A 230,686-nucleotide genomic window follows, 5' to 3' on the forward strand; every position below is an offset into this window, starting at 1 on the left:
GAAGCCGGCCTGATGGGCATGCTGGAACGCAAAGAGAAAATCATGGGCTTCGGACACGCCATTTACAAAGAATCCGACCCGCGCAACGCCATCATCAAGCAATGGTCCGAGAAACTGGCGAAAGAAGTAGGCGACACTGTGCTGTACCCGGTTTCTGTGCGTTGTGAAGAAGTCATGTGGCGCGAGAAGAAACTGTTCTGCAACGCCGACTTCTTCCATGCATCTGCTTATCACTTCATGGGCATCCCCACCGAACTGTTCACCCCCATTTTCGTGATGTCGCGGGTATCCGGCTGGACCGCCCACGTGAAAGAACAACGCGCCAACAACCGCATCATCCGCCCGAGCGCGGACTACACTGGTCCTGAGCATCAGGATTGGTTGCCGATTGAAGAGCGGAGCTGATTATTATGAACACCGAATTCAGAAAACCCCTTCCAGGCACCGACCTGGAATACTACGACACCCGCCAGGCGGTGGAGGCTATCCAGCCCGGCTCCTACGCCAAGCTGCCATACACCTCCAAGATCCTGGCTGAGCAGCTGGTTCGCCGCTGCGACAAGGAATCCCTTACCGATTCCCTGAAGCAGCTGATTGAACGCCGTCGCGACCTGGACTTCCCCTGGTACCCGGCGCGGGTAGTGTGCCACGACATCCTCGGCCAGACTGCCCTGGTGGACCTGGCCGGGCTGCGTGACGCCATCGCAGAGAAGGGCGGAGACCCCGCCAAAGTGAACCCGGTGGTACAAACCCAGCTGATCGTGGATCACTCCCTGGCCGTTGAGGCTCCCGGCTTTGACCCGGACGCGTTTGAAAAGAACCGCGCCATCGAAGACCGCCGCAATGAAGACCGGTTCCACTTCATCAACTGGACCCGCACCGCGTTCAAGAACGTAGACGTGATTCCAGCCGGTAACGGCATCATGCACCAGATCAACCTGGAGAAAATGTCTCCGGTGATCCAGAACCGCCCGGACGAAGACGGTCATCCGATTGCCTTCCCGGACACCTGCGTGGGCACCGATAGCCATACCCCGCACATTGACGCCTTGGGCGTTATCGCCGTGGGCGTGGGTGGCCTGGAAGCGGAAACCGTGATGCTGGGCCGTCCGTCCATGATGCGCCTGCCGGATATCGTGGGTGTGAAGCTGACTGGCAAGCGCCAGCCGGGCATCACTGCCACCGATATCGTGCTGGCCATTACCGAATTCCTGCGTAAGGAGCGCGTGGTTGGCGCCTATCTGGAATTCTTCGGGGAAGGTGCGTCCAGCCTCACCATCGGTGACCGTGCCACCATTTCCAACATGACTCCGGAATACGGTGCCACCGCTGCGATGTTCTACATCGACGAGCAAACCATCGACTACCTGAAACTGACCGGCCGTGAGCCAGAGCAGGTAGACTTGGTAGAGAAGTACGCCAGAGAAACCGGCCTGTGGGCCACGGAAATGACCGAAGCCCAGTACGAGCGCGTGCTGGAGTTTGATCTGTCTACCGTGGTGCGAAACGTGGCTGGCCCGTCCAACCCGCATCGCCGCGTAGCCACTTCCGATCTGCACGACCGTGGCATTGCCGTTAACCTGGACAAGGCCCTGGAAGAAGAGAAGAAGGGCCTGATGCCCGATGGCGCGGTGATCATCGCGGCCATTACCTCCTGCACCAACACCTCCAACCCCCGCAACGTGGTGGCGGCCGGCCTGGTGGCCAAGAAAGCCAACGAGCTGGGACTGGTGCGCAAGCCGTGGGTGAAATCTTCTTTCGCGCCGGGCTCCAAGGTTGCCCGCCTGTACCTGGAAGAAGCTGGCCTGCTGCCGGAACTGGAAAAGCTGGGCTTCGGTATCGTGGCCTACGCTTGCACCACTTGTAATGGTATGTCTGGTGCCCTGGATCCGAAAATCCAGAAAGAAATCATTGATCGCGACCTGTACTCCACAGCAGTGCTGTCTGGTAACCGTAACTTCGACGGCCGGATTCACCCTTACGCCAAACAGGCGTTCCTGGCGTCTCCGCCCCTGGTTGTGGCCTACGCCATCGCCGGTACCGTGCGTTTTGATATCGAGCGTGACGCCCTGGGTTACAGCAAGGATGGCAAGCCGGTCACCCTGAAAGACCTGTGGCCGTCTGATGAAGAAATCGACCGCATTGTGGGCGAATTTGTGAAGCCGGAGCAGTTCAAGCAGGTGTACATTCCGATGTTCAACCTGGATGCGGCCGAGCAGGCCAAAAGCCCGCTGTACGAGTGGCGCCCGCAGTCCACCTACATCCGCCGCCCGCCTTACTGGGAAGGCACCATGGCCGCTGAGCGGGAACTCAAGGGCATGCGCCCGCTGGCGATCCTGCCGGACAACATCACCACCGACCACCTGTCGCCGTCCAACGCCATCATGATGGACTCGGCAGCCGGTGAATACCTGCACAAAATGGGCCTGCCGGAGGAGGACTTTAACTCCTACGCCACCCACCGTGGTGACCACCTGACCGCCCAGCGCGCGACTCTGGCCAACCCGAAACTGTTCAACGAAATGGTTCGGGACGAGAACGGCGAAGTAGTGCAGGGCTCCCTGGCCCGTGTTGAGCCGGAAGGCAAGACCATGCGCATGTGGGAAGCCATCGAAACCTACATGGAGCGCAAGCAGCCGCTGATCATCGTGGCCGGTGCCGACTATGGCCAGGGTTCTTCCCGTGACTGGGCGGCGAAGGGCGTTGCTCTGGCGGGCGTGGAAGCGATTGTGGCCGAAGGCTTCGAACGCATTCACCGCACCAACCTGATCGGCATGGGCGTCATGCCCCTGCAGTTCGAGGAAGGCACCACCCGCCACACCCTGCAGCTGGACGGCACCGAAACCTACGATGTGGAAGGCAAGGCTGCACCGGGCGCCAAACTGGAACTGGTGATTCACCGCAAGAGCGGCGAAGTGGACCGTGTTCCGGTGATCTGCCGTTTGGACACGGCGGAAGAAGTCACCGTGTACACCGCAGGCGGCGTACTGCAACGCTTTGCGCAGGACTTCCTGGCTTCTGAGGGGGCGGCATGAGCTTCCCCCCACAAATAAAAGTCCCCGCCACCTACATGCGTGGCGGCACCAGCAAAGGCGTGTTCTTCCGCCTGCAAGACCTGCCGGAGCCCTGCCAGGTGCCCGGCGAAGCACGGGACAAGCTGCTGCTGCGAGTCATCGGCAGCCCCGATCCCTACGAAAAGCAGATCGATGGCCTGGGCAACGCCACCTCCAGTACCAGTAAAACGGTGATTCTGGCGGCACCAACCCAACCAGACCACGATGTGGACTACCTGTTTGGCCAGGTCTCCATCGATAAGCCGTTCGTAGACTGGAGCGGCAACTGCGGTAACCTGACAGCTGCGGTAGGCGCCTTCGCCATCAACGGCGGCTTTGTCGCCAAAGACCGCATTCCAGACAACGGTATCTGTACCGTGCGTATCTGGCAGGCCAACATCCAGAAAACCATCGTGGCCCATGTACCCATCACCAACGGTGAAGTGCAGGAAACCGGCGATTTCGAACTGGATGGTGTGACCTTTCCGGCCGCAGAAGTGAAAATCGAGTTCATGGACCCGGCCGATGGCGAAGGCGCCATGTTCCCCACGGGTAACCTGGTGGATGACCTGGAAGTACCGGGCGTCGGAAGCCTGAAGGCCACTATGATCAACGCCGGTATACCGACCATCTTCGTCAATGCGGAAGATATCGGCTACAAAGGCACCGAGCTGCAGAACGACATCAACAGCGACCCCAAAGCACTGGCGATGTTTGAGACCATTCGTGCCCATGGCGCGGTAAAGATGGGGCTGATCAAGGACGTCGCCGAAGCCGCCAACCGCCAGCACACGCCAAAAGTGGCGTTTGTAGCCAAACCAGTGGATTACGTCTCGTCCAGTGGCAAGCAGATCAACGCGGCAGACATCAATGTGCTGGTTCGAGCGCTGTCCATGGGCAAGCTGCACCACGCCATGATGGGCACCGCTGCCGTGGCCATTGCCACCGCCTCCGCCATTCCCGGAACCCTGGTGAACCTGGCGGCCGGCGGCGGAGATCGCACCGAAGTCACCTTTGGTCACCCCTCCGGAACCCTGGGTGTGGGTGCTGAAGCCAAAGAAGTTAACGGCCAGTGGACCGCCACCAAAGCCATCATGAGCCGCAGCGCGCGGATTATCATGGAAGGCTGGGTGAGGGTGCCCGGCGACTGTTTCTGATTCGTTACAGTCAGACCTGTGAGGTGTTGAAGGATTTTACACATTCCAGATACACCTCCGGTTTTTTCCCTTCTAAAGTTCCTCTATCTCCCTGATATTTAAAGCCTGACGTGAAACTGGACAGTTTATTGCTGCACGGACCGCTTGGCCGGCGGTTATAAGCGCCGACCAACAACGCGGATTTTTTATCTAAAGGGAGATTAGACAGTGAATCGTATTCCTGAATCATTCAAAAAGTCGGCACTGCTGGCAGGTTGCGCGGCCCTGACACTTGCTTTCTCAGCAACGTCATTGGCGGCACCGATCATCATGGAAGGTGATTATGTTCGTACCGCCATCAGCGACAACGGCACGCTGGGTTACGGCGGAACGACCTCCCCTGGCTTGCTGCACGATCCAAGCGGCACACGCAGCTGGGGCGCAGAGGACTATCTGACTCCTGGCAGTCCCTGGGAAATGTTTGGTGTGAAGGCCGATCAGTTCGGCAACGTTCACAATAACAATGATTGGCCCAGCAACATTGGTTCCACCTCCCTGACGGATATCAGTGGCGGTTCCGCCTTCGATAACCACGTGCTTTGGAGTGGAACCTACGGTGGGATGTTCAATATCACCCACGAATACATCTTCAATGACAATTACGAGCGCATTGATGTCCTGACCTCTATCGAGGCCCTGACTGACCTGACCGGCCTGAAATTCCTGCGGGCGATTGATCCGGATCCCGATGTAAACACCTACGGCAGTTTCAACACCATCAATACCCGAGGCGGAGCAGGCATTGCCGAGGAAGACTTTGTAAACTCCCAGGGCGCCCAGACTGGCCTGACCCTTGGCTTGTACACAAACTCTTCGATCGAGCATAACACCGGTATCACCTCGTCCTGGAGCTATGACCCGGATACCTACCTGGCCGGTCAGAACGACGGCGATGGCGATAACGTAATTGGCCTGGCGTTCAATATTGGCAACCTGTTCCAGGGTGACTTGGTCAAGCTGAGCTACTCCTATGTGATGGGCGAAACCCTCGACAACGTCGACATTCCTGACGAGCCTGTGGCGAGTGTTCCTGAGCCGGGTACGCTTGGTTTGCTTGGTCTGGGCCTGGCTGGCTTGCTGGGCGTTCGTCGCCGTAACAAGTAAACCCTTGGGTCAAGCGCATGATCGGGATCTCATCTGTGAGATTCCGATCTTTGTTTTTAAAGGACTCATTGAAGTTTCAGGAGATTGAAGTACAATTCTGTTACGGTTTGTTACGGTGTGTAGCAAAGGATGCTGGCAGTACAGTGCAGTGTGAACCGCACAAGGAGTCGACGTGGCCCACGTCAGGTTGTTCAGACACTATATTCACCTACCTTTTGTCATCCTTGGCCTGATTGATCTGGTCGTGATGGGCTTTGCCTTTGGTTTGGCGGTGTTCTTCCGCTTTTTTGGTGAAGTCGGCTTCTTCCTTGAACATCTGTATTTTGTCTTGCCCTCCATCATTACGTTTGCCCTGTTTAACCTGCTGGTTATGATTGCCTTGGGTGTGCATCAGTCCCGGGTGGAAGAGGGCATGTCCGGCATGATGCTAAGAACCATCATGGCGATGATTCTGGCTATCCCGGTTCACGGTTTCGCTTACTTCATCGCGGATGACTGGCTTTGGTATCTGGGCAGTTTCGGCCTGCTCACCTCCGCCACAGTTCTGGCCATTTTCTCGCTGGGCATAGTGCGCGTGCTGTTTTTTGCCCTGGTTGGCAAAGAGGCTTTCAAGCGCCGGGTATTGGTTCTTGGCGCAGGGCACCGGGCCAGGCAACTACTGGAAGATCTCACCACCCCATTCAACCGCAAGGGGTTCACGCTTGATGGCTTTGTCCCACTCCCGGACGAACCCATCGAAGTGGGTGATCAGCACCTGATCAACCTGCCCACATCATTACACGACTACGTATTGCGCCATCCCGTTCGGGAGATCGTGGTAGCTGTAGATGACCGCCGGCGCGGCTTGCCGATGGAAGACCTTCTGGAATGCAAAATGGAAGGTGTCAGTATTATTGACGGTGCCAATTTCTATGAGCGGGAATCGCGGAAAGTGGCCCTGGAAATGATCAGTCACGGTTGGCTGGTCTTTTCGGATGGTTTCTCAGTGTCGTCCGTTTACGGTGCGGGCAAGCGAACGCTCGATATTCTCGCGGCAGGCACACTGCTGCTGGCGACGTTTCCCATCATGATCCTCACCGCACTTGCCATCAAACTGGAAGACGGCTTCAAAGCGCCGGTGATATACAGCCAGGAGCGGGTGGGGCTTAACAATAAAGTCTTTAAGGTTCATAAGTTCCGTTCGATGATCACCGATGCCGAAAAGGACGGAGCCGTCTGGGCAAAAAAGAACGATACCCGGGTAACTCGCGTTGGCGAGTTTATCCGGAAAGTCAGGATCGATGAGCTGCCACAAATCTTTAACGTTCTTAACGGCACCATGGCGTTTGTAGGGCCAAGGCCGGAACGCCCGGTATTCGTGGCGCAGTTAGCAGAGAAGATTCCGTTTTATTCGGAACGCCACCGGGTAAAGCCGGGCCTGACTGGCTGGGCACAGCTATGCTTTGCCTACGCAGACAACGAAGAAGACACCCGGGAAAAGCTTCGTTACGACCTTTATTACATCAAGAATCAGAGTTTGCTTCTTGATCTGTTGGTTATAATTCAGACAGTAGAAGTGGTATTGTTCAAAAAAGGATCAAGGTAGTTTCGGGAGTAAGCTGTTCCCGAAACATGGAATGCAGCACGGACCTCACAAGAGAGGGTATACGATGTCACGGAAGTATCTCACCCAAGGGCTGTTTGTGTCCTTCATGGCGGTAGCTTTGGCAACAGGTTGTGCAGGGCCGTCCGCATCTTCTCCTGACAAGATTCAGCGAGCACTCGCACTGGATACCCGCGACAGTGTGGACCAGTACATACTCGGTGCGACAGACGTTGTCCGGGTATCTGTGTGGCGCAACGAGGACTTGAGCATCTCCGTGCCGGTACGCCCGGACGGCAAGATATCCGTACCGCTGGTTGGCGATGTTCAGGCCAGTGGTAGAACGCCTGAAGAACTTGCCGGCTCAATCCGGGCATCCCTGGCCGAGTACATACGCGAACCGCAGGTAAGCGTGGTGGTGACCTCCATGGGCAGCCATGAGTTCACTGACCGGGTGCGTGTGACTGGCGCTGTGCGCCAGCCTGTGTCTATTCCCCATCGCAGTGGCATGACGGTGCTGGACATGTTTCTCAATGCTGGCGGTGCCAACGAGTTCGCTGCCCTCAACAAGTCCATGCTTTACCGCAAGGTGGGCAACGAGGTAGTCGCCATCCCTGTGAAACTGGACGACATCCTGCGCAAGGGGCAGGTTGAAACCAATTACTCCATGCGCCCGGGCGACATCCTGACCATCCCGGAACGCAGTTTCTGACAGACGTTGTCTGAACCATTGGTCTCGAATCGAGTGTAGTTATGGCATTACCGTTATCGCAGTTACCGCAAGAGATTATTCGCGAAGTGCGCCAGCGCAAGGGCCTGGCGTTCTTGTTGTTTGTGGTTGTCAGTTTTGCGGTGCTGGGTGCCGGGTTTATATGGCCTTACAAGTACCAGGCAGACACCATTATCTTCGTGGATGACCGGAATATTATTGCGCCCTTGATGGAAGGGCGTGCGGTTACCACCAAGATTAATGATCGAACATCGGCGGCCCGAGAGCTTCTGATGAGCCGAACGTTGATTGAGCGGGTGGCCTCAGACCCGGAGATTTACCGTAACGCTCCCATGGACCCGGATGCTTTGGAAGGGCGCATCGCCAAAATCCGAAGTGGGCTATCGGTGCGCCCCCGGGGCGATAGCTACTTCAGTATTGGCTTTTCCTCGACTTCCCAGATGGAAGCCTTCCGTGTAGCCCAAAAGCTGGGCCAGGTGTTCATAGAAGAGACCAAAGACCGGAAGCGGTCAGAAAGCCGCAACGCCTACGACTTCATCGACAAGCAGGTGAAAAGCTACGAGAGGCAGCTGGCCCAGGCCGAAAATCGCCTGAAACAGTTCCTCTCTGAAAACACCGACGGCACGGAGCAGGAGGCAAACTCCAGAATGGCCCAGCTGCGCAACCAGCTGGAGTTGGCTCAGCTAGAGAAGGAAGAGCTGAGAACCCGTATTGCTTCTTTGCAGGGACAACTCAACAACATCCGGCCGACCATTCGCCAGGGCAGAACCGAGGATGCTTTCCGGGAGCGGATTCGGACACTGGAAGAGCGATTGGATGCCTTGAGGCTGCAATACCACGACACCTATCCGGACATCGTTATCACCCAGGAACAGCTGGCCGAACTCAAACGCCAACGGGATCTGGCTGCGGCACAGCAAGGCGGTACCACATCCCTCGATGGCGAAGAGGCTGTAAACCCGCTCTATCAGGAACTCAGCGCTGCACTCTCCAAAACCCGGGCCGACATGGCGACCATTGATACCCGTATCAACTCCTTACAGCGCCTTATGGAGCAGCAGACTCAGCGGATGGAGCGCATACAGGCCAATAAAGCTCAGTACTCGGAACTCACCCGAGACATGGAAGTAAACCGCGAAATCTATGACGACCTGCTCAAACGCAGGGAAAAAGCGCGGGTGTCCATGCATCTTGATATAGAAGGGCAGGGCCTGAATTACCGAATTAACGAAGCGGCACAGTTCCCCAGAACGCCTTCTGGCCCCCAGTTTTCCATGTTCGCCATGGCCGGGCTTTTCCTTGGGTTGGCAGCGCCTTTTGGGGCGGTTGCCGGATTGCTCCAGGTCGATCCCCGAATTCGTGCCCGTAAGCAGCTTGAAGACGGCATCGGGTTACCGGTGCTGATCGAAATACCGGAAGTGCGCACCCCCTTTGAGAAACGCCGGGACCGGCGGGTCACCATGATGGTCGGCATTTTTGTCGTGTTAACTGCAGCGGTGTATATCACCATCGTTGTGCTCGCCCAACTGGGAGTGATCTGATGCCAGAACAACGAAATGATCAGCCCGAACTGGATCCAACAGAGCAACGCTCTGGACAATCAGAGGAGCAAGGCGCTCGCAGTGCGGATGAGCAGTCTTTCTGGTTGAAGCGCAAAGAACGTCTCAAGCAAGAACTCGGACACTTTGACGAAGACGACTCGAGGATGCTGGTACCCAGTTCCCTTGAACTTGGGCCGGGCGCTGTAGACAAATACGTCATAAGCAAGCAGATTGTGCGGATGCAGGAGCCCAGGCGGCTGACACCTGATGACCTGGACGAACGCCGCATTATCTATCCTGAATCCCGCAACCGTACTCTCGTTAACCGGTTTCGGGACCTGCGGACCAAGCTTCTCGAGCTTTCTGGCGGCAACAATTTCACCCTGGTGGTGAGCGGAGCCTCCTCTGGGGCCGGATCTTCCTTCGTTGCGCTCAACCTGGCCGCAGCCTTTGCCTTTGACCAGGCGAAAACCGCGCTGATCATTGACTGCAACCTCCGGGAGCCGTCCCTGCACACCACTCTGGATGTGTTGCCAGAAACGGGCCTGACAGACTTCCTGGATGACCCAGACTATGACATCGCCAGAATCCTTTACCCAACGGGTATCCCGAGGCTGAGACTGATCCCGGCTGGCAGCCGCCGTGAAACGCCGTCGGAATTCTTTACATCGTTCCGAATGAAGCAGTTCCTACAAGCCGTTCGTCGCCGCTACCCAGATCGCTTCATTGTTTTGGATACTGCGCCCATTTCTGAATCACCTGACGCTAGGATTCTGACCGAATTGTGTGACTACGCCATGCTGGTGGTTCCTCACGGCAAGATCACAGCAACTACCGCTGAGCATGCTGCCACGGCTTTCAACCCGGATAAATTTGTGGGAGCGGTGATCAATGGATAGCAAGCAGGGCGCAGGGATGCCCCACAGCAGAATACTGGCGATCGGGTTTTTGCTGGTATGTTCCGGTACTGCAACCACCGCCCAAGGTAACTCTGAGATTACCGGGGGCCTGGACACCCGTTTCACCGATAATGCCCGCAAAACCAGTAGCGGCGAAACCAGCGATATGGAAACGCGGGCCTACATCAGAGCTGGCTATCGCACTGACCCCGGCCGCTGTAATGCAGACTTTACCGGTACTCTGGGCTATTCCCTGTGGCACGACAACTCCTTTGATGACGAAGCCTTTGGTGAGATGGACTTCACCGGTGATTGCGAACTGGCGAACCGTTTTTACTGGGATGTCAGCAACAACCTACGTGAAGTGAACCAGGACGCGACCCAGAGCAACATCCCTGACAACCGAACTCGCAAAAACGTATTCAGCACCGGCCCCCGTTACCTTTTGCGCGTGAACGATACCAACTGGCTGAACTTGTCGGCCCGATATGAAAACGTCGAGTTCAGTGAGCCAGAAGAATCGGACAGCGAACGCTACATCGGCTCTGTGGCGTGGAACCACATCGTAAGCCAGACACTGACTGCAGGCGTGAGCACCTCATACAGCCGTACCGAGTACGACACCGATGCGGAGGTTGATGTAAAGAGCGCCAGACTGACGTTTTCCAACGTGTGGGCCACCACAAGATTGTCCGGTGCCATTGGGGTGAGCGAAATAGAAACCCGCTTTGGTTCAACCACCCAAAGCAGCGACGGCCTGATCGGCGAGTTGGACCTCACACGCACCATTACCCCAAGCCTGGATTGGTACCTGCGCGGTGCCCGGGAGCTAACCGACCGCACCTCCAGCTTTGACATCCGATTTGGCGAGTTCGAGTTCAACCTGCGTGACAGCATCTCGGTTGAAACTACCACGCTCTCTACCGGTATTAACCAGCGCTATTCAGACCGGTCATCCCTGACTGTTGATGTGTATGCCAGCCAGGCGGATTATCTGGAGTCACCGGAGCGTGAGGACAAGTCCGGGCTTAATGCGCGCTATTCAAGGCCTCTGACGGAATTGGCCAGTGGTTACGCCGGCATCGGCTATGACTACACCAAGTTCCAGAGCGACCAGGCAGATGACCGCACACTCAGGCTGGAAGCCGGTACCGAGTACCAGGCAACCCGGGACTTCAACCTGGTGGCGAAAGTCGGGCACGAAAGAAAAGTAAGTGATGTACCTACCCGGGAGTACGACGAGAACTGGGTGTTGGTTGGGGTGGAGTACCGGTTCCGGTAAACGGCACAGGATGTGTTTGAGGTAATGGCCATGACAGAGCAAATCAGGAACGCACTGACGATCGATGTGGAAGATTACTTCCAGGTGGCTGCGTTGGCAGAGGCCGTTAAATATGATGACTGGTCCAGCATGGAATATCGTGTAGAAGCCAACACCGATCGTATCCTCGGTTTATTTGAGACGGCCGGTATAAAGGCAACCTTTTTCACACTGGGCTGGGTTGCCGAACGATCACCAAATCTGGTCAAGCGCATAGCCGACGCCGGCCATGAAGTGGCCAGTCATGGTTACAGCCATCAACTGATTTACAACCAGACACCTGAAGTGTTCCAGGAAGAAACCATTCGCTCCAAAGCCATTCTGGAAGACATCCTCGGTGAACCGATAACCGGCTATCGCGCAGCCAGCTACTCCATAACCAACCAATCACGGTGGGCCCTGGATATTCTGGCCGAGCAGGGATTTACCTGGGATTCGTCCATCTTCCCGGTGCACCATGACCGTTACGGCATGCCGGGCACCCCGCGATGGCCGCATCGGCTTATGACAGACAAAGGCTACGAGCTGGCCGAGTTTCCCCTTAGTACGCTCAAGTTGCCCGGATACACCTTACCGATCGCCGGCGGAGGTTACTTCCGTTTGTTCCCTTACTGGTTCAGCAAATTCGGCCTGGGCTCTATCAATCGGCAGGGTAAGCCTTTCGTGTTTTATCTGCATCCCTGGGAGGTGGACCCAGGACAGCCCCGTCTTGATGTGAAATGGTTCTCCAGATTCCGGCACTACAACAACCTGGATGTGTGCGAACAGCGATTGGCGAAACTGATCCGGCACTTCAGATTCACAACCATGAGCAACGTTCTGAAAGACCAGGGCGTTCTGGACACCCAAACCAAGCCATCGGAAGCCTTCCAAACGGTAGGTGCCGCATGATGGAGTTTGTGTTCTGGGCGTCTTTTGCACTGCTGTTCTACATCTATTTTGGTTACCCGTTGGCGGTGAAAGCTCTGGCGATGCTCAAGCCCACTCCAATAGCGGCTAACGACGATTATTTACCAAAGGTGTCGATTCTGATTGCTGCTTACAACGAGGCGAAGGATATCGAGGCCACGCTCAGGAACAAGCTGGCTTTGGATTACCCGCCGGAAAAACTGGAAGTTCTGGTGATATCCGACGAATCCGAAGACGGCACCGATCGCATTGTGGAAGAGGTTGCTGCAGCCGCCGACATACCGATTCGTCTATTCCGCCAGATACCTAGGCAAGGCAAGACCGCAGGGCTGAATACACTTGTACCGAAAGCTAATGGCGACATCCTGCTGTTCTCCGACGCGAACTCCCAATGGGACACCCAGGCAGTCCGAAAGCTGTGCCGCAACTTTGCGGACCCTCAGGTGGGGTATGTAACAGGCAAGATGGTCTACGTACACGCCGACGGTTCCATGGTGGGGGACGGCTGCAGCGCTTACATGAGATACGAAAACTGGCTGCGCGATCAGGAAACCCGCATTGGTTCCATCGTTGGGGTTGATGGTGGAATTGATGCGATGCGAAAGGAGCTCTATCAACCGTTAGGAGCTGACCAGTTACCGGATTTTGTTCAACCTCTGAAAGTGGTGGACGAGGGCTACCGCGTTGTTTATGAGCCAGAGGCACTGCTGAAGGAAGAAGCCCTGAGCGATGGCGGTAGCGAATTCAGCATGCGGGTGCGGGTGAGCCTGCGGGCGCTATGGGCGTTGAAAGATATGAAGCACCTTATGAATCCGGCAGGAGACCCAATCTTCGCCTGGCAACTTATATCGCACAAACTGCTTCGCTACGCCGCATTTGCTCCGATGGTAACCCTTGCGCTTGCGGCCATTTATCTGGCGCCCGTAAAAGGGTTCTATGCATTGGCAGCAACAGGTTATGCACTTTTTCTGTATCTCGCATGGTCGGGTCATAAGAAAGAAAAAGAGGGCCAAGCGCTTTCTACCCTTTATGCGTTGCCGTACTACTTCATGTTGTTAAACCTCGCTTCTCTCCAGGCGTTTGTTGCGTTTTCTAAAGGGGAGAAGAAGGTGATTTGGAATCCGAGGAAGGGGTGAGGTGAGTCTAAAGGTTTTACACCTCATCGACAGCGGCGGGCTCTATGGTGCTGAGCGGATGCTACTGACGTTGGTTGAGGCGCAGCAGTCGCAAGGCCTTGATCCCATGATTCTAAGTGCGGGTGAGCCGGGTATAGAGTCCAAGGGCATCGAAAAAGAGGCAGACCGCTTGGGGCTTCCAATAACAGTTTGGCGAATGAAACCTGGGTTGAATAGGTCTGAAACTCGCAGGATTTGTGAGTGGGCTGATGAATGGGGCGCAGATATCATCCATTCCCATGGGTACAAGTTTAATATTCTTTTGGGATTGTTTGGACGCTTTAACAAAACGGTTCCGGTTGTCACCACATTACACGGATATGTACATGCGCCCCGATTCACTCGCATGTGGGCTTATGAACTTCTTGACCGGCTCGCTCTGTGGCGAATGAGCGCCGTGGTGCTGGTGGGTGAAGCAATGAAAAGAGAGCTTCCCTTAATTCTTCGACAATCGACGCGAATTGCCATTATCAGGAACGGGCTGAAGGTTGAGGACATCTTACGTAAGTCAAAGGATTCCCTACCTACAGAAATCAATGAATTTGTCCGTGATCACGAACCAGTAATTCTAGGGGTGGGGCGCCTCTCTCCGGAAAAAGGGTTTACCAATCTCGTCTTGTCGTTTCGCGAATTTAAAGACAAGTTTCCACGGGCAGGTTTGTTGATCGCAGGAGAGGGATTTCTCAGAGATACCTTAGAGCGGGATATTTCCAATAATAAGTTGGAAAAAGATGTCTTACTGCCGGGCTATTATCCAAATATCCCGGCGTTGATGGCGAGATCCAAAGTATTGGTTATTTCTTCGACGACCGAGGGGCTCCCTATCACGCTGCTTGAAGCTATGGCGCTTCAACTTCCTATTGTTTCGACCTGTGTAGGGGAGATTCCTAGAGTTCTTGAAAATGGTGCCAACGGAATTCTGGTAAACGGTAGTGAAAGAGAAATTGCGGGAGCTATGGAATCTGTACTGGAGGATGCCTTGGCAGCTCGTAAGAGGTCCGAGCGCGGAAGGCAGAAAGTGCTACATGAGCTTTCATCGCAATCGATGGCGGATCAATACGAGAAAGTTTACCGGAGAGCTTTGGCATCATGAAATTGTGGTACCTCCTGAGGTACGGGCTAGCAAGGCTGACCTTTATCCTTCTGCGACTGCCCGTTTCCAGGTTTGAGAAAGAGGTGTCGGGTATCTGGAGTTCGAACCCAGCTGACAGGCAGCGGCTATTGGATGCCATTCTCTTGAAAGTCAAGCCACGGGGAGCAGATGGACATGTCGTTAGTAGCATCGAAGAGGTATCCAAGCAAAAGCCTTTGACGAAGGGCACTTTTCGGGAGGCTGCTAATTCTGGTCAGAACAAGAGTGCTGGTTTCTCTCGTCATACCGCGGGTACGACGGGAGAACCGACGAGTATTGTCTTGTCCCGCGAGGAGTTGGCACGAATGCTGGCTGTTCGTGCATATTGTTATCGGAAGCATGGTTTGCGTCTGGGACAACGAGAAGCCCGAATTTGGGGGAGGGCTGCTAATACCTTCGGTGCGAAGGTGCGGGACTTACTATTAAACCGACAGGTCTTCTATCCAGCGGAGGGCGATGTAGAGGCTACCGTTGCAAGGCTTGTCAGTTGGAGGCCAGAGTATGTTTATGGATACACTTCGCTTATTTTGGAGGCTGCCCAAGTCATAAAAAATAAGGGACTCAAACCTACTGGTATTAAAGCAGTGGTTTGCACTGCAGAGGCCATTTTGCCAGCCCAGAAGCGATATATCAGCGAAGCGTTCAGAGCGCCGGTTATTGAGGAGTACGGATCAACAGAATTCGACATTATCGCATTCGAGTGTGCCGGCGGACACATGCATCTGGTTAATCCATGGCTTTGGGTTGAGTCAGAAAATGGCGAGGTTATGGTCACAGATGTTTTCCGCAAATCCCAAAGTCTGGTTCGTTATCAGTTGGGTGATAGCTTAACGGTGCTGGATACTGGCTGTGAGCTTCTTGGCGATACTAAGACCATTGATGAGCTGCGCGGACGGACTGCACAGCAATTCGCGTATCTGACTGTTGATCACAAGTTTCATGCGGTCGTCTTCGGTCGGGCTCTGGATGCGTACATGAATGCCTTCAACGAATGTTTCAAGTTTACTGTTTCGCAATCTGAACTAGGATCTTTTCAGCTCTTTGTGTCGATCGAGCCTTCGCGTGGAGCAGACCATTTAAAGGAATGGGTGAATTTGGAGTTGAGATCGCAGTTGAATGTTCAGCAAAACCTAATCATGACGGTTGTCGTTGGAGAAGCCTTTATGCGGAAAGGGAAACACACCTATTTTTTCTTGGATATGGACTTCAATGACTGTGGAAAATAAGACATTAAGAATCTCAGCAGTGGGGGACATTTCGCTAGGTGATCACCCGGTCTGTGTCGGGCATGGAATGCGCAGCGCGTTTTCTAAGAGTGGATTCGAGATTGTAGAGGGGATTTCTAAATGCTTCGAAAGCGCAGATCTCGTGCTTGCCAACCTGGAAACAGTTACTTCTGATTTGGGGTTACGACCACTTAGCTTGGCTTCCTTTGAAATGAGAGGGAATCCTTCACACCTTCAGTTTCTGCGACAGGCCGGTATCGATGTTCTATGTGTTGCAAACAATCACTCTATGCAGCATGGAGAGGCCGCCTTCTGGGATACCGTATCTAATGTTCGAAAGGCCGGTATGGATGTGATTGGCCTTGAATCTGGAAGCGGCCCCAATATCCATGTAATTTCTCATGGCGGAATAGAAAGTCACATTTTCAATATTTCGTTAAGGCCTGAGGAATGGGCCGACCGAAATACTGCGCTCCCATATAGTAAAAGAGAAGGCCACGCGGATCTGATTGCAGAGGTCGAGAAATTGAGAGCTGCTTGTCCGGGCTTTTTGATTTGCTCGATCCATTGGGGGCTTGAGTTCCTGGATTATCCGGCCCCAAGCCAGGTTGAGTTAGGGCATGCGTTGATCGATTCTGGGGTCGATGTGGTGTTTGGACACCATTCACACGTGGTCCAGCCAGTCGAGAGATACAAAAAGGGTGTGATTTTCTACTCTCTTGGTAACTTCTTATTTGACCTTTGGTCAGAAAGCACAAAACAAACACTTGTGGCAAACGTTGAGTTGGAGGCTGGTCAGGCCCCGTGTGTGAATTGGGTCCCCATTAAGATTGGTGAAGGATTCCGACTTGAAATTGCTGACCAAGCGACTCAAACAGAGGTAAATTCACTGCTGTCTTGGGAACGGTTTGAAACGATGGCAAACAAGCCAACTTCCGATGACGACTATTTCGCAAGATACAGGGTTGAAGAGCTGAGGTTCCGGTACTCCAGCTATCGGTATTTTCTGAGAAATATTCTCAGGTATCCTCCAAATTTTTTGGTTCAGTCCCTGGCGAGAACTGCATATAGAAGACTCACCGGAACTTGACCTGGTTTTCAAGTGAGTCGATCACTGCATGAAGGCGCCTTTCATCATTCGCCCAGTTGTATTTTGACTGAACTGCGCTTACACCGTTTGCGCCAAGGGTTGCACGGGTTTCTGGGGATCTGAGAATTTGAAGCTTTTCGGCGATGTCTCTTACATCGTTGTCTCGGCAGACCAGTCCGGATTTGGTTTCATTAATGATTCTTTCTATGGGCTTGACCTCGGTCGCAAGAACCGGAAGACCAGCGAGCATGTAGTCAAATATTTTATTCGGGATGGTGTGGTTCCAGTGAGGACAAACACGATAAGTGAGAGCTCCAACGTTAGCTTGGGCCATAAGCTGGTCAACCTGCTCATGTTCCAGCCAACCGTGAACTGTAACCGACTGTTCGAGGTTCAGTTCTTTTACAAGGTTAATGAGGTTTTCTCGCTCAGATCCTTTGCCAACGATGTCAATTTTGAGAGAGCTAGGCTCGTTACCCATTTTGACGTAAGCGGAAGCTGCTTTGATAAGAAGGTCGAGACCTCGGAGTTTAGTCAGGAATCCGACGTAGACCAAACGAAGGTTTCTTCCTTGGTGTTGATGTGCGGTTCCTGAAAACTTTGTGGCGGGTGGAGTATTGCTGACAATCGTTACCTTTCCAGGATCGATGCCTTTGTTAAGAACCCTATCCTGGGACTCTTCAATCATTACAAGTGTATGGTCAACCTTGGGTAGCACTTTAGATTCGTAACGAGCTGCCATTGAGGGGCTCTTAGCCAATGTCTCGAGATTCAAGCCCTTACTGAACATTCGCGCAGAAGCATACATATAGGGATAAACCTCTGCCATGTCCAAAACTACTTTCACGTTCCTCGATTTTGCGACACTTAGTGCAGTTTTAACCAGTGGAAGGTCTCGAACGATGATCACAGGGTTCTCAGATCCTGAGATGGCTGCATTAAGTGTGCGGATCCAGAAAGGGTTAAACCATATCGGTACATTCGCAAGTTTCCGAACTAGCGAATTAGCGGCACCTATCACGGGGAGCCTGATGATCGGCAGGCCGTCACTCTCTGCTACAGGACTGTTGCCGGAAAGGTTGCGAGCAACGATAGTAACATTATGGCCACGGTCCCTGAGGCTCTTGGCAATTTTTTCGATCCTCACGTCCCATGGGTAGTCTTCCTTGTACAGAACAAATATATCCATTTTTGATCCCTGCAGAATTTTCTTTTAAATCAGGCCTTATCGGAATTAATTATAAGGTATTGAGCTCAAAGGGTTGAACAAACTAACGAAAATGAGCGTTGTGTAGAGTACGCAGTCGCAAAATCTGAGACAATAGTTATTATAAATATAGACACCTACAGCGTTTATAGTTGCTTGAGGTCTGGTGGAGATGTTGTACGAGCGGAGCAAGTGTGGGTGACTCGTCTGCATGGATATTTGGCGATCGTTTCGAGCGTAGCCGGGGGAGATCAAAATGAATAATTCGCTAGCATCTTTAATCTCGAAAGGACGGGCAATTAGCGGGGCAAGCTTTATGATGGCAGCTAGCTTGGCAGCCATCACAACTTCGGTAATGGCAGCCCCGACACTTTCAGGGATCGATACAGGCACCGCCAGTGAGCTTCGTTCTGGAAACTCAATAACGATAACCGGTTCGGGTTTTGGACGGAAAGAGCAAGGCGCTCCAGTTCTTTTCGATCATACGGACGTAACCTGGGAAAATGGAGTCGCCAATAAGCACCAATCTACGTTCAACGACATGACGCTAGTAAAACGAGTGAATGTCGATCCAAATACAATTTGGACGAAACCTTCACTGCCGGAGGAGCACAGCACGGGCATACTGGTAACCAATTCCAGGCCGACAAGGGATGGTAATCCCGGTTCACACTATTATGGTAAGGGTAATGTAAACTTTTTGGGGTGGCCGAAAGCCAGTGGAGGGGAGAATACCAACTTTGAATCAACAAAGATGTATTCTGCTTTTTGGATAAAGTTGCCTTACGACCTTACTAACTATTATGCGATTCCCGCGGAGAGGAAACCATCCGCCTTTGCTACAGGTGGACGTGAAAGTTACGGCGAGTCCATTAAGATTGAGGGAGTGGATGGTCTAGGAAGGGTTATAGCATATGAAGACATCGGTTCGCTCGCTAATGGCTGGTTATTCATTGAACCACCTAGAGGCGTCTCAATAAGAGATCTAACTGGCAAGCGGATTGTAGGGCTTGAGTCTGGCGCTGAGGTTGTTTTTCCTGAGTCATCCTCATTGGGGAAATTCGACCAGTATGGGTTTCTGTCGCCAAGAGGGAAGTATGCCCGGTTCTGGTCGGACCCAACTGGAAGGGGTTATCGCTTTTCGCTTGCGAATTTAGGTTTGGCGGGAACAGGGTCATCGATATGGGCAAACAGCTTTGGCGGCCTCTCTCCTGAGCCAGGAAACTGGAATCTATTTGAAATTGAGATCGACTTGGGGGCGAGTCCGAGTCTGACGGCATGGCTAAATGGGCGAGTGTATTTAGCGAGTGATAGCGACTGGGCTGAAGCGTTAAAAAATTCTGATGTTGATGATGCCACTGGATTGACAATTGCGCTTTTAGGGATGGACGATTTTATGCCAGTGCCGTTCACTGTGGAATTAGATGATATTTATCTTGATAAAACCCTTCATCGAGTGCTTTTTTGCAATCGTTCGACAGTTGAAGAAATCAGAGGAAAAGGTGCTCACTGTGAGATCCAGCGTCCGGTTGCCTGGGACGATAGGAGAATTTCGGTTGAGGTAAATCTGGGAGCGCTCAGTCAAGATAAAGATAGTGTCTACCTCTACGTTTTTGATGCTAATGGAAATGTTAATTCAAGAGGGTGGGAGTTGAATAAGGTTAACGCGCCTTTGCCACCTCAGGATTTTCAAGCTCAGTGATGGTGTTTTTTCAAGGAAGGTTTGATGTTGTCATTGTCAGGAGTAGTAAAAGCTGTCGGTCCATATGGGGGGTATAAACTCGCCTCAACACTCACCCAACGTTACCCCCGAATTTTAATGTATCATCGATTTTCAGTTGAGGGAACGAACGGTGCAATAAGCAAGAGAGTTCTGGAGAGACAGTTTGCATATTTAAAAGATCATTTTGAGGTTCTTTCACTTACCGAGGCGCTTAATCGATGTTCGCCAAGCCGGTCTCGAAGTGGTCGCTCCAAACCTATCGTTACTATAACTATTGACGATGGATATAGGGACTTTTATGAGATTTGTTTTCCATTACTGAAGAAGTATCGATTTCCGGCGACATTTTACGTTGCGACGGATTTTGTCGGCGATGGGATTTGGTTGTGGCATGATAAGTTAAAATGGATAATTGAAAATAGCGTCGATATTTCAGAGCCCTTATCAATAGGGGGTGTCGAATATAGCCCTGAATATTGGCGTGAAAATAAAGAGAAACTATGGTTTGAACTTGTCAGCGCCATGCTAAAGATCCCTGGCCAAGACATTAACGATCTTCTAGAGAGAATTTCTTTCCTTACCAACGTTCAGCCACCGAAATCGCCCATTGAGCAGTATAGATCTGTTTCCTGGTCTGAGTTGCGCGAGATGCAGAACAACGGAGTATCGGTCGGTGGTCATACGAAAGATCACTTTAGCCTTGGGCATCTTTCTGAGGGAGGTGTTAGAGATCAGGTAATCGGATGTCGCGATCATTTGTCTCATGAACTTGGCGACCTAGGTCGTCATTTTTGCTTTCCGAATGGGCAGCCGAGCGACATCACAGATTTCTCTAAAATGGAAGTAAAGAACGCGGGATTCGAGTCAGCTGTAGCTGCATACTATGATAGACGGGGCATAAGTGATAGATTTTCGATGTCTAGGCATGGGGTTGGAGAAAACTGGTTTGAGTTTCTTAAAACCGTTTGGGGAATAGATCGACTAGGGGCTTTACTTTTAGATCGGGATAGTAAGTTTGACTGGGGAAATATATGACCTCAACAGTAAACCTGCTCGGGTTGATCCAAGGTTGGAAATTCCAGGAAAAAAAGGGGTCAGCGTTTTACAATCTGTTTCATCAACTTCGCTTTCAAGGAAATATGAGTGAGGTCGTTGATTTTGAACTTCCATTCTTGGTTAGAAAAGCATGTTTTCTGAAAAATATTTCAGCCAGTAAAGATATATGGAAGATCAAGGACCAGTTAGATGTATATCGATATAAAATTGCTAGCAAATATGCAATAAATGCAGTTGAAGAGGTTTGTGAAGATTACAATTCAGTTATACAGATAGGTTCGAACTATTCAATCAGTGACTCTGAAAGTGTCAGGAAGAGAGATGTTCCTCTTTTCTCATTTCATGATAACAATCTGTCGAGTTATGCCAAGTCTATTCCTTTAGCGCTCAGGCCAAAGGAAGTAGTCAGCCGGGCTTATGATTTCGAAAAAGGCGTCTATGATTCGCTAACCAGAGTTTTTACGATGAGCAAAACTCTTCGAAAATCATTTATAGAGGATTTTCAGTTGCCCGAGGAAAAGGTGGTGTATGCCGGCTTTGGCAGCATTTTTCCAGTAAGGGACGTTTCTAAAAAGAGTTACGATACAAGAAATATACTGTTCGTTGCTAGTCATTCGTTTAAAGCAAAGGGTGGTCAGGATCTAGTTAAAGCTTTTAAAATTGCTCGAAAAAGTTATCCAAGCCTCACATTAACGTTAGTCGGTAAAGATTGGGGCATTAACGAGCCAGGGGTTTCCTGTTATGGATTTTTGGATAAAAGAAACCCGATTGACCTAGAAATTTATCAAAAATGTTTCGAGGACGCGTCGATTTTCGTGCTTCCTTCATATAACGAAGCATTTGGAGAGGTTTTTATCGAGGCTATGTCATATGGAATACCCTGCATTGGAACAAGTTGTGGCGTGATGCCCGAAATCATAGAAGGCAATAATGCAGGTTATGTAGTAAATAGAGGTGATATAGAATCACTTGGTCGCTTAATTTGCGATCTTTTAAGTTCTGAAAATGAACTAAAACGTCTTGGAGCTTCCGGCGCTCGTGCGGTGCAGTCTGAATATCAGTGGTCTACGGTTATTCGGCGAATATGCTCTGAAGTGGCTGCATTTATTTGACTCTAATTAGATAAAAATTGGAACCATTTGACCAATCATTTGGGATCAGGTGTGGTATGGAAACTGATATCGTAGTGTCGATTATTACTCCTTCATATAATCGGTTAGATTTAATTCCTGAAACAGTAAACTCTGTTTTGTCTCAGAATTACAAATTTTTTGAGTATATTATTGTTGATGATGGTTCAACAGATGGAACCTTAGATTGGCTTAGAAGAGTCAAGGATCCTAGGGTCAAGGTTTTGGTTCATGAGGAATTTAAAAATTTAGGTCAAGCAGCTTCGATAAATAAAGGCATATCGAATGCTTCCGGAAAATATGTAGTTATATTGGATAGTGATGACTTGCTGGCGCCAAACATACTCGCTGAACATGCTCGGTTTCTGAACGATAATCGTGATGTTGGAATGGTGTATGGGCAGGGGTATGCTATTGATGCAGAGGGAAGAGTTCTATACTCTTTATTTGCTCCCGATCATTATGAGGATGGTGACCCTAATCGGCTTCTCCTTGATTGCTATATAGTTTCGCCCGGATTGTGCATGTTTCGTAAGAATATTATTGAAAAGGTAGGCTCGCTCGAGGAGTCCTTTAGAGCTGCGCAAGATCATGACTTCGCGTTACGTATAGCAGAATGTTCCTTAATAGCGTATTCCGGCATTCCATCTTTTTATTATAGAAAACATGACGGAGCTATCAGTGTAAACGGGCTAGAAACACGTTGGAATAATGGCTTAAGAATCTTGTCCAGAGCGGTGGGACGTTATCCCTATAAGAAGACAACGGTTCGGAAACGACGAGCAGTTTTAGAGTATCGGTTGGGTAAAGTATATTGGTATAATGACCGGAAAGGCTTAGCGGCTAATCATTTTTTTAAGGCCGGATTCCTCGATCCGATTAGGGCGATGAGGGTAATTTTAGGACTCGAGAGGAATACTTGAGGAGCCTTAATGGATCACGATCAGAAGACTGTGCAAGTTCTTTATGTTATCGATAGTTTTAAAAATCCCCAAGCCGGGACTGAGGGGCAGCTGTATCAGCTCGTCCAAGGATTAGATCGAAGTCGAGTATCCCCACACCTCTTGGTGTTCCAAGAATCCACTTATTTAAAGGAAAGTGGGTTTCCTTGTAACTATACAATCTTGGGGAGTAGTGGACTAAGAAACCTGTCTACTTGGTTTAGGCTTTGGAGAGAGGCAAAGCGGTTTCGTAAGGCCGGCGTAAACGTTGTTCATGCGTTTTTTATCGACCCTTCAATTATGTGTCCGATAATATTCAGATTACAGGGGATTCGCGTTATTATATCTCGTCGTGATATGGGGTATTGGTATACGAAAAATTACCTTTATCTGTTGCGATTTAGCGGTCGCTTTGTGTCCTCTGTAATTGCCAACAGCGAAGCGGTTAAGCGCGTTGTATGCAGAAATGAAGGGATTCCTGAGAATCTGATAAGTGTTATTTATAATGGGTATAAAGCAGACCTTGAAAAAGCCTCAGTTCCTGATGAGATTCTTCTTATCCGCAAGGAATACCCCGATGGTGTTTTTGGAGTTATTGTAGCAAATATTCGGCCAATCAAAAGAATCACTGATGCTATTGTGGCTTTGGCCAAAGTCGTTGAACAAGGCGGTAATATGCATCTTGTCGTGATTGGCGACGGTGACGACAGTGAGTTGGCCTTACGCGCTAAAGATCTGGATGTGCACAAACGCATTCATTTTCTGGGTCGTCGTTCCGATGTCTCGGGTTGTCTGCCAGCTTTTGATATTGGATTGCTATGCTCTGATTCTGAGGGGTTCTCTAACTCTATTGTGGAGTACATGCGGGCGGGTCTGCCTGTCGTTTGTAGTTCGGTCGGTGGGAATCCAGAAGCAATAGAGCACGGGGTGTCCGGTTATCTCTATAATGTGGGTAATACCACAATGCTAGCTGGCTACCTTGGGCAGCTTGTTTCTGATGCGAATCTGCGAAAGCAGATGGGATCGGCGGCTTTGGTATCATCCGAAGTCCGGTTTAGCAGTGAAGTAATGGTGGAGCAGCACCAAGATTTATACGGTGTATCATGATCTCGATTAAGAGCCGTTTTGATAGATCATTGTCTGATAAGAACTCTGACTCGTTAATTAGTAGCTTCACTTTTTGCTTTTTTCTTTATTTTGTAATCGACTTTTTTGTGAGATTTTCTGCACGTATTCCCGCCTATGGCGTGATTCGCCCGACCCTAATTGCGGTGTTGATTCTCCTGCTACTACTATTTAGCCAGCGACAGAAATTCAAGCATAAAATGGTTGATCCAGTTTTTAAAAGCTTCTTTGTCTTGGCTGGATACATTGTCATCTCTCTTCCGTTGGTCGAGTGGCCCGGTAGCGTTATCAGAGCCAATCTTGATCCTTTTGTAAAGGCATCGGTATTTCTTTTCTTTGTCGCGTTACTTGTTGATACGGAAAAGCGACTTAAGATATTTTTGCTTGTATTTGTTGGATGCCAGGTTTTTAGGGTTTTAGAGCCTTTGTATTTGAATGTTACTACTGGTTATTGGGGAAGTTCAACCTATCTTAGCTCTAAAGAGTTTGCGAGCAGGCTAGCTGGTGCACCAGCTGATGTTATAAATCCTAACGAACTTGGATTCGTCATCGCCACTGCAGTTCCGTTTCTTCATTACCTCCTCTGGCCGCTTAATTGGAAGGCTAAAGCTGTTTACTTGTCAATAATGCCATTGTTACTCTATGCGCTCATATTAACGATGTCGAGGGGCGGATTTATTGCGCTCCTTGTTGTAGCAATTTTTGTTTTTAAAGAATCGAAAAAGAAGGTCAGGTTAATAGCCGTTGGTGTTCTTGCCGCCTTTCTTGCATTTTCTGTTATGACTCCAGTTCAGAAGGAGCGTTATCTCTCCTTAATTGATCGAGACGCCGAGGGCGGAGCATCTGCAGAGGGACGTATCAAAGGGATGGTCCAAGAATTTGAGTTAGGTATGACTCGGCCAATCGTTGGCCATGGGTTGGGTACGACACCTGAAGCGAAAGTACACAAACTCGGCGCAAGGCAGGCAAGTCACAACCTATATGCAGAAGTTCTTATAGAACTCGGAATTGTTGGTTTTTTTATCTTTATGACCTTTCTAAGTAGAGTTATAAAAAAACTTTTCGTTGTTCGATCGATGTTCTCACAGGTGAGGGAAGGTGCAGACGATTTCTATACACGTTTAAATAAAGCCCTAATAACTCTGTTCTGGATGTATGCTGTTTATAGTATTAATTATTGGGGTCTTTCACAATATTATTGGTATTTGTTTGCTGGTCTTGTAATAGCGTTTTCTAACCTCGCCCTGAAGAACGGCCATATGGAAAATGAATCGGAATTTTGTGTTTCCGATATTAATAACGAACCCAGGTTTCGACTTGCAGATAAGGTTAGGAAGCGAGAATTTTAATTTCTCCAATTTTTCAAGGCGTGTATATGGACGTATTGATGACTGCTTTGCAGCCCGGAGGAGGAATTAAAACCTTCTTTCGGTATATATATGGAAATGAGGTCTTTGATCATTGCACTTTTACTTTGTTTGCGCCTGACCATGGGCTTTCGGAGTATCTCGACAATTCGTTAGGCGAATCGCGCATTCGAGTTATCAATTCGCCAGAAAGGTCTCATCTTTTCGTTAAGGAATTGAGGAAGGTGCTGGGGAAGCGACGTTACGATCTTGTTCACTCACATGGTTTTGGCGCGGGGTTGCTGACTGAGCTTTCAATGACTGGCCTCAAACAACAGCACCTGATGACTGCTCACGATGTCTTTCAGGCATCACAGTTTGGAGGTGTTGCTGGGTCCGTAAAGAAGATCTTTATGGCACTGCTTTTTAAACGGATGAATGCGATCCATACCGTTACGAACGATGCGACAGATAATTTCCATTCATTTTTTCCGAGTGTCCCTGAAAGGTGTCTCCATCCGATCTTGCACGGAGTGGACACGGACTATTTTTCCAGTGGGTCCGGAGTGGACCTCAGGGCTGATTTGGAGCTGGAAGCGGATCTTCCGCTGGTAGGGTTCTTCGGTCGGTTTATGGGTCAGAAGGGCTTCAGAACTTTGGTTGACGCGATCGAACAGCTTAAATTGACCGGGTTTGGACGTCTGCCAAAAGTTCTTACATTCGGCTGGGGGGGGTATATCCGAGAGGATTATCAATACCTCGAGGCTAAGGGGCTTTCTGAGCAGTTCATTCAGATGCCCGGTACCGACAACATGCCGGCCATGATAAAAGCAGTCGATATGGTTGTGATGCCGTCCCGTTGGGAAGCTTGTGGCTTATTGGCAATGGAGGTACTTTCGGCCGGTGTTCCCTTGCTATCTACGGATTGCATCGGTCTGCGAGAGGTGGTTGCGGGCTCGCCCACCCGGATTTTTTCACCTGGTAGCGCTGAAGGGCTCGCAGCCGCGATAAAAGCGGAGATTGCGGACCCGAGCAGAGACCGCTTTCTGGATTATCAGCCAATTGCAGTAGAGCGTTTTCATATTGGTCGCCCTGCTGCTGAGTTACGGGCGCTCTACGACGAGCTGGTTGGCCAAACTCTATGATTCGTACCTTGCTTGTGAACACTGGCTCCAACGTTCTGGTCATGTTCGTAAAGCTGGTCATTACTTTCATTATGACCCCCGTATTTGTCCACAATCTGGGCAAGTACGATTACGGTCTGTGGGAGATGATTGGTGCGGTTATCGGCTATATGGGCATACTTGATCTTGGCCTTCGCCCCGCTATCAGCCGTTATGCCGCCAGGCACCTGGCGGAGAAGGATGAAACCGCGCTTCAGTCTGTCTACATGTCGGCGCTCGCCTTCATGGCACTGGTTGGGGTTCTGCTCTTCGTGTTCTTTTTCTCGTGGGGATATTGGTTTGGCGGTTCGCTGGCGCCGGAGGGTGAGGCCCATCAGAAGTACACGTTGTTTCTGATTATTATTGGCGCCTACCTGCTGATTTCCTTTCCGGGGTACGTGGCAGAAAGCTACCTTGAAGGCTTCCAGAAGTATTATCTGAAAAACAACATTACCATTGTGAACTCGGTGGTTGGCTCGGTACTTTTGTATAGCCTGATTACACCGGAAAACGGATTGGTGCTTTTGGCGGGTATTAATGCCATTGGTCTTACGGTGAAGTATCTGCTGTTTATGTGGATTCTTTCGCGCCCAGCCTACGGTGCCATTCGCGCTCAGTTGGGTATGTTTTCCTGGGTAAGGTTGCGGGAGCTTATCGTATTCGGGTTCAAGTCTTTTGTTCAGGGAATAGCAACCCGTGTTGAGAATGCGACGGACGTTCTGGTTATCGGCTTGATTCTGGGGCCGGCCATGGTGCCGTTTTACAGCATACCGGCAAACCTCACGCAACATATTCGCGGGCTCGGCTGGACGTTAACTCACGCTTTCATGCCCCTGTTCAGTGGGTTAAGTGCCAAAGCGGAGGATGCGATGATCCGGCGGGTATTCCTGGTGTCATCGCGCTATGTGGTTAGTATCTTGATGGCCATGGGTACAGGCGCATTGTTATTGGGGGTTCCCTTTATCAATGTTTGGCTGGGGCCGGAGTTTGGCGAGAAGGCCAAGTACCTTATTGTTTTTCTGGTGATTTTTACCATTCTTCCGTTTATCAATCCGTTTGCTAGCCGCTATCTCACGGCCATAAACAAGCATGGTATTTTTGCCAGACTTACACCCATCGCTGCCATTATGAATATCGGGCTCAGCCTGGTTCTGGTGCATCCATTTGGTCTGGAAGGCGTGGCTTTTGCCTCAGTGGTACCGGGGCTGATCTTTGTACCTTTGTATCTTCGCTATACCTGTAAACATTTGGAGCTCCCAGTTTGGGAATATCTCCGTGTGTCTGTGCTGCCTGCATTTGTACCTGCCGGGATTATGGCATTGATTCTGTTGGGTGTAGGGGAGTATCTGATCTACGATTCCTACGCTGACATTGTTGCCGGTGCACTTCTGAGTAGTCTTGCCTGGCTAGTGGCGTTTTGGTTACTGGTGTTAAACAGGGAAGAGCGAACCTATCTGGGTGTTAGGATTGCTCGCATGGCGGGAAGGAAATAAGGGATGTGTGGTTTTGCCGGATTTGTCAGCAAGGAAAGTGCTGTTGAGCCTGAGCAGGTACTCTCTGGTATGGGGCGGGCTATTGCGCATCGGGGGCCCGATGATGCAGGCCTCTGGCACCACCTCGACCTGGGTGCGGGTCTTGTCCACCGCCGTTTATCGATTCAGGATCTATCCCCCGCTGGCGCCCAGCCAATGGCCTCAGCCAGTGGGCGATATGTCATCGCGTTCAATGGCGAGGTATACAACTTCAGGCAGCTTCACTCGGAACTCGTCAAGCTGGGCTGCCAGTTCCGTGGTCACTCAGACACTGAAGTCATGCTGCATGCTATTGAGCAGTGGGGGTTGGTGCCCAGTTTGGCCAGGTTCTCAGGCATGTTTGCGTTTGCTCTGATTGATCTGCAAGAGAGAACGTTAGTACTTGCACGGGATCGCATGGGCGAAAAGCCCCTTTATTACGGTTATCAGGGCACCGTTCTGTTGTTCGGCTCGGAGTTGAAGGCGCTGCGCGCTCATCCGGCCTGGCAAGGTGGTGTGGACCAACAGGCGTTGGCGTTGTTGTTGCGCCATAACGTCATTCCAGCCCCCTGGAGCATTCACAAAGGTATTTTCAAGTTACCTCCTGCCTCAATGGTGACTTTCCAGCTGAACGCGGGGCACAGCAACCCTTTGCCGGAGCCCGAACGGTACTGGAGACTGGAAGAGTGTTTTGTTGAGAGCCCCCCGGGCAGCTTTGACGACGCCAGTCATCAGTTGGAGTCTCTCCTTGGCGATGTAGTTGAAGATCAGATGGTGTCGGATGTGCCGTTGGGCGCCTTCTTGTCTGGCGGCATTGATTCTTCAACGGTTGTGGCGCTGATGCAGGCAAGGGCAACGCAGCGGGTTAAAACGTTCAGTATCGGGTTTGATGAGGCCGGTTTTAATGAGGCGGAACACGCCGCCGAAGTGGCTCGCCATCTGGGTACCGAGCATACTGAGTTGTACGTTACTCCGAACGATGCACTGGGCCTGGTGCCCAGGCTGCCTGAACTTTACGATGAGCCGTTTGCAGACTCCTCCCAGCTGCCAACTTACCTGGTCAGCGAGATGACACGGAAGCACGTTACGGTGGCTTTGTCCGGAGACGGCGGAGATGAGCTTTTCTGTGGTTATACCCGCTACCCTTCGGTGCTGTCCCGGTGGCAAGGTCGCAACAGTCTCTCCGGCCTTGGAAGGCGAGCTGCGGCCGCCTTGCCGGAATCTCTGTCAGCAGCGGCTATTCGGGCACTTGTTCCCGCTCAACGTGGTCGCTCCGGGCTTGCGATACGCCATCGCCTGAAGGCGGAGCGGGCGTTGGCCCGGTCATCAAGTGTATCCGAGTTCTATCGCCAGTCCGTCTCATTCTGGGCGGAGCCGGAATGTTTCCGACAGGCAGTTCGCGAGCCTACCTATGGATTAACCCGGCCTTTACCTCCCGGGGTTCCGGAAGAGAGTCTGAAAACCCTCATGTGGCGGGATCTTAACTGGTACCTGCCGGATGACATTCTGGTGAAGGTCGACCGGGCCGCGATGGCCTGCAGCCTGGAAACGCGGATTCCCATGCTGGACCCGAAAGTGGTGGCCTTCGCGCTCTCGCTACCGTTGGACTATAACCTGAAAGGCGGGGTAGGAAAGCAGGTGCTTCGCAGTGTGCTGTTCCGGCACGTGCCCCGGGAGCTGGTGGATCGTCCAAAGCAGGGTTTTGCAGTGCCGGTCGGGCACTGGTTGCGTGGCCCACTGAGGCCCTGGGCGGAGTCGCTGCTTGCACCGTCCGTGTTTGGCAAGCAAGAGCTGCTTGATGAGTCTGTTGTAAACGCTTATTGGCAAGAGCACTTGCGGGGAAGGGAAGATTATTCTGCAGAGCTCTGGGGCATCCTGATGTTCCTGGCCTGGTTGGAGCACACTGGTGGCTGAAATCACACCCTACAACGATGAACTGCACCGGACACAGATTCTGGACCTGTTCTCGGATGTCGCTTTCAAGGGCGACATCTGGAGGTACCAGTTTGTTGAGAACCCCGGCGTCGTTAACCGGGGTTTTGATCCAGTCGTCGCTGTTGATCAGGGGCGGGTGATCGGGTTCAACGGGGTCGTGCCCGTGTCCATTACCTGGAGGGGCCAACCTATAGACGCCATGTGGAGTTGTGACTTCAAGGTTCGTTCAGATTATCGGGGCAAAGGCGTAGGTCGGCTGATTAAGGAAGATTTGGCGAAGAAGTCCTCGGTGCTGATGTCCTTCGGCATTAGCCCCGTGGCAGCGATTGTGTTGGAACGCATGGGGTGGCGTGCGAGCCACGACGTGCATTTCCTCAAACGGATATGCAGGCCCCGATCATTCAGGGACGTTGCTTTGATGGTCTATCAGTTTCTTGGCCGGCTTGGCGCGTCTACCGTGCCCAAATCCGGGCATGAATCCCGTGTTCGTGATGAACTCCCCGCACCAGCGGAAGTGGATGGCCTCTGGCAACGGAGTATGGGCGGTTACGATAAAACCGTGGTCCGGGATTGGCGCTACCTGGATTGGCGATACCAGAAACACCCGCTTGCGGAATACAAGTTTATTGAAATTCTCACCCCGGAGGGGCAGCTTGCGGCTATCGGTGTTGTTCGGGTTGACCAGCAACAGGCTCGCCTGGTGGATTACCTTGGGCCAGCCAAGGCGCTGCCACTCAAGTATTTTCTGGTGAAAACCATGTTATCGACCTGGCCCGACCTGGCCGCCTATTCGGCTATGACCTCTGATGCAGAATTCAAGCAGGCGATGAGGTCTCTGGGTTTCTATCAAGGGCGCGAACAGCCGCGTTTCTTTGTCTGGGCTTCACCGCAAATGTCTGATGGCTCGAATCCTGGCCCGTGCAACCAGGGCTGGTTCATTATGGGCGGCGACTCTGATGGAGAATTGCTGCAGTCGGCCCGGGAATCCTGGAATCATCAAATTACAAACAGGGACGACGTTTGATGTCGGCAAATACTCCGTTGATCAGCATTATTACACCAACGTACAACCGGGCGGACTTTATCGCTGAGGCGGTTGAAAGCGTGCTCGCCCAGACCTATCCCCATTTCGAGTTTCTGATTGTGGATGATGGTTCTACCGATCATACCGACAACGTGCTTGGACCTTATCTCAACGATGAGCGCATAAAGCTGTTCCGGCAGGAAAACCAGGGCCAGAGCGTGGCACGGAATTTGGCTCTGGATGAGGCAAAAGGCGAGTTCATCTGCTTTCTGGATTCAGACAACTTTTGGCCGGCGGACAAGCTGGAACAGCAAGTTCGGATTTTTGAACAATACCCGACTACCGATGTTCTGTACGGCGATAATGTGATTATCAATGAAGCCGGTGAGGAACTGAGCCGGAACAACATGGCCCGGTACTCCGGCCGCATTGCCCCCCAGATGGTCAAGGATAATTGTGTGGCCATGAACACAACCATGGCGCGCCGCCAGTGCTTTGATGAATTGGGTGGAATGAGTGGCAAACGCCGGGTGGCCGATGATTACGATCTTTGGCTCAGGTTTTCCGCAAAGTATGAGTTTCGTTATGAGCCGGAGTACTGGGCCTGGTACCGGGTGATGGAGGACCAGATTTCTTCCGATAAAACGCGAAGGTTTCAGGTAAATGAGCAGATCATTCATGACTTCAGGAGGGATTTTCCTGATGCCATGAGTACCCGGGAGTTCAATCAGGGCTTCGCTCATTTCTATATCAGGAAGGGCCGTTATCTGGGAAGTAATGGGCAGAAGCGGGATGGGGTGAGGGAGTTGCTGAAGGCGGTGAAATACTCGCCGGCAGAGTTGAATGTGTGGCGCGCGTTTGCCGCTGTGCTACTGAAATAACAACGTAGATAAACCAGACACGGAAGTAAGGCGATTATGTCATCAAGGCCATTGGTGTCCGTTATTACTCCCACGTTTAACCGGGCAGATTACCTGCCGGTCGCGGTGGAGAGCGTTTTGGCCCAGACCATGCCGGATTTAGAACTGATCGTGATAGACGATGGTTCGACGGATAACACGGCAGCGGTAATGCAACCGTTCCTTGAAGACCCCCGCGTGCGGTACCTTGTACAAGATAATCAGGGCCAGAGTGCTGCACGCAACCGCGGGATTGAGGCTGCAAACGGTGAGTTTATCTGTTTTCTGGACTCGGACAATGCCTGGCTGGCAAGCAAGCTGGACAAAGCGCTTGAGGCATTCAGGGATAACCCCCAGGCCGACATTGTCTACGGCGACTACATCGTTATAGATGCGCAAGGAAAGGAGCAGGGCGTTAACCGGATGAAACGCTATACCGGGCGTATTACCCCCCAGCTAATCCAGGACAACTTCGTGAGCATGAACACCACCATGACTCGCCGGCGCTGTTTTGAGGAAATGGGTGGATTTGATAATGCCGATCGGCTGGCGGAAGACTATGGTCTCTGGTTGCGTTTTTCAACGTGCTATCAATTTTTGTATCTGCCTGAGGTCCTGGGATATTACCGTGTGATGGAGAACCAGATCTCCAGTGACAAAGACAGCCGTTTCATGGCTAACGAGCTTATAATCCGGCATTTCCTCGGCGCTTTTCCTCAGGCACTGAGCCGGCGTGAGGCTCGCCATGGGATGAGCCGGTTCCTGGTGCGTAAAGGGCGATACGAGCTTTCTCAAGGCCGGTATCGAACGGCGCTTAAAGAGCTGGCAAGGGCTGCCACGAACGATCCGTTTTGGTCTGGCCCTTGGCGGCTGGCCATCAAGATGCTGGTGAGCTCCGCGTCTCGGGGGCGAAAATGACGTTTACCGTTCGCAGGCTCTCAGAGGATGAGCTCTTTGGCCTCAAAACGAGCTGGGGAGAGCTGCTTGGCCGCAGCGATGCGGACCCGTTGTTTATGAGCTGGGCATGGCAGGTCTCCTGGTGGGAGACCTGGAGCCAGGCGCTGGAACTGGAACTGCTGTTATTGGGTGTCTACAGCGAGTCTGACGAACTGGTTGGTCTTGCTCCGTTGTATTTGAAGTCGGTCAGAACGCCTGTAGGCTGGCGGGTTCGTCGGCTCCATGTGATTGGTAACGCCTGGAAGCTCGGCCCTACTGTGCGGACCGAGTACGTTGGGCTGATTGTGGATCGCACACATCAAAAGCCTGTGATGAAGCGACTCGCCGATTGTCTGGCCGGGTTCGCCTGGGACGAGATGATTGTGGCGGATGCGTCGCCCAGATCCATGAATTTATTGGAGCCGGCCCTGTCAGAAAGTATGGATATAGCCCGATTGGTCAGGAGTGAAGCGGAAGGTGTCCTGGTTCCAGTTGAATCTGGCTACAGGCGCTGGTTGGAACGACTGGGAAAGAACACCCGCCTGAAGGCGTTCAACCGCCGAGCAGTGTTCGAAAGCGAAGTTGCAGGTGAATATGTTCCCTGGGACGACCCTGAGAGCTTTTTACAGGAGTTGAATCAGTTCCATCGTGAGCGTTGGGGCAAGCCTTGTTTTGACCGGCACGCGGTGCGCTTTCATCTGGCTTTCCTCAGCCGGTTGGGTAATGGCCAATTAGCCAGGCTTTCGGCGCTGACGGCCAAGGGGCAGGTAGTCTCAGTCCTCTACGATGTACAGGCAGGCAATCGTGTATACAATCTGCAGGCGGGCTTTATGGAGAGTTTCCACCCGAAACTATCGCTAGGCACACTGCATTTGGGCTACGCCATCGAAGCCGCATTCAATGATGACACCGTGATTGGATACGATTTACTGGCCGGTTCTGGCAAGAATACGTTCTACAAGAGCCGTTTTCAGGGCGAGCAGGTGGTTTTTACCACGGTGGAGTATGTTCGTTCCCCGGTGTTAAAACTGGCGTATGGTGCCCGGGCCTGTTTGCCCCAACAACTTGTGTCTTCCGTCAATCGATTTTTTCGTCTTTAGGCAGGTGTAGCGATGAGCAGGGAATGGATTCCGAGTCCGCAGGTAGTCAGGCAACTCTGGCCCTTTCTGGCGACCTTCTGCCTTATTGGTCTGGTTACCTTCCCGACGATTGAAGGGATTGTGTCACGCTGGCTTAAACTGGATGAGTCCTACTCTCACGGATTCTTGTTGGCCGCGGTTTCGCTGTTCCTGACTGCCCGGGCAGCAATGATCCATCCGGTTAAAGCCGGCTTTTATCCTTTTTGGCTGGTGCCGTTCATAGCGTGCTTTACGGTGTACTGGCTGGGTGGATTGATTCGCCTTCAGGCATTGCAGCAACTGGTGATGGTGCCCATGTTACTCAGCGCCTTCGCGGTATTGATGGGGTGGCGCCAGGTACGGTGGTTTCTGGTGCCCCTTGGGCTCCTGTTCCTGACCGTTCCGGTCTGGGACTTCCTTTCCTGGACGCTCCAGTTAATCACGGTCGCTGTTAATCAGTTCCTTCTCGGTTTTGCGAACATTGAGTTTGAGGTTGAAGGGGTCTTTGTTTACCTGATTGGTGTTGGCACCTTTGAGGTGGCGCACGGGTGTTCCGGCCTGCGTTATCTGCTGGTTGGGCAGGCGCTCGTACTGATTTACGGAGAGACGTATCTTTCCCGCCTGAGGTCGCGCGTCACCTTGTTCTGCCTCGGGGTCGCGTTTGCGTTGGTTGCGAATTGGATTCGCGTATTCGTTATTATCTATCTGGGTTATGAGACGAACATGCAGTCCAGCCTGATCGATGATCACGACAACTTCGGTTGGTGGGTGTTTGCCGGTACCCTGGTGCCACTCTACTTCATAGCACGACGTCTCGAAATCAAAGACGATTTGGCGATTGCGCAACAGAAGGCTGTGCAGCCGGAAATCATGACTCCGAGCGGAAATCCGGCCGTTGCCGTTGTGGTCATCATGATCGCGGGGTTTGCCACCTGGATTGCGCTGCCAGAGCGGACGTCGGCCGTCAGCGCTCAACCGGCGGCATTGGCCCTGGACCTGAGTGAACATTATGGGCCCGTATTCGGAGCGCAACTGGCGGGCTGGAGACCCCAGATACGCAACCCGGACCGTATGTATGTGCAAACGCTGTTTGACCGGGAAGAGGTCCGGGCGGGGCAGGGTGCTGAGGTGACGTATTATTTTGGGGTATTCACCTATGAATTCCAGAGGCACCGGGCAGAGCTGATTCAGTACAGTAATCGTTTGTACGATCGCGAGGTATGGACGCCTGAGCACTTTTTTCATGTTCCAACCTCGCTGGACATCCCGGTGCAGGGCATTACCTTGCGCAACCGCATGACAGGCCAGAGGATACATCTGGGCTATACCTACCTCGTACAGGGGCGGTGGGAAACCGATCAGTGGCGGGCCAAGCTGGCGCAGGTGTCAGGTTTTTTCAACCACCGTGATGATGCCAGTCTGCTGATTACCGCGGTTAATTGTGAGAACTGCAACGTTGAAGAGGCATTGACGGGTTTTATCGAACGGGCTTTTCCTGAGGCGCTCGCCCGGATTGATCTTGAGGTTGTTCGGCCAGTTCGTTGACGGCCTTTGTGAGACGGCTCAGGAACGCTTGGTGATTCAAAGCGTACCACAGGGTGGCACTGTGGGCTATGCGGTCCAAGTGCTCTGGCGATTCGCTGAGCGCTTTGTCTATGACCTTCTCCAGGCTGCGTTTTGAAACCTTGAACAGGGTGCCCAGCCGGAAAGGCTGGTTTTCCTCTGGCTCTGCAAGATAGCCGCGACACTCTTCAACCAGTTCATTCATCGGTGGGGCATCCGTAGTGACCGTTATGCATCCGTTTGCCAGCGCTTCAGCCAACACCTGCCCGTAACCTTCTACCTCTGATGGCAAAACCGCAAAGCGCGCCTTTTGCCACAGCATTTCTATTTCCTGATCGGTCAGATTGCTTGCGATTTCAATGTTATCGCTGCTGTAGTCCGAAGCTTTCAAGTGTTGGCTGATAACGATCAGTTTCGGCCACTCCGGATGTTGTAGCCAGCAATCCAGTACTGCACGCGTGCCTTTGAATTGGCTGTTGCCGGCTATGTGTATTGCCAGATTAGGGGCTTTATCTGCCAGCCTTGGGGAGGATGCTTTTTCGGTACCGGTAAACCCTAGATACGCCGCATTCGAGTGCAGGCGGGAAAATACTTCAACAGCGTGTCGGGTTTTACATTGAATACGGTCAACAAACCGAAGGTAAGGCAGGCGTGACTCAATAAACCATTCCTGATTGGGGATCAACCAGTGGGATTTGCCACGGTTGAGATAAGATAGCCTGATGTTTTCCAGGTGGATGACCAGATCCGCTCTGGCCTGACGTGGCGGTGTTCTCGCGATGGCTGCGCGAGTGGTGTAGTAAAGATTGCCGACACTACTTGGCAGATATCGGCTTAGCAGTCGATACCGGTAGTGGGATAGCCGGCTTTGCCATTCCGGTGTTGGTGGCAAATGTTCTACCTGACAAGCATGGCCCATGGATGTTATCGCCGACTGGAGAATGTCAGCATCCTTTGCTAACCCGCGCCCACTGCTAGCGTATACGATGAGTATGTCCATGGGTCACCACCAGAAAGAGAAAAGCCCTGCAAAGGCAGGGCTTTAAAGCGTAGCACAGAGTTGCATGTCAGGCTTTTTTACGGCCCTTCATACGCACTGCGATACCGGCCAGGCCGAGGCCCAACAGAGCCAGGGTGCCGGGCTCAGGGACTTTGGAGGCGCGAACCGCAATAACCATGTCATCGTGGTTGTCGTCGCCGATGTAGCCGTCATCCAGACTGATGATAAAGTAATCTTCTTCAACAAAGAACAGGTTGAAGTTGGTGCTGGAACTCGGGCTAGCAGTTCTGAACTGGCCACCGTTGTTGGCGTCGTTCACAATGTCCAGACCGGTTTGGATGGTGAATTTGAAGTCCAGAAGGGCTCCGAGGCCACCAGTGAAAACAGTGCTGAAAGTATCGTCAGGGGTGCTGTTGGTATCGAATACCAAGGTGTTACCCCAGTAGAACTGGTTGTTGTCAGAGGCTTCTTTACCGAGGTAGGTAAAGGTCAGCTTGAACGGATCTGCTGAGGTTGAGGTGAGGTTGTGCCCGAACAACACTGAGTCACCAACGCTATATAGCGGGGCGTCAGCAGTCCAGGTGCCGGCAACGCGGGTTGCGTAATCGTTATCGCCGGGTACGGTTTGCTCGGCGGCTGCGCCGGGGGCATTTCCGTTGGCAACGGCGTCAATGTAGGCTGCCTGTGCGAAACCGGAAAAACCAACTGCGGCTGCCAGTGCGATGCCTTGTGTAAGTTTGTTCATTTGAGTCACTCCTCCAGTGAGTGGTCGAATTTTTACAACACCCTTTAACCAAAGCAGATAGCGTGCCAGATTTTAACTCATTGATTTTAATGCATTAATTATTTCTTTAATCTGGGCGATGTAAATTAATTCGACGATCTGTCTTTTACTGCACACTGTACTGAACCGGATCTGACGGTTCGCTACTCAGTCCGTTGGTGTCAATCACCCTTATAGTGAAGTACCAATCTCCCGAGGAGAGCCCTTCTATCCTTGCTTCAGTTGTGCCCGCTGGAACCTCCAGGATCTGGGGCATGTTTGTTGGCGCTTGGCCGTAGTTGATCAAATACCCGGAGATTTCGCTGAGTGAGATACTGCTGCCGTCTACGCGTGTAAGGGGCGGGGTCCAGGATAGCGTGACACTGCCCGCGCTGGCGCCATTATCAGATGGTTCGCTGGTTACCGGCGCATCCGGTTCAGATACGGTCTCAAGTGTGTACGGGTGAAGTCCTGACTGGTAAGCCTGCAACACGGTAATACCGCTGTCATTAAAGACTTGATCGGCGACAGGTTGTAGCAGCGGTAAGCCGTATCGGAGCTTGTACAGGTCGTCTATGCCGTCGTTGAGTGAGCTGTCGCTGGAGGTGCTATCAAGAGAGAGGGCTTGCACCACGTTTTCCGGGTTAAGACTTTGCCCGGTGGCTGTATCGGATATCACCAGGCTCGCAGAGGCGTCCCATCCTGATTCGAAATATTCCATAGTAACCGCTACGGGTATCTCGGCCGGAAGGCTGGCTGTACTGGTATAGGTGGTGGCGGATTGGTTTTTCCACTGATTGATAACCAGATTGCCATCAAGGAAAAGGCGAACACCGTCATCCGTTCTTGTGGCAAACGTGTATTCGCGCGTGCCTTCCGTGTGCGGTGGAGTAAACCAGCCCTGCCACCGAATACTGAAATTATTATTGGGCATATTGGCAGACGGGCTGCCACTTCCCCAGTTGAAATTAATGGCGGTGTCTCGCTGGGTGTAAACAAAGCTGTCAAAGTTTACGCCTGTGAAATACTGGCCAACGTATCCTGGCTGGTAGGTTGCTTCAGGTGCAGGGAAATCCTCAGGATCCAGTGGGTTTGTGCCCGCCAGGTATTCCTCGAGTACGGAGTATCCGTCTCCATCCAGGTCTCGCGAGGCATCGGTTGGGTCTGTGGGATCAAGGCCGTAAGCGTATTCGTAACCATCGGGAATGCCATCGCCGTCGGTATCTGCAAGGTTGGGATCTGTGCGCGCCCAGAATTCATCCAGTGCTGTAAGCAGGTCTCCGTCGGTATCTGACATCGCATCCGTCGGGTCTGTCGGATCCAGGCCGTAATAGATTTCCCAGTTGTCGTAGAGGCCATCACCATCTTCATCCAGCGGTGGATATTGGGCGTTATACGACAAGCCCTTTTCACCATCGAAAAATCCGAGACGGTAGCCGAGTTCATAGGCTTCTTCGGTGGTCAGTTCCGGTTGGGTGCCCGGGGTTGTCTGCGCAAAACTGTGCAGGAAAGGGCCATCGATCACCTGTTGATTCAGCCCGGGTCCGGACCAGGCCACGGTAAAGTGGTCATCCCAGCCGCCTTCTTTGTGCCTCAGCTCGAAATAGTATTTTTGTCCGGCTTCGAGGTAATGAATGCCTGAGGTTTGCGAGCTGTAGCGAGTGAAATTATCGAGCGGGGTCGCCATGGTTGAGGCGATTCGAACGATATCTTCCGGAGACTGCGAAGGGGAGAGCCAGAGTTGAGTTTCGTCGTCACCTGCAATGTAGAAGGTGTATTCACCCGTTGCGGGGGGTTCTAAATAGCCACGAATCAAGGTGCCGTAATTGTTGGCCCGGTTGGCTGCGCGCCTTAATTGGTTGAGTTCTGTAATTTCGTCAGGTGAGTCCGGGAATTTCTCGGCGTCTATCATGCTTTGAACGTTGTTGCCTGATATGCCATCAAAGTACCAGACGTCGACTTTTCCCGGTTCGCTGACTTCGGGAATGGCAGCAGTGGGTGGTAACTTTTCAATGTCCCGAAACTGCCAACTCTGGCAACCACCGAGAAAAACCACCACTACACCGAGGCCGAGAATCTTCTTGGCAGCCATAACTCACCTTCCTTGCGCAACGATACATTGTGTAAAGTATTGTTGCAGTGTGTTAGGGCTGCCACCGAGTCTTAGGAACGTTTCGCTATCTGCCTACCGCGCTTATAGCGTTAAGCTCTGTCAGGCCTCGTTATCCAGCTTGGTCAGAATTCGCCTGGCGTCGTCATCCCTGCCGGCTGCCCTGTAGGCCTCCACCAGATGCATGGCAATTTCGCGGGAGCCTGGGTCCAGCTCGTGCGCTTTCTCAAGCACGACAAGGCTTTGTTGTTGCTCACCGGATTCAAACAGTATCCAGCCATAGGTATCCACCACCGCTGCGCTGTCGGGGACCAGTTCGTAGGCTTTCCTGGCAGTGTCCAGGGCCCGATTATCACCCGTTTCGTAATACAACCATGCCAGGTTGTTAAGGGCTACCGCATTGGTCGGGCTGAGTGATACCAGCTGTTCGTAACTCGCCTTGGCTTTGTCTTGTTGGCCCGTCTGCTGATGTGCCATGGCCAGGCTGAGCATGATTCTGGTGTTGTTCGGGAACTGCTCCATGGCCTGTTCAAGAGACTCCAGGGCCGCGGTGGGCTGGCCTGCACTACTGAGTGCTCTGGCTCGGACAACTTGCAGCTCTGGGGTGTTTCGTTTGGTGAGTGCGAGCTGATAGAGCTCAGCGGCTTGTTGGTGTTCTCCCTGGCTCTCGTAATAGCTGGCTTCCAGCTGATACGGGCCTGGGGATTCGGGGTTGTGCTGTTTTGCGTCCCTCAGAGCGTCCCTGGCGGCAGCGGTATTGCCATTACGGAATTCGATAGAGGCCACTTTCAGGGCCATGTCTTCGTTATCCGGGAACAAGGTGCGGCCCCGATTGAGTATCTGTAGCGCCCGTTCGGTTTGTCCACGCTGTACCATTTGCGTTGCAATACCGTCGTACACTGTGGCGACCAGTGGCTCGGTGGGAGATGGCGCATCCGCTTGCTGCCGCTCCACCAGCTGGGCAGTGAGTTCGTCGGCTTCGGAGGTGTTGTTCTCAATGAGTGCTGTCTCAAGAAGAATCAGGCGCGGCCCTGCCGCTTCCGGGTTGTCCTCGCGTATGCTTCGCATCAACTCGGTTAGGTCGTCTCTGGGCAGGAGGTTGGCAATTGCTTGCAGTGCTCCGCGGTTGTCGGGCGCCAGCCTTACGGCCTGAGTATAGAGTTCTCGGGCGGTGTCATTATCATCGCGCAACCGGGCCAGGTTACCGAGCCCTACCAGAGGCGTCGGGTTGTCGGGTGCCGCTTTGTGTGCCTGCTCGAAGAACTTCCGGGCGTTGTCCATGTTCCCGGTATTGCCGGCCAGGTTGCCTTTTGCAATCAAAGCGGCCACGTTGGCCGGCTCTTTGCTTAACAGGTCGTCCAAGGCCTTATGTGCGGCGTCGGGATTGCCCGAGGCCATCTGCGCCTGGCTCACTAGTATCGTGGCCTGGGTCGATTCAGGAGCCTCTGCTGGAATCTGGCGCGCCTGGCGGATGGCGGCCTCGTAGTCCTCGCGCTGGGCAAGGTAGGTGGCGTAGCGCAGCCGAAGATTGTGGTTATCCGGTTGCAGTTCGAGGGCCCTGTTGATGAGCTGGAGGCCACTCTGGTCGTCACCGCTGGCGAGAGAAGCGATGCCAACCAGAGCCAGAGTTTGTGGGTCGCTGTCGCGATCCTTGAGGTCGTCAAGCAGTGTTTTGGCGCCCTGGGGGTCTCGCATGGAGATTCTGGTTGCGGCCAGAAGCTTGCGAACACCGTCGGTGTCGTTCATCTCCGCGAGGGGTTCCAGCAGGCTGGCGGCTTCTTCAGTGCGGCCCTGCCGGAAACGGATAACGCCCAGCATCAGGGCACTTTGCTGGTGCCCGGGCGCCTGGTTCAGCACTTCCTGTAAAAAGCGAGCAGCGGTATCGAGATCTCCATCGTTATAGGCGGCGGCTGCAGCTTCAAGGTTGCTCTTGATGGTTCCGGGCCCGGACTTGGCAAGGATTTCTTCATAAACAAAGGCTTCTGCTGATTTGCCTTGCTGGCGAAGAACCGTTACCAGAGCTGAGATGGTCTGGTACTTTCGGTAGGTCATCACGTCGTACTGGCCAATCGTTTCCAGTGCGCGGATATAGTTTTGCTCTGCCTCGGCCCATTGTTCCTGTGAGTGGGCGAGTTGTGCTTTCCATAGCCAGATGTCTTCATGGTCAGAATCGATGGTTTCTGCCTGGCTGAGCAGTTCGCGGGCTTTGGCAATGTCGCCCCGGGCGGCGGCGATTCTGGATAATCCGACCGCGGCGGTGACATTCTGATCATTGCGTTGAAGGGCGTCAGTATAGGCTGTCTCGGCCCGACCAAAATCCCCGGCCGATAACCAGGCCTGGCCCCTCAGGTTATCCGCCTTGAGTTCCTGGTCCCGAGAGGGTGAGCTAATCTGATCCAGCGCCTGGACAGCTTCTGCGGTTTTTCCCTGCAATATCCTTGATTCCGCGCGGATTAACGCGGCCTGGTTCATCTGGGGCTGGGTAAGGGCGTCTTCGGACCGGTTCTCCAGGAATTGGTCAAGCTGGCGCTCGGCGTTAACAGCATCTCCTGCGGTCAGCAGGTTGTTGATGATGACGAAGTAGGGATCAACGCGCTCAGGTTGCATCTGGATGGCGCTGCGAGCCTCAATAGTGCTCGCTCTTAACTCCCCCTGGCGTTGGAAGAACCGCGCCTGGTCAAGGTGGCTGATATACTGGATGTCATCCTGTGACATGTCCGGCTCGCTGTTGCAGCCAGTCAGGCTTAACGCGATGGCAGCCGAAAGCAGCGACACTCTTACAACGTTACTGATTTTCATGCCCTGTTCCTTCCTTTTATCGGGGTCTTGTTCTGAATCCGTTGGGGTTGGTCACACACCGCTTGTCGCGGTGGAGGTCTCAATCCGGTATTTGTCTGTGAGGTTATAGAGCGTTGGGCGGGTGACCCCCAGCAGTCTCGAAGCCTGCGCCATATTAAAGTTGCTGGTGGTCAACGCCTGTATGATCGCTTTACGTTCCGCCGCTTCACGAACCTGGCGAAGGTTTAGCTGGTAGTCAGCTTCACAGCCGTCGGCGGGGAGCACCAGGTCGTCTGCGGTAATCCGTTTGCCGTCAGCCATAATGATGGCCCGTTTCACTTTGTTGATCATCTCCCGCACGTTCCCTGGCCATCCATAGGCATTAATGGCCTGTGCAGCGTCTTCGGAGAAACACAGGTTGGGCCGGTCGAGCTGCTTGCCCAGGGTTTTCAGCAACGACTGGGCTATTACCAGAGCATCGCCTTCACGTTCCCGCAGGGCTGGCACATCCAGGGTGATTTCACTGATCCGGTAGTAAAGGTCTTCCCTGAACTCTCCCTGGCTGATCAGGTCCTGAACATTTCTATGGGTCGCGCAGACCACCCGGACGTCTACCGGTATGGGTTTGACTGAACCCACTCTGTCTACCACTCGTTCCTGCAGGAACCGCAACAGTTTTGCTTGCAGGGCCATGGGCATGTCGCCGATCTCATCGAGGAACAGGGTTCCCCCATTGGCGCTTTCAATTTTGCCTTTCTTCGATTGCGTCGCGCCGGTAAACGATCCCTTTTCAAAGCCGAACAGCTCACTTTCCAGAAGGTTCTCCGGGATGGCGGCACAGTTGATGGCGGCAAAGGGTTTGTCAGCCCGGTGGCTGAGATCGTGTAGTGCCCTGGCCAGCAGTTCCTTGCCAGTGCCGGTTTCTCCGGTAATCAGAGTAGTAACGTCTGCAGGGGCGACTTTTTCAACCGTACGGCAGATAGCGAGCATTTCACGGCTGGCGGCAACAATGCCTTTGATGGTGGTGCCGTTGCCCTGGCTGGCCAGTTCACGGTTCTCTCTTTCAAGCTCTGCAAGCCGGAACGCGCGGTTGACCACGAAGGTGAGGATGTCGGCATCCAGCGGTTTCTGGTAGAAATCCGATGCGCCCATGCCAATAGCTTTAACTGCGTTTTCTTTATCTTCCCGGCCGGTCACCACAATGACTTTGGTCATGGGGGCCAGGCGTAAAATGTCTTCCAGAAGCGCAAAGCCCTCGGATGCTCCGCCTGGGTCGGGCGGCAAGCCTAGGTCCAGAGTAATAACTTGGGGTTCAAGGCGCCGAAGGGCCGTGAGAGCGGCCTCACGGTCTGATGCAACAGATACATCAATGTCGTCGCTGAAACACCAGCGCATCTGGCTCTGCAGGCCGGGGTCGTCTTCTACAATCAGTAGCTGCTTCACAACAACACTCAATCCTTTGGTCTGTGTACGGCGCGGCTGCCACCATTGGCTGAACCGGCATTTCCATGGTTATGATTCTTAACTGAACATTGACACTTTGCAATGCTGATTCATAAAAATACCTTCGGGCGACGATTAGTTGACGGTTTTCTGTGGGTGTACGGTTTCCTGAATTGGCACACTCGGGGCCGCAGCCCGTATTTCGGCTTCGGACGTGAGCAGAGGAATCCTGACGGAAAAGCAAGACCCAACGCCTGGCTCACTGGTGACATCAATATTGCCGCCTAATTCCTGAATGTATTCTCTGGCCTGGTAGGCGCCAATTCCCATGCCGGTAAGGCCCTTGGTGCTCTCGAATGGTTTGAACAGCTGGCTGCGGATGAAGTCGTCGGTCATGCCGGTGCCCGTGTCCTGAATGAAGATCACAACATTGCCTTTGGCGGTTTTAAGATTGATGGATATGTCGCCGTTTGCCGGGGTTGCGTCCTGGGCATTCTGCAACAGGTGGCCGAGCACGCTCCGCAGCTGTTCTTTATCCGCAGACACAAAGATGTTGTCTGGGCTGCCTTGCAGGGATGGTGCAGGCGCCCGATGGCTGTGATGGGCGATCAGCTCCTGGACCAGTTCGGTCAGGTTTATCGGGCTCCGGTTTTCTTCTGCCGGGTTGGAAGGTTTACGAATGTGGTCCACGAGGTTGGCCATTTTGCGTACTGCGTGGTCTGTGGTGGCGATCATGTCGTCGATAAACGCCGGGTTGTTCCGATGCTTGGGGGCGTTTTTAACCAGCAGCGACAGCTGTGCAATCAGGGTTTTCAAGTCGTGCACCATAAATGCTGAGGCTTTACTCACAGCCTCGAACTGCATGGCCCGCGAGAGGCGGTTCTGGGCATCCATCTGGGCGAGCAGGTTACAGGTCTGTCGGGCTACCACTTTGATAAGGTCGAAGTTTTCCCAGTTCAACTCAACTTTCGAATAGGGGCGCCCCACCATGGCAACGCCGTAAAGCTCGTTGCCAAGGTACAGGGGAATAATCAGCCAGGCGTCTGGGGTGTTGGTGATGGGGTCAGGAATCTCGAGCAGGTTGTAGCTTATCGGGTCGGACCGGTATTCGTTCAGATCAATAATCCACTCCCGATCCGTGAAAAAACGGACCAGTTCCGAATCACTATCGATAATGGTGTATTTGGGCGTGGCGAGGTTCACGCTCGCATTCAGCAGGTAGTCGCCCTGGTCGCTGCGAAGCCAGATGGCGCCAGCGTTGCTCTCCACCAGGCCTGCGAGAATTCGGATTACTCGCTCGGGCAGGGGAGGGTCATTGCTCAGGTCGGCCAGTTCACGGGTCATTCTCAGCCATTCGTTCCGGTAATCGTACTTGTAGTCGAAAAAGTTCTGGCTGATGAACACCATCAGCTTGGCCCGGATTCGCCTCGACAATAACAGGGTGACCAGAAATGCCAGGGAAACGCTGATGAACAGCACCTGCATGGCTTCGCCCCACGCTCCGCCCAGGGCGCGAACGTAGTATCCACCTACGGCAAGGAACAACAGGTACCCGCCGGCGAACAGGAAGGTGCCCACATGGAATACCGCGGAGCGCGAAAGCTGGAAATCCACCGGTTGTTTGCGGGTATTGATAATGTTGACGGCAAACAGCGGCATTAATGCAGCGTTGACGAAGCCCCTGGCATTCCAGAACGAATCGGCGACTTTGCCGAACAGCAGGGCATCGGCGTACATGAAGAAGTCAAAGGTGAAGATGGTGGCAACACCAATGCAGAGGTACTTCATGGAGGACCGGCCAAAGCCGGGGGCGTTGCGCCAGATCTGTTCCACCAGTGACAGCCCGACCAGGGCCAGAGCGATTTGCCCGATGACTTTGGTTTTGCCATCCAGCAGGGCGAGGCCAAGGATAAATTCAAGGCTGCCCAGGGTCAGCAGGGTTGCGATCAGTATGAAGAGGGAGGCGCCAAGCACTTTTTTGAGCTGGCTGGCGAGCTTGCCCTGGCGAAAAGCGTCCCGAAGCATGGCGAACAGCAGCAGGATCCAGGCGGTATCTCTGAGCAATTCAAGCAGGTAACGTACGAAAAAGCCGGGGTGCCCCCAAAGGCTCTGGGAGACCAGGGTGCTTGCCCACAAGGTGGTGACCAACGCCGCAAGGAAGAGGGCGCGGTCAAGATCCCTTCGCAGATAACGTGTCGCGATCAGCACAGACAGCACCGCGAACAAGGCTGCCGCCGCACCGTAGCTGATCACGCTGATGTCCCTGAGCATTCGGTCTTTCCTTGAACCTGGGTTCTGTACTTATTCTGTACAGGGTAGCTCTGAACTCCCGGTTCCGTCTACGGGTATCGGCGTTTTCCCGGCCTGGTTCACACTGGCCGTTTGTTGTCCTGATAGTAACGGAAAATATCTGTCAACTGACGTTTGGGGGTAAATCCGAACTCCCGGGCAAAGGCCCGGCCATCAATCACCACTGGGTACTTGAAGAACGCCATCAGGTAAGTCGGGAAGCTCCTGAGGTTCAGAATTCTTGAAATCGCCTTGGGAACGACGGGTGGAATGGATGGCAGTGGAATGCGCTGGCATCCGCAAAGTTTCAAGGCCTGTTGATAGGCTACCCAATCCTGGGGGGCGACGTTGAACACGCCTTTTACGGGTTTGTTCCAGGCCAGTACGATGGCATCTGCCATGTCGTCTATGTGGATGAATTGCATCATCGGCGAGAAGCCGGCCAGCACCGGAGCCCGGGAGCTGCCGAGCAGTGAGCTCATGGAATTTCGCACACCGGGGCCCACGATGTTGCATGGCCGAAGAATGGTGATGTTCAGCTCCGGATAGCGCCAGAGGTAAATGTTGGCCAGGTTCTCCAGTTCCACGGAATCCACAAGATCCGCGCTCAGGCCCGCGCTTTTGAGGGGGGCGGATTCATCAATCAGGGCCGGGTTGTAGGCGACGGCGCCGTATACGTGGTAAGTGGAGAGAACAATCACCCGGCGAATGCCGTACTTCTGGGAAAGATCCAGCAACTTCTGCGTGCCCAGCACGTTGGCGTTATAGCGGCGCATGCGGGTGAGCTGGCTGGACAGTATCCGGCCCAGGTGGATCACGCCGTCAAACTGATATCGCCTGAACAGGTCCTCGAAAACCCGCTTGTTGAAGTCGATGCAATAGCTGGGGATGTCGTCTCCCAGATACACCTGCTCACGGAAATCGACGGCGACCAGGTCGCAGGTTTCCCTGAGGCGGCTGATGACTTGTTGAGCCAGGGCGCCGGCGGCACCAGTCACGAGGATGTGGGGTCTTCGTTTGGTGGTCATCAGAACAGCCTTTTCCTTTCACTAAGCCCTTTGTCGATCAATCGGCTGATTTCAGCCTTGACGGCTTCCACCCGCTCGGTCACCTGTTCTTCCGGGATTTCGGTATTGTCGAAATGCATGGGTGGGCCGAAGTTCAGGTGTACCTTGGCCGGAAGAATCACGGGCAGTGCCACCGGAACGTAGGGCACGCCCAGTGCATTGGCCAGTGGCTTTATATTGGCAATGGCAGGGATGGTTTCCTCGCAACCCACCACACCTACCGGAACAATCGTCGCGTTGTATTTCATGGCCAAATGCATGAAGCCGTTGCCGAACCGCTTGAGCTGGTACCGATCACGGTACAGTTTGCCGGAGCCGCGAACCCCTTCGGGAAAGACGATCACCGCTTCATTGTTTTCCAGCATCTTGGCGCAATTGACCGGGTCCCCAAGAACGGCGCCCATCTCATTGAGCAGGTTGCCCAGCCAGGGCACGGTGGGAAAGAACCGCTCGATCATGGCCCGGGGAATGCGGGGGTTGTCTTTTCGTGATGCCAAAGCATAGCCGATAAGGAGGCCATCCAGGGGGAGCTGGCCGGAATGGTTGGCAATGATCAGAACCGGGCCTTCGGCGGGCACATTGTCAACGCCAGAGGCCTGAACACGAAAGTACTTCTCGTAGATCTGCCGGGTAAGGGAGAAGCCGTACTTGATGGCCTCGTTGTTATAACCCCAGGGGTCGTAGCCCAGGGAACCGATTGGCTTGCGTATTCGCTCTATCTGCTGGTCCAGTTCGGCTGGTACCAGTCTGGATTTGAGAAACGATGCCAGGCCCATGCCTGCTCCCTGTCTGATGGATTTGGATTTTCGGCGCAGTCAGATGCGGCCGATCAATACGCCCAGAATGTGGCTCTGGCCTTCATTCAACACCCGATAATCGCCGTCGGCATTGGCTGTTTCGACACACAGCATTTTTTGCCAGCCATTGCCGGGGAAGTCCGAAAGCCGGGCAGCCTTGTCCGGCCCGGGATTCCATACCACCGTTGAGTCACTGCCCACCGAGGTCAGCTTGCGTTTTCCAATCGGTGTCACCACTGTAAGGGGCTCGCCGGATTCATAGATTCTGTCGGTTTCACCCTCGAAATAGACCGGGCCTTCCTGAGTGCAATACTCCCAGTCTTTCAGGGTGTCTATGTACTGACTGTTGCCAAGGCCAAGCACGCGGGTGCGGCTGATGTCAGCGGTTGGTAAATAGGTGTGCAGCGCCTGGCTGAACGCCAGTGGCTGGCGTGAGAGGTTGGTGGTGGTCAGTGCAACCTGGCAACCCCTGACCGAGAAACTGAACGTGGCCAGCACCAGTGCGTGGCCATCCCATTGCTCGGCGAAATCCTCGTTGGCATTCAGAGACAGGCTGATCTCCACTTCATGGGCGCTCTCGCGTACATCTTCCAGGCGCCAAAGGGCGGTGCGGGCGAAACCGTGAGCAGTCGGTTCATGAACCCGCTTGCGGATTTCCGGCGGGTTTTTGGCTGGGTCGCCAAACCAGGGCCAGCAAATTGGAATGCCGCCCCGGATTGCCCGGCCCGGTTGGAATCTGGCCAGCTCACTCAGCCACAGCCAATTGTTCTGGTCCCGTGGGGAAAAGTGAGTCAGGTGTGCGCCTTGGAGGAAAATAGTGGCCTGAAACAGAGGATGGTGCACCTCCAGGGCCTCAAGCTGGCCGATGGTTTGCCAGCGGGTGAACGACCATTGTCCCGGTGTCACCGAGACCGGTGGTTTGTTACTGCTTTCAGACATGGTTTGCGACGACTTCCTTTGCGATGATTTCCTTAAGGGTATCTGCTTACCAAGAGAGTAAATTAAATCCGCCGCGCCGGCGAGTTTGATCATACAATAGCCTAAAATTCAGGGGGTGTATTGATGGATTCTGATAGCCAGAGCGCGGTTATTGTTCCACTGCCGGAGCCTCGGCTCGAACATGGCCAGGGACATTTCGATCAGGTAGTGGGTGAGGGCTCGCTGGCGGGCACTGCGGGCGCGCACGATGTTGATCGTGTTGACGCAAGGTGGCTGGATCAGTTGGCGGATGGCTTGAGCGAGCACGCCTGGCTTGAGCTGGATCTTGCTGATCGCCTGCCGGAGGGGTTGGTGCCGGCCCTGCTCAATGAGGTGAAGATTCTCGAACGCACCGAAGCGATGAGCCGGGCTGGTATCGGGCGTGGAGCGGATCTGGTGAAGGATCGCAGCGTTCGGCGAGACAGTATTGCCTGGCTGGAAGGGTTCACCGAACCGCAGGCAAGTCTTTTCAGGTTTCTGGACCAGTTGATGGCTGGCCTCAATCAAAAGCTGTTTCTCGGGCTTAAACGGTATGAAGCGCATTATGCGACCTATCAGGCCGGCGACTTTTACAAGTGCCACCTCGACAGCTTTCGCGGGCGGGCGTCCCGGATGATCAGCCTGGTGCTTTACCTGAATGACGACTGGGGCCTGGAAGACGGCGGCGAATTGCAGGTGTTCAGCCCACGGGAAGAGGATAGGGCGATTGGCCTTGTGCGCCCGGAAGCTGGCCGTGCCGTACTCTTCCTGAGCGAGGAAGTGCCCCATGAGGTGCTGCCGGCAAGGCGAACCCGTTATAGCATTGCCTGCTGGTTTCGGCAGGATGAAGTGCCCTTGCCGCTCTAGTGTCCCTTAAGAGACACTAGCCGTTGTAGTCCTTATATCCTTCTGATATTATGCGCGCCGCTTTCGGGGTAAAAGTCCCGGAACGCCGTTATGGTGGCCCCATTGGTGCCCCCGCAACATGAAACCGTGAACCCGGTCAGGCCCGGAAGGGAGCAGCCGAAGCGGTGGATGTGTGTGCCGGGGGATTGCTGATGGGGTCACCCCCAGATTTTCTCCCTCTGTTATTTTCTCCTTTTTATCGATTTTCCTCTGTGATTTTGTGGGCTGGTTCACGCTGAGCCACCTTATGGCCCGGTTGGCACTTGTCCCTGTCTATCGTGTTTTTGGCATGCTACCCAAGCGGTATTTTGCTGTTGCCCGATCAAAACAAAGACAAAAAGGGAAAGCTATGAAAAGTGCCAAAACAACATCGCTCGTAACAGCGGGCGTGCTGGCGGCTGCATTGACAGCCCAGCCAGCCTCCGCGTGGTGGTTCAGTAAAAAGGACACCTACACCGAAACCAGATACCCGATCGTGCTGGTGCACGGGCTTTCTGGTTTTAACAAGCTGCTGGGCTTTGTGGAGTACCACAACGGAATTCCCGATGCCCTGGCGGAAGGCGGCGCGGAAGTCTTTGTGCCCCAGGTGTCTGCCGCCAATTCCACGGAAGTTCGTGGCGAGCAACTTCTTGCCCAGATTGAAGAATACCTGGCGGTATCCGGCGCTGAGAAAGTTCACCTTATTGGTCACAGTCATGGTGGGCCCACGGTGCGCTACGTGGCCGGGGTGCGGCCTGACCTGGTGGCGTCCGCCGCCAGTGTCGGTGGTGTTAACTGGGGTACACCGGTGGCCGATGCTGCCAGTGGCGTAGATCTGGATGGCCTCGGAAACTGGTTCTTCGGGTTGATTGATACTCTTTCTGGCGGAGGCGGTTTGCCTCAGGATACCAGTGCAGCCATCCATTCGCTCAGCACCGAAGGCTCCCTGGCATTCAATGCCCAGTTTCCCGCAGGTATGCCGTCCAGTTACTGCGGTGATGATGGCGCTGAAGTGGCCAATGGGGTGCGGTATTACTCTTGGGGTGGCAACAGGGTAGTGACCAATCTGCTCGACCCCAGCGATCTCTTGCTGGCGACCATGAGCCCGCTTTTCAATGAGCCCCACGACGGCCTGGTGCCCGCCTGCAGCATGAAGCTGGGTAAGGTGCTGGGTGTGGATTATCGGCACAACCACCTGGATGAGGTGAACCAGATTTTTGGTCTGGTAGGCCCCTTCGCGGCAAGCCCGGTGCAGCTGTATCGCCAGCAGGCGAACCGGCTGAAAAATCTCGGGCTTTAATCCCAACCTGTTGGCGGGCCTCCGGGCCCGCCCTGGAGCGAAACCGTGGTACACAGAGTTGGGATTTTCGCACTCGGGGCTTTGCTCGCCGTTGTGGCCGGTTTTTGGCTGTTTGCTGATGGTGGGCAGGGCTTGCCGGGTGCAGGCATCGAGAACGTTGGCCAGCAGACTGCAGGGCGTTCCGTCGCACTGCCTGAAGAAGTAGCTGGAAGTTCCTCCGCTGAGGATAGCGTGCCGCCGTTACCCCGTGATGAGAGGATATCCGATATCGACGTGGATGGCAGTGTTCGGGTGGATATGAACGGAAACCTGGTGCTGGATCCGTCACTGCGGCGGTTTCTGGATTTCTACATAGGTCTCACCGGTGACCAGGTCCACGGCGAAGCACTAAGGCAGAGACTGGCGGCAGAGATGCGCCAGCGCGGCATATCGGCCCAGGTGCAACTGGAAGTGCTCGAGATTCTGGATGATTACCTTGCCTACCGGGGTGCTTCGGAAGCACTGGCCGTGAGGCGTAGTGGCAACGTGGAGGATTTGCAGGCGGTTCTGGACGAACTGAAGGACCTACGACGGAAGCATCTGGGCCCGGATGTAGCTGAAGGATTCTTTGGAGCAGAGGAAGCACGCCTCAGATTGATGCTCGACCGGCAACGCATTCTGGCGGACGAAAGCCTGAGCGGCCACGAGCGTGACCAGGCATTGGCGCAGGTTGACCAGCTGTTGCCTGAGTTTTCGGTTCAAACTCGCCGCCGTTCAGAAGCGGTGGTGTCGACCAGCCTGAAGGTCAGCGAAATGCGAGAGCAGGGCGCCTCAGAGGAGGAGGTGCGGGCGGTGCGGCTGGAAGCCTACGGCCCGGAAGCGACGCAAAGGCTGAGCCGATTGGACGAACAGCGGGCCCAGTGGCAAAGCCGGGTGGCTGAGTATCGGCGCCAGAAGGCGCTGATCGACCAGGCCGGTGGGCTGACCGCCGAAGACCGGCAGGCAGAGGTTGAGGCGCTGCGGGTGCGGATGTTTGAAACGGAACATGAGCGCAGGCGGATCAGTGCCCTTGACCGGGCCGGGGATGACGGTGCGTGAACAGATCATCCTTCTTCTGGCCCCGGCTACATGCTATTGTTAGCGCCGGTTTATAGCAGTAGTTGAAGGATCATGAGCTATCAGGTTTTAGCCCGAAAATGGCGCCCCCGCACCTTTGAGGACATGGTGGGGCAGGAGCATGTGCTTCAGGCACTGGTGCATGCGCTTGAGCACCAGAGGCTGCATCACGCCTACCTGTTTACCGGCACCCGGGGCGTGGGTAAAACCACCATCGGTCGATTGCTGGCCCGTTGCCTTAATTGCGAAACAGGCATTACCGCCAATCCGTGTGGCAAGTGTGGCAGTTGCCAGGAAATCCTGGAAGGGCGGTTTGTTGACCTGATCGAGATCGATGCGGCCTCCCGCACCGGTGTTGACGACATGCGTGAACTGACAGACAACGTTCAGTACGCTCCCAGTCGCGGCCGCTACAAGGTATACCTCATCGATGAGGTACACATGCTCACCAACCAGTCCTTCAATGCCTTCCTGAAGACCCTGGAAGAGCCGCCCGAGCACGTCAAATTCCTTCTGGCTACGACCGATCCCCAGAAACTGCCGGTGACGGTGCTATCCCGTTGTTTGCAGTTCAACCTGAAGCGGATGACACCGGAGCACATCGTAGGCCACCTCAAGCACGTACTGACCGAAGAGCAGATTCCCTTTGAGGAGCCTGCGCTCTGGCTGCTTGCCCGGGCAGCGGACGGCAGCATGCGTGATGCCCTGAGTCTGACCGACCAGGCGATCGCCTTCGGCAACCAGAATCTGGCTGCCAGTGATGTCAGCAATATGCTGGGCACCATTGATCAGCGTGACATTGAGCGCATTGTTGCAACGCTGGTTGAGCGGGATGGCCCCGGTTTGCTGGCGGAGATCAGCCGCATTTCAGATTTTGCGCCGGATTACGCCGTCATTCTTGCGGATCTGCTATCCCTCTTTCACCGGGTCACCATGGAACAGGTAGTACCGGGCAGTGCCGACAATGCCCTGGGCGATGCCGCCCAGGTTCAGTCACTGGCGAAACAGTTGAGCGCGGAAGACGCCCAGCTGTTCTATCAGGCGGCGTTGATGGGGCGTAAAGATCTGGCGGTTACACCCGATGCCCGCATGGGGTTTGAAATGACTCTGCTCCGGATGTTGGCTTTCCGGCCGGGGGCTGATCGCCGTGAGCCGCCAACCATTGCTTCTGGTGGCAATGAGGGCCAGGCGCGCGCCGAACCGGAACCCGACCCTGCCCCTGCCCAGAGCCATCAGCCTGCACCGGTAGCTGAGCAGGCATCAGCGCCCGCGCAGAATCCTGAGCCGGTGGAAGAGCCGCGGCCGATTCCAGAATCAGCACAGGCACACCGTCCAGCCGAGGCTGACTCGGCAGAACCGGAACCCGAGCCGCCCATGATGGATGCTCCGCCCTGGGATCCAGACCCCGGCGACCCGGCTCTGAGCGCGGAGGTTGAAGAGCCAGAGACTTTGGTCAGTAATATTGCACTTGAGCCCACCGAACCGCCGGTGTTTGAGGAAGCCCAACCTCAAGGCCCGGTGGAACCGGAGGTTGAGTCGGTTGTCGAAAATCAGGAGCCGGTAACCGCGGACGGATTTGTATGGGAACGGGATTTTCGCCAGTTGGAGATTACTGGCATGCCCGGCAACCTCGCCAGCTACAGTGCCATGGCGATGGACGGTCAAACCGTGGTGTTAACCCTGGATGAAGGCCACGCCCGGCTGCTGAATGCGCGCCATGAAGAAAAAATACTGGCAGCCTTGAGATCCCGCTTCGGTGATGCCACTTCACTGAGAATAGAGCAGGGTGAGCCAGGGCTTCATACCCCGGCCGCCTGGGAAGAACGCCAGCGGGCAGCCAGGCAGAAAGCGGCAGAGCAAGCGATCCGTCAGGACCCGGTGGTAAAGAGCATTGTTGAACGATTTGAAGGGCGGGTGGTTGAAGAAAGCATCCGTCCCATAGAGACAGGCAGGAGATAAACACATGATGAATAACATGGGCGACCTGATGAAAAAGGCGCAGCAGATGCAGGAGCAGATGCAGAAGGCCCAGGAAGAGATTGCCAAGGCGGAAGTCACAGGCGAGTCCGGTGCCGGCCTGGTCAAAGTGACCATGAACGGTCGCCACGACGTTCGCAAGGTAGACATTGATCCGTCGCTGCTGTCTGAAGACAAAGAGATTCTTGAAGATCTGTTGGCAGCGGCCGTTAACGATGCCGTTCGCCGTGTTGAGGCAAATCAGAAAGAAAAGATGTCTGGCATGATGTCCGGAATGGGTATGCCCCCCGGATTCAAGATGCCGTTCTGAACCTGGGCCCGGCCCGCCATAGTCTTTGAGGAGCGTTCATGGCATTCAGCCCCCTGGTTGATGAATTGGTTGAATCCCTCCGGTGTTTGCCCGGAGTTGGTCAGAAAACGGCACAGCGCATGGCATTTCATCTGCTGGAGCGGGGCCGCTCTGGAGGCTCCCGGCTGGCCAGCGCCCTGAGCCAGGCGATGGATGGCGTGCGTCGATGCGACAGCTGCCAGAACTTTTCTGACACCGAAATCTGCAACATCTGCGAGAAGCCGGAGAGGCGTACCGGCACCCTGTGCGTTGTGGAAAGTCCTTCTGACTTGCTTGCCATCGAACAGGCCGGCGATTATCGGGGCAGTTATTTCGTGCTGATGGGGCACTTGTCGCCGATTGATGGCGTGGGCCCGGAAGAAATCGGTATTGAACGGTTGCTACAGCGGGTCCGCGAAGAGGGTGTGACTGAACTGATCCTGGCGACCAATCCCACCGTCGAAGGCGAGGCAACTGCCCACTACATCGCTGACCGCCTGGATGGCCAGAATATCCTGATCACCCGTCTGGCCCATGGCATTCCGGTGGGTGGCGAGCTGGGCTATGTAGATGGCTTCACACTTACCCATGCATTCCGGGGCCGAAAGCCCCTGTCTGAATAACGTCTCAGGTTCCTCCATGACTCTTTCCGCACCGGCCGTTACCATTCCCCCGGCCCCTGACACTGTTCGCTGGATTCGCGAGCCAGATACCCTGGACAACTGGCTGGACGCCCTCGAGCCCGGGGTACCGGTGGTGCTGGACACAGAATTTGAGCGAGTCTCTACCTTCTATCCCATTCCCGGTCTGGTGCAGCTGGGTGGCGGCGGTGAGTTCTGGCTGATTGATCCGGACGTAGCCGAGGCCTCCGAACGGTTTCGGGAGATGCTGGCGGATAGCCAGCGACCAAAGCTGTTATACGCCATGAGCGAAGACCTTGAGCTGTTCCGGCATTGGCTGGATGTGATGCCTAAAGGTGTGTTGGACCTCCAGATTGGCGCGGCACTGGCCGGTGCCGGGTTTTCGGTGGGTTATGCCCGCCTGGTGGAAACCCTGTTCGGTGAAACCCTGGATAAATCCGTTACCCGGTCCGACTGGGTGGCCAGGCCATTGAGCCCGGAACAGGAGCGCTATGCCCTGGATGATATCCGTTTTTTGCAACCGGTGTATGAGTGGGTTTGCCACGGCTTGCGCGAGCGCGGGCTGGAACAGGCTATGGCCGACGAGTCACAGCGCTTTGCGGATGAAGCAGCCAGCCTGGAGGACGCCGGGCAACACTACCTGAAACTTCGTGGTGGCTGGACACTGAATCGGGAACAGCAGGCGGTTCTGCAGGCCTTGGTGGTTTGGCGGGAACAGGAGTGCCGGCGGTTGGATCGCCCCCGAAACCGAGTGTTGAATGATGGCTTGCTGATAGCCATTGCCGAGCGCTGCCCTGGCTCGCTCAGAGCCCTCAATGATGTCCAGGGCGTTCCGGGCGGCATTGTAAAGCGTTATGGCGAACACCTGCTGGAATTGGTTCGGGGTGCCAGAGAAGCTGACCACACCGATCTGAAGCCCATACCCAGGCCGCTGACCCGAGATCAGCAAGCGCTGTTCAAAAAGGTCAAGCGTTGCTTCAGAAAAGTGGCAGAAGATACTGATATACCCATTGAATTGCTGGCGCCAAGAAAACGCCTTGAAGGCGTTATTGAAGAGGGCATCATGGCAGGTAATCCGTTTTTTGAAGGCTGGCGCAGGGATATACTGGCGCCGGTCGTCCCGGAAATTGAGGAGCTTCTCGTACAATGAAAGACCGTGAATTTGTATCGGTGTTTCGCAGCAGTAAAAAAAGCGATACCTACATCTATGTTCGCCGTGGCCAGGTTTGGGATGATCTCCCGGAGGCTTTGCGTTCGATCTTCGGGCAGCCGGTTCACGCTATGGATCTGCTGTTGAGCCCAGACAAAAAGCTCGCCAGGACCACCGGTAAAGAAGTGCTGGAGGCGTTGGCCGAGAAGGATTTCTTTCTGCAGATGCCGGAAGAGCAGGAAACTTATATTGTTGATTTTCGGCGAAAAATCGAGCAGCGTGGACAATGATTGCAGAGATTCCCTTCTGGCAGCGTAAGCACCTGAACGAAATGACCCGGTCAGAGTGGGAATCTCTGTGTGATGGCTGCGGGCTTTGTTGCCTGCAGAAGCTTGAAGACGAAGACACCGGCGAGGTGTACCACACCGACCTGGTCTGCGGTTACATGGATACGCAAACCTGCCGTTGTACCGTGTATTCTGACCGGCTGAAGAAAGTTCCGGGTTGTACGGTTCTGACACCGGAAACGGTATCAGACTACCACTGGTTACCGTACACCTGTGCTTACCGAACGTTGGCGGAAGGCCGGCCCCTTGCGGACTGGCACCCCTTGCGATCCGGTGATCCTGAATCCGTGCATCGCGCCGGGGTTTCGGTAAAAGGCAAAGTCGTCTCTGAGGACGGCGTGCCGGAAGAGGATTGGGAAGACCACATTATTCACTGGGTTCTGTAATGATCGATACTGATGCTTCACTAGCTTACGGAATTTTCTGGGCGGCCTACGCAGTCGCTTTCGTTGTGTTGTTCTACATGATGAAAGCGCTGTTTCGGATACTGCCATTCTATGGTGTGCGGACGTTGCTGCTGTCGGCCCTGGTTGTTTTATTTCTGACGCCCGTAGAGTCTGCAGAGCTTGCAGGCTGGTGGATTCCCGCTTGGTTGTTCGCCGGTTACGAACTTATTCTGGGAGACGCCGACGCGGCCGGCAGGGCACTGCTGAATTTCAGCATTGCCGCTCTGGTGATGTTGTTGGTCTGGATTCTGGATCTTGTCCGGTATCGGCTGGTGCGCAAATAACTCCAAGAACGTGCGAAATATCAGACAGGTAAGGGTAGCTATGAAGCGAGTTCAGGTAATCCTCATGCTGGTGTTGGCCAGTTTTGTGCCAGCGCATTCCAGTGCCCAGGATTCAGGTCTGACATTACCCGAGCAGGCCGACGTGCGCATCATTGTTGATATCTCCGGCTCTATGAAGGAAACCGACCCGGAGAACCTTCGCCGGCCGGCGGTACGCTTGTTGGCTCGGATGCTGCCAGCGGGTGCCGAAGCCGGTGTCTGGACCTTTGGCCAGTATGTCAACATGCTGGTACCCCACGCCACTGTTGATGACGCCTGGCGTAACAGGGTGATAGAGCGTTCCGAGCAGATCAATTCCGTGGCCCTCTATACCAATCTCGGGCTGGCTATGGAAAAGGCCAGCGACGACTGGTTGTCTGGCGGAACACTGGAAAACACCCACCTGATTCTTCTGAGTGACGGCAAGGTTGATATTCCGGGCGGTGAGGCTGCCAGCCGTGAAGAGGAGCGGCGTATCCTTGAAACCCTGCTGCCTTCCCTGAAAGCCAAAGGCGCCACTATCCATACTGTCGGCCTGTCGGAGTTGGCAGACATCACCTTCCTGCAGCGCCTGGCCCGGGAAACCGGCGGCAGCTTTCAACTGGCCAAAACCGCTGAAGCGCTCAACCTGGCGTTTGCGGATGCCCTGAACACGGCCGTACCGCAAGAACAGATTCCCATTGAGGGCGATGGCTTTGCGGTGGATGCTGGCGTTCGGGAATTTACCGCTTTGATCTTCACGGGCGGCTCTGACGCCGAAGCACGAAGCCTGGCCCTTTCTGAGCCGGATGGCGAGCCGTTCACGGCCAATAATCTGCCAGACAACGTGCGGTGGGCTGTTGAGCCGGGTTACGACCTGATTACCGTAACTGAACCGGCCGCCGGGCGATGGCGTATTGTTGGAGACCTCGGCCAAGGTAGCCGGGTGACGGTTGTCAGTGACTTGCGCATGGCCGTGAGTGAGGTGCCATCAGAATTCTCGGAAGAAACGCCGTTCAATCTGGAGGTCGTGTTTTTCGAGGAATCCGAGAAGATCAGGAATCGGGATTTTCTGGGTGTGATGCAGGTAAGCCTGTCGATCACCGCCAATGATGGCCGGCGGGGCACCAAGGTGCTGTCTGGCGACCAGCCTCCGGAAGATGGCGTGTATCGGGATACCGTGACGCGGCTGCCTGCTCCCGGGCGGTATCAGATTGATGTGGTGGCAGACGGCGGTACATTCTCCCGGAAATTCAGTGCAATGACCGCTTTTACATTGCCGGGTGAGGAACCTGAGCTGGCGGTGGTGTCTGAGCCCCTGGTACCCGACCTCAGTGAACGGGTTGAGCCCGAGGCGCCGGCTGAGCCAGAACCGGTCGAGGTGCCGGCGCCTGTCGCAGACCCCGAACCAATGCCTGAGCCTGAGCCTGAACAAGCAGAAGCTCCCTCGGAGCCACAACCGGAACCGGTTCACGTACCGGAAAAAGGCACTTTGTGGGGAATACCGGTCTGGGCATTTGGAGCGGGTGCAGCCTTACTGGTGGTCATTATCGGGCTGGGGCTTTTCGCCTGGCGCCAGAAAAAGTCCATTGCCGAGGCTGAGCAGGCCGCCGCAGCGGAGAGAGAGACCCTGGAGGATCTGCCGGAGGAGGAGCCGGAGATCCCTGTGGTGGCAGCAGCTGTGTCAGACAGCGAACCGGATGAAACGCCGGAGCCCGAGGATATCCCGGAAATGACCGAATCGCTTGAACGCGATGAGGTTCCGGAAACGGAAGATGACCAGATTCCCGTTGCCGATGATGCGGTTAACGAAGAGCCGGAAGACGATGAGACTTTGGCCGAGACTGATCCAGAGCCAGAGCCAGAGCCAGAGCCAGAGCCAGAGCCAGAGCCAGAGCCAGAGCCAGAGGAAGACGACGATGATGAGTTTGGTCTTGAAGACTTTGACTTGTCTGAGTTCGATGATCTGCCAGACCTGGACGAATCAGAGGCGGATGACGAGGCCACGGACAAGTCCGAGGCCGACGACACCGATAAAGACGACGAAGATCAGAAAAAGTAACCAACAGGAAACAGACACATGAAGTTTACCGGTACCGATAAATACGTAGCCACCGATGACCTGCAGATGGCTGTAAACGCAGCAATCGCGCTCCAGCGCCCGTTGCTGATCAAAGGCGAGCCCGGCACCGGAAAAACCCTGCTGGCAGAAGAAATGGCCGCGGCGCTGGGTATGCGCCTGATTCCCTGGCACATCAAATCCACCACCAAGGCCCAGCAGGGCCTGTACGAGTATGATGCGGTATCCCGCCTTCGTGATTCCCAGCTGGGCGATGAAAAGGTCAAGGACATCCGCAACTACATCGTCAAGGGCAAGCTCTGGGAGGCCTTCGAGGCCGATGAGCAGGTGGTGCTCCTGATCGATGAAATCGACAAGGCCGACATCGAGTTCCCGAACGATCTGCTGCTGGAACTCGACCGCATGGAGTTCTTCGTATACGAGACCCAGGAGTTCGTGAAAGCGAAGAAACGCCCGATTGTGGTCATTACCAGTAACAACGAAAAGGAGCTGCCGGACGCCTTCCTGCGCCGGTGCTTCTTCCACTACATCAGCTTCCCGGACCACGACACCATGAAAGACATCGTGGATGTGCATTTCCCGGGCCTTCAGCAACAGGTTGTGCGTGATGCCCTCGAAGTGTTCTTTGACGTGCGCAAGGTGCCCGGGCTGAAGAAAAAGCCGTCCACCTCGGAGCTGATTGACTGGTTGAAACTGCTGATGGCCGATGAGCTGTCTGCCAAGGCGCTTCAGGAGAAGGACAGCAGTTCTGCACTGCCGCCTCTGTATGGCGCCCTGGTGAAGAACGAGCAAGACGTGCACCTGCTGCAGAAGCTGGCGTTTATGGCACGTCGCCGCAACTGATCTCTGGCAAGAGTTTCGCTTTATGTTGATCGATTTTTTCCTCGAAGTGCGCCGGGCCAAGGTTCCGGCCAGTCTGCGAGAGTTCCTTGACCTGCTGGAAGCTATCCAGCAGCGTCTGGCGTTCGCAGACATGGAGGAGTTCTATTACCTGGCACGGGTGTGCCTGGTGAAAGACGAAAGGCACTTCGACAAGTTTGACCGGGCCTTCAAGGCGTATTTTGAAGGCATCGAGAACCTTGATGATCTGCTCGAAGCCCTGATTCCCGATGACTGGCTAAGGGCCGAGTTCGAGAAGCACCTCACCGAAGAGGAAAAAGCCAAGATTGAGTCCCTGGGTGGCCTTGAGGAGTTGATTGAAACTTTCAAGAAGCGCATGGAAGAGCAGAACGAGCGCCACGCCGGTGGCAATAAATGGATCGGTACCGGCGGAACTTCACCCTTTGGCGCCAATGGCTACAATCCTGAGGGCTTCCGCATTGGCCAGAAGAACGGTCGCCATGGCCGGGCCGTCAAGGTCTGGGAGAAACGGGAATACCGTGATCTGGACGACAGCATCACCCTGGGGCTACGGAATATAAAGGTGGCGCTGCGTCGGTTGCGTAAATTCGCTCGACAGGGTGCGGCAGATCAACTGGATATGGACGACACCATCCGTTCCACCGCCCGCAACGCCGGCTACCTGGATCTGAAAATGGTGCCAGAGCGGCACAACGCGGTGAAGGTTCTGATCTTCTTCGACGTCGGCGGCTCCATGGACCCGCACGTCAAAGTATGTGAAGAGCTGTTCTCCGCCGCCAGGCTCGAGTTCAAGCACATGGAGTATTTCTACTTCCACAATTTTATCTATGAGAGTGTGTGGAAGAACAATATTCGCCGCATGAATGAGACCCTGAGCACCTGGGACATCCTGCACAAGTACACTCCGGACTATAAGGTTATTTTTGTTGGGGACGCCACCATGGCACCTTATGAGATAACGCATCCGGGTGGATCCATTGAGCACTGGAACGAAGAAGCTGGCGCTACCTGGTTCCAGCGGGTGTCGGAGCATTTCCGCAAGGTGGTTTGGCTGAACCCGCTACCGGAAAGTTACTGGGGTAGCGGTGGTTCGCTGGGCATAACCAAACAATTGGTCAATAATCATATGTACCCTCTGACCATTGAGGGACTTGAATCCGCCATGAAACACCTGAGCAAGTAGTTCGGATCGAGGTGGGCGGATAAAAAAAGCCGATGCGGTTGAGGGCATCGGCAAAGCTCGGCATATTCAAGCGGGGGTTGCCAGAAGGCGCTCCCGCCGATTTCCCCGTAGCAAGCCTTGGGCCACCCGAAATTAGTTTATAATTATCAATTAGTTACTCTTTTTGCTCGGTCATGTCGACCGGTCTTTCCCGCTCCCGCCTTTTGTTCTGTCAAATAACTCGACACTTATTAGTCGACCCTGCAAAACGCCGTTTTCAGATCGCCAGCAATTCACCGGTCTTCGTTGATTCATCCGGCAACGCCAAAATTGACCATAAAATAGCCAGCATCAGTCGTAAATACCGCTCATTTTTATAAGGCCAAAGAAGCTCGGCGAGCTTCCTCAGAACTTTCCTCAGGTTCAGGCCCACGCCGCACAATACCGCGTGTATCTTGTCGCCCGTAAACCCTCTGAGGAAGTTCCGGAACATCAGGCCGTCACTTTTCAGGTGTCCGATGATCGGTTCGATACTGTTTCGCCGGTGTTGCTGATCGGGGTGGGCCTTGCCGCGTCCTCTCCGTTTGCCGGTGATATGAATTTTGGAGAGGAATGTGCCCTCGCTACCACGGTAGCCACAGTCAGCCAGCAGATGCTCCGGCATCTTGCTGGTGTGCAGAAGCACTCGTTTGAGCGCCGTATCGACGGTATGCCCATCGTAGGGGTTGCCAGCCAGTGCCTGGCAATCCAACACGAAGCCCTCTTTGGCGGTGGTCACCACGCTGACCTTGGAACCGAACTCATAGCGGGTGCGAGCCTTGCCTTTAGCGATACACACCACCTCCGGTTCGTGCAGGCTGTATAACCGGGGTTTGACGGTGCGGTCGCCGTACTGATTCAGCAATCGCAGTGCCTGGTGGAGCTTGTGGTTCAGACGCTCGGAACGTTGTTCTATCGTGCGCTGATCAACAATGGCCTCACAGACCTTACCCAGATTCCGGTGCATCTGGCGCAGTACCTTGTGCATCCGCTTGAACTGCCGGGCATGAGCGTAGCGGCCCACCTGCCAGACCATGCCGGGTAATCCCTTGCAGAAGGTCTGGCGGAATTTGATGCCTTCATCCTTTGCCAGAGCCACCAGTTGGCGATGGCAACGACCCGCCAGGCGGGCGTCGCTGGGATAGGCAATCGCCTTGGGCATGACGGTGGTATCGATGACGGCAACCTTGAGGCTTTCCGGGGCGATGACGCCGGTATCCTGGCCCAGGGCGATGCTCATTTTCAGAAGCTCACAAGCGCCGTTTTCGCCGATGCGATGGCGGAACCGCATCATGGTGGTTTCGTCCATGGGCAGTCGGTGCTGGAAGATCACCTCGCCGCAGAAGTGTTGCCAGTAGGGGTTCTCTACCCAGCGATCCAGCACATCACGATCGGACAGCGCGTACATGTGCTTGAGCAACTGTAAGCCCACGTGTAACCGGATGGGCAGCCCTGGACGCCCGGCTTGCACCGCATACAACTGGCCGAAGTGCTGTTCGCAGGCAGACCAGTCGATACGCTTTCCCAGCTGCACCAACTCGTGTCGGGTATTGAGGATGCCTTCGAGGTAGGTTTCCAACAGATCTCGCTGTGGTGCCTGGCGCTTATCCCGTGGAATCATGGCGTTTTCTTCCGGTTTTTGGGCGAAACGGAGAGATTTATGGTGGAAATTATACCCTGAAATCAGGCCAACTTATTGCCTTGATTCAGGTTTTTACTTTTGCAGGGCCGACTTATTATTACGCCACTGCCGGTGAAAGTTTCATTTGGTGAATTGGATACCGTTCTTGGTTGTTAGCGGGTGTTACTCTTTATTTCGAATTGTAACGGTGCCCGGTTATGCCGGGGCCCGAGATCGCACGGCAGGAAAATTATGTTCGGCAAACAAAAATCACAACACTGCCGGATTGTCCCAGGGACCAAGGGGCTTTGGATATCCGGAATGATTGCCGCACTGGCATTCGGCTCTGTTTCAGCTTCATCGCTGGACGATGAAATCAACCGCCTGACAGCGGACGTTACCCGTCATTCGGCATCGGTGCATGCCCTTGAGCAACGCTTGCTGCACCCGGTGGATACCCGAGTCTCGGTGTTCCTGACCCTGGGAAACCGGCAGGCACTCAATCTTGATTCTGTTGAACTCTTTATCAACGATCAGCCCGTAGCGTCCCATCTATACAGCGCCACAGAGCGAACGTCGTTGGAGCAGGGTGGGGTGCAGCAGCTATTCGTTGGCAATATGGCTGACGGCAACCACCAGCTGAAGACGGTGATCAACGCCCGGGCTGCCAATAAGCGCTTTGTCCGCCGTGAGGTGGTTCACCGGTTTGATAAACGCCCGGGTACCTTGCGCCTGCAGATGAATCTCGATGCCCGGGCTCCGGACTACGAGCCGGAAGTCACGTTCCAGGAATGGAAGTAGCCGATCATGACGGGACCTGTTCGCAACGTTCATTGCGCTGCCCGGGCTTTGCTGGTGCTTTTTACCCTGGCGGTGCCTCAGGCAGGAGCCTCGGAATCTGAGCCGACAGAGCTGGCCGCTGGTGTTGCCCGGTTTGCGCTGGACACCGGGAATATCGCACAGGCTATTCCTCTGGCTGGCCAGGTCAAAGGCGATTCCGCCGACTACCTTAGCGCGCGAGTATTGCTGGCCAGTGGCCAGACCAGCGAGGCGAAACCGTTGCTGGAGCGTGTGTTCAACAGCAACGTTCATCGCGCCGATGCCGCTCTGGAGCTTGCCCGATTGGCAGAGGCAGAGAGTAATCAGGTCGAAGCAGTGCAGTGGTATCAGGAGGCTGCCCGAACCGGGTTTGGCGAGGTGCGCCAGAGAGCACTGCTGAACCTTGCGGAAACACAGCGGCAGCAGGGGAAAACGGATCGTGCCGGCCAATACCTTGCCAGTATGGACAACGGATACTGGGCCGCAGTGGGCTATATGAACCTGGCGGGCGATTTCGCCCGGGATGACCTTGATCCATCAAGGGCCCTGGTGTCTTTGAGGGTTGCCATGGCCATGGCTGCGAAAGACCCCGACAGTGCCCGTAGCGCGGATCTGCGCAATCAGCTTTATCTCCGGGCAGGCTATTTGTCTGTGCGCAATCAGGATTACGACAAGGCCACTGACTTCCTTGAGAAAGTCTCTCTGGAGAGCTATTACACCCCCCAGGCCTTGTACCTGCATGGTTTTGCCTTGTCCGAAAAGGGCAATCACCGGGCGGCGATGCAGAGCTGGCACCGTGCCAAGAAATTCCCGCTGGCGTTTCCCGGGGTGGCCGATGCCTGGATCGGAATGGGCCGTGGATACGATCTGGCGGGTTATCCGGGGCAGGCCGGTGAAGCCTGGCTTGCTGCCAACGCAGCCTACGAAGGGGAGCGGGTAACGCTTGGTTCGCTCGCAGAGCGAATCCGTGCTGAAGGTGCCTACAAGGCGTTGGTGGCAGACGCACGGGGCGCTGATACCCAATGGTTCCTTGCCGACAGCCGAACGTTGACCCAGCCCCGGCTGGCTTACCTCCTTCGCTTCCTTGAGAGCGCCGAGGGGCAGGCGGCGGTTGGCCGGGTAGCCCGGCTTGATGATCTGGCGTTCTCGCTGGAGAGCAGCAAGCATGATCTCGATGTATTTATCGGCGCCCTGGAAAACAACCATCATGGTGGTGGGGGCAGCCAACTTGCCGCGTTGCAGGAGCAGCAAGACACGTTAACCCGGCAACTTGAACAGCTTACGGATCGCCCATTGAGTGCAGATCACATCGCCCGGCTCCGGCAGTTGCAGCGTTTGCTTCAGTCTGGTGGGCAGCGTCTGTCGTCCTTGCCCCGTCGTGAAGCCGGCAGGCAAGAGCAGTTGCGGGACAACCTTGCCGAGGCCCGGCAATTGCGGGGCGAGATCTCCAGCCTGCAGACCCGTGTGAGCAAAGCCCGCGCCCGGGCTGCTGACTACCTTGATAAAAAGGCACTGGCCCTGGTTGCCGCTGAACAGCAGCGGATGGCCCACTCCCTGGATAAAACCGAACAACAGATTGCGCACCTATACGAGTATCTTGCGCTGGAAAACATCGGGGAGGCTGCCCGATGAATCGTCAGTTTGTGCGTCGGTTGTCGCTCGCTGTCATCCTGATATCTGCAGTTCCAGGTGGGAGCGTAGCGGCCCAGGAATCGTTCCGTGTGGAACTCGGCCGGGATGGCGAAACCCTGGGCGATATGCGCCCGGTGTTTCTCAAGTTTGAAAGCCGCCCCCTGCCTGCAATCTCGCCGAAAGAGGTGGCTCGTCGCTATCAGAAACTGTTCGAGAAGTCCGACGAACCTGAAGTCCGTATTGATGCGCTGAATCGCCTCAATAATATCCGAGACCGTTCCGGCCAGGATATTGGCTTCTCCGATGAGCAGCAGTCGGCGGTCTATGAAGAGGCTCTGGCCAGCTATGAAAGCATCCTGGCCCGCGGATCCTTCTCCGGCAAACTCGACGAGTTGCTCTATCAGATGGCCAAAGCCCATGCACTGACTGGGCAGCATGAAGAGTCCATCCAGCGACTCAGACAGCTGGTGGGCCTGTACCCTCGCTCATCACTGGTGCCGGAAGCCCGGTTCCGGATTGCCGAAGCCGCCTATAACACCGGCGAGTATCAGGAAGCGGAAACCGGGTATCGGCAGTTGATTGAAGGTGACGGTCACCAGGACCTGGCCATGAAAGCCCGTTACATGCTGGGTTGGAGCCAATTCAAACAGGGGCCCGCGGCCTGGAACCGGTCGGCGGAGACGTTTATGGCATTGCTGGATCAACACCTGCCCAGCGAAGCCACGTTGCTGGATCCGCCGCAGACTGGTTTGGACATGATTGAAGACAGTTTTCGGGTGCTGGCTTTGATGGCCGCCCGGACTGACAACTCTGCGACATTGGCCGCGTGGCTTGGCAACCGAGCGCCAGTGGCCTGGCCGCACCTGCTTTACGACCGGCTGGCAGATTTGCATGCCCTTGAAGGGCGTTTTGATCTGGCCGTTGGCATCAACCAGGCGTTTGCCGGGAACTACCCCGAGCATTCAGCCGCTCCGGATTTCCTGGCTCAGAGTGTGGATTACTGGCGGATGGCGGGCGACACCAGTAAGGCTCGTGAAGCGAGGGCAGATTATGTGGCCCGATACCAATCACAGCCAGAGTATCAAGAGTTGAAGGGCCAACAGCAGGCCCTCTGGCAGGACTATGCGCGCTTCCTCGGGGATTACCATTACGCCGCACAGGATTGGACCAGTGCGGCCGGCTACTATGAAGCACTTGCAGGCCATTCCGGCGACACGGGCAAACTGTTGCATCTGGCCGGCGACGCCCGGTTACAGGCCGGCAATCGTGACAAGGCTCTGGAGAACTATCGCAGCGCCGCTTACGGCGCTCGGGGTTACGGCCAGCCATACGCCGATGCGGCCGAGGCCGGTTGGGCTGCTATCAAGGTGTTGAGATCGACCCTAGAGGAGAGCGCTGCCGGGGCATACCGAGGCGTCTTGACGGAATTGTCCAGTGAAGAGCAACAATTCGGCAATACCTTTGCGCAGGACGCCAGGCTTTCAGGTTTGAGGGCTGACCTGGCAAACCGCTGGTACGAGATTGGTGCTCAGGATGAGGCGCTGGCTTATGCGCGCTCGACACTGGTTCTTGAGTCGGCGAATAACGAAGAACGTTATGCCGCCTGGCTGGTGACCGCCCGGGTGCGTCAGAGGACGGGGGAGTACGGGCTGGAAGAGCGGGCCTGGCGACAGGCGCTGATGCTGGTGGACAGCGCGCCTGATGTGGCCACGACTCAGGATGAACCGGAGCAGATTCGTGAGCAGCTGGCGACCGCCATCTACCGGCAGGGAGAGAAAGCGGCCGCCAGTGGCGACACTGCCGTGGCGGTCGCCCATTTTCAGCGCGTGAATTCCGTTTTACCCGATTCCGAGATTGCCATCCGGGCGCGCTTTGATGCCAGTAATGCATTGCTCAAGGCTTCTGAATGGCAAACGGCCATTAACGAGCTGAACCGTTTCCGGCTCGACTACCCCGCCCATGAGCTCACGGATGAGGTCAGTGAAAAACTGGTCTACGCCTACCACGAATCCCGTCAACCTCTGAAAGCAGCCGGCGAATTGATGGCGGCCTCTGAACGTGCGCAAAACCCCTGGCCGCTGAAGCTACGCGCTGCGGCGCTCTACCACCAGGCCGGTGAATTGCCCGAGCGCAATGCCCTGTATGTGGATTGGCTGGCGGTTGCTCCGGATCCGGATGCGGCGGCTGATCATGTGCAGCAGCAAACCATGCGCCAGAGGTTGATTGAATCCGGTGTTGATTCAGTGCGCCAGCAGAAAGCGATGGTCACCCGTGAAGCAGCTAGCCAGTGGCACTCGGAAGAAACCCTGCTGTGGGCCGGCAAGGCGGCGCTGGCCCTGGGTGCTTCGGTGGCTCAGGAATTTGCTGGCATCCGCCTGGAACATCCCCTGGAGCGGGCACTTGAACGCAAGCAAAAGGCAATGGAGCAGGCCCAGGCCTATTTCCTCGAAGCGGAATCCTTTGCCGGAGAAACTGTGGCATCAGAGGTGCTATACCGAAGGGCCGAGCTCTATCGCACCCTGGCGGCAGACTTAATGGCTTCTGAGGTACCGTCAGAACTCAATGAGCTGGAAGCCATGCAATACCAGATGCTTCTGGAAGAAGAAGCCTGGCCGCTGGAAGAGCGGGCAATGGAATTGCATTCCAGGAATCACGGGCGCATTGCCAGCCAGGGTTTTGATGAATGGATTGGTCAGAGCCTGAAGGCGCTGGCCGTCATGCACCCGGGGCGTTACGACCGTGAACTTCGCTGGATGAGCTGGAACATGGAGGAGAACGAAGGTGCTTAAAGGTTTTCACTACGCGCAACGTGCCCTGATCATCTCGGTTCTGGTGGGTTTGACCGCTTGCGCTACTGGCCCCGGCAAAACCCCCGAGCGGGCCGCGGTGCAGCCTGTGCATTCACCGGAACAGGCGAGAGAGTGGGCCATAAAGGGGGTGAACGCCCATGAGAACGGCGACATCCCTGGGGCCATCAAGGCCTGGCAGACCTCGGTGGCCCTGGACCCCAGCGACGCGACAACGGTCAATAACCTGGCGCTTTTGCTGAAACAGCAAAACCGTTTCCGGGACGCGGCCAACCTGCTGGAGCAGGGCGTGGAGGCGGCTCCAGAGGTTGCCCAACTGCATTACAACCTGGCGGTGATCAGTGAGCTTTATCTGCTGGATCTTGATAAGGCACTGGTCCATTACCAGCGATACCGGGCGTTGACCGGTGAGGAAGACAAGCTGGTCGCCGGCTGGATTGCCGACCTTGAGCGGAGGCTGCAATGAGCATCGGCCGGAATCTTCTCCGCCTCTGCATTGTTGTGCTGGCCAGTGGTTTTTTCCAGGCGGCCACCGCGGAAGACCCGGAACAATCGGCCCTGACAGTGAGCGGTTTGTCTGCCAGCGTGGGGGACGATGACCCCAGGGTGCTTTACATTCTGCCCTGGCAGAACCCGACGCTGCCCAGAAGGCCCAGGGCAGAGCTCAATAGCCAGGCGCCGGAGCTTAACCAACCCCTTTCCCCTCAGGTGCTGGAGAATCATCGCCAGTTCCGGGAATCCCTGAACCCATTGGTCCTGAAGCCAGCCGTGAATGCGGCCGGTCCGGGCCAACCGTGACCCTGCAGTAAACGGAGACAAAGGCATGCTCGATACCATCATTCGATTTTTTCAGGACGGCGGTCCATTCATGTACCCCATTGCCATTGTGTTGGCGCTGGGGCTGGCGATCACGCTTGAACGGTTTCTTTATCTGAGGTCGGTGCGGCGGCGCAACCGCCTGGCGTTTGAGCGCGGTATTCTGCCCGCCCTGCAAAAACGGGACTACCAGCGCGCCATGAAGGCGGCAACCAGTTCCGACAGTGCCATTGCCTCGGTGCTCGGGGCGGGTATTTCCCGGTTGTTGAATAACAGCCGCCGTGAAGATATCGAATACGCTATGGAGGAAGGTTTGATGGAAGTACTGCCGCGCCTGGAAAAGCGCACTCAGTACCTGGCAACCCTGGCCAATGTGGCCACTCTTTTGGGCCTGCTTGGTACCATCATTGGCCTGATCGCGGCGTTCACCGCCGTTGCCGCAGCCGATCCTGCCCAGAAGGCCACCTTGTTGTCGGAAAGCATCTCGGTAGCCATGAACACCACCGCCTTTGGCCTGATATCCGCCATTCCCTTGCTGTTGTTCCACGCCTTGCTGCAAACCCGAACCAATGAAATCGTGGACAGTTTCGAGATGGCCGGGGTCAAGCTGTTGAATATGGTGTCAGATCCCGACGCCGGCAGGGTAGCCGCCTGATGCACTTCGTGTTTCAGCCAGTGTAAACAGGAGTATGGCGATATGAGACGCAGACATCGCAGGCTGACGGCTCAGGCGGATCTGGACATTACCGCGTTTCTGAACCTGATGATTGTGCTGGTACCGGTGTTGTTGCTGGGCATGGTATTCACGCAGATCCGCATGATAGAGCTGAATTTTCCGGGGATGGAAGCCGGGCAGGCGCCAGCCTCTGAAAATTTCCGGCTGGTGGTCACTGTTATTCCCGGTGGCCTGGAAGTGGCCGACAGTGAGCGCGGGCTGATTGAAGTGCTTCCGGTCAAGGATGGCGGCCAGGACTACCAGGGGCTCAGCGCCCTTCTTCAGCAGATCAAGGCCCGTATGCCCGAAAAGACCGACGTAACCCTGGAAGTAGGCCCGGATGTGGATTATCAGACACTGGTAACCGTTATGGACACAGTCCGCTCTTACCCGGCAGTGGTTGCCGCCAGCGTGGTGGAGGCTGAGTTGTTCCCGGATGTGTCCCTGATGGATGCAGGCGAAGATCGTACCCTTGCGCAGAGTGCGTCAGCAGCAGACGGGGGTGGAGTATGAAGGCATCGCGTCGCGCCCGTCTGCGCCAACGCCATTACGGCAGGATGCATACGGCCGGTGGCCTGAACCTGGTGTCGCTGATGGATATATTCACCATTCTCGTGTTCTTTCTGATGGTGAATTCCTCCGATGTGAAGGTAATGCAGAATACAGCAGACGTGCCTTTGCCCACCTCGACGGCGGAGAAAGAAGCCGTGGAGAACCTGACCGTGCAGGTCAGTGGCCGATCCATTCTGGTTCAGGGCCGGGAAGTGGCGAGGCTGGACGGCATTGAGGCCTCGGACACTCACATTGCGGGCCTGTCTGAGGAGCTGGCGTATCGACGGGGCCGATGGGCGGAAGTGCCAGATCAGGGACTGGAAGTCACCATCATGGCGGGGAAAGAGACCGACTACCGGTTACTGCGCAAGATCATGCAAACCTGCGTGGACGAGGATTTCCGGCAGGTCCGGCTGGCGGTAGAGGGGGAGGTGCGCAATGGCTGAACGCAAGCCAGGCACACAAATTTCCCGCCTTCCCTGGAGCAGAGATGGATGGGAGAGCGCGCGTTTCGGTGTGATACTCGCAGTCATGCTTGCGTTGTTTCTGGTGCCGGCGCTCATCATTCCAAACCTGCAGGTGCCCGAACGGGAACGGTCGGAAGCAGAGCGCATTCCGCCGCGGCTGGCGCAGTTGGTGGAGGCGCCAAAACCCGCTGTAGTTGAAGTGCCAGAGCCAGAGCCAGAGCCAGAGCCCTCGCCGGAGCCTGAACCCGAGCGGGCGGAAGCTGAACCGGTCGTGGCCGACCCGGAACCCCGTCCGGAACCCAGGGTCTCGGCACCCCAAGAGCAGACCACTGAACAGGCGAGGGAAAATGCCGCACGTTCTGGTTTGTTTGCCATGAAAGACCGGCTTGCGGCACTGAAGGCGCCAGAGCCCTCAGCCCGGCCCGAGAATCGAACCGCCAATATTGGTGATGCACAGGCAGAGGTGCAGCAACCGGAAGGCGACCGCTCCAGGGTGTTAGCCGGCAGTGGCGGCGTCCAGAGCCGTGAGGGGCCGGCCCGGGAAGTGGCGCTGGCAGAGCATAGCATGCAAACTGTTTCTGCGCCCCGGGAAGTGGCGGTTGACCCGGCAACCCCGGCCAGGCCCTCGGTAGGTGAGCGGGCCATGAGCAATATCCGGCAGGTGTTTGATACCCAGAAAAGTGTGCTCTACGGCCTGTACCAGCGGGAACTGCGACAGGACCCGACGCTGGAAGGCAAAGTCACCCTGGAGCTGGTGATAGAGCCGGACGGCTCGGTGTCCGCATGCCAGGTGGTCAGCTCAGAGCTGGGCAACCCGGCCCTGGAGCAACGCATTGCCATGCGGGTACAGATGTTCAATTTTGGCGCAGACAATGTCGAAACCCGGAAGGTTCGATTCCCGATCGATTTCCTCCCGGGCTGACAGGGCCCGACCTCAGCTTTCGATAGTAATTTTCGGCAGGCGTGGCTTTTGCAGTGAGATTTTCTCGGTGGGGGCGATGACTTTCGCCTCGCCGGTCACCACTTGGCTGTCATTCTGATTGCGCACATCGCACTGGAGTACCACGCGATTCTTCGGTTCTTTGCGCACTACGGTGAGGGTGACGGTCAGGGTGTCGTCCAGTTTGACCGGGCGCTTGAACGACAGGCTCTGCTCAAGGTAAATGGTGCCGGGGCCGGGCATGACCGTGGCCAGTGCGGCAGAAATCAGAGAGCCACTCCACATTCCATGGGCAATGCGCTCTTTGAACATGGACTCCGCGGCAAACTGGGAGTCCAGGTGTACCGGGTTCACATCCCCCGACACCGCTGCAAACAATACCAGCTCATCTTCGGTCAGTGTCCGGGTGAAGGTGGCAGAGTCGCCCTCGTTCAATTCGTCATAGGTAATATTTTCAAGGGTATCCAGGGTGTCGCTCATCACAGACTCCGGTGATGGAAGAAGTGTTTGAAAGGGGTATACAGTTGTACCGTTTAACGCTTCGGAAACTACCTCATCGTTAACAAAACTGCTATTCTCTCCCGACTTTTTAAGGCTGAGACTTTTGTCGGGTTGATTTTTTGATCAGTTCGGCCTTGGCAAAACATTACAATCAGGGAGCTTCTGAACCCATCCGGTGGCTCCCCAATAGCGCCAATCAGACAGGAGATGGTGATGGATTTTGAGCAGTTCTATCAAGACAAGTACCCCGCCGGCATTCCCCGTGAGGTAGATCTCAAGAAATACAAAAACATGGTGGATGTATTTGAACAGGCTGTTAAGAAGTTTGCAGACAAGCCTGCGTTCACTGCGGTTGGCGTCACCCTGACATACCGGGATCTTGATACTCAGAGCCGTAATTTTGCGGCCTGGCTGCAGAACAAAACCGATCTCAAACCGGGTGATCGCATTGCGGTGCAAATGCCCAACATTACCCAGTACCCGGTGATTGTCTTCGGTGCCATGCGTGCTGGCCTGATCGTGGTTAACACCAACCCCCTGTACACCACCCGTGAAATGGAACACCAGTTCAACGATTCCGGTGCCAAGGCGCTGGTGGTGCTGGCCAACATGGCAGACAATGCGGAAAAAGTGCTGCCCCATACCGGCATTGAGCACGTGATCGTGACTGAAATTGCCGATATGCATTCACCCATCAAGCGTACCCTGATGAACGCTGTGGTGAAGCACGTCAAGAAGATGGTTCCGTCCTACAACCTGCCGACTGCCCACAAACTGCCGGCGGTGCTCAGTGCCGGTGCCCGTGAGAAGTTCACTCCGGTTGACATCAATCTGGACGACCTGGCTGTACTGCAGTACACCGGTGGCACCACGGGTGTCGCCAAGGGCGCGATGCTGACCCACGCTAACCTGGTGGCCAACCTGACCCAGGTGCGCCCGATGATGGAAGACCAGGTAGAAGAGGGCAAGGAAGTGGTGATTGCACCGCTGCCGCTGTACCACATCTACTCGTTTACCCTGAACTGCGGCATCATGCTGGAAGCCGGCGCCCACAACGTTCTGATCCCGAACCCGCGCGATATTCCGGGCTTCGTGAAGGAAATGCAGAAGCAGAAGTTCTCTGCTTTTATTGGCCTGAATACCCTGTTCGTGGCCCTGTGTAACAATGAGGACTTCCAGGATCTGGATTTCTCCGGCCTGAAGCTGACGGCTTCTGGTGGTATGGCGCTGACCAGCGATACCGCAAAAATGTGGGAGCGGGTGACCGGTTGTGAGATCAGTGAAGGGTACGGCATGACTGAAACCTCTCCGGTGGTTACCTTCAACCCTCGCAGCGCCATCCAGATCGGCACCATCGGCCTGCCGATCCCGTCCACCGTGGTTAAAACCATCGACGACGACGGCAACGAAACACCCATCGGTGAGCCCGGGGAACTGTGTGTGAAAGGCCCGCAGGTGATGCGTGGTTACTGGCAGCGCCCGGAAGACACACAGAAGTCCTTCACTGACGATGGCTTCCTGAAAACCGGTGACGTTGCACTGATCCAGGAAGATGGCTACATCCGCATTGTTGATCGCAAGAAAGACATGATCATTGTCTCTGGCTTCAACGTGTTCCCGAACGAGATTGAAGACGTGGTAACCAGCCATCCGAAGGTGGTTGAGTGCGCCGCTGTAGGTATCCCGGACGCCAAGAGTGGCGAGGCCGTCAAGGTCTACGTGGTGCCCACGAAAGACGGTGTCACCGCAAACGAGCTCAAAGAGTTCTGCCGCGAGCGCCTGACCGCCTACAAAGTGCCCAAGCACTTCGAGTTCCGGGATGAGCTGCCCAAGAGTAATGTGGGCAAGATTCTGCGCCGTGAACTGCGGGACGAAGCCAACGCCAAGTAAACGGCGATTGTTGCAACCGCGAGGTTGCACTGCTTCCCACAAAGACCCTGCTCATGCAGGGTCTTTGTGTTTCTACCGTTTGGATTTCCCGCTAGACTGTGGCGCCTTGTGATGCATCCATCAATCCATGAGTCTGTTGCCGTTCAATGACTGACAAAACAACGCCCGATAACGCCCAACCCACGGCTGCTGATCCTCAGGCGGCAGTGAAGGCCTTTATGAGCCAGCTGGATGTCTGTAACCAGCAGGAAGCGGCGCGCATTATCCGCAGAGTGGGCCGAACCAAGGGCAAGCCGGGCCAGAAAGACCTGGAACAGATGGCGAACTGCTTGGAACAGGGGCTTGAGAAGGTGCGCCAGCGTCAGGCGCTGCACCGCCCAGCGAGTTTTCCGCCGGGACTACCGGTCAGTGATCGGGTGGACGACATCAGCGAGGCCATCCGTCATCATCAGGTGGTGATCATCGCTGGCGAAACCGGCTCCGGTAAAACCACCCAGATTCCAAAAATCTGCCTGAACCATGGCCGTGGCGTTCGTGGGCTGATTGGCCACACTCAACCGCGCCGGATTGCCGCGCGCAGTGTCGCCGCCCGCATCGCCGAGGAGATTGGTGAACAGGTTGGCCAGCAGATCGGTTACCAGGTGCGCTTTACCGACAACACCTCGGAGGCGTCCCGGGTCAAGGTCATGACCGATGGCATCCTGCTGGCGGAGATCCAGCACGACCGCTTTCTGGATCGTTATGACACGCTGATTATCGATGAGGCCCATGAACGAAGCCTGAATATCGATTTCCTGCTCGGGTACCTCAAGCAACTGTTACCGAAACGGCCGGATCTGAAAGTCATCATTACCTCGGCCACCATCGAGGTTGATCGCTTCAGCGAATTCTTTGATCAGGCGCCGGTAATCGAAGTCAGTGGCCGAACCTTTCCGGTGGATGTCCGCTATCGGCCCCTGACCGGCGATGAAGACGACCGTGACCAGGGTTGGACCGACGGCGTACTGTCAGCCCTTGAGGAGATCGAACAGCACGAACGCAAGGAGAAGCAGCCCCCAGGAGATGTGCTGGTGTTCCTGCCGGGTGAGCGGGAAATACGGGCGCTCAGTAAAGTGCTGCGGCATGCGGAGCTGCGACACACCGAAGTATTGCCGTTATATTCCCGGCTCAGTAACCAGGAGCAAAACCGCGTTTTCCAGGCTCACAAAGGGCGGCGGCTTGTGTTGTCCACCAACGTGGCGGAAACCTCGCTGACGGTACCCGGCATTCGTTATGTGATCGATACCGGGGTTGCCCGTATCAGCCGTTACAGCGTTCGCTCCAAGATTCAGCGGTTGCCGATCGAGCCGATCTCCCAGGCCAGCGCCAACCAGCGGGCGGGGCGTTGCGGGCGGGTGGCGCCAGGTATTTGTTTTCGGCTCTATGATGAAGCCGATTTTCTTAACCGGCCCGAGTATACCGACCCGGAAATCCTGAGAACCAATCTGGCCTCGGTCATCCTGCAAATGGCCACCTCGGGCCTGGGCGATATCCAGAATTTCCCCTTCCTGGAAGCGCCGGATCGCCGCCAGGTGAACGATGGCTACAAGCTGCTGGAAGAGCTGAGCGCTGTTGACGATAAACGCCGAGTGAGCCGTCTCGGCCGGACCATGGCACGCCTGCCACTGGACCCGCGCCTGGCCCGGATGCTGGTGACGGCCGCTGAGCAGGGCAGCCTGAGCGAAGTGCTGATTGTGATTGCCGGCCTCAGCGTCCAGGACCCGCGAGAGCGGCCCCAGGACAAGCAGCAGGCAGCCGACCAGGCTCACGCACCGTTCAACGACAAGGAATCGGACTTTGCCACCTTGTTGAATATCTGGAACTGGTTTGAGGAGCAACGCCAGGAGCAATCCCAGAACCAGCTAAAGAGACTGTGCCAGAAAACCTTCCTGAGCTGGATGCGAATGCGCGAGTGGCGGGATATTCACCGGCAACTGACGTTGATCTGTCGGGAGCAGAAACTGGCACTGAACAAGCAGCCGGCAAGCTATGAGTCCATGCACAAGGCGATTCTTGCCGGTTTGCTGGGCCACGTTGCGGTCAAGGTAGAGAAGCGGGAATACCTGGCCACTCGAAATCGGAAAGTGATGATCTTTCCTGGTTCGAAGGTGGCCAAGTCCGGGCCCAAGTGGATTGTTGCGGCGGAAATTGTGGAAACCAGCAAGGTGTTCGCCCGCATGGTAGCCGCCATCCAGCCGGAATGGGTTGAACCCCTGGCGGGCCATGTGGTGAAACACCACTTTTTCGAACCTCACTGGGAGCAGAAGCGTGCCCAGGTGATGGGTTACGAGAAGGTGACGCTGTATGGACTCGATATCGTCGCCAAGCGGCGCATTCCCTACGCCAAGGTAGACCCGGAAGAATGCCGGAATCTGTTCATCCGGCGCGCCCTGGTGGAGGGTGATTACCGCTCAAAGGCTCCGTTTATTGCCCGCAATCGGGAGATGCTCGATACCGTCGAGAACCTGGAGAAGAAAACCCGCCGTCGTGACCTGTTGGTGGATGACGAGGTGTTGGTGGCCTTTTACGACCAGAGGCTGCCGAAAGACATTGTTAGCGGTCGCCACTTTGAAAGCTGGTGGAAGGGCCTGTCTGCCGATGAACTTCGCAAACTGGAGCTGACCGAGGCCGATGTCTTGCAGCGCCCGCTGGACCAAGGCGCAGCGGAGCAATACCCGGATTATCTGGAGTGGGAAGGCGTCAAGTACCCGCTCAGTTACGAATTCGAGCCCACCAGCGAGCGGGACGGGGTAACCCTGCAGGTGCCGTTGATGGCGCTCAAGCAGATTCCGTCACGCCGGCTGGAATGGCTGGTGCCGGGGCTGTTGCGAGAAAAATGCATCGCCCTGGTGAAAGGGTTGCCCAAATCCCTGCGCCGTAACTTTGTGCCGGTTCCGGATTTCGTCGATGCTGCCCTCGCCAACATTCAGCCTGGCAACGAGCCCCTTGCCCTGAAACTGGGGGATCAACTGCGCCGGATGACCGGTGTGCAGATTGATCCGGAAGCCTGGCCGGAGGACGAATTGCCCCGGCACCTGCGGATGAACCTTCGGGTAACCGGAGACAAAGGCAAAGTGGTGGCAGAGAGCCGGGATACCGACGATTTGCAGGCCAAGCTGGAGGGTCGGGCGGAAGCGGCGCTGGCCTCGGCTACCAGCGACGATGATCGTTCGAGAGCACCGAAAGAATTCAGTGACTGGCAGTTCGGCAATATGCCCGAGCAGGTGCAGACCGAAAAAGGCGGTATGCAGGTAACCGTCTATCCCGCCCTTGAGGACCTGGGCAAGCAAGTACGGTCCATTCGCTGCCTGGACCGGCTAACGGCTGAGGACACCATGCGCCGGGGTATTGCCCGGCTGATCATCAACCGGTTTGGCAACACCCTCGCGGACCTTGAGCGCAAGCTGCCCCGGTTCAAACAGTCCGCGCTGATGTTTGCCCCGGTAGGACAGGCGAAGGTGCTGCTGGACGATCTGTTGTTGTCTGCGGTGATGCAACACTTCCTGCCCGGAACCCTGCCCAGAGACGAAGAAAGCTTTATCCGAGTGTTCGATGCCCACCGCGGGGATTTTATTCCGGCGTTAGAGCAGGCCGACGAACGCCTTTACCAGGCGATGAGCGGTTACCAGAAAGTGGCCAAACAGCTCAAGGGCAAAATTAACCTGGCGCTGGCGCAGAGCATGGCAGATCTGAAATTCCAGCTTCAGCACCTGGTCTATCCGGGCTTCCTGGTGGCCACGCCATCCCAGTGGCTGGAACGCTTCGGGGTGTATTTCGAGGCTGCCTTGATTCGCCTGGAAAAAATGCCCAGGGAGATGGGCCGCGAGCGCGAATTCCTGCACACCATTGAGCCACTATGGGCCCGCTACGCCACCAAGCTGGAACAGCAGAAACGCCAAGGTGTGCGGGACCCTGAACTGGAGCTGTACCGCTGGATGCTGGAAGAATATCGGATCTCATTCTTTGCCCAACAACTGGGCACGGCGATGACCGTATCGGCCAAGCGACTCGATAAACAGTGGCAGAACACACGGGTGTAGGGCCTGAGCAGGGTGCTTTTCGGGCCAGTGTGAGGGAGGGCTGCACTGTTCTGGTGCTACTGGACTTTGGTCAGGCGGGCAATTCCGGCCGTGTGTGTTAGTATTTCTGACAGCATAGTGTCTTATTACAACCATGACGTGGGGTTATTGTGATTAAAGCCGTCATCAGCGGAACCGGCCTGTATACGCCACCCGCCATTATTGAAAACGATCAACTGGTTGAAGCCTTCAATCAATACGTAGAGCTGTATAACGATGAACATGCGGAAGAGATAGCCCGCGGTGAACTGACGGCTCTGCAACCTTCGTCATCTGCCTTTATTGAAAAGGCATCGGGTATCAAGCGCCGTCATGTGATTGACCGTGAAGGTATCCTGGACCCGAAGCGCATGACACCGAATATTCCGGACCGGGATAACGACGAACCGTCAGTCCAGTGCGAGATGGCCATTGTGGCCTGTAAGGAAGCACTGGAGCAGGCGGGCAAAACCCCGGCAGATGTGGATGCGGTGATTGTTGCCTGTTCCAACCTGCAGCGCGCCTATCCGGCCATTTCCATTGAAGTCCAGCAAGCCATGGGCATCGACGGTTTTGCTTATGACATGAATGTGGCCTGCAGCTCCGCCACCTTTGGAATCCAGGCCGCGGTGAACGCAGTGGAAAACGGTAGCGCCAGAGGGGTTCTGGTGGTCAGTCCGGAAATTTGCTCCGGGCATCTGAACTTCCGGGACCGGGACAGCCACTTCATATTCGGCGATGCCTGCACGGCGATTCTGGTGGAAAGGGAAGAGGACACCCAGGCAGGCCAGGGTTTTGAAATTCTCGGCACCCGCCTGAAGACTCAGTTTTCCAACAATATCCGGAACAACTTTGGCTTCCTGAACCGGGCAGACGAATCGGGTATTGGCAAGCCGGACAAGCTATTCATCCAGCAGGGTCGCAAAGTGTTCAAAGAGGTGTCACCGCTGGTGGCAGACACCATTCAGGGCCATCTGGCATCCCTGCAGCTGACGCCTGAAGACCTCAAACGCATGTGGCTGCACCAGGCCAACCTGAACATGAACCAACTGATTGCCCGTAAGGTTCTCGGCCGGGATGCAACGGTCGAGGAAGCGCCGGTGATTCTGGACGAATACGCCAACACCAGTTCGGCTGGTTCGATCATTGCCTTCCATAAACACAAGGATGACCTGAAAACCGGCGACCTGGGCGTGATCTGCTCGTTTGGCGCCGGCTATTCCATCGGTAGCGTGGTTGTTCGCCACCGGTGAGGCCTGTTACCTCGCTGCCAGGGCCCTCAGGGTGTCTGGCAGGGGGGTGGACTTTCGGGACGCCCGATCCATCCAGACGATCTTGGCGTAGCCTTCCGCGTAAACCGCCCCTGTATCTGAATCTTTCAGAAGGTGGTAGGTATCCAGACTGGTATTTCCCGCTTTGTCCGCGTATGTTTCAACCACGACGTTGGCGGGGTGAGTCAATTCCTTCAGAAATGTGGCACTGGTCTTTATAATGACCGGTCCGGTTGGCTCTTCCGCGCCACCCAGTTCCAGTGACGACAGCCAGACAATCCGTGCTTCTTCAAAGAAGCGGAAGTAAACCGTGTTATTGGCGTGGCCGTATGCATCCATATCGCCCCATCGCAGCGACATGGTCAGGGAACTGACGGGATTTCCCGGTACTGACATCTGATTTCCTCCGGATGACGTTCATAATAATCAAGCGCCGGTATTGTCGACGAACTGAAACAGGTTAAACAACCCGAGAGAGCAAAATGAGAAACCTTTTATCCTGGCGCCTGACCACGCTGGCCGCTCTGCTCCTGCTGATGTTTGCAGGTGGCCAGTTACACGCCCAGAACATGCAGGAACCGGTTCCCGAGGGTTCAACCCCGGTCAATACTGATGACCCCTACGAGAACTGGAACCGGAAGGTGTTTTCGTTCAACGATGCCATTGATCGTTGGTTCCTTCGTCCCGTCGCTCAAGCCTACCGCACTGTCACGCCCACGATTGTCGACCGTGGTATTACCAACTTTTTCAATAATCTCACCGAAATCCGCAATTTCAGCAACAGCTTGCTGCAGTTGAAAGGAGAGTCGGCCGTGGTGGCCGCCGGGCGCTTCACCTACAACACGGTGTTTGGCCTCGGGGGTATTTTTGATGTGGCCACCGCCTTTGATTTGCCCGAGCGCCCGGAAGATTTTGGTCAAACCCTGGGGTACTGGGGTGTTGGCTCTGGCCCATACCTGGTGATGCCGCTCCTCGGCCCGGCGACTCCGCGCTATTTTACCGGCATGGCAACTGACGGGTTCCTTTTGCCATCTGCCTGGGATGAGGTTAGCAGTCCCGAGTGGTATTACCTGCGGGCACTGCAGGTGGTTGATAAGCGGGCCGACCTGATCCCGGCAGAAAGCTTTATTTCTGGTGACCGGTACAGGTTTGTGCGTAATGCTTTCCTGCAGCGTCGTGAATTCCTGATTAACGATGGTAAGATCACGCAAGACCCCTTCGCAGATGATGACGATTTCATGCTCGACGATTTCTGAGCGTTCACGCCGGGAGGCCGCAGGTGATCAAGGACCCCAGGATAGCCCGATTCCGCAAATTGTTGGCGGAAGCTCCCAATTATGAACAGTGGAAGGCTGCCGCGCTGGAACTGGATTTTCTGGAAGGCAATGCGGAGTGGAAGGAGGACTTTGCGTCTGACCTTTACCACTACGAGCTGATCTATGACCGGCTCAGTAACATCAAACAGTATCGTCAGCAGAACGACTTCGATCGTTTGAAGCGAGCGCTCCGGGAAGGCCTCCACCATGATCTTGGCAACATGGGCAATCCTGCGCTTTACACCCGTTCCCGGGTTGGCACCAAGCACCTGATCGAGGAATACATCACCCAGGTGTGCGAGGCCCTGGATTACCTGTGTGATCATCCGGTGCCGGGCTTCCCCGTTTATGACAAGCTCCAGTTTTTCCGAGACACCCTGACCAGTTATGGCAGGCCAACGTTGCTGCTCAGCGGTGGCGCCAGTCTGGGTATGTTCCATTTCGGTGTGATCAAGGCGCTCTGGGAAAAAGGCCTACTACCGCAGGTTATCGCGGGTTCCAGTATTGGTGCCATCATTGCCGGTATCCTCGGCGTGCATACCGACGCGGAAATCCCCGAAATGCTGGTGCCCGAGAACCACAACCTCAACGCCTGGAAGTGGCGGGGGATCATGAGTGCCATGCGGGGTGATGGCCTGATGGATCAGGAAACCCTGAAAAACTGCCTGCGGGCAAACATCGGCGACTACACCTTTGAGGAGGCTTACCAGCGCACTGGTCGTAGTATCAATATCAGTGTGTCACCGGTACAGACGCACCAAAAGGCCCGATTGTTGTGCGGTTATACCTCGCCATACATTCAGGTTTGGAGTGCCGCGCTGGCCAGTGCCGCGGTGCCGGGCATTTTTCCTCCCGTCACCCTGATGAAGAAAGACCTTTACGGCAATTCGCTGCCCTACATGCCCCGGTTGAAGTTTGTGGATGGCTCGGTGGTCAGCGACCTTCCGATTGAACGGTTAGTCCATCTTTACGATGTGAATTTCACCATTGTGAGCCAGACCAATCCCCATGTTGTGCCGTTCCTCAGCCAGCAGAGTCGGGATGAAAAGTTGTCCCTGGGCAGGCTGCCGATGCATCTGGTCGCGTCCGAGATCCAGTTCCACGGCCAGGGTGTGTTCGATTATCTGAGAAAAAGGGTACGCCCGGAACTGATGCGGCAGATGGCTGGTCAGATGTACACCATTATGGCCCAGCGTTACTCCGGTGATGTGACCATTGCGCCCACCTATGCATTCCGGGACTTCCGTCGTATGCTGTCCAACCCCAGTCCGGAGTATGTTCGTGAGATGATTCTGGCCGGTGAGCGCGCAACCTGGCCGAAAATTTCGATGATTCGCTCCCACGCACGCATTTCGAAAACGCTTGAACGGTGCGTTCGTCGCCTGAAACAACAGAACCGCAAGGCCGCTGAATTACGACTGGTCAGCGGAGCCGACAAGGCTAAACCCTGATCCTGAGGAACCATGTACTACGATTTTTTCGGCTTTAGGGAACCTCCGTTTTCAATCGCACCGGACCCTCGCTACCTGTACCTGAGTGATCGCCACAAGGAAGCCCTGGCACACCTGATGTATGGCGTGCAGGGGCAGGGCGGGTTTATCGTCATTACCGGTGAGGTGGGAACCGGTAAAACCACCGTGTGCCGGTGTTTTATCGAGAATGCTCCCGAGCATGTCGATATTGCGCTGATTCTCAATCCGCGGCTGTCTGCCCGGGAACTGTTGTCTTCGATCTGCGACGAGCTGGAAATCGACCACGCGCCGGAAGCCACCATCAAGCAGCTGGTGGATGGCATCAATCAGGACCTGCTCAAGGCCCACGCTGCTGGCCGTCATAAAGTTCTGATTATTGATGAGGCCCAGAACCTGTCCGCCGATGTGCTGGAACAATTGCGCCTGCTCACCAACCTGGAAACCGCCGAGAAAAAGCTTCTTCAGATTGTGCTGTTGGGGCAGCCGGAACTACAGGACATGTTGGCGCTGCCTGAATTGCGCCAGCTCAACCAGCGTGTGACCGCACGGTATCACCTCGATGCCATTGAGCAGGCAGACCTGCCGGCTTACCTTCGTTACCGTTTGAGTGTGGCCGGGCTGCGCGGAGATATCTTCAGCCCGGCCGCTGTCCGGAAACTCTATCGCCAGAGCCAGGGGATTCCCCGATTGATCAACCTGATCAGTGATCGTGCGCTGCTGGGCGCTTATGCTGAGGGTGAACACCAGATCACGGCCGACCACATTCAACAGGCTGCCCGGGAAGTGCACGGTAATAGCCGTCTGAAGACCTCCGCGGGTGGTAGAGACGTTACCCGCGCGGGTCAGCTGTTGTTGTTATCGGCGTCGATTCTGGTGGCGATCATCTGCACCATCTGGTTGTTCCAGCTGCCGGTAACCGAGCAGACCCTCGCTGACGACCTCGAAGTACCCGCCATCTCCGGCGTCATCGAGCGTATCAGTGATCCGGTGGTGGCTGAGCCCGAATTCGACACCGCTGAGCCGAATACGCTTCCGGAGCCAGCGGAACCCGGTGTAACCTCCTTTGAGTTTGAACGCCACACCCAAGCGCTGACCGAGGCATTTGGCCAGCTGTTCGGCGTTTGGGGCGAAGAGTATGACGCCCGGCAGTTTCCGGTTGCCTGCGATTACGCCCGGAGCGTCCGCCTTGGCTGTCTGGAACGGCAGGGCAGCCGGCGCAGCCTGGAGTTTCTGGATCGCCCGGCGATCCTGCACTTGCGCAATGGGCGCGGCGACACCGGCTTTGTGGTGCTACGATCTCTGGAGGGTGATACCGCCAGTATCGAGTTGGCGGGTGAAACCCGGGAAATCCCGTTTCGCCAGTTAGAGCAGTATTGGTACGGTGATTTCCGGGTGCTGTGGCGAATGCCCGAATATATGTCGGGTGATGGCTTTTTTGCAGGCACTTCCGGGGCGCAGTTATGGATGGGCGCGCGGATGATGGAGTTGGCAGACCGGATATCGCCGAACCAGGCAGAGAGCGCCCGGGTAAAGCGGCTGACCACCGAAGAACAGGTGCGCTGGTATCAGGAGGCCAAAGGGCTGACGGTGGATGGAATTGCCGGGCCGATGACCATTATCCAGATCAATAATGACCTGGGCACGAATGTACCCCGGCTTGTAGCGGCCCGTGTGGGCAATAGCGGTTAGGCTATGTCATATATTCTTGATGCGTTGAGAAAATCCGAAGCCGAGCGGCGACAGGGCAAGGCACCAGACCTGGGGCAGCAGGTGCAAATGGTCTATCGGCCCAAAAAGAAGCCGTTATCACCCGTTGTCTGGGTGGTTCTGGCGCTGTTGCTCAATGCTGCTGTGATGGCTTACCTGTTCTGGCCAGCGCAGTCGTCTGATCCGCGCCCGGTAGACGACGCGCCAACAGCGGCTCGACAGGCGCCATTGGTTGCCGATCCGGATTTGGTCGCTGATCCGGATGTCTCGGTGTCCGCACAGGGGCAGCCGGGCCGGGAGCCAGTGCCGGTTGAGGCTACGCCACAGGCTGAGCCAAGCCAGGACGTGGTTGCAGCATTTGAGGTGGCAGACGAGCCCCTGGCTGAATCCGGCAATGAAGCTCCCCTGGTGATTGTTCCGGACCAGTCTGTTCGGGAAAGGGTGTTGACGCCGGCAGACTCTCAGGGCAGAGTGCCGCACCTGGTAGAACTGCCGCTGTCGTTTCAAAAGAGCGTTCCTGATTTGACCTTCAATAGCCATATCTATTCGTCCGACCCCATGGCCAGCCGGGTAATGATCAACAATCAGTATCTTCGCCCTGGTGACACCTTTGCCAGCCTGGTGGTTGAGCGTATCACTGAGGATGGCGTGATTCTCAGCAAATCTGGCCAACGTTTCCGGGTAGGCACGGTACGAGACTGGGTGAGCCCGCGATAATGGCGCTGACCGACGACGTCAAACAACAGATTCAGCAGGCTTATCGTGATGTGTTGGCCGGTAAGGACGTTCGCGCCCGTTACGGCCAACGGCTGATGATCGCGGAGATTGCCCGTTACATGGGTGAAATCACCGACAACGATGGCCAGCGTACCTCGCCCCCGGCAGCCTGTGTGGTGGAAGCCGGCACCGGTACCGGCAAAACCCTGGCGTACCTGATCGCAGCGATACCCGTAGCCAAGGCCCTGGGTAAAACGCTGGTGATCTCCACGGCAACCGTGGCGCTGCAGGATCAGATTGTTCTTAAGGACCTTCCCGACCTTCGCAAACACAGTAAACTGGATTTCAGCTGGACCCTCGCCAAGGGGCGGGGTCGATATCTGTGCATGTCCCGCCTGGAGGCCCGGTTACACGACGAGGGCCATGGTGACAGCGACACCATGCCCCTGTTCCTTCTTGAACAGCCCATGGATGACGAGGCTGCAAGCCGAATCACCTTTGAGAAGATGCTTGCCACCTACGGTTCACGCGAATGGGATGGCGACCGGGACCACTGGCCAGAGCAGATTCCCGATGACATCTGGCGTCAGGTAACCACCGACCACCGCCAGTGCACCAACCGCCATTGCGCCTACTTCGACAGTTGCGCGTTTTTCGACGCCCGCAAAGACCTGGATGACGCCGATGTGGTGGTGGCCAACCACGACCTGGTGCTGGCCGATCTTGCCCTCGGCGGCGGTGCCATTTTACCGGAGCCGGAGAACGCGCTGTTCATCTTTGACGAGGCGCATCACCTGCCGGACAAAGCGCTGAACCATTTTGCCGCGTCGGTGCCGTTGAACTCCACACGGCAATGGCTGAAACAGTTATCCCAGGCTCTGGTCAAAATGCAGCCCTGGTTACCTGGCGGCTCCCAGGCGGCCAAGGCGGTTGAGAAAATCAGCACTTCTGGCCGTGATCTGGATATTGCCCTTGGCAGGGTTTACGAAGAGATTGAACAGAACACCGGCTGGGAATTTAATGACGAACGGCGCAGCGCCCAGTGGCGTTACCCGGATGGCGAACTGCCGGAGGCGGTTGCAGAGTTGGCTGCGGAGACCCGGATTGTCACCGCCGGACTGGTTCGGCACCTGGGTACCCTGGTGGATGAACTGCAAAGTGCCTTCGATGAGCGAAAAGACCCGGAGCTGGACCGGGACACCGCCGATTCCTGGTATCCGGTGATTGGCGCCTTCCATAGCCGGGCTGAGGAGCAGCTGCGCCTGTGGGCGGCCTGGTGTGAATCCGGGCCGGTCATTCCACAGAACGATGAGTCGGCAGAAGCTGCACCGGTCGTTCGTAAAGGGCCGCCGCCTGCCCGCTGGGCCGTGCGCCAACGTTGGGACCATGCAGAAGATATTGCCCTGTTCAGCTCACCTGTGCTGGCGGACAACCTGTTGTATTCCCGCCTGTGGTCGCGGGTCTATGGCGCCGTTCTGACCAGTGCCACACTGACGGCCCTGGGCCGTTTCGACCGTTTGCGTTCCCGGGCGGGATTGCCAGAGGCCAGCCGTTATCTGGTGGTGCCCAGTTCCTTCCGTTATGGCGAGATGGCCACGGTGGAAGTGCCGGCTATGGCTGCCATGCCAACCGATGATGGCTTTGCCGAGGCGCTGATCAAGCGGCTGCCGGATCTCTGGGCCGGTGAGAAGGCCACCCTGGTTCTGTTTACATCCCGCCGGCAAATGCAGCAGGTGAGGGATGCCCTGGCACCGGATTATCCCGAGTTGATTCTTACCCAGGATGACATGGCCAAGAACGAGGTGTTGAAAACGCACTGCTCTCGTGTTGATGAAGGGCGGCCCAGTGTGCTGTTCGGAGTGGCCAGCTTTGCCGAGGGTATCGACCTGCCCGGAAAGTACCTGCACCACGTGGTGATCACCCGCCTGCCGTTCTCAGTGCCGGACGACCCGATCGAGGCGAGTCTGGCGGAGTGGGTAACCCAGCGCGGTGGCAACCCGTTTATGGAAATCACCGTGCCGGATGCCTCCGTCAAGCTGGTTCAGGCGGTGGGGCGGCTGTTGCGCACTGAGCAGGATACCGGGAGGGTAACCATTCTGGACCGGCGTATAGTGGCACGCCGATACGGACAGTTGCTGCTGGACGCGCTGCCGCCGTTCCGGCGAATCATTGAGCATTAGTCCGGATACTGCCCATAAAAAAAGAGCCAGCCCGAAAGGGGATGGCTCTTATCGAAAGGGGTTCAAACGAACCCGGGCGTCGAAACAACGCGGAACAAGAAGTCTGAAGGCCTGAAGTTCAGAATTCTCGGTAAGGCGTTAACCTCACCATGGTTGAATAATAGGGCTTAACGGGGCGTAAACGGATCGTCCAAAGGGCGTAGTGACGAGGCTTAATTCTGAGAAAGTGTGAAAGTGGTCACACTTTTAGTCCTGAAGCACTTTCAGTTCCCGTGCCCGGGCCAGGGCTTCGGTGCGCCGGCTAACGCCGAGTTTGCCGTACAGGTTCCGGATATGGGCTTTGACGGTGGCGGGCGCCACCGCCATCCTGGTGGCGATGTCCTTGTTGGCCAGCCCCTGATTAATCAGGAGCAGTACTTCCTGTTCTCTCTGGCTCAGGGGTTCGGCCAGCCCGTCAGTTGTTTCAGAGGGCTGGTCCGATTGGGGCTTGGATAGGGCAATGTCGGCGTTTCCGGATAGCTGGTCTTTCAGCATGGTCAGCAGTTCACGGTTCCAGCGCCCGGGCGTTCGTAGTCGGGGGCAGTCCAGCAGCATGGCCCGAAGACTGGGGCTTTCTTCCGCAAACAGCTTCAAAAAACCGGCGTTTTCGGCTCGATCCAGCGCCCGCTCCAGCATGACGGCGGCTTCCTCATCGCGATCTTCTTGCGCAAGGGCATCGGCATACACCAACAGGATCTCCACCAGATGTCGGTTATGGGCGTTGCGTTCTGCCACCGGAACCAGTGCCGATAAGGTTTCCTGCGCTTTCTGATAATCCTTGAGGGCTACCTGCACCCGAGCCAGCGCGATCTGGTTCTGTTCCCGGTTCAGGGGGTTGGTGGCTGGTGTTTCCAGGGCCGCCTTCAGGGTGGTCATGGCTTTATCAGCGAGGCCCAGCGCAAGGTAACAACGGGCCAGAAGGGCCGAAGCGGCAGGTGGATCAAACAGGATGTGGTCACGGCGCTTGCTGCCAACGGCGACAGCGTCTCCCAGCAATTCGATGGCTTCTTCGAGTTCACCTTGGCTGAACGCAAGGTGGCCGCGTACGTACTGGATGACCACATGCTGTCCGGGCTCCGTACCTTTCTCCACATGTTCGAGCAGCGGAGACAGGTAACTGGCGGCCAACTCCGGCTCATTGCGTTCACGGTAGATTTCGGTCAGCGCACTGTTCTGCCAGCAGGAAATAAGCCGTGGCTGGCTTGGGTCTGCGAAATGCTCATCCACCCAGTTGCGTACGCGGGTGGTGGTTTTCAGGGCCAGCTCGGTGTCACCACGGTTGTACTGAATCCACGCCAACAGGCCGCCTGAGGACAGCGCGGTGCTGGCCTTGCGCTCTATCTGTCCATAGTGAACGGCTGATTCCAGGGCTTCCTCGGCATCGTTGAGTTCACCCTTGCCAAAGTAGTCGAGGCCGAGGCCGTAATAGGTGACGGATTTCAACGGTATCTGGATCTGATCGATGTCCTTGAGTACCTGACGGGTGAGGTCTGACGCATTCTTTTCGTCATTCCTGCTTCGGGCCAGGTAAGAACGTACCAGGGATATTTCACTGTGGATAGCCAGCGCGCCCTCGGCATCAGGATGGGAATCGGCCACCCGCCGGTCGAGCAGATCTTCGACTTCAGTCAGCAGGGGCGCCAGGCCCTCAACGCGGTTGGCAAAGAACAACCCCCAGATTCTGAGCATCTGCAGTTGCGGGCTTTCAGCCAGTTGCCTTGCCGGTATGGTATCCAGCCAGGCCAGTACCGGCAGGTGGTAGCCACCGTGAATCAGGTTGTTACCATGCTCGGCAAGCACCCGGGCCAGGCGGTCGGTGTCGTTCTGGCTGACGATCTGGGCAATCCCTTCCTGCACTTGGCCGTGGCTAAGCAACCAGTCAATGGTGCGGGACTGGAGCACCGCCGCCCGTTCTGGATCAATGGATTCTATCCGTTGGAGCAGAGCTTCCCGGAACAGGTCATGGTAGCGGAACCACTGGTTGTGTTTGTCGAGGGGAATCAGGAACAGGTTCAGGGAAAGCAGGCGAGTGAGGATGTCCTGGCTGTCATCCCGCTGGCGAACGGCATTGCACAGTGAGCTGGACAGACGAGGGCAGTAAGCGGTGTCCAGCAGGAATCCGGTGAGTTCGTCCGGGAGTTGGTGCAGAACTTCGGTCAGAACATAATCACTGATCAGCGCACCATCTGGTGTGCCGATACGCTCATGGCCGGAGTGGCCGGACTCCAGGGCTTCGGTTTTACCTGCCAGGGCGGAGAGCTGCATGGCGGCAACCCAGCCCTCGGTACGCCGGCAAATGGTGCGGATCTCCTGTTCAGACAGGTTCATTGCCATGGTGTCCTGGAAGAAGGCTCTGCATTCGTCTTCCGAAAACGCCATCAGTCCCGGATGAATATCCTGAACCTGTCGCCTGACCCGCCACCGTGCCAATGGCAGTGGGGGTTCAGTGCGGGAGGCAATGGTTACCAGGATGCCCGGGGGAAGGTAGTCCATACACCAGGCCAATTGACGGTGGATGCCGTCGTTACTGATCACATGGTAATCGTCGAGAACCAGATGCCAGGGATTGCGGTCTTCGGCCAGGGCATTGACCAGCCCGGTAATGGCGGCGGTCAGGTCGTCACCCTGCTGCCGGGATATCTGCTTCTCGCAGTCTTCAAGCCCCATGAGACCGGCATGCTTGAACGCGCCAATCACATACTGCCAGAACTGCCCCGGCTGGTCGTCATGCTCATCCAGTGACAGCCAGGCGGTGCTGGTACTGTTGCGGGCGCACCACTGGCTGGCCAGGGTGGTCTTGCCAAAGCCGGCCGGCGCCACGATCAGGTTCAGCCTTTTACCTTGCTCCGGTTCCAACAGAGCGTCCAGCCGGTGTCTGCGCACAGCTCTGGAGTCGGGTGTTGGCCTGAAAAATTTGGTGGTCAGTAGCATGGTTTCCCGGGGTCAGGGCATGGTAGTAACCGGATTGTGTGCTTTGTCGCACACAAGTCAAGTGCTGCGGTGACGCAAAGCGTTGGTGGGGCAGCGAATCCTGGTAATTGGTCTACACTGAATACAGATAAAACTGTATATCCAAAAAGAATGAAAAAATAAATTCTTATGCGTATTATCGGATAAAAGACTCATCCAGGGAGCGACAGACTCAATGAAATTACAGCAGCTGCGTTATATCTGGGAAGTGGCGCACCACGATCTGAATGTCTCCGCCACCGCCCAGAGCCTTTTCACTTCCCAGCCGGGTATCTCGAAGCAGATTCGGTTACTGGAAGATGAGTTGGGCCTGGAGGTGTTTGCCCGCAGTGGTAAGCACCTGACTCGCATCACCCCCGGTGGCGAGATTATCATCCGGGAGGCCGGTGAAATACTGCGCCGGGTGGAGGGCATCAAAAAGATTGCCCAGGAGTTCAGTAATCAGCGCAAGGGTGACCTGAGTATTGCCACCACCCACACCCAGGCCCGTTACGCCTTGCCACCGGTGATCAGTGGTTTCATTGAAGAATATCCGGACGTGTCGCTGCATATGCATCAAGGCACGCCGATGCAGATTTCCGAGATGGCGGCCAATGGCGCTGTGGACTTTGCCATCGCCACTGAGGGTATGGATCTGTTCAATGATCTGATCATGATGCCTTGCTACAAATGGAATCGCTGCGTGATTGTGCCCAAGGATCATCCATTGGCAAAAGGGCAGGAGCTGACCCTGGAAGAGCTGGCGGAGTATTCCCTGGTCACCTATGTGTTTGGTTTCACCGGCCGGTCGAAGCTGGATGAGGCCTTCCAGTCCCGTGGCCTGACACCAAAAGTGGTGTTTACCGCTGCGGACGCCGACGTGATCAAAACCTACGTAAGATTGGGCCTTGGGGTGGGGATTATTGCCAGCATGGCGTTTGATCCAAAAGTGGATACCGATCTGGTATCGCTGGATGCCAGCAAATTGTTCCGGCCTTCCGTCACCCGCATCGGGTTCCGGAAAGGGACTTTCCTGCGTGGTTACATGTACGATTTCATGCACAGGTTTGCGCCGCACCTGACCAAGGACATGATCGATAACGTGGTTGCGCATCAGGGCAGTCGCACAGAAATCCAGGAATTGTTCAAGGATATTGAACTGCCGGTTTATTGAAGTTCTGAATAACAGAAAAGCCCGCCGTCAGTGATGACGTGCGGGCTTTTTTTACAGGTGCAAAATGGGTTTAGCCTGATTTGCCGATCAGGTTGCCCGCATGCAAGCCACATTCCTTATGGGTGGCCTCTTCCCACCACCAGCGGCCTTCCCGCTCGTGCTGGCCCGGCAGCACCGGCCTGGTGCAGGGCTGGCAGCCGATGCTGACGAAGCCTTTTTCGTGCAGTGTGTTGTAGGGAGCCTCAGACATCCGGATGTAATCCCAGACCTCTTTCGAGCTCCAGTTCGCGAGCGGGTTGAATTTCACCAGAGTCTTGTTGTCGCTGGAGAAAGCTGAATCAACCTGAACTACCGGTACGTCGTTGCGGGTACCGGGGCTCTGATCCCTGCGTTGCCCGGTAATCCAGGCATCAACGGTTGCCAGTTTCTTGCGCAGAGGGTTGACCTTGCGAATGCCGCAACATTCGGAATGGCCATCTTCGTAGAAGCTGAATAATCCTTTGCGGTTCACCATGTCCTGAACTTCACCGGCATCCGGGAACAGCACTTCAATCTCGATTCCGTAATGCTTTCGCACGCGCTCGATGAACTCGTAGGTTTCCGGGTGCAGCCGGCCTGTGTCCAGGGTAAACACTTGCAGGTTGTCGGTTAACTTGTGGGCCATTTCGATCAGCACTACATCTTCGGCGCCGCTGAATGAAATGGCGATGTTGTCATAGCGTGCCAGCGCCGCCTTGAGGATAGCCCGGGGGCTTTGGCCGTCGAGTTCAGCGCGGAGATTTTCAATATCAGTCATGTTGCTCCAGGGGGCTTTTCCACTGTGCGATCAACGGAGTGAATAAAGGTGTGATCTAACCTGAAATAAAGGCTACCACCAAATGCCTCATAGCTTGAAGGAATGAGCATCTATATCTTTATGCCTCGCTGATAAGGTGATCCATGGGATTCACGATGCATTCCGGCCAGGATTTTCATATCATACGCCCCAGACAACCCGGGCCTTGTTGGCCCGGCCAATTATGACTTTTTCAGGAGACCGTTGTGGAACTCGCATGTCTTGACCTTGAGGGCGTACTGATCCCGGAAATCTGGATCGCATTTGCAGAAAAAACCGGCATTGAGGAGCTCAAGGCAACCACTCGGGATATTCCTGATTACGATGTGCTGATGAAGCAGCGCCTGCGCATCCTGGACGAGCATGGCTATGGTCTGCCGGAGATTCAGGAAGTGATCAGCACTCTGGACCCACTGCCTGGCGCCCGTGAATTCCTGGACTGGCTGCGTGAGCGCTTCCAGGTGGTGATCCTGTCGGATACCTTCTATGAATTCGCCATGCCACTGATGAAAAAGCTGGGTTATCCGGCACTGCTGTGCCACAAGCTCGAAGTGGCAGAGAATGGTCAGATCACCAACTACCTGCTGCGTCAGCGTGATCCCAAGCGCCAGTCAGTTCGCGCTTTCCAGTTGTTGAATTACCGGGTGATTGCTGCCGGTGATTCCTACAATGACACTACCATGCTGGGTCAGGCAGAAGCCGGTATTCTGTTCCATGCACCGCAGAACGTTATTGACGAGTTCCCGCAGTTCCCTGCAGTGCACAATTTCGATGATCTGCGGCAGGAATTCCTGAAGGCCAGCGCTGTTCACCCGGCCTGATCCTTTGGGGCTCTGACTTGCGCCGCCGCAAGCCTGGTAGCGCAGGTCAGAGTTTCAGCTGCTCCAGAAACCGCATCAGCGGCTGCACTTTTGCCAGGGTTTCCTGGTATTCAGCCTCTGGCTCTGAGTCGGCCACGATGCCACCCCTCCCCAGCAACTGACTGTCCCGTCCGGCTCGCACAGCAGGGTGCGAATCGCAATACTGCTGTCCAGATGGCCATCAAGACCGTAATAGAACACCGAGCCACAGTAGGGACCCCGCCAGTGGGGCTCCAGTTCGGCAATGATTTCCATGGCGCGGATTTTCGGGGCGCCGGTAATGGAGCCACCGGGGAACGCATCAAATAACGCCTGTAACGGGCTGATACCAGGTTTCAATTTGGCTCGAATGTGGCTCACCAGGTGATGCACATTGCGGTAGGACTCAAGGGCAAATAACTCATCCACACTGACTGAGCCGGGCAGGGCATGGACGCTGAGGTCGTTACGAAGCAAATCCACGATCATCAGGTTCTCGGCCCGGTCTTTCTCCGAGGCCAGTAGCTCCTGCGCCAAAGCTTCATCCTGTTCAGGGTTCTGACCCCGGGCACGAGTGCCCTTGATGGGGCTGGTTTCAATCACACCTTCGCGAATGGCCAGGAATCGTTCCGGTGATACTGAGACTACCGCGTTACTCCGAAAGCGGAGAAAAGCTGCATAAGGCGTCGGGTTGGCATCGCTGAGCGCGTTGAAGGCGGCCCAGGGGCTGCCCTGGTAGTGCCCCTCAAACGATTGGGACAGATTGGCCTGATAGCAGTCACCTGACTGAATGTAATGCCTTACCTGATTGACCCTTTGCCGAAAATTGTCGGGTGTTTGTGTTGGGTTGAAATGGTTGGTTATCAACCAGGGCTCATGATCATCGTTAACAGGGTGGTCAAGCCAATCGACCAGCTTTTTTTCCGTGGAGGCGGGCAGTTGGGGGTGGACCCACAGATAGCATGCGCCGCTTTCCAGGTCCTCACTGGCCATCCACAGGTAAAGCCCGGCGAAAAACAGCGGGTAGCGGAGGTTCCTGGCCAGTCTGTTCAGCCTTGGTTCTCTGGCATAGCCGAACTCGTAGGCAATGCTGCCAACCCAGCCGCCTGCGAGAGGGCAGGGCACCTCGGCATCGGTGATCCCGGGCTGCCGGTAGGTATCTGCCAGCGCCTCCAGCTCACCGGCAAGGGTGGGCGTGTCGATTCGTCTATTCGGCGTGCTATCGATGACAGCCTGCTCCACGGCAAGACAGCTGAAACCCCTGGCTTCACCACGGCCCCCCGCAGGTGCCTGGCTGCCGAGAAAAATAAAGTCCGGTTGCTGTGAGGCGTGGGCGCACAGTCGGTTGTATTGTTGCCGGGTAACAGGCTGGCAGAGAGGAAAGGCCAAGATACCTCCGTTAAAAATTGGAAGAATGATACACGATGCACAAAACGGCCGTTGTCCGATCAGGACAGGCGCTGATCTAATGGTTATACGGAGCCGATCAGCCCGGGGCGTATTTTACCGGGTTTTGCCGCCCGTGAACTGAAAATCCATAAAACAAGAACGGAAGTTGTCCTATGTCTCGCTTCAGAAAACACGCACTTGCCGCCACGTTCAGTCTGTTTGCCCTGGGTGCGACGCACTCGTTGGCGGAGGGTTTGCCGCAAGACGGTCCCTTGTCTGATGGGAAAATATCAGAGGATGAGTTGGGTGTGGTTCTTGTAAGCGCTCAGCAACAGTTGGTCCGGCTGTCTGAGGTTGCCACCGAGGAATATCAATCCACTATTCTCGACGAAACTCCGAACATGCCCGCCGCCTGGATGCTGATGAAGGACGGTGAAACCGTCAAACGTATCAATATCGATGGTCAGGCGGAGGGTATCCCGGCTTCTGCTCGAATAAAGATGTATCGAGCAGCAATCAAATCCATTGCCCAGCGGGGCCATATCAGTGCGGCAGCCATTCTCTACACGGGCCGGGTTAACGAGCACAGCGATACCCAGGCACTTGTGATTGAGCATGAACATCGGCTTGGGGTGTCTTCCAATAAAGTGATTGGTTACGAAATCCGGAATGGTGCGATTTCCTGGGCTGAGCCAGTTTCCCAGGAGAAACCGTTCGAGTGGTTCTACCAAAGCAAAGGTGGGCAGTCCTGAGCAAAATGCGAACTCATCGATACTTGTTTCCAAATGTAATTGTAACGTAAAAGAGTGTGAATGGAGTCACGGACTAGGACTGTAAAACAATCTTAAATGGACCCGTGGAGTAAAGGACTTCACTTAAAAAACTCACACAAGAATAAAATGAGTTTCACAAGGAGATAATAATGAAAGGCCTGAAGAAAATTGCTCTGGCAACTGCCGTTGCCGCTATGCCGTTCGCTGCTCACGCTGACCTGAAAGCGCTTGACGATACCGCAATGGGTAACGTTACTGGCCAGGCTGGTGTGACCATCGAACTGGAAACCAAAGTCAGCATCGGTCAGTTCGTGTATACGGATGAAGGTAGCTTCACCGTGAACGATATCGTTCTGGGTGGTTCTGGTGTTGCTGGTGGTCCGGGCACCGACCTGTTGGACGACCTGTACATCGACATCGACGTAGAAGCTGACGGTGACGCTGTAATCCACGTTGGTTCACTCTCTGGTCAGCCGATCGACTGGGGTATGACTGCCAGCTCCATGGAACTGGTTGCTGCTGACGGCAGCGAGAGCACCACTCTGGTATCTAACCTGAGCGGTTGGGGTATGTTGGGTGCTCTGGATATCCGCGTTGATACCGCTACCGACACCCTGAACCTGGACGTTGCTTTCAACGTTATGCAGATGGACTTCGATGTTGAATTCCTGGGCATTGGTATCCGCGATATGGCCATCATGGGCGGTCAGTTCTTTGAAGGTGACACTGGCGCTGCCGGCATGTTTGCAGTGGCTAACGTAGATGTTTACAAAGGCGACGGCTTCGGTGCTTCTACCGCAACCGACGTTCTGCGTATCGACATCAACGACATCACCATGGATATGTCCATTGGCGCAATCGAAATCGGTGGTACTTCCATCGGTTCCATCGCCATGGATAACCTGACCATCTCCGACACTCGTCTGGCTGTTTACGGTCACTAATCTGACCTGAACACCTGAGTAGGTGATGGGCGCCCCGCATTGCGGGGCGTTTTTATTTCGCCAGAAAAAATCTGGCCAAAACAAAACGGCGACCCGCTAAAGGTCGCCGTTTTGCTCTAGAGATGCGGGATCTGAATCAGCGGTCAGGCACCTGAATGGATAGGTCGAATCCGCCGCCGGGTCTCGGGGTTAGCTGGATAGGCCCCTCGTTGATGCCGTGGGGTATGTCGATACGATCAATACCCGGCGGATTGCCGATACTGAAGTTCAGGTTCTGCCCGTCGAAACCAATTCCCAGCTGGTCGTTAAGAAACGTCTGGGTAAAAGGTTCGTCCGGTATTTGTGGCTGCTGACCGAAAATCAGCTGTGGAATCGTCTCGGCAAAATTGGCCGGGGGTTGGGCCCGGGCCAGCTCCTCAGTGGGTAGCAGAAGGGCCCTGCGGAGGAACTCTTCTTCGGCGCTGCTCAAAGCGTCGGACTTGCCATCTTCCATATAGCGCTGGAGCGCTTCGCGGTAGGCTTCCTCTTCGGCTTCACTCAGAACCGGCTCGCCGGGCGAGATGGTCAGCGCCCTGATAATTCGCTGGCGATCCGCTTCGTTTCTTTGCTGGTCTCTTGGCACAACTATGACCGCGGAATCCTGAACATAGGTTTCCACCATCTCATCCGATGTCATCGTCTGAACGCCGGCCATGGCCGGAGAGGAGAGAGTGACGGTGATGGCCGTTGCAAGCAGTGTTGGGCGTGTCATGGCATAGCCTCTTGCGTTACCGGATCAGTTGAGGGGCGCGGCTGAGACTACTCTATTCAGTCAATACGCTTCCTTAACGGAGTATTCGGTTTGTCAGACAGTTTTTCAACCGGAAAGTGCCTGGTCTGTGATCAGAATCCGCAGTTGGGCAGTAAAGCTTTATGGGCGGCCGGGTAATGTGGTTTGATGCATGCCGGTAACGGGTGAACTTTTGAGGAAGAATGCGGCCTGATGGGCATGATAACGCGAAAACTCCGGCAACGATGGCAGCACTGGATTAACCGCAGGGTTCCCCGCGGAGACAGCCAGACATTCAGCCAGAAAAACATCTTCATCCTGCCAACCGGTGCTGGGGTGGTTTTTGGTGTTCTGCTTCTGATCATGCTGATCACCGGCATCAATTACCAGAACAGCCTTATTTACCTGCTGACCTTCATTCTCGGGGCCCTGTTCGTCGGTGCCATGCATCAGACCCATCGCAATCTCTCGGGGCTGACGCTCGCCCTTGTTCAGCCCGGCGAGGGCGAGGCCGGGGATGATATACCGTTTCGATTTCGGATTACCGCTGGCAAGGATAGCGGGCTTGCCATTGCACTGTCGGTTGTGGATTCAAAGCTGGAAGGTGTCCATGTGCCGGCTGGCCAAGCCTTGGACGTCATTTTGCCCATTCCCTCAGCCCATCGTGGTTACCTTCGGCCAGACAAGGTTCGGATTGAAACCCGTTTCCCATTCGGGTTGCTCAAGGCCTGGTCCTGGTTACGCCCGAGTTCGGCCGGCATAGCCTATCCCAGGCCACTGGTTGCGCCGGAGGTAATCAGCCAGGTGGATGACGGCAGTGAGGCCCGCTCTTCCGCGCCTGTGGCCGGTCAGGATAATGCCGACCTTCGGCCCTGGCGTGAAGGGGATCTTAGCCAGAGGGTCATGTGGAAACGGTTTGCCCGCTCCGGGCAGATGGTGGTTGCCGATTGGGAAGGGGAGCAAGGAAGCCCCCACTGGCTGGATTTCAACGCTTTCCCGGGCGCGGATACTGAACTCAGGCTCAGCTATCTGGCCTGGTTGGTGGCCGACCGGCTACAGAAAGGCGCGAAGTTTGGTTTGAACCTGCCGGGGGAGGTAATCGAACCCGACACCGGCCCAATCCATACAGACCGGTGCCTACGGGCGCTGGCGGTCTGGGGCGAAAAGCCGCCGAGAGAGCAGGATGCATTACCGTTTGGTACCCGTAAAGCCGTGGACGGGGCTACGGCGGGAGGCAGTATATGAGCCGCCTGGTCGATGTGCTCCTTGGTAGAAACCGTCGTTCCGAAGTACCGATAGATGCCATTCCTGGCACAGCGCTTCTCTGGCTGATTGGCAGTTTTGCACTGTTACTGTTGCCACAGTGGAACCGGTTACCCTGGTGGCTGATTGCCGCCTGCGTGGTGCTGGCAGGTTGGCGCTGGCTGGCCCAGAGTGGTCGGGTGCGATTGCCGGGGCGCTGGTTGCGGACGGGCATTATGCTGGTGTTGATCGGAGTCTACGTAGGGACTGTTCATGGCCGCTTTACCGTCGATACTGCTGCGTCGTTCTTCGTGTTGGCGGTTGGGCTCAAATGGCTGGAAACCTGCTCCGCCCGAGACTTCTATGTACTGTTTTTTATTCTGGTGTATCTGGCGGCTGTAAACTTCCTGTTCCAACAGGACATCCTGTGGGCCCTGCTGACGTTTGCAGCCATTGCCTGCCTGCTGGTGGGTCTGCAGGTTCTTAACGCGCCGGATCTTCCGGGGTCATTGAAGGCCGGTTGGAAGCGGCTGGGCCTGTTGATGGTGAAAACCCTGCCGGTAGTCGTCCTGTTATTTGTGTTCTTTCCGCGTATGGCGCCGCTATGGAGTGTCCCACTGGTTTCCGGCGAGGCTCGCAGCGGTATCTCCGACACCATGCGCCCCGGCGATATCTCCAATCTGGCCCAGAGCAGTGAGCGGGCGTTCCGCGTGAGTTTTGGTGGTTCGATTCCCGAGTATCGGGATCGCTATTGGCGAGGGCTGATTCTCGATTACCTTGACGGCGAGACATGGCGGCAGCGCGACCGGGAGCCTTTTCAGCGCCCTGGCAGGGTCGCGGTGGATGGCGGCGTGGGGGCATTGGCGAACAATCAGTACGATGTGCTGATGGAGCCCACGGACCAACGATGGGCCTTCTCCCTGGAAGATTCGATTGCGGTCTCGGACAACGTGTTTGACGCAGGGGAGGATCTGTTCCGTTTCCGTCGTCCCGCAGACAGCCCGGTTCGTTACCGATTGGCGATTGCCCCCGGGCAACCCCGGCCGGGTAGTGAGCTCACCCAAGCAGCGCGTCAGCGCTACCTGCAATTGCCTGGCGAAGGAAACCCGCGGGCGCGGGCATTGGCCAGTGAGCTGGCGGGCCAGTATTCCCCGGCCCAGGTGGTTAACGAGCTCATGCAGCGGTTCCGTAACGAGGAATACTATTACACACTGCGGCCACCGGCGATGCCCAACGATGGTGTGGATACCCTGTTGTTTGAGGCGCAGCGCGGGTTCTGTGCCCATTACGCGGGCGCTGCCACCTTTGTATTCCGGGCTGCTGGAATTCCATCCCGTGTGGTGGTGGGGTACCAGGGCGGAGATGCCGGCGCCGGGGGCAATTATCTCATTGTGCGCCAGTACGATGCCCATGCCTGGGTTGAGGTATGGCTTGAAGGCCGGGGCTGGGTTCGGGTTGATCCCACCGCTGCGATTGCTCCTGACCGTATTGAGTTCGGATTGCGGGAGGCGATGGCCGAAGAGGGCTCTTTCCTGGAGAACAACCTGACCTCTCCCCAGCGTTATGGCGATCTGGCGGTTTTGCAGTGGGCGTCACTGCAGCTCGACCGAATAAACTACCACTGGCAGCGTTGGGTGGTGGGCTATCAGGGCCAGAGCCAGATGAACCTGATGTCCCGGCTGCCAGGCGGCATTGGCATGAAGGAGCTTGGCTACATTACCGCCGGGCTGGTTGGCTTTGCCCTTCTTGTGGCCGGGTTGGTGTCGGCGCTTTCAATGACCCGGGGAGCACGTCAGGATGGCTTCAGGCGCGTCGTCGGATCATGGCACCGGCTGTGTGAACAGGCCGGTGTACCTGTGCGCAGTGGCGAAACCCCGGTTGTGCTGGCGGAACGCATGGCCGAGGCCCGGCCATCGGTGGCGGAGTCTGCCCGGATCTTTGCCCGGACAGTGAACAGCCATTACTATAGCTCTGCCTCAACCCGTCAGGCTGATGACGATACACGGCGGCTGAGGCGGCTGCTGAAAACCATGAAGCGTCAACTCAAACGCAATCAGGAAACCGGATCCCGGATGCCGAAACATGACTGACATCGCACAGGAAATGCCCTGGCTGGCCCGCGCCTGGTCGTTAGTGCAAAGCCGACTGGCGCAGGATCGTTTGCCCCACGCATTGCTGGTAGTGGGGGAGCGGGGCGTAGGAAAGCGCGCCTGGGCCCAGGCAGTGGCCGAATTGCTGTTGTGTGAAGCACCGGCCAAGTCAGAATACGGCGCGGCGGTGGCGTGTGGCCGTTGCAAGCAATGTGATCTGTTGGCTGCAGGCAGCCACCCGGATTTACGGGTTTATGCCCCGGAAAAATCGCGCATGGTGAAGGTTGACCAGATACGGGCGCTCTCTACGTTTGCAGTTGCTTCGCCCCAGGTTGGCCACCACAAGGTCGCGATTGTTGACCGGGCAGATCAATTAAACATCAATGCCGCCAATGCGCTGCTGAAAACCCTGGAAGAGCCGTTGCCGGATGTGACTTTGCTGCTGTTGCAGGAGAGCGGCCGGCCGGTCCTGCCGACCATTCGCTCCCGTTGTCAGGCGCTGACCATACCCTTGCCGACAGCAGAGCAGGGTGGGCAATGGCTGGCTGCCCGCGTGGCTGAGCTGGACGAAGCAGGCCGGCCGGGTGCGGAGACCTTGGCCAAAAGCCTGATGCTGGCGGGCAATGCACCACGGTTGGCGCTGGACTATGCCCTGGGAGATTTTCTGCCCCTTCGGGACAAGGCCTTTGAAGCATTCCGGCAGTTTATGAAAGGGCAAATTCCGGTTGGCGAGGCGGCTAAATCCTTCAAGGCCCTTGGCCTTGACGATTCGCTCTGGTTATTTGAGAGCTGGGCCGCGGATCTGGCGCGGGCCAGTGTGGGGGGTGCAGTATCTGACCCGGAAGCGGCGGACATGCTTGGTTATCTGGCAAACAACAATCCGCCGTGGCGGGCTCATCAGCTCCTGGACCTGGTTAGGGAAAGTCGCAGTGCCGCGGTATACAATGCCAGCCCGGAACTGGAGGCCAGCCAGCTTCTGATTGCCTGGCGGGAACTGATGCCAAGGAAGCGGAAAGCAAGCTGAGCTTTCTTCAATTTCAGCTGCTATGATTGTGAAATGTCAGGAAATTCCTGAAGCATTGTGGCAAGGTTTAACGACACAAGAACTTCCAGCGTAAAAGGTATGTGATATGGGCCCAGGATTTGGCGCACGCAGCGGCATTCTCACCCTGACCATCAAGGACAAAGCGGTTCTGTACGCCGCCTATATGCCCTACATTCGGCAAGGTGGTCTATTCATTCCTACCCAGAAGCAATATCAGCTCGGAGACGAGGTGTTTTTGCTGCTCAACCTGATGGACGAGCCGGAAAAGATACCCGTGGCGGGTAAAGTGGTGTGGATTACCCCTAAAGGAGCGCAAGGTAACCGTGCGGCAGGTATCGGCGTCCAGTTTAACGGTGACGATGAATCCGCAAGGACCAAGATCGAGTCTTACCTGGCAGGCTCGCTGAGCTCTGATCGCCCAACGCACACCATGTAGGACTCGCCTTGCATGACTGACACTGTGTTACCCGGCAGTGGTCACGACATTCCGGCCGGCTGCCGGGAGGCACACTGGCCGCTCGATAACCTGACCCTTGCCGGCCTGACCTGGCATACTGACCCCTCGCACGAAGTTCGCTCCCCCATACTTATGGTGCACGGCTGGCTTGATAACGCCATGACATTCGCCCGGTTGGCACCAGCGCTGGCCACCGATGCCAGTGTTCACGCAATCGACATGGCCGGTCATGGCCATTCGGGGCATCGACCACCGGGCTATGGTTACTGGCTGATGGACTATGTGGCAGACCTCAGTGAATTGATTGACCATCATTTTCCGGAAAGCGAACGGTACCCCCTTGATCTGGTGGGCCATTCGCTGGGTGGTATCGTTTGTGCCCTGTATGCGGCAGCTTTCCCTGAGAGGGTGAGGCGGCTGGTGATGATTGACAGTCTGGGTGCCCTGAGCCGCCCCGCCAAGGAAACCATCCCCCAGTTGCGCCGGGCCTTGCAGAAAAAACGGAACGGATCGGCACCTCCGGCGGTCTATCCCGATGTGGCGACGGCGGCGAGGATCCGTGAGGGCGGGCTCAGCCCGTTGAGCGCGGAGGCCGCAGCATTGCTGGTGCCCAGAAACATGCGGGCTGAAGGAGATGGCTTTGTCTGGCGCACTGATGCACGGCTAAGACACCCCACGCCTTTAATGATGACCGAAGAGCAGGTTCATGCCTCACTGGCCGCCATCCGGACGCCAACCCTGTTCGTAAGAGCGTCTGAAGGGTTGTTGGCCAGCCGTGGCGGATTGGACAAACGTGCAGAGCTGATACCCGATCTGACGACAGTGGACGTTCCCGGGGGGCACCATTGTCACCTGGATGGTGACACCAAGCCGGTTGCACATGCTATAAAAAGGTTTCTATTCAATGAATAATCGTGCTGTTGTAATGAAACTCCGGAGCCTGTTGGCGGCTGCTTTGCTGGCTTGCGGTTCAGTGGCGTCAGCATCGGAGCTTGGCGAGCCATTGGATAAGTTCGCCCAGTCGAGCCTTCAGTCGGCGCTGGACATTCGGTCGTCCGGACACCTCGTGCTTATGAGCCCGGTTCGCGAAATACGCGGAGAGATCCGCTCGGATGTCATGGCCAGGCTGCCGGTGAACGGCAAGGGTCAGTTATTCGAAATCAACCGGGATGCTAGCCGCAGGGCCGCACAGGAACACTACCGGCGAGAGCTTCAGGCGCGAGGCGGCCAGATCCTTTTTGAATGTTCCGGAGTGGCCTGCGGCCGAAGCAACGTCTGGGCAAACCAGATTTTTGAGCAACCCAGACTCCTCGGCCGGGATCAGGACCAGGACTACTTCGTCGGTGCCGTGGCAGATGTTGATGGCAACCGATGGTTGACCCTGGTGTACACCGTTACCCGTGGCAATCAGCGTGAATATGTGTGGGTTGAACACCTCCAGGTAGCAGCCGGGGCGGACATTCCCGGCTTTCAGGCGTCTGCTGCACGACTGCTGGGCCCCATTATTGTGCCCTGGCAGGGCGGTGTTACCCATCGGTTTGACCTGTCGACTACGGATCGCCGGCGGCTGGGAGAGTGGGCGGCAGAGGAGGGCGCCGAGGTGGTGCTTGCCGCGTTTTCTTCGCTGGAAAATGATGAAACCCTGAATGATTCGATCGCAAGGGCGGAAAGGGCTGCGGGCGCCCTGGCCGACGTGCTGGCGAAATCCGGAGTTTCCCGGGAGCAGGTCCGCACCCTGGCTATCGGGCCGGGGGTTCAGGTAGCGGACCCTAACCGCACGGGTGACCGCATCGAAATCCTGGTAATCAAGAGGTAAGGGAATGTCCGGGGACAACAAGCCAGACAACCAACAGGTCGGCAGTGAGCAAGTGCCTGCAGAGGATGGCGTCAACAAAGTATTGGCAAGTTCTGACGTATCGCCGGCCGAAGCTCCGGCCAATACTGCACGCAAGCCCTCGCAAACCGGAAACGGCAAAACGGTCGCCTTGACCCTCGGTAGTGGCGGTGCCCGGGGTTACGCCCATATTGGCGCCATTGAGGTACTGCAGGAGCGGGGTTACAACATTATCGCGATCTCGGGCTGTTCCATGGGCGCCCTGATCGGCGGTATGTACGCGGCTGGCAAGATGAAGGAATACAAGGACTGGGTGACCGGGCTGGGCCAGTTCGATGTCCTTAAACTGCTTGACGTTACCTTCACCTCGGTCGGCGCTATTCGGGGAGAGAAGGTCTTCTCGGTGGTCCGTGACATTCTGGGCGATACCCGGATCGAAGACTTGCCCATTGCGTTTACTGCGGTTGCCACCGATCTCCTTGCCCACAAGGAAATCTGGTTTCAGGAAGGGCCGCTGGATCGCGCCATCCGGGCATCCATTGCCATCCCGAGTGTTGTGACGCCTCTGGTGCTGGATGGCAGGGTGCTGGTAGACGGTGCATTGCTGAATCCCCTGCCGATTATTCCGACGATCTCTGCCCACGCCGATTTGATCATGGCCGTCAACCTGAGTGGCGAGGATGAACAGCCAAGGCGAATTCCCGATGCGGCATTTGCCGATGAAGACTCCGGCAGCGATATGGATGAATGGGTCGACGCCATCCGGGATAAAGCCTCCCGTTGGTTTGACTGGGATGCCATTAAATCCCTGACCTCAAGGAAACTCGATACCGGGGAATCTCCCGAAGAAAAGATCACCCGGGAGATGGCGAAAAAGCATAAAGAGAAGGATTTGAAAGCCCGGCATGAGGAGCCGGAGAAGGCCGCTCATCACCAGAAACGAGATGACCACGAGACCATTGACTGGGACAAGCTGGGCATTGGCAAATTTGATGTGATGAACCTCACCATCGAAACCATGCAGAGTGCTCTGGTTCAATACAAGATTGCCGGGTATCCGCCTGATCTCCTGGTTAATATCCCCAAGAATGCCAGCCGAAGTTACGATTATCACAAGGCCCCGGAGCTGATTCAGTTGGGCCGGGAGCGTATGGCTGCCGCACTGGACCGGTTTGAGCAAAGCCGCAGCAGTTCCGGCCCGTTGGCCCTTTAATCTGTGTGTGGGCTGCAGGCCTGTGCTTAATAGGCGTATAATGCCGCGCTACATTAGCCTGACCAGGAAGACGTTTTTGTGACCAGTCCAGTTGACGATCTACACACCATCCGGGACTTTCTGCGCTATGCCGCGTCACGGTTTGCGGCATCGCCGTTGTATTTCGGGCATGGTACCGACAACGTGTGGGATGAAGCCGTGCAGCTGGTTTTACGCAGTGTCCACCTGCCATTGGAAAACAACAATGTGTTCCTGGATGCGCGCCTGGTGCGCACAGAGCGCGAACTGATTGTTGAGCGCATTGAGCGCCGCATTAATGAGCGCGTACCAATCGCCTACCTTCTGGGCGAAGGCTGGTTTATGGGTATGCCGTTCAACATTGATGAGCGGGTGCTGGTTCCCCGGTCGCCGATTGGCGAGCTGCTGGAGAATGGCCTTCAGCCCTGGTTGGGGAGCCAGCCCGTTCAACGGATACTGGATTTGTGCACGGGCAGCGGTTGTATCGGTATCGGCGCGGCCACCGTCTTTGATGAAGCCGAGGTTGATCTGTCTGATATTTCCGAGGCCGCCCTCGAAGTGGCGGACTCAAATATCGAGTTGCATGGCCTGGAAGGTCGGGTTCAGACCATCCGTTCGGACGTGTTTGAGAGCATCGAAGGCCGTTACGACGTGATCCTCAGCAATCCGCCCTACGTGGATGCTGAAGACATGGCAGACATGCCTGAAGAGTACCGTCACGAACCGGAGTTGGGTCTGGCCGCGGGTAAAGATGGCCTTGATATCGCTCATCGTATTATTGCCGGGGCTGCGGAGCACCTTACCGAGAACGGTTTGTTAATCGTGGAAGTGGGCAACTCCTGGGGTGCCATGGATGATGCCTATCCGGACCTGCCGCTTACCTGGCTGGAATTTGATAGCGGCGGCGATGGCGTGTTTCTGGTAACGGCTGCTGACCTGCGCGAATGGCAGGTCAGAAACAGTTAAAAAATATTTTATAAAACCTTTATAAAGTGCTGAATTATGTCGGGAAATACATTTGGTAAACTGTTCACCGTAACCACATTCGGTGAGAGCCATGGGGCTGCTCTGGGGTGCATTATCGATGGCTGCCCTCCGGGCCTTGAACTATCAGAAGCCGATATGCAGAAGGATCTGGACCGCCGCAAGCCTGGGACTTCCCGCCACACCACGCAGCGGCGTGAGGCGGATGAAGTGCGCATTCTCTCTGGTGTGTTCGAGGGTAAAACCACCGGGACGCCGATTGGCCTGATCATCGAGAACACCGACCAGCGCTCCAAGGATTACTCCAGGATTTCCGAACAGTTTCGTCCGGCGCACGCCGACTACACCTACACGCATAAGTATGGTGTACGGGATTATCGGGGTGGTGGCCGGTCATCGGCCCGCGAAACGGCCATGCGCGTTGCTGCCGGCGCGGTCGCCCGCAAGTTTCTTGAACAGCGTCTGGGCATTCGCATTCGTGGCTATCTGTCTCAGCTTGGGCCGATCAAAGCGGAAAAGCACGATTGGGATCAGGTGCATCAGAACCCGTTCTTCTGTCCGGACGCCGATAAGGTGCCGGAAATGGAAGCCTATATGGATGCCCTGCGCAAAGAAGGGGATTCCATTGGCGCCCGCATCAACGTGGTCGCTGACGGTGTGCCGCCGGGACTGGGTGAGCCGATCTTTGATCGGTTGGACGCAGACTTGGCCCACGCACTGATGAGCATCAACGCGGTAAAGGGTGTGGAAATCGGCGCCGGGTTTGGCTGCATTGATCAGAAAGGCACTGAACACCGGGATGAAATGACGCCGGAAGGTTTCTTGTCCAATCATGCGGGCGGCGTGCTCGGCGGGATTTCCTCCGGCCAGCCGATTGTTGCCAGTATTGCGCTGAAGCCCACATCCAGCCTGCGTTTGCCGGGCCGGAGCATTGACGTGCATGGTAATCCGGTTGAGGTGATTACCACCGGTCGCCACGATCCCTGTGTTGGCATTCGCGCCACGCCTATCGCCGAGGCCATGATGGCCATCGTGCTGATGGACCATTATCTGCGCCACCGGGGGCAGAATGGCGATGTGGAAGTGAGCACCCCGGTCATCGGCCAGCTTTGATCAGAGGGAGGCGACACCATCTACTGGCGGCTGTCTAACCTCTACTTCTGGTTCTTCGCCCTCCTTGGAGGGCTTTTGCCTTATTGGTCCCTCTACCTGGAGGGGCAGGGGTTTTCGTACCTGCAAATCGCCACTTTGATGGCGACCATTCAGCTCACCAAAATTGTCGCGCCAAGTGTCTGGGGCTGGCTGGGGGATCGTTCCGGCCAGCGGGTGCGATTGGTCCGTTTTGGCGCCATTACCGGGTCGCTGTTCTTTGCCGGCGTGTTCATGGAACCCGGGTTCTATGGCCTGCTTCTGGTGATGCTGGCTTTTACCTTCTTCTGGAACGCGATCCTGCCGCTGTATGAGGTGATTACCCTGCGGGCACTTGGCACGAGGAAAGACAAGTACGGCAAGGTTCGGCTCTGGGGCTCGGTGGGTTTTATCGGTGCCGTGGCTGTCGTGGGAGCCATTCTGGAGTGGGTTCCGGTCAGTTATCTGCCCTGGCTGCTGTTGCCCGTCTTTGCAGGCATCGCGGTATCGGCGTTTCTGGTGCCTGCGGAGCGGGGCGAACGTAAACCGCCGGCTCCGAAAGGCAGCCTGAAAGCCATCATCACCCATCCGGCTGTTATTGCTTTCTTCCTGATGAACTTCCTGCTGCAGGTATCTCACGGTGCCTACTACACCTTCTTCAGTATTCATCTGGAACAACATGGATACGGCAAGCTGTCGATTGGCTTGCTCTGGTCACTGGGTGTGCTGGCGGAAATAGGACTGTTTCTGGTGATGCACCGGTTGTCGCATCGGTTCAGTGTGCGCCAGATTGTTATCGGGGCTCTGTTCCTGACCATGATTCGCTGGATACTCATTGCCGAACTGACCATGGTCGTGCCCATACTTATCTTCGCCCAGCTGCTTCACGCAGCGTCCTACGGTGCGTTGCATGCGATTTCTGTGCAATACATCCAGGGGTTCTTTGGCAAGCACCACCATGGCCAGGGGCAGGCCTTGTACAGCGGTCTGACCTTTGGTGCCGGCGGCGCCCTCGGCGCCTGGATGTCCGGTTTTCTGGTGGAGGGCATCAGCACCTCCGCCGCGTTCTGGGGTGGCGCTGCCGCCATGGCTGTGGCCATCCTGGTCACCTGGCGCGGCTTGCAACCCATGCCGAAGGTTGATGAGGAGACCGGGCGCTAATCAGCTCCTGATTTCTTCCGCTTCCACAATCTCAAGCAGCGCCTGAGCACCATTGCTCAATTGCCGGCCACTCAGCGCAACGGCGCCAAGTACCCGGGAAACCGGGTGTCCAACGTCAAGCACCCGCAGGCTGTTGTCCAGCATGCTCACCGGCAGCACACTCCAGCCCAGGCCAACGCTGGTCATCATTTTGATGGTTTCCAGGTAGTTGGTGGGCATCAGGGGTTTCAGTGGCTGGTTCGCTTCCAGAAACAATCGGCTGACCACCCGGTAGGTCGCAGTGCTGGTGTCCGGCAACAGGGCCGGGTGTTGGGCCAGGTCTTCAAGCCGTGGGTGTTGCAGTTGTGCCAGCGGATGCTCCGCGCCAATGACAAAGGCCATCGGGTCTAGCCATTGCACCAGAATGCGGAACTCCGGGTTCATACTATCGCTGAGGGTGACGAACGCGATCTCGGCATTACGCTTGTTCATCTGGTGGTAGGCGGCGTCGGATTCCATAAACTGGAGATCCAGTGTTACCTGTGGGTATTCGCGGCGGTAGCGTCTTAACCAGTTTGGCAGGTGGTGCAGGCCGATGTGGTGGCTGGCGATAAGCTGAAGTTCGCCTTCTATGGTGTCGGCGTTCGGGCTGAGGGCGAGGCGGGCGTTGTGTATTTCGTCGAGGATCTTGCGGGCGTGGGGCAGGAGTCTGGCGCCGGCCTCGGTTACGCGGATTTCGCGGTTGCTTCGGTCGATGAGTTTGGTGCCAAGCTGGGTTTCGAGGGCGGCGAGGCGTTTGCTGATGGCCGGTTGTGTCAGGTGCAGCGTTTCGGCGGCTTCCGAGAAGGAGCCCTGGTCGACTATGGTCAGGAATGCTCTCAGGGAATTTGCGTCCATTTTTGGTGCCTGCTTCTGGTTGTTGAAGTCCGGTTGTTTTGGTGCAGGTCCCGGCTTCAGGGTAGCCTTTCCAAAAAACGCTACGAGCACATCCCTGTGCGCTTCGCTCCGGCCATCCATGGCCTACGAGATTTTTGGAAAGGCTACCCTGAAGCCGCGCCCCATACGTTGGCAGTCAGCATATCGATGTTGGTGCAAGCTGGACTACCCGCTGGATGTCTGGGGTACGACTGGGTGGGATAGGCTTTTCAAAACCGTTGAGGGCCATGGACGGCCCGAAACGAGCCTACAGGGACGTACTCGTGGGCGTGTTTTGAAAAGCCTATCCCACCCAGTTGTGCCTGCCACCGAACTCGGGGAATTCATTCCGCTGTGCACTAAACACCCGGAATATTAGGCTCATAACCTAAAGGAATGCAAAGAATGAAAAACATGAATTGAGGTTATTCGGGCGCAAAGAGTAAGATAGGCGAACTGAGAGCATAAACAGAAACCCCCAGAGAGTGAGAGAGCAACCATGGCGGGCAAGACTTTATACGACAAGTTGTGGGACGACCATTTGGTCAAACAGCGGGACGACGGCTCCGCGTTGATCTACATCGACCGGCAGTTGCTGCACGAAGTGACATCTCCCCAGGCATTTGAAGGCCTGCGTCTCGCCAATCGCAAGCCCTGGCGGATTGATGCCAACATCGCCACGCCGGATCATAACGTGCCTACTACCGATCGTGCCAAAGGCATCGACGGGATTGTTGATCCGGTGTCACGCACCCAGGTGGAGACTCTGGACAAGAACTGCGACGAGTTCGGGATTCTGGAATTCAAGATCAAAGACCAGCGCCAGGGCATCGTGCACGTGATCGGGCCGGAACAGGGGGCAACCTTGCCGGGTATGAGCATTGTCTGTGGTGACTCCCACACCTCTACCCACGGCGCCTTTGGTTGCCTGGCTCATGGTATTGGAACGTCTGAAGTTGAGCACGTGCTGGCGACGCAGTGCCTGGTTCAGAAGAAGATGAAGAACATGCTGGTTAAGGTGAACGGCAAGCTTGGCGCGGGTGTGACCGGCAAGGATGTGGTTCTGGCCATCATCGGCAAGATCGGCACCGCTGGCGGTACCGGTTACGCCATCGAGTTCGGTGGTGAGGCGATTCGTGGCCTGAGCATGGAAGGCCGGATGACCATCTGCAACATGGCCATCGAAGGCGGTGCCCGCGTGGGCATGGTGGCGGTGGACGACATCACCATTGACTACGTGAAAGGCCGTCCGTTCTCGCCAAAAGGCGAAACCTGGGACAAGGCGGTTGAGTACTGGCGCACCTTGCACAGCGATGACGATGCGGTATTCGACAAGGTGGTTGAGCTGGACGGTGCCGCCATCAAGCCGCAAGTAAGCTGGGGTACGTCTCCGGAGATGGTGACCGGTGTTGATGGCAATGTGCCGGACCCGGCGAAGGAAGAAGACCCGATCAAGCGTGAAGGCATTGTTCGCGCGCTTAAATACATGGGGCTGCAGCCGAACCAGAAGATTACCGACATCCAGCTGGACCGGGTGTTTATCGGTTCCTGCACCAACAGCCGCATTGAAGACTTGCGCGAAGCTGCGGCCGTGGTGAAAGGCCGCAAGGTGGCCGCCAGTCTGAAACAGGCGATGGTGGTGCCGGGTTCTGGTCTGGTGAAAGCCCAGGCAGAGCAGGAAGGTCTGGATAAGATCTTCATCGAGGCGGGCCTGGAATGGCGTGATCCCGGTTGTTCCATGTGTCTGGCCATGAACGCCGACAAGCTGGGGCAGGGCGAGCATTGTGCGTCCACCTCCAATCGGAACTTTGAGGGCCGTCAGGGCTTTGGTGGGCGTACCCACCTGGTGAGCCCGGCGATGGCGGCGGCAGCAGCCGTGTCTGGCCATTTTGTTGATGTTCGTGAGTTGTTGAACTGATCCACAGGAGAGAGACCATGCGCGCATTTACGCAACACCAGGGTATTGTTGCCCCCATGGACCGGTCCAATGTGGATACGGACATGATCATTCCCAAGCAGTTTCTGAAGTCGATCAAGCGTACGGGTTTTGGCCCGAACCTGTTTGATGAGCTGCGGTATCTGGATGAAGGCAAGCCGGATCAGGACTGTTCCAATCGCCCCGTGAACCCGGATTTCGTTCTGAACCAGGAACGATACAAGAGCGCCAGTGTGCTGTTGGCTCGCAGGAACTTCGGTTGCGGTTCCAGTCGGGAGCATGCCCCGTGGGCGCTGGATGATTTCGGCTTCCGGGTGATTATTGCCCCGAGCTTTGCCGATATTTTCTACAATAACTGCTTTAAGAATGGCCTGTTACCCATTGTTCTGGATGAAGAAATAGTTGATAAGCTGTTTCAGGAGACCGAGGCTAACGAAGGCTATGAATTAACGGTGGACCTGGAAGCTCAGACAGTAACGACCCCCTCTGGTGAGTCTTACAGTTTTGATGTCGATAATTTCCGTCGTCACTGTCTGCTCAATGGGCTCGATGATATCGGTGTGACCCTTGAAGACGCCGATGCCATTCGCGCCTACGAAGATGCTCGCCGCCAGACTGCCCCCTGGTTGTTTAACGCTGGAAACTGATAAACAAGGATTCTGATATGTCCCGTAATGTGTTGCTTCTGCCGGGTGACGGCATTGGTCCGGAAATCGTTGCTGAAGCGGAAAAGGTGCTGACCAAGGTTAATGAGCAGTTCAATCTTGGCCTGACCTTTGACAAGGCCCTGGTGGGTGGTGCGGCGATCGATGCCACGGACTCACCGTTGCCGGACGAAACCCTGGAAAAAGCGCGCAATGCCGACGCCATTCTGCTGGGTGCCGTCGGTGGCCCCCAGTGGGACAGTCTGCCGATGGCCAAGCGCCCGGAGAAGGGGCTGCTGGGTCTGCGTTCGAACCTGCAGCTGTTTGCCAACCTGCGCCCAGCCATTCTGTACCCGCAACTGGCGTCTGCGTCTTCCCTGAAGCCGGAAGTGGTTTCTGGCCTGGATATCCTGATCGTGCGCGAGCTGACCGGCGGTATCTATTTTGGACAGCCCCGCGGTGTGCGCGAGCTGGAGAATGGTGAGCGCCAGGGCTACAACACCTATCAGTACACTGAGTCTGAGATTCGCCGAATCGGCCGCGTCGCCTTTGAAGCGGCCCAGCAACGCGGCAAGAAGCTGTGCTCTGTCGACAAGGCAAACGTACTGGAAGTCACCGTGCTGTGGCGCGAGATCATGGAAGACCTGAAGCGTGAATACCCGGATGTCGAGTTGTCCCATATGTACGTGGACAACGCCGCCATGCAGCTGGTTCGGGCTCCCAAGCAATTCGATGTGATTGTGACTGGCAACATGTTTGGTGATATTCTTTCTGACGAAGCGGCTATGCTCACCGGCTCCATCGGCATGTTGCCGTCGGCGTCGCTGAACTCTGAAAAGCAGGGCATGTACGAGCCTTGCCACGGTTCGGCGCCGGATATTGCTGGGCAGGGCATTGCCAACCCGCTGGCCACGATCATCAGTGCAGCCATGATGCTGCGTTACAGCCTGAATGAGGAAAAAGCCGCAGAAGCGATTGAAGCGGCGGTCAGCAAGGTACTGGATCAGGGGCTGCGCACCGCAGACATCATGTCAGACGGTGGTAAGAAGGTTTCAACCCGGGAAATGGGTGAAGCTGTTCTCAATGCGCTTTGAGTCAGCCCTGATTCGCTAAACCGAGACCCGACAGTGGCGCGATGCTGCCACTGCGGGATCATCCATCCTGTCCCTGCCAGCGATAACGGTAGCGGGCGGGCATAATGTGAGGTTCAAAGGTCGCACATGAAGCGAGTTGGACTTGTAGGTTGGCGTGGCATGGTAGGCTCAGTCCTCATGCAGCGCATGCGTGAAGAAAACGATTTTGCCGACATTGATCCGGTGTTTTTTACCACTTCCCAGGCGGGCAAGCCGGCCCCGGACGTAGGCAAAGAAGGCGTTCCGGCACTCCAGGATGCCTTTGATATCGACATCCTGAAAGACATGGACGTAATCCTGACCTGTCAGGGCGGTGATTACACCTCAGCGGTGTACCAGAAGCTGCGCGATGCAGGTTGGAATGGCTACTGGATTGACGCGGCATCGTCCCTGCGGATGGTGGATCACTCCGTCATTGTGCTGGATCCGGTTAATCGCAACGTGATCGATGCCGCCCTGGATAAGGGCGTAAAAGATTATATTGGCGGTAACTGCACCGTGAGCCTGATGATGCTGGCCCTGGGTGGTCTGCTGGAGCAGGATCTTATTGAGTGGGTCTCTCCGATGACCTATCAGGCGGCTTCCGGTTCCGGTGCCCAGAACATGCGGGAACTGCTGAGCCAGATGGGTGCGTTGAACGACAGCGTCAAGTCAGAGCTTGCTGACCCCTCGTCGGCGATCCTGGAAATCGACCGCAAGGTAACCGATACCATGCGTTCCGGTGATTTTCCCACCGAGCACTTCGGTGTGCCCCTGGCGGGCAGCCTGATTCCGTTTATCGACAAGCAGCTCGATAACGGCATGAGCAAGGAAGAGTGGAAGGCGGGCGTTGAGACCAACAAGATTCTTGGCCGCAGCGACAATCCGATTCCTATCGACGGCATTTGTGTTCGTATTGGCGCTATGCGCTCTCACAGCCAGGCGCTGACTATCAAGCTCAAGAAAGACCTGTCGGTTGCGGAAATCGAGGGTATTCTTGCCAAGGCCAACGACTGGGTGAAAGTCATCCCGAATGATCGTGATGCCACCATGCAGGAACTCACGCCGGCGAAAGTGACCGGCACCCTGAGTATCCCCATCGGGCGGATTCGCAAATTGTCCATGGGGCCGGAATACATTTCTGCGTTTACCGTGGGTGACCAGTTGCTGTGGGGGGCCGCTGAGCCTCTGCGCCGCATGTTGCGGATTCTGCAGGAACGTTAAATAGTGTTACACAGTGGTAATTAATGCCAACTGTGTCCGGTTTTTCGTATGCCGGAGTGGGGCGGAGGCTGATTTCAGCGTCCGCCCCTGTTATTTTCAGGGCTGTTAAGGAGTTCCGCCCGATTGGTAAAAAAACGGTGCAAGGATTGCGGCTGATTGATTGATAAAAGAGGCTTTATCAACAATACTTGCCAAACTGAACGGTATAATTGCGATATAACAACGAGAACTAAAAAGACGGAAGTCATCCAACCTCGTCCGATTCTGTTGAGATACAGCAGTAAAGAATAACGGAGACTGGAAAGGAAAAAGCATGAAGGTACGCAAGCTTGCGGTTGCCATGGCGCTGGCGGGAGGGCTCGGTTCCGGTGTCGCTCAGGCGTTGGGGCTGGGGGAAATTGAACTGCAGTCCTGGCTGAATGAGCCCCTGGATGCGGAAATATCACTCCGTGAAAGTCGTGGGGTGGATCCCGGTGATGTATTTGTAAATGTTGCACCGGAAGCCGCTTATCAGCGGATTGGCATTGATCGCCACCAGTTTCTGAGCAGGCTGAGGTTTGAGGTGGTTACCGCTTCTGACGGCAGTCTCGTTGTTAACGTCTCTTCCCGGGAGCCGCTCCGGGAACCTTACCTGAATTTTCTGTTGGAGCTGACCTGGCCTAATGGCCGACTGATGCGGGAATATTCGGTGCTGGTAGATCCACCAGTGTATGCCGAAGATTCCGGTGTTCAGGAGCAGGTGAGTGCGCCTTCGGCAGCGCCAGCAAGTCCAAGGCAGGCAGCGCCCCGTAGCCAGGAGTCTGTGCGTCGCCAGGCCCAGGCCGAGAGTTCACTTGCCCGGGGTTATCAGGCTGACACGTTCGGCCCGACCGGTCCATCAGACACACTCTGGACCATCGCCCAGCGTGTCCGCCCGGACAGCTCTGTGTCCATGCAGCAGGTTATGCTGGCCCTTCAGGATCAGAACCCCAATGCCTTTATGGGCGGCAATATCAATCGGTTGAAGCGTGGTGAAGTCCTGCGAGTTCCGACTATGGAACAGATCCGCAGCCGGAGCCAGGCAGAAGCCAACCGCGTTGTTGCACAGCAAAACGAGGCGTTCCAGTCCCGTACCGTCGATGCCACTCGTACTGCTGAGGCAGAATCCGCTCCAGCGCCTACCCAAGCGGGTGCAGCCGGTGACGAATTGCGCCTGCTGGTAGCCGATGGTGAATCTCGCGATGTTACCGAGGGTGGCTCTGCTGGCGGTGACGGCGATTTGCCGGGCGGCAGCGACGTAGGCTCAGCGGTAGCAATGGAAGAACTGGAAGCCACGCGCCGCGAAAACGAAGAATTGAACAGCCGCCTGGCGGATCTTCAGGATCAGGTGTCCACCCTGCAGCGTCTGTTGGAGCTCAAGAACAGCCAACTTGCAGATTTGCAGGGTATGACGGCTGAAGAGGCAGCAGCGGCAGATCAGCTTCCGGACGACGAGGCCGAAGAACTGGCGGCAGTTGACGGCGCTGACGAGGTCGCCGAGGACGATTCGGAAGCGCTCGAAGAGATGCCCGCAGCTGAGGGTGGCGAGCAGGCCGCAATGGATGAGCTGACAGACGACACTGGCGTTGATGGCGCCGGTGAGGAAGTCGCGACTACCGAATCCGCACAACCCGTCGATGAAGCGGCAGAGCAGGAAGCGGATGAGACAGACGTGGCCGCCGCTCCGGCAGCGGAGCAGCCCCGCGAACAGCCTCGCCAGCCAGCGCCTGTTGCCCCTCCCGCCGCGGAGAAGGGTTTCCCCGGTAATGTGATTGACGCCATTTCGAACAATCCGATGTACCAGATTGCCCTTGGCGGTGGCCTGGTTCTGCTCTTGCTGTTGCTTCTGCTGGTTGCACGCCGGAACGCCAATCGTGAAAAGGCATTCTACGATCAACTCAACAGCGAGGACGGTAGCGAAAGCGATTCGTTTGATCTGAGCCTGGAAGACGAAGCTGGCGATCAGCAGGAAGGCGCTGACGCCCTGGCCGAAGCCGACACCTACATTGCCTATGGTCGTCATGATCAGGCAGCACAGGTACTTGAAACCGCCATATCCAGGGAGCCGAGCCGCACTGACCTCCGGTTGAAGCTGCTTGGGGTATACGCGGACAGTCAGGATCGTGATTCGTTCGAGAAACAGTACGGTGAAATCGAGGCCCTGGAAGACGAAGCGGCTATTGAGCAGGCAACGGTTCTTCGTGAGCGCCTTGAAGAAGCCGAGTCTATGCCAAGCATCGACGACCTTGAGTCCCAGCTGCGGTCTGATTCCTTCAGCACTTCGATGGCGACAGAGGGGGAGCCTGGTCAGGCGTCCGAGACAGATCAGGAAGACGAATTACCGTCTGATGATGAGTGGCAACTGTCCGATGACTTGAAAGCAGACGAGTTTGAGGCCAGTCCCGAGCCTGAGCAGGAGAACGAGTTCGGAGAGCTGGAATCGGACGTCGAGAAGGAGGGTGATTCTCCCGACGATCTGATTGAATACGACCTTTCCGGTCTTGAGGTATCTGAAAAAGACGAATCCGCCGTCGACACTTCCGAAGAGCAGGATTTCTCTTCTCTCGAAATGGATCTTGAAGACTCGGGCGAGGCCAAAGCCGACGAAGAGGATCTGAGTTTCGATTTCGAGTCCGCACTTGAAGACGAAGCCACCGAAGAGCCGGCGGTTGAGACAGCGGAAGAGGATACTCTGGATTTCGGACTGGAAGAGGAGTCTGATAAAGCAGAACAGGTTGGAGATGCGGAAACCGTTGAGGATGAATTGTCGGGCGACGTGGATGCCCTGGATGAGTCCTTCCTGGACGAGCTTGATGCCGAACTGGACAAGGTTGCTGAGGAAGAAGGAGAGCCGGAAGGGCTGGACCTTGACGAGTCTACGCTGGACGACCTGGAACTTGATGTGTCTGACGAGGATCTCGCCCTGATGGAAGAGTTCTCTGAGTCTGACGAGCAGCCCGCAGGTCCGGAACAGGAAGCCGCATCCCTGGATGAAGAGCTTGGTCTGGAAGACGCCTTCAGCAGCGAAGAACCGGCTGACTCAGAGCCGCCAAGTGAACAGACTCAGGAGGGTGAGCCCGGGGCTACTGAGCAGGAGGCTGATGCCATGGATGACGATCTGGTTCCGCTGGCGTCCGAATCGCTGGACGGAAAGCCGGAGCAAAGTTCCGCGCTTGATATCGATGAGGAGTCATTGGGCGAGGACGATGATTTCGATTTCCTTGCCGGGACTGACGAAGCAGCCACCAAACTCGATCTGGCCCGGGCCTACATCGAGATGGGGGACAGCGACGGAGCCCGTGATATCCTTGAAGAGGTCGCTCTGGAAGGAAACGACGAGCAGAAGGCGGAAGCTCAGGAGCTCCTTAAAAATCTTTCCTGATCCGTTATAATCTCGTTATATCGGCAACAGCGCCGGCCATAAGGCCGGCGCTTTGTTTTTCAGTGAACTCTTTTCGACGGACCAATCCTTGTTTCTCAATTCTCAGCCTTTGACCACAGATAATGCGATCGGAAACGGTCGGGTAGCCATTGCATTTGAATACGATGGTCGCGGGTTTCATGGCTGGCAACTCCAGAAAAGCGGTGTCCGGTCAGTGGAGGGCGAGCTGGCCAGGGCCGTGTCCAGAGTTGCTGATCACCCGGTTGACCTGGTGTGCGCGGGGCGTACGGATGCCCGCGTTCATGCCAGCTTTCAGGTGGCTCATTTTGATACTCCCTCGGTGAGGAATCTCCGCTCCTGGGTCATGGGCATGAATACCGCCTTGCCGGATGATATTTCGGTGCACTGGGCGGGCAATGGTGTGGCAGATTTTCATGCACGGTTCTCGGCGGTTTATCGGCGCTACCGGTATGTTATTCTGAATCGTCCGGTAAGGCCCGGGATTCAGCGGGGGCAGGTGAGCTGGACTTTTCGGCCGCTTGACGTTGCCAGTATGCACAGGGCGGCTCAGGTGCTTGTCGGTGAACACGATTTCAGTTCGTTCCGGGCAGCCGGTTGTCAGTCCAGAACGCCGGTTCGCTATCTGGAGCGGATTTCGGTAACCCGCAAGGGCGACTATGTCGTAATAGATGTTCAGGCCAACGCTTTTCTGCACCATATGGTGCGCAACATTGCTGGCGCCTTGATGGCCGTGGGGGTAGGCAAACAGCCTGAGCCATGGATTGGTGAGGTGTTGGCCAGCAAAGATCGCAAGTTGGCGGGTGTGACCGCACCACCGGACGGACTCTATCTTGTGGATGTTGGTTACCCGGATCAGTACGGAATACCGAGGGCTCTGTGCGGCCCCGGTTTCGTAAGTCCCTGGTTCACCGACGGTGAGAACGGACCCATTGAGCCAACGCACATTCACCCCAAACAACCGGTGTCAGAAACATGACCACCCGTGTGAAAGTTTGCGGCTTGACCCGGCCGGAAGATATTGGCGTCGCGGTAAGGTGCGGCACAGACGCCATCGGTCTGGTTTTCTATGAGCCGAGCCCACGCTCGGTTACGGTTGAGCACGCCAGGGCGCTGGCGGATCGAATACCTGCCTTCGTCACGCTGACCGGATTGTTTGTGAATCCGGATGCCCGGTTTGTCGAGAGAGTGCTGGATCAGGTTCCGCTTGATCTGTTGCAGTTCCACGGCGATGAATCCCCGGACTTCTGTGGCAGCTTCGGACGCCGCTGGATCAAAGCGGTCAGGGTTCGCGAAGAGGGTCAGATAGAGAACGCCTTTGATGACTATCGCAAGGCCTCCGGCCTTCTGGTCGATGCCTGGGATCCGAATCGTTATGGGGGAACCGGGCAGTCCTTCAACTGGGCATTGATTCCTGAACACCGGCCGTTACCCCTGATATTGGCCGGTGGGTTGTCTTCTGCTAACGTAGCCCGCGCCATTGAAGAAGTCAGGCCCTGGGCTGTCGACGTAAGCGGAGGGGTGGAGCAGAGCAAGGGCAAGAAAGACGCCACCAAACTATCCGATTTTATGAAAGAGGTTCACCGTGTCTGTAAAACTGACTGAAGAGATGTTGAAGGCGCTTCCGGATGCGAAAGGTCACTTCGGTGCCTTCGGTGGCCGGTTTGTTTCCGAAACCCTGATGGACTCGTTGATGACGCTGGAGAAAGAGTATCTCCGGCTGAAAGATGATGCCGAATTCCAGGCCACTTTCGATAAAGACCTGGCGGACTATGTGGGGCGTCCCAGCCCATTGTATTTTGCCGAGCGACTGACGCGGGAAACCGGTGGTGCCCAGATCTGGCTGAAGCGTGAAGACCTCAACCATACCGGTGCTCACAAGGTGAACAACACCATTGGCCAGGCCCTTCTGGCCAGTTTCCTGGGCAAGAAACGAATTATTGCTGAAACCGGGGCCGGACAGCATGGTGTGGCAACCGCAACGGTGTGCGCGCGGCTTGGGCTTGAGTGCCATGTGTTCATGGGGGCGGAAGACGTCAAACGCCAGTCCCTCAACGTCTACCGGATGAAGCTACTCGGGGCCACCGTGCATGCGGTCCAGAGCGGCACCAAAACCCTGAAAGATGCCATGAACGACGCCATGCGTGACTGGGTGGCCAATGTTGATGAAACCTTCTATATCATCGGTACCGTGGCTGGCCCGCACCCCTATCCGCTGCTGGTTCGCGATTTCCAGTCGGTGATTGGTCGGGAAACCCGTCGCCAGGCCCTTGAGCAGGCCGGTAAACTGCCGGATGCGCTGGTAGCCTGTGTTGGTGGCGGCTCCAATGCCATCGGCATGTTCTATCCGTTCCTGTCTGATGAGAATGTTGAGCTTTACGGTGTTGAAGCAGGCGGCCTGGGTATCGAAACCGGTCAGCATGCCGCACCTTTGTGTGCCGGGCGCCCGGGAGTTCTTCACGGAAACCGAACGTACCTGATGGAAGACGAAAACGGCCAGATCGCAGCAACCCATTCGGTCAGCGCTGGCCTGGATTATCCGGGAGTAGGCCCAGAGCACTCCTGGTTGAAAGACATCGGTCGCGCCAATTATGTCTCGGTCACCGATGACGAAGCGCTGGATGGTTTCCGCAAGCTGACCCGTGTTGAAGGTATTATGCCGGCGCTGGAAACCGCCCATGCGGTTGCCTACGCGCTTAAGCTGGCAGCAACCATGGACAAGGACAAGATGATCGTGATCAATGTCTCCGGCCGTGGCGACAAGGATATTCACACCATTGCCCAGTTGGATGGCATTGAGATCTGAAGGTATCAGGAGCAGGCATGAGCCGAATTGAAGGCGTACTGAAATCATTGAAAGAACAGGGTCGTAAGGCGCTGATCCCTTATATCACCGCCGGTGACCCAGAGCCGGGGCAGACGGTCAGCCTGATGCACACCCTGGTGGATGCTGGCTCGGACATCATTGAGTTGGGCGTGCCGTTCTCCGATCCCATGGCGGACGGGCCTGTTATCCAGCTTGCCTGTGAGCGAGCCCTGGTGCACGGCACGTCCCTGCGCCAGGTCATCGGAATGGTCAAGGAATTCCGGAAGACCAACACCACCACACCGGTGGTACTGATGGGGTACCTGAACCCGATGGAAGCCATGGGTTACGAGGCGTTTGCGGATGCTGCGGCCAATGCCGGTGTAGACGGTATCCTCACCGTTGACCTGCCGCCGGAAGAGGCCGAAGACGTCGCTCCATTGTTTTCTGCCCGTAACATGGACCCAATCTTCCTGCTGGCGCCCACCACCACGGATGAGCGCATCAAGGCAATCAGCGAACACTCATCCGGTTATGTGTACTATGTTTCAATCAAGGGCGTGACTGGGTCGGCAACCATCAATGTTGATGAAGTGGCGAAAAAAGTGGCCCATGTGCACGAACTGACGGCGCTGCCGGTCGGTGTCGGGTTCGGAATCCGGGATGCGGAGACAGCGGCTGCCGTTGGCAAAGTATCCGATGGTGTAATTGTCGGAAGCGTGCTGGTCGATACAATAGCCCGACACCAGACAGATCCGGAAGCCCTGGCCAAGGCGCTGACGGATCTGTTGCACCCGATGCGTGAAGCCCTGGATAGTCTGGCATCCTGAGGGGCCGGCTTCCAGGCATCAAAGGACAGGATGAAAGCATGAGTAACTGGCTGGATAAGATCATGCCGAGCAAGATTCGCTCGGAATCGCGGCAACGTACCGGGGTGCCGGAAGGGCTGTGGAAGAAGTGCCCCAAGTGCGGGGCGTTTTTATACAAGCCTGAACTCGAGAAAAACCTGGACGTCTGCCCGAAGTGTAACCACCACCTGCGTGTCTCTGCCCGGCGTCGGCTGGACATCTTCCTCGACAAGGACGGCCGCGAAGAAATAGCCGCAGAACTGGAGCCTTCGGATCGGCTCAAGTTCAAGGACAGCAAGCGCTACAAGGACCGGCTTTCAGCAGCCCAGAAAGCAACCGGCGAAAAAGACGCCCTGGTCGCTATGAAGGGTTCAACGATGGGCGTTCCCCTGGTGGCTTGTGCTTTCGAGTTCAACTTCCTGGGCGGTTCCATGGGCCAGGTGGTTGGTGAGAAGTTCGTACAGGCGGCAAATGTTTCCCTTGAGCACCGTATTCCCCTGGTCTGCTTTTCTGCCAGCGGTGGCGCCCGTATGCAGGAGGCCATTCTGTCGTTGATGCAGATGGCAAAGACCGCTGCAGTGCTGGAGAAGCTCAAGCAGGAAGGCATTCCCTACATTTCGATCATGACTGATCCGGTGTTCGGCGGAGTGTCTGCCAGCCTCGCGATGCTGGGCGATCTCAATATAGCCGAGCCTTATGCGCTGATCGGTTTTGCTGGCCCACGGGTGATTGAGCAGACCGTCCGTGAGAAACTGCCGGAAGGTTTCCAGCGCAGTGAATTCCTGCTGGAACACGGTGCTATCGATATGATTCTGCACCGGCACCAGATGCGCGAGCGGGTAGCCCACGTTCTTGCCAAGTTCACCGGCCAGGAAAAGCCCGGCACAGAAGCTCCCATCGAGTTTGAGATCACGGAAAAACCCGACACAGATGAACCCTCCCAGCACTGACGCAAGGCCCGTACCGGTCCCTCCCGGGGCCGGTGCGTCTGTTGAAAAGTGGCTTCAGTATCTGGAAGCCATTCATCCCACCGAAATTGACCTTGGCCTGGATCGGGTTCTGGTGGTTTTGCGCCGCCTGTTTCCGCGAAAGCCAGCAGCGCGAATCATCACTGTAGCGGGCACCAACGGCAAAGGCACGACCGTGGCGGCCCTCGAGTCGCTTTTGCGGGCAGCCGGGCGAACCACCGGAGCTTATACCTCTCCCCATCTTCAGCGTTATAACGAGCGAGTACGGATTAACGGTCAGGATATCAGCGATGCAGCGTTGATATCCGCGTTCGAACAAGTGGAGGCGGCACGGGGTAAGGTTTCCCTGACCTACTTTGAGTTCGGAACCCTGGCAGCCTTCGTGGCACTCGCAGACGCGGGTGTTGAAGACTGGATTCTGGAGGTCGGCCTGGGTGGACGCCTGGATGCCGTTAATGTGCTGGATGCCGACTTCGCGGTGATCACCTCGATTGATATCGACCATATTGGATTTCTGGGCGATAACCGGGAAGTGATCGGCTTCGAAAAGGCCGGTATTCTGCGGCCCGGGATTACTGCGGTTTGTGCAGATCCGGAGCCTCCCGCCTCTGTGCTTCAGCAGGCCGCCGCGCAGAAGGTCAATCTTCAGGTGACCGGGCGTGATTACCAGCTCAGGCCGGTTGGCGATTCCGTTGAGCTGACGATCGAGGGGCTCAGTATAACCCTGCCGGCCGGCCCGTTACCTGTCGAAAGTGTTGCCGCAGCAGTGGTGTTGGCCCGGGTGCTGGCGCCAACCATGACTGTCAGCCTGTTAGCAGATACAGCCAAGTCTGTAACGGTGCCGGGACGTTTTGAGCGGTTGAGAACAAAGCCGGATGTGATTGTGGATGTTGGTCACAATCCCCATGCCGCACGCTGGTTGGCCCAGCGGCTTGAGTTGCAGCGGTCAGGGCAGGGCAAGGTGTTCGGTGTTTATGCGGCTCTGGCGGATAAAGACGTGGAGGGGGTAATGCGGGCCATGGCGCCAGTTGTTGGGCGCTGGTGGTTCGCCGGTCTTGATGTGCCGCGCGGGCTGGAGGTGCAGGCTCTGGTGGAGCGGGCGCGGGCTTGCGGGATTACCGGTTGCACGGCGTCAGAGTCTGTGGGTGATGCCATGTCTTCGGCATTGGCAGAGGCCGGGGAGAACGACACCATCGTGGTATTCGGTTCGTTCTACACCGTTGCGGAGGCCCGGGCCCGACTTGTCGGCGAAATCTCTTAAACTTTGTCCATGGCAGGCACCGGAGCTTTGTGTTAACGGCACTCGGCGGTTAGTATCAGGATCAAACTGTTAGGTTAAGGGAGCCCTTTCTCGTGAACGGATTGAAACAAAGAATCATTGGTGCGCTGGTTCTGGTCTCCCTGGCTGTGATTTTTGTGCCGATGATATTTGACGAGCCCCATTCCGAGCGCCAGTCCCGGCCTGTCACCATCCCCGAGGAGCCGCCGTTCCCTGAAGTGGACGTTCCCCCGGAGCCGGCCCTTGGCGGCAGCGACTACGGAATGAATTCCGCGCCTCAGGACACTCCCGCTACGGAACCGGCTCCCGGTTATCGACTGATTGAAGGCGTTGAGGAGCCCGCGCCGGAATCATCCAACGTCCGCGAGCCCACGGCCCAGGTAGCAGAACCGGTTACCCGCACGACGGATAGCAATGCAACCGGCTCAGAGCCTCAGCCACAGGTTTCGCAACCCTCCGAGCCGGCAACTTCAGCCAGCTCAGCTGATGAATCCGCTGAGTTCACCCGGTCGCTTGAGGGTGCCTGGGTTGTCCAACTGGGTAGCTTTGGTAATGCCGACAATGCCCGCCGGCTGCGCGACGATGTTCGCGACATGGGGTACGGCGCCCACCTACAGCAAGTGGAGCGCGGCGACACCACGTTGACCCGGGTGTTCAGCGGGCCGTTTGTCAACAAGTCCGAGGCCGAAGCCGCCAAGAAAGCCCTGGACGATGCCTTCTCACTGAACAGCCTGGTTACCTCCGGCGGAAAGTGATCCGGTGACTTGCAATTTATGAGCTTCAGGCGGTTTGGTGACGCCCGGTTTCCTGTTAGAATTCGCGCTTCCTTTTCTCCATCGGGTTATTCATGGACGCGCTGATCTGGATTGACTGGGTCATCATTGCTCTGATTGCCGTTTCCACGCTTATCAGTCTGAAGCGGGGCTTTGTTCGCGAAGCCCTGTCGCTGGTGACCTGGGTGGGGGCATTCATCATTGCCCGCACGTTCCATCCTCAGATGCAGTCATTGCTTGAATCCACCGTGGAAACACCACTGGTGCGTTTGATTGCGGCCTTTGCGATTCTGTTTTTCGGCACCCTGATTGTGGGCGCTATTATCAATAATATGATTGGTCATCTGGTGCGGGCGACCGGATTGTCAGCCACCGACCGCGTTCTCGGCATGGGGTTTGGGTTGCTACGTGGTGTCGTGGTAGTGATTGTTGGTATCGCGTTCACCCGCTACACACCGCTTGCCGAAGATACCTGGTGGAGAACGTCCGTGATGATCGACCGCCTGGCGGTGGTCGAAGACTGGTCCCGCCGAACCCTGGGTGATGAATTTGCCCGGTTCCTGGGCCCCGAAGCAGGGGCCGGGTACAGCACCGAATCCTCAACAGAGCAGGAAGGCGTGGAACCCACGCCTGCATCCCGTTAACATTCAGATTTAACACTCGGAGAGTTCCCCAGCCATGTGCGGCATTGTCGGTATTGTCAGTACTTCAAACGTCAACCAGCTTCTTTACGATGCACTGACTGTTCTTCAGCACCGTGGCCAGGATGCGGCGGGTATTGTGACTTTTCAGGATAACCGGTTTTTTCTGCGCAAGGACAATGGCCTGGTCCGGGATGTATTCCATACCCGGCATATGCGCAGGCTGGTAGGCAATGTGGGGATCGGTCACGTCCGTTACCCCACCGCTGGCAGTTCAAGCTCTGCCGAGGCCCAGCCGTTTTACGTGAACAGCCCCTACGGCATTACTCTGGCGCACAACGGCAACCTGACCAATGCCGATGACCTGAGCAGCGACTTGTTCCGCACCGATCTGCGCCACATCAACACCAATTCCGATTCCGAAGTGTTGCTCAACGTATTTGCCCATGAGCTGCAGAAGCTTGGGAAACTGAACCCGACCAAAGATGAGATTTTTTCCGCCGTCCGCGCCGTGCACAAGCGTTGCCGGGGTGCCTATGCCGTTATCGCGATGATTACCGGCTACGGCATTGTCGGTTTCCGAGACCCCAATGGCATTCGCCCGGCCTGTTACGGTGTGCGGGAAAGCGAAGATGGCCAGAAAGAATACATGATCGCCTCGGAGAGCGTGGCTCTGAACGCCGCCGGTTTCGAGATCGTTCGGGATATTGCACCGGGTGAAGCGGTTTATATCGAAACCGATGGTACCATCTACACCGAGCAATGTGCGGAATCCCCGAAGCTGTATCCATGCATCTTCGAGCACGTCTATTTTGCGCGCCCTGACTCCATCATGGACCGCGTGTCGGTTTACAAGGCACGACTGCGCATGGGCGAAACCCTGGCAGACAAGGTGCTCAGGGAGCGGCCGGACCATGACATTGATGTGGTGATCCCGATTCCGGACACCAGCCGGACTTCGGCCATGCAGATGGCCTATCAGTTGGGCGTCAAATACCGCGAAGGCTTTATCAAGAACCGCTATATCGGGCGGACGTTTATCATGCCCGGCCAGAAAATGCGGAAGAAGTCGGTGCGCCAGAAGCTTAATCCCATAGACCTGGAGTTCCGCGGCAAGAACGTCATGCTGGTAGATGATTCCATCGTCCGGGGAACCACCTGTAAGGAAATCGTTCAGATGGCCCGGGACGCCGGTGCCCGGAACGTCTACTTCGCCTCGGCAGCGCCGCCTGTGCGTTATCCCAACGTGTACGGCATTGATATGCCCTCGGCCAGTGAGCTGATTGCCCACGACCGTTCGGTGGAGGAGGTTCGGGAGCAGATTGGTGCTGACTGGCTGGTATATCAGGACCTGGAAGACCTGATTACCTGTGTCAACGATGTCAACGACGATATCGATGGTTGGGAGTGCTCGGTGTTTACCGGTGATTATGTAACCGGTGACGTGGACGAAGCCTACCTGCGCCGGCTCGAAGACCTGCGTAAAGACGAGAAGCGTCCCGGTGGGCAGATCATCGACGGTGATAATGCCATTATCGACCTCCATAATGACGAAGACTGAACCCCTAACGCCCGTGCCAGGAGAACACTATGACAGTCGGCCGTGAAGAACATCTCTGGATTCCTGAATCGGATCTGGACGGTATGTCAGTGGATACCCTGGCCGTGAGGGCAGGGCAGGTCCGCACCGGTCAGCTGGAGCACAGCGACGCCATCTTTCCGACCTCCAGTTTCGTCTATGGCAGTGCCGCCCAGGCGGCAGCCCGTTTTGGTGGTGAGGAGCCCGGTAACATCTATTCCCGCTTTACCAATCCAACGGTTCAGGGTTTTGAGGCCCGCATCGCTGCCATGGAAGGTGGAGAAAAGGCCGTTGCCACTGCCTCGGGCATGGCGGCCATCCTGAGTACCTGTATGGCGTTGCTGCAGTCCGGGGATCACGTTATCTGTTCCCGTGGCGTGTTTGGTACCACCAACGTCTTGTTCCAGAAGTACATGGCGCGTTTCGGGGTTGAAACCACGTTCGTTAGCCTGACCGATGCAGACGGCTGGGAGGCAGCAGTCCGGCCAGAAACCCGGATGCTGTTTATTGAAACGCCATCCAACCCGCTTTGTGAAATCGCTGATATGGACGCGTTGTCTGCGTTGGCGAGGGCCAACGATGCCCTGTTTGTGGTGGATAACTGTTTCTGTACGCCGGTATTGCAGCGACCCCTTGAGCAAGGTGCGGATCTGGTGATTCATTCAGCCACAAAGTATCTGGATGGCCAGGGCCGTTGTGTTGGCGGGGTAGTGGTGGGGCCTGCCAGGTATCTGGATGAGATCTACGGGTTCCTGCGATCTGCCGGGCCCACCATGAGCCCGTTCAATGCCTGGGTGTTCCAGAAAGGGCTGGAAACCTTACCGATCCGTATGCGAGCCCACTGCAACAATGCGTTAGAGTTGGCGAATTGGCTGGAAAGCCAGCCGAGCGTGGATAAGGTGTTCTACGCCGGTCTTGAAAGCCATCCCCAGCATCAGCTGGCGAAGAAGCAACAGGACGGGTTTGGCGGAATTGTGTCGTTTCTGGTTAAAGGGGGCAGAGAAGAAGCCTGGCGCTTTATTGATGCCACCCGAATGATTTCAATCACAGCGAATCTGGGTGATGTGAAAACCACCATCACCCACCCGGCGACGACAACCCATGGCCGGTTATCTCCCGAGGATAAAGACAAGGCGGGCATCACCGAGAATCTGATCCGGTTGTCTGTTGGCATTGAAGCCATTGATGACCTGAAAACCGATCTGACACGGGGTTTTCAGGCGCTGAAAGACTAAACTCACTGACGGTTTGAGCATTCATGGCGGAATCCGCTAAAGCGAAACAAGCAGCATCGACGGAACTGACAGAAAAACAACAGCGCTTTCGCCGCCTGATGGCCCAAGGGGCCAGAGAAGGTGCGGTTATCGGCATGATTGTGCTGTGCATCTATCTGGCGATGGCGCTGTTTACCTTCAGTGCGTCTGACCCCGGGTGGGCGAGTATCGGCCACGATACCCGCGTGGATAACGCCGCCGGGCGCTCCGGCGCCTGGCTCGCAAGCCTGCTGGTAGACTTCTTCGGGCAGGTTTCCTGGCTTTTCCCGGTGATGATTGCCGGTTATGCCGTCATGCTGATCCGTCGCAGGCACGAGTCACTCGACCTCCATTGGCCACTGTTCATGGTTCGCTTTGGCGGGTTTCTGCTGATTCTGTTGTCGGCCACTAGCCTGCTTTCCCTTTATTCGGTATTTGGCCTTGGTGCCTCCTCCGGCGGTGTACTGGGCACGGCGGTTTCAGAAGCTATGGTGCGCTTCTTCAATCTGCCGGCCACCACGCTGTTGCTGATCGCGATCTTCCTGTTCGCCCTGACCGTGACCGTCGGCCTGTCCTGGTTCCGCTTGATGGACCATGTTGGTGGATTCACTCTGAAAACCGGGCGCTGGCTTCAGTCGCTGTTTAAAAGTAGCGAGCGCAAAGCGAAAAACCCCGGTGCGCCAGCCAGTGCTCGCCCTGATCCAGAGCCTCCGGTCGTCAAAGATCGGGTGGCAAGAACCGATCCCGTAACAGAAAAACCACGTCAGAAAGATGCCTGGTGGCGTCGTGTGTTCCGCCGTAAAGCGAAAACGGCCGATAATGGAACGCCAAAGGACAGAAGCAAAGCTCGTAAGGAACCGGCGATTGACGGGCTTCCTGAAATTGAACCAGAACCCGCAAGACTGGAAAGTTTCAGCTCGTGGGATCGGGATGAAACGCCTCGCAAGGCGGCCGCGCCCCAGCAGCCCAAGTCCGCGAACCGGGCACTGAAAATTGCCCCGTTCAAGAAGGATGATCAGGGGCCTGTCGACAAGAAAGCCAACAGCAAGCAGGGCTCTTTGCTGGAAGACATTGAGAGCCTGATCCCGCCGATTTCCTTGCTGGACCCGCCTGAGGAACATAAAGAAAAGGGTTACTCGGAAGAATCACTGGAGCACATGTCGCGCCTGCTCGAAGAGAAGCTGGCGGATTTCGGTGTCACGGTAGAGGTGGTCGAGGTCAATCCTGGCCCGGTTATCACCCGATTCGAGATCAAGCCCGCCGCCGGGGTGAAAGTCAGCAAGATTTCCAACCTGGCCAAGGATCTCGCCCGTTCATTGGCGGTGTTGAGTGTACGGGTGGTGGAAGTCATACCCGGAAAGTCCGTGGTGGGCATCGAGATTCCCAATGAGGAGCGGGAAATCGTTCGTCTGAGCGAAGTTCTTGGGGCCCGGGTGTTTACCGAGTCGTCATCGCCGCTGACACTGGCACTTGGTAACGATATTGGCGGTAATCCGATGGTGGCCAATCTGGCCAAGATGCCGCACCTGCTGGTGGCCGGTACGACCGGTTCGGGTAAATCGGTCGGGGTTAACGCCATGCTGCTGAGCATGCTGCTCAAAGCCAGTCCCGATGAAGTGCGCTTTATCATGGTGGACCCGAAGATGCTGGAACTGAGCATCTACGACGGGATCCCGCACCTGCTGGCACCGGTTGTGACGGACATGAAAGAAGCCGCCAATGCACTGCGCTGGTGTGTGGCGGAGATGGAGCGGCGCTACCGTTTGATGGCCAGCCTGGGCGTGCGCAACATCGCCGGCTACAACAAAAAGGTGAAGGACGCCAGGGCTGAGGGCGAGCCGTTACTGGACCCTCTCTGGAAACCGGATGAATACCTGGCCAACGAAGAACAGGAGCGGCCAGAACTGGAAACCCTGCCGTTCATCGTTGTCGTAATCGACGAATTTGCTGACATGATGATGATTGTCGGCAAAAAGGTGGAAGAGCTGATCGCCCGCATTGCCCAGAAGGCCCGTGCCGCCGGTATCCATCTGATTCTTGCTACCCAGCGGCCATCCGTGGATGTGATCACAGGCCTGATCAAGGCCAATATCCCGACCCGGATGTCGTTCCAGGTGTCGTCCAAGATCGACTCCCGTACCGTGCTTGATCAGGGTGGCGCCGAACAGCTGCTGGGCCACGGCGATATGCTATACCTGCCGCCGGGTTCTGGCCTGCCGGTTCGGGTACACGGAGCCTTCGTTGACGATGACGAAGTACACCGGGTGGTCAGCGCCTGGAAAGCCCGGGGTGAACCGGAATACGTGGATGATGTGCTTAACGGCGCCGAAGGTGAGCACCTGCCGGGCGTGCCAACCCTCAGCGAAGGCGGTGCAGGCGGTGGTGACGAAGGAGACGCTCTGTTCGACGAAGCGGTCGCTTTTGTGACCGAGAACCGACGGGTGTCGATCTCCTCCGTACAACGTAAATTCAAGATCGGCTACAACCGTGCCGCGAACCTGGTGGACGCCATGGAAGCCTCGGGAGTGGTCAGTCCGGCGGGTCATAATGGTGCCAGGGAAGTTCTGGCGCCGCCGCCCCCAAGAGACTAGGAGCAGCATACTTATGATCAGATCTGTCTACACGACGATAGCGGCGCTGTGCATGATGGCCGTCGTGGCAACGGCCTCTGCGGAACAGGGCAACAGCTCTCGCGATGCCGCTGAAGAGCTGGCCTCTATGTTGCGCAGTTACCAAACCTACCAGGCCGATTTCATCCAGATTGTGGTCAATGAAAATGGTAACCGGGTTCAGGAAACCCGCGGTTCCCTCAAGGCCAAGCGCCCGGGTCTGTTCTACTGGGAGACCGGTGCGCCTTTGTCCCAGTTTATTGTCAGTGACGGCGACACGGTGGAGGTTTACGACCCGGATCTGGAACAGGTCACTATTCACACCCTGGATGACCGGGTGCAGACAACACCGGCGCTGCTTTTGAGTGGCGAAGTCGATAATCTTGAGGAAACCTACGATGTGAGTGAGCGCCGGATGGGTGACAATACCCGCGAGTTCACCCTGGTTCCCAGGGGCGCCGATTCCCTGTTTACATCCTTGCGTTTGAGCTTCTACAACGGTGAGCTCCAGGAAATGAGAATGGAAGATTCGCTGTCTCAACTGAGTATTCTCAGCTTTGACCGGATAACCCTGAATCAGGAACTGGACAACAGTGCCTTCCGCCTGGAATACCCCGAGGAGGTGGATATTATTCGGGACGGTGCCTGATGCAGGACAACCTGTTTGAGCCAGAGGCCGGATTCCAGCCCCTTGCGGCCAGAATGCGGCCGGCCAACCTGGACGAATACGTTGGCCAGGCTCATCTGGTCGGCCCCGGAAAACCGCTCAGGCGCGCCGTAGAGCAGGGCCAACTGCATTCGATGATTCTCTGGGGGCCACCCGGAGTGGGCAAAACCACCTTTGCCCGGCTGTTGGCCAACGTGGGTGACTTGTCCTATGAAACGCTCTCTGCCGTGCTCAGCGGCGTCAAGGATATCCGGGATGTGGTCGAGCGGGCCCGCAACCGCAAGCAGTCCCAGGGCAGGGACACGCTGCTGTTTGTTGACGAGGTGCACCGGTTCAACAAAAGCCAGCAGGATGCATTTCTCCCTCATATTGAAGATGGCACCTTCATTTTTGTGGGTGCCACCACGGAAAACCCCTCTTTCGAACTGAACAGCGCGCTCCTGTCGCGGACTCGCGTGTATGTGCTCAAAAATCTGGACAAGCCGGACATCCTTGAGCTTCTGAATCGAGCGCTGGTTTCGCCGGCGGGTTTCGGCGGCAGCCTGCAGGTTCCAGCGGAGGTGCTGGATAACATGGCTGAAGCTTCTGGAGGCGATGCCCGGCGCGCCCTGAACATTCTGGAGGTGGCCGCCGATCTGGCCGAGCCTGATAGTACCGGACAGAACGTCATAACTGCCCAGACACTGGAACAGGTACTGCAAACCAGTCTGCGCCGTTTCGACAAAGGCGGCGATGTGTTCTATGACCAGATCTCCGCGTTGCATAAATCCGTACGGGGCTCCAGCCCCGATGGTTCCCTGTACTGGCTTTGCCGTATGCTGGACGGTGGCTGTGACCCCCTGTATGTGGCGCGGCGCCTGGTGCGGATCGCCAGCGAAGACATCGGTAACGCAGACCCCCGTGCCCTGCAAATTACCATGCAGGCCTGGGATACCCAGGAGCGGTTGGGGTCGCCGGAAGGGGAGCTGGCGCTGGCCCAGGCCGTCACCTACCTGGCGCTGGCACCAAAGAGTAATGCCGTGTACAAGGCGTTCAACGAGTGTATGGCGGACATCCGAAAAGATCCTGATTACGAAGTGCCGGTGCACCTGCGTAATGCCCCTACCAAGCTGATGAAAAGCCTGGGCCACGGTGACGAATACCGCTACGCCCATGACGAACCGGACGCATACGCGGCCGGAGAATCTTACCTGCCTGAAGCGATTCACCAACGCCGTTACTATCAGCCTGTCATGCGTGGACTGGAGATCAAACTGGCTGAAAAGCGCCAACGCCTGGATGATCTCGATGCCCGAAGCGGCAAAAAGCGTTATTGATGTAACCCTCATGCCGCAAATTACCTGGCCCTAGGCCCGGGGATGGTGGCCAGCAGAACCACGGCAGGTATAATGCCGTGATATCCATACTATTCGTTAACCGGAAAATTCAGGAAGATCATGCTCGATCCGAAACGTGTCCGTTCACAGACTGAAGAAATTGCCCGTCGGCTGGCTATCAAAAACTTCGAGTTTGACGTTGCCACCTTCGAACGCCTTGAGGAACGCCGTCGAGCCATTCAGGTTCGTGCGGAAACGCTGCAGAGCGAGCAGAACAAACGGTCGAAATCCATTGGTAAGGCCAAAGCGGCGGGTGAAGACATCAAACCGCTGCTGGAAGAGGTGGACAATCTCAAGCAGCAGAAGGCCGAAGCTGAGGAGGAGTTGCGCTCAGTACAGGAATCCCTGAACGCGTTTTTTGCCGGCATTCCCAATCTGCCGGATGAAGACGTTCCACCGGGCGCCAACGAAGACGACAACGTAGAGACCCGTGTATGGGGCACGCCGCGTAACTTTGATTTCGAACCCAGAGACCACGTTGCCCTGGGCGAACAGCTCAAGGGTCTGGACTTCGAGAAGGCCACCCAACTGGCGCATTCCCGCTTTGCCGTCATGCGCGGCCAACTGGCGAAGCTGCATCGGGCACTGGCTCAGTTCATGCTCGACCTGCACACAGAAGAGCATGGCTATACCGAAGCCTATGTGCCGTACCTGGTCAATGCCAACGCGCTGTTCGGTACCGGCCAGCTACCCAAGTTTGAAGAGGATCTGTTCCGTACCGCCGGTGACAACCCGCTGTACCTGATCCCGACGGCCGAAGTACCGGCGACCAACCTGGTGGCCGACAGTATTCTGGAGGCCAGCGAAATGCCGCTGCGGATGGTGTGCCATACCCCCTGTTTCCGCAGCGAAGCGGGTTCCTACGGCCGGGATGTGCGTGGCATGATCCGCCAGCATCAGTTCGACAAGGTTGAACTGGTGCATGTTGTGCGCCCCGAGGACTCCACCGAGGCGCTTGAACAGCTCACTGGCCATGCCGAGAAGGTGCTGCAGTTGCTGGAACTGCCGTATCGTGTGGTTACCCTGTGTGGCGGCGACATGGGCTTCTCCGCAGCGAAGACCTACGATCTGGAAGTGTGGCTGCCCGGGCAGGGTAAATACCGGGAAATTTCATCCTGCTCCAACACCCGTGATTTTCAGGCACGGCGTATGCAAGCACGTTGGCGCAACCCGGAAACCGGAAAGCCCGAGCCTGTTCATACCCTGAACGGATCGGGTCTGGCCGTTGGCCGTGCGATGATCGCGGTGATGGAGAACTACCAGCAGGAGGACGGCAGTATTCTGGTTCCGGACGTTCTCAAACCCTATATGAAAGGCATTGATCGGATCCAATGAGCGAACCATTCACGGATGCACCGGGAAGGGGCGTCAAGGCAGGGCCTGCACCAGTTCGGTACAGGCCCAACCCGGTAACCGAAAACCCGAATAATTCTGCGGGCGAGGTCGCCCTGGTGGGCGCCGGCCCGGGTGATCCTGAACTTCTGACCCTCAAGGCCTGGCGCCTGATCCAGTCCGCCGACGTTATTCTCTACGATCGGCTGGTTTCTCCGGAAATACTCTCCCTGATCCCCGATAATGTTGAGATGGTTCATGTCGGCAAGCAGCGCTCAAATCACACGTTGCCGCAGGATCAGATCAACCAACGCTTGGTGGAGCTGGCCCGGGAGGGCCACAAAGTGGTGCGCCTCAAGGGTGGTGACCCGTTCATCTTCGGCCGCGGCGGCGAAGAGATTGAAACGCTGGCGGCTGCCGGTGTTCGCTTCCAGGTGGTTCCCGGTATAACCGCAGCGTCCGGCTGTGCGGCCTATGCGGGCATTCCGCTGACTCACCGGGACCACGCCCAGTCGGTGCGCTTTATTACCGGGCATTTGAAAAACGATACCTGCGATTTGCCCTGGTCAGACTTCGTGCAGAATAATCAGACACTGGTGTTCTACATGGGTTTGGTGGGATTGCCGATTATCTGCCGGCAATTGATTGGCCATGGCATGACACCAGATATGCCGGTGGCGCTGGTGTCCAAGGGCACAACCGCCGACCAGAAAGTGGTGGTGGGCACGCTCAGTGATATTGTTGGCAAGGTGGAGAACAGTGGTGTTCAGGCGCCCACTCTGGTGATTATCGGTCACGTGGTCGGGCTCAGAAGTCGCCTGGACTGGCGGGGAGCTGTAGAGAGCGCCTGAGGGTGGAGAAGCAGGGCGGGCCCGCGTATCGGTCTCACGGGGCGCCGAAGCTGATCGGCTACCCCGTGAATCCTGTCAGCACGCTCAGGCGTTACGCTTGGGCAGCACGTCTTTGAGCTTTTCGCGCATATCCCGAATGGCTTTCTCGGTGGTTTCCCAGTCAATACAGGCATCGGTTACCGACACGCCGTATTTCAGGTCTGCCAGGTTTTCCGGGATGGACTGGTTACCCCAGTTGATGTGGCTTTCCACCATCAGGCTCTGGATAGACTGGTTGCCCTCCAGGATCTGATGGGTCACATCCTGCATGACCAGAGGCTGAATGGCCGGGTCTTTGCTGGAGTTGGCGTGGCTGCAATCCACCATAATCGACTTGCGCAGATTGGCTTTGTCCAGCGCCTGCTCGCACAGTGCAACACTCACGGAATCATAGTTCGGTTTGCCACCGCCACCGCGCAACACCACGTGGCCATAGTTGTTGCCCTTGGTGCGGATGATGGCCACCTTGCCTTGCTGGTCGATGCCCAGGAAGCTGTGGGGGTGAGAAACCGATTTCATGGCGTTAACGGCTACGTCCAGGCTGCCATCAGTGCCATTCTTGAAGCCAATGGCCATGGACAGGCCGCTGCTCATTTCCCGGTGGGTTTGAGACTCGGTGGTGCGGGCGCCAATGGCGGACCAGGCAATGGTGTCTTGCAGGTACTGGGGGGAGATCGGGTCAAGGGCCTCGGTGGCGGTTGGCAGGCCCATCTCGTTGATATCCAGCAGCAAGCGACGGCCAATGTGCAGGCCCTGTTCAATATCGAAGGTATCGTTCAGGTGTGGGTCGTTGATCAGGCCTTTCCAGCCAACGGTGGTGCGCGGTTTCTCGAAATATACCCGCATCACCAGCAGCAGGGTATCGCTGACTTCGTCGGCGAGTTTTTTCAGCCGGGCAGCGTAATCGCGGGCTGCCTCCACATCGTGGATAGAGCAGGGGCCAACCACGATAAACAGGCGGTGGTCTTTGCCATCCATGATGTCGTAAATGGCCTGGCGGCCAGAGGCTACGGTTTCGGCAGCTTCATCTGACAGCGGCATTTCGTTCTTCAGCGCTTCAGGAGTGATCAGTGGTTCCTGGCTGGCCACGTTCAGGTTTTCCAGTTTCTTGCCCGACATCTTGTTGTGCTTCCCCGAATCAGATCGTTACATCACCGGGTAACGCTGTCATTATGGGCCCGGTGTTTAATAATTAACGCGAATGGTGCCGGTCTGCAGTTGCTGTAAACCCCGGCGAGTTGGTTATACTGCGTTATTTGAAGACCCTTTTCAACGCTTCCAGTCAACAGGTAACTGATGTCGCCGCCAGCCAGGAAACCACAAGCAGACTCTTCCCCCCGAAAGGTGGTTTCAGAGAGGATTACGCAGGTTCTTTCGGGTATCCGGGTGCCGGATTTACCCTATCCGGCCGGAAAATCGTCACCTGAGTCCAATGCCGATTGGCGCCCGCTGTTGTTTTCCTGTTGGACGGAACAACGGGACGAGCGGGTAACGGACGTTCTGCGGTCGGTGCAGATCGAATGGACCGTGCGCCAGGTCAATGCAGCCTATCTGTCTGACCGGATAATGGACGTGTTCCTGAAAACCAGTGGTTTGCATCGTGCCCTGGTCAGTCGTATTGCCAGATTACGGTTCTGGCTGGCGTGGCAGCTCGATACCCGCGGAACCAATGTGTTCAGCGATGTTGTTCTTGACTGGTTGGACAACCTGCAGGAGTGGCGGGGGTGGAGTGATACCGGGGGGCGATCATCCAGGGTGTTGCTGGACCAATTGGACAGCCTGGTTATCGCGGTGTCCGGCAGCTTTGAAAGTGGCCAGCCCGAACTGGTGGAGAGCTATTGTAAACAATGGCTTGATGACCGGGAGAAAGGTGAGCACCAGGTCAGCCGGTTGCGTGAACGTCTTCTTGAGACCGAGCGTGGTGCTTCGCGGCAGCGTCTTGCCGACCAGGTTTCCCGCGCGCTGATCGGCAGGGCGCTGACAGGGCGTGAGTTACCGGTGGTCATCAGTCGATTCATCATCGAAGACTGGTACAAGGTTCTCAAACAGAGCGTCTGGTCCGAGGGCACAGACAGTGAGCTGTATCGACACGCCAACAAACTGCTCGAGTGGTTGGTATGGCTTGGTGATCCTGCACTGTCGGACAGAGACCGGAACCGGCTTTACCATGTAGGCGAGCAGATAGGAGACCGGATACAGGATGTGTGGACCCGGGCCCTCGGCCAGGGGTTACCGGAGAACGCTTTGGCGGATATTCAGACGGTTATCGTAGCGCGTATCCGCGGCGAGGTGCCGGAACTCGAGCCTGCCCTGGGTAGCGGCACCAGTCTGACCTGGGACAGCCGTTGGCTATCGCTGGCTTCGGTAGACCCGCAACAGGCCGAGGGCTTTATCGGCCGCTGGTTTGTCGAAGGTGAGGGCGCCGCTGAGCAAAGGCGTTATTTGTTCGCGCTGCTCGAAGATAGTGGGGAAGTGCTCTGGACCAACGGCGCCGGCGTCAAGCTCGGCCTGCAGGACTGGGCGCTGTTCCTGGCAGATCTTGAAGCCGACACCCTGCGGCCCTTACCGGCTCCGACACCGTTTGGTGAGGTGCTCTCGGAAACCGTGAATCTGTTGTTCAAGGTGTGCGAGAAACAGCAGAAACAACGTGAAGAGGCGGCGCGGGAAGCGAGGGCTCGGGCAGAGGCACTGCGAAAGGAGAAGGAAGCCGCCGAGCGCGCAAGAAAGGCCGAAGAAGAGGCAAAACAGGCTGCCCTGGAGCAACAGAGGGCCGAAGTGGAACGGCAGCGCCAGGAAGATGAGAAAGCGGAGCACGAACGTCTCCAGAAAGAACGTGAGCTGGCGGCGGCCAAACAGGTGGATAGTATTGGTTTGGGAGGCTGGATTGTACTGGCCGCCCAGAAGGATGATGAGGAACCGACCAGGCTGAAACTGGCGGTCAAGATTTCTGCATCCCGGAAGTTCGTGTTCGTGGACCGTCTGGGGCTTAATCGCCGTGAGTTTCTACACGATGAGCTGGTATCCGGGGTTGTATCAGGCCGCATCCGGATATTGGGGAGTGCAGCAGAGTTCGACGACACCCTGAGCCGGGTTGTTGGCCGGATCCGTGTTGGCCGTAACTGAGGATGGCTTATGGTTGATGATAACTACGAGTTCGGAAGCTCCCAGGGGTTACCCGGTGGGCAGGACAATCGTGAGGAATATCGTTTAACCGCCAGGGCTCGGGCATGGCTGTGGCTTGAGTCACCTGAACCGGATGTTGAGTTACAGGATGCCGTTCCTCTTGAATGCCAGATTCGCGATATTTCGGCGAGGGGCCTGAGCCTTGTCTCGTCGGAGCCGTTGGTGCTGAACTCGTTGCTGATGGCGGAGATCAGTCTTGGGCACAAAATGCAGCGGTTTCGGTTAATGGTGGAGGTTGTGTGGTGCCGTGAAACGCCCCCGGAATACCTGGTGGGTGTCCAGATTCTGGAATCGGATGAGACGGATTATCTGGAATGGATGGATGCGGTTGCCACAGCCCTTGCTGAGAGTTGAACAAATAAGCCGGCATGGAGCCGGCTTATTTGATGACGTCACAGGATGACAATCAGGATTCCAGTTCGCTCATCCCGGTGATGTTAAAGCCGCCATCCACGTAGAGAATCTCACCAGTAATACCAGAGGCAAGATCGGACGACATGAACGCTGCGGCGTTACCGACTTCTTCAGTGGTGACGTTGCGGCGCAGGGGAGCCTGCTTGGCGTTCTCGGCCAGCATTCGGCGGAAACTCTTGATGCCGGAAGCAGCCAGAGTCTTGATCGGGCCTGCGGAAATACCGTTTACCCGAATACCTTCCCGGCCAAGGCTGGCGGCCATGTAGCGCACGTTGGCTTCCAGTGAGGCCTTGGCAAGCCCCATGACGTTGTAGTTCTGCAGAACCCTTTCCGCACCGAGATAGCTCAAGGTCAGCAGGCTGCTGCCCTCATGCATCATCTTGCGAGCGCCCTTGGCCAGTGCGACAAAGCTGTAGGAGCTGATGTCATGGGCGATACGGAAACCGTCACGGGTGGTCACATCCACATAGTTACCGTCGAGTTCATGCGCTGGCGCGTAACCAACAGCGTGAATAATGATGTCGATGTTATCCCAGTGTTTGTTGAGCTCGGTGAACACAGCGTCAATCTGCTCGTCACTGGCCACATCGCAGGGGAACGTCAGCTGACTGCCCCACTGATCCGCGAATTTCTCAACCCGGGACTGAAGCTTTTCGTTCTGGTAAGTGAAGGCCAGTTCAGCGCCTTCACGGGCGAATGCCTCGGCGATGCCGTAGGCGATGGAATGTTTGCTGGCTACACCAACAATCAGTGCTTTCTTGCCACTGAGGATTCCCATGGGTATCTGCTCCCTGTGTTCCTTGGTTTCAGCGCATTATCCCCGACATGCGTCGGCGGGCGTAACGGTCAATTGGTCGTAGGCTGATAAAAGAAAGCCGCGGTCAGCAGTTCCCGGGTGTAGTCCTGTTTCGGTGCCCGGAAAATAGCCTCTGCGGCCCCGTACTCCACTATCTGGCCGTTCTTCAGCACCAGCAATTTGTGGCTGAGTGCTCGAACGACAGCCAGATCATGACTGATAAAGATGTAGCTTAGCTTATATCTGGCCTGAATTTCCCGTAAAAGCTCAATCACTTGCTTCTGGACGGTCCGGTCCAGGGCGGAGGTAGGCTCATCGAGAATAATCAGTTCCGGCTGCAACACCAGTGCCCGGGCGATGGCAATGCGTTGTCGCTGCCCGCCGGAAAATTCGTGGGGGTAACGGTGCCTGGCGTCTGGGTCCAGCCCCACATCCTTCAGTGCCTGAATCACTCTGGCGTCGTGTTGCTCGGCATCGTTGGTGTCGTGTATCTCTAGCCCTTCACGGACAATTTCAGCCACCGACATCCGGGGGCTCAGACTACCGAAAGGATCCTGAAAGACAATCTGGACCCGCTTGCGCCAGGGTCGGAACTGCTTCTGGGACAGAGGCCCAAGTTCGGTTCCCGCCAACCGGATACTCCCGGTGCTGGCGGTTAACTTCAGTAGCGCATGTCCGATGGTGGTTTTGCCACTGCCGCTTTCACCGACAATACCCAGTGTCTCGCCTGGTTGCAGGGCAAAACTCACGTTCTGAACCGCGTGGAAACTCTCCTTGACCTTGCCCAGCAGGTTCTTGCGAATAGGGAACTGAACATTCAGCCCCGTGACTTCCATCAGTGTTCTACCACCATCAGTCGGTGGGAGAGGGTTTTCTGGTGGTTCCGCATCAATGAGCTTCCGGGTATAGGGGTGCGCAGGCGCGGTGAACAGTTGCTCGGTGGCGGCTTCCTCAACGCATTGACCCTGTTCCATAACCACCACTCTATCCGCATAGCGGCGGACAATGCTCAGGTCGTGAGTGATCATCAGAATGGCCATGCCGAGTTTCTGTTTCAGCGATTCCAGCAACTCCAGTACTTGTTTCTGTACGGTCACATCCAGAGCCGTGGTGGGTTCGTCGGCGATCAGCAGATCCGGTTCGTTGGCCAGGGCCATGGCGATCATGATCCTCTGTTTCTGGCCACCGGACAGCTGGTGTGGGTAGCTGTTCAGACGCCGCTCCGGCTCGGGAATGCCCACCAGGTCGAGCAGTTCAATACAACGCTTTCGGGCCTGGGGGCCACGCATGCCCTTGTGTAGCTCCAGAGTTTCGGTGATCTGCTTTTCAACCGTGTGTAAGGGGTTGAGCGAGGTCATGGGCTCCTGGAAGATCATGCTGATCTCCCGGCCGCGGATTTGCCTCAACCTGCTATCGTTTGCGCCCAGCAAGTCGTCGCCACGATACAGAATCTTGCCAGTAGGATAACGGGCGTGCCGGGCATCCAGTAACCTGAGAACAGACAGGGCCGACACCGATTTGCCAGAGCCGCTTTCGCCCACCAGCGCCAGGGTTTCGCCGAGACCAACCCGCAGCGACAGGCTGTCTACGACCAACGGGCCGTTATCAAAGTGGATGGACAGATCCGAGATGGTCAGGAGGTCGCTCATATCAGTTCTTTCTCGGGTCAAAGGCATCGCGCACTGCTTCGCCTACAAATACCAGCAGCGTCAGCATCACCGACAGGGACACAAAGGCAGAAATGCCCAGCCAGGGGGCATGGAGGTTGGCCTTACCCTGGGCGATCAGCTCCCCCAGGGACGGTGAACCGCCCGGCAGGCCAAAGCCCAGGAAATCCAGCGAGGTAAGCCCGGTAATCGCGCCAGTCAGGATAAACGGCAGAAAGGTGAGGGTGGCCACCATGGCGTTCGGCAGAATGTGCCGGAACATAATATGCCGGTTACCCAACCCGAGCGCCCGGGCCGCTTTTACGTATTCGAAGTTTCTCGCCCGCAGGAATTCGGCACGAACCACATCCACCAGCCCCATCCAGCTGAACAGCAACATAATGCCCAGCAACCACCAGAAGTTGGGCTGGACAATGGCGGAGAGGATAATCAGCAAGTACAGCATTGGCAGGCCGGACCAGATCTCAATAAAGCGCTGGCCGAACAGGTCCACCTTGCCGCCGTAAAAGCCCTGAATGGCACCGACGATCACGCCGACAATGCAGCTGGCGATGGTCAAGGTCAGACCAAAAACCACGGAAATCCGGAAGCCGTAGATGACCCGGGCAGCCACGTCCCGGCCCTGGTCGTCTGTACCCAGCCAGTGTTCGGCGCTGGGTGGTGCGGGCGAGGGTACGCTCAGTTCATAGTTGATGGTGTTGTAGCTGAATTTGATCGGCGGCCAGAGGATCCAGCCGTTGGCCTCTATTTCGTCCCGGATGAAGCGATCCCGGTAGTCGGTTTCTGTGGGCAGAAAGCCGCCAAAGGTTTCCTCGGGCACCATCTGGACTACCGGGAAATAGACATCGCCCTGATAGGAGACCACCAGTGGCTTGTCGTTGGCGATTAGCTCTGCCACCAGGGAAAGACCGAACAGGGCCAGGAAAAGCCACAGTGACCAGAAACCACGGCGATTATTCCTGAAATTCCGCAGCCGGCGCTGTTGGATGGGCGTCAGTCGGGGCATGGTTATGCGCCCTCCCGGCTTTCAAAATCGATGCGCGGGTCTACCAGCACATAGGTGATGTCGCTGATCAGCTTCAGAATCAAACCCATCAGGGTGAAGATGTAGAGAGTGCCGAAAATCACCGGGTAATCCCGGTTCAGGGCCGCCTCAAAGCCGAGCAGGCCAAGGCCGTCCAGGGAGAAAATCACTTCAATCAGCAAGGACCCGGTAAAGAACAGGGACACCAGAACACCCGGCATGCTGGCGATCACAATCAGCATGGCGTTGCGGAACACATGGCCATACAGCACTTGTTTTTCATCCAGACCCTTGGCCCGGGCCGTCACCACGTATTGTTTGCCGATCTCATCCAGGAATGAGTTCTTGGTCAGCAGGGTGAGGGTGGCAAAGCCGCCAATCACATTGGCGGTCACCGGCAAGGCAAGGTGCCAGAAGTAATCAGCGATCTTCTGGTACCAGTTGAGCTCATCGAAATTCGGCGAGGTGAGGCCCCGGAGGGGGAACCAGTCGAAATAGCTGCCGCCGGCAAACAACACGATCAACAGAATAGCAAACAGGAAGCCGGGAATGGCATAGCCAACCACGATGGCAGAGCTTGTCCAGACATCGAATCGGGAGCCGTCAGACACGGCTTTGCGAATGCCCAGGGGGATGGAAATCAGGTAAATGATCAGGGTGGACCAGAGCCCCAGGGAAATGGAAACCGGCATCTTGTCGATGATCAGCTCAACGACGGTACGGTCCCGGAAAAAGGATTCGCCGAAATTGAACGTGGCGTAATCCTTGAGCATCTTCAGGAAGCGTTCATGGGCGGGCTTGTCGAAACCGTACATCACCTCGATTTCTTTCAGCAATTCCGGTGGCAGGCCTCGGGAACCCCGGCTGTCGCCGGAGCTGGTGACGACTTCACCACCGGTATCTCCACCGCCCGCCCGTGCCAGGGCACTGCTGCCGTGGCCTTCCATCTGGGCAATAAGCTGGTCAACCGGGCCGCCCGGTGCAGCCTGAACAATGATGAAATTGAGTAGCATAATCCCCACCAGCGTGGGGATGATCAGTGCTAGCCGCCGGAGAATGTAGATGCCCATTTAGGGGAGGAATCCTTTCGTTACAGCGTTGGTGACAGTCGGCGGATCAGCGGTTGATCCACCAGTTGTTCAGGTCGATACCATTTTTCGGTGTGACCTCAGGTCGCTGTAAATGGTTCCAGTAGGCTACCCGGTCTTTGGTCAGGTGCCAGTGCGGAATTACATAGTGGCTGTGCAGAAGCACCCGGTCGAGCGCTCGAACACGGTGCACCAGCTGTTCCCGGTCCGGCGCCTGGATGACCATGTCGACCAGTTGGTCTACCACGGGATCATTAACGCCCATGAAATTCCGGGAGCCGGATACCTCTGCGGTACTGGAGTGCCAGTATTCCCGTTGCTCGTTACCCGGGGAGTCTGATTGCGGCAGCACCTGGGTGATCATGTCGAAGTCAAAGCTGCGCACCCGTTGAATGTACTGGTTGCTGTCAACAAGGCGCACGGTGACGTCTATGCCCAGGCGTTCCAGGTTGCGGGTAAAGGGCAGCACCACCCGCTCAAAACTCTTCTGGAACAGCAGCACTTCAAAGCTCAGTTGCTTGCCGGTTTCCTCATGCACCATTTTGCCGCCACGGATGCTGTAGCCGGCCTCGTTCAGCAGTTCCATGGCCGCCCGCAGATTGTCTCGCATGGACCGGCTGTCGCTGGTGTCCGGTGGGGTGTACTCGCGGGTAAAGACCTCCGGGTTCAGCTGATCCCGGAAGCGTTCCAGGATGTCCAGTTCAGGGCCTTCAGGTAGGCCGGATGAGGCCAGTTCACTGTTTTCAAAATAGCTGTTGGTCCGGGTGTACTGGTCAAAGAACAGGTTACGGTTAGCCCACTGGAAGTCAAAGCCGTAAGCCAGGGCCTGGCGGACCTTCGGGTCACGGAATACCGGCTTTCGGGTGTTGAAGACAAAACCCTGCATACCGCTTGGGCGTTGATGAGGGATGGCCTCGCGAACGATTCGGCCATCTTCGAAACGCCGGCCGGTGTAGGCGGTTGCCCAGTTCTTTGCGGAGGTTTCCTGGCGGAAGTCGAAGTTGCCTGCTTTGAAGGCTTCCAGCGCTACCGTGTCATCGTTGTAGTATTCGTACTGGATGCGCTGGAAATTGAAACGTCCTACACGTACGGGCAGGTCTTTTGCCCAGTAGTCTTCAACCAACTCATAGGTAACAGAGCGCCCAGCATCGAACGAACCAATGCGGTAGGGCCCACTGCCCACCGGAACGTCCAGACCGTTTCGACCAAACTCCCGCTCTTCCCAGTAATGGGCCGGGAGAATAGGCATTTGCCCCAGGATCAGAGGCAGCTCACGGTTATCGGTTTCGCCGAAATCGAATCGGATACGATGACTGTTCTCGATCGTGACCTTGCGCACATCCGCGTAGTAGTTGCGGTAGAAGGGGTGCCCTTCAGTGGTCAGGATACGGTGCGAGAACTCGACGTCTTTGGCGGTGATCGGGGTGCCGTCCTGAAATTTGGCCTCTTCCCGCAAATTAAAGATCACATATCGGCGGTCCTCGGGAAACTCCACGCTCTCGGCAATTAAGCCATACTCGGAGAACGGCTCGTCCGAGGACGATTCCATCAGGGTGTCGTAGACGTAGGTGCTGACGCCGGCGGCCGCCACGCCGCGAATCACAAACGGGTTGAAGCTATCGAACCCGTTGGATACCACGGACAGCTTCAGGGAGCCGCCTTTGGGCGCCTCGGGGTTGACGTAATCGAAGTGGCTGAAGCCTTCCGGGTATTTCAACTCACCATGCATGGCGATCCCATGAACGGGCGCTGGCCCGTTTTCGTGGTGATCGTCAGCAGCGGAAAAAAGCGGAGTGGCCATCAAGGCCAGGGATGTGATCAGTCCAGACAGGGTCAGGTGAGGTGCTTTCCGTGTTTTTGTCATGGTTCTCGCACGTTATGGGCTGTTTCTTATGTCCACGTAGAGTACCAGACTTTGGCCGGGTTGCAGATAACGGTTGGTATTAAGATCGTTCCATGATGCGATATCCCGCACATTCACCGAGAAGCGGCTTGCAATGGCAGACAGCGAGTCACCCTGGCGCACACGATATCCCACCTTGCGAACCATGGCGCTGTCCCGCTGGCTACTGGCAACATTCTTGGTGGGTTGTGCGGTTTTAGACCAGATCACCAGTTGTTTGCCCGGGATCAGTGGGTCGCCCGGCGCCATACCGTTCCAGGCCGCCACTTCCCGTACCGAAACCCGGTGTTCCCGTGCAATGTCCCAGAAGGTATCGCCACGGCGGACCGTGTAGTTAACCTTGTTGCCATCCCGTTGCCGCTCCTGGGTGCGTTGCAGGCGCTGGCTCTGGCTCAGCGCATAGGTCTCCGAACCCTTGGTGGCCGAGGGAATCAGCAGCTGCTGGCCGATGCGGATGAGATCGCTGTTCAGCTTGTTAACCTGCTGGATGACGGAAGGTGTTGTCGAAAACTTTCGGGCGATGGTGTTCAGGCTATCGCCTTTCTGCACCCGGTAATTCTGCCAGGACACCCGCTGCTCGGTCGGGAAATCGGCAAGCGCTGTACGGAAGCCCTCGGCTTTCTCGACCGGAACCAGCAGCCGGTGAGGGCCATCCGGATTGGTGGCCCAGCGGTTATAGGAGGGGTTGAGCAAATAGATTTCATTGATTTCGACGCCAGCAAGTTCTGCGGCCTGAGCGATATCCAGTTGCGAGCCAGTATCAACCACCTCGAAAAACGGTTCGTTCTTCAGGGCAGGCAACTCGATGCCATAGGCTTCTGGGTCGTCAAAGATCTTGGCCAGCGCAATCAGCTTGGGTACGTAGTGCCGGGTCTCGGTGGGTAGGCTCAGCGACCAGTAGTCTGTGGACTTACCGGCGTTGCGGTTACGGCGAATGGAGCTGGATACTGTGCCGCCACCCGCGTTGTAGGCAGCCAGGGCCAGGGTGTAGTCGCCATCAAAGCGGTTGGCCAGGCGGTCAAGGTACGTAAGGGCTGCATCGGTTGCCGCAATGACATCCCGGCGGTCATCGTGCCACCAGCTTTGAGTCAACCCGAAATACTTGCCGGTCGACGGGATGAACTGCCACAAACCCGCAGCCCGCCCGTGTGAATAGGCGAAGGGGTCAAAGGCACTTTCAACAATGGGCAGCAGTGCGAGTTCGTTGGGTAGACCACGTTTTTCGGTTTCTTCCAGGATGTGGTAGAGGTATCGGGAGCCACGTTCAACCACCCGGTCAATGTAGCGGGGGTGGCGGGCATACCAGTCCAGCTGTGCCTGAACCCGGGCGTTGTCAACGGAGTGGTCCATCTGGAATCCGGCCCGAAGCCGGTCCCATAAATCGGATTCCGAAGTGGCAACGTCCTGGCTGCTACGGGGGTTATCCAGTTTCTCCCGCGCTTCCCTGGCTTGCTTGCGCAGTTCGGGGGCGATGGCGTCGTCCAGCGGTGCGTCGCTGGCCTGATCACCGTTTCCGGACGCAACCGATTTCTTAAGGCCCTCGTCGCCCTGCGCAACAACGACTTCGTCAGAATCCAGGGGGTTGTTGCTGTCTGCGGTGTTGTTGTCTTCGCCAAACCAGGCTGACGGTGTGTGCCAGTTTTCAAGAACCTGACTGGTGCTGCAACCTGAGAGGAGGGTGCTGGCAATCAGCACATAAGACAATCGTTTCACCGACATAAACACAGCTTCCGGGTATTGGCCGGGTATGGACAGAAACCCGGCACATTAATGAGTTACGGTAACAAACAGGCTTGGATTCTATGGGAGCCCTTTTCCGGGGGTCAATACGGCTGATGTTACGGCTGTGAGAAGAAATGTTAAGAACTCAACCATTAACAGCTCAGAAATGGTCCTTGCCGTGTCGAATGGCCGCGAACACCGCATCCGCTGAATCGCATGGCAAACCCTGCCTTGCAGCATATTGCCGGGCACTTTCGATCACTTCCGGCTGGTCCCAGCGCATAAACGGGTTCAGGGTTTTTTCTGCGCCAATACTGGAGGGTACGGTCGGCTCACCACGGTTCCTCCTGGCCTGACAGTCCTGCTCAAACTGCTCGAGGGCTTTGTCGTCTGGCAACCAGCTGCGGGCAAACCTGAGATTGGCCAGGGTGTATTCGTGTGCACAGTAAACCCCGGTCTGATCGGGCAGGGCGCGCAACGACTCGAGAGACTGTCGCATCTGCTCGGGTTTGCCCTCGAACAGCCTCCCGCAGCCGCAAACGAAGAGCGTGTCGCCGCAGAACAGCACAGGGCGATCATTAATCTCAGTTTCCGAGTAGTAGGCAACATGGTCGAGAGTGTGGCCCGGTACCGCCATGACCTCGAAGGTCAGGCCTTGCCAGACCACTTCGTCACCGGGATGGATCGGGTTGGTGGTGCCCTTGAAGGGGGAATCCTCCGGGCCCGTTATGCGAACATCCGGAAAGGTCTTTGCCAGGCTGGCGATGCCGCCGGTGTGGTCGGGGTGGTGGTGGGTGACCAGTATGGTATCCAGAACCAGCTGCTGACTTTCCAGGTAGTCTTCCACCGGCTGGGCCTGCCCAGGGTCTACCACCAGCGCTTTGCCGGATGACCGGTCGCAGAGGCACCAGATATAGTTGTCGGAAAACGCAGGAATGGCCTGGATATCGAACATGCATGACCCCATGTGCTCTTTGGATGTGGCTGTTATGATAGTCCAACGCCGTTTCTATCCCAAGGGTCGTTCGTGAGCCGGGAACAAAAGGCGGTGCAGGGGAATCCGGTTAATGCAGAGATTCAGATTGGGCGCCTCAGGGGCGGTGGACTACTCACAAAGGCATGAGAGTTTCGAGCGCTGGTTCCAGACTCCGCTTGGCAGATCGTTGCTGGCCAGCCAGCGCCGGGTACTTGATCATGCATTCGAAGGCCTGGCCGGGGCCCGGCAACTGCAGGTGGGGCTAAGCCACAGGCTGCCGCTTGCCAGCGGCGCCGATTTCGTCCAGAAAATCATCACCACGCCTGGCTGGCACCCGCAGATGCCGGATGGTGTAGCAGTGTGTGATGCTGACGAACTGCCGTTTCCAGGGGACTCCATGGATCTGGTGATACTGCACCACACAGCGGATTTCTCCCCGGATCCCCACGAGGTATTACGGGAATCGGCCCGGGTGTTGAGGGGCGAGGGGCGTATTGCGCTGATTGGATTCAATCCACTGAGCCTTTGGGGTGTCAGGCGTCTGCTTTCAAGACATCATCAAGGGCCCTGGGGAGGGCGCTTCCTGATGCGTTCACGGATGGAGGATTGGCTCCAGCTGCTCGGCTTTGAGCTTGAGACTTCCTGCACCCATTTTTGCACCCTGCCGGTTCAGAGAAAGGAAGGCTACACCACCAGGAATCACCGTACCCTGAATGAGAACGGTCATTTCCTGCCGGTCGGCGCGTATTACTGTATCCTTGCCCGCAAGCGTGTGTACGCCCCCATCCGCAGGCGGGCGCCCTGGCGCAAGAGCAAAGTGATCTCAATGCCCGGCACGGTGGGTGCCTCGCGGGGGTGTTCAAGCCAGAGCGCTGGCGCGACAGAGAATCAATGAATAATTGGGAGAGTAAATGGTTGGCAAGGTGGTGATGTACACCGATGGTGCCTGTAAAGGCAATCCTGGTCCCGGTGGGTGGGGTGTGGTTTTGCGATACGGAGATGCCTGCAAGACCCTGCATGGTGGTGAGCGCCAGACCACGAACAACCGTATGGAGCTTATGGCCGCTATTCGCGGTTTGAGGGCCCTGAACCGTGCATGTGAGGTTGAGCTGTATACAGACTCCCAGTATGTCCGCAAGGGCATCACGGAATGGATGGCGGGCTGGAAGCGAAACGGCTGGAAGAATTCGGCGAAGAAGCCAGTCAAGAACGCCGACTTATGGCAAGAGTTGGACACCGAAACGGCACGACATAAGGTGAACTGGCACTGGGTCAAGGGCCATTCCGGTAACCCGGACAACGAGCTTGCGGATGAACTGGCCAACCGTGGCGTTGACGAACTGACCAGCGCCTGACGCGGCCTGTGGCGTGGGCGACGACGGAAACAGAGAGCACAGAGACATGAGACAGATCGTACTGGATACCGAAACCACGGGTATCGACCCGAACGACGGCCACCGCATTATCGAGATTGGCTGCGTTGAAGTCATTGAGCGTGAGCTGACGGGCCGTAATTACCACGTCTACATCAATCCAGAACGGGAGGTTGAGGCCGAAGCTATCACCGTTCACGGCATCACCAATGAGTTTCTGACCGACAAACCCAGGTTCGCCGAAATTGCCGACGAATTTTTCGAGTTTATCAAGGGTGCGGAGCTGGTTATACATAACGCGGCTTTTGACGTCGGCTTCATGGACGCCGAGTTCGCGCGCCTCAAGCCGGTCCGGAAAACCGCTGACCACTGCGGCATCGTCGACTCGCTCGCCATCGCCCGGGCCAAGCATCCGGGTCAGAAGAACAACCTGGATGCCCTGTGCAAACGCTACGGAGTAGATAACAGTAACCGGGAACTGCACGGCGCGTTGCTGGATGCGGAGATTCTGGCTGACGTTTATTTGTTGATGACCGGCGGGCAAACAGCGTTATCCCTGGATGCCGGGGCTGGCGATGATGGAACTGCCGGTGGCATCCGCCGCCTGACTGGCAACCGACCGGCTTTGGCTGTGATCCGTGCTGATGACGCCGAGGCCTCGGCCCATGAAGAATTTCTGGCGATGATGGAGAAGCAGGCCGGCCACACCGTCTGGAGCAAATTACAGCAATCGGAATGAGAACCACGTCAGGGTGTACCATTTGTTACATTCCGCCTTTCTTGAGGTACTTGAGTTTTATGTTATAAGTAATGATAAGTTCGCCAGTTTTCTGCGAGCTGAATGTTGGCCGGCAGGGTGCATGGCCCATAACAAACGCCGGCCCCATGTCCCCGGCATTAGTTCACGAACAGGATGCGGTAGTCTCCGCAAAGTAACAGGAAGCGTTTATGGTTCAATCGTCTCTGGCGACGAAATCGCAGTCGTTTGATTTGGTCAAAAGCGAAATCGAACAGACCATCAAACAGGCAGAATCCAGCCTTGAGCGCTTTCAGGAAAATCGTGAGAGTGGGGAAGACCTGCAGAACTGTGTTGATTATCTCAATCAGTTGCGGGGCATCTTCATTCTGGTGGAATTGCGTGGTGGAACCCTGCTGTGTCAGGAGGCAGTGAACCTGGCCAACGACGTGCCCGTTGGCGCCAATGACGACAAGAACATTCTGCTGACGACCCTCAACAGCGCCCTGTTTATCTTGCGTCGCTACGTTGAATATTACCACCAGCAACGGGAGGACCATCCGGAATTGCTGCTGCCGGTGATCAATGATCTACGCGAGGCGCGGCGCGAGAAACCCTATCCCGAATCCTGTTTCTTTGATGTGGATGTGAAAGAGCGTCCGGATTTCTGCTCCGGGCTCTCGCTTCAGCCGCTTGAAGGCGGCGATGCCGAATACGAAATTCTCGCCAGGCGTATGCGCCTGACCCTCCAGGTCGCTCTGCTTGGCATTCTTCGTGAGCGTAATGAGGTGGTCAGCAAAAAGCTGGTGGCCAGGGCTTCCCGTGGCTTTGCCAGACTTTGCCAGGGCGCGCCAATGGGCCAGATGTGGTGCTTGCTGTCTGTGGTTGCAGACACCATGCTGGACCGGGCCATGGGCTTCAATAAAGCCCGAAAACGTCTGCTTATGCGAATAGAGAAGTATGCCCGCCAAGTGGTGTACGTTGGCAAAGTGGCCACCACCAAAGATGCCCCTGACTCGGTCATCAAAGACCTTGTCTACCTTTTGTACCGCAGCGGGTCCGCTAATCCCGAGGTGGCGAGCGTTCTTTCCGCCTACCGGCTGGCGCCCTCTGAGTTTCCCGATGCTATCCTTGAAGCCCACTCGCGCCGGCTGTACGGCCCGGGTTCGGATGTACTGAAATCCTTGTCGGAAGCGCTGCAGGAAGAGCTCAATCAACTGAAGGATAAGCTGGACATCATCGAACGGGGTATCGAGCCAGACCTGGCCGAGCTGGCGTCCATCGCTGACGCCCTCGAGCGCCTGGCGAACACCCTGGTGATGCTCGATCTCAATCGCCTGGCCGGTATTGCCCGTGAGGAAGCGACGAAACTCCGTCAGTGGGAGGAGGAGAAGCGCCTGCCGGCAGAGGACGAACTCTATCGCCTGGCCGATTCGGTGCTGGGGGTGGAGGATGCCGTCATGCAGATCGTCATTCGAGGTATTACCTCGGAGACCGATGCGTTGGCAGGCAGTGAACGCAAGCGGGACGAGTCCGTCTACCTGCAGGAAGCCATCTGGGTGGTTGCAGACGAGGCGCGTAGCGCCCTGACCCTGGCCAAGCGTGCTATTACCGCGTTTATCGAATCCGACTACGACAAGTTGCACCTGGCCAACCTGCCGGGCACCCTGCGCAGTATCTGGGGTGGTTTGCAGATGGTGAACGACCCCCAGGCTGCCAGTGTCATTGCGCGGGTAGCGGCATCCATTCAGGAGCAGCTACTGGATGCGAGGGAAGCGCCGGCACCTCAGGTGCTTGAAGCGCTGGCGGACGCGCTTACGTCGCTGGAGTACTACATTGAAAGCATTGGCCGCCGCGAAGAGAGCAACAGCGACCTGCTGAAACTGGCGGAATCGTCGTTGGGCGACGTCGGGCTGTAATAACGGCTTCGGTGTCGTTGAAGCGACCAAAAAAAACCTGCGACTTGCGCAGGTTTTTTTATGGCCTGTTAAGCGGGGCTTAGCCCATCTTGAACAGTTCACCCAGCTTGGTTGCCAGCATCATGTCGCCTTCGGCGCGCAGCTGACCAGCCATGAATGCCTGCATGCCGTCGGTTTCGCCGGAAACGATACCCTGCAGGGTGTCGGAGTTCATGATCAGGGTAACGGAAGGATCGTCGTTCGCGCCTTCGTGCAGCTTGCAAGTGCCGTCGTTGATCACCAGGTGGTAGGTTTTGTCATCTTCGATGTCGAACTGGAACACCAGATCCAGGCCTTGTGCCGCGTCTGCGTTGAAATTCTGTTCGAGTTTTTCAAATACCTGAGCTACAGACATTGTTTTACCCTTTTGAGTGGTTGTCTTGTCATGGTGACGGCTTGGAATCCCTGGCCTCAGAAGCCTGTTTGATAGCCCGGGTAGCGCCGACCTCGCCATCCGACTTTATGGTTAGAACACGGTTGTGTCAAGCTTGATCGAACGCTTGTTTTAATTTTCTTTTGGACTTATCACGCCCCCTGTGAGGGGGTACACTCATGGCTTTGCAACGACGTCTGGAGACTGCATTTTGGAATTTCTGACCGAATACGGACTTTTCCTCGCTAAAGTGGTGACCTTCGTGGTGGCCGCCATCATTCTGGCCTCGGTGATTTTCTCCGCCACCCAGCGGGACCGGAGTGATCATGAAGGAGAGGGCGAGCTCAAAATTCGCAAACTGAACGACCAGTACCGGAAACTGAAAGAATCCATCCAGTCCCGGTTGATGTCAGACGCCGAACACAAGGCCTGGCAGAAACAAAAGAAGAAAGAAGAGAAAGCCGAGAAAAAATCGGCCAAACAGGATAAAACCGCTGAGGAAGAAAAGGCCTCCAAACCACGCATCTATGTCATCGACTTCGATGGCGACATCAAAGCCAGCGATACCGACACGCTCAGGCGGTCGGTCTCTGCGGTGCTCAGTGTCGCCAACCCGGAGACAGACGAGGTGGTGGTTCGCCTGGAAAGCGGTGGCGGCCTCGTGCACGCCTATGGTCTGGCAGCCGCACAGCTAGACCGGATTCGCAGTAAAGGGGTTCCCCTGACGGCCTGCGTAGACAAGGTGGCGGCCAGCGGTGGTTACATGATGGCTTGCGTTGCCGACAAGATCATTGCGTCGCCCTTTGCAGTTCTGGGTTCGATTGGTGTGGTTGCCCAGCTGCCGAACTTCCATCGTTTTCTGCAGAAGAACGATGTGGATTTTGAAGTGCTGACCGCCGGTGAGCACAAGCGCACACTGACCGTGTTTGGAGAGAACACCGAAAAGGGCCGGCAGAAATTTCTCGCGGACCTTGAAGATACCCACGGCCTGTTCAAGGAATACGTCAGCGAGCGGCGCCCTGCGCTGGATATCCAGGCGGTGGCCAATGGCGACATCTGGTTTGGCAAGCGTGCCCTTGAGGTCAAGCTCATTGACGATATCAAGACGTCGGACGAATACCTGATCGAGGCCTGCGATCGGGGTGAGGTGGTCTCGGTGTCATTCCAGCGTAAGAGAACCCTGCCGGAACGGCTTGGCCTGGCCACCAGTGCGGCGCTTGAGCATACCGTTTGGCGGGTGCTCAGTGCTTTCCGTAATCAGAAAATTCAGTAAGTCAGGGTCGGGCGCAGAGAGTTTAACGCTCTGCGCCCACCCGTGATCGCTCAGGAAGCCCTGCGACGGAACAGGGGCTGGTCGGTATCGGTGGCAGCCTGGTAGGCCTGGCTGAAGAAGTTCAGGCAGCGAGCTGCCTTGCTGATGTCCTTGTCGGCCCGCAGCACGTAGGAATCGAAGCCGCACCGTTTCATGAACTGCAACTGGTCCAGCAGTACATCACCGATGGCTCTCAGCTCTCCCTGGTAGCCAAACCTTTCCCGCAGCAGGCGGGCGATACTGTAACCCCGGCCATCCACAAAGCGTGGAAAGTTCACCGCAATCAACGGTAATTCCTTAACCTTTTCCCCAAGCATTTCGGGCTCGTCATGGCTGTCGAACCAGACTCCGATATCATCCCGGCCTACGTAGTGCTCGTAGCCTGCAAGCCACAGATCCGCGGGAATCAGCGCAGGCTGGCCTGCGGCTACATTGAGGGATTCACCCTCGGCAGGGCGCTCTACGACCACCCAGCTGTCGTTACGGATGCTGCCGTCAGCAGCGATTACATCAGGCATAGACCCGCTCCTTGAATGGTTCAATACCAACACGGCGATAGGTATCCAGGAAGGTTTCTTCCTCGCTCCGTTTGTCGACATATACATCAATGATCTTGGCAATCACTTCGGGCATCTGGTCCCTTGCAAACGAGGGCCCCAGAATCTTGCCAATGGCGGCGTCATGATGGGAGTCGCCACCGAGACTGATCTGGTAGAACTCTTCGCCTTTCTTGTCAACGCCCAGCACGCCAATGTTACCAACGTGGTGGTGGCCACAGGCATTCATGCAGCCGGAGATGTTGAGGTCGATGGGGCCGAGGTCGTACAGGTAATCCAGATCATCAAAGCGACGCTGGATAGCCTCAGCAACGGGAATCGATTTGGCGTTGGCCAGGGCGCAGAAATCGCCGCCCGGGCAGCAGATGACGTCGGTCAGGGTGTTCAGGTTGGCAGTGGCAAAGCCCAAGGGAACGAGGCGCTGCCAGAGCTCGAACAGCTGGTCCTGGCGAACATCGGCCAGAACCACATTCTGCTCGTGTGTCGCACGGGCCTCACCAAAGCTGAACTGGTCCGCCAGATCGGCAATCTGCTCAAGCTGATAATCGGTCACGTCACCCGGCGGGGTCCCGGTTTTTTTCAGGGTCAGGGTGACACTGGCATAGCCGGGCTTCTTGTGCTCGCTGACGTTGTGAGTCAGCCACTTGTCGAATTCGCGGTTCTCAAATCGTTGCTCACTCAGCAGGGCAGTGGCGTTCTCCAGTGTCTCGTAGTCAGGCTCGGTGAAATAGCCCTGGAATTTTCGGATCGCTTCCGGGGTCAGCCGAGTCGGGGAGTCTTTGATGTGTGCCCATTCAGCTTCGACTTTCTCGGCGAAACCTTCCGGGGTCAGTGCCTTCACCAGAATCTTGATGCGTGCCTTGAACTTGTTGTCGCGCCGGCCGTAACGGTTATAGACCCGCAGGACCGCCTCCAGGTAAGTCAGAAGGTCGAGTTCCGGCAGGAATTCCCGGATGACTGGCCCCACCATGGGCGTGCGGCCCAGGCCCCCACCCACGTGTACGCGGAAGCCCAGCTCGCCCTGATCATTCCGGACCAGTTGCAGGCCGATATCGTGCACCTGAATGGCCGCCCGGTCCGTCTTTTCGGAAGCATTAACCGCCACCTTGAATTTGCGAGGAAGGAAAGCGAATTCCGGGTGGAAGGTAGACCACTGCCGGATAATCTCGCAGTAAGGGCGAGGGTCGGCGATTTCATCGGCCTGAACACCGGAGAACTGGTCTGTGGTGGTGTTACGGATGCAGTTACCGCTGGTCTGGTTGGCATGCATTTCCACTTCGGCCAGTTCGGCCAGGATATCCGGAACGTCTTCCAGGTTTGGCCAGTTCAGCTGGATGTTGGTACGGGTTGTAAAATGCGCATAACCCTTGTCGTAATCACGGGTGATGCGGGCCAGGCGGCGGATCTGGTCTGAACGGAGCATGCCATAGGGCACACAGATACGCAGCATGGGTGCAAGACGCTGAACGTAGAGACCGTTCTGCAGACGAAGTGGAAGAAACTCTTCTTCCGCCAGCTCGCCCGCGAGGGCCCGCTCGGTTTGGTCCCGAAACTGTGCGACACGTTCCGCGGCAATTTGCCGGTCGTGCTCATCATAAACGTACATAGGGTAACGTCCTGCCTGGTAACTTCTGAAATGCGGTTGTTGAATGGCGCCAAAATGACATTGGGCCTTATTCCTGAAGCGGAGGATATCACTGGGTTTTTATTCTTAAAATGATTATTTCAAAATATCATTATCGATTCAGGTGATAAGCAGGAAAATCAGCAGCGGCGGGCAGGACTGGACGAATATCAATTTCCTGCTTTAATAAAAGCCGGGTACTGAAACAACAACAAGACTGGATAACCGAGGAGTAAGCTATGAAAAAGACAGCGGATTCAGATAGCCAGGCCGATGCCGTTGCAGCAGTGTTACTGGTGTTGCTGGCTGTTGCCTTTGCAGTAGTGTGGGTTGCCGGGCAGTAGCGCTACTGGCCTGCCAGCACCACCTTTACCACCAGTATCAGCCCGCCCACAAACGCAGCGCCAAACAGCAGCCCGGCAATGATGTAGGGCACCGGGCTGTGGCTGGCAAAATCCTCTTGTCGGCGCTTTTCAGACTGCACCCCCAAAGCGCCGGCGAGGATACTTTGCATGATTTTCAGAACGCCCGGCGAACCGGGCTTTTTCTTGCTGCTGTTATTGTTGTTGTCAGCCATATCGTTCATTGAGTCACCCTGATTTATTCGGCCGGATCGTAGGCCAGGCTGGGCATCAGCCAGCGCTCAGCTTCTGCTTTGGACAGCCCTTTTCGTTCAGCATAGTCTTCAACCTGGTCCACGCCAATTTTGCCGACGGCAAAGTATTTGGATTCCGGGTGGGCAAAGTACCAGCCAGAGACCGCTGCCGTTGGGTACATGGCAAAGTGTTCGGTGAGCTGGAGGCTGGTGTTGGCCGTTGCATCCAGCAGTTTGAACAGGGTGGCTTTCTCTGTATGGTCAGGGCAGGCAGGATAGCCGGGGGCCGGGCGGATGCCCTGGTACCGTTCCTTGATCAGGTCATCGTTGGCCAGCTGTTCATCGGTTGCATAGCCCCAGAATTCTTTGCGAACCCGTTCGTGCATGCGCTCGGCGAAGGCTTCTGCAAGCCGGTCTGCCAGGGCCTGGACCATAATGGCGCTGTAATCGTCGTGGGCATCCTTGAACTCTTTGGTCAGTTCGTCCACCCCAATACCGGTGGTTACGGCAAAGCCGCCGACATAGTCACCCACGTGGGAGTCTTCAGGGGCCACAAAATCAGACAGGGCCATCATGGGTTTGCCGGGCGCTTTTTCGTCTTGCTGGCGAAGGTGGTGCAGGGTGGTCAGCTCCTCGGTGCGGGACTCGTCTGTGTAAACGACAATGTCGTCTCCGCGACGGTTGGCCGGCCAGAAGCCAATCACGCCTCTGGCGGTGATGCGTTTATCTTCGATCATCTTCTTGAGCAGTTTCTGGGCGTCGTCGAACAGGGTGCGTGCAGCTTCGCCCCGCTTCGGATCGTCGAAGATTGCCGGGTATTTGCCGGCAATGTCCCAGGAAATGAAAAACGGCGTCCAATCGATGTGGTCCACCAGTTCGTTCAGGTCGTAATCGTTGAACGCCCGCACCCCGGTGAAGGCTGGTTTCGGTGGCTGGTAAGTCTCGAAATCGAGTTCCGGTGCCCGTGCCCGTGCTTCTGACATTGACACCAGCTTTGTACGGTCGCCACGGTTCTTGCGGCGCTCACGGATCTCGTCGTACTCGGTACGGGCGGCTTCCACGAGCGTGGGCTTTGCGGTCTTGCTCAGAAGCTGAGAGGCCACGTTTACGCACCGGGACGCATCGGATACGTAAAGGGCAATGTCGTTCTTGTACTGGGGCTCGATCTTCACCGCAGTGTGGGCTTTGGAGGTGGTGGCACCGCCAATCATCAGCGGGATATTGAAATCCAGCCTCTGCATTTCCCGGGCAACATGGACCATTTCATCCAGCGAGGGTGTGATCAGGCCGCTCAGACCAATAATGTCGACATTCTCTTTTTTCGCAACGTCCAGAATCTTCTCGCAGGGCACCATCACGCCTAGGTCGATGACTTCGTAGTTATTGCACTGCAGGACCACACCAACGATGTTCTTGCCAATGTCGTGTACGTCGCCCTTCACGGTGGCCATCAGAATCTTGCCCTTGGCCTGCTGGTCTTCTGTTTTCTCAGCCTCGATGAACGGGATCAAGTGGGCGACGGCCTGCTTCATTACCCGGGCGCTCTTGACCACCTGGGGCAGGAACATCTTGCCATCACCGAACAGGTCGCCGACCACATTCATACCCGCCATCAGCGGGCCTTCGATCACTTCGATGGGGTGGCTGGCGTTCTGCCGGCAGGCTTCTGTGTCGTCAATAATGTAACTGGTGATGCCTTTCACCAGGGCATGCTCAAGACGCTTCTCGACGGGCCATTCACGCCAGGCAAGGTCTTCTTCTTTGGTCTGGCCGCCTTTGCCTTTGAACTTTTCGGCCGCCTCAAGCAAGCGATCTGTTGAGTCATCGCGGCGGTTCAGGACGACGTCTTCCACCAATTCCTTCAGGTCTGGCTCGATCTCGTCATAGATCACCAACTGGCCCGGGTTCACTATGCCCATGTTCATGCCGGCCTTGACCGCGTGATACAGGAAAACGGAGTGAATGGCCTCACGCACCGCATCGTTACCGCGGAAAGAAAACGAGACGTTACTCACGCCACCGGAGATGGACGCGTGGGGCAGGTTTTCCCTGATCCAGCGGGTGGCATTGATGAAGTCCACCGCATAGTTGTTGTGCTCTTCGATGCCGGTGGCGATGGCGAAGATGTTCGGATCAAAAATAATGTCGGCCGGGTTAAAGCCGATACTGGTCAGCACGTCGTAAGAGCGTTTGCAGATCTCGGTTTTACGCTCGAAGGTGTCGGCCTGGCCGTCTTCGTCAAAGGCCATGACGACAACGGCCGCACCGTAGCGCATGCAGTCTTTTGCCCGCTTGATGAACTCTTCCTCGCCTTCCTTGAGGCTGATGGAGTTCACCACCGCCTTGCCCTGAATGCATCGAAGACCGGCCTCGATCACTTCCCACTTGGAAGAATCGATCATGATCGGCACGCGGGAAATGTCAGGTTCGGATGCCACCAGTTTCAGGAAGGTCTCCATAACCTCCCTTGAATCCAGCATGCCCTCGTCCATGTTGATATCGATGATCTGGGCGCCGTTTTCCACCTGGTCCCGGGCCACGCTCAGCGCTTCCTCGTACTGTTCTTCCTTGATCAGTCTCAAAAATCGCTTGGAGCCGGTCACATTGGTGCGTTCGCCCACGTTAATGAACAGCGTGTTTTCGTCACCGGTAAAGGGTTCGAGGCCTGACAGGCGCAGTGCCTTGGGGCGATCGGGAATCTTCCGGGGTGGATACTTGGATACCGCCTTGGCAATGGCTTCAATGTGATCCGGGCGTGAACCGCAACAACCCCCGATGATGTTCAGGAACCCGTCCTTGGCGAAGCCCTCAATGATATCGGCCATTTCTTCGGGGGTCTGGTCGTATTCGCCAAATTCGTTGGGCAGCCCGGCGTTGGGGTGGGCTGACACATAGGTTTCTGCCTTGTTGGCCAGCTCTTCCACATAAGGGCGCAACGCGTCCGCACCCAGGGCGCAGTTAAGACCCACTGAGATGGGTTTCGCATGGGCGATGGAGTTGTAGAAGGCCTCGGTGGTCTGGCCCGACAGTGTTCGACCAGACGCGTCGGTAATGGTGCCGGAGATCATGATCGGCAGTTCAAAACCGTTGTCCTCAAAGAACTGCTGGGTCGCGTAAATGGCGGCCTTGGCGTTCAGGGTGTCGAAAATGGTTTCAATCAGGATCAGATCGGAGCCGCCTTCCACCAGCCCGGAGACCGCTTCATAGTAATTATCCACCAGGGTCTGGAAATCCACATTCCGGTAACCCGGGTTATTGACGTCTGGTGAGATGGAGGCGGTGCGCGATGTAGGGCCCACGGCGCCGGCAACAAACCGTGGTTTGTCCGGATTGCGGGCGGTGAACTCATCAGCGATTTCCCGAGCGATCCTGGCCGCTTCCACGTTCAATTCACGGGCCAGATCTTCCATGCCGTAGTCCGCCTGGGAAAGGCGGGTGGAATTGAAAGTGTTGGTTTCGATGATGTCTGCGCCGGCATCCAGGTAGTCTGCGTGGATATTGCGGAGCAGGGCCGGCTGGGTCAGGTTGAGGAGATCGTTGTTGCCCTGAACGTCCCGGTCGAAATCCTTGAATCGGTCGCCCCGGAATGCGGCTTCGTCCAGCTTCTGGTTCTGGATCATGGTGCCCATGCCACCATCGAGGATGATGATGCGTTCCTTGAGGGCCTTATGAAGCTGTTCCAGGCGGGTAGTACGATCGGTCATAGGGAATTCTTCCGGGGTCATTAATAACGTCGTGTTTGTTCGGACGGCGCGGGATCATAGCAAAATTGTACGTATACGTCTTAATACAGATGATCATTATCGAGCACTGACCACAAAGTTCCTGGCGGGAGGTTATACGTGCAATTCATTATCCTGTTAAAGCCCGACTATTTTACTTGGTCTTTTAAGTTCCTGCGAACTCTCCTAAAATAGAGACTACATTTGAAAACAGGTAGGAAGCATGGCTTTGGTAACTGTCACTGATTCCGCAAGGGATTATCTTGCGCAACTGATTGAAAAGCAGGATGTCGAGGGCATGGGCGTTCGTATTTTCGTCACCCAGCCGGGTACCCGCAATGCCGAGACCTGTCTGGCCTATTGCCCGCCAAACGAAGTCGTCCCTACAGACGAGCAGGTTGATCTGCAGAAATTCACCCTGTTCCTGGACCATAACTCGGTACCGTTTCTGGAAGATGCCTACGTGGACTACTCCAAAGACCAGATGGGCGGCCAGTTGACCATCAAGGCGCCGAACGCCAAAGTGCCCCAGGTGTCTGATGACGCCCCCCTTCCTGAGCGGGTGAACTACGTGCTGGCGTCTGAGATCAACCCCAATCTGGCGGCCCACGGCGGTGATGTATCGCTGGTCGAGATCGTTGAGGAGTCGGTGGCAGTGCTGCGTTTCGGTGGCGGTTGCCAGGGCTGTTCCGCCGTCAGCCTGACCCTCAAGCAAGGTGTTGAGAAAACCCTCAAGGAGCGGGTTCCGGAGATCACTGCGGTTCGTGATGTGACCGACCACTCGAACACTGAAAACGCCTACTATCAGTAATTTCTGCATTACCTCTGCCAGGCCGTCGTTCACCGCGGCGGCTGCCGCAGATGCCTGTCTTTCGTGGCTACACGGCCAATGTCCTGATATCTGCAATACTCCATTATCCTGTTGATTAACAGAACCGTGCACGGTTGCTGTACCGTGCCATAAAAAACAGTGATATCAGCGGCGCCATTGCCGCCAGACTTGAAACCGGGGTAACACTTGCTCGACCTTGCTCTCTTATCCGTACCTGTGATGGCTGCTGTCGTCGGCTGGTTTACGAACTGGCTTGCGATACAGATGTCATTTCACCCGGTGCGTTTCATCGGCATTGGCGTTATTGGTTGGCAGGGTGTTATCCCCCGTAAAGCCGAGAAGATGGCGCACATCTGTATCGACCGGACGCTGCAGCAGTTTGGTGATCTGAATACCGTCTATCAAAAGCTGGAGCCCCAGCGCATTGTTCAACAGGTGGTGGCACAGGTTTCACCACGGATGGATGAATACATCGACGAAGTCATGTACGAAGTGCAGCCGGTGTTGTGGGATAACCTGCCGCTGTTTGTTCGCGCCAGGATCTACCAATGGGCCAGGCAGCAGCTGCCGGACAGGATTGAAGAGCTGGTTGAGGATTTCGGTGACGACCTGAATGAGCTGGTGGATCTGAAAGCACTGCTCAGCCGCGAATTGCAAAATCATCCTGACCTGATGAATCGCATTTTCCGGGAAGCCGGTTCCGTTGAATTGCAATCGGTCATTAACCGTGGTGCCATCATTGGCGGTTTGCTGGGTGCCATCCTGGCGCCGCTGTGGCTGGCCTATCCGGAGCCATGGCTGCTGCCGGTCGGTGGTTTTGCCATTGGCTTTATCACCAACTGGATCGCCATTAATCTGATTTTTGCACCGCTTCGCCCTCGCCGGGTTCTGTTTTGGCGGATTCAGGGGTTGTTTCTGCGCCGTCAGGAGCAGATCAGTGATACCTGGGCACGTCTGGTGGCCGAGGAACTGATCACCGTTGAGAAGGTGGCGGACGCCATGATCAATGGCCAGCACGGAGCACGAACCCGAGCGATCATCCAGAAGCATCTGCGCCCAATGCTCGATAACTCCATGGTTATGAAGCTGGCGGCACAGGTGACGGTTGGTATGACTGGCTACACTGATCTCAAGCGAGTGATGAACCAGAAGGCGGTGATCGCCACCCGGGATGTGTTCAACGATCCCGCTTTTAACAAGGAGCGGGCACCCATTGTGGCCGGTGTGCTGGCGGGCCAGATGAAATCGCTCCGTCCGGAGGAGTTCCAGGACATATTGCGGCCGGCGTTCAGAGAAGAAGAGCTCCAGCTGATGTTTGTTGGGGGCTTGTTCGGCGCAGTGGCCGGCCTGATTCAGTTTATCGCGATGAACCAGCTGCCGATGCCGCCACTGGGTGGCTAACAAGGGAGACAGGTAATGTCTGTGTGGGTTTTGATGATTGTTCAGGTGCTGTTGACCGCTGGTACGGTGGCGGCTGTTCTGTTTGCGTTCTGGTACCTCGTGGTTCGGCCCTGGCTGGCTGAACGCATGCGGGAGTTGGTGGAAGCCGCTGACCAGATCGAGCCCAAGGTGGCCAAGGGCGTCAACAAAGGCGTCGCCGATGCCGTCCGGCAGCTCCCGCAAAATGCATGGGAAGGCGCGACCAAGGAGTCGACCAAGCAATTCCTGAAGTTTGGCTCCAATCTGTTCGAGAACGGGCTCAGCAGCTTTCTGGGCTCGACTGCCGAAATGCAGAAATCCCAATCCAGCAATGGTAGCCGGCCACCCGGGCAGGGCGATCGCTGATCAAAGGCAGTTGGTTGGCCTGGGTAGCCCGGCAATCCGGCAGGCGGTTTTGGCGGGTGTGCCTGGGAACAACTGCATCAGGTAGATACTGTTGCCCTTGTCGTCCCCGAACGCTTCTTTCACTGCCTTCACAAATAACCGGTTTGACGGCGGAGACATTTCATGTTGTTTGTAGAATTCCCTCAGGAAATCTATGATCTCCCAGTGATTTTCATTTAGCTGTATGCTGTCCTCGGCGGCAATCTCTTGTGCTACCTCAGGGGTCCAGCTGCCAGCGTCTTCCAGAAAACCCTCGTTGTTGCGTAACGGCAAAGTCGTCATTGTATTACCAGCTCACGGTGCGTGAATGTTCGGCAGTCAGGCGCACCAGATCGCCATAGCTGATGATTTGTACATTGGGGTTGCCTGCCAGGCCTCTGGCCTCAAGGTCTGCGCCAAGGGCAACACAGTTTCGGGGCAGGCTAGTGGTGCTGTCTGTTACCGCCAGTACCGCATTTTCCGCCAGTGCCAGCGTGTCTCCTTCGTGAACGGCTGCCAGACAGGTTGCGAACCTTGGGTGACTGGGTGATTTGTTCAGGATATGAAGTGTCGCCTGAATCGTTTGTTCCTGTGTCATTCCGTCATCCTTAGCCTGCAAAAACGATCCGTTCAAAGCGATCAAGGGCGTCTCTGACCGATGGAATCAGTTCCACGCCATTCAGCCTGTCTTCCTCACCAAGCCGAAAACGTTCGCAGGCGGATTGTTCCGCGAGAATCTGTTCGACTCCGAACACCGGTGCCGCAGCAAGATTCTTTTCAACCGTTTTCTGGCCGATGCCTCCGGCATCCTGGGATTTGCGCAGCCAGTTAACACCAGCGCCGATAAAGAGCAATGCCGCTGGTTGATCGAAGGCTGCCAGGGAAAACACCATATCCAGCGCTTCGCGACCGGACCAGGAGCCATACGGAGCCTGATCAATCACAATCAAGGTGGTCATCTTAGTGGCTCCCATGAAAGTAGATCACGCGGTCAGACTTCAGGTTGCCTTCCACCCATTCCCCCAAGCCCGCTATCTGGTATGGCTGGCGAAGGTTGTTGGCGCTGAGTTCATACCTCGCCTGTTCGCCCTGGTCGACGATTCCCCGGCGCAAGGCCGAGGCAATGCAGGCGACCCCTGGCGTCTGGTTGTCAGCAAGGAAATCTGCCCACTGGCCAGGCCAGTGGGGTTCATCGGAGGGGGGCGTACTCAGGGCTGAAGCTAGGTGTACGCCCTCGCCATAAAGAAACACCCGGTCGATGTGGTGGCCGGCTGCAATCAGCTCCTGTGCGAATGCCAGTGCTGTTTGTGGTGCCTGGCTAGACCAGGGAGCGCCGGTAATAACCAGGGTGTAAGAAAGGCCAGGGGACATAACGATAGGTTGCCGGTCAGAAATGGATCGGATTTCAGTTTACCGAAAGCAAGAACCCCGGCAAAGGCCGGGGTTCCTGTTCAACGCATTGCTCTGGCGAATCAATCGTCGCCGCTGAATGCCGCCAGCAGGTGCAGCAGGCTGACAAACAGGTTGTAGATGGCCACGTACAGGCCAACGGTTGCGATCACGTAGTTACGCTCGCCGCCTTTGATGATCCGGCTGGTTTCAAACAGGATCATGATGGAGGCGAAAATGGTGAAGCCAGCGGATACCGCCAGATGCAGGGCAGAGCTCTGCATGAAGAAGGCCAGCAGCATGGCACCGATCAGCACGAACGCACCGGCCGTCAGGAAGCTGGACATAAAGCTGAAGTCTTTCTTGGTGATCAGCGCGGTGGCTGACAGGCCAACAAAGGCTACGGCTGTCAGGGTCAGTGCCTGGGCGACAATCTGAGAGGCACCCGCGGCCACGAACGCGCCGATGATCGGGCCCAGGGTGTACCCCATGAAGCCGGTCAGGGCGAAGGTGGTGACGATGCCCCAGGGGCTGTTCTTGAGCTTATAGGTCGCGAACAGCAGGCCAATATAGCCAACGATGGTGATCAGGAAGCCCGGGTGCGTGCCGTTCATGTTCAGGAACGCAGTCAGGGCCGAGAAGGCCAGGGTCATGCCCAGCAGCATGTAGGTGTTGCGCAGTACCTTCAGCGCATCTTCATCAATGCCCGCTGTTACGCCGGTGGCTTGACCGGACTGCGGGTAGGCAGCCTGGTTGTTCTGAACGCCGAAACGTCTGTCTTCCATTGTCATCTCCGTTTATTGCAACTGGATACTGAGTCCCATGATAATGTCGAATCCGCAACTTTCAATCATTTACGACAGAAAATGCCCCAATGGATTCCATTAAACTGGTGTAATCTTGCTCGCACCGTGACCAGAACCAGTGGAATTTCCAACGTTTTTTCTTCAAGGCGTTGACAGTAATGGCAAATCCGGTATCATTCCACCCGCTGTCGCAACGGCAGCAACGGAAATACGCCTTCTGGCGTTTTTTCGGTAAGACGGTGGGCTGGCAGAGTGGCTGAATGCAGCGGTCTTGAAAACCGCCGACGGTTAATAGCCGTCCCGGGGTTCGAATCCCTGGCCCACCGCCATTTTTCTTCCTGACACCGGTCTCTATACTCCCCAATCGATACCTTCGACAGACTACGTAACTTCCTGCGTATTAAACTTCTTTGCGAATCCAGTACACTGGTGTGAAATCGAATGCCCGTTGTGAGCAGGTGCTTTAATGGATCAGGATCAGAGCCAGATTCCGGAAACCGAGCAGGATCGAAAGAACCGGCGCTTTGCCGTCTCTGCCAATCGTGGGAGCGCTAGCCACCGGGTGCGTTACGTGGAAACCGGCGGTGCTGCAGTGGATACCGAGGAATGCACCTTTTGCCAGGCTGTTCCCGACCTGGGCCATGCCGGAGGCATCAGAGCCACTCAAGTTCCTGGCCGGTCTGACACCAGCGAGTGTTCTGGTAATGAAGCTCAAAAAGGCGACGCTGATTCTGCACAGTAGCCAGGTCACACAATTCAAACCGGACGCTGGCACCAGGCAGTTGTTGGGCCAGAAGGCCGCAATCCACGGCGGGAACGACGCCGGGCTTCGGGTAGCCACCAATGGTCTGGCAATCGTTCAGCAAGACGATAGGTTGACCATCACCGGGAAACTGGACGGCTCCAAGGGCGATGCCTTCGGAAATAATTCCGGGGGGCGGGGAGCTCAGGGGCGTTCCCTGGAGTCGAAAGCCCATGCGGTCGGATTGGTCGCCAACCGTATAGCGGCTGGTTGTTAGCCGGATGATATCCGCTCGCTGAAACTGAGGGTATTGATAGCCCGGAATCAGCCGGATAACCGTTTCTGCATCAAGGTCGGGACGCTGGTGATCGGGTACTTTCCGCTCTGGCACTTGGCGCTTTGGCTGCAACGGCATCAATCGGTCTCCCGCCTGCACCGGGCCCTGGCCCTCGAGCTTTTCTCGAACAACCACCGAATGGCTCCCGAATTGTTCCGGCGAATCCAGCCCACCCGCCATGGCCAGGTAGACAAGCCGATGGTGCTTTGAATGGTAAATCGCCAGCTCGTCGCCGTCATTCAGGTTCAAGGTCTGCCATTGTTCAATGGGTTGTCCGTTTATCGTTACGCAGGTTGCTGCACCGGTGATGGCAATCTGAAGCGAGCCGCGGGCAATCCCATGGAAGCCTCCCATCACGATCTCCAGACAGGCGGCATTGCGAGGGTTATCCAGCAGTTTGTTGGCCCAGGTATAGCTGATCAGATCCAGTGCGCCGCCTGCCGCGAGGCCATGGTGGCGATAACCCCGACGACCGCTGTCTTGAATGGTGCTTTGTACGCCGGGGCGGACGACTTCAAGAAAGCTCATGGGGTCAGCTCCCCGCCCGCGGCCAGAAACGCCTCCCGGCTTATGGCTTTGAATCTCACCCGGTCGCCGACCCTGAGCAGTGACAGGCTGGTTTGGTCGAACAAGGGTGTCGGGCACCGGCCAATCAATTGCCAGCCGCCAGGGGATGCCTGCGGGTAGACCGCGGTCTGCCGGTTGGCTATGCCAACACTGCCAGCGGGCACCCGTTTGCGGGGGCTGGTCTTTCGGGGCGCGGCGATGGTGGGGTCCACTTGCCCCATAAAGGCAAATCCGGGAGCAAACCCAAGGGCATGGACCCGGTACTCAACGGCGCTGTGTTTGCGGATGATGTCCTCGCACTCCAGGCCGCACTCTGAGGCCAGCCATTGCAGGTCAGGCCCGGTCTCGGTGCTGTAGTAAACCGGCAGCTCAACCAGTCGGCCCTTCTCATCCGGCGCGCGCTTACAGGTGTTTTCGAGGGTAACCAGTGGCCTCAGCTCAGACACAGCCTGCCGAAAGTCGATCTTCAATGGATCGTAGACCACCATCAGCGTGGTGTATGAGGGAACTATATCGACTAACCAGGGGAGACAGGCACTGCGAATGTTGTCGGCAAGTCCGGCGATGCGGGCAGGCAGGCTCTCGTCGATGGCCTCGGCCAGGGTAATCAGGATGGTATCTTCCGAAACCGCTTCAATCATTGCCCGGGTTTGCCAAGAGCCTTGCGGATGGCCTTGATCGCCTCAAGCGCGGCTTCGTTGTCGCCATGAACGCACAGGCTGTCTGCAGGAAGTTCAAGCCAGTTACCGGTGGCACTGAATACGCCACCTTTTTCGGCAAAGTACCGGGCCTGGCGCACAATGATTTCAGGGTCTTCGTGCACCGCCCCAGCCTGGCGTCTGGACACCAGTTGGCCTTCGTCGTCGTAGGCTCGGTCGGCAAAGGCTTCCAGCAGCAGGGGAACGCCGACATCGGCGGCCATTTGCTGATGCTCCCGGTATTTCCGGGTGACCGGAATCATCAGGGGCAGATCCTGCCGGAAGGTTCGGGTGGCAACCATGACCGCGTGCAACAGGGTTGGGTCCCGCATCATGTCGTTGTTCAAGGCGCCGTGGGGCTTCACGTAACTCAGGCTTAAACCTTCTTTACGACACATGCCCTCCAGGGCGCCCAACTGATAAAGCAGAAGGGCTTCGATTTCTTCCGGGGTGTGGTGGATAGACCGCCGGCCAAATCCGCTGAGATCGTGGTACGAAGGGTGAGCGCCAATCTCCACGTGGTAACGCGATGCCAGCGCCAGCGTGTTGCGGATGACCATGGGATCTGCGGCGTGGAACCCGCAGGCCACATTAGCCATGTCGATCAGGGGCATGACCAGATCGTCCTGGCCCATCTGCCAGGCGCCGTAACTCTCGCCGAGATCGCAATTCAGTTTCATAGCGTACCGGTCGTCTCAGATATCCGTCCGGCCGGGAAACGTCGCCTGTTTCCGGGCTTCTGCGCATTTCTGCCTGGCAGCCAGATTGTCCGGGCTGTTGTCAGGCACGGCCCACCCTTTCAGGTTGTCTTCCACCAGTTGCACCAATGCGTCGATATGGCCGGGTGTGGCGTTCAGGCAAGGGATGTAGCCAAAGGCTTCACCCCCGGACTCCATGAAGTATTCCCGGTTTTCTTCGTTGATTTCCTCGATGGTTTCGAGGCAGTCCGAAGAGAACCCCGGGCAGAAGACATCTACAGATTTTACACCTTTTTCCGGTAGGGATTTAAGGGTTTCGTCGGTGTAGGGTTGCAGCCATTCTTCCCGCCCAAAGCGCGATTGGAAGGTCGTCAGGTAGTCGTCCTGGCCAAGGCCAAGCCGTTCGGCCAGCAAGCGTGAGGTTTTATGGCATTCACAGTGATAAGGATCGCCCTTGAGCAGGTATTTCAGGGGGACGCCATGGTACGACAGGATGAGTTTTTCGTGCCGGCCATGATTGGCCCAGTGCGCCTCAATATGGCGTGCCATGGCCTCAATGTAGGGCGGGTAGTCGTGATAGTGAGACACAAACCGGAAATCCGGCAGCCAGCGGCGGCGGGTAAAGTCGGCGGCGATGGCATCAAAGGTAGACGCAGTGGTGGATGCCGAATACTGGGGGTACAGCGGCAGGACAAGCAGCTTGCGAACACCTTGTTGCTGCATGTCTTCCAATACCCGGGAAATTGACGGGTTGCCGTAGCGCATGGCAAAACCCACCACCACGTTGCTGCCATACTTTTTCTTCAGCGCTTCCCGAATGCCTTCCGCCTGTTTGGCGGTGTGTATCAGCAGGGGAGAGCCCTCCGGTTGCCAGACACTGGCATAGGCCTGGGCGCTTTTTCTTGGCCGGATTCTCAGGATGATGCCATGGAGGATCAACCACCAGATGGGGCGGGGTACTTCTACCACCCTTGGGTCCCACAGGAACTCGGCAAGATACTTTCTCAGCGCTGGTGTGGTGGGGGCGTCTGGTGTGCCAAGGTTGGTCACAAGTACCCCCAGGCGTTCGGGCTCGTTATGGCTGAACTGATCCGTCCCTTTATATGGCATTGATGCTATCCGATGGTGGTGGGTTAATGCTTGCCAGCCTGCTGTGCCAGTCGCGGTATAAGGCCCGTGATGTCATATCCCGCGCGATGAGCTTTGGACAGAATCTCCTCCGGCTGGGTTTCCCGTGCGGCACTCAGGGCCCACAGCACGGTACAGCGGGTTCCAGACCGACAGAAGGCCAGTACGGGTTTATCGGCATTCCGGATCATCGGCGCAAACTGGTCAACGTCCTGATCGGTGATATTGCCAGACTCCACCGGGAGGAATACCCACTCCAGGCCATGTTCCCGCGCTGCCGCTTCTATGTCCGCCATGGCGGGTTGGCCGGGCTCTTCACGGTCCGGGCGATTTGCAACCAGGGTCCGGAAGCCGAGCCTGGCAATTTCGGCAACATCCTGAACCGAAATCTGGGGGGCTACCGATAGGGTTTCATCAATCTTTCTGATATCCACTTGGGGCTCCAATGGTTGATGGCCGGGGATTTAAAGACGGGCCCCTTGGGGCCCGGCACAATGTTGTGATCGGGTCGTGTTATTCAGGGGTTAGGCATTATGACCGGATGATGCCCGTATACGCTCAGCAATTTCAAACAGAATCATACCTGTGACCATCGATGCAACAAAGACCACAGCTTTGATTTCGCCCGCACCAAAGGCAACCAAAGCCGGCCCCGGGCAGAATCCCGCAATACCCCAGCCGACCCCAAACATCATACTACCGACGATCAGCCGTTTATCGATCTGGGTGTTGGTGGGGAGCTTTATGTTGAAGCCCAGGAATGACAATGTGCGTCTGCGGGCGATGGTGAAGGCTACCAGCCCAACAATAACCGCACCGCCCATGACAAAGGCCAGGGATGGGTCCCAGGCACCGGCGATATCCAGAAATCCGAGGACTTTTTCCGGGTTGGCCATACCGGAAACAATCAAACCAAGGCCAAAAATCAGGCCGGCAAACAGGGAAGCAATATGATATTTCACGGCTTCAGGCTCCAATCAGGTGACGGATAACATAAACGGTCACGAACCCCATGCCCATAAAGCTGAGGGTGGCCACCAGGGAACGAACAGACAGCCGGGACAAACCGCAAACCCCATGACCGCTGGTACAGCCGGACCCATAGCGTGTTCCAATGCCCACCAGCAGGCCGGCGACAATCAGGGCAGGGTAACCGGCGTTGATTTCGATAGGTGGTAACTGGCCTGCCAGTGTCCAAATCGCTGGTGCCCCAATCAGCCCGGCAAGAAAGGCAATTCGCCACAGAATGTCGCTTCTGGTGGGGGTAAGCAAACCGCCGAGTATGCCGCTGATGCCGGCAATGCGGCCGTTCAGAAGCAGGAAGCTGGCGGCGGCCAGCCCAATCAGAATACCGCCAGTTAGTGCAGTGCCAGGGGTAAACTGGCTCCAGGCAATCTCAATCATTTACGTGCTCCAGGTTTCGCTTTGAGGAATAAGCTTATAAGTATGGGCGATAATACCAAAAAAAAAGGTTCATCGCGGGTTAGCGTGAAAAAGTAGGAGACGGCGGTCAAACCGGTTAGTTTTGAGTTCGCCAAAACAACAAACCTGACCGACTCACCGCCGTCCCTATGAATGCTAATCCTCTTGCCCTGTTCTGGGAAGGATTCACGATAGAATCGTATGCCCAGATTGACGCTCAATCTCTGCTCATCCGACTGCAACCTGCCGACGATTACTTGCCATGCTGCAGTGGTTGTAATCAGCACACGCTTGCCATCCATGACATCAGCACCCGACGAGTCCGAGAACGCGACCTGTTCCAATACCGCGTCTGGCTGGACGTGCCAGTTCGCCGAGTTCGTTGTACGACCTGTGGCCCCAAGCTTGAACAGATTCGCTGGTTACCAGGGCGACAGCGTCTGACGGCAGGCATGGTCAGTTGGATTGAATCCCTGGTACGACTGATGCCGATCCAACATGTGGCAACGCTGCTAGGGTTGCATTGGCATACGGTCAAGGCCATCGACCATCGGCGCCTCAAACGAGAAGTGACTGAGCCAGATAAACGCCGGATTCGTCGACTGATCATGGATGAGTTCGCCTTGTTCAAGGGACACCGCTACGCCACCGTGGCGATTGATGCGGATACTCAACAAGTCCTCTGGGTTGGAGAAGGCCGCAGTCGAGCAGCGGTACGCCCCTTCTTTGAATGGCTGGGGCCGGAAACCTGTGGCCAGATCGAAGCCGTGGCGATGGATATGAATACCGCCATGGACCTGGAAGTTCAGCACCACTGCCCACAAGCACGGGTGGTCTATGACCTGTTCCACGTTGTAGCAAAGTTCGGACGGGAAGTGATTGACCGTGTCCGGGTCGATCAGGCCAATCAGCTTCGACACGACAAGCCGGCTCGCAAAGTAGTGAAACGAAGTCGCTGGCTGTTGCTCAGAAACCGAGGCAACCTCAAGGACGAGCAGGCTCTGAAGCTCGAAGAACTGCTGCAAGCCAACCAGCCCCTGATGACTGTCTACGTCCTGAAAGACCAGCTCAAAGAGCTCTGGTACGCTCCCTCAGAGGCCGATGCCAGACAACGCTGGCAAGACTGGCTAAATCTGGCTATGAGTAGTGGGCTGGCCCCCGTGCAGCAGTTTGCCAGGCGCCTCAAGGGCTACGTCGACGGCATTATCGCCAGCGCGGTCTACCGGTTGAACACCAGTGTGTTGGAGGGAATGAACAACAAGATCAAGGTGATCAAGCGGGTGGCCTACGGCTACCGGGATAACGACTACTTCTTTCTGAAGATAAAAGCAGCATTTCCCGGTAAAGCGCGATGAACCAAAAAAAAGCCCGGCAAGGAATGCCGGGCAGAGGCGTGCGAGTAGTATCCATGAAAGACTTCCAGACAAACCGACATCAACTGGGATGCCGGTAACGGGAAGTATTGACCATAATGTGAGCAGTTCAAGTGAGAGCGGCTTTCGTTTGAAAACATTTTTTCATATGCCTTGGGTGTTTATACTGCGCCCCTTCGTTATGCGGGTTTCAGGGAGGTGTGTATGACCACTGAAATCCCCGTTTGGCTGTAATACAATGGGGCCAGACCGTTCCCGCTTTGTTGCCAAGAGGTATTCATGTCAGACCACGACGATAAAAACCCGGAAAATGATCCGCAGCTGGCGGACAAAATCAAGGATTCCGCCCGCCAGATCTGGCTTGCGGGTCTGGGTGCATACACCAAGGCCGAGGAAGACGCGGGTAAGTTTTTTGAGCGCCTGGTGCAGGAGGGTGAGCAACTGGAAACCAGGACCCGGGGCGTGGTGGAAAAGCAGATCAAGACCGTAGAGGGTCGCGTTGGTGAGGTTAAGGAAAAGGCGACCGGAACCTGGGACAAGCTTGAGCACATGTTCGACCAGCGCGTATCCGGTGCTTTGCGTCGCCTTGGTATTCACCGGCGCGAGGAAATTGAAGCGATGGAACGCAGGATTGAAGCGCTGGAAAGCGAATTGGCCAGATTGCGGGGTGATTCACCAGCCTCGGATGAAGAAGAATAACCCTCAAAGGTAGCTGCGGCTGGTCAGCTGAATCTCCTGTTGCTCCTGTTCCGCCAGGTACGGAAGGATCAGGTGCAGCATTTGATACACTCCCTTGCCCGGATCTACTGATTCCCGGTCATCCAGGTGGGACAGCGTGTCAAAGCTGCTCCAATAGCAGGCCGTCAGGGTGAGCTGTTCGCACAGTGAGAGCAGCTCGTCTTCACTGATGGTCATGACCCCTTGGCTTTGAAAGCTCTCACACAAAACCCGAAACGCATTTTTTTTCTTCGCCAGAATCCGTTTAAACCGCACTTGCAGCTGGCTGTAGCGAGACAGCACGTTCACCAGATCCTGATACAGAAAACGATATCGGGCGACAGCCTCAAACAGCAAATGCAGGAAAAAGCTGAACTGGTCCAGTGAAATATCGGCGTCGTCCGGCACCGCGAGTAAGTCCACCATTTCTGCTTCAAAGCTCTGGAACAGCTCGTCGACAATGTCGCTTTTACTTTTGAAGTGGTAATAGAGGTTGCCCGGGCTGATGTCCAGCTCATCGGAGATCAGCAGGGTGGTGACATTCGGCTCGCCCAGGCTGTTGAACAGCGCCAGGCTGGTGCCGAGAATCCTGTCCCTGGTTTTGATTTTTTTCATAATCGCTGAATCGATTCCTCAGAGGTCAAACCGCGCCCATACCGGGCAGTGGTCTGAGGGCCGTTCCATACCTCGGATATCATAGGATACGCCGGCCTCTGTGGCTTTGGGCAGCAGGCTGTCGCTGGCCATTATCAGGTCAATTCGCAGGCCCCGTTTAGGGTCCCGTTCAAAACCTTTGCTTCGGTAGTCAAACCAGCTGAAGGTATTGGCTTCGTCCGGGTGCAGGTGGCGGAAGACGTCGGTATAACCCCGGCTTTCAACCTGGGCAAGCCATTCCCGTTCCTCTGGCAGAAAACTGCATTTCCCGGTGCGCAGCCAGCGCTTGGCGTTATCCGCGCCAATGCCGATGTCTTTGTCTGTGGGCGAGATGTTCATGTCGCCCATGACAATCACATGGCCAGGTTGGCTCTTCAAGTCGTCCAGGTAGGCCATCAGATCCCGGTAAAACTTCTGTTTTGCGGGAAATTTCACCGGATGATCCCGGCTCTCACCCTGGGGGAAGTAGCCGTTGATCACGGTCAGCGGCTCTCCGTTCACGGTAAAGCGACCGGTTATAAGACGGCGCTGGGCATCGTCGTCATCGGTGCTGTATCCCTTCTGGACCGACTCGGGCTCGGCCCGGGAGAGCAGGGCGACGCCATAATGGGTTTTCTGGCCGTGAAAGTGCACGTGGTAGCCGAGTTTGCGGATGTCATCTACCGGGAATTCCTGGTCAGTGACCTTGGTTTCCTGAAGCCCGATGATATCCGGGTTCAGTTGCTCGATCACAGCTTCAAGCTGGTGCAGACGGGTGCGGATACTGTTGACGTTAAACGACACAAACATCATGGGGGTGGAGTCTCCGGTACGTTTTGCCCGAGAGTTTACCACACCGTGGCCGGTTATCTGTTTGGCGGCCGGGCCGGGTTCAGGGCGTCAGTTCACAATCCGGGTATTGTTCCACCTCGTAGCGGATGTGCGCGGTGAAATTGGCATCTGCGTTTTCACGGATGTTGGTAAGGCCAAGGTACTCGGTCAGTGCGCCCTCTTTGTTGTACCCCAGCACGATAGGGTCAACCAGAAACCGGAGAACCAGGCTGGTGGGGCGAATACGAAGGACAACATCAGAGTTCAATTGGTTATTGCGGGTGGGTTCCAGTACAAACCCATAATGCTCGCCCCGTGTCGGGCCCAGGAAGCGAAACTCCACCGACTCTCCCCGGGTAACCTGGCCCCAGTTGGCGCGGACCAGATGATCAAAACCGGCATCCACCACTAACCGATTATCAAAATCTACCTCGTACCTCTCAACGTCGCCGGCGGGAGTCTGCCATTCAATATCCAGGCGGTTCGCCTCCGGGTAGGTGATTATCAGGCTCTCGTTGAAGTCCGGTTGCTGAAAATCCACGCTCGGGCGGAGCGAGGAGTCTTCATAGTTCATCTGTTTGGTTGCGAAGGGGTCCTCGCCAGGTTCCTTTCGGTAGTTCACTGAGTGAGTTTGGGGTTCGAAGATGCCTTCCGCACAATGGCCCTCAACCCGATGGACTTCCTGGTAAAGCAACGTGCCACCGTTACTCTTGGCTGTGCCGGTGAACACGAACTGGTTGGCGTTTACGGGCAGTGCCAGAATGGTCAGGGCGCTGAAGGTAATGGCTGAACGAATCATGGCTGCAACTCCGAGTACAGGGTCTTCCGAACGAAAAGCAGCAACGGGAATAACAGGAACCACCCCACGGCCATGGCGGCCAGAGAGATCGTGAGGTCGGGCAGGGTGACGATACCCAGTTTGCTGGCGGACCAATAGGCGAACGGCCCTCCGATCGGCGCAAACACATAAGGTAGCCATTTGCGTTGCGCTATCCAGCCCAGTGAGTGGCACAGGGTGGTCATGAATATGGCCCAGATAGCGACCAGCCAGGGGGGCGCAACCAGCACTTCATCGGAACCATTGATGCCCAGTACACCGGTTCGGAACCAGAGTGTATCCATCAGGCTGCCAAGCACCACTCCGAAGCCGATGAACTGGAGCTCGGTAAAGCGCTTCTGGCTCACCAACGCAAAGTGGATGGCCAGAAATATCAACACCAGCCCGGCGGCAGCCAGGCCGGGAAACAGAACGCACACCAGCCAGCCTGTCTGGAACAGGGCGAAGTTCAGGATATTGCGGGCGGTGTCTGAGGCGATCATAAACTGAGTATGTTGGCGCGTTTGTTGGCGGGCTTGGCCAGCACCAGGTGGGCCACGCCAATGGCCCGTTCGCTGAAGCCCGCCTCACAGTAGGCAAAGTAGAAGTGCCATAGACGCTGGAAGGCCTCGTCGTAGCCACGTTCAAGCAGGGTGTTCCGGTTTGCCATGAACCGGTCACACCAGTCGCGCAGGGTGCGGGCGTAATGGAAGCCGAAGTCTTCGGAGTGGGTCAGCACCAGGTTGGATCCGCGGCGCATGGACGTGATAATGGCTCCGAATGAGGGTATGAAGCTGCCCGGGAAAATGTACCGTTGAATGAAGTCGACGTTCTTCAGGGCCCGGTCGTAACGCTGCTCCGGCATATTAATAGCCTGCACCAGGGCAAGGCCGTCCGGCTTGAGCAACGTGCTGATCTGGGCCAGGTAGCTGTCCAGGAACTGCGGTCCAACGGCCTCAATCATTTCGATCGACACCAGCTTGTCGAATTGCCCGGTCAGGTCACGGTAGTCATCAAACAGCAGGGTGATACGGTCTTCCAGGCCTTCGGCTTTCACCCGCTCTTTGGCCAGCTCAAGCTGCTCCCGGGAGATGGTGGTCGTGGTTACGTGGCAGCCATAATGCTTGGCGGCGTGAATGGCAAACCCGCCCCAGCCGGTGCCTATTTCGATCACACGGTCCTCTGGCTGCAGGTCCAGCTTCTTGCAGATGGTATCCAGCTTGTAGACCGCGGCTTCTTCGAGTGTTGAGTCCGCGCTCGGGTAAATGGCCGATGAATACATCATGGTTGGGTCAAGAAAGAGCTGGAACAAATCGTTACCCAGATCGTAGTGGGCACTGATGTTCTTACGCGAACCGGCAGGGGTGTTGCGGTTCAGCCAATGCAGCGCTTTCAGGGTCGGCTTGCTTACCCAGCTGAACTTGTCTTCAAAGGCATTCATGGTGTCCAGGTTTCGGCTGAAAAAACGCAGGAGGGCGGTCAGGTCCGGAGAGCTCCAGTCCCCTGCAACGAAGGACTCGGCGGCCCCAACGCTGCCACCAGTCACCAGATCACGCCAGGTGGTGTGATCATGGATGACCAGTTCCGCTGCCGGATACTGCGGGTCCCCGTCACCGTAGACGAGATCCTCAGCACCGTATTCCTTGACCACCAATTTGCCGTGGGCCAGTTGTGACAGCTGCTGGCAGACAAGCTGTTTTGCAATCCGGCTTACCAGCGGAGTTTGGCTGGTGCGCTGGCTGTCTACGGATGTGTTCAGGTTCTCCATGAGCTTACCCTTCCCGCTATATCTGAATCTGAGTGCCTGGGTGCCGGTGTTAAAGTGATCTCTGCGCCTTTATCTTCCACGCCCTTTCGATATTGGCTGTCCGTTTTGTCCAGCTTGTCCGGGTGGGTGTAGAAAGACGCGCCCTTGAGCTTCAGCTTCAGGGCATTCCAGTAAATGCCGGCCGTGCCTTTGAGGGTTTCCAGGGGAAAACGCCTCAGGCTTCTGTGCAGTGTTTTACGTTCAAACGGGCTGCGTTGGACTACCAGGGTGGCATCAAAATGTTTTTCCTGTCCCTGTTGCACGTTCATGTGAATACGTAGCTCGGGGCCTTTGAAACTGAACAGCCACTGGTACTGCTGAGCCATGCCGTTGAACGGGGACACGTGAAAGCGTTTGCTGAAGGCAAAGCGTTCGGTATGCCACGCCCCGGTCAGGGTAGGTCCGGGCTGATGGCACTCAAGGCAGTAAACATGGCGTTGCTTCCAGGGTGTGTTGGTAATCTGCGCCAGAATCACTCGGGGAACGTCGCCGTTTTGAGGGCTTTCACCGTGGTTGTAGCAAAGATAAAAGCTGACTGGATTGAAGACGTACCCCAGGTAGCGCGGATGAGTGATCAGCTCTATTGGGCCGTCCGGTGCCCAGCCAGTGGCGCTTTTCACCTGGTTGAACACTGCCTGGCGCAGACTGGGCACTTCCGGGTTCAGGTAATCCCGTCGGTACAGAGACATCCAGTTAAACCGTTCCAGGGAAAAGAACGGGCTCGAAGAGGTGATGGTCTCCCAGTCATCCAGGTCTAACGCCAGCATACCGATCTTGTACTTAAACTCGTGCAAAACCGGAATCTTACGCCTATGTCTTATAGTGCCTTCTAGCCACTGGCTGGCCATGATCAGAGCTCCACCCCGAACGCGCGGGTAACGCGCAATGCGCTGCGTACACCGTCTTCATGGAAGCCGTTGAACCAGTAGGCGCCACAGTAGTGGGTCCGGTTACGGTTGCCGATCTCGTCATAGCGCTCCTGGGCGGCCACGGCTTCGAGGGTGAACACCGGATGGTCGTATTCAAATCGCTTGATGACCTTGGCGGGGTCGATTTCATGGCTGCGGTTGAGCGTAACGCAGAAGGTTTCAGGCGCATCATCGAAGTTCTGCAAGGTATTCATGTTGTAGGTCACCGACACCGGCTGGGTGCTGTGTTCGGGAATCATGTAGTTCCAGGCTGCCCAGGCCAGCCGGGTGGATGGCAAAACGCTGGCATCGGTGTGCAACACTACATCATTCTTCTGGTAGCCGATGGCACCAAGGATGTCCCGTTCCTGATCGGTCGGATCATTCAGCATCGCCAGCGCCTGGTTGCTATGGCAGGCCAGCACAACCTGATCGAACCGGTGCTGTTGGCCGTTCACGACAATGGTGACGCCTTCTTCGTCCCGAGTAATCGCCGTTACCGGACTGTTCAGGTGAGTGCGGTCGCCCAGCCGCGCCATCATCTTGTCCACGTAGGTGGCGGAACCACCGGAAATCACCCGCCAGGTTGGGCGGTCGTCCACCGAAAGCATGCCGTGATTGTTAAAAAACTGCAGGAAAAACCGGATCGGGAACTGCTCCAATACGATTTCCGGGGCAGACCAGATAGCAGCACCCATCGGAACGATGTAGTTGTTACGGAAATAACGGCTGTAGCGGTTGCGGTTCAGGTATTCGCCCAGGGTTTCACCTTCTGGAATCTGGCCGGCAGCGAGATCGGCGCGAGTTTCCTTGTTGAACCGGAGGATTTCCCGGATCATCTTCAGAAAGTTCAGGTTAAGAAGGTTCTTGCGCTGGGCAAACAGCGTATTGAGGCTGGTCCCGTTGTACTGCAGGCCAGACACATGGCAGTCCACGCTGAAACTCATGTTACTGACTTCCGACTTTACGTCCAGGCGGTCCATCAGTTTGATAAAATTCGGGTAGGTCCAGTCATTGAACACGATAAAACCGGTGTTCACCGGCCAAACGCGCCCGCCAGCCTCAACTTGCTCGGTGTTGGTGTGGCCACCCGCATAATCGCCAGCCTCGAACAGTTGAACGTCGTGTTTTTCGCTGAGCAGCCAGGCCGCCGTTAAGCCGGATACACCGGCACCAATCACAGCAATACGCTGACGATTCGGGTTCATGCAATCTTTTCCTGTTACCAAAGTGTTCAAGAGTGGTTGTTACGGGCCATGGATGCGGCCATGCGATCCACAAGGCCTTGAGGCAAGGCGCCCAGCGCCTTGAGCAGCCAGGTAAAACGCCGGGGAAAGGCGATTTCCGTTTTACCCTTTTCAAGCCCTTTAACGATGCGGTGGGCTGCATCTTCCGAGCTGATGATGAAGGGCATGGGGAAGTCGTTACGGTCCGTCAGAGGTGTTTTTACAAAGCCCGGTGAGACCACCACCACGTCGACGCCTTCCGCCGCCAAGTCGGCACGCAGCGCGTGAGCAAAGTAGGTCAGGGCAGCCTTTGAAGCGCCGTAACCCTCTGCCCGGCCAAAGGGAAACCACCAGGCCGACGAACTGACGATCACCAGTGTTGCCGGTTTACCTTTGGCCCGTGTGGCCCTGAGCGCAGGAAGCGCGATATCCAGGCTGCGGGCGGTGCCAACCACATTGGTTATCATGTTGGCTTCAATAACGCGGCTGTCGTACTCGGCGATTTCCAGGTATTCGCAGGTACCGGCATTGAGTATCGCCATATCCAGATCACCAAAGTGGCCCAGAGAATCCTTTGAAGCCTCAAGGTCACTCTTACTGGTGGTGTCGGCGGGGGCGGCCAGCATCTGTTCGGGATGCTGATTCACCAGGGCATCCAGTGCCTCCTTCCGGCGCCCGGTGACAATCAGCCTGTGCCCGTGGGTGGCAAGTTGTTTTGCCAGTGCCTCGCCAATACCGGACGATGCGCCGGTCAGCCAGATGTTGCTGGCGGTTTCCAGGCGTCTGCTCATCCTGCCTGCTCCTTGACCCAGCGGATCACGCCGCCCACTACCGGAAGATTTTCATAGAGTAACTGGCCGGCATCGAAGTAATCCCGGTGGTACCGTACCCGACCGTCCAGAATCCGGAGGTGGCTGATACCCTCAACCTCTACGGTTTTTCCCCCTTTGATGCGTTTGTGCTGCAACTCCATTACCCAGGGAATCGTGCACCAGGAGTCCTGGATCACTGGGCTGTTGAAGCGGAACTGGCAGCGGATAACGTTGCCGTAGGCGTCGGCAAAGTAATTCGTCAGTTCATCCAGGCCGTTCACCGTTCCAAATGGATCCTGAAACTCGATGTCTTCACCATAAACCTGCTGCAGTTTGTTCAGATTGCCCTTATCCAGCTGATTGAACAAGGCGCAGAACTGGTCGAGCACAGCTGGCAGGGCGGGGTTCGGTGAGCCGACCTCGATGGCAGAAGCAGTCGTCATTTGCGCTTCCTCCTCTGTTCGTCCAATTCACGGGTTTCTTTCTGGATGTGTGCCGGTATTGGATTCAAATCCCACACTATCCCGAGCTTGGACAACGCCCAGAGCCCGTACCAGGTAATATCTATTTCATACCACCGGAACCCCTGGCGCACGGATCGTGGCCACCGGTGATGATTGTTGTGCCATCCTTCGCCCAGCGTAATGAGCGCGAGCCAGAAATTGTTTCGGCTGTCGTCGTCGGTTTCGAACCGGCGTTTTCCCCACACGTGCGACAAGGAGTTGATGGATACCGTCGCGTGGAACAAGCACACCGTTGAGATGAAAAATCCCCAAACCAGCAGTTGCAAACCATTGGTGCCCAGCCCCGGTGCCCAAACCGCCAGGGCTTCACCAAGGAGGTAGATCAGCACGGCTGCCGCCACCGGGATCAATGAATCGAAACGGTTGATAAACTTGAGTTCCGGAAATTTCAACCAGTCTCGTACCCGGCGTTCATCCATGCTGAAACCGGCATCACAGGTAAACCAGCCAGCGTGAGACCACCAGAACCCGCCGTGGTGGGGGGAATGCAGGTCTTCCGCATTATCGGAGTGTTGGTGATGATGGCGGTGGTGAGCGGCCCACCACAATGGGCCCCGCTGGGCCGAACTGGCACCCAATACGGCGAACACGAACTGGGCGGCGCGACTGGTTTTGAATGTCTTGTGGGAAAAGTAACGATGATAGAAGCCAGTGATGGCAAACATCCGGATGATGAAAAAGGCTGCGGCGAACACGACGGCAAACGTGCTGACACCAGTGAAAAATGCGAGTAGGCAAGCAAGATGCAATGCGATAAAAGGCAGCACTCTCACCCAGTTAAAGGATCTGGAACTGGAGTCCAGGTGATCTGAACCGGCTTCGGAATCGAACCATCTCAGAATGTTTGTTAACCAGTAATTCAATCGGGCCATATACAACCATGCTTAAAGTGACATCAGACACCACATCAATACGCAGCGTAGCGGTTATCGGTTCAGGTCTGGCAGGCCTCACGGCTGCAATTTTACTTGGCCAACTGGGCCATAGTGTCACGGTGTTTGAGAAAAGTCGCGGGCCCGGTGGTCGTATGGCCTCCAAGAGAGTGGGTAGTGGCTCTGCCGATGTTGGTGCTCAATATTTTACCGCCCGCAACCGTGAGTTTCTTTCGTTCTTGCAGCGCTGGGCGGGAAGCGATGCGTTCCTCGAATGGCCGGCCAGATTTCGTTTTCAGGACGACACCCTGAACTGGCAGCCGTTTCCGGAAGAAAAGCGTTATGTTGGAGTACCGAGAATGACTGCCATCACCCGCGCATTGTCTGCTCACGTTGATGTCACTGCCCAGGTGAGAATTGAACGGTTGGAGCGTTCCGGTAACCAGTGGCAACTGGTGTGTACAGAAGGGCTGAACCACGGCGTTTTCGACCAGGTGATCATCACCGCGCCCCCGGCCCAGGCCCGGGAGCTGTTGTTGGCGAGCCAGCTTGACGGGCTGGCGGAAGAGCTGGAAAAGCCGGTTGATCAGATTCTCCCGTGTTGGGCAGTGGCGGTTCACTATCCGGAGCCACCGGAGGTGAACGCAGACGCCATGCGCCCGCACTCTGAGGTGCTCTATTGGGTTGCCAACAATTCCTCCAAGCCGGGACGGGATGATTCCGGCCAATGGTGGGTACTGCATGCCACCCCGGAATGGACCAAGGCCCATGTGGATTCAGAGCCGGGCCATGTCAGTAACGCATTGGTGGGCGAATTCGCGGCGTTAACCGGTACCAATGCCCGACCCGATGAGACGGTGGCCCACCGCTGGCTTTATGCCAGGTCGGCCTGGAGCAGTCAGCCAGGCTATCGGTACGATGCAAACAATGGGGTTGGGCTGGCGGGCGACTGGCTGGCTGGCGGCCGGGTGGAAGGCGCGTGGGAAAGCGCCACCCGTTTGGTTGCCGCGATTCAGTAGCGTACCGGCCTATTCCAGCAGGTCGGGAGGCGCCATTCTGGTGACTTCCGGCCGGCTGTAGAAATGAGTGATGGTGCCGTCACCAAACTTCGAGAAAAACGCGCTGACCTCGGTAATCTTGCGCAATGAGCGCTCCCGGGAGATCGGATTCTTCACCAATACTTTTATGCCGTTGAAGTTGTCCTGGATATTTGAGAAACGGGCGCGCATGGAGCAGGTCACCACGTTGCCCGGGTTCATGGCCAGCTCGCCGGCCAGCCAGTGGCTGTGGTCGGCAATCTGCTGTTTGTCGAGATTTTCCCGGGTATCCAGGTGGTGCAGCTTCACCCGGTTTACTATGCAGAATGAGTAACTTTTCGGATGCTTGCGGGCGACTTTCCGGAAGGCTTCCCAGAAAAAGTTATCGGTCAGCTCGGCAAAGTACCTCATATCGCTCAGGCAGGTGTCGATCCAGTCGAAGTTTTCCGCGTCTTCCAGTACTTCGTTGATGGCTTCCCGCAGCAGCCAGTCGAAACCCAGGGCTGTTTTGTGGGCGTAGACTTTCCGGTACATCTGATACCGGCTGTAAACGAAATCTTCCAGGGCACCCAGGCCTTTCTGGGTAATCGCCAGGCCCATCCAGGGTTCGGACACATCCCAGCCAAACCTCAGGTTGCTTAGCAGGTGGTCCAGGTTGAACCCGCCGATGGTAACGGAACTGTGGAAACCATCCCTCAGCATGTAATCTGCCCGGTCAGCATCGATCTCACCGGACACGATGGACGACAGCAACCCCATGACCAGGGCCGGCACGTCCTGTTGACCGATGGTGCCTGCGACCGCATCTTCTCCGGCAATGAATTCCCAGAAGGTGCGGGCGTGGCGGCAGAAGGTGTCGCTTGGGGTTACGTCGGTGGTCTCCATGATGCCAATCACATCAACGGCGTTCAGCCCAGCGTTCTCCAGATCTACCGATGAAAGCACGTCATGGGCAACCCGGACGGAATAATGTTCATGTTCCAGTTCTCCTGGCTCCTCCGGGTGATAACGGGTGAAATCGACCCCTCGCCACAGGTCCCGGAAACGCTGGGGTCGCGACATAAGTTCCCGGATGCGGCGGGCCTGGGTGAACTGGTGCGAAAAACTGGAGTGGCCGCTGTCGTGTAGCAGGCAGCCAAGGCGAATGGTTTTGGCCAGGTAATCGATGGCGTCCAGCTGGCTCAGGCTCAGATCTGTGCGTTCGCTGAGTTGCCTTTCCCGCAGGTAGGCATCAATCATCGAACGAAACATACGGGTGCCGACATGCATTACGCCAATGCTGTGCAGGAAACGGGAGTGGGTCGCGCCGGGGAACACCAGGCTCAGGATGTCGTTCTGGCAGATGTTTCTCAGGCGCTGGAACAAGGGATGGTCAATCACCTGGATTTCATGCCGATACAAGGGGATGCCGCCGTGCACGGGGTCCATGATGAGCTTGTCGTAAGCTCCGAGCAGGTCGTTGACGGCACGTCGCATGGTTACAAATCTCCCAATTTAATGACACGGCCCTTGTTATATCACAGGGGCATGCCAGAATAGGCGTTATGAAGCCAATTTCTCTTTTATCGCTGGTAGTTTAAGGCAATCAACATGACCTCGCGCACCGAGCGCATTCTGATTATTGACGCCAACGAACAGGCTAGATCGGATTTGTCCCGCTACCTTGAAGCGAGAGGCTTCTACGTGACTGGATTTCCCGATGTCAGCGCCGCCCGAAGCCTTTTCGAAGATAACATTCCCGATGTCATCTTTGCAGATTTGCCCCCCGAGGCCATCCGGGAGCTGTCCAAGCGGCTGGATGAAGCCGACAGCTTTACCCCCATCGTTGCCTGTACCTGCAGTGAATCCAGTGCAGAGATTGTCCAGGCCCTCAGGGCAGGTGCAGCGGATGTTGTTCTGAAACCCTGCAACGACGACAAGGGCGCCCTGGACGACGTTATCGGCAAACTGTTTGACCGGGTAAGGGTGAATCGCCTGAACCAGTTGTACCGGCAGGAGCTTGAAGAAGCCAACCGCGAACTGCGCACCGGTATTGCGGAACTGAGGGCTGACCAGAATGCCGGGCGCAAGGTCCAGCTCAAGATGTTACCTGACCACGAGCTGCGTCTGTCCGGTTTACAGGTGGACCACCTGATCAAGCCTTCGCTCTACCTGAGCGGCGATTTCCTGGACTACTTCCGCATTACCGAAGACAAGGTGCTGGTCTATATTGCCGATGTATCGGGACATGGCGCCAGCTCGGCGTTTGTCACGGTGCTGCTCAAGAACCTGACCAATCGCCTGCAGCGCAATATGCGCCGCCAATCCAGCGACGATATCCTGTACCCGGAACGGTTTCTGGAACGGATCAATTCGGAGCTTCTGGATACTGGTCTCGGTAAGCACGTAACCGTATTTGTTGGCATTATCTCGATTTCCACCCGTACATTAAGTTATGCGGTTGGCGCACACTTCCCGATGCCGATTTTGTCGTTCGAGGGCGGCGAAACCCGTTTTCTGGAAGGCAGTGGGCTCCCGGTAGGGTTGTTTGAGGCGCCAGAGTGGGAGGTTTACGAGGTCAAGCTGGACAAGCCGTTCCGGCTGTTGCTGTTTTCAGACGGGATTCTGGAAGTGATTCCTGCCAAATCCCTGGATGAAAAGGAGAAGACACTACTTGAACTCGTATCAGGAGGTAGTCACACTATCGCATCGCTGAGCGACGCTCTGGGGCTTGGTAAGATCTCGGAGCTGCCGGATGATATCGCGATAGTATCGGTAACTGATACCATAGATGGTTCAGACAACACGTCGTCGACTTAGTGGCAGTGTGAAAATGGCTGGTTATAAAATCCTGCAAGCTGAAAAGCAGGGAATCTATGTCCTGAAGTTTATTGGGGAAATCCGGCTGAACCTGTGTTCGACGCTGGATAATCTGGTTGAGTCCATCACCCGTGATCCCCAGTTCAAAACGGTTGTGGTTGATCTCACGGAAACGGAAATCATCGACAGCACTACCCTGGGCCTGCTGGCCAAGATAGCCCTGGCGGCGCAAAAACAAAGTCAATTCTTGCCAACTCTGATCTCTACCAACCCCGACATTACCCGCATTATCGCCTCTATGGGCTTCGACAAGATTTTCATCATTGTCCGGGAGCCTGCCTCCAGAATTGAAGAGCTCGAAGAAATCCCCGTGCTGAAGGCCAGTGAACAGCAGGTCAGAGATAAAGTGCTCGACGCCCACAAAGTGTTGATGGGTATGAACAGCAAAAACAGGGAAGAATTCAAGAACCTGGTGCGCGCACTGGAGTGCGAAGAACCGGGCTGAACGTTCGGTTACGCGTTCCCTGCGGTGCCCCCGAAGCAACAAAACGGAACAGATATGTCTGAAAACGCAACCTACCGCACCGCTGGCGCGGGCCCTCGTGACGTCGCCGTTCTGGGTGGCGGCAGTTTCGGCACTGCCATGGCCAAGGTACTTGGCGAGAATGGCCACACGGTCCACTTCTGGATGCGTGATGAAGAGCAGGCCGAAGATATTCGTCAGAACCGTATTAATAAACGCTATATGCCAGGTATCACCCTGGAGGGCGATATCCAGCCCACGACTGATCTCGCAGATGCCGTTCGCAAAGCGGAGGTGGTGCTGGTCGCCATTCCGTCCAAGGCATTTCGTGCCGTTATCCGGGAAAACAGCCAGGTATTCCGGGACGGCCAGATTGTTGTCAGCCTGACCAAGGGCATCGAAGAACACGGCTTCAAGCTGATGAGCGAGATTCTTCAGGAAGAAATTCCCCGTTGCCGCACCGGCGTACTCAGTGGCCCCAACCTGGCAGGCGAGATTGTTAACCGGGAGCTGACGGCCACCGTGATTGCCGCCAAAGATCCGGATGTGCGTCGGGCCATTCAGGAGCTGCTTGGTTGCGAGTACTTCCGGGTTTACGCAAACGTCGACGTGTACGGGGTGGAGCTGGCCGGAGCACTGAAGAATATTTACGCGATCGTAGCCGGCCTGGCCAACGCCCTGGAAATGGGTGAGAACGCAAAGGCGATGCTGATTACCCGTGGCCTGGCGGAAATGAGCCGTTTTGCGGTCAGCCTGGGCGCCAACCCGATGACCTTCATGGGATTGGCTGGCGTTGGTGATCTCATTGCCACTTGTACCTCCAACAAAAGCCGGAACTTCCGGGTGGGGTATGCGGTCGGTAAAGGCAAGAAGCTTGACGAAGCCGCACAGGAGCTGGGGCAGGTAGCTGAGGGTATCTATACCCTGAAGCTGGTCCGGGAGAAATCAGAGGCCATTGGTATTTATATGCCTCTGGTGAGGGGGCTCTATGAAATCCTGTACGAAGGCGCGTCCATCAACGCGGTAATCAACAGCCTGATGATGGCTGTCCAGAATTCCGACGTTGAGTTTATTCTGCCCCGAACCATCAGTCAGTAAGCCCGCGCCGGGCAGGGAGGATTACCTTGCATCTGATCATCATGCGCCATGGTGAGGCCGGCTGGCACACCCTGGACCAGGAACGGGAGCTGACGGAAGCCGGCCGGGCCGGAGTCGCCTCTGTGGCTGCACAGATCGCCAAATCTCCCTGGCGGCCGGAGCGAATCTGGGCCAGTCCGTTTACGCGCGCTCGCCAGACCGCGGCGATAGTGTCTGAAGTGCTCAATTGCCCGGTTGAAGAATGTCCGGTCATCACCCCGGATGACGACCCCGGAAAGTGCCTCGATCTGCTGCTGGAGAACAAGGCCTCGCCGCTGATGCTGGTGTCTCACATGCCGTTCGTTGGCTGTCTGTCCACCCTGTTGGTGGATGGCCACCGCAAAGGCATACCGTTCATGACTGCGCAGGCGGTGTTGCTCGACATGCCAGTGGTGGGACCCGGCTGCGCAGACTTGAAAGCTCAGTTTTTGCCCTGATCTTACCCATACCCAACTTCCCTGAATTGTTGCTGAGACGCCATGTACAGCTTTCCCATCGAATACGTTGAGCCGGTGTTCCGGCCACCGAGTGAAGCCAAATCGCTGATACTGCCGGTCACCAACGGGTGCTCCTGGAACCAGTGCACCTTCTGTGAAATGTACACCCAGCCCCAGAAAAAATTCCGCGCGCGCAAACCCGACGATATTCGCCGTGATATTGCCCGGGCCGCTGAGGCCTTCGAATCCGTACCAAGGGTGTTTCTCGCAGATGGCGACGCCATGGTTCTGCCAACCCGGCGCTTACTGGAAATTCTGGCCGACCTGAAGCAGGCTTTCCCTGGTCTGCGCAGGGTGTCGAGTTACTGTTTGCCCCGCAACCTGGCCAAAAAATCCGTGGAAGAACTTGTCGAGTTGCGGGAAGCCGGTTTGGGCATTCTGTACGTCGGTATGGAATCGGGTGATGACGAAGTGCTTCGCCGGATCAACAAGGGCGAAACCTGGGAGTCTACCCGGTCGGCTCTGGAGAAAATAAAGCAGGCGGGGCTGACCAGCTCTGTGATGGTGCTCAACGGTCTGGGGGGCGAGGTGCTCTCCCGGCAGCATGCCATCAACACGGCCACTCTTTGCAACGAGACTCAGCCCGATTACCTGTCCACGCTGGTGGTGAGCTTTCCCCAGGGAGAGGAGCGCTTTCGCGCCGGTTTCGGCGACGAGTTCGTTCCCCTGAGCCAACAGGGACTGTTCGAAGAGATTCGGGTGTTTCTCGAGCACCTGGAACTGGAGAGCACCATATTCCGTAGTGATCACGCATCCAATTACCTGGTCCTCAAGGGCACTCTTGGGCGCGATAAGCAGCGACTTCTCGGCGAGGTTGACCTTGCTATTCGTGACCCTGGCGCCGCGCCGCTGCGTGCCGAATGGATGCGCGGCCTGTAACCTGGGAGTTTCCGCCAATGAACATGAAGCCTGATGATATCGAGCGATCGGTACAGCAACACAGTAGTGCAAAGAGCCTTCCGCCACTGCACCAGTGGCATCCGGAGTTGTCCGGCGACATGGACCTGGTGATCACCCGCGACGGCCAGTGGCTTTACCAGGGGGCGCCAATCGAGCGGGAAGCCACGGTTAAATTGTTCTCAACCATTTTGCGCCGGGAAGACGACGGGCACCATTACCTGGTCACACCTGTCGAGAAATGGCGCATCCAGGTAGAAGATGCCCCCTTGTTGGCACACTCCCTGGCGCGCAAAGGAGAGGGCGCCGGGCAAGTGCTCTCACTAACCACCAACATGGGTGAAGTTCTTGAAATAGGGCCAGAGCATCCACTGGCGGTTAGCCAGTACCCGAACAGCGATGAGCCCCGCCCAGTGGTTTACGTCCGCCACGGTATTGAGGCCCGATTGGTGACGGCGGCATTCTACGAGCTGGCTGATCTGGTGGAAGAACAGCACGACAATGGGGAAACCCAGTACGGTGTGCTTAGTCACGGAAAATTCTGGAAAATCGGGCAGGGCGGTTGAAAAGCGCAAGTTCGCCTCTATAAATAGGGTAGAAAACGCAGTCTGTCACTTGTTAAACTGTGTTTTCATACTTGTTACCGAGCCTGGCTCTCTAACGAGGCCCGGTGGTCGTTAGTCCCTCTGTGCAGTATGGCTGTTCACGAACACTTTCGATTGCCTACAATCTAAATACACAGTCATTGCGACACGCAAGGAGATCACATGGCCCAACCTCGTGTTGTCACCATCCATTACACGCTCACTAACGACCAGGGAGAGCAACTCGATTCCTCCCGTGTAGAAGGCCGTGAGCCGCTGTCTTACCTGGAAGGTGCACAAAACATTATCGGTGGACTGGAAAGTGCGCTGAACGAAAAGAACGCAGGCGATCAGGTGAAAGTATCCGTTGCTCCCGCCGAAGGCTATGGCGAAGTCAACGAAGAGCTGATTCAGCCGGTTCCGCGCTCTGCCTTTGAAGGCGTAGACACCATCGAGCCGGGCATGCAGTTCCAGGCTCAGACTCCGGGCGGTCCCCAGATCGTTCGTGTTGTGGAAGTCAGCGACGAAACCGTCACAATTGATGCCAACCACCCGCTGGCGGGCCAGACTCTGCACTTCGACGTAGAAGTGGTAGAAGCTCGCGAAGCAACTGACGAAGAGCAGGAGCACGGCCACGTGCACTGATCTCTTCCGAAAGGTTGATCAAAAAAACGGCTCCTGCGGGGGCCGTTTTTTTATGTTTTTCGTGGGTTTCGTGGCAAAAAAATACCGGAGGCAAGCTCCGGTATTTTCTGGCTAGAACACCCGTCACATGTTCGGGTAGTTCGGACCACCGCCGCCTTCCGGCGTTACCCAGGTGATGTTCTGGGCAGGATCCTTGATGTCACAGGTCTTGCAGTGAACACAGTTCTGGGCATTGATCTGGAACTTCTTGCCGCTGCCGTCGTCTTTCTCGACCACTTCGTATACGCCAGCCGGGCAGTAACGCTGCGCTGGCTCGTCGTACTTCGGCAGGTTCTCTTTCAGCGGAATGTCCGGATCGGTCAGCTTCAGGTGAACCGGCTGATCTTCCTCATGGTTGGTGTTGGAGATGAACACCGAGGACAGGCGGTCAAACGTCAGCTTGTTATCCGGCTTCGGATAGTCGATCTTCTTGCACTCAGACGCCGGCTTCAGGGTGGCGTAGTCCGGAGTCGTGTCGTGGAAGGTGATCGGCAGGCTGCCGCGCAGAATGTTCTGCTCGAAGAAGGCAATGGCACCGCCCACAATGTTGCCGAACTTGTGCATGGCCGGGCCAAAGTTACGCTCGGCGTAAAGCTCCTTGTACAGCCAGCTGTCTTCGAAACGCTTCTGGAAGCTGGTGATTTCCTCACCGGACTTGCCTTCCTTGAGAGCTTCGAATACAGCTTCCGCGCCCAGCAGGCCAGATTTCATGGCGGTGTGGGAGCCTTTGATCTTGGAACTGTTCAGGGTGCCGGCATCACAACCCAGCAACAGACCGCCCGGGAAGCTCATCTTCGGCAGGGCGTTGTAGCCACCCTTGGCGATAGCACGGGCGCCGTAGGCAACGCGCTTGCCGCCTTCCAGGTATTTCTTGATCTCCGGATGGTACTTGAGACGCTGGAACTCCTCGAACGGGCTCAGGTGCGGGTTGCTGTAGGAAAGATCGGTGATCAGACCAACATAAACCTGGCCGTTTTCCAGGTGATACAGGAAAGAGCCGCCGGTAGAGCCGGATTCATTCAGCGGCCAGCCGGTGGTGTGAACAACCAGGCCTGGCTCGTGTTTGGCCGGGTCGATGTCCCACAGCTCTTTGATACCAATGCCGTAGTGCTGCGGATCCTTGCCTTCGTCCAGCTTGTAATCCTTGATCAGCTGCTTGCCCAGGTGACCGCGACAACCTTCGGTAAACAGGGTGTACTTGGCGCGCAGTTCCATACCCGGCATATAGCCGTCTTTCTTGGAACCGTCACGGGCAACGCCCATATCACCGGTGATAATGCCTTTTACCTGACCATCTTCAACGATGGTTTCAGCTGCGGCAAAGCCCGGGTAAACCTCGACACCCAGCTGCTCGGCCTGCTCAGCCAGCCAGCGGCACAGGTTGCCCAGGCTGATGATGTAGTTGCCGTGGTTGTGCATGTTCTTGGGCACAAAGGCATTGGGTACTTTGGTGGCCTTTTCCTGATTCTTCAGCAGGAAAATGTCATCCCGGGTAACCGGGGTATTCAGGGGGGCGCCTTTCTCTTTCCAGTCCGGGAAGAGTTCGTTCAGGGCCGTGGGCTCGAATACGGTGCCGGCGAGGATGTGCGCGCCGATCTCAGAACCTTTTTCAACCACACAAACGGTCAGTTCTTCGCCGGCTTCCTGCGCCAGTTGCATCACGCGGCAGGCTGCCGACAGGCCCGCAGGGCCGCCGCCGACGATCAGAACATCAAATTCCATCGATTCGCGTTCCACGTTGGTCTCCTCAAACAGCTTTTTTTAGTGGGTGTAGTTTGCCCGCAGGCCTAACTCAATTCATTCAGGGGCGACATCATACCGATAAAATGCCTATAGACGACAGCCCCGAGCCCTGAATACGGGCCCTTTGTCCCGAAAGGATAACGCATTTCAGGAATCAAACAAACGTTTGTTTGAAATTTGCGTTTACCTTTGGCATTGTACGTATACACCGAAATGTCGTGTGTTTTGAGTCGATTTTTAGTATCGTCTCATTGCCAGGCCGGGTCAACCCGGTCTATTGGCTGTGAAGGCAGTCCTGATGCGTCGAATGGGGCTATTGACCCTGTAGACAGTAGCCTGCAGTATTACTGCGGACTATCCAGCAGGCTCCCCGTTAAGGATTGCGAGTCATTAAACCCATCGTAGAAGAACGAGGAATCTATGAAGGTTCTGGTCGCTGTAAAACGAGTTATCGACTACAACGTGAAGGTGCGCGTCAAGCCGGACAACACCGGTGTTGACCTCGCCAACGTCAAGATGGCAATGAACCCGTTCTGCGAAATCGCTGTTGAAGAAGCGGTTCGTCTGAAAGAGAAGGGCGTTGCCAGTGAAATCGTTGTTGTATCCATTGGACCGAAAGCTGCTCAGGAGCAAATCCGTACTGCTCTGGCTCTGGGTGCTGACCGTGGTATCCACATCGAGACTGACGAAGAAGTTCAGTCCCTCGAAGCGGCCAAGCTGCTGAAGGCTGTCGTTGAGAAAGAAGAGCCTAAGCTGGTTATTCTTGGCAAGCAGTCCATCGATTCCGACAACAACCAGACCGGCCAGATGCTGGCTGCTCTGACTGGCATGGGCCAGGGCACTTTCGCTTCCGAAGTGGTTGTTGATGGCGAAAAGGTTAACGTAACCCGTGAAGTAGACGGCGGTCTGATGACTGTTGCTCTGAACCTGCCTGCGGTTGTTACCACTGACCTGCGCCTGAACGAGCCGCGTTACGCTTCTCTGCCGAACATCATGAAGGCCAAGAAGAAGCCGCTGGACGCCGTGAGCCCCGCCGACCTGGGTGTTGAAATCGCCCCGCGCCTGTCCACCCTGAAGGTCGAAGCCCCGGCTGCACGCCAGGCTGGTATCAAGGTGGCTGACGTAGCTGAGCTGGTGGACAAACTGAAGAACGAAGCGAAGGTGATCTAAATGAGCATCCTGGTAATTGCTGAACACGACAACAGCAGCCTCAAGCAGGCTACCCTGAATGTTGTAGCGGCTGCCAAGGCCATCGGTGGTGACATCGACGTGCTGGTTGCCGGTGAGAACGTAGGCGCCGTCGCTGAAGCCGCTGCCAAGGCCGAAGGCGTGAACAAGGTACTGGTTGCCGACAACGCCGCTTACGGTCACTTCCTGGCAGAAAACCTGTCTGAGCTGGTTGCTGAGGTAGGCAAGGGTTACAGCCACATCCTGACCTCTGCCGGCACCACTGGTAAAGACTTCATGCCGCGTGTTGCTGCGCTGCTGGACGTCGCCCAGGTTTCTGACATTATCCGCGTTGAATCCGAAGACACCTTCGTGCGTCCGATCTACGCTGGTAACGCCATCGCGACCGTCAAGGCAAGCGACAGCATCAAGGTTGTGACGGTTCGTCCGACCGCGTTCGACCCGGTAGCCGCTGAAGGTGGTTCTGCCTCTATTGAGCAGCTGGACATAGTAAAAGACGCAGGCCTGTCTTCCTTTGTTGGTGAAGAGAAAGCCCAGTCTGACCGTCCGGACCTGGCTTCTGCCGGTATCGTTATTTCCGGTGGCCGTGGCATGCAGAACGGCGACAACTTCAAGATGCTGGAGCAGGTTGCTGATCTGTTGGGCGCTGCCGTTGGTGCATCCCGTGCCGCGGTTGACGCTGGTTTCGTACCCAACGACATGCAGGTTGGCCAGACCGGTAAGATCGTCGCTCCGCAGCTGTACATCGCGGTTGGCATCTCCGGGGCCATCCAGCATCTGGCAGGTATGTCTGATTCCAAGGTGATCGTTGCGATCAACAAGGATGAAGAAGCACCGATCTTCCAGGTAGCCGACTACGGCCTGGTTGCGGATCTGTTCGAAGCCGTACCGCAGTTGGAAGAAGAGCTGAAGAAAGTACTGTAACTTTCTGATAGTTCGATCAAAAAAGGCGCCTCAGGGCGCCTTTTTTGGTTTTGACGCAATGCGCTTTTCCGCTTTGCTGATAATCAGTGTGTCTGCGAGGATGTGCAGGGCGCGATTGGTGGTTCTCACCGCCTGATAAACCTGCTCACTTTTCTGGTGATGGGTTTGCCGGGCTTTGCGGGTGCTGTCTTTGAACTCCTCATCCTTGGAGAACATGTCGATCAGACCGAAGGTGGTGTTGGCTATCGCCTTATGAACCTTCTCAACCGCAGAAGCGCCGCCCGAGACAGTATCTTCGAGAAGTCGGGCCCGGTTGCGCACTTCCGCCAGGTCCATCCTGCTCTTCTGGATGGCGCTACGGGCCGCAATTCGATGGGCATTGAGAATCAGTAACCGTTTTCGGGTTTGGTTCGACAGACGGAACCCTGAAAAAAGAAGCGTTGCAGTGCCGGCGAGGCAAATGATGATCAGAACCTGAGAGACCATAGCCGTGCTCCTCAGCGATACTCAATGTGCATTTCAACGTCAATATCCCGCTCAAACAGCTCGCTTTCCAGTTCTTTCATGACTTCCTGATAGACCATTTTTCGAGTCATAACCGGCAGTTTGTCTGCCAGAGCCCGGCCGGTTCGGGATTCGCGCTTTGCCAGGGCAATCGGATCCAGCACCCTCAACGTAAGCACCAGCTCCGGTTCGCGATGGATATCACTGATATCCTCGTTTTCCAGCATGTTATTGATCATTTTGCGCTGTTCAAGCAGTTGCCAAAGCAGTAAACCGCTGATGGCCAGCAATATCAGGCTTGTGATGGTCAAAAAGATGATCAAGGGATGCCTCCACACTTGTGTCATTATGCGCCACAGTGTGCAACAAGCTGTATGACAAACGATTGGCCGGCCGGACGCCTGTCATGGTGTATCCGGGAAAATCGTGCCGGTTTTAAACCTGTTACCATCATGGGGGCTGGGAGTGGCCGTATTTATGGTGTTGATGGCAGCAAAAGCGTCTCGCCAACCCTGACCGATCCGAGATATTCGTATACGCAAACCAAAAAGGACATGTAATGACGAATTCCAAGCAGGCAGACTATGATCTGGTGGTATTTGGTGCCACCAGCTTTGTGGGCCAGATTCTGACCCGATACCTGGTAGAGAACTATGGCGCGTCTGGCAAGGTGAAGTGGGCGATCGCTGGCCGTTCAGAGGGCAAGCTGAATGCCCTTAAAGCCGAACTGGGTGCTCAGGCTGCGGACTTGCCGGTTCTGGTGGCAGACGCGGCCGACGATGCCGCACTGGCGGGCATGTGCCGACAGACCCGCGTGGTGATCTCCAGCGTTGGCCCATACGCGTTGTATGGCGAACCGCTGATCAAGGCCTGCGTGGACACTGGCACCGATTATTGCGACCTGACCGGCGAGGTGCAGTGGATTCGTCGGATGGTCGAGGGCTATGAAGCCAAGGCCAAGAAAACCGGTGCACGAATTGTTCATTGCTGCGGTTTCGACTCAATCCCGTCTGATATGGGCGTCTGGTTCCTGCAGCAGCAGGCTGAGAAAGCCTTCGGCAAAACCTGCCAGGATGTGCGCATGCGGGTGAAGGTCGCCAAGGGCGGCTTGTCCGGTGGCACCGTGGCATCCATGATTAACGTGGCCAAAGAAGCCGGCGCCGATCCGAAACTGCGTAAGGAGCTGGCCAATCCCTTCTCGATCTGCCCGGAGGGCCACCGCTCCAAGGTACGCCAGCCCAGCCTGAAAACCGCAGAGTACGACAAAGACTTTGACGTGTGGCTGGCGCCGTTTGTAATGGGTGCCATCAACACCCGCGTGGTTCACCGTTCAAACGCGCTTCAGAATGCGCGTTACGGTCAGGAATTCACCTACGACGAAGCCATGATGACCGGAAAGGGCGCCAAAGGCCGCCTGACCGCTTACGGCATCACCGCCGCACTTGGCGCATTCTTTACCGCTTCCGCCATCAAGCCAACCCGTTGGGTGGTTGAGAAGCTGGTACCCAAGCCCGGTGAGGGCCCAAGCCCGGAAGACCAGGAGAACGGCTTCTATGATCTGCGTTTTGTGGGGCGTACCACAGACGGCAAGACCATCATCACCAAAGTCACGGGCGACCGGGATCCGGGTTATGGTTCCACGGCCAAAATGCTGGGCGAGGCAGGCCTGTGCCTGGCGTTTGATTTGTCAGACGATGACCAGGGCGGTTTCTGGACGCCGGCTTCCATGCTGGATGGCAAACTGCTGGAGCGACTGACCAGCAAAGCGGGCCTGACCTTCGACGTGCTGGAAACCCGCTGAGGGTCAGTTCAGGTGCAGGGTATGGCCGGAGGAAGGCAATAGCGCCTCCGGTCCATGCCCCAGGCAGATTACCGCCCGATCTTCCAGCCATCGATTGACCTGGGGAGCGATGCGCTCCCTGGTGTCTGTATCCACGCCGGTAAACGGTTCATCCAGAATCACCAGAGGTGCCGTGCTCAACAGAGCCCTCGCCAGCACCAGCCGCCTTGCCTCACCACCAGAAAGTCGGTTACCGGCACTGCCCAGCCAGGTGGATAAACCTTCCGTTTCACGGGCAAACCTGTCTGCCAGCTCTACCAGTTCCAGAACACGCCAGAGTTCGCCATCGGTAGCATTGGGGTTGCCCAATAACAGGTTGGCTTTAACCGTGTCTTCGAACACCACCGTTGCCTGTGTGAGATAGGCGCAGGGCAGGGAGGCGAGCTTCCCTTGCCGGGGCGGAATGACGCCGGCGAAGGTATCCGCCAGGGTGGACTTACCGGAGCCCGAGGCGCCAACAATACCGAGGCGTTCTCCCGCGCCAACCTTGAGGCTGAAATGGGTCAGAATCGGCGGCAGCCCTGGGTGGCCAACTGAGAGATCCCGCACTTCCAGTGCATTAGCGGTGGTTTCTGCCGGCTGCTGGTCAAAGCCTGAAGAATACTCGGTTCCCGGAGCGGGCTGCACCTCCTGGTTCAGGCGCCGGGCTGCAGACAGAGTGGCGCCGAGCTTGGCGAAGGCATCGGGCAGCATGGCATAGACCTCCAGCAGTCCCATCAGGGCGATGGGCAGCAGAACCAGCACGGGACCGGTTACCGATCCCTGGTCAAACAGGGCAATACCCACCCACAGTGTCACCACAACGGCCAGATTCACGATGAACTGTGTGGCTGCCTGGTGCCATCCGGCACGGCTATCCACCCGCGCCTGAGTTCTGGACATTGACAGCGTTTGCCTCATCAAACGGCCGGAGTGCTTGCCCGTCCGCCCGGCCGCAGTGAGTTCGGCAAAGCCTTCCAGGTGTTCAATAACATCGCCACGGAGTTTCTCCTGCTGGTCACTTAGCTGGCCTGATAGCTGTTTTGTACCGGCGAACACTCGCCAGCTGGAAAGCAAGAGAGCCGTCGCCATCATTACCAGAAGTATCAGGGCCAATGAACCCGAGAACAGCAGCCAGGCGCTAAGCACCAGCAACACGCTGACGACCCCGGCCAGGGCCGTGGGCGCAATCACCCGAAGGTACAGGGTATCCAGGGCATCCACATCCGCCGTTAGCCTGGATAACCACTGGGCGCCAGATTTCTGGCCCCGGTCACGGTGGCCGGCTTCGGCCATTCGGTTAAACAGGGCAACACGAATATCGGTTAGCAACTTCAGTACCGTGTTGTGGTTGTATACCCGTTCAAGATAGCGGGAGACCGTGCGGGACACCGCGAAAAATCTTATGCCGCCGCCCGGAACGTACAGGTTGATGTAGGCTTGTGTGCCAGCGGCCAGCAGCAGGCCCACCAGTGCGGTCTCGGTCAGGAACCAGCCCGACAAGGCCAATAACCCGATACCGGAGAGCAGGGTAGCCAGCAACAACAGGGCACCAACCACCAGGCGGCCGCGCCGCTGAAGAATCAGCTCCAGCCAGGGCTTGAGCTCATGCATGGCGAACCTCGCCGTCATTGACAATCAGCACCTGGTCCGCGAGGGCCAGCAGGGCCTGGTGGTGTGTTGAGAAAACCAGCGTTTTGCCTGCTTCCGCCAGCTTATGAAGCGCTTCCAGAACCAGAATCTCGCTTGTCGCATCGAGCCCGGCGGTGGGTTCATCCAGCAGGATCAAGTCGTAATCCGCCAGGAAAATCCGTGCCAGGCTAAGCCTACGAGCCTGCCCGCCGGACAACCCCTGGCCATCTTCCCCAATCAAACTGTGAATACCCTGGTCCCGGCTTTCAAGCACACTGCCCAGGCCCACCAGGCGCAGCGCGTTCTCAATGGCAATGTCTGAGGCCACCGGACTGGTCAGGCGGAGGTTGTCTGCCCAGGAGCCCTGTATCCAGAACCCGCGCTGGCCAAGCCAGCCAAACGGGCACTGGCCGGGTGCCTGGCCGAACACGCTGATGGTACCGCTATCTGGCTGGATAAACCCCGCCATCAAGTGTAGCAAAGAGGACTTTCCGCCTCCGGAGGCCCCGGTCAGCGCAACCGCCTTTCCACGCTCGATGGTCAGGTCAAGGTTGGCGAGTACCGGCTTGCCGCCCTGGTAGCTGAGAGTGACGTTTTCCAGGCTAAGGCCATGATCCGGCAACGATGCGGGCGTGTCGGATGCAGGCGCCCCGCCAACGGGGGTTGCCAGTCGAGCAAGGATTTCAGCGCCGGCGCCAAGAGCGGCGGCCCGGTCGTGGTAGTGTTGCGACAGCGTTCGCAGCGGCTGGAAGAACTCCGGCGCCAGCAACAGAATCAACAAACCGGAAAAGAGTGTGAGGTCCGCGCTGGGGCCGTAAGTGATGTAGCCCAGCAAACCAAAACCAATGTAGATGGCAATAACGGCAATAGCGACGGAGGCAAAAAACTCCAGTATAGCGGAAGATAGAAAGGCCACCTTGAGGGTTTTCATGGTGATCTTGCGGTATTGCTCAGAGCGTTGGTGGAGGGTACGGGAAGCATCTTCTGTCTGACGAAACAATTGCAGGGTTGTAAGGCCGCGGACCTTGTCCAGAAACTGGCCTGATAATCGACTGATGGTCTCGAAATGCTGCTGGTTAACCTTTTCAGCCCCCATCCCCACCAGTGCCATGAAGACTGGGATCAGGGGGGCGGAAAGCAGGAGAAAAATACCCGCAAGCCAGTCCAGCCAGAACACCAGAATCAGAATGGCCAGTGGCACAATCACCGACAACGACATTTGCGGCAGGAAGCGGGCGAAATAGCCATGTAATGCTTCCACATGGTCCAGCCATTCCCGGGCCAGGGTGCCGGCGGAGCTGTCGGCGAGCGCTACCGGGCCGGCATCCCGCCAGTGGCGGTGAATCTGTCGTCGGGCATCGCGCCGCACCTGTTCGCTGCAGCGCGCCGCAAATTGTGTCTGGAAACCCTGGCCCAGGGTGCGAACCAGCAGTGTGGCCACCAGGGCGACGAACCAGGGTGCGAGAGTAGGCGCATTCTGGCCCTCAATGACGATTTGATGCGCCAGCCAGGCCAGCAGAGCCATCTGAACGATGGTTGCCAGCCCGACCAGTGCTCCGGCTACGACCGTGGCGCGAATCCACCGCTGGTTTTTACGGGCGAGCCGGGAAAGCCATTGGCGAATATCAGCCTGAGCCGGTTCCGCCACTCAGTGGTACCCCTCACCAGCACGGACCTTGCCGCGGAATACCCAGTAGGTCCAGGCGGTGTAAGTCAGCACGATGGGGATAACGAATAGCAGTCCCAGCAGCAGGAACAGCTGCGATTCATAGGCGGAGGCAGCATCCCACAGGGTGTACTCCGGGGGGACCACATAGGGCCAGCGGCTGACAATCAGGCCAAGATATGTGGTGATAAACAGCCCCATGGTCGCCACAAAGGGCATGCCCTCGAATCGATTGCGAACCGAGCGCCAGATCTGGAACGCACAGAGCAGAGTCAGTGCCGGCAGAACCCAGATTACTGTGATGTGATCAAACCAGCGCTCACGCACCATGTCATCCACAAACGGGGTCCATACGCTGATCATGGCGAAGATTACCAATACAGTAATCAGCAGCGGCCTGGTGATGCGGTATGCCCACTCCTGCAACCGGCCTTCCGTCTTCATGATAAGCCAGGTGGAGCCCAGCAAGGCATAGCCGGCAAGCAGGCCAAGACCGGTCAACACCGTAAAGGGTGTCAGCCAGTCCAGCGCGCCACCAGAATAGGCGCCGTTAGTGGTTTCAAAGCCCTGGATATAGGCGCCAACTACAGCACCCTGTGCGAACGCAGCGATGGTGGAGCCGCCGGCAAAGGCCCAGTTCCAGAGGTAGCGGGAGGTCCTGGCCTTAAACCGAAACTCGAAGGCTACACCCCGGAAAATCAATCCGGCAAGCATCAGAAATACGCCAATATAGAGCGCAGGCAGGATGACGGAATATACCAGCGGGAAGGCTGCTAACAAGCCGGCGCCACCAAGCACCAGCCAGGTTTCGTTGCCATCCCATACCGGAGCCACGGTATTCATCATGGTGTCTCGGTCGGTCTCCGTTGGGGCGAAGGGGAACAGGATGCCCACACCCAGATCGAAACCATCCATCAACACATACATGATCACGCCGAAGCCAATAATGAATGCCCAGATCAAAGACAGATTGAACAATTCCATGATCAAAGACCTCCTTTATCAGCGGCCGGCCGGGCATGGCTAACGACACCTGAGCCGGATTCAATTTCAAACGGCACATGGGCGGCAGACAGGGGCCGTGCAGGGCGGTCAGATTCGTGCTCGCCTTCGTCCTCGTCTTCGAGGCCCACATAGAGCACCCGTAGCAGATAGTAGACGCCGGCGCTGAAGACAAGTCCATACACCACGACGTAGCCAATCAGGGTGAACAGAGCCATGCCCCCGGTAAGCGACGGTGTCAGCGCCTCGGCCTGGTTCATCATGCCATACACCAACCAGGGTGAACGGCCAATCTCAGTCACGAACCATCCTGCAATCACCGCAATAAACGGGGTGATACTCATGAACCGCAAACCCTGAAGGAACCAGCGCTTCTGGTAATAGGCGCCATTGCGTCTGAGCAACAGACCAGCGAGGGCAAAGGCAATCATCAACAGTCCCAGGCCAACCATCACCCGGAAAGACCAGAACACGACACCCACTGGCGGCTGCTCTTCTACCGCAACCTCGTTCAGGCCAGGCACCTCACCATCCCACTCGTGGGTCAGGATAAAGCTGGCCAGGTTAGGTATACCAATCTCGAACCGGTTGGTCTGGTTTTCCTGGTCGGGAATGGCGAACAGCAGCAATGGCACGTTACGGGAGGTTTCCCAATTACCTTCCATGGCTGCGACTTTGACCGGTTGATGCTCCATGGTATTCAAACCATGAAGATCACCAATCACCGCCTGGGTCGGGGCCAGGAACAACAACATCCACAGGCACATAGACAAGGCCTTGCGGTTTGCTTCCACCTCTCGCCCACGAAGCAGGTACCAGGCGCTGACGCCAGCCACTACAAATCCCCCGGTCAGGAACGACGCCATTACCATATGGGCGAACCTGTAGGGGAAGGAGGGGTTGAATATCGCCTGAGACCAGGAGGTGACATGGAATACGCCTTCTCTCAATTCCACACCTGCGGGTGTGTGCATCCAGCTGTTTGCAGACAGTATCCAGAATGACGAGATGAAGGTGCCAACCGCCACCATAATGGCTGCGAACAGGTGGACGCCCGCCGGTACCTTGTGACGACCAAAAAGCAGCACACCCAGAAATGCGGCCTCCAGGAAAAATGCCGTGATTACCTCATAGCTGAGCATGGGGCCAAGGAAGTTGGCTGAGGCCTGGGAGAAGTTGCTCCAATTGGTACCGAACTGAAACGACATCACGATGCCGGATACCACTCCCATCCCGAATGCCACGGCAAACACCTTGGTCCAGAAGGCGGACAGTTTTTCCCACAGCGGATTGCCGGTTTTGAACGCCAAGCCTTCAAGGACAGCAATGAAAGACGCCAGACCGATGGAAAACACCGGAAAAATGGCGTGAAATGACACCACAAATGCGAACTGGATTCGCGATAGGATGAGAGGATCGAGTTCCATAGTACCTCCGGTAACTCAAACATAGTCAAAAAACGGGTCAGCGCGCCCGTTCAGCCGCTGCCTTGGCTCATCTTGTCTATTGTTATTACCGGCAGTTCATTACGATGCTACGCAAATTGTAGCAATAATGGATGGGGCAGTTTGTCGCACCCTTTGATCAAAAGCAATTATGGTGAGCCGCATGAGCTTTTACGAGGATAGAGTGTTACCTCACATTATCGATAAGGCATGTTCCATGGGGCAGGTGATGAAACTGCGTAGCCAGATCGTACCGAGGGCCCGCGGCAGAGTGCTGGAGGTTGGTATGGGCTCCGGAATCAACCTGGAGTTTTATGACGAGAGCCAGGTTGAAATGGTCTATGGCCTGGAGCCCTCAGAAGGCATGAGGCGCAAAGCATTACCAAACCTTAATCGCTCGCACATTACCGTGGAGTGGTTGGACCTGCCCGGTGAGAAGATACCGCTGGAAGATAACTCCGTGGATACGGTTTTGCTGACCTTCACTCTCTGCACTATACCAGACTGGCGAGCGGCGTTGTTGCAGATGAAACGAGTACTCAAGCCAGGCGGCGACCTTCTGTTCCTGGAGCACGGGGAGGCAGCCCATGAAACCATCCGAAAATGGCAGCATCGCATAACCCCCGGGTGGAAAATGCTTGCGGGTGGCTGCCACCTCAACCGCCAGATCGCAGATCTTATTCGCCAGGCCGGCTTTGAGATTCAGGAACTGGAAAACCTGTACATGCCAAACGCGCCGAAGATAGCAGGCTTCATCTACAAGGGCCGCGCCACCAAGCCTTAGTAAACGTGCTGGACACAAAATAACCGGTGATAGTCACAAGAGCGGGAACAGAATTGCGTTACGCCATCGGGCCTTATACAATTCCGCCCTTCAAGAATCTCCCCTCCGATGCCCGGATGGTGAAATTGGTAGACACAAGAGACTTAAAATCTCTCGGCCGCAAGGCCGTGCCGGTTCGATTCCGGCTCCGGGCACCACTATATGTCTTCCCTTTGCTTAAATCCGGACACAAAAAAAACCGCTACATCAGCAATTGGAGTGCCTGGGCTTGAAATTCCTTGGATTAACAAAAGGAAAGCGGGAAGTTGCCACTCAATTCATCACTGATCCTGCTCAGCTCTTTCCTCGGGCTCCTGGTACTGTGATTCCTGGGCAGGCATTACCGGGCGTATCTGGTTGATATCGCCAGTGGGCACTCTTGGGTCATCTTTTATCAAGACCATGAGAGCGCCACCCAGGATCAGGACCAGAAGTACTATTTTGATCAGCACGTTGCGAGACATAGACTCTCCTGTTTGCGTTCGCCTTCTATTACCCTGAGGGCTCAGGCGGTAATTACAACCATTGTCCGAAGGTCGGTTCGACACAGCCGCGCGGTTTGGTGATACTTTCCTGAACGGTTTTGATGGAGGGAGTAGCAATGACACAGGCAGCCGGCAACCTGGTACGACAGTACACTGAGAACGGTATCACCACTGTAACGCTGAGCCATCCGGAGCGGCGGAACAGTTTGTCGATGGCCATGCTGGAGGCACTGTCAGATGTTTTTACAGCCATCGAACAGGATTCAGAAACCCGTGTGGTGGTGCTGGCTGCCGAGGGGCACGTATTCTGCGCGGGGCATGATCTTCGGGAGATGCGTTCGCAGTTCGACAGCCACGAATTCCAACTGGCACTGTTTCAGCAATGTAGCAAGGTGATGCAGCAGGTCGTGAACCTGCCGCAGCCTGTGATCGCCAGGGTGGCCGGGGTAGCCACGGCGGCCGGTTGCCAGTTGGTTGCCAGCTGTGATCTGGCCGTGGCCGAGCAGGGGGCCCGGTTTGCCACCCCCGGCGTAAATATTGGCTTGTTCTGTTCCACGCCAATGGTGGCGTTGTCCCGAAACGTTTCCCGAAAGCACGCCATGGAAATGCTGCTGACCGGGGAGATGATCGATGCGCCCAGGGCGGAAGCCATCGGGCTGGTCAACCGGGTGGTCGCTGCCGACGTTCTGGATGAGACGGTGTACCGAATGGCGGCAACGATTGCCAGTAAGTCCGGGCATACCCTGAAAATTGGCAAATCTGCGTTCTATCGACAACTGGAAATGCCGTTATCGGAAGCCTATGAATACACCGCTGAGGTGATGGCGGCGAACGCCTGCACGGATGATGCCCGGGAAGGGATCTCGGCCTTTCTGGAAAAGCGCGATCCGGACTGGAAGCACCGATAACACTATCCTGCCTATGGCTGGCACGCCTCTGCTGCTGGCCAGAGCAGTTGGTCGCCCGGGGTTATGTTCCGGGCGGCGAAGTACCCCTCGTTCATTTCCACTGCATTCCAGAACGGTTCCCCTGAGGGATAAGTGGGGCAGTTCCGGCCTTCGGATGAGGGGCAGGGAGTCATGGTTCGGATGCTCACGATAACGCCCTGTTGATCAAGATACGCGATGTCCAGGGGAATCAGGGTCTGGTGCATCCAGAACCCATGGTTGGCTGAGCGTTCAGCCTGGTAAGTGAACAACATGCCGGCATCCTCTGCCAGTGTGGTCCTGTTCATCAGTCCCCGTTGCCGTTGCTTGTCCTTACTGGCCACCTCAAGCACCACTGTATGGTGTTGGCTGTCTGAGAGAAAGCAGGCCTCAACCGTGGGTAGTGTTTCTGGCGCGTCGGCCAACCCTGCCGGCGCCCAGCCTGCCGCCACCAGCGTGACGACAGCGGCAATCCGCCACGTGTTCATGTGCGCAACCGGTAACCGGTTTTGAAGATCCACCACACGGCAATCATGCATAGTGCGAGGAAGACCAGGGTCATGCCCACGCTGATCGCCACATGCACATCTGCCACGCCATAGAAGGCCCAGCGGAAACCGCTGATCAGGTACACCACCGGGTTGAACAGGCTGATGGTTTGCCAGATGTCGGGCAGCATGTCGATAGAGTAGAAGGTGCCGCCCAGGAACACCAGAGGCGTGACAATCATCATGGGCACAATTTGCAGTTTTTCAAAACCGTCCGCCCAGATGCCGATGATGAAACCGAACAGGCTGAAGGTAATGGACGTCAGTACCAGGAACGAGAGCATCCAGAATGGATGCAGAACCGAGTAATCCACGAACAGCCGGGCGGTGGCCAGGATGATCAGGCCGAGGATGACAGCCTTGGTGGCGGCGGCGCCCACGTAGCCGAGCACAATCTCGAAATAGGAGACTGGCGCAGACAGCACCTCGTAGATAGTGCCGGAGAACTTGGGCATGTAGATACCGAAGGAGGCGTTGGAGATGCTTTGCATCAGCAGCGACAACATCACCAGCCCGGGGATGATGTAGGCGCCGTAGTCGATACCGCCGATCTCGCCCATGCGAGAACCGATGGCCGAGCCGAACACCACAAAATACAGGCAGGTGGAGATCACCGGCGACAGCACACTTTGCATGACGGTGCGTTTCATGCGCGCCATCTCGAACTTGTAGATTGCTTTTACACCGTACAGATTCATTACGCTCTCCGTTCGTACCAGCGGCTATTCGTGCACCAGGCCAACAAATATTTCTTCCAGCGAGCTTTCCCGGGTTTGCAGATCCCGGTATTCAATGCCCAGATCCCCAAGAGTACGGAGCAGGCGGGCAACGCCGGCCTGCTGTTGTTGGGCGTCGAAGGTATAGATCAACTGGTAGCCATCGTCTGACAGTTCCACCGGTTCCAGGGTAAGCTCGCCGGGAATCTTGTCGAGCTTGTTCTGGAGATGCAGGCGCAGCTCTTTCTTTCCGAGCTTGGACATCAGGCGATCTTTGTCTTCCACCAGGATGATCTCACCCTGGCGTATCACCCCGATGCGGTCTGCCATTTCTTCGGCTTCTTCGATGTAATGGGTAGTGAGAATGATGGTGGTACCGGTCTCACGAAGTTTGCGCACCATTTCCCACATGTCCCGGCGCAGCTCCACATCCACCCCGGCTGTGGGCTCGTCCAGAAACAGGATACGAGGCTCGTGAGACAGCGCCTTGGCAATCATCACCCGTCGTTTCATGCCGCCGGAGAGGGACATGATGCGGTTGTTGCGTTTGTCCCATAGTGAAAGGTCTTTCAATACCTTTTCGATATGGGCCGGCTTGGGTGGTTTGCCGAACAGCCCGCGGCTGAACGACACCGCATGCCAGACCGTCTCAAAGGAATCGGTATTCAGCTCCTGGGGAACCAGGCCGATGGCCTCCCGGGCTTTGCGGTAGTCTTTCACGATATCGTGGCCAGCGGCTTTTACTTCGCCGTCGCCTTTGTTGACGATGCCGCAGATGATGGAGATCAGGGTGGTTTTGCCGGCACCATTGGGGCCAAGCAAGGCAAAAATCTCACCGGGGTAGATTTCCAGATTGACGTCTTTCAGGGCTTGAAAACCGTCGCCGTAGATCTTGTTCAAGTGCTTTACGGAAATGTCCGGTTGCACGGGCGTGTCCTGTTTTTTGAGTGACTCAGACCAGAAAGCCCGACATTTTCTCATGCTGGCAGCAGTTTAGAAACCTTTGCTATGTCGGGATTTATCCCCATAATGCCCACTTTGGAACAGCTGGGGGCGGAGAATGGTACGAGCCATCGTGATCGTAGGTTTAGTGGTGGGAGCAATTGTTCTTACACTGTTCGGTTCGCGCCTGCTCGATACAACGGGTGACACCGCTGACCATCCCGAGTGCGATCTTCTGGCAGGTGCCTGTAGCTGGACCACCCAGGATGGCGAATGGCGACTGAGGTTGCAGGAGGTAGAAGAGGGCGCCCAGGGTATGGAATATGTTCTTCAGGTTTCCGTTCCGAAGGCGCCTGACCGCTTTCTGGCTGTCCTTAAAGGCCAATCGATGTACATGGGGGAGTATCCGGTGCCGCTGGTACGGGAAGCTCCGCTCGAGTACCAGGCGAGGTTTACCGCACCGTTCTGCACTACCGGCGCCGACATGATCTGGCGAATCGAGCTTCAGGATGGTCAGGAAAGATTGGAAAATGTGCCCTGGACACTGGTGTTCAAAGCGCAAAAATAGTTAAATCCTGCAAAATTACAGTGGTTTCCAGGGAAAAGTGATGGATTACGGGGAAAGTGTTCAGAAGGTTCTGCTGCGCAAGATTACGAAAGCCGAGCAGGATCTGTTGCAGCTCAAACTGGACTACTGCCGGTTTGTTTTTGGCCTGTCTCATCGCGCCCGGGTAACCGCTAACGGTAAAACCTGGCTTGTGCGCTCAGTAGACGTGCAGTCGATGACCTACACAGACGACGGCACCTTCACCAAGCCCAGTGTCAGCGGCACTCCCGAAGAAGATGATACCGGCCGGCAGGTCGTTACCCTCGGTACTGAATGGGAATTGGCAACGGTCAAATAAAGGCGTTGCCGGTTACCACCTCATAGAGGCTGAATGCCGGTGGTACAAACTGATGCTCTGCCCAGAATTCCGCGCCTTCCAACCCTGCACGATAACAGGCCAGTAGTTCGCTGCTCGAGGTAAGGGTGGCGATGGCCTGGATGGCCGCCGGCTGGCGGATCCCGGTTTTCCGATGCACGATTCTGGCAACCAGCCCTGCCAGGGCGTCGTTATGGCGATTGGCTCGTGGGCTAAGGGCGCAGGCGGCACCGTACAGCCAGGCAGCCGTGTAGGCGCGCACCACCTCTGGAGCATCTGTTAGCGCAAGTCCTTTGACCCGGCAGTCACGCTCCTGCAGTGCGGCCAGGATATGCAACTTGGTAAACAGTTCCGTTTTGTCGGAAGACTCAACTGATGGGGATTCCGACTTCGGCCGGGAAGGGTGTTCCGGGGCGGGCGATTGAGTAAACGGTGCTCCCTCAATACCGCCACCATTTCCGATAACGCCACCCTGAACCAGGGATTCCTGCCGAATGAGCGAAAACATTCGCAACCCCAGCAAAGCCATCAACATCACGAGCCCAACTTGGGTAATAACGACCAGTCCATTGACCATCATCGGTGTGCCTGCCTTTAAAACATTCGGTTAACTGCTGATGCTGCGAATTGTAACAGCGTGTAACCGAATGGCGAGCCAACTGGCCAGCAGAACGGGCAAAAGCTGGTGGCTAACTCTGAAATTGTGAACGGTATCCCAGCGCTTTAGCAGGTGGGCATGGTTTGCAGTGCCAGTTTGCGACGTATGTAACGGCCGAGGATATCGACGCCAATGTTCAGCAAGGCCGTGATCAGTATCAGGATCATGGCGCGGTCAAACTGAATGTTCTGGATGGCGGAATCCACATAGAAGCCCAGGGTGTAGATACCCAGAATGCCCAGAATCGCGGTTTCCCGCATGATGATTTCCCATCGGTAGAACAGAAACGCCAGGAACGATCGATAAACCCGGGGCACCAGTTCCCAGCTGTAGCGGGCGAAACCCTGTGGGGCGTCCGGGCGCAGGTGGATGGTGTTGGTCTGGCGGCCAATCAGGTGCCCGATGATGCCGCCGTTGTGCAGCGCGAGGGCCACCACAGCCGGCAACATGGATGGGCCCCACAGCTGCAGCAGAATGTAAGCCAGGATGTATTCCGGGGTGGAACGGGCAATCACCAGAAACACGTGGCCGGAGGTGCGGCGCACCGGCCCGCCAAAGTGTTTCGAGATCAGCGGGAATGCCAGTAGAGACAATATCCCCGTGGCCACCAGGGCGATCTGGGTGAGCACTACCGTGTTCCATATCCCAGGCAGGGCCTCGCTGACCATCACATCGCCAAGCCAGCTGGAGAAAGCCGCCAGGCCTTCACCATTGCGTAACGGCGCCGGCACGATGTCTTCGGTAAAGAAACGCTCAACGTTACCCCAGACAATCGGAAAGCCCTCTCCCAGAAAGAATGGTGCAGCCAAGATATAGACAGGCAGTACCTTGGGCCGTACCCAGAGCGGCATGGTGGCGATCAGAACGTAGAACAGAATAAGCATTGCCCCGGCATCGGAATACATGCCCTGGGAGAACGATGTCTCCAGATAGAAGCCAAGAGTAGGCAGCCCGACAAACCCGAGGATAGCGGAAGACCGCAAACCGCATTCAAGGCGGTAGGCGGTGTAGGTGCGCAGCTGAACCCAGCAGTCCGGTATCCGGGCGTACAGGAACGCGGCAATGGCGTGGGTGCCTTTAGGCAGAAGTTGCGCCGGTTCCGGGTCAGACTCATCCAGGATTTCTGAATACACCTTGGCAAAGATGCCGGCGTAGGGGATGGCAATCGCCAACACACCGGTCAGCGGGTGAAAGCCAAAGAACTGAAGGAAGATCAGCGCCCAGAACAGTTCATGGATTGCACGGATGAACGCACAGAAAATCCGTACCGGCATGAAACGATACAACAGCGCCAGCAGGAAACCGAAGAAACTGCCAAGGGTGACGCCCACAAAACCAAAGGCAACCGTGCGTAGAAGAGCGGTTAACAGACCTTCGGTACTGAAGAAATTGGGGGTAACCACTCCCAGAAAGAATTGCCCCAGATCCCGCCAGGGGTTGGCGGTGGTAATGGCAATGTCGGCCACCAGCAGGCCTGCCACGGCGATGGCAAGAAACAGAAAACTGGCGCGAACGGTGGGATAGGAGAACATGGGGTGCCGGCGCTGCCTGTCAGTAAAGCGTCATGATATCAGACGCGTTCAGTTTGCTGGCCGGTTGGTCCAGTGCCACCTGGCCATCCTGAATACCCACGATCCGATTACAGTAGGCAAGGGCCATATCCACATCGTGGAGTGCAATCACGCTGGTATGGAAGCGCTCTGTCAACGCGTTCATAACCAGATGCGCCATAGGGCCGTCCAGGGCAGAGATGGGTTCGTCGGCCAGCAATATCGGGGCATGCCTGTACAGGGCCCTGGCAATGGCAACCCGCTGCCGCTGGCCACCAGACAGCGAGGCCGTGGGTGACCATTGCTTTTCAGCAATGCCCAGTTGATTCAGCAGGTCGCTGATGACGGCGCGGTCCTTGCGGAATGGCCGGAGCAGGGTAAGGGTGTTGTACCACAGCGGGTGTTGGTCCAGCTGGCCCATAAACACGTTGTGAAACACCGGCAGGGCGTTGACCAGCCCAAGCCCCTGGGGGACCAGCGAGGCGTCGCGGGTCAAACGTTCATACAGCAGTTTGATCAGCGTGGACTTGCCGGCACCGCTCTTGCCCACCAGGGCCACATGCTCACCATCGTTTACCTTCAGAGACAGCGGGCCTATCACCCGCTTGTCTCCAAAACTTGCCTTTAGCTGATCAAATGAAAAGCCTGACATCAATCGATGATTCCAATGTCTTTGGCAACGCTGCGAATGGGCTCATAATCATCGTTGGAGGCGGGAATAAAGCCTTCACGGGGGAAGCTCTCCAGCAGAGCGGGGTCGTCCAGGTCAAGCAGGGCCTGGCGAACCCTGTCCGTGAATCCTTCACCGAAACGGGCGTCAACGTCGCCACGGATGGTCCACTGGTAGTTGGGGAAGCCCGGGGTCTTCCAGATAATCCGGACGTCGTCTGTATTGATATTGCCGTCTTCCAGTTCCTTTTCCCAAACCTTGTAGTTGAGTGCGCCGACTTCATAGGTGCCGGACTCGACCAACCTCAATGTTCGGGTGTGGTTGCCGCTGTAACCGACGCGGCTGAACACTGATTCCGGCGCTTCGCCGAAACGCTGGCGGATGTGGTACTCGGGAATCAGGCGGCCGGAAGTCGAACCCTTGGAGCCAAACGTGAACGTTTTGCCGCGAACGCCCTCGGGCAATTCGTCACCGCGCTCAAGACCGGTGCTCTTGTGGGCGATGAAGTAGTTGTAAAACGCCTGGTCTTCAACGCCCTGGGCGAGTGCTTCTGAGCCGGGAACCAATGCACGGGCCTGAACACCCGACAACCCGCCAAACCAGGCCAGTTGTACCTGGTTATTGCGGAATGCAGAAATGGCGGCGGCGTAGGACTTAACCGGAATATAGCGTACATCTACCTCAAGTTGCTCCGACAGGTAATCTGCAATGCCGCGGAAGCGCTCTACGAGTTTGGTTTCGTCTTCATCGGGAATCGCGGTAAAGACAAACGTTTGTGCAGACACAGTGCTGGAGGCAAGCAGGATCAGGAAACCGGAAACAAGCCATTTCCGTATTTGCTTGGTGATCATAATCTTTCCTTCTAAAAGGGGGTGATGATGTTGCTGTGGATTGCGACCTGCAGAGGATAACGTGATTACGGTCAAGTCTGAACCGATATACGGTAGAACTCTTTACCTGGAGCATTCAGAGCGACAGAATTGTGCAAAATCTTCCTGGCAGGCCTATGAATATTAGCATTCTTACCCCGGCGGGGCCGGACTCAAAAGCGGGGAACCGCGCAACCGCCGTGCGATGGCAGCAGTTGCTGGAGCAGGCTGGCCATCAGGTAACGGTGATTACAGGTTATGATGGAGAGCCAACAGACCTGCTGATAGCCCTTCATGCCTGGCGAAGTGCCGACGCGATCCAACGGTTCCACACCGAATGGCCTGAAAAGCCACTGATCGTCGCCCTGACCGGCACCGACATCTATCATCACCAGTACCAATACCCGGAACCAACCCATGCCTCTATGGCAGCGGCATCGATATTGATTGGCCTGCATGATCTTGTTGCCCAGGACATTCCTGAAACCTTCCGACACAAGCTGCTTACCTTGCGGCAGTCCGCAGCCAAGCCTGCGGTTCGCGGTGGATCCCGGCCAGAGCCAGGTCAGTTCAATATCTGCGTGATCGGGCACCTGAGGGATGAGAAGGATTCCCTGCGTGCCGCTTGGGCCAGCCGGCTATTACCGGAGGAGTCGGCCATCATTGTGTCCTGTGCCGGAAAGCCTCACAACGATGAGTGGCGGGAACGGGCATTGAGCGAAAGCAAGGATAACCCCCGTTTCCACTGGTTGGAACAACTGGACAAAGCGCAGCTGGAAAATCTGATGGCCGTGAGCAGCCTGATGGTGATCAGTTCTGTGATGGAGGGTGGCGCTAACGTGGTGTCTGAAGCCTGCAGGGCAGGGTTGCCGATTCTGGCTTCGGATATTCCAGGTAACCGTGGCCTGCTGGGTGAGCACTACCCCGGGTATTATCCTGTCAAGGATGAGGCTGCCCTGGCCCGGTTGATGCGCAAGGCCGAAACCGAACCGGAATTTCTGGCACAACTGACTGACTGCGTTAAGGAGCTGGCAGAAACCTTCACTCCGGAGCGCGAACGCCAGAGCCTGGAACAGGCCGTGGCGCTGGCGCTCGCTGCGGTTAATCCCGCAGGGTGATGGGTTCTATCGGACCGTTTTCATCCTGGGCAAGTACCCGGCCGATAATCGCGGTGTGGGGATAGCCCAGGCCCTTGAGCTCCCTGACACAAGCTTCCGCCACCGCTGCGGGCACGCTGGCCAGAAGTCCTCCAGCGGTTTGCGGATCAAAGATCAGGGGATAGCGGGGGTGGTTAACCCAGTCTCCCTGGTCCCGGATACCCCGGCGCAGCCTTACGTTCGCCGGCTGCAGCGAGCTTAAAATCCCTGCTGCCACGGTTTCTTCCGCACCAGGCAGAATGGGGATAGCGGTCAGGTCCAGCTCGGCATCGACACCGGAAGGCCTGGTCATTTCCACCAGGTGCCCCAGCAGGCCAAAACCGGTGACATCGGTGCAGGCCCGTGCCCCGTGGCGCAGCAAGCACTCAGCAGCAGCTTTATTGGACTGGACCATGGAGGCCAGCGCGGCATCAATCCAGCGCCCCTTGGCAGCCAAACGGGCATGGGCGGCGAACAGGGTGCCAGTACCAATGGGTTTGGTCAGCAGCAATACATCACCAGCTCGAAGGCCGCCCTTGCTCATGACCTTGTCCGGATCGATCAGGCCATTCACCGCAAACCCGAGCGCAAGCTCCTTGCCTTCGCCGGTATGGCCGCCGACCAGTGCACAACCCGCCTCGTTAAGCACTTCCACCGCGCCAGACATCATCTGGAACACGGTATCTTCCACCTTTGATTCGATCCCGTACGGGACAGTCGCCACCGCAGTAGCGCTCTGGGCTTCTGCGCCCATGGCAAATACATCACCCAGGCTGTGATTGGCGGCTACCTTTCCGAAAATGTAAGGGTCATCAATGAACGCCCGGAAAAAGTCCACGGTATGGACCACCGCCTTACCCGGTGGCACTTTCAACACTGCAGCATCATCCGGTGCGTGCAGGCCGATGAGAATGTCGTCGCGCTCAATCGGGCGCAGCTCACCCAGTGCCCTGGACAGTACCGTGCTGCCAACCTTGGCGCCACAACCGCCGCAACGCATGGCAACGGCCGATATGGCCTGGGAGGCTTCTTCGGGATTCTGGGCGGCCGAGGTGTCTGGCAGTCTTGCGCTGTCTTCCATGGCCGGCAGGTCAGTGAATTTCTTCATGAACCGACGGTCAATCCAGTCTTTCCAGCGCCAAACCCAGGCGCCCGAAAACCCGTAATTGCCTTTGGAGGCGACGGCGAACTGGTCACCGGTGCTGATCAACGCCAGCCAGGTTTTCTGGGGATTGAACGGTCTGGGTGGTTTTCCCAGAGCCATGCGTTTGAGGTTATCCGCCAATGGCCGTCCCTGGCGCACCGCAAACACCCCGGCTTTTTCACGGGGGTGGTTCACCACGTTGGCGATGTCGCCGGCAACAAAAATGTGGTCGTCATTTGCTGTCTGCAGGGTGTCCCGGGCCCGGATAAACAGGCCGTCATCCAGTTCCAGGCCGGTGGATTCCAGCCAGGCCGGGCCGCCGGCACGGGTAACCCAAAGCACTTCGTCGGTTTGCAGTGTCTGGCCGGATTCGGTGGCCAGTAGCCCTGCGTCTACCCGGGAAACAGCATCGCCCAGATGCAGTTTTATGCCCCGGCGAACCAGTTTGTCCCGGAACACCGCACGGACCTTGGCATTATGGGTGGGCAGAATCTCGCTTGCGGCGTCGAACAGATGAAAGTGCAGTTGGTCCGGGTCTTTGCCCCGATTTGCAAGTTCATTGCGCAAGCGGAACTGCATGGCCAGGGTGAGTTCCACCCCGCCGGCACCGGCACCCACAACGGCGATGGTCATGGGGCCATCGTGGTTCTCGATGCGTGACAGCAGCGATAACCATCGGTTGTTGAACCCAGTAATGGGCTTGACCGGTACCGCATGTTCCGCAGCACCGCTGACCTCAGCAACCCGGGGAGAGGAACCAATGTTGATCGACAGGATATCGTAGGGAACGTTCGGGCGGCCTTTGCAGATGACGCGTTTTGCCGCACGATCAATGCCAGTCACTTCCGCACGGTAGAACCGGGCACCGGCATACTCTGCCAGCCGGCTCAGATCAATATGCACATCGTCATAGCTGTAATGCCCCGCCACGTAACCGGGAAGCATGCCGGAATAGGGGGTGTGGGTATCACGGCATATGAGCGTGAGCCGAACGCCGGGGACCGGATTCATGGCGAATCGCTTGAGGACCCCGACGTGGCTGTGCCCGCCACCTACCAGGACAATGTCCCGTAATACAGGTTGATCGGGTGTTTGCATCAGATGACTTTCTTGGCTTCTGCAGACAGCTCACTGAACCCTTTGATGCTCTTGAAGGCTTCCAGTTTCTGTTTATCGGCATCGCTCGGGTTGGCGATCTGGTCGATGGATGTAATGCCGGCATCTTTCATCTTCTTCGCCGTTGCCGGGCCAATACCCTTGATGCGGGTCAGATCAGACTTGTCCGCCGGCTTGGCGGTTTTGGCTGCTACCGGTTTCTTTGCTGCAGGCTTTTTGGCGGCGGCAGGCTTGGCCTTGCTGGCAGCCGGTTTTTTAACGGCAGGCTTCTTGGCCGCGGGCTTCGCACTCGTCGCCTTTTTAGCGGCAGTCGTAGCCTTCTTGGCGGTGGTGTCTGCAGCTTTCTTGACGTCTTTGCCAGATTCCTTGGCTGCAATACCCAGCTTGTCCAGCAATGAGCTCTGCAGTTCGTGGAATTCGTTCATCCGGCGTTCGAACTCTTCATTGAAGCGCTTCACTTCACGCTCACGGAGCTCGTCCATTTCCTTGAGCAGTTTACGAACCGGATCCTGAACCTGATGCTGCAGGTGGTCGAACTGCTTCAGGGCATCATTGATGAGTGTTTCAATCTGAGCCGTGGTTTTCTCGAACTCTTTGTTCACTTTTTTGACAATCTTATCAACACTGGGTTTGGCTTTCTTTGCCATAGGGCGTCTCCTTACAGAGGGGGATAGAACGATGGAACGGTGTATCAGGCCAATTGCCTCATTCCGTTGGTCGTATTCGAGCTTCGTCTGGATTTGAGGCTTTGCTTCTTCAGAAGCACTTCACGAATACGGCGTAGCTTGTCCGAAAGAGGGGAGTTATCTCCGGATTCAAGTTGAAAAAAATCAATAGAGTAGAAGAAGTTGCTACAGTGCTTTCTCTTTTCGGTAACCAGTCCGGTAACACCCTCGGCGCGGATCTCTTCAAATGGCATATCCATGATGAGGTCGAGTGTGATGGTGTCGCCGGGCTTGAACAGCTTGTCGGTTTTCATCACGCAGCCGTAGCTGTCTAGCTCATAAAGGCGAGCTTCCACGGTTTCTTTGCGAAACAGGCCGTGGCGTACGCGGAAACGGGCAACAAGATCCGGTAGTTCTTCGTTCATGAAATGCTTTCTCTGCCTCTGAGATCAGCCAGATTATTTGAGCATAAATTAAACAATAGACGGGCTATTTAATTTTGGCAATGCCATCAGCTGTCTACCGTAACCCTTTCATGGAATAGTTCAACATCCGCCCCCCGCAAAGGGGGCCAGATGCGGTCTTTATCTGGTTTTCAATTCGTACAGATCAACACGACGATCTTTCAGATTGGTGACTGAGCCTTCGTTACGTACCAATTTGAGTTTCTCCAGGTCCATATCCGAGAACATGATCATTTCGGTGTTCGGGGTGGTCTCCGCCATCACGGCATCGTGCGGGAATGCGAAGTCAGACGGTGAGAATACGGAGGATTGCGCGTATTGGACGTCCAGGTTCTCTACCTTGGGCAGGTTGCCGACACTGCCGGTAATCACCACATAACACTCGTTTTCGATGGCGCGGGCCTGGGCACAATGGCGAACCCGCAAGTAGCCGTTTTTGGTGTCGGTCCAGAAGGGTACACAGATGATGTCCACATCCTGGCTGGCAGCTACGCGCCCGAGCTCCGGAAATTCGATGTCGTAGCAGATCATAATGGCAACCCGGCCGGCATCTGTATCGAATACCTGGAACTTGCCGCCGCCCTCAATAACCCAGTCGCGGCGTTCATGGGGCGTGATGTGGATCTTGCGTTGCTCGTCCACGCGGCCATCCCGATGGCACAGGTACGACACGTTATAAACCCGGTCGTTCTCGATCAGCGGCATGGAGCCGGTGATAATGTTGATGTTGTAACTGACCGCCATTTCCGACATTTCATTGCGGAACTGCTCGGTAAACCCGGCAAGGAAACGAATGGCGCGGGTCTGGTCCATCTGGTCGGTCAGGCCCATCAGGGGTGCGTTGAAGAATTCCGGGAACAGGGCAAAGTCACTCTTGTAATCAGACAACGCATCCACGAAATACTCAACCTGCTTCAGCACTTCCTCCACTGAGGTGAATTCCCGCATCTGCCATTGCACGGCACCCAGGCGAACCTGGGTTTTCTTCACGTTCAGCACCGAGGAGGGCGGGGTATACAGGATGTTCCGCCATTCCAGCAGGGTGGCATAACCCAGCGACTTTTCATCTTCCGGAAGATACTTGTGCATCAAACGGGTTACCTGAAAATCGTTGGACAGCTGGAAGGTGAGAATCGGATCGTAGATCTCTTTGCGGTCGACGCGATGGATGTACTCTTCCGGCGTGTACTGTTCGGAATACTTGAAGTAATTGGGGATACGTCCCCCGGCGAGAATAGCCCGCAGGTTCATGGAACGGCAAAGTTCCTTGCGGGCTTCATAGAGCCGCCGGCCCAGGCGGTAGCCCCGGTACTCGGGATGAATAAATACATCCAGGCCATAGAGCGAATCGCCATTGGCGTTGTGCCAGATTTTCTCGTTACGGAGGATCAGGTCGTCGTAGGCGTGGGGGTTGCTGAAGCGCTCGTACTTAACGCATACGGTCAACGCAACGGCCACCAGGTGCCCGTTGTCTTCAATACAGATCTGACCGTCCGGGAACTGCTCAACCAACGCCTTGATGGTTTCCTTTGGCCATGCGCCACCGATATCGTCGTAAACCTCGTCCATCAGCTCCTGGAGCTGGCTGTAGTCTTCAAGCGTCAGGTTTCGCAGATTCAGGTGGAGCTCTTCATGGGCCATCTGGTGTATCTCCTTTGGTTTGGCAGCCTTGGTTGCCTGTAAGTCCATTCTAACAAAGAGTTCTAAAGACTTCGCTCAAATTGCCGTTAGTCAATTAATTCACATCTATAATTGATGAGAAGCTGATCGAAACAACCTCAGTCTTATCGGAGGGACTCCCCTTGCAATTCTCATTTTCTCAGAAACTGCTCGTTGCCGTAGGTGCTCTCATCATAATGCTGATGGCTGCGTTGACAGTGGCAACGGATATCAGGCTCAGATCAACGACGGATCGTTATGTTGACGCGCTTATGGCCGACGCGGTAGAGCAGAGTACGTCCAGTATTTCCGATTGGCTCAACACTCGCCTGGACATGGCTGAGGCGACGGCCAGCGCCCTTGAGGGCATCCGCACCGACAATATGGCCCGTACCCTGATGGAAGCAATGACGCGCGGCGGCAATATTATGGATGTCTATGCCGGCACCGAGGACGGCCGGATGCTAATGCGGAGCCCAGAGGTGGAAGCGACACTGCCACCTGACTACGACCCCCGCACCCGCCCCTGGTTCCAGGGAGCCCAGCGGTTAGGGCGTTCATCATTCACTGAGCCCTATCAGGATGCCAGCACTGGCGCGACCATTATCTCCGCCATGGCCCCGATCAAGTCCGGTTTATATAAAGGAGCAGCCGGCATGGATATCGGGCTTGGCACGATTGACCGAATGTTGTCGACGATCACCCTGGCCGATACCGGGTTCGCCGCACTGGTAAACGAGAAAGGCACTGTGCTCTTCTACCCGGACTCAGAGGTGGTCGGAAACAACATTTCGGACATTATCGGTCAGCGGCCCGCTCTTGATGGCAGCCAGCATACATTTGAGATGGACGGCGCCCGCTGGAGTGTCAGTTTTCATCCGATAGCCGATGCCCGGGCTGTGGAGTGGTACCTGGTGACGTTTGTTAACGAGGACCTGATCAACGCTCCGATTGTTGAGGCCCGGGTGGGCGGCCTTGTCATTGCCGCTGTGGGTTTGATAGTTGCCCTGGTGGCGCTGTATTTCGGAATACGATTGCTGATGGTGCCGGTGCGGCGCCTGAACAGTGCGATGTCCAGTATTGCTTCGGGTGACGCAGATCTTACCCGCCGACTGGACGATTCCGCTTCGGACGAGTTTGGCGCACTGGCGCAAAGTTTTAACCGATTTGTGGAGAATATTCAGCAGGTTGTCCGGGAAGTCAAAGAGGGTAGTGATGACCTGGATGAGAATGTGACCGCCTTGCGCAACACCTCCAGTACCAGCCGTTCGAGCGTTGAGAGCCAGCAGAGCGAGATTGACATGATTGCTACGGCCATCAACGAAATGTCTGCTGCTGCCGGGGAGATTGCCCAGAACGCACAGCAAACAGCGGAAGCGGCTGAGAATGCCGATCAGGAGAGTCGCGAGTCGTTGCTGACGGTGACTGCGTCGAGGGATGCGGTGCAAAAGCTTTCCAATGAGGTTAATGCAGCTGCTGAAGTCATCGACACGCTGGGTAAGGATGTGTCGTCCATCACCACGGTGCTGGAGGTTATTCAGGGCATAGCAGAACAGACCAACCTGCTGGCACTGAACGCCGCAATCGAGGCCGCAAGGGCAGGGGAAGCAGGGCGTGGCTTTGCGGTGGTGGCAGACGAAGTACGCAACCTGGCCCAGAGGACCCAGTCTTCCACTGAGGAAATCAATAACATGATCGAGCGTCTGCAGAAAGGCGCCGGCGATGCGGTGGAAGTGATGAAGGCGTCAACGGCGGTGTCTAACGTCAGTATGGAAAAAGCCCAGGACGCCATGGAATCCCTGAACCGGATTGCCGAGGCCATCACCGCCATCAGCCAGATGACGTCTCAGATTGCCACAGCGTCTGAGGAGCAAACCTCGGTTACCGAAGAGCTGAATGCCTCCATCACCCGGATTGCGGACCAGGGCCAGGAAGCAGCCAAAGCCGCCAGTGAAAACGATGTGTACAGCGGGCACATTGAAACCATTGGCAGAACATTGAATGAAAAAGTGACCCGCTTCCGCGTATAGCGGAGGCTGGCCATGGACGGCCAGCGGGTCATAACCATTCAATCAGGTGAGGCAATCTGGCTCAGATAATCGAGCCGGCGACGCAGGTTTTCCAAAGTGTGCCGCCCCACATACATGGATTCCTCGCTGAGGTACGGGTTCTCCAGGGTTATCACTTTGCGCTGCTCAAGTCCAAGCTCTGTCACTGCGCGACCGAACCATCGCTTCAGGTAAACTGCAAAACTGCCATCTTTGATGGCGCGTTCTATTCCCAGCTGTAACCGATGGGCGGCCTCCTGATCATTTGGAGCGACAAAAAGATAGGATGGCATGTGGTAGGCGAACAGAATGTTGGGTTCGATGACCAGATCGTCTGCCCGATTGTGTTCAAGGTCAAACAATACTTCACCAACGCCACGGGCAAAGCATTCAAAACGTTCATTGCGCAGCATACCAAACAGGATTTCATAGCGGGTGTGGGTAACCACCTGCAGGCCGTTGGCCTCGAGAATCGGCGTGTCTGGCCAGTGAGAGCCCTGGCCAATCCGGATTTTTCTTGAAGTCAGGTCATCTATGTTCTGGATGCCCTCGAACTGGGGCAGGTGCTTTGGTAACACCAGACACACCCGAAAGCCCAGCAAGCCGCCGTCTACCGGCAAGGGAATAGGATTGAGAAATTCCTCCCGTTCAGCGGTGGTCGCAACATTGGCAATATCCACCAGCCGGTTATTATTGTTGGCCAACTCTCGCAGTACCCGGCCCTGGCTCAGCTCCTCACTGCGCACGACCGTGAAGTCGCCGTATTCCGACGTTTTGGCCAGTGCCAGTTCCACCAGTGACCGGATGGCCGGGTTATCGTAATTCCGGTACCAAAGAATAAAGGTGCGCTTGTCATCCGGTTCGACCGACATGGCTGGAGCGGGCAAGGACAAACACAGGGCCAGAAGAAACCCCGGTAGATAACGATGAATGAAACGATTTCGTGCAACCAATGCCTTGTTCCTTAAGTGGCGCGCCCCCTAACTGTAGAACAGAATCTGTTACTGAAACCGGATAACTTTCAAAAATACTGTAAAAGATTCTTGAAGCACGCGCGTTCGGCTGTAATGATCCCGAAAAACCATTCTCTGGAGCCCTGAATATGGCACTCATTGATACACTTATCGGCACCGCTGGCCAGTGGGTAACCGCGAGCGACCCGAAAGCCACGCTTCTGCAGCCTGTTGCATGGCTTAAGAAAACCGGCAGCTATGCCACTGTTAACCGCCTGATTGGACTCGCCATTCCCTTTGCACCGCGAAACGGCTTCAGTGTCGAAGAGATGCGCCCCGGTTATGTTCGGGCGAAAATAAAGCTCAAGGGCAACAAGAATCATTTTGGCAGCCTGTACGCCGGTGCCTATTTCCTGGTGGCGGAAATTCCCGGTGGCGTACTGTCGCTGTTTGACTTGGGGCCTGCCTATACGCCGATCCTCAAGGAGATGACCCTCGAGTTCCTGCAGCCGGCCAATTCGGATGTCACGGTAGAGTTTTCACTGGCGCCGGAAGCGGTTGCCGCCATTCTGGCGGACGCCGATGCCACCGGCCGGGCGAAGTTCACCCTGGAAGGCAAGCTGAAAGACAAAGAGGGCAACCACGTGGCCACCTCGCTGGCCCATTACCGGGTGCGCAAGAAGGGTTTCAAGCCTCAGGACTGAGCAATTTCCCGCAGGGTTTGCAGGAAGACCTCGCCATATTTCTCCAGCTTGGCGGCCCCTACGCCGCTGACCTCTGCCAGTTGCTCCAGGGTTTCCGGGCGGCGTTCCAGCATATCGAACAGGGTGGTGTCGTGGAAAATCACGTAAGGCGGCACGCCCTGTTTATCTGCCAGTTCCTTCCGGCACGCCCGTAACGCATCCCAACCGGCCTGGTCGGTAATCTGCTCACGTATTGCCGGGCCCGAGCGTTTACCGGCAGATCTGGACGATGAGGATTTTTTGGCCACCGGGTCTTTGCGTAACTCGATAGCCTGTTCACCCTTCAGCAGCGGGCGGCACTGCTCCGTGAGCTGTAAGGCGCCATAGCCCTCCGGATCTGCCCGCAGGTAGCCGTTGGCAACCAGCTGGCGGAACACCGATTTCCACTCGTTTGCGGATAACTCGGTACCAATACCATAGGTGGAAATGGCCTGGTGTCCAGATTGAAGAATACGTTCGTTCTCGGAGCCGCGCAGCACGTCAATCAGGTAGTTAACGCCAAAGCGCTGCCCGGTACGATACACACAGGACAGCGCCTTTTGCACGGCCACCGTGCCATCCCAGGTCTCAGGGGGGGTGAGGCAGGTATCGCAATTACCACAGGGCTGCTCCAGTTCATCACCAAAATAACGCAACAGTACCTGGCGGCGGCAGCGGGTAACTTCGCAGAGGCCAAGCATGGCATCGAGCTTCTGGCGTTCTACCCGTTTAAACTGGTCGTTGCCCTGCGATGCCTCAAGCATCTGTCTCAACTTAATGACATCCTGCAGGCCGTAAACCATCCAGGCGGTGGACGGCTTGCCGTCCCGGCCAGCCCGGCCGGTTTCCTGGTAATAGGCCTCGAGGCTTTTGGGTAAATCCAGGTGGGCGACAAACCGAACGTCTGGTTTATCAATGCCCATCCCGAAAGCAATGGTCGCCACGATGATAACGCCGTCCTCGCGCAGGAACCGTTCCTGATGGCGTGCCCGGGCTGTGGCATCCAGCCCAGCGTGGTAAGGCAGGGCAGTGTAGCCTTTGTCCGCCAGCATCCTGGCGGTGGCGTCGACTTTGTTGCGGGACAGGCAATAGACAATCCCGCAATCACCTTCATGTTCTGCTTTAATAAAATCCAACAACTGCTTGTTTGCATTTGTTTTTGGAGTGATACGATACTGAATATTTGGGCGATCAAAACCGCTGACAAAGTGCCGGGCAGTGGTCAGGGACAGGCGCTCGGCAATCTCTTTACGGGTTCGCTCATCCGCCGTTGCCGTCAGGGCTATCCGTGGGATACCCGGGAACTCCTGGGCGAGCATGCTTAACTGAAGGTAGTCGGAACGGAAGTCATGGCCCCACTGGGATACACAGTGGGCTTCGTCAATGGCAAATAACGATAACGACGCGTTGTGCAGCAGGTCGATGGTGCGCGGCTGTATCAGCCTTTCCGGTGCGCAGTAGAGCAAATCAAGCTCGCCGGTCATCAATGCGTATTCGGTTGCTCGGGCCTGCTCATAATCCATGGTGGAGTTGAGGAATGCCGCTCTCACACCGAGTTCCCGCAACGCAGCCACCTGATCCTGCATCAGCGCGATCAGGGGCGAAATAACAATGGCCGTGCCGGGGCGGACCAGCGCGGGCACCTGGTAACAGAGCGATTTACCACCGCCGGTGGGCATCAGAACCAGGGCATCGCCACCATTTACAACTTCCTGAACAATCTCTCCCTGTAGCAGGCGGAAACTCTCGTACCCGAAAACCTCATGCAGTACCTGCTCCGGGCTGCGGTTAGCGGAGGAAGGCGGTTCGCGGGTCAGTTGCTCGAAGTCCTGGTCCGGATACATGGTGGTTGTCAGCCTTTGGGCGGGTGAAGTTCGGGGCGAAATGATACCAGATACTGCCGCTGGAGTGGTCAATACACCTTTTGGGATGGAGGCAAAGCGACAAGAGAAAGGATACAATAGCGCCCCTTCAGAGACTGTGATTAACCATTTCGAAAAACAACAGGGCATGCATGCAGGAATTTGACGCGATCCGACCTTATTCGGATGAAGAAACCGCCCCCGCGATTCAACGCCTGGTTAACGACCCGGATTTCCTGGACATGGTTGGCCGGTTCAAATCACCGGTTGCGGCCAAGTGGGCGCCGGCCCTGCTGAGAATGTTTGTGAAGCGCTGGCTGGTTCGGAATTTCGGCCACTACCATCGGGTGGATGACTTGCAGGCCGGCTTGTCCGGCTATGTTGGCGACCTGGTTGAAAGTACCACGTCCAGGGTGACTCATAGCGGCCTGGAAAATCTGAGCAAGAACTCTGCGCACCTGTTTATCTCCAACCATCGGGATATTGTGTTTGACCCGATGGTGGTGAACTATCTGCTGTTCCAGAACGGCTTTCACACCACCCGTATTGCCATCGGGGACAACCTGCTGGCAAACCGGGTATTCGCGGAGATGATGCGGCTGAACAAGAGTTTCGTGGTGCGCCGCAACATGACCAGCCCCCGGGAAATGCGGGACGCCTACCTGACCCTCTCCGGGTTCATCAATCACAGCATTGATACCAACCACAGCATCTGGATTGCCCAGCGCGAAGGCCGCGCCAAAGACGGCATTGATGTGACAGACCCGGCCATCATCAAGATGCTCTACATGAGCCGAAAGAAATCCGGGCTGGAGTTTGACGAGGCCATGAACCGGCTGCACATCGTGCCGGTTTCCATCGCCTATGAATACGACCCCTGCGATGCGGACAAAGCCCGGGAACTGGAGGTAAGGGCCAGAACGGGCAATTACCAGAAAGCAGAAGGCGAAGATACAAATCAGATCATGAGAGGCCTGACCGGATACAAGGGGCACGTTCATGTGCATTTCGGCGCGCCGATCGCCGATGCGGAAGATAACCCGAAGGCCCTGGCGTCGCGGATTGATCATGAAATGCATGCCAATTATCACCTGCATGCGTCCAACCTGGTGGCCTACCAGATGCGGGGTGTTCACCCGGAAGCTCACGAGACACCGGGCAGTGTGAGCGAGAGTGTTGTGACGGCGGAAACCTGGTCACCGGCAGACCTGGAAGCCGCCAAGGCAGAAATGGAGCGGCGGCTGGAGGCCTGCGATGCGGCCATTCGCCCGTATCTGCTCGACATGTACGCCAACCCGGTGGTGAACGCCCTCGCCGCAAACAACATCGGCGAGGCGGTTCTGTCGCCGGCTGAGTAAGTCAGGCCCAGAGCATGGCGCCCATCTCCAGTGGATGGGTGAGTGCGTCATGGTATGGGTACATTCGCACTCGGAGCGTTTGCAGCCCAGGGTAGGGCGGTTGCACCTGGGTTTTGAACAGGGTCTGTCCATCTTTTTCGCCATCCGGTTCCAGAAAAAACCGATCTGGCCCGGGTTCTGCGTGAGTACCCGCACATTCCGGCGTCACCAGACATTCAACCCGAACATCGCTGGGAGCCAGGCCATTCAGGCTAACGCCAATGCTCAGTTCCACGGATTCATCCCAGGCACATTGGTCGTCCACGCAACCCCGAACGTGAATCGACACACCATCCCAGGCGGCCCTGACTCGTGCCTTCCACTCTGCCAGCTCGGTGGCCAGGTTAAAGCCATCGGCAGTCAGGCGTTTACCTTGCGCTGTGGCGGGCTGGTAATAGTTGCGAACGTAGTCCATTACCATGCGCTGGGCGTTGAATCTCGGCGTAATGGTCTTCATGGAGGCTTTTGAGCGGGTTACCCAACCCTTGGAGTAGCCCTGTGACGCACGGTTGTAGTAGAGCGGGATGATGTCCTGTTCCAGCAGATCGAGCAGGTCCCTGGCCTCTTCCCGATTGCGAAACTCCGGGTCCAGCCCGGTATCCCTTGGGGTAATCGCCCAGCCGTTGGTTTTGTCATAACCTTCTCCCCACCAGCCGTCCAGAACACTGAGGTTGAGGGCACCATTAAGCGCGGCTTTTTCTCCGGACGTACCGCTGGCCTCTTTCGGGTACTCGGGCGTGTTCAACCAGACATCCACGCCGCTGAGCAGTCGTCGGGCCATGGCTTGGTCATAGTTTTCGAGCAGGATGATGTGGCCCATCAGGGAGGGCTGCATGGATAACCCATGGATGACCTTGATCAGTTGCTGGCCGGGTTGGTCCTGGGGATGGGCCTTGCCCGCGAACACAAGCACCACGGGGTGATCTGGATTGGTCAGCAGTCGTTCCAGCCTGGCCAGGTCGGAGAAGATCAGGGTGGCCCGTTTGTAGGTGGCGAAGCGCCTGGCAAAGCCGATAACCAGGGCGTCTTTTTCAGGCGAGGCCAGCTGCCGGGCCATGCGCTCGGTTACCGAATGCCCGGTGCCGTTTCGTTTGTGCTGGCGCTTGAGCCGACGCACGGTGTATTCGGCCATCTGTTGTTTAAGCGCCTTGTGAACGCTCCAGTAGTGATAGTCCGGAATCTTGTCGATGAAGTGCCAGAAGTCCGGGTTCAGCAACTCGCTCTTCCAGGTTGGGGCGTGCATGTCGAACAGACTCGCCCACTCCGGTGCCAGGAAGGTTGGTACATGCACGCCATTGGTGATGTACTGGATCGGGTTGTCCCTGGCTGGCACCTGGGGCCAGATATCTCCCTCCATGTGCGAGGCCACTCCGCCGTGGATACGGCTGACGCCGTTGTGGAAGCGTGAGCCGCGCAGCCCGAGACTGGTCATGTTGAAGCTGTCGTCGCCATTTTTTGAGCCCAGCGCAAACACTTCGGCAAAGTCCAGCCCTGACTCCTCTACATAGGCCCCAAGATGATGGGCGATCAGATCCCGCGGGAAAATGTCGTGGCCAGCCGGTACGGGTGTGTGGGTGGTGAACAGGGTTGAACCTGCAACGGCTTCCAACGCCGCACTGAATGGCAGACCTTCCGCCATGGCCATGCGGCACCGTTCAAGAATCTGGAACGCGGCGTGGCCTTCGTTGATGTGCCAGGTTGTCGGCTTGATCCCGAGTTCAGATAGCACCCGCACGCCACCGATCCCGAGCAGCATCTCCTGACTTACGCGTGTGCTGAAGTCGCCACCGTAAAGCTGCAGCGTCAGCGCCTGGTCGTCTGCGTTGTTTTCCGGCGTGTTGGAATCCAGCAGGTACAGGCGAATATGCCCGACCCTTGCCATCCAGACTTTGGCGTGGACATCGCGGCCAGGAAAGGGCACGGACACTGTCAGTTGTTTTCCGTCTCGTTCCACCGGGGTAATGGGCAATTCATCACTGGAGTGGCTCTGATAGCGCGCGATTTGCTGACCCTGGGCATCAATGGTCTGGATGAAGTAACCCTGCTGATACAGCAACCCAACGGCCACGAACGGCAGGCCCAGATCGCTGGCGGCCTTGCAGTGATCGCCGGCCAGAATGCCAAGGCCGCCGGAATAGATGGGAAAGCTTTCATGGAAGCCAAACTCTGCACAGAAGTAGGCCACCAGGCTGGTCTTTGGGTCGAGTGACTCCAGAACACCGGCCCCGGGCTCGGATTCAAGGTAGGCATCGTAACTGGACAGTACCCGGCGGTATTCCGCCATGAAGGCGCGATCTTCTGATGCCTCATTCAGCCGGGTCTGGGACACCCGGCGCAGGAACAGTTTCGGGTTGTGCTCAACCTTTTGCCACAATCGAAGATCGATGCGGGCGAAGAGGCTTCGTACCCCATGATCCCAGCTATAGAACAAATCGTTAGCCAGAACCTCAAGCCCTTCAATAGCCTCCGGAATATGGGGGCGGGCTTCCAGCCGGAACTCCGTTGCCTTGTGCATGATCATGACCTCCTTGCGGCCACTGGCACTGTCTCAGTCATCGTGTATCCGGCCATTGCCGGTCAACAGGTTCTGATAAAGCGTTGCGTAATCCCTGGCGCGCTGTTTCCAGGAATAATCTGCGCTCATTCCGTTTTCCTGCAGTCGCCGCCATGTCTTCCTGGTGCCAAGGGTCTGCAGGGCACGCTCGACCGCCTGGAATAGCGCATCGGGTGTGGGTTCCCGGAACACGAAACCATTGGCTTGGTCGGCAGTGACTTCTGACGGGTCGAATACGGTGTCGTTCAGGCCACCCACGCCGTGGACGACCGGCACGGTGCCATAGCGAAGGCTATACATCTGGTTCAGCCCGCAGGGCTCGAAGCGCGATGGCATGAGAAACAGGTCTGCACCGGCGGTAATGCGGTGCGCCAGGCCCTCGTTGTAGCCCAGGGTCAATGACAGCTGCCCGGGCCATGCCCGTGCCAGTTCCTGCAGCCGCACCTGGTAGTGGCTTTGGCCCGACCCCAGGATGGCAAACTGGCAGCCGCGCTCCAGCAGGGGCACCGTGACGGCCAATAGCCAGTCAAGGCCTTTTTGTTCCACCAGGCGACCCACAAAGCCAAACAGGGGAGCACCACTGGCCTCAAGCTTGAGCTCCTGTGCCAGGCGCGCCTTGCACTGTTCCTTGTTTTTCAGGTGGCCGGGGCCGTAATGGAAGTCTAACCATCGGTCCTGTTCCGGGTCCCAGGCGCGGGTGTCAATGCCATTGAGAATGCCGTGCAGGTGGCGGGAACGATGGCGCAGCAGGCCATCCAGTCCGTAGCCAAACCAAGGTGTCTGGATTTCCTCGGCGTAGCCGGGGCTAACCGTGGTGATGGCGTCACTGAACACCAGGCCGCCTTTGATAAAGGACAGCTGGCCGTGGAATTCAAGCAGCTCCATGCGCCAGAGAAAGTCCGGCAGGCTCAGGGCCCGAAAGGTTTCGTGGCTGAAAAGCCCCTGATAAGCCAGGTTATGAATGGTAAACACGCTCTTGGGCGGGTGTTGGGCGTTCTCCAGGAACACCGGGATCAGCCCTGCCTGCCAATCGTTGCAATGCACAATGTCGGGTTGCCAGGACAACCCAAGCTGCCCCAGTGCCATCATGGCACCGATTCGGCCAAAAAGATGAAAACGGTGAGCATTATCCCACCAGTCTTCACCATCATCGTTCTGGTAGGGGCTGTCGCCGGGGCGATCAAACAGCGCCGGGCAGTCCACCAGCCAGAGACTGACGGCCGTTCCGGGTAAACGTGTCTGCCACAGGGCAACGTCATACTGGCCATAACGGAAACGGGTTTTGCGGCGCGAACCTGCCCCTCGGGCCGCTTCCAGGGCAGCGGGATAACCGGGTAACAGTATCTGGCAATCATAACCAAGCTTGCACAAGGCCTCGGGCAGACTTGCGGAAACATCCGCCAGGCCTCCGGTTTTCACCAGCGGGTAGACCTCGCTTGTGGCAAACAGGATGCGGGTCATGGTGCTGCCCTCAGAATGATCAGCGCCAGGGGAGGCAGGGTTACCTCCAGAGAGGATGGCCGTGCCATCCACGGCTGGTCATCGGCGATTAATGGGAGAGGGTTGCCCAGGTTGCTGCCGCCATAATAAGTGGAGTCGGAATTGAAGATTTCCTGCCAGGCCCCGCCAATGGGCACCCCGATTCGATAATGTTGGCGCGGGATGGGCGTAAAGTTGACGATAACAACAAGAACTTCCTGCTGCTGCCCACCTTTGCGCACATAACTGATCACCGATTGCGGCGAGTCGTGGCAATCAATCCACTCAAACCCCGCACCGGTGAAGTTCCGGCCGTGGAGGGCGGGCTCCCGGCGATACAAACCGTTCAGATCCCTGACCAGCGTTTGTATGCCCCGATGCGCGTCGTGTTCAAGCAGGTGCCAGTCCAGCTCCCGCTTTTCGCTCCATTCACGGCGCTGGCCAAACTCCCCGCCCATAAACAGTAGCTTGGCGCCGGGATAGGTGTACATGTAACTGAATAAAAGGCGTAATGAGGCCCGTTGTTGCCATTCATCACCCGGCATTTTCTGGATCAGGCTGGACTTGCCGTGTACCACCTCATCATGGGACAACGGCAGCAGGAAGTTCTCGGAGAATGCATAAAGAAGGCCGAACGTGAGTTTTTCATGATGATACTGCCGGTACACCGGATCTTGCTGGAAGTAACGCAGGGTGTCGTGCATCCAGCCCATGTTCCACTTCAGGTTGAAACCCAGCCCGCCAATTTCCGGCGGCCGGGTTACTCTGGGCCAGGAGGTGGATTCTTCCGCCATCATCAGGATGCCCGGAAAGCGGCTCTGGCATACCCGGTTGAGGTCTTTCAGGAACTCGATGGCTTCAAGATTCTCATGTCCACCGTAGTCATTCGGCAGCCATTCACCTTCGTCGCGGGAATAGTTCAGGTACAGCATGGAGGCCACGGCATCCACCCGTAATCCATCCAGATGATAGGCGTCGAGCCAGAACAGCGCGCTCCCAATCAGGAAATTACGGACCTCATGGCGGCCATAATTGTAGATCAGGGTACCCCAATCCTGGTGCCTACCACGGCGTGGGTCTTCATGTTCGTAAAGTGCGGTGCCATCGAAGCGGGCGAGGGCGTAATCATCATCGGGAAAATGCCCCGGCACCCAGTCCAGTATCACCCCGATGTTGTTCTGATGACATTGGTCGATAAGGTAACGCAGATCATCCGGGCTCCCGTAGCGGCTGGTGGGCGCATAGTAGCCTGTGGTCTGGTAACCCCACGACTCATCCAGTGGGTGCTCGGTAATCGGTAGCAACTCGATATGGGTGAAACCGGTTTCCAGAACGTAGGGGACGAGCTGGTCGGCCAGCTCGCGATAGGTCAGCCAACGGCCAGAGCCATGGTGTTGCCAGGAGCCGGGGTGTACTTCGTAGATACAGATTGGGCGATGCTGCCAATCAAAACGGCTTCGTTTGTCCAGCCAGTCACCATCGCCCCAGGGGTATCGGCCTCGCTCGGTGACCACGGCGGCATTGGAGGGCCGATGCTCAAAAGCCTGACCATAAGGGTCAGTTTTGATGATCTCACCGCGAGCCGTGCTGATCGCAAACTTGTATATGGCCCCGGGCCGGACACCCGGTATAAACAGCGACCAGACCCCCGAGCTTTCGTTCGCCCGCATCACGTGCTGGGCCGAATTCCAGCCGTTGAAATCTCCAATCACACTGACTGAGCGGGCGTTGGGTGCCCAGACGGCAAAACGCACGCCTTCTTTCCCGCTGACCCTGAGAGGGTGGGCACCCAGCACATTGTAAATGTGCCAATGGCGACCTTCGGCAAACAGGTGGAGATCGAACTCGCTCAAGGCAGGGCTTTCCATAGACCTTCGATTCCCGATCAGGATGGCAGGACAATGACCGTTATTGAACGCCGTTGGGCCTGTACAAATAATGACCCAAGACAATATTACGTCATAATCTTCTGCTAGTGTTCTAATATTAGTATCAGTGTCAAATTGATGTCGACTCTCCCTTCATCTGCTCAAACAGGGAAGGAAGGCCACCAAGGTTTTCAGGGAAGGTGTCATGCATACTGCGAAGCGCTTCGTCAGCCGTCTTACACGGCAAACTCTCGCTCTGGTTCTTGCCGGGGGGCGCGGTTCCCGACTCCAGGATCTCACCAAGTGGCGCGCCAAGCCCGCCGTGCCCTTCGGCGGCAAGTTCAGGATTATTGATTTCCCGTTATCTAATTGCATCAACTCCGGCATCGCCCAGGTCGGAGTGATTACTCAGTACAAGTCTCATTCCCTGATTCGCCATATACAGCGGGGCTGGGGCTTCATGCGCGGTGAGCTTGATGAGTTTGTGGAATTGCTTCCCGCCCAACAGCGCATTGAAACCTCCTGGTATGAGGGCACTGCGGATGCAGTATTGCAGAATCTCGACATTATTCGCAGCCATGAACCAGAGTACGTGCTGATCCTGGCCGGCGACCATGTTTACAAAATGGACTATGGCACCATGCTGGCCGCTCATGTGGAGAATGAGGCAGACATTACCGTTGGCTGTATTGAAGTGCCGATTGAAGACGCCACCGCCTTCGGTGTGATGTCGGTGGACGATGAACTACGGATTACCGAGTTTGAGGAAAAGCCTGCGGTACCGAAGGCCATGCCAGGACAACCCGATAAAGCCCTCGCGTCCATGGGCATCTACGTATTCAGCACCCGGATTCTTTTTGATGAATTGCTACGAGATCATCAGCTTAACAACGACTCTTCACATGATTTCGGAAAAGACATCATCCCGTCGGTCATACGGCGTCTTAATGTGTGTGCCTTTCCGTTCCGGGATCCTGTCAATAAAAAGCCGGCCTATTGGCGTGACGTAGGGACTATCGATTCACTCTGGCAAGCGAACCTTGAGCTGATAGACGTGAGCCCCGAACTCAACCTGTACGATGCCCACTGGCCGATCTGGACCTATCAGGAGCAGCTACCGCCGGCCAAGTTCATATTTGACGATGAGGACCGCCGGGGAACCGCCGTTGATTCCATGGTGGCCGGAGGCTGCATAGTGTCCGGGGCCCGAATTCGCCACTCATTGCTGTTTTCACAGGTGCGTGTGCATTCGTTCACCACGGTTGAGGACGCTGTCATCTTTCCGGATGTAGATATCGGCCGCCATTGCCACATTCGCAAAGCTGTCATTGATCGAGGATGCAGAATCCCGGATGGCACCCGCATTGGGTTTGACCAAAAAGCAGACGAAAACCGTTTCCATGTTTCGCCCAAAGGCGTTGTTCTGATCACTCCCGAGATGCTCGGGCAGGATTACCCCCATGGACTCTAACCATCGCACCCCCGTTGTGCTTTGCTGGCATATGCACCAGCCCGTGTACCAGGACCAGCACACCGGCGAATTTCTGTTCCCCTGGGTCTACCTGCATTGCATCAAGGATTATGTTGATATGGCAGCGCACCTGGAGGCTCATCCAGATGCCAGGGCCGTGGTGAATTTTGCTCCGGTGCTGCTGGAACAGATAGAAGAATATCTGGTTCAAATTGAGCGCTGGCGACACAGCGGTACGGCAGTGAGCGACCCGGTGCTGGCAGCACTGGTGGCTGACTCCTTGCCCGAGCCCGGCTCTCCTGGTTTTCTGGAACTGATGGAAAAATGCCTGAGAGCAAACGAAAACCGGATCATCAAGCGGTTTGCGCCTTATAAACGGCTGTCGGAACTGGCCCGCTTCTATCGCACCCGCCCGGATATCCAGCGTTACATCTCACCGCAACTACTGGTGGACCTGCTGGTTTGGTACCACCTGGGGTGGATGGGAGAAACCGTGCGCCGTACTCACCCGGTGATCCAGACCCTGCAGGAGAAAAGCCATCAGTTCACCATGGAAGACCGGAGAGCGTTATTAAACGTCATCGAAGAGCTGATGGCAGGGCTTGGACCCAGGTACCGCCACCTTTCGCAAACTGGCCAGGCAGAGTTGGCCATGAGCCCCTGGGCTCACCCTATCGTACCGCTGTTACTGGATTTCGGTTCCGCCAGGGAGGCCATGCCGGATATCCGTATGCCCGAGCATTCGACCTATCCCGGCGGCAAGGACCGGGCAGACTGGCACATTCGTATGGGGCAGCAGGTATTTCAGCGATTTTTTGGTGAGCAGGCCGCAGGCTGCTGGGCGTCTGAAGGTGGCTTGAGCCAGGATACCCTGGCTTTGCTTGGTGA

The 230,686-nt window shown here is 56.3% G+C and carries 204 protein-coding genes, 2 tRNA genes and 1 other RNA gene (2 of these 207 running past the window's edge); 128 read left to right on the forward strand and 79 right to left on the reverse strand.

Annotated features, from left to right (window positions below; translation table 11 throughout):
* The 14 genes from prpC to RVM24_RS04640 form a co-directional block, all read left to right on the forward strand.
* Positions 1-405, forward strand: the end of a protein-coding gene (gene prpC / locus RVM24_RS04575; protein ID WP_431475018.1) for a bifunctional 2-methylcitrate synthase/citrate synthase. The gene continues 729 nt to the left of window position 1, outside the view; the window shows 405 of its 1,134 coding nt (coding positions 730-1,134); its start codon lies off the left edge, out of view; its stop codon occupies positions 403-405.
* 5 nt (positions 406-410) lie between these two features.
* The gene (gene acnD, locus RVM24_RS04580) at positions 411-3,035 is read left to right on the forward strand and encodes a Fe/S-dependent 2-methylisocitrate dehydratase AcnD (protein WP_230715226.1); all 2,625 of its coding nucleotides are present in this window, start codon (positions 411-413) and stop codon (positions 3,033-3,035) included.
* The gene (gene prpF / locus RVM24_RS04585; protein WP_061331060.1) at positions 3,032-4,210 is read left to right on the forward strand and encodes a 2-methylaconitate cis-trans isomerase PrpF; all 1,179 of its coding nucleotides are present in this window, start codon (positions 3,032-3,034) and stop codon (positions 4,208-4,210) included. The genes acnD and prpF overlap by 4 nt, the downstream gene beginning before the upstream one ends.
* A gap of 207 nt (positions 4,211-4,417) precedes the next feature.
* Complete coding sequence (locus RVM24_RS04590) at positions 4,418-5,353, forward strand: PEP-CTERM sorting domain-containing protein (protein ID WP_431475019.1); 936 nt, start codon at positions 4,418-4,420, stop codon at positions 5,351-5,353.
* A gap of 172 nt (positions 5,354-5,525) precedes the next feature.
* Entirely contained in the window at positions 5,526-6,938 is a 1,413-nt protein-coding gene (locus RVM24_RS04595; RefSeq protein ID WP_431475020.1) for a TIGR03013 family XrtA/PEP-CTERM system glycosyltransferase, read from the forward strand.
* A gap of 64 nt (positions 6,939-7,002) precedes the next feature.
* Positions 7,003-7,647, forward strand: coding sequence for an XrtA/PEP-CTERM system exopolysaccharide export protein (locus tag RVM24_RS04600; RefSeq protein ID WP_138436308.1), 645 nt, complete (start codon positions 7,003-7,005; stop codon positions 7,645-7,647).
* 41 nt (positions 7,648-7,688) lie between these two features.
* Positions 7,689-9,206 carry an XrtA system polysaccharide chain length determinant gene (locus tag RVM24_RS04605; RefSeq protein ID WP_061331064.1) on the forward strand — a complete coding sequence of 506 codons (1,518 nt, stop codon included), beginning with the start codon at positions 7,689-7,691 and terminating at the stop codon, positions 9,204-9,206.
* Positions 9,206-10,105, forward strand: coding sequence for a polysaccharide biosynthesis protein (locus RVM24_RS04610; protein WP_244178307.1), 900 nt, complete (start codon positions 9,206-9,208; stop codon positions 10,103-10,105). The genes RVM24_RS04605 and RVM24_RS04610 overlap by 1 nt, the downstream gene beginning before the upstream one ends.
* On the forward strand, positions 10,098-11,387 hold the full coding sequence (locus RVM24_RS04615) for an outer membrane beta-barrel protein (protein ID WP_374812795.1): 1,290 nt from the start codon (positions 10,098-10,100) through the stop codon (positions 11,385-11,387). Before RVM24_RS04610 ends, RVM24_RS04615 begins: the two co-directional genes overlap by 8 nt.
* A gap of 30 nt (positions 11,388-11,417) precedes the next feature.
* A complete protein-coding gene (locus RVM24_RS04620) occupies positions 11,418-12,317 on the forward strand; it encodes an XrtA system polysaccharide deacetylase (RefSeq protein ID WP_374812797.1) in 900 nt (299 codons plus the stop codon).
* Positions 12,314-13,471 carry a glycosyltransferase family 2 protein gene (locus tag RVM24_RS04625; protein ID WP_061331066.1) on the forward strand — a complete coding sequence of 386 codons (1,158 nt, stop codon included), beginning with the start codon at positions 12,314-12,316 and terminating at the stop codon, positions 13,469-13,471. The genes RVM24_RS04620 and RVM24_RS04625 overlap by 4 nt, the downstream gene beginning before the upstream one ends.
* Before the next feature lies 1 nt (position 13,472).
* Positions 13,473-14,603, forward strand: coding sequence for a glycosyltransferase (locus tag RVM24_RS04630; RefSeq protein ID WP_227510072.1), 1,131 nt, complete (start codon positions 13,473-13,475; stop codon positions 14,601-14,603).
* On the forward strand, positions 14,600-15,868 hold the full coding sequence (locus RVM24_RS04635; protein ID WP_061331067.1) for a CoF synthetase: 1,269 nt from the start codon (positions 14,600-14,602) through the stop codon (positions 15,866-15,868). The genes RVM24_RS04630 and RVM24_RS04635 overlap by 4 nt, the downstream gene beginning before the upstream one ends.
* Positions 15,852-16,958 (forward strand): CapA family protein, encoded by a 1,107-nt coding sequence (locus RVM24_RS04640; RefSeq protein WP_061331068.1) that lies wholly within the window; start codon positions 15,852-15,854, stop codon positions 16,956-16,958. Before RVM24_RS04635 ends, RVM24_RS04640 begins: the two co-directional genes overlap by 17 nt.
* Here RVM24_RS04640 and RVM24_RS04645 read toward each other — a convergent pair.
* A complete protein-coding gene (locus RVM24_RS04645; RefSeq protein ID WP_061331069.1) occupies positions 16,945-18,147 on the reverse strand; it encodes a glycosyltransferase family 4 protein in 1,203 nt (400 codons plus the stop codon). The two genes, RVM24_RS04640 and RVM24_RS04645, sit on opposite strands and share 14 nt — an antisense overlap.
* A 274-nt stretch (positions 18,148-18,421) precedes the next feature.
* Here RVM24_RS04645 and RVM24_RS04650 point away from each other — a divergent pair, with 274 nt between their 5' ends.
* Genes RVM24_RS04650 through xrt form a run of 14 tightly spaced genes read left to right on the forward strand, consistent with a single transcriptional unit; the run spans position 18,422 to position 35,617 of the window.
* A complete protein-coding gene (locus RVM24_RS04650) occupies positions 18,422-19,867 on the forward strand; it encodes a hypothetical protein (RefSeq protein WP_156471714.1) in 1,446 nt (481 codons plus the stop codon).
* A gap of 24 nt (positions 19,868-19,891) precedes the next feature.
* Positions 19,892-20,923, forward strand: a complete 1,032-nt coding sequence (locus RVM24_RS04655) for a polysaccharide deacetylase family protein (protein ID WP_061331071.1) — start codon at positions 19,892-19,894, stop codon at positions 20,921-20,923.
* A complete protein-coding gene (locus RVM24_RS04660) occupies positions 20,920-22,056 on the forward strand; it encodes a glycosyltransferase family 4 protein (RefSeq protein ID WP_061331072.1) in 1,137 nt (378 codons plus the stop codon). The genes RVM24_RS04655 and RVM24_RS04660 overlap by 4 nt, the downstream gene beginning before the upstream one ends.
* A 56-nt stretch (positions 22,057-22,112) precedes the next feature.
* A complete protein-coding gene (locus RVM24_RS04665; RefSeq protein WP_138436304.1) occupies positions 22,113-22,997 on the forward strand; it encodes a glycosyltransferase in 885 nt (294 codons plus the stop codon).
* A 9-nt stretch (positions 22,998-23,006) separates the two neighbouring features.
* Positions 23,007-24,122 (forward strand): glycosyltransferase, encoded by a 1,116-nt coding sequence (locus tag RVM24_RS04670; protein ID WP_061331074.1) that lies wholly within the window; start codon positions 23,007-23,009, stop codon positions 24,120-24,122.
* On the forward strand, positions 24,119-25,489 hold the full coding sequence (locus RVM24_RS04675) for an O-antigen ligase family protein (RefSeq protein WP_061331075.1): 1,371 nt from the start codon (positions 24,119-24,121) through the stop codon (positions 25,487-25,489). The genes RVM24_RS04670 and RVM24_RS04675 overlap by 4 nt, the downstream gene beginning before the upstream one ends.
* Positions 25,490-25,515: 26 nt before the next feature.
* Entirely contained in the window at positions 25,516-26,631 is a 1,116-nt protein-coding gene (locus RVM24_RS04680; protein ID WP_061331076.1) for a glycosyltransferase family 4 protein, read from the forward strand.
* A complete protein-coding gene (locus RVM24_RS04685; RefSeq protein WP_061331077.1) occupies positions 26,628-28,142 on the forward strand; it encodes an oligosaccharide flippase family protein in 1,515 nt (504 codons plus the stop codon). The genes RVM24_RS04680 and RVM24_RS04685 overlap by 4 nt, the downstream gene beginning before the upstream one ends.
* Positions 28,143-28,145: 3 nt before the next feature.
* Complete coding sequence (asnB, locus tag RVM24_RS04690) at positions 28,146-30,074, forward strand: asparagine synthase (glutamine-hydrolyzing) (RefSeq protein WP_061331078.1); 1,929 nt, start codon at positions 28,146-28,148, stop codon at positions 30,072-30,074.
* Entirely contained in the window at positions 30,067-31,119 is a 1,053-nt protein-coding gene (locus tag RVM24_RS04695; RefSeq protein WP_431475021.1) for a hypothetical protein, read from the forward strand. Before asnB ends, RVM24_RS04695 begins: the two co-directional genes overlap by 8 nt.
* Positions 31,119-32,000 (forward strand): glycosyltransferase family 2 protein, encoded by an 882-nt coding sequence (locus RVM24_RS04700; protein WP_431475022.1) that lies wholly within the window; start codon positions 31,119-31,121, stop codon positions 31,998-32,000. Before RVM24_RS04695 ends, RVM24_RS04700 begins: the two co-directional genes overlap by 1 nt.
* A 36-nt stretch (positions 32,001-32,036) precedes the next feature.
* Positions 32,037-32,936, forward strand: coding sequence for a glycosyltransferase (locus tag RVM24_RS04705; RefSeq protein WP_061331081.1), 900 nt, complete (start codon positions 32,037-32,039; stop codon positions 32,934-32,936).
* A complete protein-coding gene (locus RVM24_RS04710; RefSeq protein WP_061331082.1) occupies positions 32,933-34,054 on the forward strand; it encodes a GNAT family N-acetyltransferase in 1,122 nt (373 codons plus the stop codon). Before RVM24_RS04705 ends, RVM24_RS04710 begins: the two co-directional genes overlap by 4 nt.
* 12 nt (positions 34,055-34,066) lie before the next feature.
* Positions 34,067-35,617 carry an exosortase gene (xrt, locus tag RVM24_RS04715; protein ID WP_061331083.1) on the forward strand — a complete coding sequence of 517 codons (1,551 nt, stop codon included), beginning with the start codon at positions 34,067-34,069 and terminating at the stop codon, positions 35,615-35,617.
* Here xrt and RVM24_RS04720 read toward each other — a convergent pair.
* From RVM24_RS04720 to RVM24_RS04760, 9 genes are all read right to left on the reverse strand, one after another.
* Positions 35,550-36,635, reverse strand: a complete 1,086-nt coding sequence (locus RVM24_RS04720) for a glycosyltransferase (RefSeq protein WP_061331084.1) — start codon at positions 36,633-36,635, stop codon at positions 35,550-35,552. The genes xrt and RVM24_RS04720 overlap by 68 nt on opposite strands.
* A gap of 67 nt (positions 36,636-36,702) precedes the next feature.
* The gene (locus RVM24_RS04725; RefSeq protein WP_061331085.1) at positions 36,703-37,380 is read right to left on the reverse strand and encodes a PEP-CTERM sorting domain-containing protein; all 678 of its coding nucleotides are present in this window, start codon (positions 37,378-37,380) and stop codon (positions 36,703-36,705) included.
* A 145-nt stretch (positions 37,381-37,525) separates the two neighbouring features.
* Positions 37,526-39,490 carry a PA14 domain-containing protein gene (locus tag RVM24_RS04730; RefSeq protein ID WP_061331086.1) on the reverse strand — a complete coding sequence of 655 codons (1,965 nt, stop codon included), beginning with the start codon at positions 39,488-39,490 and terminating at the stop codon, positions 37,526-37,528.
* Between the two features lie 120 nt (positions 39,491-39,610).
* Positions 39,611-42,307: a tetratricopeptide repeat protein gene (locus RVM24_RS04735; RefSeq protein ID WP_431475023.1), complete on the reverse strand. Its 2,697-nt coding sequence runs from the start codon at positions 42,305-42,307 to the stop codon at positions 39,611-39,613.
* A 51-nt stretch (positions 42,308-42,358) separates the two neighbouring features.
* Positions 42,359-43,729, reverse strand: a complete 1,371-nt coding sequence (prsR, locus tag RVM24_RS04740) for a PEP-CTERM-box response regulator transcription factor (protein WP_061331088.1) — start codon at positions 43,727-43,729, stop codon at positions 42,359-42,361.
* A gap of 135 nt (positions 43,730-43,864) precedes the next feature.
* Complete coding sequence (prsK, locus tag RVM24_RS04745) at positions 43,865-46,000, reverse strand: XrtA/PEP-CTERM system histidine kinase PrsK (RefSeq protein ID WP_431475024.1); 2,136 nt, start codon at positions 45,998-46,000, stop codon at positions 43,865-43,867.
* A gap of 98 nt (positions 46,001-46,098) precedes the next feature.
* Positions 46,099-47,046, reverse strand: coding sequence for an SDR family oxidoreductase (locus tag RVM24_RS04750; protein WP_061331090.1), 948 nt, complete (start codon positions 47,044-47,046; stop codon positions 46,099-46,101).
* The gene (locus RVM24_RS04755; RefSeq protein WP_058089657.1) at positions 47,046-47,861 is read right to left on the reverse strand and encodes a lysophospholipid acyltransferase family protein; all 816 of its coding nucleotides are present in this window, start codon (positions 47,859-47,861) and stop codon (positions 47,046-47,048) included. Before RVM24_RS04755 ends, RVM24_RS04750 begins: the two co-directional genes overlap by 1 nt.
* Positions 47,862-47,900: 39 nt before the next feature.
* The gene (locus RVM24_RS04760; RefSeq protein WP_061331091.1) at positions 47,901-48,821 is read right to left on the reverse strand and encodes a D-hexose-6-phosphate mutarotase; all 921 of its coding nucleotides are present in this window, start codon (positions 48,819-48,821) and stop codon (positions 47,901-47,903) included.
* A 123-nt stretch (positions 48,822-48,944) separates the two neighbouring features.
* Here RVM24_RS04760 and RVM24_RS04765 point away from each other — a divergent pair, with 123 nt between their 5' ends.
* From RVM24_RS04765 to RVM24_RS04830, 14 genes are all read left to right on the forward strand, one after another.
* Positions 48,945-49,706: a 2OG-Fe(II) oxygenase gene (locus RVM24_RS04765; RefSeq protein WP_082780495.1), complete on the forward strand. Its 762-nt coding sequence runs from the start codon at positions 48,945-48,947 to the stop codon at positions 49,704-49,706.
* A 100-nt stretch (positions 49,707-49,806) separates the two neighbouring features.
* Positions 49,807-49,903: signal recognition particle sRNA small type (gene ffs, locus RVM24_RS04770), an RNA gene on the forward strand.
* A 191-nt stretch (positions 49,904-50,094) separates the two neighbouring features.
* Entirely contained in the window at positions 50,095-51,024 is a 930-nt protein-coding gene (locus tag RVM24_RS04775; RefSeq protein ID WP_082780496.1) for an esterase/lipase family protein, read from the forward strand.
* Positions 51,025-51,069: 45 nt separating this feature from the next.
* Positions 51,070-52,101 (forward strand): lipase secretion chaperone, encoded by a 1,032-nt coding sequence (locus RVM24_RS04780; protein WP_061331092.1) that lies wholly within the window; start codon positions 51,070-51,072, stop codon positions 52,099-52,101.
* A gap of 72 nt (positions 52,102-52,173) precedes the next feature.
* Positions 52,174-54,078: a DNA polymerase III subunit gamma/tau gene (gene dnaX, locus RVM24_RS04785; RefSeq protein ID WP_061331093.1), complete on the forward strand. Its 1,905-nt coding sequence runs from the start codon at positions 52,174-52,176 to the stop codon at positions 54,076-54,078.
* 4 nt (positions 54,079-54,082) lie between these two features.
* The gene (locus RVM24_RS04790) at positions 54,083-54,406 is read left to right on the forward strand and encodes a YbaB/EbfC family nucleoid-associated protein (RefSeq protein WP_061331094.1); all 324 of its coding nucleotides are present in this window, start codon (positions 54,083-54,085) and stop codon (positions 54,404-54,406) included.
* 38 nt (positions 54,407-54,444) lie between these two features.
* Positions 54,445-55,047, forward strand: a complete 603-nt coding sequence (recR, locus tag RVM24_RS04795; protein ID WP_061331095.1) for a recombination mediator RecR — start codon at positions 54,445-54,447, stop codon at positions 55,045-55,047.
* A 16-nt stretch (positions 55,048-55,063) separates the two neighbouring features.
* The gene (locus RVM24_RS04800) at positions 55,064-56,215 is read left to right on the forward strand and encodes a ribonuclease D (protein WP_061331096.1); all 1,152 of its coding nucleotides are present in this window, start codon (positions 55,064-55,066) and stop codon (positions 56,213-56,215) included.
* Positions 56,212-56,505 (forward strand): YcgL domain-containing protein, encoded by a 294-nt coding sequence (locus RVM24_RS04805; RefSeq protein ID WP_061331097.1) that lies wholly within the window; start codon positions 56,212-56,214, stop codon positions 56,503-56,505. Before RVM24_RS04800 ends, RVM24_RS04805 begins: the two co-directional genes overlap by 4 nt.
* The gene (locus RVM24_RS04810; protein ID WP_061331098.1) at positions 56,502-56,948 is read left to right on the forward strand and encodes a YcgN family cysteine cluster protein; all 447 of its coding nucleotides are present in this window, start codon (positions 56,502-56,504) and stop codon (positions 56,946-56,948) included. Before RVM24_RS04805 ends, RVM24_RS04810 begins: the two co-directional genes overlap by 4 nt.
* Positions 56,948-57,292 carry a hypothetical protein gene (locus RVM24_RS04815; RefSeq protein WP_061331099.1) on the forward strand — a complete coding sequence of 115 codons (345 nt, stop codon included), beginning with the start codon at positions 56,948-56,950 and terminating at the stop codon, positions 57,290-57,292. The genes RVM24_RS04810 and RVM24_RS04815 overlap by 1 nt, the downstream gene beginning before the upstream one ends.
* Before the next feature lie 40 nt (positions 57,293-57,332).
* Positions 57,333-59,372 carry a vWA domain-containing protein gene (locus RVM24_RS04820; protein WP_431475025.1) on the forward strand — a complete coding sequence of 680 codons (2,040 nt, stop codon included), beginning with the start codon at positions 57,333-57,335 and terminating at the stop codon, positions 59,370-59,372.
* An 18-nt stretch (positions 59,373-59,390) separates the two neighbouring features.
* Complete coding sequence (locus RVM24_RS04825) at positions 59,391-60,233, forward strand: AAA family ATPase (protein ID WP_061331101.1); 843 nt, start codon at positions 59,391-59,393, stop codon at positions 60,231-60,233.
* A 22-nt stretch (positions 60,234-60,255) separates the two neighbouring features.
* A complete protein-coding gene (locus tag RVM24_RS04830) occupies positions 60,256-61,434 on the forward strand; it encodes a vWA domain-containing protein (RefSeq protein ID WP_061331102.1) in 1,179 nt (392 codons plus the stop codon).
* Between the two features lie 256 nt (positions 61,435-61,690).
* Here the strand turns inward: RVM24_RS04830 and RVM24_RS04835 are convergent, their stop codons facing one another.
* Positions 61,691-63,073: an IS5-like element ISHsp1 family transposase gene (locus tag RVM24_RS04835; RefSeq protein ID WP_374816317.1), complete on the reverse strand. Its 1,383-nt coding sequence runs from the start codon at positions 63,071-63,073 to the stop codon at positions 61,691-61,693.
* 321 nt (positions 63,074-63,394) lie between these two features.
* Between RVM24_RS04835 and RVM24_RS04840 the strand changes: the two genes are divergently transcribed.
* The 9 genes from RVM24_RS04840 to RVM24_RS04880 are packed head-to-tail and all read left to right on the forward strand — an operon-like array spanning position 63,395 to position 71,803.
* Positions 63,395-63,874, forward strand: coding sequence for a hypothetical protein (locus tag RVM24_RS04840; protein ID WP_061331103.1), 480 nt, complete (start codon positions 63,395-63,397; stop codon positions 63,872-63,874).
* A gap of 6 nt (positions 63,875-63,880) precedes the next feature.
* A complete protein-coding gene (locus tag RVM24_RS04845) occupies positions 63,881-65,524 on the forward strand; it encodes a tetratricopeptide repeat protein (protein ID WP_061331104.1) in 1,644 nt (547 codons plus the stop codon).
* Complete coding sequence (gene bamD, locus RVM24_RS04850; protein ID WP_061331105.1) at positions 65,521-68,313, forward strand: outer membrane protein assembly factor BamD; 2,793 nt, start codon at positions 65,521-65,523, stop codon at positions 68,311-68,313. Before RVM24_RS04845 ends, bamD begins: the two co-directional genes overlap by 4 nt.
* Positions 68,306-68,797 carry a tetratricopeptide repeat protein gene (locus tag RVM24_RS04855; protein ID WP_061331106.1) on the forward strand — a complete coding sequence of 164 codons (492 nt, stop codon included), beginning with the start codon at positions 68,306-68,308 and terminating at the stop codon, positions 68,795-68,797. Before bamD ends, RVM24_RS04855 begins: the two co-directional genes overlap by 8 nt.
* Positions 68,794-69,129 carry a hypothetical protein gene (locus RVM24_RS04860; protein ID WP_156471715.1) on the forward strand — a complete coding sequence of 112 codons (336 nt, stop codon included), beginning with the start codon at positions 68,794-68,796 and terminating at the stop codon, positions 69,127-69,129. The genes RVM24_RS04855 and RVM24_RS04860 overlap by 4 nt, the downstream gene beginning before the upstream one ends.
* Positions 69,130-69,154: 25 nt before the next feature.
* Positions 69,155-69,802: a MotA/TolQ/ExbB proton channel family protein gene (locus tag RVM24_RS04865; RefSeq protein ID WP_431475026.1), complete on the forward strand. Its 648-nt coding sequence runs from the start codon at positions 69,155-69,157 to the stop codon at positions 69,800-69,802.
* A gap of 42 nt (positions 69,803-69,844) precedes the next feature.
* Positions 69,845-70,375 carry an ExbD/TolR family protein gene (locus tag RVM24_RS04870; RefSeq protein WP_061331108.1) on the forward strand — a complete coding sequence of 177 codons (531 nt, stop codon included), beginning with the start codon at positions 69,845-69,847 and terminating at the stop codon, positions 70,373-70,375.
* On the forward strand, positions 70,372-70,860 hold the full coding sequence (locus RVM24_RS04875; protein WP_061331109.1) for an ExbD/TolR family protein: 489 nt from the start codon (positions 70,372-70,374) through the stop codon (positions 70,858-70,860). Before RVM24_RS04870 ends, RVM24_RS04875 begins: the two co-directional genes overlap by 4 nt.
* Positions 70,853-71,803 (forward strand): AgmX/PglI C-terminal domain-containing protein, encoded by a 951-nt coding sequence (locus RVM24_RS04880; protein ID WP_061331110.1) that lies wholly within the window; start codon positions 70,853-70,855, stop codon positions 71,801-71,803. The genes RVM24_RS04875 and RVM24_RS04880 overlap by 8 nt, the downstream gene beginning before the upstream one ends.
* A 12-nt stretch (positions 71,804-71,815) precedes the next feature.
* Here the strand turns inward: RVM24_RS04880 and RVM24_RS04885 are convergent, their stop codons facing one another.
* Positions 71,816-72,301 (reverse strand): MaoC/PaaZ C-terminal domain-containing protein, encoded by a 486-nt coding sequence (locus RVM24_RS04885; protein ID WP_061331111.1) that lies wholly within the window; start codon positions 72,299-72,301, stop codon positions 71,816-71,818.
* A gap of 234 nt (positions 72,302-72,535) precedes the next feature.
* Between RVM24_RS04885 and RVM24_RS04890 the strand changes: the two genes are divergently transcribed.
* The 3 genes from RVM24_RS04890 (at position 72,536) to RVM24_RS04900 (ending at position 79,562) form a co-directional block, all read left to right on the forward strand.
* Positions 72,536-74,212 carry a long-chain fatty acid--CoA ligase gene (locus RVM24_RS04890; protein ID WP_061331112.1) on the forward strand — a complete coding sequence of 559 codons (1,677 nt, stop codon included), beginning with the start codon at positions 72,536-72,538 and terminating at the stop codon, positions 74,210-74,212.
* Between the two features lie 218 nt (positions 74,213-74,430).
* On the forward strand, positions 74,431-78,291 hold the full coding sequence (gene hrpA, locus RVM24_RS04895; RefSeq protein WP_431475392.1) for an ATP-dependent RNA helicase HrpA: 3,861 nt from the start codon (positions 74,431-74,433) through the stop codon (positions 78,289-78,291).
* A gap of 149 nt (positions 78,292-78,440) precedes the next feature.
* Entirely contained in the window at positions 78,441-79,562 is a 1,122-nt protein-coding gene (locus tag RVM24_RS04900; RefSeq protein WP_061331113.1) for a beta-ketoacyl-ACP synthase III, read from the forward strand.
* A 6-nt stretch (positions 79,563-79,568) separates the two neighbouring features.
* Here RVM24_RS04900 and RVM24_RS04905 read toward each other — a convergent pair whose 3' ends face one another.
* Positions 79,569-79,976 (reverse strand): acyl-CoA thioesterase, encoded by a 408-nt coding sequence (locus tag RVM24_RS04905; RefSeq protein WP_431475027.1) that lies wholly within the window; start codon positions 79,974-79,976, stop codon positions 79,569-79,571.
* 86 nt (positions 79,977-80,062) lie between these two features.
* On the opposite strand from RVM24_RS04905, the gene RVM24_RS04910 reads away from it, so the two are divergent.
* From RVM24_RS04910 to dinG, 5 genes are read left to right on the forward strand one after another with little or no spacing between them, the layout of a single operon-like run.
* Positions 80,063-80,836, forward strand: coding sequence for an MlaA family lipoprotein (locus tag RVM24_RS04910; RefSeq protein ID WP_431475028.1), 774 nt, complete (start codon positions 80,063-80,065; stop codon positions 80,834-80,836).
* 23 nt (positions 80,837-80,859) lie between these two features.
* Positions 80,860-82,347, forward strand: a complete 1,488-nt coding sequence (locus tag RVM24_RS04915) for a DUF3336 domain-containing protein (RefSeq protein WP_431475029.1) — start codon at positions 80,860-80,862, stop codon at positions 82,345-82,347.
* 12 nt (positions 82,348-82,359) lie between these two features.
* Positions 82,360-84,057 carry an AAA family ATPase gene (locus RVM24_RS04920; protein WP_431475030.1) on the forward strand — a complete coding sequence of 566 codons (1,698 nt, stop codon included), beginning with the start codon at positions 82,360-82,362 and terminating at the stop codon, positions 84,055-84,057.
* Between the two features lie 3 nt (positions 84,058-84,060).
* Positions 84,061-84,792, forward strand: coding sequence for a general secretion pathway protein GspB (locus RVM24_RS04925; protein ID WP_431475031.1), 732 nt, complete (start codon positions 84,061-84,063; stop codon positions 84,790-84,792).
* Positions 84,792-86,972: an ATP-dependent DNA helicase DinG gene (gene dinG, locus RVM24_RS04930; RefSeq protein ID WP_431475032.1), complete on the forward strand. Its 2,181-nt coding sequence runs from the start codon at positions 84,792-84,794 to the stop codon at positions 86,970-86,972. The genes RVM24_RS04925 and dinG overlap by 1 nt, the downstream gene beginning before the upstream one ends.
* A gap of 246 nt (positions 86,973-87,218) precedes the next feature.
* Here dinG and RVM24_RS04935 read toward each other — a convergent pair whose 3' ends face one another.
* Positions 87,219-89,942: a LuxR C-terminal-related transcriptional regulator gene (locus tag RVM24_RS04935; protein WP_431475033.1), complete on the reverse strand. Its 2,724-nt coding sequence runs from the start codon at positions 89,940-89,942 to the stop codon at positions 87,219-87,221.
* A gap of 214 nt (positions 89,943-90,156) precedes the next feature.
* Here RVM24_RS04935 and cysB point away from each other — a divergent pair, with 214 nt between their 5' ends.
* Complete coding sequence (cysB, locus tag RVM24_RS04940) at positions 90,157-91,134, forward strand: HTH-type transcriptional regulator CysB (protein WP_058089688.1); 978 nt, start codon at positions 90,157-90,159, stop codon at positions 91,132-91,134.
* Positions 91,135-91,204: 70 nt separating this feature from the next.
* Here cysB and RVM24_RS04945 read toward each other — a convergent pair whose 3' ends face one another.
* Entirely contained in the window at positions 91,205-91,930 is a 726-nt protein-coding gene (locus tag RVM24_RS04945; protein ID WP_061331122.1) for a phosphoadenylyl-sulfate reductase, read from the reverse strand.
* Between the two features lie 245 nt (positions 91,931-92,175).
* Between RVM24_RS04945 and thrH the strand changes: the two genes are divergently transcribed.
* A complete protein-coding gene (thrH, locus tag RVM24_RS04950) occupies positions 92,176-92,790 on the forward strand; it encodes a bifunctional phosphoserine phosphatase/homoserine phosphotransferase ThrH (protein ID WP_138436266.1) in 615 nt (204 codons plus the stop codon).
* Between the two features lie 75 nt (positions 92,791-92,865).
* Here the strand turns inward: thrH and RVM24_RS04955 are convergent, their stop codons facing one another.
* A complete protein-coding gene (locus RVM24_RS04955) occupies positions 92,866-94,197 on the reverse strand; it encodes an anthranilate synthase component I family protein (RefSeq protein ID WP_431475034.1) in 1,332 nt (443 codons plus the stop codon).
* A gap of 173 nt (positions 94,198-94,370) precedes the next feature.
* On the opposite strand from RVM24_RS04955, the gene RVM24_RS04960 reads away from it, so the two are divergent.
* Both RVM24_RS04960 and RVM24_RS04965 read left to right on the forward strand, forming a co-directional pair.
* Positions 94,371-94,949 carry a hypothetical protein gene (locus RVM24_RS04960; protein WP_286255423.1) on the forward strand — a complete coding sequence of 193 codons (579 nt, stop codon included), beginning with the start codon at positions 94,371-94,373 and terminating at the stop codon, positions 94,947-94,949.
* A 170-nt stretch (positions 94,950-95,119) separates the two neighbouring features.
* Entirely contained in the window at positions 95,120-95,914 is a 795-nt protein-coding gene (locus RVM24_RS04965; RefSeq protein WP_286255425.1) for a DUF6160 family protein, read from the forward strand.
* A 136-nt stretch (positions 95,915-96,050) separates the two neighbouring features.
* Here the strand turns inward: RVM24_RS04965 and RVM24_RS04970 are convergent, their stop codons facing one another.
* On the reverse strand, positions 96,051-96,665 hold the full coding sequence (locus RVM24_RS04970) for a hypothetical protein (RefSeq protein ID WP_286255427.1): 615 nt from the start codon (positions 96,663-96,665) through the stop codon (positions 96,051-96,053).
* Between the two features lie 231 nt (positions 96,666-96,896).
* Here RVM24_RS04970 and RVM24_RS04975 point away from each other — a divergent pair, with 231 nt between their 5' ends.
* The 10 genes from RVM24_RS04975 to RVM24_RS05020 all read left to right on the forward strand — a co-directional run bounded on the left by RVM24_RS04975 (position 96,897) and on the right by RVM24_RS05020 (position 107,855).
* Positions 96,897-97,928, forward strand: coding sequence for a DUF58 domain-containing protein (locus RVM24_RS04975; RefSeq protein WP_431475035.1), 1,032 nt, complete (start codon positions 96,897-96,899; stop codon positions 97,926-97,928).
* The gene (locus tag RVM24_RS04980) at positions 97,925-100,015 is read left to right on the forward strand and encodes a transglutaminase TgpA family protein (RefSeq protein WP_431475036.1); all 2,091 of its coding nucleotides are present in this window, start codon (positions 97,925-97,927) and stop codon (positions 100,013-100,015) included. The genes RVM24_RS04975 and RVM24_RS04980 overlap by 4 nt, the downstream gene beginning before the upstream one ends.
* A complete protein-coding gene (gene holB, locus RVM24_RS04985; RefSeq protein ID WP_431475037.1) occupies positions 100,008-101,039 on the forward strand; it encodes a DNA polymerase III subunit delta' in 1,032 nt (343 codons plus the stop codon). Before RVM24_RS04980 ends, holB begins: the two co-directional genes overlap by 8 nt.
* Before the next feature lie 106 nt (positions 101,040-101,145).
* Entirely contained in the window at positions 101,146-101,496 is a 351-nt protein-coding gene (locus RVM24_RS04990) for a PilZ domain-containing protein (protein WP_058089697.1), read from the forward strand.
* A gap of 12 nt (positions 101,497-101,508) precedes the next feature.
* Positions 101,509-102,429 carry an alpha/beta fold hydrolase gene (locus RVM24_RS04995; protein WP_286920837.1) on the forward strand — a complete coding sequence of 307 codons (921 nt, stop codon included), beginning with the start codon at positions 101,509-101,511 and terminating at the stop codon, positions 102,427-102,429.
* Complete coding sequence (locus RVM24_RS05000) at positions 102,422-103,333, forward strand: DUF4892 domain-containing protein (protein ID WP_228263762.1); 912 nt, start codon at positions 102,422-102,424, stop codon at positions 103,331-103,333. The genes RVM24_RS04995 and RVM24_RS05000 overlap by 8 nt, the downstream gene beginning before the upstream one ends.
* Positions 103,334-103,337: 4 nt before the next feature.
* The gene (locus tag RVM24_RS05005; protein ID WP_138435594.1) at positions 103,338-104,564 is read left to right on the forward strand and encodes a patatin-like phospholipase family protein; all 1,227 of its coding nucleotides are present in this window, start codon (positions 103,338-103,340) and stop codon (positions 104,562-104,564) included.
* Positions 104,565-104,642: 78 nt separating this feature from the next.
* Positions 104,643-105,548 carry a 50S ribosomal protein L3 N(5)-glutamine methyltransferase gene (prmB, locus tag RVM24_RS05010; RefSeq protein ID WP_230713930.1) on the forward strand — a complete coding sequence of 302 codons (906 nt, stop codon included), beginning with the start codon at positions 104,643-104,645 and terminating at the stop codon, positions 105,546-105,548.
* A 36-nt stretch (positions 105,549-105,584) separates the two neighbouring features.
* Positions 105,585-106,679 (forward strand): chorismate synthase, encoded by a 1,095-nt coding sequence (aroC, locus tag RVM24_RS05015; protein ID WP_230713928.1) that lies wholly within the window; start codon positions 105,585-105,587, stop codon positions 106,677-106,679.
* Between the two features lie 30 nt (positions 106,680-106,709).
* Positions 106,710-107,855, forward strand: coding sequence for an MFS transporter (locus RVM24_RS05020; RefSeq protein WP_431475393.1), 1,146 nt, complete (start codon positions 106,710-106,712; stop codon positions 107,853-107,855).
* Here RVM24_RS05020 and RVM24_RS05025 read toward each other — a convergent pair whose 3' ends face one another.
* On the reverse strand, positions 107,856-108,731 hold the full coding sequence (locus RVM24_RS05025; RefSeq protein ID WP_431475038.1) for a LysR family transcriptional regulator: 876 nt from the start codon (positions 108,729-108,731) through the stop codon (positions 107,856-107,858).
* Positions 108,732-109,248: 517 nt separating this feature from the next.
* Between RVM24_RS05025 and leuC the strand changes: the two genes are divergently transcribed.
* From leuC to cobA, 20 genes are all read left to right on the forward strand, one after another.
* Positions 109,249-110,667 (forward strand): 3-isopropylmalate dehydratase large subunit, encoded by a 1,419-nt coding sequence (gene leuC / locus RVM24_RS05030; protein ID WP_431475039.1) that lies wholly within the window; start codon positions 109,249-109,251, stop codon positions 110,665-110,667.
* Between the two features lie 17 nt (positions 110,668-110,684).
* A complete protein-coding gene (gene leuD, locus RVM24_RS05035; protein ID WP_138435589.1) occupies positions 110,685-111,332 on the forward strand; it encodes a 3-isopropylmalate dehydratase small subunit in 648 nt (215 codons plus the stop codon).
* A gap of 17 nt (positions 111,333-111,349) precedes the next feature.
* Positions 111,350-112,423 carry a 3-isopropylmalate dehydrogenase gene (gene leuB / locus RVM24_RS05040; RefSeq protein WP_431475040.1) on the forward strand — a complete coding sequence of 358 codons (1,074 nt, stop codon included), beginning with the start codon at positions 111,350-111,352 and terminating at the stop codon, positions 112,421-112,423.
* Positions 112,424-112,549: 126 nt separating this feature from the next.
* On the forward strand, positions 112,550-113,665 hold the full coding sequence (asd, locus tag RVM24_RS05045) for an aspartate-semialdehyde dehydrogenase (RefSeq protein WP_431475041.1): 1,116 nt from the start codon (positions 112,550-112,552) through the stop codon (positions 113,663-113,665).
* Between the two features lie 313 nt (positions 113,666-113,978).
* Positions 113,979-117,065 carry a FimV/HubP family polar landmark protein gene (locus RVM24_RS05050; protein ID WP_431475042.1) on the forward strand — a complete coding sequence of 1,029 codons (3,087 nt, stop codon included), beginning with the start codon at positions 113,979-113,981 and terminating at the stop codon, positions 117,063-117,065.
* An 88-nt stretch (positions 117,066-117,153) separates the two neighbouring features.
* A complete protein-coding gene (truA, locus tag RVM24_RS05055) occupies positions 117,154-118,062 on the forward strand; it encodes a tRNA pseudouridine(38-40) synthase TruA (RefSeq protein WP_431475043.1) in 909 nt (302 codons plus the stop codon).
* Positions 118,059-118,688 (forward strand): phosphoribosylanthranilate isomerase, encoded by a 630-nt coding sequence (locus RVM24_RS05060; RefSeq protein WP_431475044.1) that lies wholly within the window; start codon positions 118,059-118,061, stop codon positions 118,686-118,688. The genes truA and RVM24_RS05060 overlap by 4 nt, the downstream gene beginning before the upstream one ends.
* Positions 118,681-119,889 (forward strand): tryptophan synthase subunit beta, encoded by a 1,209-nt coding sequence (gene trpB / locus RVM24_RS05065; protein ID WP_197463805.1) that lies wholly within the window; start codon positions 118,681-118,683, stop codon positions 119,887-119,889. The genes RVM24_RS05060 and trpB overlap by 8 nt, the downstream gene beginning before the upstream one ends.
* 17 nt (positions 119,890-119,906) lie before the next feature.
* Entirely contained in the window at positions 119,907-120,719 is an 813-nt protein-coding gene (gene trpA, locus RVM24_RS05070; protein WP_431475045.1) for a tryptophan synthase subunit alpha, read from the forward strand.
* A gap of 38 nt (positions 120,720-120,757) precedes the next feature.
* Positions 120,758-121,687, forward strand: coding sequence for an acetyl-CoA carboxylase, carboxyltransferase subunit beta (accD, locus tag RVM24_RS05075; RefSeq protein WP_072677374.1), 930 nt, complete (start codon positions 120,758-120,760; stop codon positions 121,685-121,687).
* Entirely contained in the window at positions 121,668-122,966 is a 1,299-nt protein-coding gene (gene folC / locus RVM24_RS05080) for a bifunctional tetrahydrofolate synthase/dihydrofolate synthase (RefSeq protein WP_431475046.1), read from the forward strand. The genes accD and folC overlap by 20 nt, the downstream gene beginning before the upstream one ends.
* 92 nt (positions 122,967-123,058) lie before the next feature.
* Positions 123,059-123,739 (forward strand): SPOR domain-containing protein, encoded by a 681-nt coding sequence (locus RVM24_RS05085; protein ID WP_431475047.1) that lies wholly within the window; start codon positions 123,059-123,061, stop codon positions 123,737-123,739.
* A gap of 92 nt (positions 123,740-123,831) precedes the next feature.
* Positions 123,832-124,401, forward strand: coding sequence for a CvpA family protein (locus RVM24_RS05090; protein WP_138435580.1), 570 nt, complete (start codon positions 123,832-123,834; stop codon positions 124,399-124,401).
* 34 nt (positions 124,402-124,435) lie between these two features.
* Positions 124,436-125,959, forward strand: a complete 1,524-nt coding sequence (gene purF, locus RVM24_RS05095; protein WP_431475048.1) for an amidophosphoribosyltransferase — start codon at positions 124,436-124,438, stop codon at positions 125,957-125,959.
* A 29-nt stretch (positions 125,960-125,988) separates the two neighbouring features.
* Positions 125,989-127,212 carry an O-succinylhomoserine sulfhydrylase gene (locus tag RVM24_RS05100; RefSeq protein ID WP_431475049.1) on the forward strand — a complete coding sequence of 408 codons (1,224 nt, stop codon included), beginning with the start codon at positions 125,989-125,991 and terminating at the stop codon, positions 127,210-127,212.
* A gap of 23 nt (positions 127,213-127,235) precedes the next feature.
* A complete protein-coding gene (locus RVM24_RS05105; RefSeq protein WP_431475050.1) occupies positions 127,236-129,821 on the forward strand; it encodes a DNA translocase FtsK in 2,586 nt (861 codons plus the stop codon).
* A gap of 52 nt (positions 129,822-129,873) precedes the next feature.
* Positions 129,874-130,488 (forward strand): outer membrane lipoprotein chaperone LolA, encoded by a 615-nt coding sequence (lolA, locus tag RVM24_RS05110; RefSeq protein ID WP_228704052.1) that lies wholly within the window; start codon positions 129,874-129,876, stop codon positions 130,486-130,488.
* A complete protein-coding gene (locus tag RVM24_RS05115; RefSeq protein WP_286920854.1) occupies positions 130,488-131,822 on the forward strand; it encodes a replication-associated recombination protein A in 1,335 nt (444 codons plus the stop codon). The genes lolA and RVM24_RS05115 overlap by 1 nt, the downstream gene beginning before the upstream one ends.
* A 120-nt stretch (positions 131,823-131,942) precedes the next feature.
* Positions 131,943-133,217: a serine--tRNA ligase gene (gene serS, locus RVM24_RS05120; RefSeq protein ID WP_072677366.1), complete on the forward strand. Its 1,275-nt coding sequence runs from the start codon at positions 131,943-131,945 to the stop codon at positions 133,215-133,217.
* Entirely contained in the window at positions 133,214-134,065 is an 852-nt protein-coding gene (gene cobA, locus RVM24_RS05125; RefSeq protein ID WP_138435574.1) for a uroporphyrinogen-III C-methyltransferase, read from the forward strand. The genes serS and cobA overlap by 4 nt, the downstream gene beginning before the upstream one ends.
* Before the next feature lie 84 nt (positions 134,066-134,149).
* On the opposite strand, the gene RVM24_RS05130 is transcribed toward cobA, so the two are convergent.
* Positions 134,150-135,223 (reverse strand): 3-deoxy-7-phosphoheptulonate synthase, encoded by a 1,074-nt coding sequence (locus tag RVM24_RS05130; protein WP_061331154.1) that lies wholly within the window; start codon positions 135,221-135,223, stop codon positions 134,150-134,152.
* Positions 135,224-135,490: 267 nt separating this feature from the next.
* Between RVM24_RS05130 and RVM24_RS05135 the strand changes: the two genes are divergently transcribed.
* Both RVM24_RS05135 and RVM24_RS05140 read left to right on the forward strand, forming a co-directional pair.
* Positions 135,491-137,227, forward strand: a complete 1,737-nt coding sequence (locus RVM24_RS05135) for a DUF1631 family protein (RefSeq protein ID WP_286920855.1) — start codon at positions 135,491-135,493, stop codon at positions 137,225-137,227.
* A 9-nt stretch (positions 137,228-137,236) separates the two neighbouring features.
* Positions 137,237-137,641, forward strand: coding sequence for a PilZ domain-containing protein (locus RVM24_RS05140; protein ID WP_286920856.1), 405 nt, complete (start codon positions 137,237-137,239; stop codon positions 137,639-137,641).
* A gap of 52 nt (positions 137,642-137,693) precedes the next feature.
* Here RVM24_RS05140 and RVM24_RS05145 read toward each other — a convergent pair whose 3' ends face one another.
* The 7 genes from RVM24_RS05145 to gloB form a co-directional block, all read right to left on the reverse strand.
* Entirely contained in the window at positions 137,694-138,479 is a 786-nt protein-coding gene (locus RVM24_RS05145; RefSeq protein ID WP_061331157.1) for an enoyl-ACP reductase FabI, read from the reverse strand.
* 68 nt (positions 138,480-138,547) lie between these two features.
* Positions 138,548-140,146 (reverse strand): ABC transporter ATP-binding protein, encoded by a 1,599-nt coding sequence (locus RVM24_RS05150; RefSeq protein WP_431475051.1) that lies wholly within the window; start codon positions 140,144-140,146, stop codon positions 138,548-138,550.
* A 1-nt stretch (position 140,147) separates the two neighbouring features.
* A complete protein-coding gene (locus tag RVM24_RS05155; protein WP_431475052.1) occupies positions 140,148-141,170 on the reverse strand; it encodes an ABC transporter permease in 1,023 nt (340 codons plus the stop codon).
* A gap of 2 nt (positions 141,171-141,172) precedes the next feature.
* Positions 141,173-142,258, reverse strand: coding sequence for a microcin C ABC transporter permease YejB (locus RVM24_RS05160; protein WP_431475053.1), 1,086 nt, complete (start codon positions 142,256-142,258; stop codon positions 141,173-141,175).
* A 46-nt stretch (positions 142,259-142,304) separates the two neighbouring features.
* The gene (locus RVM24_RS05165; RefSeq protein WP_286255485.1) at positions 142,305-144,140 is read right to left on the reverse strand and encodes an extracellular solute-binding protein; all 1,836 of its coding nucleotides are present in this window, start codon (positions 144,138-144,140) and stop codon (positions 142,305-142,307) included.
* 12 nt (positions 144,141-144,152) lie between these two features.
* Positions 144,153-145,898, reverse strand: a complete 1,746-nt coding sequence (locus RVM24_RS05170) for a LysM peptidoglycan-binding domain-containing protein (RefSeq protein ID WP_106695712.1) — start codon at positions 145,896-145,898, stop codon at positions 144,153-144,155.
* A 163-nt stretch (positions 145,899-146,061) separates the two neighbouring features.
* On the reverse strand, positions 146,062-146,856 hold the full coding sequence (gene gloB, locus RVM24_RS05175; RefSeq protein WP_061332820.1) for a hydroxyacylglutathione hydrolase: 795 nt from the start codon (positions 146,854-146,856) through the stop codon (positions 146,062-146,064).
* A gap of 112 nt (positions 146,857-146,968) precedes the next feature.
* On the opposite strand from gloB, the gene RVM24_RS05180 reads away from it, so the two are divergent.
* The 4 genes from RVM24_RS05180 to RVM24_RS05195 all read left to right on the forward strand — a co-directional run bounded on the left by RVM24_RS05180 (position 146,969) and on the right by RVM24_RS05195 (position 150,905).
* The gene (locus RVM24_RS05180) at positions 146,969-147,772 is read left to right on the forward strand and encodes a class I SAM-dependent methyltransferase (RefSeq protein WP_061332822.1); all 804 of its coding nucleotides are present in this window, start codon (positions 146,969-146,971) and stop codon (positions 147,770-147,772) included.
* 16 nt (positions 147,773-147,788) lie between these two features.
* Entirely contained in the window at positions 147,789-148,232 is a 444-nt protein-coding gene (gene rnhA, locus RVM24_RS05185; RefSeq protein ID WP_286920861.1) for a ribonuclease HI, read from the forward strand.
* A gap of 13 nt (positions 148,233-148,245) precedes the next feature.
* A complete protein-coding gene (dnaQ, locus tag RVM24_RS05190; protein ID WP_266094473.1) occupies positions 148,246-148,989 on the forward strand; it encodes a DNA polymerase III subunit epsilon in 744 nt (247 codons plus the stop codon).
* A gap of 209 nt (positions 148,990-149,198) precedes the next feature.
* A complete protein-coding gene (locus tag RVM24_RS05195) occupies positions 149,199-150,905 on the forward strand; it encodes a chemotaxis protein (RefSeq protein ID WP_286920862.1) in 1,707 nt (568 codons plus the stop codon).
* A 79-nt stretch (positions 150,906-150,984) separates the two neighbouring features.
* Here RVM24_RS05195 and RVM24_RS05200 read toward each other — a convergent pair whose 3' ends face one another.
* On the reverse strand, positions 150,985-151,299 hold the full coding sequence (locus RVM24_RS05200) for an SCP2 sterol-binding domain-containing protein (RefSeq protein ID WP_061332831.1): 315 nt from the start codon (positions 151,297-151,299) through the stop codon (positions 150,985-150,987).
* 229 nt (positions 151,300-151,528) lie between these two features.
* On the opposite strand from RVM24_RS05200, the gene sohB reads away from it, so the two are divergent.
* A complete protein-coding gene (gene sohB, locus RVM24_RS05205) occupies positions 151,529-152,590 on the forward strand; it encodes a protease SohB (protein WP_106695716.1) in 1,062 nt (353 codons plus the stop codon).
* A 50-nt stretch (positions 152,591-152,640) separates the two neighbouring features.
* Here sohB and RVM24_RS05210 read toward each other — a convergent pair whose 3' ends face one another.
* The 4 genes from RVM24_RS05210 to metH form a co-directional block, all read right to left on the reverse strand.
* Positions 152,641-153,147 (reverse strand): DUF934 domain-containing protein, encoded by a 507-nt coding sequence (locus tag RVM24_RS05210; protein ID WP_061332835.1) that lies wholly within the window; start codon positions 153,145-153,147, stop codon positions 152,641-152,643.
* On the reverse strand, positions 153,140-154,792 hold the full coding sequence (locus RVM24_RS05215) for a nitrite/sulfite reductase (protein WP_138435562.1): 1,653 nt from the start codon (positions 154,790-154,792) through the stop codon (positions 153,140-153,142). The genes RVM24_RS05210 and RVM24_RS05215 overlap by 8 nt, the downstream gene beginning before the upstream one ends.
* 364 nt (positions 154,793-155,156) lie before the next feature.
* On the reverse strand, positions 155,157-155,396 hold the full coding sequence (locus RVM24_RS05220) for a DUF2970 domain-containing protein (protein ID WP_082780601.1): 240 nt from the start codon (positions 155,394-155,396) through the stop codon (positions 155,157-155,159).
* A 14-nt stretch (positions 155,397-155,410) separates the two neighbouring features.
* Entirely contained in the window at positions 155,411-159,109 is a 3,699-nt protein-coding gene (metH, locus tag RVM24_RS05225) for a methionine synthase (RefSeq protein ID WP_431475054.1), read from the reverse strand.
* A gap of 241 nt (positions 159,110-159,350) precedes the next feature.
* Here metH and nfuA point away from each other — a divergent pair, with 241 nt between their 5' ends.
* The 3 genes from nfuA (at position 159,351) to RVM24_RS05240 (ending at position 161,744) form a co-directional block, all read left to right on the forward strand.
* Positions 159,351-159,938, forward strand: coding sequence for a Fe-S biogenesis protein NfuA (nfuA, locus tag RVM24_RS05230; protein WP_058089746.1), 588 nt, complete (start codon positions 159,351-159,353; stop codon positions 159,936-159,938).
* A 285-nt stretch (positions 159,939-160,223) separates the two neighbouring features.
* Positions 160,224-161,360 (forward strand): DUF445 family protein, encoded by a 1,137-nt coding sequence (locus tag RVM24_RS05235; RefSeq protein ID WP_228703981.1) that lies wholly within the window; start codon positions 160,224-160,226, stop codon positions 161,358-161,360.
* A gap of 15 nt (positions 161,361-161,375) precedes the next feature.
* The gene (locus RVM24_RS05240) at positions 161,376-161,744 is read left to right on the forward strand and encodes a hypothetical protein (RefSeq protein ID WP_286921562.1); all 369 of its coding nucleotides are present in this window, start codon (positions 161,376-161,378) and stop codon (positions 161,742-161,744) included.
* Here RVM24_RS05240 and RVM24_RS05245 read toward each other — a convergent pair whose 3' ends face one another.
* The 5 genes from RVM24_RS05245 to RVM24_RS05265 all read right to left on the reverse strand — a co-directional run bounded on the left by RVM24_RS05245 (position 161,745) and on the right by RVM24_RS05265 (position 163,936).
* A complete protein-coding gene (locus tag RVM24_RS05245) occupies positions 161,745-162,065 on the reverse strand; it encodes a TusE/DsrC/DsvC family sulfur relay protein (protein ID WP_061332843.1) in 321 nt (106 codons plus the stop codon). It lies immediately after the preceding gene.
* Between the two features lie 4 nt (positions 162,066-162,069).
* Entirely contained in the window at positions 162,070-162,360 is a 291-nt protein-coding gene (tusB, locus tag RVM24_RS05250) for a sulfurtransferase complex subunit TusB (protein WP_286255505.1), read from the reverse strand.
* 10 nt (positions 162,361-162,370) lie between these two features.
* Complete coding sequence (locus RVM24_RS05255) at positions 162,371-162,721, reverse strand: DsrE family protein (RefSeq protein ID WP_061332847.1); 351 nt, start codon at positions 162,719-162,721, stop codon at positions 162,371-162,373.
* A 1-nt stretch (position 162,722) separates the two neighbouring features.
* Positions 162,723-163,133, reverse strand: coding sequence for a sulfurtransferase complex subunit TusD (tusD, locus tag RVM24_RS05260; RefSeq protein ID WP_354443501.1), 411 nt, complete (start codon positions 163,131-163,133; stop codon positions 162,723-162,725).
* 101 nt (positions 163,134-163,234) lie between these two features.
* Positions 163,235-163,936 (reverse strand): Bax inhibitor-1/YccA family protein, encoded by a 702-nt coding sequence (locus RVM24_RS05265; RefSeq protein WP_058089752.1) that lies wholly within the window; start codon positions 163,934-163,936, stop codon positions 163,235-163,237.
* 259 nt (positions 163,937-164,195) lie between these two features.
* On the opposite strand from RVM24_RS05265, the gene RVM24_RS05270 reads away from it, so the two are divergent.
* Positions 164,196-164,286 (forward strand) — tRNA-Ser (locus RVM24_RS05270).
* Between the two features lie 134 nt (positions 164,287-164,420).
* Here RVM24_RS05270 and RVM24_RS05275 read toward each other — a convergent pair.
* The 8 genes from RVM24_RS05275 to RVM24_RS05310 form a co-directional block, all read right to left on the reverse strand.
* Positions 164,421-164,624, reverse strand: a complete 204-nt coding sequence (locus RVM24_RS05275; RefSeq protein WP_178338768.1) for a hypothetical protein — start codon at positions 164,622-164,624, stop codon at positions 164,421-164,423.
* Entirely contained in the window at positions 164,611-165,564 is a 954-nt protein-coding gene (locus tag RVM24_RS05280; protein WP_431475055.1) for a biotin-dependent carboxyltransferase family protein, read from the reverse strand. The genes RVM24_RS05275 and RVM24_RS05280 overlap by 14 nt, the downstream gene beginning before the upstream one ends.
* Positions 165,561-166,244, reverse strand: coding sequence for a 5-oxoprolinase subunit PxpB (gene pxpB / locus RVM24_RS05285; protein WP_286921559.1), 684 nt, complete (start codon positions 166,242-166,244; stop codon positions 165,561-165,563). The genes RVM24_RS05280 and pxpB overlap by 4 nt, the downstream gene beginning before the upstream one ends.
* Complete coding sequence (locus RVM24_RS05290) at positions 166,241-166,981, reverse strand: 5-oxoprolinase subunit PxpA (protein ID WP_152438121.1); 741 nt, start codon at positions 166,979-166,981, stop codon at positions 166,241-166,243. Before RVM24_RS05290 ends, pxpB begins: the two co-directional genes overlap by 4 nt.
* Positions 166,982-166,996: 15 nt before the next feature.
* Positions 166,997-168,109, reverse strand: coding sequence for a ferrochelatase (hemH, locus tag RVM24_RS05295; protein WP_106695728.1), 1,113 nt, complete (start codon positions 168,107-168,109; stop codon positions 166,997-166,999).
* Positions 168,110-168,132: 23 nt separating this feature from the next.
* Positions 168,133-168,561 carry a TIGR01244 family sulfur transferase gene (locus RVM24_RS05300; RefSeq protein ID WP_106695729.1) on the reverse strand — a complete coding sequence of 143 codons (429 nt, stop codon included), beginning with the start codon at positions 168,559-168,561 and terminating at the stop codon, positions 168,133-168,135.
* A gap of 90 nt (positions 168,562-168,651) precedes the next feature.
* A complete protein-coding gene (locus RVM24_RS05305) occupies positions 168,652-169,089 on the reverse strand; it encodes a YeeE/YedE family protein (RefSeq protein WP_286255529.1) in 438 nt (145 codons plus the stop codon).
* A gap of 4 nt (positions 169,090-169,093) precedes the next feature.
* Positions 169,094-169,531, reverse strand: coding sequence for a YeeE/YedE family protein (locus RVM24_RS05310; RefSeq protein WP_072677338.1), 438 nt, complete (start codon positions 169,529-169,531; stop codon positions 169,094-169,096).
* A 167-nt stretch (positions 169,532-169,698) separates the two neighbouring features.
* Between RVM24_RS05310 and RVM24_RS05315 the strand changes: the two genes are divergently transcribed.
* Positions 169,699-170,904, forward strand: coding sequence for an ISL3 family transposase (locus RVM24_RS05315; protein WP_011785425.1), 1,206 nt, complete (start codon positions 169,699-169,701; stop codon positions 170,902-170,904).
* A 297-nt stretch (positions 170,905-171,201) separates the two neighbouring features.
* Entirely contained in the window at positions 171,202-171,621 is a 420-nt protein-coding gene (locus tag RVM24_RS05320; RefSeq protein WP_061332867.1) for a phasin family protein, read from the forward strand.
* A 3-nt stretch (positions 171,622-171,624) separates the two neighbouring features.
* Here the strand turns inward: RVM24_RS05320 and RVM24_RS05325 are convergent, their stop codons facing one another.
* The 10 genes from RVM24_RS05325 to RVM24_RS05370 all read right to left on the reverse strand — a co-directional run bounded on the left by RVM24_RS05325 (position 171,625) and on the right by RVM24_RS05370 (position 180,069).
* Entirely contained in the window at positions 171,625-172,254 is a 630-nt protein-coding gene (locus RVM24_RS05325) for a TetR/AcrR family transcriptional regulator (protein WP_061332869.1), read from the reverse strand.
* Positions 172,255-172,272: 18 nt separating this feature from the next.
* Positions 172,273-173,085: an exodeoxyribonuclease III gene (gene xthA / locus RVM24_RS05330; protein ID WP_286921556.1), complete on the reverse strand. Its 813-nt coding sequence runs from the start codon at positions 173,083-173,085 to the stop codon at positions 172,273-172,275.
* A gap of 79 nt (positions 173,086-173,164) precedes the next feature.
* Complete coding sequence (locus tag RVM24_RS05335) at positions 173,165-173,902, reverse strand: hypothetical protein (protein ID WP_286921555.1); 738 nt, start codon at positions 173,900-173,902, stop codon at positions 173,165-173,167.
* Complete coding sequence (locus tag RVM24_RS05340) at positions 173,899-174,423, reverse strand: DUF2878 domain-containing protein (RefSeq protein ID WP_061332873.1); 525 nt, start codon at positions 174,421-174,423, stop codon at positions 173,899-173,901. Before RVM24_RS05340 ends, RVM24_RS05335 begins: the two co-directional genes overlap by 4 nt.
* Positions 174,420-175,688, reverse strand: a complete 1,269-nt coding sequence (locus tag RVM24_RS05345) for an SAM-dependent methyltransferase (protein WP_061332874.1) — start codon at positions 175,686-175,688, stop codon at positions 174,420-174,422. Before RVM24_RS05345 ends, RVM24_RS05340 begins: the two co-directional genes overlap by 4 nt.
* Positions 175,676-176,575: a DUF1365 domain-containing protein gene (locus RVM24_RS05350; RefSeq protein ID WP_431475056.1), complete on the reverse strand. Its 900-nt coding sequence runs from the start codon at positions 176,573-176,575 to the stop codon at positions 175,676-175,678. The genes RVM24_RS05345 and RVM24_RS05350 overlap by 13 nt, the downstream gene beginning before the upstream one ends.
* Before the next feature lie 2 nt (positions 176,576-176,577).
* Complete coding sequence (locus RVM24_RS05355) at positions 176,578-177,843, reverse strand: NAD(P)/FAD-dependent oxidoreductase (protein ID WP_286921551.1); 1,266 nt, start codon at positions 177,841-177,843, stop codon at positions 176,578-176,580.
* A 26-nt stretch (positions 177,844-177,869) separates the two neighbouring features.
* Entirely contained in the window at positions 177,870-178,652 is a 783-nt protein-coding gene (locus RVM24_RS05360) for an SDR family NAD(P)-dependent oxidoreductase (protein ID WP_286921550.1), read from the reverse strand.
* On the reverse strand, positions 178,649-179,116 hold the full coding sequence (locus RVM24_RS05365) for a nuclear transport factor 2 family protein (protein ID WP_286921549.1): 468 nt from the start codon (positions 179,114-179,116) through the stop codon (positions 178,649-178,651). The genes RVM24_RS05360 and RVM24_RS05365 overlap by 4 nt, the downstream gene beginning before the upstream one ends.
* A complete protein-coding gene (locus tag RVM24_RS05370; protein ID WP_431475057.1) occupies positions 179,113-180,069 on the reverse strand; it encodes an acyl-CoA desaturase in 957 nt (318 codons plus the stop codon). Before RVM24_RS05370 ends, RVM24_RS05365 begins: the two co-directional genes overlap by 4 nt.
* A gap of 8 nt (positions 180,070-180,077) precedes the next feature.
* Here RVM24_RS05370 and RVM24_RS05375 point away from each other — a divergent pair, with 8 nt between their 5' ends.
* Complete coding sequence (locus RVM24_RS05375; RefSeq protein ID WP_431475058.1) at positions 180,078-181,088, forward strand: NAD(P)/FAD-dependent oxidoreductase; 1,011 nt, start codon at positions 180,078-180,080, stop codon at positions 181,086-181,088.
* Positions 181,089-181,097: 9 nt separating this feature from the next.
* Here the strand turns inward: RVM24_RS05375 and RVM24_RS05380 are convergent, their stop codons facing one another.
* The gene (locus RVM24_RS05380) at positions 181,098-182,582 is read right to left on the reverse strand and encodes an HD domain-containing protein (protein ID WP_431475059.1); all 1,485 of its coding nucleotides are present in this window, start codon (positions 182,580-182,582) and stop codon (positions 181,098-181,100) included.
* 114 nt (positions 182,583-182,696) lie between these two features.
* Here RVM24_RS05380 and RVM24_RS05385 point away from each other — a divergent pair, with 114 nt between their 5' ends.
* From RVM24_RS05385 to RVM24_RS05415, 7 genes are all read left to right on the forward strand, one after another.
* A complete protein-coding gene (locus RVM24_RS05385) occupies positions 182,697-183,905 on the forward strand; it encodes a PP2C family protein-serine/threonine phosphatase (protein WP_061332882.1) in 1,209 nt (402 codons plus the stop codon).
* A gap of 13 nt (positions 183,906-183,918) precedes the next feature.
* On the forward strand, positions 183,919-184,410 hold the full coding sequence (locus RVM24_RS05390) for an STAS domain-containing protein (protein ID WP_058089783.1): 492 nt from the start codon (positions 183,919-183,921) through the stop codon (positions 184,408-184,410).
* A gap of 54 nt (positions 184,411-184,464) precedes the next feature.
* Positions 184,465-185,526 carry an NAD(P)H-dependent glycerol-3-phosphate dehydrogenase gene (locus RVM24_RS05395; protein ID WP_106695739.1) on the forward strand — a complete coding sequence of 354 codons (1,062 nt, stop codon included), beginning with the start codon at positions 184,465-184,467 and terminating at the stop codon, positions 185,524-185,526.
* A 26-nt stretch (positions 185,527-185,552) separates the two neighbouring features.
* Positions 185,553-186,002, forward strand: coding sequence for a SixA phosphatase family protein (locus RVM24_RS05400; protein WP_431475060.1), 450 nt, complete (start codon positions 185,553-185,555; stop codon positions 186,000-186,002).
* A 42-nt stretch (positions 186,003-186,044) separates the two neighbouring features.
* A complete protein-coding gene (locus RVM24_RS05405; RefSeq protein WP_431475061.1) occupies positions 186,045-186,941 on the forward strand; it encodes a radical SAM protein in 897 nt (298 codons plus the stop codon).
* A gap of 17 nt (positions 186,942-186,958) precedes the next feature.
* Positions 186,959-187,525 carry a DUF1285 domain-containing protein gene (locus tag RVM24_RS05410; RefSeq protein WP_431475062.1) on the forward strand — a complete coding sequence of 189 codons (567 nt, stop codon included), beginning with the start codon at positions 186,959-186,961 and terminating at the stop codon, positions 187,523-187,525.
* 201 nt (positions 187,526-187,726) lie between these two features.
* A complete protein-coding gene (locus RVM24_RS05415; protein WP_058089788.1) occupies positions 187,727-188,188 on the forward strand; it encodes an FKBP-type peptidyl-prolyl cis-trans isomerase in 462 nt (153 codons plus the stop codon).
* Between the two features lie 123 nt (positions 188,189-188,311).
* Here RVM24_RS05415 and RVM24_RS05420 read toward each other — a convergent pair whose 3' ends face one another.
* Positions 188,312-189,964 carry an electron transfer flavoprotein-ubiquinone oxidoreductase gene (locus RVM24_RS05420; RefSeq protein WP_431475063.1) on the reverse strand — a complete coding sequence of 551 codons (1,653 nt, stop codon included), beginning with the start codon at positions 189,962-189,964 and terminating at the stop codon, positions 188,312-188,314.
* 426 nt (positions 189,965-190,390) lie between these two features.
* Here RVM24_RS05420 and RVM24_RS05425 point away from each other — a divergent pair, with 426 nt between their 5' ends.
* Positions 190,391-191,140 (forward strand): electron transfer flavoprotein subunit beta/FixA family protein, encoded by a 750-nt coding sequence (locus RVM24_RS05425; RefSeq protein WP_061332887.1) that lies wholly within the window; start codon positions 190,391-190,393, stop codon positions 191,138-191,140.
* Positions 191,141-192,082, forward strand: coding sequence for an electron transfer flavoprotein subunit alpha/FixB family protein (locus RVM24_RS05430; RefSeq protein WP_431475064.1), 942 nt, complete (start codon positions 191,141-191,143; stop codon positions 192,080-192,082). It begins immediately after the preceding gene.
* Between the two features lie 30 nt (positions 192,083-192,112).
* Here RVM24_RS05430 and RVM24_RS05435 read toward each other — a convergent pair whose 3' ends face one another.
* Positions 192,113-192,568 carry a hypothetical protein gene (locus RVM24_RS05435; RefSeq protein ID WP_072677319.1) on the reverse strand — a complete coding sequence of 152 codons (456 nt, stop codon included), beginning with the start codon at positions 192,566-192,568 and terminating at the stop codon, positions 192,113-192,115.
* An 11-nt stretch (positions 192,569-192,579) separates the two neighbouring features.
* On the reverse strand, positions 192,580-192,909 hold the full coding sequence (locus tag RVM24_RS05440) for a hypothetical protein (RefSeq protein ID WP_058089793.1): 330 nt from the start codon (positions 192,907-192,909) through the stop codon (positions 192,580-192,582).
* 236 nt (positions 192,910-193,145) lie between these two features.
* Between RVM24_RS05440 and RVM24_RS05445 the strand changes: the two genes are divergently transcribed.
* On the forward strand, positions 193,146-194,387 hold the full coding sequence (locus RVM24_RS05445) for a saccharopine dehydrogenase family protein (protein WP_431475065.1): 1,242 nt from the start codon (positions 193,146-193,148) through the stop codon (positions 194,385-194,387).
* 3 nt (positions 194,388-194,390) lie between these two features.
* Here the strand turns inward: RVM24_RS05445 and cydC are convergent, their stop codons facing one another.
* From cydC to RVM24_RS05465, 4 genes are read right to left on the reverse strand one after another with little or no spacing between them, the layout of a single operon-like run.
* Positions 194,391-196,037 (reverse strand): thiol reductant ABC exporter subunit CydC, encoded by a 1,647-nt coding sequence (gene cydC, locus RVM24_RS05450; protein WP_431475066.1) that lies wholly within the window; start codon positions 196,035-196,037, stop codon positions 194,391-194,393.
* The gene (gene cydD, locus RVM24_RS05455; protein WP_431475067.1) at positions 196,012-197,685 is read right to left on the reverse strand and encodes a thiol reductant ABC exporter subunit CydD; all 1,674 of its coding nucleotides are present in this window, start codon (positions 197,683-197,685) and stop codon (positions 196,012-196,014) included. Before cydD ends, cydC begins: the two co-directional genes overlap by 26 nt.
* Complete coding sequence (cydB, locus tag RVM24_RS05460; protein ID WP_431475068.1) at positions 197,686-198,687, reverse strand: cytochrome d ubiquinol oxidase subunit II; 1,002 nt, start codon at positions 198,685-198,687, stop codon at positions 197,686-197,688.
* A gap of 2 nt (positions 198,688-198,689) precedes the next feature.
* Positions 198,690-200,132 carry a cytochrome ubiquinol oxidase subunit I gene (locus RVM24_RS05465; protein WP_431475069.1) on the reverse strand — a complete coding sequence of 481 codons (1,443 nt, stop codon included), beginning with the start codon at positions 200,130-200,132 and terminating at the stop codon, positions 198,690-198,692.
* Between the two features lie 181 nt (positions 200,133-200,313).
* On the opposite strand from RVM24_RS05465, the gene RVM24_RS05470 reads away from it, so the two are divergent.
* The gene (locus RVM24_RS05470) at positions 200,314-200,934 is read left to right on the forward strand and encodes a class I SAM-dependent methyltransferase (RefSeq protein ID WP_431475070.1); all 621 of its coding nucleotides are present in this window, start codon (positions 200,314-200,316) and stop codon (positions 200,932-200,934) included.
* 110 nt (positions 200,935-201,044) lie between these two features.
* Positions 201,045-201,131: transfer RNA gene (locus RVM24_RS05475), tRNA-Leu, on the forward strand.
* Positions 201,132-201,254: 123 nt separating this feature from the next.
* Here RVM24_RS05475 and RVM24_RS05480 read toward each other — a convergent pair.
* Positions 201,255-201,437, reverse strand: coding sequence for a hypothetical protein (locus tag RVM24_RS05480; RefSeq protein WP_431475071.1), 183 nt, complete (start codon positions 201,435-201,437; stop codon positions 201,255-201,257).
* Between the two features lie 137 nt (positions 201,438-201,574).
* On the opposite strand from RVM24_RS05480, the gene RVM24_RS05485 reads away from it, so the two are divergent.
* The gene (locus tag RVM24_RS05485; RefSeq protein ID WP_431475072.1) at positions 201,575-202,366 is read left to right on the forward strand and encodes an enoyl-CoA hydratase; all 792 of its coding nucleotides are present in this window, start codon (positions 201,575-201,577) and stop codon (positions 202,364-202,366) included.
* 11 nt (positions 202,367-202,377) lie between these two features.
* On the opposite strand, the gene RVM24_RS05490 is transcribed toward RVM24_RS05485, so the two are convergent.
* From RVM24_RS05490 to RVM24_RS05500, 3 genes are read right to left on the reverse strand one after another with little or no spacing between them, the layout of a single operon-like run.
* Entirely contained in the window at positions 202,378-202,872 is a 495-nt protein-coding gene (locus tag RVM24_RS05490; protein WP_431475073.1) for a DUF192 domain-containing protein, read from the reverse strand.
* Positions 202,869-203,630, reverse strand: coding sequence for an ABC transporter permease (locus RVM24_RS05495; RefSeq protein WP_061332900.1), 762 nt, complete (start codon positions 203,628-203,630; stop codon positions 202,869-202,871). The genes RVM24_RS05490 and RVM24_RS05495 overlap by 4 nt, the downstream gene beginning before the upstream one ends.
* A 24-nt stretch (positions 203,631-203,654) precedes the next feature.
* Entirely contained in the window at positions 203,655-204,575 is a 921-nt protein-coding gene (locus tag RVM24_RS05500) for an ABC transporter ATP-binding protein (RefSeq protein ID WP_138436197.1), read from the reverse strand.
* A 133-nt stretch (positions 204,576-204,708) separates the two neighbouring features.
* Here RVM24_RS05500 and RVM24_RS05505 point away from each other — a divergent pair, with 133 nt between their 5' ends.
* Both RVM24_RS05505 and RVM24_RS05510 read left to right on the forward strand, forming a co-directional pair.
* Positions 204,709-205,158: a hypothetical protein gene (locus tag RVM24_RS05505; protein ID WP_431475074.1), complete on the forward strand. Its 450-nt coding sequence runs from the start codon at positions 204,709-204,711 to the stop codon at positions 205,156-205,158.
* A 40-nt stretch (positions 205,159-205,198) separates the two neighbouring features.
* Positions 205,199-205,495 (forward strand): hypothetical protein, encoded by a 297-nt coding sequence (locus RVM24_RS05510; RefSeq protein ID WP_106695755.1) that lies wholly within the window; start codon positions 205,199-205,201, stop codon positions 205,493-205,495.
* Here RVM24_RS05510 and RVM24_RS05515 read toward each other — a convergent pair.
* The 4 genes from RVM24_RS05515 to RVM24_RS05530 all read right to left on the reverse strand — a co-directional run bounded on the left by RVM24_RS05515 (position 205,488) and on the right by RVM24_RS05530 (position 209,242).
* Positions 205,488-206,021, reverse strand: coding sequence for a hypothetical protein (locus RVM24_RS05515; protein ID WP_286249725.1), 534 nt, complete (start codon positions 206,019-206,021; stop codon positions 205,488-205,490). The two genes, RVM24_RS05510 and RVM24_RS05515, sit on opposite strands and share 8 nt — an antisense overlap.
* A 215-nt stretch (positions 206,022-206,236) precedes the next feature.
* Positions 206,237-207,703 carry a PhnE/PtxC family ABC transporter permease gene (locus RVM24_RS05520; protein ID WP_138436199.1) on the reverse strand — a complete coding sequence of 489 codons (1,467 nt, stop codon included), beginning with the start codon at positions 207,701-207,703 and terminating at the stop codon, positions 206,237-206,239.
* Between the two features lie 19 nt (positions 207,704-207,722).
* Positions 207,723-208,373 (reverse strand): ATP-binding cassette domain-containing protein, encoded by a 651-nt coding sequence (locus RVM24_RS05525; protein ID WP_061332906.1) that lies wholly within the window; start codon positions 208,371-208,373, stop codon positions 207,723-207,725.
* Positions 208,373-209,242 (reverse strand): putative selenate ABC transporter substrate-binding protein, encoded by an 870-nt coding sequence (locus RVM24_RS05530; protein ID WP_106695758.1) that lies wholly within the window; start codon positions 209,240-209,242, stop codon positions 208,373-208,375. The genes RVM24_RS05525 and RVM24_RS05530 overlap by 1 nt, the downstream gene beginning before the upstream one ends.
* A 155-nt stretch (positions 209,243-209,397) precedes the next feature.
* Here RVM24_RS05530 and senB point away from each other — a divergent pair, with 155 nt between their 5' ends.
* Positions 209,398-210,378 carry a selenoneine biosynthesis selenosugar synthase SenB gene (senB, locus tag RVM24_RS05535; protein WP_286249730.1) on the forward strand — a complete coding sequence of 327 codons (981 nt, stop codon included), beginning with the start codon at positions 209,398-209,400 and terminating at the stop codon, positions 210,376-210,378.
* Here the strand turns inward: senB and selD are convergent.
* From selD to RVM24_RS05555, 4 genes are all read right to left on the reverse strand, one after another.
* Positions 210,362-212,638 carry a selenide, water dikinase SelD gene (gene selD, locus RVM24_RS05540; RefSeq protein ID WP_342632469.1) on the reverse strand — a complete coding sequence of 759 codons (2,277 nt, stop codon included), beginning with the start codon at positions 212,636-212,638 and terminating at the stop codon, positions 210,362-210,364. The two genes, senB and selD, sit on opposite strands and share 17 nt — an antisense overlap.
* Positions 212,638-213,303 carry a helix-hairpin-helix domain-containing protein gene (locus RVM24_RS05545; RefSeq protein ID WP_061332910.1) on the reverse strand — a complete coding sequence of 222 codons (666 nt, stop codon included), beginning with the start codon at positions 213,301-213,303 and terminating at the stop codon, positions 212,638-212,640. The genes selD and RVM24_RS05545 overlap by 1 nt, the downstream gene beginning before the upstream one ends.
* A gap of 44 nt (positions 213,304-213,347) precedes the next feature.
* Positions 213,348-213,746, reverse strand: coding sequence for a hypothetical protein (locus RVM24_RS05550; RefSeq protein ID WP_061332911.1), 399 nt, complete (start codon positions 213,744-213,746; stop codon positions 213,348-213,350).
* Between the two features lie 159 nt (positions 213,747-213,905).
* On the reverse strand, positions 213,906-215,426 hold the full coding sequence (locus RVM24_RS05555; RefSeq protein WP_431475075.1) for a GNAT family N-acetyltransferase: 1,521 nt from the start codon (positions 215,424-215,426) through the stop codon (positions 213,906-213,908).
* A gap of 221 nt (positions 215,427-215,647) precedes the next feature.
* Here RVM24_RS05555 and RVM24_RS05560 point away from each other — a divergent pair, with 221 nt between their 5' ends.
* The gene (locus tag RVM24_RS05560) at positions 215,648-217,474 is read left to right on the forward strand and encodes a methyl-accepting chemotaxis protein (protein ID WP_244178317.1); all 1,827 of its coding nucleotides are present in this window, start codon (positions 215,648-215,650) and stop codon (positions 217,472-217,474) included.
* Between the two features lie 38 nt (positions 217,475-217,512).
* Here the strand turns inward: RVM24_RS05560 and RVM24_RS05565 are convergent, their stop codons facing one another.
* Positions 217,513-218,445 (reverse strand): hypothetical protein, encoded by a 933-nt coding sequence (locus RVM24_RS05565; protein ID WP_420193941.1) that lies wholly within the window; start codon positions 218,443-218,445, stop codon positions 217,513-217,515.
* Positions 218,446-218,594: 149 nt separating this feature from the next.
* On the opposite strand from RVM24_RS05565, the gene RVM24_RS05570 reads away from it, so the two are divergent.
* Complete coding sequence (locus RVM24_RS05570) at positions 218,595-219,149, forward strand: PaaI family thioesterase (protein ID WP_061332915.1); 555 nt, start codon at positions 218,595-218,597, stop codon at positions 219,147-219,149.
* Here the strand turns inward: RVM24_RS05570 and recQ are convergent.
* Positions 219,140-221,011 (reverse strand): DNA helicase RecQ, encoded by a 1,872-nt coding sequence (gene recQ, locus RVM24_RS05575; protein ID WP_138437443.1) that lies wholly within the window; start codon positions 221,009-221,011, stop codon positions 219,140-219,142. The genes RVM24_RS05570 and recQ overlap by 10 nt on opposite strands.
* Before the next feature lie 170 nt (positions 221,012-221,181).
* On the opposite strand from recQ, the gene RVM24_RS05580 reads away from it, so the two are divergent.
* Positions 221,182-222,387 carry a 1-acyl-sn-glycerol-3-phosphate acyltransferase gene (locus RVM24_RS05580; protein ID WP_431475076.1) on the forward strand — a complete coding sequence of 402 codons (1,206 nt, stop codon included), beginning with the start codon at positions 221,182-221,184 and terminating at the stop codon, positions 222,385-222,387.
* A gap of 1 nt (position 222,388) precedes the next feature.
* On the opposite strand, the gene glgP is transcribed toward RVM24_RS05580, so the two are convergent.
* From glgP to glgB, 3 genes are read right to left on the reverse strand one after another with little or no spacing between them, the layout of a single operon-like run.
* On the reverse strand, positions 222,389-224,941 hold the full coding sequence (glgP, locus tag RVM24_RS05585; protein ID WP_431475077.1) for an alpha-glucan family phosphorylase: 2,553 nt from the start codon (positions 224,939-224,941) through the stop codon (positions 222,389-222,391).
* A gap of 33 nt (positions 224,942-224,974) precedes the next feature.
* Complete coding sequence (gene glgA / locus RVM24_RS05590) at positions 224,975-226,441, reverse strand: glycogen synthase GlgA (protein WP_286249746.1); 1,467 nt, start codon at positions 226,439-226,441, stop codon at positions 224,975-224,977.
* Positions 226,438-228,327 (reverse strand): 1,4-alpha-glucan branching protein GlgB, encoded by a 1,890-nt coding sequence (glgB, locus tag RVM24_RS05595; RefSeq protein WP_431475078.1) that lies wholly within the window; start codon positions 228,325-228,327, stop codon positions 226,438-226,440. Before glgB ends, glgA begins: the two co-directional genes overlap by 4 nt.
* A 205-nt stretch (positions 228,328-228,532) precedes the next feature.
* Here glgB and glgC point away from each other — a divergent pair, with 205 nt between their 5' ends.
* Together glgC and RVM24_RS05605 are read left to right on the forward strand one after the other, a co-directional pair.
* Complete coding sequence (gene glgC / locus RVM24_RS05600; protein ID WP_431475079.1) at positions 228,533-229,798, forward strand: glucose-1-phosphate adenylyltransferase; 1,266 nt, start codon at positions 228,533-228,535, stop codon at positions 229,796-229,798.
* A protein-coding gene (locus tag RVM24_RS05605; protein ID WP_431475080.1) for a glycoside hydrolase crosses the window boundary here: on the forward strand, positions 229,788-230,686 show its 5' portion. 829 nt of this gene lie beyond the right edge of the window; 899 of the gene's 1,728 nt are visible here — the first part of the coding sequence; its start codon is at positions 229,788-229,790; its stop codon lies off the right edge, out of view. Before glgC ends, RVM24_RS05605 begins: the two co-directional genes overlap by 11 nt.

The sequence above is a fragment of the Marinobacter sp. KM021 genome, assembly GCF_050707965.1.
In the GTDB taxonomy this organism is placed as follows: Bacteria; Pseudomonadota; Gammaproteobacteria; order Pseudomonadales; family Oleiphilaceae; genus Marinobacter; species Marinobacter shengliensis.

Bases quoted from the DNA above. Each gene is read 5' to 3' on its own strand.
- acnD (WP_230715226.1), top strand. From the start codon at position 411: ATGAACACCGAATTCAGAAAACCCCTTCCAGGCACCGACCTGGAATAC.
- prpF (WP_061331060.1), top strand. From the start codon at position 3,032: ATGAGCTTCCCCCCACAAATAAAAGTCCCCGCCACCTACATGCGTGGC.
- RVM24_RS04600 (WP_138436308.1), top strand. From the start codon at position 7,003: ATGTCACGGAAGTATCTCACCCAAGGGCTGTTTGTGTCCTTCATGGCG.
- RVM24_RS04605 (WP_061331064.1), top strand. From the start codon at position 7,689: ATGGCATTACCGTTATCGCAGTTACCGCAAGAGATTATTCGCGAAGTG.
- RVM24_RS04610 (WP_244178307.1), top strand. From the start codon at position 9,206: ATGCCAGAACAACGAAATGATCAGCCCGAACTGGATCCAACAGAGCAA.
- RVM24_RS04615 (WP_374812795.1), top strand. From the start codon at position 10,098: ATGGATAGCAAGCAGGGCGCAGGGATGCCCCACAGCAGAATACTGGCG.
- RVM24_RS04620 (WP_374812797.1), top strand. From the start codon at position 11,418: ATGACAGAGCAAATCAGGAACGCACTGACGATCGATGTGGAAGATTAC.
- RVM24_RS04625 (WP_061331066.1), top strand. From the start codon at position 12,314: ATGATGGAGTTTGTGTTCTGGGCGTCTTTTGCACTGCTGTTCTACATC.
- RVM24_RS04635 (WP_061331067.1), top strand. From the start codon at position 14,600: ATGAAATTGTGGTACCTCCTGAGGTACGGGCTAGCAAGGCTGACCTTT.
- RVM24_RS04640 (WP_061331068.1), top strand. From the start codon at position 15,852: ATGACTGTGGAAAATAAGACATTAAGAATCTCAGCAGTGGGGGACATT.
- RVM24_RS04645 (WP_061331069.1), bottom strand. From the start codon at position 18,147: ATGGATATATTTGTTCTGTACAAGGAAGACTACCCATGGGACGTGAGG.
- RVM24_RS04650 (WP_156471714.1), top strand. From the start codon at position 18,422: ATGAATAATTCGCTAGCATCTTTAATCTCGAAAGGACGGGCAATTAGC.
- RVM24_RS04655 (WP_061331071.1), top strand. From the start codon at position 19,892: ATGTTGTCATTGTCAGGAGTAGTAAAAGCTGTCGGTCCATATGGGGGG.
- RVM24_RS04660 (WP_061331072.1), top strand. From the start codon at position 20,920: ATGACCTCAACAGTAAACCTGCTCGGGTTGATCCAAGGTTGGAAATTC.
- RVM24_RS04665 (WP_138436304.1), top strand. From the start codon at position 22,113: ATGGAAACTGATATCGTAGTGTCGATTATTACTCCTTCATATAATCGG.
- RVM24_RS04670 (WP_061331074.1), top strand. From the start codon at position 23,007: ATGGATCACGATCAGAAGACTGTGCAAGTTCTTTATGTTATCGATAGT.
- RVM24_RS04675 (WP_061331075.1), top strand. From the start codon at position 24,119: ATGATCTCGATTAAGAGCCGTTTTGATAGATCATTGTCTGATAAGAAC.
- RVM24_RS04680 (WP_061331076.1), top strand. From the start codon at position 25,516: ATGGACGTATTGATGACTGCTTTGCAGCCCGGAGGAGGAATTAAAACC.
- RVM24_RS04685 (WP_061331077.1), top strand. From the start codon at position 26,628: ATGATTCGTACCTTGCTTGTGAACACTGGCTCCAACGTTCTGGTCATG.
- asnB (WP_061331078.1), top strand. From the start codon at position 28,146: ATGTGTGGTTTTGCCGGATTTGTCAGCAAGGAAAGTGCTGTTGAGCCT.
- RVM24_RS04700 (WP_431475022.1), top strand. From the start codon at position 31,119: ATGTCGGCAAATACTCCGTTGATCAGCATTATTACACCAACGTACAAC.
- RVM24_RS04705 (WP_061331081.1), top strand. From the start codon at position 32,037: ATGTCATCAAGGCCATTGGTGTCCGTTATTACTCCCACGTTTAACCGG.
- RVM24_RS04710 (WP_061331082.1), top strand. From the start codon at position 32,933: ATGACGTTTACCGTTCGCAGGCTCTCAGAGGATGAGCTCTTTGGCCTC.
- xrt (WP_061331083.1), top strand. From the start codon at position 34,067: ATGAGCAGGGAATGGATTCCGAGTCCGCAGGTAGTCAGGCAACTCTGG.
- RVM24_RS04720 (WP_061331084.1), bottom strand. From the start codon at position 36,635: ATGGACATACTCATCGTATACGCTAGCAGTGGGCGCGGGTTAGCAAAG.
- RVM24_RS04725 (WP_061331085.1), bottom strand. From the start codon at position 37,380: ATGAACAAACTTACACAAGGCATCGCACTGGCAGCCGCAGTTGGTTTT.
- RVM24_RS04730 (WP_061331086.1), bottom strand. From the start codon at position 39,490: ATGGCTGCCAAGAAGATTCTCGGCCTCGGTGTAGTGGTGGTTTTTCTC.
- RVM24_RS04735 (WP_431475023.1), bottom strand. From the start codon at position 42,307: ATGAAAATCAGTAACGTTGTAAGAGTGTCGCTGCTTTCGGCTGCCATC.
- prsK (WP_431475024.1), bottom strand. From the start codon at position 46,000: ATGCTCAGGGACATCAGCGTGATCAGCTACGGTGCGGCGGCAGCCTTG.
- RVM24_RS04750 (WP_061331090.1), bottom strand. From the start codon at position 47,046: ATGACCACCAAACGAAGACCCCACATCCTCGTGACTGGTGCCGCCGGC.
- RVM24_RS04755 (WP_058089657.1), bottom strand. From the start codon at position 47,861: ATGGGCCTGGCATCGTTTCTCAAATCCAGACTGGTACCAGCCGAACTG.
- RVM24_RS04760 (WP_061331091.1), bottom strand. From the start codon at position 48,821: ATGTCTGAAAGCAGTAACAAACCACCGGTCTCGGTGACACCGGGACAA.
- RVM24_RS04765 (WP_082780495.1), top strand. From the start codon at position 48,945: ATGGATTCTGATAGCCAGAGCGCGGTTATTGTTCCACTGCCGGAGCCT.
- RVM24_RS04775 (WP_082780496.1), top strand. From the start codon at position 50,095: ATGAAAAGTGCCAAAACAACATCGCTCGTAACAGCGGGCGTGCTGGCG.
- dnaX (WP_061331093.1), top strand. From the start codon at position 52,174: ATGAGCTATCAGGTTTTAGCCCGAAAATGGCGCCCCCGCACCTTTGAG.
- RVM24_RS04790 (WP_061331094.1), top strand. From the start codon at position 54,083: ATGATGAATAACATGGGCGACCTGATGAAAAAGGCGCAGCAGATGCAG.
- recR (WP_061331095.1), top strand. From the start codon at position 54,445: ATGGCATTCAGCCCCCTGGTTGATGAATTGGTTGAATCCCTCCGGTGT.
- RVM24_RS04800 (WP_061331096.1), top strand. From the start codon at position 55,064: ATGACTCTTTCCGCACCGGCCGTTACCATTCCCCCGGCCCCTGACACT.
- RVM24_RS04805 (WP_061331097.1), top strand. From the start codon at position 56,212: ATGAAAGACCGTGAATTTGTATCGGTGTTTCGCAGCAGTAAAAAAAGC.
- RVM24_RS04810 (WP_061331098.1), top strand. From the start codon at position 56,502: ATGATTGCAGAGATTCCCTTCTGGCAGCGTAAGCACCTGAACGAAATG.
- RVM24_RS04815 (WP_061331099.1), top strand. From the start codon at position 56,948: ATGATCGATACTGATGCTTCACTAGCTTACGGAATTTTCTGGGCGGCC.
- RVM24_RS04820 (WP_431475025.1), top strand. From the start codon at position 57,333: ATGAAGCGAGTTCAGGTAATCCTCATGCTGGTGTTGGCCAGTTTTGTG.
- RVM24_RS04825 (WP_061331101.1), top strand. From the start codon at position 59,391: ATGAAGTTTACCGGTACCGATAAATACGTAGCCACCGATGACCTGCAG.
- RVM24_RS04830 (WP_061331102.1), top strand. From the start codon at position 60,256: ATGTTGATCGATTTTTTCCTCGAAGTGCGCCGGGCCAAGGTTCCGGCC.
- RVM24_RS04835 (WP_374816317.1), bottom strand. From the start codon at position 63,073: ATGATTCCACGGGATAAGCGCCAGGCACCACAGCGAGATCTGTTGGAA.
- RVM24_RS04840 (WP_061331103.1), top strand. From the start codon at position 63,395: ATGATTGCCGCACTGGCATTCGGCTCTGTTTCAGCTTCATCGCTGGAC.
- RVM24_RS04845 (WP_061331104.1), top strand. From the start codon at position 63,881: ATGACGGGACCTGTTCGCAACGTTCATTGCGCTGCCCGGGCTTTGCTG.
- bamD (WP_061331105.1), top strand. From the start codon at position 65,521: ATGAATCGTCAGTTTGTGCGTCGGTTGTCGCTCGCTGTCATCCTGATA.
- RVM24_RS04860 (WP_156471715.1), top strand. From the start codon at position 68,794: ATGAGCATCGGCCGGAATCTTCTCCGCCTCTGCATTGTTGTGCTGGCC.
- RVM24_RS04865 (WP_431475026.1), top strand. From the start codon at position 69,155: ATGCTCGATACCATCATTCGATTTTTTCAGGACGGCGGTCCATTCATG.
- RVM24_RS04870 (WP_061331108.1), top strand. From the start codon at position 69,845: ATGAGACGCAGACATCGCAGGCTGACGGCTCAGGCGGATCTGGACATT.
- RVM24_RS04875 (WP_061331109.1), top strand. From the start codon at position 70,372: ATGAAGGCATCGCGTCGCGCCCGTCTGCGCCAACGCCATTACGGCAGG.
- RVM24_RS04880 (WP_061331110.1), top strand. From the start codon at position 70,853: ATGGCTGAACGCAAGCCAGGCACACAAATTTCCCGCCTTCCCTGGAGC.
- RVM24_RS04885 (WP_061331111.1), bottom strand. From the start codon at position 72,301: ATGAGCGACACCCTGGATACCCTTGAAAATATTACCTATGACGAATTG.
- RVM24_RS04890 (WP_061331112.1), top strand. From the start codon at position 72,536: ATGGATTTTGAGCAGTTCTATCAAGACAAGTACCCCGCCGGCATTCCC.
- hrpA (WP_431475392.1), top strand. From the start codon at position 74,431: ATGAGCCAGCTGGATGTCTGTAACCAGCAGGAAGCGGCGCGCATTATC.
- RVM24_RS04905 (WP_431475027.1), bottom strand. From the start codon at position 79,976: ATGTCAGTACCGGGAAATCCCGTCAGTTCCCTGACCATGTCGCTGCGA.
- RVM24_RS04910 (WP_431475028.1), top strand. From the start codon at position 80,063: ATGAGAAACCTTTTATCCTGGCGCCTGACCACGCTGGCCGCTCTGCTC.
- RVM24_RS04920 (WP_431475030.1), top strand. From the start codon at position 82,360: ATGTACTACGATTTTTTCGGCTTTAGGGAACCTCCGTTTTCAATCGCA.
- RVM24_RS04925 (WP_431475031.1), top strand. From the start codon at position 84,061: ATGTCATATATTCTTGATGCGTTGAGAAAATCCGAAGCCGAGCGGCGA.
- dinG (WP_431475032.1), top strand. From the start codon at position 84,792: ATGGCGCTGACCGACGACGTCAAACAACAGATTCAGCAGGCTTATCGT.
- RVM24_RS04935 (WP_431475033.1), bottom strand. From the start codon at position 89,942: ATGCTACTGACCACCAAATTTTTCAGGCCAACACCCGACTCCAGAGCT.
- cysB (WP_058089688.1), top strand. From the start codon at position 90,157: ATGAAATTACAGCAGCTGCGTTATATCTGGGAAGTGGCGCACCACGAT.
- RVM24_RS04945 (WP_061331122.1), bottom strand. From the start codon at position 91,930: ATGACTGATATTGAAAATCTCCGCGCTGAACTCGACGGCCAAAGCCCC.
- RVM24_RS04960 (WP_286255423.1), top strand. From the start codon at position 94,371: ATGTCTCGCTTCAGAAAACACGCACTTGCCGCCACGTTCAGTCTGTTT.
- RVM24_RS04965 (WP_286255425.1), top strand. From the start codon at position 95,120: ATGAAAGGCCTGAAGAAAATTGCTCTGGCAACTGCCGTTGCCGCTATG.
- RVM24_RS04970 (WP_286255427.1), bottom strand. From the start codon at position 96,665: ATGACACGCCCAACACTGCTTGCAACGGCCATCACCGTCACTCTCTCC.
- RVM24_RS04975 (WP_431475035.1), top strand. From the start codon at position 96,897: ATGGGCATGATAACGCGAAAACTCCGGCAACGATGGCAGCACTGGATT.
- RVM24_RS04980 (WP_431475036.1), top strand. From the start codon at position 97,925: ATGAGCCGCCTGGTCGATGTGCTCCTTGGTAGAAACCGTCGTTCCGAA.
- holB (WP_431475037.1), top strand. From the start codon at position 100,008: ATGACTGACATCGCACAGGAAATGCCCTGGCTGGCCCGCGCCTGGTCG.
- RVM24_RS04990 (WP_058089697.1), top strand. From the start codon at position 101,146: ATGGGCCCAGGATTTGGCGCACGCAGCGGCATTCTCACCCTGACCATC.
- RVM24_RS04995 (WP_286920837.1), top strand. From the start codon at position 101,509: ATGACTGACACTGTGTTACCCGGCAGTGGTCACGACATTCCGGCCGGC.
- RVM24_RS05000 (WP_228263762.1), top strand. From the start codon at position 102,422: ATGAATAATCGTGCTGTTGTAATGAAACTCCGGAGCCTGTTGGCGGCT.
- RVM24_RS05005 (WP_138435594.1), top strand. From the start codon at position 103,338: ATGTCCGGGGACAACAAGCCAGACAACCAACAGGTCGGCAGTGAGCAA.
- aroC (WP_230713928.1), top strand. From the start codon at position 105,585: ATGTCGGGAAATACATTTGGTAAACTGTTCACCGTAACCACATTCGGT.
- RVM24_RS05025 (WP_431475038.1), bottom strand. From the start codon at position 108,731: ATGGACGCAAATTCCCTGAGAGCATTCCTGACCATAGTCGACCAGGGC.
- leuC (WP_431475039.1), top strand. From the start codon at position 109,249: ATGGCGGGCAAGACTTTATACGACAAGTTGTGGGACGACCATTTGGTC.
- leuD (WP_138435589.1), top strand. From the start codon at position 110,685: ATGCGCGCATTTACGCAACACCAGGGTATTGTTGCCCCCATGGACCGG.
- leuB (WP_431475040.1), top strand. From the start codon at position 111,350: ATGTCCCGTAATGTGTTGCTTCTGCCGGGTGACGGCATTGGTCCGGAA.
- asd (WP_431475041.1), top strand. From the start codon at position 112,550: ATGAAGCGAGTTGGACTTGTAGGTTGGCGTGGCATGGTAGGCTCAGTC.
- RVM24_RS05050 (WP_431475042.1), top strand. From the start codon at position 113,979: ATGAAGGTACGCAAGCTTGCGGTTGCCATGGCGCTGGCGGGAGGGCTC.
- RVM24_RS05060 (WP_431475044.1), top strand. From the start codon at position 118,059: ATGACCACCCGTGTGAAAGTTTGCGGCTTGACCCGGCCGGAAGATATT.
- trpA (WP_431475045.1), top strand. From the start codon at position 119,907: ATGAGCCGAATTGAAGGCGTACTGAAATCATTGAAAGAACAGGGTCGT.
- accD (WP_072677374.1), top strand. From the start codon at position 120,758: ATGAGTAACTGGCTGGATAAGATCATGCCGAGCAAGATTCGCTCGGAA.
- folC (WP_431475046.1), top strand. From the start codon at position 121,668: ATGAACCCTCCCAGCACTGACGCAAGGCCCGTACCGGTCCCTCCCGGG.
- RVM24_RS05090 (WP_138435580.1), top strand. From the start codon at position 123,832: ATGGACGCGCTGATCTGGATTGACTGGGTCATCATTGCTCTGATTGCC.
- purF (WP_431475048.1), top strand. From the start codon at position 124,436: ATGTGCGGCATTGTCGGTATTGTCAGTACTTCAAACGTCAACCAGCTT.
- RVM24_RS05100 (WP_431475049.1), top strand. From the start codon at position 125,989: ATGACAGTCGGCCGTGAAGAACATCTCTGGATTCCTGAATCGGATCTG.
- RVM24_RS05105 (WP_431475050.1), top strand. From the start codon at position 127,236: ATGGCGGAATCCGCTAAAGCGAAACAAGCAGCATCGACGGAACTGACA.
- lolA (WP_228704052.1), top strand. From the start codon at position 129,874: ATGATGGCCGTCGTGGCAACGGCCTCTGCGGAACAGGGCAACAGCTCT.
- RVM24_RS05115 (WP_286920854.1), top strand. From the start codon at position 130,488: ATGCAGGACAACCTGTTTGAGCCAGAGGCCGGATTCCAGCCCCTTGCG.
- serS (WP_072677366.1), top strand. From the start codon at position 131,943: ATGCTCGATCCGAAACGTGTCCGTTCACAGACTGAAGAAATTGCCCGT.
- cobA (WP_138435574.1), top strand. From the start codon at position 133,214: ATGAGCGAACCATTCACGGATGCACCGGGAAGGGGCGTCAAGGCAGGG.
- RVM24_RS05130 (WP_061331154.1), bottom strand. From the start codon at position 135,223: ATGTCGGGCAAGAAACTGGAAAACCTGAACGTGGCCAGCCAGGAACCA.
- RVM24_RS05140 (WP_286920856.1), top strand. From the start codon at position 137,237: ATGGTTGATGATAACTACGAGTTCGGAAGCTCCCAGGGGTTACCCGGT.
- RVM24_RS05145 (WP_061331157.1), bottom strand. From the start codon at position 138,479: ATGGGAATCCTCAGTGGCAAGAAAGCACTGATTGTTGGTGTAGCCAGC.
- RVM24_RS05150 (WP_431475051.1), bottom strand. From the start codon at position 140,146: ATGAGCGACCTCCTGACCATCTCGGATCTGTCCATCCACTTTGATAAC.
- RVM24_RS05155 (WP_431475052.1), bottom strand. From the start codon at position 141,170: ATGCCCCGACTGACGCCCATCCAACAGCGCCGGCTGCGGAATTTCAGG.
- RVM24_RS05160 (WP_431475053.1), bottom strand. From the start codon at position 142,258: ATGGGCATCTACATTCTCCGGCGGCTAGCACTGATCATCCCCACGCTG.
- RVM24_RS05165 (WP_286255485.1), bottom strand. From the start codon at position 144,140: ATGACAAAAACACGGAAAGCACCTCACCTGACCCTGTCTGGACTGATC.
- RVM24_RS05170 (WP_106695712.1), bottom strand. From the start codon at position 145,898: ATGTCGGTGAAACGATTGTCTTATGTGCTGATTGCCAGCACCCTCCTC.
- gloB (WP_061332820.1), bottom strand. From the start codon at position 146,856: ATGTTCGATATCCAGGCCATTCCTGCGTTTTCCGACAACTATATCTGG.
- RVM24_RS05180 (WP_061332822.1), top strand. From the start codon at position 146,969: ATGCAGAGATTCAGATTGGGCGCCTCAGGGGCGGTGGACTACTCACAA.
- rnhA (WP_286920861.1), top strand. From the start codon at position 147,789: ATGGTTGGCAAGGTGGTGATGTACACCGATGGTGCCTGTAAAGGCAAT.
- RVM24_RS05195 (WP_286920862.1), top strand. From the start codon at position 149,199: ATGGTTCAATCGTCTCTGGCGACGAAATCGCAGTCGTTTGATTTGGTC.
- RVM24_RS05200 (WP_061332831.1), bottom strand. From the start codon at position 151,299: ATGTCTGTAGCTCAGGTATTTGAAAAACTCGAACAGAATTTCAACGCA.
- RVM24_RS05210 (WP_061332835.1), bottom strand. From the start codon at position 153,147: ATGCCTGATGTAATCGCTGCTGACGGCAGCATCCGTAACGACAGCTGG.
- RVM24_RS05215 (WP_138435562.1), bottom strand. From the start codon at position 154,792: ATGTACGTTTATGATGAGCACGACCGGCAAATTGCCGCGGAACGTGTC.
- RVM24_RS05220 (WP_082780601.1), bottom strand. From the start codon at position 155,396: ATGAACGATATGGCTGACAACAACAATAACAGCAGCAAGAAAAAGCCC.
- metH (WP_431475054.1), bottom strand. From the start codon at position 159,109: ATGACCGATCGTACTACCCGCCTGGAACAGCTTCATAAGGCCCTCAAG.
- nfuA (WP_058089746.1), top strand. From the start codon at position 159,351: ATGGCTTTGGTAACTGTCACTGATTCCGCAAGGGATTATCTTGCGCAA.
- RVM24_RS05235 (WP_228703981.1), top strand. From the start codon at position 160,224: ATGTCATTTCACCCGGTGCGTTTCATCGGCATTGGCGTTATTGGTTGG.
- RVM24_RS05240 (WP_286921562.1), top strand. From the start codon at position 161,376: ATGTCTGTGTGGGTTTTGATGATTGTTCAGGTGCTGTTGACCGCTGGT.
- RVM24_RS05245 (WP_061332843.1), bottom strand. From the start codon at position 162,065: ATGACGACTTTGCCGTTACGCAACAACGAGGGTTTTCTGGAAGACGCT.
- tusB (WP_286255505.1), bottom strand. From the start codon at position 162,360: ATGACACAGGAACAAACGATTCAGGCGACACTTCATATCCTGAACAAA.
- RVM24_RS05255 (WP_061332847.1), bottom strand. From the start codon at position 162,721: ATGACCACCTTGATTGTGATTGATCAGGCTCCGTATGGCTCCTGGTCC.
- tusD (WP_354443501.1), bottom strand. From the start codon at position 163,133: ATGTCCCCTGGCCTTTCTTACACCCTGGTTATTACCGGCGCTCCCTGG.
- RVM24_RS05265 (WP_058089752.1), bottom strand. From the start codon at position 163,936: ATGGAAGACAGACGTTTCGGCGTTCAGAACAACCAGGCTGCCTACCCG.
- RVM24_RS05280 (WP_431475055.1), bottom strand. From the start codon at position 165,564: ATGAGCTTTCTTGAAGTCGTCCGCCCCGGCGTACAAAGCACCATTCAA.
- pxpB (WP_286921559.1), bottom strand. From the start codon at position 166,244: ATGATTGAAGCGGTTTCGGAAGATACCATCCTGATTACCCTGGCCGAG.
- RVM24_RS05290 (WP_152438121.1), bottom strand. From the start codon at position 166,981: ATGAAACTGAATTGCGATCTCGGCGAGAGTTACGGCGCCTGGCAGATG.
- hemH (WP_106695728.1), bottom strand. From the start codon at position 168,109: ATGCCATATAAAGGGACGGATCAGTTCAGCCATAACGAGCCCGAACGC.
- RVM24_RS05310 (WP_072677338.1), bottom strand. From the start codon at position 169,531: ATGATTGAGATTGCCTGGAGCCAGTTTACCCCTGGCACTGCACTAACT.
- RVM24_RS05315 (WP_011785425.1), top strand. From the start codon at position 169,699: ATGAATGCTAATCCTCTTGCCCTGTTCTGGGAAGGATTCACGATAGAA.
- RVM24_RS05320 (WP_061332867.1), top strand. From the start codon at position 171,202: ATGTCAGACCACGACGATAAAAACCCGGAAAATGATCCGCAGCTGGCG.
- RVM24_RS05325 (WP_061332869.1), bottom strand. From the start codon at position 172,254: ATGAAAAAAATCAAAACCAGGGACAGGATTCTCGGCACCAGCCTGGCG.
- xthA (WP_286921556.1), bottom strand. From the start codon at position 173,085: ATGATGTTTGTGTCGTTTAACGTCAACAGTATCCGCACCCGTCTGCAC.
- RVM24_RS05335 (WP_286921555.1), bottom strand. From the start codon at position 173,902: ATGATTCGTTCAGCCATTACCTTCAGCGCCCTGACCATTCTGGCACTG.
- RVM24_RS05340 (WP_061332873.1), bottom strand. From the start codon at position 174,423: ATGATCGCCTCAGACACCGCCCGCAATATCCTGAACTTCGCCCTGTTC.
- RVM24_RS05345 (WP_061332874.1), bottom strand. From the start codon at position 175,688: ATGGAGAACCTGAACACATCCGTAGACAGCCAGCGCACCAGCCAAACT.
- RVM24_RS05350 (WP_431475056.1), bottom strand. From the start codon at position 176,575: ATGGCCAGCCAGTGGCTAGAAGGCACTATAAGACATAGGCGTAAGATT.
- RVM24_RS05355 (WP_286921551.1), bottom strand. From the start codon at position 177,843: ATGAACCCGAATCGTCAGCGTATTGCTGTGATTGGTGCCGGTGTATCC.
- RVM24_RS05360 (WP_286921550.1), bottom strand. From the start codon at position 178,652: ATGAGCAGACGCCTGGAAACCGCCAGCAACATCTGGCTGACCGGCGCA.
- RVM24_RS05365 (WP_286921549.1), bottom strand. From the start codon at position 179,116: ATGACGACTGCTTCTGCCATCGAGGTCGGCTCACCGAACCCCGCCCTG.
- RVM24_RS05370 (WP_431475057.1), bottom strand. From the start codon at position 180,069: ATGGCCCGATTGAATTACTGGTTAACAAACATTCTGAGATGGTTCGAT.
- RVM24_RS05375 (WP_431475058.1), top strand. From the start codon at position 180,078: ATGCTTAAAGTGACATCAGACACCACATCAATACGCAGCGTAGCGGTT.
- RVM24_RS05380 (WP_431475059.1), bottom strand. From the start codon at position 182,582: ATGCGACGTGCCGTCAACGACCTGCTCGGAGCTTACGACAAGCTCATC.
- RVM24_RS05385 (WP_061332882.1), top strand. From the start codon at position 182,697: ATGACCTCGCGCACCGAGCGCATTCTGATTATTGACGCCAACGAACAG.
- RVM24_RS05390 (WP_058089783.1), top strand. From the start codon at position 183,919: ATGGCTGGTTATAAAATCCTGCAAGCTGAAAAGCAGGGAATCTATGTC.
- RVM24_RS05395 (WP_106695739.1), top strand. From the start codon at position 184,465: ATGTCTGAAAACGCAACCTACCGCACCGCTGGCGCGGGCCCTCGTGAC.
- RVM24_RS05405 (WP_431475061.1), top strand. From the start codon at position 186,045: ATGTACAGCTTTCCCATCGAATACGTTGAGCCGGTGTTCCGGCCACCG.
- RVM24_RS05410 (WP_431475062.1), top strand. From the start codon at position 186,959: ATGAACATGAAGCCTGATGATATCGAGCGATCGGTACAGCAACACAGT.
- RVM24_RS05415 (WP_058089788.1), top strand. From the start codon at position 187,727: ATGGCCCAACCTCGTGTTGTCACCATCCATTACACGCTCACTAACGAC.
- RVM24_RS05425 (WP_061332887.1), top strand. From the start codon at position 190,391: ATGAAGGTTCTGGTCGCTGTAAAACGAGTTATCGACTACAACGTGAAG.
- RVM24_RS05430 (WP_431475064.1), top strand. From the start codon at position 191,141: ATGAGCATCCTGGTAATTGCTGAACACGACAACAGCAGCCTCAAGCAG.
- RVM24_RS05435 (WP_072677319.1), bottom strand. From the start codon at position 192,568: ATGGTCTCTCAGGTTCTGATCATCATTTGCCTCGCCGGCACTGCAACG.
- RVM24_RS05445 (WP_431475065.1), top strand. From the start codon at position 193,146: ATGACGAATTCCAAGCAGGCAGACTATGATCTGGTGGTATTTGGTGCC.
- cydC (WP_431475066.1), bottom strand. From the start codon at position 196,037: ATGACGGCGAGGTTCGCCATGCATGAGCTCAAGCCCTGGCTGGAGCTG.
- cydB (WP_431475068.1), bottom strand. From the start codon at position 198,687: ATGGAATTGTTCAATCTGTCTTTGATCTGGGCATTCATTATTGGCTTC.
- RVM24_RS05465 (WP_431475069.1), bottom strand. From the start codon at position 200,132: ATGGAACTCGATCCTCTCATCCTATCGCGAATCCAGTTCGCATTTGTG.
- RVM24_RS05470 (WP_431475070.1), top strand. From the start codon at position 200,314: ATGAGCTTTTACGAGGATAGAGTGTTACCTCACATTATCGATAAGGCA.
- RVM24_RS05480 (WP_431475071.1), bottom strand. From the start codon at position 201,437: ATGTCTCGCAACGTGCTGATCAAAATAGTACTTCTGGTCCTGATCCTG.
- RVM24_RS05485 (WP_431475072.1), top strand. From the start codon at position 201,575: ATGACACAGGCAGCCGGCAACCTGGTACGACAGTACACTGAGAACGGT.
- RVM24_RS05490 (WP_431475073.1), bottom strand. From the start codon at position 202,872: ATGAACACGTGGCGGATTGCCGCTGTCGTCACGCTGGTGGCGGCAGGC.
- RVM24_RS05495 (WP_061332900.1), bottom strand. From the start codon at position 203,630: ATGAATCTGTACGGTGTAAAAGCAATCTACAAGTTCGAGATGGCGCGC.
- RVM24_RS05505 (WP_431475074.1), top strand. From the start codon at position 204,709: ATGGTACGAGCCATCGTGATCGTAGGTTTAGTGGTGGGAGCAATTGTT.
- RVM24_RS05510 (WP_106695755.1), top strand. From the start codon at position 205,199: ATGGATTACGGGGAAAGTGTTCAGAAGGTTCTGCTGCGCAAGATTACG.
- RVM24_RS05515 (WP_286249725.1), bottom strand. From the start codon at position 206,021: ATGTTTTCGCTCATTCGGCAGGAATCCCTGGTTCAGGGTGGCGTTATC.
- RVM24_RS05520 (WP_138436199.1), bottom strand. From the start codon at position 207,703: ATGTTCTCCTATCCCACCGTTCGCGCCAGTTTTCTGTTTCTTGCCATC.
- RVM24_RS05525 (WP_061332906.1), bottom strand. From the start codon at position 208,373: ATGTCAGGCTTTTCATTTGATCAGCTAAAGGCAAGTTTTGGAGACAAG.
- RVM24_RS05530 (WP_106695758.1), bottom strand. From the start codon at position 209,242: ATGATCACCAAGCAAATACGGAAATGGCTTGTTTCCGGTTTCCTGATC.
- senB (WP_286249730.1), top strand. From the start codon at position 209,398: ATGAATATTAGCATTCTTACCCCGGCGGGGCCGGACTCAAAAGCGGGG.
- selD (WP_342632469.1), bottom strand. From the start codon at position 212,638: ATGCAAACACCCGATCAACCTGTATTACGGGACATTGTCCTGGTAGGT.
- RVM24_RS05545 (WP_061332910.1), bottom strand. From the start codon at position 213,303: ATGGCAAAGAAAGCCAAACCCAGTGTTGATAAGATTGTCAAAAAAGTG.
- RVM24_RS05550 (WP_061332911.1), bottom strand. From the start codon at position 213,746: ATGAACGAAGAACTACCGGATCTTGTTGCCCGTTTCCGCGTACGCCAC.
- RVM24_RS05555 (WP_431475075.1), bottom strand. From the start codon at position 215,426: ATGGCCCATGAAGAGCTCCACCTGAATCTGCGAAACCTGACGCTTGAA.
- RVM24_RS05560 (WP_244178317.1), top strand. From the start codon at position 215,648: ATGGCTGCGTTGACAGTGGCAACGGATATCAGGCTCAGATCAACGACG.
- RVM24_RS05570 (WP_061332915.1), top strand. From the start codon at position 218,595: ATGGCACTCATTGATACACTTATCGGCACCGCTGGCCAGTGGGTAACC.
- recQ (WP_138437443.1), bottom strand. From the start codon at position 221,011: ATGTATCCGGACCAGGACTTCGAGCAACTGACCCGCGAACCGCCTTCC.
- RVM24_RS05580 (WP_431475076.1), top strand. From the start codon at position 221,182: ATGCAGGAATTTGACGCGATCCGACCTTATTCGGATGAAGAAACCGCC.
- glgP (WP_431475077.1), bottom strand. From the start codon at position 224,941: ATGCACAAGGCAACGGAGTTCCGGCTGGAAGCCCGCCCCCATATTCCG.
- glgA (WP_286249746.1), bottom strand. From the start codon at position 226,441: ATGACCCGCATCCTGTTTGCCACAAGCGAGGTCTACCCGCTGGTGAAA.
- glgB (WP_431475078.1), bottom strand. From the start codon at position 228,327: ATGGAAAGCCCTGCCTTGAGCGAGTTCGATCTCCACCTGTTTGCCGAA.
- glgC (WP_431475079.1), top strand. From the start codon at position 228,533: ATGCATACTGCGAAGCGCTTCGTCAGCCGTCTTACACGGCAAACTCTC.